This window comes from Rhizobium sp. L1K21 (assembly GCF_024055895.1).
Lineage (GTDB): Bacteria > Pseudomonadota > Alphaproteobacteria > Rhizobiales > Rhizobiaceae > Ensifer_A.
This window is the reverse complement of record NZ_JAMXLE010000001.1, coordinates 1314557-1545242: the sequence shown is the minus strand read 5'-3', so window position 1 is coordinate 1545242 and position 230686 is coordinate 1314557. Positions and strand designations below refer to the sequence as shown.

220 protein-coding genes, 7 tRNA genes and 1 pseudogene (2 of these 228 cut by a window edge) are annotated in these 230686 nt (G+C 56.5%); 103 read left to right on the top strand and 125 right to left on the bottom strand.

Annotation, left to right across the window (positions count from 1 at the left end):
* The 4 genes in view from NHF56_RS07390 to NHF56_RS07375 are tightly spaced (at most 31 nt apart) and all read right to left on the bottom strand, a layout consistent with a single transcriptional unit that may run on beyond the window.
* A protein-coding gene (locus tag NHF56_RS07390) for a BMP family ABC transporter substrate-binding protein (protein ID WP_252802975.1) crosses the window boundary here: on the bottom strand, positions 1-1077 show its 5' portion. The gene continues 9 nt to the left of window position 1, outside the view; only the first 1077 of its 1086 coding nucleotides appear in the window; its start codon is at positions 1075-1077; its stop codon lies beyond the left edge, outside the window.
* Positions 1078-1108: 31 nt separating this feature from the next.
* Entirely contained in the window at positions 1109-2020 is a 912-nt protein-coding gene (locus tag NHF56_RS07385; protein ID WP_252804900.1) for an ABC transporter permease, read from the bottom strand.
* A 9-nt stretch (positions 2021-2029) separates the two neighbouring features.
* Entirely contained in the window at positions 2030-3124 is a 1095-nt protein-coding gene (locus NHF56_RS07380; RefSeq protein WP_252802973.1) for an ABC transporter permease, read from the bottom strand.
* Complete coding sequence (locus NHF56_RS07375) at positions 3114-4679, bottom strand: ABC transporter ATP-binding protein (RefSeq protein ID WP_252802971.1); 1566 nt, start codon at positions 4677-4679, stop codon at positions 3114-3116. Before NHF56_RS07375 ends, NHF56_RS07380 begins: the two co-directional genes overlap by 11 nt.
* A gap of 171 nt (positions 4680-4850) precedes the next feature.
* Here NHF56_RS07375 and NHF56_RS07370 point away from each other — a divergent pair, with 171 nt between their 5' ends.
* Positions 4851-5330, top strand: coding sequence for a deaminase (locus NHF56_RS07370; RefSeq protein ID WP_252804898.1), 480 nt, complete (start codon positions 4851-4853; stop codon positions 5328-5330).
* Between the two features lie 30 nt (positions 5331-5360).
* Here the strand turns inward: NHF56_RS07370 and pcsA are convergent, their stop codons facing one another.
* On the bottom strand, positions 5361-6092 hold the full coding sequence (gene pcsA / locus NHF56_RS07365) for a phosphatidylcholine synthase (protein WP_252802969.1): 732 nt from the start codon (positions 6090-6092) through the stop codon (positions 5361-5363).
* A 164-nt stretch (positions 6093-6256) separates the two neighbouring features.
* On the opposite strand from pcsA, the gene NHF56_RS07360 reads away from it, so the two are divergent.
* A complete protein-coding gene (locus NHF56_RS07360; RefSeq protein ID WP_252802967.1) occupies positions 6257-7456 on the top strand; it encodes a UbiH/UbiF family hydroxylase in 1200 nt (399 codons plus the stop codon).
* Here the strand turns inward: NHF56_RS07360 and NHF56_RS07355 are convergent.
* The 8 genes from NHF56_RS07355 to NHF56_RS07320 all read right to left on the bottom strand — a co-directional run bounded on the left by NHF56_RS07355 (position 7424) and on the right by NHF56_RS07320 (position 14578).
* Positions 7424-8386 carry an AEC family transporter gene (locus NHF56_RS07355; RefSeq protein WP_252802965.1) on the bottom strand — a complete coding sequence of 321 codons (963 nt, stop codon included), beginning with the start codon at positions 8384-8386 and terminating at the stop codon, positions 7424-7426. The genes NHF56_RS07360 and NHF56_RS07355 overlap by 33 nt on opposite strands.
* Before the next feature lie 48 nt (positions 8387-8434).
* Complete coding sequence (locus NHF56_RS07350; protein ID WP_252802963.1) at positions 8435-9184, bottom strand: cytochrome c biogenesis CcdA family protein; 750 nt, start codon at positions 9182-9184, stop codon at positions 8435-8437.
* A 118-nt stretch (positions 9185-9302) separates the two neighbouring features.
* A tRNA-Lys gene (locus NHF56_RS07345) sits at positions 9303-9378 on the bottom strand.
* A gap of 127 nt (positions 9379-9505) precedes the next feature.
* Positions 9506-10831, bottom strand: a complete 1326-nt coding sequence (locus NHF56_RS07340) for a branched-chain amino acid ABC transporter permease (protein WP_252802961.1) — start codon at positions 10829-10831, stop codon at positions 9506-9508.
* On the bottom strand, positions 10828-11841 hold the full coding sequence (locus NHF56_RS07335; RefSeq protein ID WP_252802959.1) for a branched-chain amino acid ABC transporter permease: 1014 nt from the start codon (positions 11839-11841) through the stop codon (positions 10828-10830). Before NHF56_RS07335 ends, NHF56_RS07340 begins: the two co-directional genes overlap by 4 nt.
* A gap of 2 nt (positions 11842-11843) precedes the next feature.
* Positions 11844-12548: an ABC transporter ATP-binding protein gene (locus NHF56_RS07330; RefSeq protein ID WP_252802957.1), complete on the bottom strand. Its 705-nt coding sequence runs from the start codon at positions 12546-12548 to the stop codon at positions 11844-11846.
* The gene (locus NHF56_RS07325) at positions 12545-13327 is read right to left on the bottom strand and encodes an ABC transporter ATP-binding protein (RefSeq protein ID WP_252802955.1); all 783 of its coding nucleotides are present in this window, start codon (positions 13325-13327) and stop codon (positions 12545-12547) included. Before NHF56_RS07325 ends, NHF56_RS07330 begins: the two co-directional genes overlap by 4 nt.
* Before the next feature lie 69 nt (positions 13328-13396).
* Positions 13397-14578: an ABC transporter substrate-binding protein gene (locus NHF56_RS07320; RefSeq protein ID WP_252802953.1), complete on the bottom strand. Its 1182-nt coding sequence runs from the start codon at positions 14576-14578 to the stop codon at positions 13397-13399.
* Positions 14579-15004: 426 nt separating this feature from the next.
* Between NHF56_RS07320 and NHF56_RS07315 the strand changes: the two genes are divergently transcribed.
* From NHF56_RS07315 to dprA, 3 genes are all read left to right on the top strand, one after another.
* Positions 15005-15517 (top strand): acyloxyacyl hydrolase, encoded by a 513-nt coding sequence (locus tag NHF56_RS07315; protein WP_252802951.1) that lies wholly within the window; start codon positions 15005-15007, stop codon positions 15515-15517.
* A gap of 88 nt (positions 15518-15605) precedes the next feature.
* Complete coding sequence (plsY, locus tag NHF56_RS07310; RefSeq protein ID WP_252802949.1) at positions 15606-16199, top strand: glycerol-3-phosphate 1-O-acyltransferase PlsY; 594 nt, start codon at positions 15606-15608, stop codon at positions 16197-16199.
* Positions 16199-17347, top strand: a complete 1149-nt coding sequence (gene dprA / locus NHF56_RS07305) for a DNA-processing protein DprA (protein WP_252802947.1) — start codon at positions 16199-16201, stop codon at positions 17345-17347. The genes plsY and dprA overlap by 1 nt, the downstream gene beginning before the upstream one ends.
* Here the strand turns inward: dprA and NHF56_RS07300 are convergent.
* Entirely contained in the window at positions 17303-17536 is a 234-nt protein-coding gene (locus NHF56_RS07300; RefSeq protein ID WP_252802945.1) for a hypothetical protein, read from the bottom strand. The two genes, dprA and NHF56_RS07300, sit on opposite strands and share 45 nt — an antisense overlap.
* Positions 17537-17798: 262 nt before the next feature.
* On the opposite strand from NHF56_RS07300, the pseudogene topA reads away from it, so the two are divergent.
* From topA to rpmG, 6 genes and pseudogenes are all read left to right on the top strand, one after another.
* Positions 17799-20378 (top strand): annotated as a pseudogene (topA, locus tag NHF56_RS07295) (type I DNA topoisomerase); the annotation flags it as partial.
* Between the two features lie 5 nt (positions 20379-20383).
* On the top strand, positions 20384-22717 hold the full coding sequence (gene rnr, locus NHF56_RS07290) for a ribonuclease R (protein ID WP_373456261.1): 2334 nt from the start codon (positions 20384-20386) through the stop codon (positions 22715-22717).
* Positions 22718-22725: 8 nt separating this feature from the next.
* The gene (locus NHF56_RS07285; protein WP_252802941.1) at positions 22726-23163 is read left to right on the top strand and encodes a DUF983 domain-containing protein; all 438 of its coding nucleotides are present in this window, start codon (positions 22726-22728) and stop codon (positions 23161-23163) included.
* Entirely contained in the window at positions 23163-23882 is a 720-nt protein-coding gene (locus NHF56_RS07280; RefSeq protein WP_252804896.1) for an NUDIX hydrolase, read from the top strand. The genes NHF56_RS07285 and NHF56_RS07280 overlap by 1 nt, the downstream gene beginning before the upstream one ends.
* Before the next feature lie 9 nt (positions 23883-23891).
* Positions 23892-25076 carry an MFS transporter gene (locus tag NHF56_RS07275; RefSeq protein ID WP_252802939.1) on the top strand — a complete coding sequence of 395 codons (1185 nt, stop codon included), beginning with the start codon at positions 23892-23894 and terminating at the stop codon, positions 25074-25076.
* 93 nt (positions 25077-25169) lie between these two features.
* A complete protein-coding gene (rpmG, locus tag NHF56_RS07270) occupies positions 25170-25337 on the top strand; it encodes a 50S ribosomal protein L33 (RefSeq protein WP_252802937.1) in 168 nt (55 codons plus the stop codon).
* Positions 25338-26003: 666 nt separating this feature from the next.
* On the opposite strand, the gene NHF56_RS07265 is transcribed toward rpmG, so the two are convergent.
* The gene (locus NHF56_RS07265; protein WP_252802936.1) at positions 26004-27371 is read right to left on the bottom strand and encodes a PleD family two-component system response regulator; all 1368 of its coding nucleotides are present in this window, start codon (positions 27369-27371) and stop codon (positions 26004-26006) included.
* A 14-nt stretch (positions 27372-27385) separates the two neighbouring features.
* A complete protein-coding gene (locus NHF56_RS07260; protein WP_252802934.1) occupies positions 27386-27757 on the bottom strand; it encodes a response regulator in 372 nt (123 codons plus the stop codon).
* Positions 27758-27908: 151 nt separating this feature from the next.
* On the opposite strand from NHF56_RS07260, the gene NHF56_RS07255 reads away from it, so the two are divergent.
* From NHF56_RS07255 to NHF56_RS07240, 4 genes are all read left to right on the top strand, one after another.
* Positions 27909-28196: a DUF3572 domain-containing protein gene (locus NHF56_RS07255; protein ID WP_256995382.1), complete on the top strand. Its 288-nt coding sequence runs from the start codon at positions 27909-27911 to the stop codon at positions 28194-28196.
* The gene (locus NHF56_RS07250; RefSeq protein ID WP_252802932.1) at positions 28193-28867 is read left to right on the top strand and encodes a hypothetical protein; all 675 of its coding nucleotides are present in this window, start codon (positions 28193-28195) and stop codon (positions 28865-28867) included. The genes NHF56_RS07255 and NHF56_RS07250 overlap by 4 nt, the downstream gene beginning before the upstream one ends.
* A gap of 121 nt (positions 28868-28988) precedes the next feature.
* Complete coding sequence (locus tag NHF56_RS07245) at positions 28989-30281, top strand: DNA polymerase IV (protein ID WP_252802930.1); 1293 nt, start codon at positions 28989-28991, stop codon at positions 30279-30281.
* Positions 30282-30359: 78 nt separating this feature from the next.
* Positions 30360-31592, top strand: coding sequence for a L,D-transpeptidase family protein (locus NHF56_RS07240; protein WP_252802928.1), 1233 nt, complete (start codon positions 30360-30362; stop codon positions 31590-31592).
* Positions 31593-31624: 32 nt separating this feature from the next.
* Here NHF56_RS07240 and dnaE read toward each other — a convergent pair whose 3' ends face one another.
* The 4 genes from dnaE to NHF56_RS07220 all read right to left on the bottom strand — a co-directional run bounded on the left by dnaE (position 31625) and on the right by NHF56_RS07220 (position 40719).
* Positions 31625-35104 (bottom strand): DNA polymerase III subunit alpha, encoded by a 3480-nt coding sequence (dnaE, locus tag NHF56_RS07235; RefSeq protein ID WP_373456260.1) that lies wholly within the window; start codon positions 35102-35104, stop codon positions 31625-31627.
* Between the two features lie 439 nt (positions 35105-35543).
* Complete coding sequence (locus NHF56_RS07230) at positions 35544-38594, bottom strand: efflux RND transporter permease subunit (protein WP_252802924.1); 3051 nt, start codon at positions 38592-38594, stop codon at positions 35544-35546.
* Positions 38591-39682: an efflux RND transporter periplasmic adaptor subunit gene (locus NHF56_RS07225; RefSeq protein ID WP_252802922.1), complete on the bottom strand. Its 1092-nt coding sequence runs from the start codon at positions 39680-39682 to the stop codon at positions 38591-38593. The genes NHF56_RS07230 and NHF56_RS07225 overlap by 4 nt, the downstream gene beginning before the upstream one ends.
* On the bottom strand, positions 39679-40719 hold the full coding sequence (locus NHF56_RS07220) for an efflux RND transporter periplasmic adaptor subunit (protein ID WP_252802920.1): 1041 nt from the start codon (positions 40717-40719) through the stop codon (positions 39679-39681). The genes NHF56_RS07225 and NHF56_RS07220 overlap by 4 nt, the downstream gene beginning before the upstream one ends.
* A gap of 219 nt (positions 40720-40938) precedes the next feature.
* On the opposite strand from NHF56_RS07220, the gene NHF56_RS07215 reads away from it, so the two are divergent.
* Positions 40939-41571, top strand: a complete 633-nt coding sequence (locus NHF56_RS07215) for a TetR/AcrR family transcriptional regulator (RefSeq protein WP_252802918.1) — start codon at positions 40939-40941, stop codon at positions 41569-41571.
* 84 nt (positions 41572-41655) lie between these two features.
* Here NHF56_RS07215 and NHF56_RS07210 read toward each other — a convergent pair whose 3' ends face one another.
* The 5 genes from NHF56_RS07210 to NHF56_RS07190 all read right to left on the bottom strand — a co-directional run bounded on the left by NHF56_RS07210 (position 41656) and on the right by NHF56_RS07190 (position 46084).
* Positions 41656-42186, bottom strand: a complete 531-nt coding sequence (locus tag NHF56_RS07210) for a DUF1254 domain-containing protein (protein ID WP_252802916.1) — start codon at positions 42184-42186, stop codon at positions 41656-41658.
* The gene (locus NHF56_RS07205; RefSeq protein ID WP_252802914.1) at positions 42186-42803 is read right to left on the bottom strand and encodes a DUF1214 domain-containing protein; all 618 of its coding nucleotides are present in this window, start codon (positions 42801-42803) and stop codon (positions 42186-42188) included. The genes NHF56_RS07210 and NHF56_RS07205 overlap by 1 nt, the downstream gene beginning before the upstream one ends.
* A gap of 64 nt (positions 42804-42867) precedes the next feature.
* Positions 42868-43716 (bottom strand): SDR family oxidoreductase, encoded by an 849-nt coding sequence (locus NHF56_RS07200; protein WP_252802913.1) that lies wholly within the window; start codon positions 43714-43716, stop codon positions 42868-42870.
* Complete coding sequence (locus tag NHF56_RS07195; protein WP_252802911.1) at positions 43713-44591, bottom strand: alpha/beta fold hydrolase; 879 nt, start codon at positions 44589-44591, stop codon at positions 43713-43715. The genes NHF56_RS07200 and NHF56_RS07195 overlap by 4 nt, the downstream gene beginning before the upstream one ends.
* The gene (locus NHF56_RS07190) at positions 44588-46084 is read right to left on the bottom strand and encodes an NAD(P)/FAD-dependent oxidoreductase (protein WP_252802909.1); all 1497 of its coding nucleotides are present in this window, start codon (positions 46082-46084) and stop codon (positions 44588-44590) included. Before NHF56_RS07190 ends, NHF56_RS07195 begins: the two co-directional genes overlap by 4 nt.
* A 100-nt stretch (positions 46085-46184) precedes the next feature.
* Between NHF56_RS07190 and NHF56_RS07185 the strand changes: the two genes are divergently transcribed.
* Positions 46185-47384: a CdaR family transcriptional regulator gene (locus NHF56_RS07185; RefSeq protein ID WP_252802907.1), complete on the top strand. Its 1200-nt coding sequence runs from the start codon at positions 46185-46187 to the stop codon at positions 47382-47384.
* A gap of 98 nt (positions 47385-47482) precedes the next feature.
* Entirely contained in the window at positions 47483-48190 is a 708-nt protein-coding gene (gene lexA, locus NHF56_RS07180; protein ID WP_252802905.1) for a transcriptional repressor LexA, read from the top strand.
* Here the strand turns inward: lexA and NHF56_RS07175 are convergent.
* Positions 48171-50618, bottom strand: coding sequence for a ComEC/Rec2 family competence protein (locus NHF56_RS07175; RefSeq protein ID WP_252802903.1), 2448 nt, complete (start codon positions 50616-50618; stop codon positions 48171-48173). The two genes, lexA and NHF56_RS07175, sit on opposite strands and share 20 nt — an antisense overlap.
* A 303-nt stretch (positions 50619-50921) precedes the next feature.
* Between NHF56_RS07175 and gltA the strand changes: the two genes are divergently transcribed.
* Positions 50922-52211 carry a citrate synthase gene (gene gltA / locus NHF56_RS07170; protein WP_252802901.1) on the top strand — a complete coding sequence of 430 codons (1290 nt, stop codon included), beginning with the start codon at positions 50922-50924 and terminating at the stop codon, positions 52209-52211.
* Between the two features lie 33 nt (positions 52212-52244).
* Here gltA and lpxB read toward each other — a convergent pair whose 3' ends face one another.
* The 15 genes from lpxB to NHF56_RS07095 all read right to left on the bottom strand — a co-directional run bounded on the left by lpxB (position 52245) and on the right by NHF56_RS07095 (position 67601).
* Positions 52245-53456, bottom strand: a complete 1212-nt coding sequence (gene lpxB / locus NHF56_RS07165) for a lipid-A-disaccharide synthase (protein WP_373456259.1) — start codon at positions 53454-53456, stop codon at positions 52245-52247.
* A 12-nt stretch (positions 53457-53468) separates the two neighbouring features.
* Positions 53469-54284 (bottom strand): acyl-ACP--UDP-N-acetylglucosamine O-acyltransferase, encoded by an 816-nt coding sequence (lpxA, locus tag NHF56_RS07160; RefSeq protein ID WP_252802896.1) that lies wholly within the window; start codon positions 54282-54284, stop codon positions 53469-53471.
* Positions 54284-54748, bottom strand: a complete 465-nt coding sequence (gene fabZ, locus NHF56_RS07155; RefSeq protein WP_252802895.1) for a 3-hydroxyacyl-ACP dehydratase FabZ — start codon at positions 54746-54748, stop codon at positions 54284-54286. The genes lpxA and fabZ overlap by 1 nt, the downstream gene beginning before the upstream one ends.
* A complete protein-coding gene (gene lpxD / locus NHF56_RS07150) occupies positions 54745-55800 on the bottom strand; it encodes a UDP-3-O-(3-hydroxymyristoyl)glucosamine N-acyltransferase (RefSeq protein WP_252802893.1) in 1056 nt (351 codons plus the stop codon). The genes fabZ and lpxD overlap by 4 nt, the downstream gene beginning before the upstream one ends.
* A gap of 47 nt (positions 55801-55847) precedes the next feature.
* Entirely contained in the window at positions 55848-58169 is a 2322-nt protein-coding gene (gene bamA, locus NHF56_RS07145) for an outer membrane protein assembly factor BamA (protein ID WP_252804890.1), read from the bottom strand.
* Between the two features lie 193 nt (positions 58170-58362).
* Positions 58363-59496 carry an RIP metalloprotease RseP gene (gene rseP, locus NHF56_RS07140; protein ID WP_252802890.1) on the bottom strand — a complete coding sequence of 378 codons (1134 nt, stop codon included), beginning with the start codon at positions 59494-59496 and terminating at the stop codon, positions 58363-58365.
* Positions 59497-59526: 30 nt separating this feature from the next.
* Complete coding sequence (locus NHF56_RS07135; protein WP_252802889.1) at positions 59527-60363, bottom strand: phosphatidate cytidylyltransferase; 837 nt, start codon at positions 60361-60363, stop codon at positions 59527-59529.
* Complete coding sequence (locus NHF56_RS07130) at positions 60360-61124, bottom strand: isoprenyl transferase (RefSeq protein WP_256995381.1); 765 nt, start codon at positions 61122-61124, stop codon at positions 60360-60362. The genes NHF56_RS07135 and NHF56_RS07130 overlap by 4 nt, the downstream gene beginning before the upstream one ends.
* A gap of 19 nt (positions 61125-61143) precedes the next feature.
* The gene (gene frr / locus NHF56_RS07125; RefSeq protein ID WP_252802887.1) at positions 61144-61704 is read right to left on the bottom strand and encodes a ribosome recycling factor; all 561 of its coding nucleotides are present in this window, start codon (positions 61702-61704) and stop codon (positions 61144-61146) included.
* A gap of 162 nt (positions 61705-61866) precedes the next feature.
* On the bottom strand, positions 61867-62589 hold the full coding sequence (pyrH, locus tag NHF56_RS07120) for a UMP kinase (RefSeq protein WP_252802885.1): 723 nt from the start codon (positions 62587-62589) through the stop codon (positions 61867-61869).
* Between the two features lie 138 nt (positions 62590-62727).
* Positions 62728-63651: a translation elongation factor Ts gene (gene tsf, locus NHF56_RS07115; protein ID WP_252802883.1), complete on the bottom strand. Its 924-nt coding sequence runs from the start codon at positions 63649-63651 to the stop codon at positions 62728-62730.
* 186 nt (positions 63652-63837) lie between these two features.
* On the bottom strand, positions 63838-64614 hold the full coding sequence (gene rpsB / locus NHF56_RS07110; RefSeq protein WP_252802881.1) for a 30S ribosomal protein S2: 777 nt from the start codon (positions 64612-64614) through the stop codon (positions 63838-63840).
* Between the two features lie 161 nt (positions 64615-64775).
* Positions 64776-65264, bottom strand: coding sequence for a winged helix-turn-helix transcriptional regulator (locus NHF56_RS07105; RefSeq protein ID WP_252802878.1), 489 nt, complete (start codon positions 65262-65264; stop codon positions 64776-64778).
* Between the two features lie 9 nt (positions 65265-65273).
* Positions 65274-66605 carry an SCP2 sterol-binding domain-containing protein gene (locus NHF56_RS07100; RefSeq protein WP_252802876.1) on the bottom strand — a complete coding sequence of 444 codons (1332 nt, stop codon included), beginning with the start codon at positions 66603-66605 and terminating at the stop codon, positions 65274-65276.
* Between the two features lie 165 nt (positions 66606-66770).
* Complete coding sequence (locus NHF56_RS07095; RefSeq protein ID WP_252802874.1) at positions 66771-67601, bottom strand: cell envelope integrity EipB family protein; 831 nt, start codon at positions 67599-67601, stop codon at positions 66771-66773.
* A gap of 114 nt (positions 67602-67715) precedes the next feature.
* On the opposite strand from NHF56_RS07095, the gene NHF56_RS07090 reads away from it, so the two are divergent.
* Genes NHF56_RS07090 through NHF56_RS07075 form a run of 4 tightly spaced genes read left to right on the top strand, consistent with a single transcriptional unit; the run spans position 67716 to position 70563 of the window.
* Positions 67716-68183: a RidA family protein gene (locus tag NHF56_RS07090; protein WP_252802872.1), complete on the top strand. Its 468-nt coding sequence runs from the start codon at positions 67716-67718 to the stop codon at positions 68181-68183.
* A complete protein-coding gene (locus tag NHF56_RS07085; RefSeq protein ID WP_252802870.1) occupies positions 68184-68912 on the top strand; it encodes a glycerophosphodiester phosphodiesterase in 729 nt (242 codons plus the stop codon).
* Positions 68909-70084, top strand: a complete 1176-nt coding sequence (locus NHF56_RS07080; RefSeq protein WP_252802868.1) for a GNAT family N-acetyltransferase — start codon at positions 68909-68911, stop codon at positions 70082-70084. The genes NHF56_RS07085 and NHF56_RS07080 overlap by 4 nt, the downstream gene beginning before the upstream one ends.
* Before the next feature lie 56 nt (positions 70085-70140).
* Positions 70141-70563 carry an HIT family protein gene (locus NHF56_RS07075; RefSeq protein ID WP_252802866.1) on the top strand — a complete coding sequence of 141 codons (423 nt, stop codon included), beginning with the start codon at positions 70141-70143 and terminating at the stop codon, positions 70561-70563.
* A gap of 7 nt (positions 70564-70570) precedes the next feature.
* Here the strand turns inward: NHF56_RS07075 and NHF56_RS07070 are convergent, their stop codons facing one another.
* From NHF56_RS07070 to cysE, 7 genes are all read right to left on the bottom strand, one after another.
* On the bottom strand, positions 70571-70909 hold the full coding sequence (locus NHF56_RS07070) for an AzlD domain-containing protein (protein ID WP_373456258.1): 339 nt from the start codon (positions 70907-70909) through the stop codon (positions 70571-70573).
* Positions 70902-71588, bottom strand: coding sequence for an AzlC family ABC transporter permease (locus tag NHF56_RS07065; protein ID WP_252802864.1), 687 nt, complete (start codon positions 71586-71588; stop codon positions 70902-70904). The genes NHF56_RS07070 and NHF56_RS07065 overlap by 8 nt, the downstream gene beginning before the upstream one ends.
* A 60-nt stretch (positions 71589-71648) precedes the next feature.
* Entirely contained in the window at positions 71649-74093 is a 2445-nt protein-coding gene (gene clpA / locus NHF56_RS07060; protein ID WP_252802862.1) for an ATP-dependent Clp protease ATP-binding subunit ClpA, read from the bottom strand.
* Positions 74094-74102: 9 nt separating this feature from the next.
* Positions 74103-74456: an ATP-dependent Clp protease adapter ClpS gene (clpS, locus tag NHF56_RS07055; protein ID WP_373456289.1), complete on the bottom strand. Its 354-nt coding sequence runs from the start codon at positions 74454-74456 to the stop codon at positions 74103-74105.
* A gap of 280 nt (positions 74457-74736) precedes the next feature.
* Complete coding sequence (locus tag NHF56_RS07050) at positions 74737-75084, bottom strand: phasin family protein (RefSeq protein WP_252802860.1); 348 nt, start codon at positions 75082-75084, stop codon at positions 74737-74739.
* 186 nt (positions 75085-75270) lie between these two features.
* Positions 75271-75474, bottom strand: coding sequence for a DUF3126 family protein (locus NHF56_RS07045; protein WP_252802858.1), 204 nt, complete (start codon positions 75472-75474; stop codon positions 75271-75273).
* A 109-nt stretch (positions 75475-75583) separates the two neighbouring features.
* Positions 75584-76405 (bottom strand): serine O-acetyltransferase, encoded by an 822-nt coding sequence (gene cysE / locus NHF56_RS07040; protein WP_252802856.1) that lies wholly within the window; start codon positions 76403-76405, stop codon positions 75584-75586.
* Positions 76406-76480: 75 nt separating this feature from the next.
* On the opposite strand from cysE, the gene NHF56_RS07035 reads away from it, so the two are divergent.
* Positions 76481-77281: an enoyl-CoA hydratase-related protein gene (locus NHF56_RS07035; protein WP_252802854.1), complete on the top strand. Its 801-nt coding sequence runs from the start codon at positions 76481-76483 to the stop codon at positions 77279-77281.
* Here NHF56_RS07035 and NHF56_RS07030 read toward each other — a convergent pair.
* Positions 77268-78053, bottom strand: coding sequence for an alpha/beta fold hydrolase (locus tag NHF56_RS07030; protein ID WP_252802853.1), 786 nt, complete (start codon positions 78051-78053; stop codon positions 77268-77270). The genes NHF56_RS07035 and NHF56_RS07030 overlap by 14 nt on opposite strands.
* A 230-nt stretch (positions 78054-78283) precedes the next feature.
* Here NHF56_RS07030 and NHF56_RS07025 point away from each other — a divergent pair, with 230 nt between their 5' ends.
* The 7 genes from NHF56_RS07025 to NHF56_RS06995 all read left to right on the top strand — a co-directional run bounded on the left by NHF56_RS07025 (position 78284) and on the right by NHF56_RS06995 (position 83393).
* Positions 78284-78655 (top strand): helix-turn-helix domain-containing protein, encoded by a 372-nt coding sequence (locus NHF56_RS07025; protein ID WP_252802851.1) that lies wholly within the window; start codon positions 78284-78286, stop codon positions 78653-78655.
* Between the two features lie 102 nt (positions 78656-78757).
* A complete protein-coding gene (locus NHF56_RS07020) occupies positions 78758-79885 on the top strand; it encodes an S-(hydroxymethyl)glutathione dehydrogenase/class III alcohol dehydrogenase (RefSeq protein ID WP_252802849.1) in 1128 nt (375 codons plus the stop codon).
* Positions 79886-80027: 142 nt separating this feature from the next.
* Complete coding sequence (locus tag NHF56_RS07015; protein WP_252802846.1) at positions 80028-80486, top strand: GNAT family N-acetyltransferase; 459 nt, start codon at positions 80028-80030, stop codon at positions 80484-80486.
* A gap of 5 nt (positions 80487-80491) precedes the next feature.
* Positions 80492-80962, top strand: a complete 471-nt coding sequence (locus NHF56_RS07010) for a YaiI/YqxD family protein (protein WP_252802844.1) — start codon at positions 80492-80494, stop codon at positions 80960-80962.
* Between the two features lie 19 nt (positions 80963-80981).
* Entirely contained in the window at positions 80982-81815 is an 834-nt protein-coding gene (fghA, locus tag NHF56_RS07005; RefSeq protein ID WP_252802841.1) for an S-formylglutathione hydrolase, read from the top strand.
* Between the two features lie 127 nt (positions 81816-81942).
* Positions 81943-82188: a zinc-finger domain-containing protein gene (locus tag NHF56_RS07000; protein ID WP_252802839.1), complete on the top strand. Its 246-nt coding sequence runs from the start codon at positions 81943-81945 to the stop codon at positions 82186-82188.
* A gap of 38 nt (positions 82189-82226) precedes the next feature.
* Entirely contained in the window at positions 82227-83393 is a 1167-nt protein-coding gene (locus NHF56_RS06995; protein ID WP_252802837.1) for an FAD-dependent monooxygenase, read from the top strand.
* 2 nt (positions 83394-83395) lie between these two features.
* On the opposite strand, the gene NHF56_RS06990 is transcribed toward NHF56_RS06995, so the two are convergent.
* The gene (locus tag NHF56_RS06990; protein WP_252802835.1) at positions 83396-84592 is read right to left on the bottom strand and encodes a cystathionine beta-lyase; all 1197 of its coding nucleotides are present in this window, start codon (positions 84590-84592) and stop codon (positions 83396-83398) included.
* Between the two features lie 359 nt (positions 84593-84951).
* Between NHF56_RS06990 and NHF56_RS06985 the strand changes: the two genes are divergently transcribed.
* The 4 genes from NHF56_RS06985 to NHF56_RS06970 all read left to right on the top strand — a co-directional run bounded on the left by NHF56_RS06985 (position 84952) and on the right by NHF56_RS06970 (position 89243).
* On the top strand, positions 84952-85977 hold the full coding sequence (locus NHF56_RS06985; protein WP_252802833.1) for an amino acid ABC transporter substrate-binding protein: 1026 nt from the start codon (positions 84952-84954) through the stop codon (positions 85975-85977).
* A 115-nt stretch (positions 85978-86092) separates the two neighbouring features.
* On the top strand, positions 86093-87289 hold the full coding sequence (locus tag NHF56_RS06980) for an amino acid ABC transporter permease (protein ID WP_252802831.1): 1197 nt from the start codon (positions 86093-86095) through the stop codon (positions 87287-87289).
* Between the two features lie 2 nt (positions 87290-87291).
* Positions 87292-88446, top strand: coding sequence for an amino acid ABC transporter permease (locus NHF56_RS06975; protein ID WP_373456257.1), 1155 nt, complete (start codon positions 87292-87294; stop codon positions 88444-88446).
* A gap of 23 nt (positions 88447-88469) precedes the next feature.
* Positions 88470-89243, top strand: coding sequence for an amino acid ABC transporter ATP-binding protein (locus tag NHF56_RS06970; RefSeq protein WP_252802829.1), 774 nt, complete (start codon positions 88470-88472; stop codon positions 89241-89243).
* A 243-nt stretch (positions 89244-89486) separates the two neighbouring features.
* On the opposite strand, the gene NHF56_RS06965 is transcribed toward NHF56_RS06970, so the two are convergent.
* From NHF56_RS06965 to NHF56_RS06945, 5 genes are all read right to left on the bottom strand, one after another.
* Positions 89487-89563, bottom strand: a tRNA-Arg gene (locus NHF56_RS06965).
* A 49-nt stretch (positions 89564-89612) separates the two neighbouring features.
* A complete protein-coding gene (locus NHF56_RS06960; RefSeq protein WP_252802827.1) occupies positions 89613-89918 on the bottom strand; it encodes an ETC complex I subunit in 306 nt (101 codons plus the stop codon).
* 96 nt (positions 89919-90014) lie between these two features.
* A tRNA-Pro gene (locus NHF56_RS06955) sits at positions 90015-90091 on the bottom strand.
* A gap of 68 nt (positions 90092-90159) precedes the next feature.
* Positions 90160-90648 carry a DUF192 domain-containing protein gene (locus NHF56_RS06950; protein ID WP_252802825.1) on the bottom strand — a complete coding sequence of 163 codons (489 nt, stop codon included), beginning with the start codon at positions 90646-90648 and terminating at the stop codon, positions 90160-90162.
* Positions 90648-91226, bottom strand: a complete 579-nt coding sequence (locus NHF56_RS06945) for a cold-shock protein (RefSeq protein ID WP_252802823.1) — start codon at positions 91224-91226, stop codon at positions 90648-90650. Before NHF56_RS06945 ends, NHF56_RS06950 begins: the two co-directional genes overlap by 1 nt.
* Positions 91227-91430: 204 nt before the next feature.
* Between NHF56_RS06945 and NHF56_RS06940 the strand changes: the two genes are divergently transcribed.
* From NHF56_RS06940 to NHF56_RS06925, 4 genes are all read left to right on the top strand, one after another.
* A complete protein-coding gene (locus NHF56_RS06940) occupies positions 91431-91871 on the top strand; it encodes a VOC family protein (protein WP_252802821.1) in 441 nt (146 codons plus the stop codon).
* Between the two features lie 133 nt (positions 91872-92004).
* Entirely contained in the window at positions 92005-92982 is a 978-nt protein-coding gene (locus tag NHF56_RS06935) for a D-Ala-D-Ala carboxypeptidase family metallohydrolase (protein ID WP_252802819.1), read from the top strand.
* Positions 92983-93107: 125 nt separating this feature from the next.
* Positions 93108-93182: transfer RNA gene (locus tag NHF56_RS06930), tRNA-Glu, on the top strand.
* Positions 93183-93360: 178 nt separating this feature from the next.
* A tRNA-Glu gene (locus NHF56_RS06925) sits at positions 93361-93435 on the top strand.
* Between the two features lie 35 nt (positions 93436-93470).
* Here the strand turns inward: NHF56_RS06925 and NHF56_RS06920 are convergent.
* The 6 genes from NHF56_RS06920 to NHF56_RS06895 form a co-directional block, all read right to left on the bottom strand.
* Complete coding sequence (locus tag NHF56_RS06920) at positions 93471-94931, bottom strand: caspase family protein (RefSeq protein WP_252802817.1); 1461 nt, start codon at positions 94929-94931, stop codon at positions 93471-93473.
* Positions 94932-95057: 126 nt separating this feature from the next.
* Complete coding sequence (locus NHF56_RS06915; RefSeq protein ID WP_252802815.1) at positions 95058-95828, bottom strand: hypothetical protein; 771 nt, start codon at positions 95826-95828, stop codon at positions 95058-95060.
* 156 nt (positions 95829-95984) lie between these two features.
* Entirely contained in the window at positions 95985-97790 is a 1806-nt protein-coding gene (recJ, locus tag NHF56_RS06910) for a single-stranded-DNA-specific exonuclease RecJ (protein ID WP_252802813.1), read from the bottom strand.
* Between the two features lie 37 nt (positions 97791-97827).
* Positions 97828-99141: a homoserine dehydrogenase gene (locus NHF56_RS06905; protein WP_252802811.1), complete on the bottom strand. Its 1314-nt coding sequence runs from the start codon at positions 99139-99141 to the stop codon at positions 97828-97830.
* 284 nt (positions 99142-99425) lie between these two features.
* Positions 99426-100649: an LL-diaminopimelate aminotransferase gene (locus tag NHF56_RS06900; RefSeq protein ID WP_252802810.1), complete on the bottom strand. Its 1224-nt coding sequence runs from the start codon at positions 100647-100649 to the stop codon at positions 99426-99428.
* A 178-nt stretch (positions 100650-100827) separates the two neighbouring features.
* The gene (locus tag NHF56_RS06895; protein ID WP_252802808.1) at positions 100828-101172 is read right to left on the bottom strand and encodes an SHOCT domain-containing protein; all 345 of its coding nucleotides are present in this window, start codon (positions 101170-101172) and stop codon (positions 100828-100830) included.
* A 222-nt stretch (positions 101173-101394) separates the two neighbouring features.
* On the opposite strand from NHF56_RS06895, the gene NHF56_RS06890 reads away from it, so the two are divergent.
* Genes NHF56_RS06890 through radC form a run of 4 tightly spaced genes read left to right on the top strand, consistent with a single transcriptional unit; the run spans position 101395 to position 105575 of the window.
* On the top strand, positions 101395-103173 hold the full coding sequence (locus NHF56_RS06890; protein ID WP_252804880.1) for an alpha/beta hydrolase: 1779 nt from the start codon (positions 101395-101397) through the stop codon (positions 103171-103173).
* Positions 103174-103182: 9 nt separating this feature from the next.
* Positions 103183-103896 (top strand): DNA/RNA nuclease SfsA, encoded by a 714-nt coding sequence (gene sfsA, locus NHF56_RS06885; protein WP_252802806.1) that lies wholly within the window; start codon positions 103183-103185, stop codon positions 103894-103896.
* A 36-nt stretch (positions 103897-103932) separates the two neighbouring features.
* Positions 103933-104757 carry a type I methionyl aminopeptidase gene (gene map / locus NHF56_RS06880; protein WP_252802804.1) on the top strand — a complete coding sequence of 275 codons (825 nt, stop codon included), beginning with the start codon at positions 103933-103935 and terminating at the stop codon, positions 104755-104757.
* 14 nt (positions 104758-104771) lie between these two features.
* Complete coding sequence (gene radC, locus NHF56_RS06875; protein WP_252802802.1) at positions 104772-105575, top strand: DNA repair protein RadC; 804 nt, start codon at positions 104772-104774, stop codon at positions 105573-105575.
* Here the strand turns inward: radC and hflX are convergent.
* From hflX to dusB, 8 genes are all read right to left on the bottom strand, one after another.
* Positions 105568-106899, bottom strand: coding sequence for a GTPase HflX (gene hflX / locus NHF56_RS06870; protein ID WP_252802800.1), 1332 nt, complete (start codon positions 106897-106899; stop codon positions 105568-105570). The genes radC and hflX overlap by 8 nt on opposite strands.
* 38 nt (positions 106900-106937) lie before the next feature.
* Entirely contained in the window at positions 106938-107177 is a 240-nt protein-coding gene (hfq, locus tag NHF56_RS06865; protein ID WP_252802798.1) for an RNA chaperone Hfq, read from the bottom strand.
* Between the two features lie 196 nt (positions 107178-107373).
* Complete coding sequence (gene trkA, locus NHF56_RS06860) at positions 107374-108750, bottom strand: Trk system potassium transporter TrkA (RefSeq protein WP_252802797.1); 1377 nt, start codon at positions 108748-108750, stop codon at positions 107374-107376.
* Between the two features lie 101 nt (positions 108751-108851).
* Positions 108852-110216 (bottom strand): sigma-54 dependent transcriptional regulator, encoded by a 1365-nt coding sequence (locus NHF56_RS06855; protein ID WP_252802796.1) that lies wholly within the window; start codon positions 110214-110216, stop codon positions 108852-108854.
* Positions 110206-112470 carry a PAS domain-containing sensor histidine kinase gene (locus tag NHF56_RS06850; protein WP_252802795.1) on the bottom strand — a complete coding sequence of 755 codons (2265 nt, stop codon included), beginning with the start codon at positions 112468-112470 and terminating at the stop codon, positions 110206-110208. The genes NHF56_RS06855 and NHF56_RS06850 overlap by 11 nt, the downstream gene beginning before the upstream one ends.
* A gap of 158 nt (positions 112471-112628) precedes the next feature.
* Complete coding sequence (gene ntrC, locus NHF56_RS06845) at positions 112629-114083, bottom strand: nitrogen regulation protein NR(I) (RefSeq protein ID WP_252802794.1); 1455 nt, start codon at positions 114081-114083, stop codon at positions 112629-112631.
* Positions 114080-115234, bottom strand: coding sequence for a nitrogen regulation protein NR(II) (locus tag NHF56_RS06840; protein ID WP_252802793.1), 1155 nt, complete (start codon positions 115232-115234; stop codon positions 114080-114082). The genes ntrC and NHF56_RS06840 overlap by 4 nt, the downstream gene beginning before the upstream one ends.
* The gene (gene dusB / locus NHF56_RS06835; RefSeq protein ID WP_252802792.1) at positions 115231-116220 is read right to left on the bottom strand and encodes a tRNA dihydrouridine synthase DusB; all 990 of its coding nucleotides are present in this window, start codon (positions 116218-116220) and stop codon (positions 115231-115233) included. Before dusB ends, NHF56_RS06840 begins: the two co-directional genes overlap by 4 nt.
* A 218-nt stretch (positions 116221-116438) precedes the next feature.
* Between dusB and NHF56_RS06830 the strand changes: the two genes are divergently transcribed.
* Positions 116439-117647, top strand: coding sequence for a bifunctional 2-C-methyl-D-erythritol 4-phosphate cytidylyltransferase/2-C-methyl-D-erythritol 2,4-cyclodiphosphate synthase (locus NHF56_RS06830; protein WP_252802791.1), 1209 nt, complete (start codon positions 116439-116441; stop codon positions 117645-117647).
* On the top strand, positions 117640-118149 hold the full coding sequence (locus NHF56_RS06825) for a CinA family protein (protein WP_252802790.1): 510 nt from the start codon (positions 117640-117642) through the stop codon (positions 118147-118149). The genes NHF56_RS06830 and NHF56_RS06825 overlap by 8 nt, the downstream gene beginning before the upstream one ends.
* 32 nt (positions 118150-118181) lie before the next feature.
* Here the strand turns inward: NHF56_RS06825 and NHF56_RS06820 are convergent, their stop codons facing one another.
* From NHF56_RS06820 to NHF56_RS06755, 14 genes are all read right to left on the bottom strand, one after another.
* A complete protein-coding gene (locus NHF56_RS06820; protein ID WP_252802788.1) occupies positions 118182-118628 on the bottom strand; it encodes a type II toxin-antitoxin system RatA family toxin in 447 nt (148 codons plus the stop codon).
* 9 nt (positions 118629-118637) lie between these two features.
* Positions 118638-119201: an AAA family ATPase gene (locus tag NHF56_RS06815; RefSeq protein ID WP_252802786.1), complete on the bottom strand. Its 564-nt coding sequence runs from the start codon at positions 119199-119201 to the stop codon at positions 118638-118640.
* Between the two features lie 56 nt (positions 119202-119257).
* Entirely contained in the window at positions 119258-120226 is a 969-nt protein-coding gene (lipA, locus tag NHF56_RS06810; protein WP_252802784.1) for a lipoyl synthase, read from the bottom strand.
* A gap of 10 nt (positions 120227-120236) precedes the next feature.
* Positions 120237-120491 (bottom strand): GlsB/YeaQ/YmgE family stress response membrane protein, encoded by a 255-nt coding sequence (locus NHF56_RS06805; protein ID WP_252802782.1) that lies wholly within the window; start codon positions 120489-120491, stop codon positions 120237-120239.
* 53 nt (positions 120492-120544) lie between these two features.
* Complete coding sequence (lpdA, locus tag NHF56_RS06800) at positions 120545-121990, bottom strand: dihydrolipoyl dehydrogenase (protein ID WP_252802780.1); 1446 nt, start codon at positions 121988-121990, stop codon at positions 120545-120547.
* 61 nt (positions 121991-122051) lie between these two features.
* Entirely contained in the window at positions 122052-122312 is a 261-nt protein-coding gene (locus tag NHF56_RS06795; protein WP_252802778.1) for a YdcH family protein, read from the bottom strand.
* Positions 122313-122394: 82 nt separating this feature from the next.
* Positions 122395-123033, bottom strand: coding sequence for an SGNH/GDSL hydrolase family protein (locus tag NHF56_RS06790; RefSeq protein WP_252802776.1), 639 nt, complete (start codon positions 123031-123033; stop codon positions 122395-122397).
* 17 nt (positions 123034-123050) lie between these two features.
* Positions 123051-124427, bottom strand: coding sequence for a pyruvate dehydrogenase complex dihydrolipoamide acetyltransferase (locus NHF56_RS06785; protein ID WP_252802774.1), 1377 nt, complete (start codon positions 124425-124427; stop codon positions 123051-123053).
* A gap of 13 nt (positions 124428-124440) precedes the next feature.
* Positions 124441-125838 (bottom strand): pyruvate dehydrogenase complex E1 component subunit beta, encoded by a 1398-nt coding sequence (locus NHF56_RS06780; protein ID WP_252802772.1) that lies wholly within the window; start codon positions 125836-125838, stop codon positions 124441-124443.
* 18 nt (positions 125839-125856) lie between these two features.
* On the bottom strand, positions 125857-126903 hold the full coding sequence (pdhA, locus tag NHF56_RS06775; RefSeq protein WP_252802770.1) for a pyruvate dehydrogenase (acetyl-transferring) E1 component subunit alpha: 1047 nt from the start codon (positions 126901-126903) through the stop codon (positions 125857-125859).
* 151 nt (positions 126904-127054) lie between these two features.
* On the bottom strand, positions 127055-127363 hold the full coding sequence (locus NHF56_RS06770; protein ID WP_252802768.1) for a septum formation initiator family protein: 309 nt from the start codon (positions 127361-127363) through the stop codon (positions 127055-127057).
* Between the two features lie 140 nt (positions 127364-127503).
* Positions 127504-128778, bottom strand: a complete 1275-nt coding sequence (eno, locus tag NHF56_RS06765) for a phosphopyruvate hydratase (RefSeq protein ID WP_252802766.1) — start codon at positions 128776-128778, stop codon at positions 127504-127506.
* A gap of 137 nt (positions 128779-128915) precedes the next feature.
* Positions 128916-129764: a 3-deoxy-8-phosphooctulonate synthase gene (kdsA, locus tag NHF56_RS06760; RefSeq protein ID WP_252802764.1), complete on the bottom strand. Its 849-nt coding sequence runs from the start codon at positions 129762-129764 to the stop codon at positions 128916-128918.
* Entirely contained in the window at positions 129761-130639 is an 879-nt protein-coding gene (locus NHF56_RS06755) for a VOC family protein (protein WP_252802762.1), read from the bottom strand. The genes kdsA and NHF56_RS06755 overlap by 4 nt, the downstream gene beginning before the upstream one ends.
* 152 nt (positions 130640-130791) lie before the next feature.
* Between NHF56_RS06755 and NHF56_RS06750 the strand changes: the two genes are divergently transcribed.
* On the top strand, positions 130792-131250 hold the full coding sequence (locus NHF56_RS06750) for a hypothetical protein (protein ID WP_252802760.1): 459 nt from the start codon (positions 130792-130794) through the stop codon (positions 131248-131250).
* Positions 131251-131258: 8 nt separating this feature from the next.
* On the opposite strand, the gene NHF56_RS06745 is transcribed toward NHF56_RS06750, so the two are convergent.
* From NHF56_RS06745 to NHF56_RS06705, 9 genes are all read right to left on the bottom strand, one after another.
* Positions 131259-131672: a response regulator gene (locus tag NHF56_RS06745; protein ID WP_252802759.1), complete on the bottom strand. Its 414-nt coding sequence runs from the start codon at positions 131670-131672 to the stop codon at positions 131259-131261.
* A gap of 12 nt (positions 131673-131684) precedes the next feature.
* Complete coding sequence (locus NHF56_RS06740) at positions 131685-133490, bottom strand: ATP-binding protein (protein WP_252802757.1); 1806 nt, start codon at positions 133488-133490, stop codon at positions 131685-131687.
* A 118-nt stretch (positions 133491-133608) separates the two neighbouring features.
* Positions 133609-133992: a Fe-S cluster assembly scaffold SufA gene (gene sufA, locus NHF56_RS06735; RefSeq protein WP_252802755.1), complete on the bottom strand. Its 384-nt coding sequence runs from the start codon at positions 133990-133992 to the stop codon at positions 133609-133611.
* A 77-nt stretch (positions 133993-134069) separates the two neighbouring features.
* Positions 134070-134447: an SUF system Fe-S cluster assembly protein gene (locus NHF56_RS06730; RefSeq protein WP_254007593.1), complete on the bottom strand. Its 378-nt coding sequence runs from the start codon at positions 134445-134447 to the stop codon at positions 134070-134072.
* Positions 134448-134459: 12 nt separating this feature from the next.
* Positions 134460-135695, bottom strand: a complete 1236-nt coding sequence (locus tag NHF56_RS06725; protein ID WP_252804878.1) for a cysteine desulfurase — start codon at positions 135693-135695, stop codon at positions 134460-134462.
* 5 nt (positions 135696-135700) lie between these two features.
* Complete coding sequence (sufD, locus tag NHF56_RS06720) at positions 135701-136975, bottom strand: Fe-S cluster assembly protein SufD (RefSeq protein ID WP_252802752.1); 1275 nt, start codon at positions 136973-136975, stop codon at positions 135701-135703.
* 10 nt (positions 136976-136985) lie between these two features.
* Entirely contained in the window at positions 136986-137741 is a 756-nt protein-coding gene (gene sufC, locus NHF56_RS06715) for a Fe-S cluster assembly ATPase SufC (protein ID WP_252802750.1), read from the bottom strand.
* 107 nt (positions 137742-137848) lie between these two features.
* On the bottom strand, positions 137849-139318 hold the full coding sequence (gene sufB / locus NHF56_RS06710) for a Fe-S cluster assembly protein SufB (protein WP_252802748.1): 1470 nt from the start codon (positions 139316-139318) through the stop codon (positions 137849-137851).
* A gap of 125 nt (positions 139319-139443) precedes the next feature.
* Positions 139444-140616 carry a cysteine desulfurase family protein gene (locus NHF56_RS06705; protein ID WP_252802746.1) on the bottom strand — a complete coding sequence of 391 codons (1173 nt, stop codon included), beginning with the start codon at positions 140614-140616 and terminating at the stop codon, positions 139444-139446.
* Between the two features lie 194 nt (positions 140617-140810).
* Here NHF56_RS06705 and NHF56_RS06700 point away from each other — a divergent pair, with 194 nt between their 5' ends.
* The gene (locus NHF56_RS06700) at positions 140811-141488 is read left to right on the top strand and encodes an alpha/beta hydrolase (protein ID WP_252802744.1); all 678 of its coding nucleotides are present in this window, start codon (positions 140811-140813) and stop codon (positions 141486-141488) included.
* 91 nt (positions 141489-141579) lie between these two features.
* Here the strand turns inward: NHF56_RS06700 and NHF56_RS06695 are convergent, their stop codons facing one another.
* Positions 141580-143445 carry a caspase family protein gene (locus NHF56_RS06695; RefSeq protein ID WP_252802742.1) on the bottom strand — a complete coding sequence of 622 codons (1866 nt, stop codon included), beginning with the start codon at positions 143443-143445 and terminating at the stop codon, positions 141580-141582.
* A 384-nt stretch (positions 143446-143829) separates the two neighbouring features.
* Here NHF56_RS06695 and NHF56_RS06690 point away from each other — a divergent pair, with 384 nt between their 5' ends.
* Together NHF56_RS06690 and NHF56_RS06685 are read left to right on the top strand one after the other, a co-directional pair.
* Positions 143830-144681: a patatin-like phospholipase family protein gene (locus NHF56_RS06690; protein ID WP_252802740.1), complete on the top strand. Its 852-nt coding sequence runs from the start codon at positions 143830-143832 to the stop codon at positions 144679-144681.
* A complete protein-coding gene (locus tag NHF56_RS06685; RefSeq protein WP_252802738.1) occupies positions 144682-144996 on the top strand; it encodes a MazG nucleotide pyrophosphohydrolase domain-containing protein in 315 nt (104 codons plus the stop codon).
* On the opposite strand, the gene NHF56_RS06680 is transcribed toward NHF56_RS06685, so the two are convergent.
* Positions 144997-146124, bottom strand: a complete 1128-nt coding sequence (locus NHF56_RS06680) for an anhydro-N-acetylmuramic acid kinase (protein ID WP_252802736.1) — start codon at positions 146122-146124, stop codon at positions 144997-144999. It lies immediately after the preceding gene.
* Between the two features lie 135 nt (positions 146125-146259).
* On the opposite strand from NHF56_RS06680, the gene tyrS reads away from it, so the two are divergent.
* A complete protein-coding gene (tyrS, locus tag NHF56_RS06675) occupies positions 146260-147513 on the top strand; it encodes a tyrosine--tRNA ligase (protein WP_252802734.1) in 1254 nt (417 codons plus the stop codon).
* Positions 147514-147540: 27 nt separating this feature from the next.
* Here the strand turns inward: tyrS and NHF56_RS06670 are convergent, their stop codons facing one another.
* Complete coding sequence (locus NHF56_RS06670) at positions 147541-150948, bottom strand: DUF3971 domain-containing protein (protein WP_252802733.1); 3408 nt, start codon at positions 150946-150948, stop codon at positions 147541-147543.
* Positions 150949-151022: 74 nt separating this feature from the next.
* Between NHF56_RS06670 and bcp the strand changes: the two genes are divergently transcribed.
* From bcp to NHF56_RS06645, 5 genes are all read left to right on the top strand, one after another.
* Positions 151023-151526, top strand: a complete 504-nt coding sequence (bcp, locus tag NHF56_RS06665) for a thioredoxin-dependent thiol peroxidase (protein ID WP_254007591.1) — start codon at positions 151023-151025, stop codon at positions 151524-151526.
* A 12-nt stretch (positions 151527-151538) separates the two neighbouring features.
* Positions 151539-152354, top strand: coding sequence for a ferritin-like domain-containing protein (locus NHF56_RS06660; protein ID WP_252802729.1), 816 nt, complete (start codon positions 151539-151541; stop codon positions 152352-152354).
* Positions 152355-152449: 95 nt separating this feature from the next.
* The gene (locus NHF56_RS06655; RefSeq protein WP_252802728.1) at positions 152450-153754 is read left to right on the top strand and encodes a peptidoglycan DD-metalloendopeptidase family protein; all 1305 of its coding nucleotides are present in this window, start codon (positions 152450-152452) and stop codon (positions 153752-153754) included.
* Positions 153755-153983: 229 nt separating this feature from the next.
* Complete coding sequence (locus NHF56_RS06650) at positions 153984-155447, top strand: DEAD/DEAH box helicase (protein WP_252802727.1); 1464 nt, start codon at positions 153984-153986, stop codon at positions 155445-155447.
* A 9-nt stretch (positions 155448-155456) separates the two neighbouring features.
* Complete coding sequence (locus NHF56_RS06645) at positions 155457-155873, top strand: NUDIX domain-containing protein (protein ID WP_252802725.1); 417 nt, start codon at positions 155457-155459, stop codon at positions 155871-155873.
* Here NHF56_RS06645 and NHF56_RS06640 read toward each other — a convergent pair.
* The 6 genes from NHF56_RS06640 to cysG form a co-directional block, all read right to left on the bottom strand.
* Positions 155870-156112, bottom strand: coding sequence for a hypothetical protein (locus NHF56_RS06640; RefSeq protein ID WP_252802723.1), 243 nt, complete (start codon positions 156110-156112; stop codon positions 155870-155872). The two genes, NHF56_RS06645 and NHF56_RS06640, sit on opposite strands and share 4 nt — an antisense overlap.
* Positions 156113-156178: 66 nt before the next feature.
* A complete protein-coding gene (locus NHF56_RS06635; RefSeq protein ID WP_252802721.1) occupies positions 156179-156991 on the bottom strand; it encodes a ferredoxin--NADP reductase in 813 nt (270 codons plus the stop codon).
* Between the two features lie 231 nt (positions 156992-157222).
* A complete protein-coding gene (locus NHF56_RS06630) occupies positions 157223-157735 on the bottom strand; it encodes a DUF934 domain-containing protein (protein WP_252802718.1) in 513 nt (170 codons plus the stop codon).
* Between the two features lie 9 nt (positions 157736-157744).
* Positions 157745-159409, bottom strand: a complete 1665-nt coding sequence (locus tag NHF56_RS06625; protein ID WP_252802716.1) for a nitrite/sulfite reductase — start codon at positions 159407-159409, stop codon at positions 157745-157747.
* Positions 159410-159421: 12 nt separating this feature from the next.
* The gene (locus tag NHF56_RS06620; RefSeq protein ID WP_252802714.1) at positions 159422-159727 is read right to left on the bottom strand and encodes a DUF2849 domain-containing protein; all 306 of its coding nucleotides are present in this window, start codon (positions 159725-159727) and stop codon (positions 159422-159424) included.
* On the bottom strand, positions 159727-161166 hold the full coding sequence (gene cysG / locus NHF56_RS06615) for a siroheme synthase CysG (protein WP_252802710.1): 1440 nt from the start codon (positions 161164-161166) through the stop codon (positions 159727-159729). The genes NHF56_RS06620 and cysG overlap by 1 nt, the downstream gene beginning before the upstream one ends.
* Before the next feature lie 267 nt (positions 161167-161433).
* Here cysG and NHF56_RS06610 point away from each other — a divergent pair, with 267 nt between their 5' ends.
* The 11 genes from NHF56_RS06610 to NHF56_RS06560 all read left to right on the top strand — a co-directional run bounded on the left by NHF56_RS06610 (position 161434) and on the right by NHF56_RS06560 (position 171034).
* Positions 161434-162201 carry a hypothetical protein gene (locus NHF56_RS06610; protein WP_252802707.1) on the top strand — a complete coding sequence of 256 codons (768 nt, stop codon included), beginning with the start codon at positions 161434-161436 and terminating at the stop codon, positions 162199-162201.
* Positions 162202-162295: 94 nt separating this feature from the next.
* Positions 162296-162883: a deaminase gene (locus NHF56_RS06605; RefSeq protein WP_252802705.1), complete on the top strand. Its 588-nt coding sequence runs from the start codon at positions 162296-162298 to the stop codon at positions 162881-162883.
* A 6-nt stretch (positions 162884-162889) separates the two neighbouring features.
* Positions 162890-163717, top strand: coding sequence for a nucleoside triphosphate pyrophosphohydrolase (mazG, locus tag NHF56_RS06600; RefSeq protein WP_252802703.1), 828 nt, complete (start codon positions 162890-162892; stop codon positions 163715-163717).
* A 43-nt stretch (positions 163718-163760) separates the two neighbouring features.
* Positions 163761-164519, top strand: a complete 759-nt coding sequence (locus NHF56_RS06595; protein ID WP_252802701.1) for a Stf0 family sulfotransferase — start codon at positions 163761-163763, stop codon at positions 164517-164519.
* 105 nt (positions 164520-164624) lie between these two features.
* On the top strand, positions 164625-165299 hold the full coding sequence (gene rpe, locus NHF56_RS06590) for a ribulose-phosphate 3-epimerase (RefSeq protein ID WP_252802699.1): 675 nt from the start codon (positions 164625-164627) through the stop codon (positions 165297-165299).
* Positions 165296-166042, top strand: a complete 747-nt coding sequence (locus NHF56_RS06585; protein WP_252802697.1) for a DUF2259 domain-containing protein — start codon at positions 165296-165298, stop codon at positions 166040-166042. The genes rpe and NHF56_RS06585 overlap by 4 nt, the downstream gene beginning before the upstream one ends.
* Complete coding sequence (locus tag NHF56_RS06580; protein ID WP_252802695.1) at positions 166039-166569, top strand: hypothetical protein; 531 nt, start codon at positions 166039-166041, stop codon at positions 166567-166569. The genes NHF56_RS06585 and NHF56_RS06580 overlap by 4 nt, the downstream gene beginning before the upstream one ends.
* A 62-nt stretch (positions 166570-166631) precedes the next feature.
* Positions 166632-167939 carry an adenylosuccinate lyase gene (gene purB / locus NHF56_RS06575; protein WP_252802693.1) on the top strand — a complete coding sequence of 436 codons (1308 nt, stop codon included), beginning with the start codon at positions 166632-166634 and terminating at the stop codon, positions 167937-167939.
* A 93-nt stretch (positions 167940-168032) separates the two neighbouring features.
* Complete coding sequence (gene grxD, locus NHF56_RS06570; protein WP_252802691.1) at positions 168033-168368, top strand: Grx4 family monothiol glutaredoxin; 336 nt, start codon at positions 168033-168035, stop codon at positions 168366-168368.
* A gap of 207 nt (positions 168369-168575) precedes the next feature.
* Positions 168576-169808, top strand: coding sequence for a multidrug effflux MFS transporter (locus tag NHF56_RS06565; protein ID WP_252802689.1), 1233 nt, complete (start codon positions 168576-168578; stop codon positions 169806-169808).
* Positions 169805-171034: a multidrug effflux MFS transporter gene (locus NHF56_RS06560; protein ID WP_252802687.1), complete on the top strand. Its 1230-nt coding sequence runs from the start codon at positions 169805-169807 to the stop codon at positions 171032-171034. Before NHF56_RS06565 ends, NHF56_RS06560 begins: the two co-directional genes overlap by 4 nt.
* Before the next feature lie 33 nt (positions 171035-171067).
* On the opposite strand, the gene NHF56_RS06555 is transcribed toward NHF56_RS06560, so the two are convergent.
* The gene (locus tag NHF56_RS06555) at positions 171068-171391 is read right to left on the bottom strand and encodes an HlyU family transcriptional regulator (RefSeq protein ID WP_252802685.1); all 324 of its coding nucleotides are present in this window, start codon (positions 171389-171391) and stop codon (positions 171068-171070) included.
* Positions 171392-171559: 168 nt separating this feature from the next.
* On the opposite strand from NHF56_RS06555, the gene NHF56_RS06550 reads away from it, so the two are divergent.
* A complete protein-coding gene (locus tag NHF56_RS06550) occupies positions 171560-172537 on the top strand; it encodes a carboxylesterase (protein WP_252802683.1) in 978 nt (325 codons plus the stop codon).
* Here NHF56_RS06550 and ilvA read toward each other — a convergent pair.
* Positions 172530-173744, bottom strand: a complete 1215-nt coding sequence (gene ilvA / locus NHF56_RS06545) for a threonine ammonia-lyase (protein ID WP_252804876.1) — start codon at positions 173742-173744, stop codon at positions 172530-172532. The two genes, NHF56_RS06550 and ilvA, sit on opposite strands and share 8 nt — an antisense overlap.
* Before the next feature lie 164 nt (positions 173745-173908).
* Between ilvA and NHF56_RS06540 the strand changes: the two genes are divergently transcribed.
* From NHF56_RS06540 to NHF56_RS06505, 8 genes are all read left to right on the top strand, one after another.
* Positions 173909-175363, top strand: a complete 1455-nt coding sequence (locus NHF56_RS06540) for a TrkH family potassium uptake protein (RefSeq protein WP_252802681.1) — start codon at positions 173909-173911, stop codon at positions 175361-175363.
* A 75-nt stretch (positions 175364-175438) separates the two neighbouring features.
* A tRNA-Leu gene (locus tag NHF56_RS06535) sits at positions 175439-175523 on the top strand.
* 148 nt (positions 175524-175671) lie between these two features.
* Entirely contained in the window at positions 175672-176712 is a 1041-nt protein-coding gene (locus NHF56_RS06530) for a cysteine synthase A (RefSeq protein ID WP_252802679.1), read from the top strand.
* Between the two features lie 65 nt (positions 176713-176777).
* Positions 176778-177512 carry an alanyl-tRNA editing protein gene (locus NHF56_RS06525; protein WP_252802678.1) on the top strand — a complete coding sequence of 245 codons (735 nt, stop codon included), beginning with the start codon at positions 176778-176780 and terminating at the stop codon, positions 177510-177512.
* A gap of 27 nt (positions 177513-177539) precedes the next feature.
* Positions 177540-178022, top strand: coding sequence for a GFA family protein (locus NHF56_RS06520; protein WP_252802676.1), 483 nt, complete (start codon positions 177540-177542; stop codon positions 178020-178022).
* 14 nt (positions 178023-178036) lie between these two features.
* Positions 178037-178888: a 3-mercaptopyruvate sulfurtransferase gene (gene sseA, locus NHF56_RS06515; protein WP_252802674.1), complete on the top strand. Its 852-nt coding sequence runs from the start codon at positions 178037-178039 to the stop codon at positions 178886-178888.
* A gap of 4 nt (positions 178889-178892) precedes the next feature.
* Positions 178893-179483, top strand: coding sequence for a GNAT family N-acetyltransferase (locus NHF56_RS06510; RefSeq protein WP_252802672.1), 591 nt, complete (start codon positions 178893-178895; stop codon positions 179481-179483).
* Positions 179484-179576: 93 nt separating this feature from the next.
* Positions 179577-180050: a DUF1203 domain-containing protein gene (locus NHF56_RS06505; RefSeq protein ID WP_252802670.1), complete on the top strand. Its 474-nt coding sequence runs from the start codon at positions 179577-179579 to the stop codon at positions 180048-180050.
* On the opposite strand, the gene NHF56_RS06500 is transcribed toward NHF56_RS06505, so the two are convergent.
* On the bottom strand, positions 180047-180442 hold the full coding sequence (locus NHF56_RS06500) for a VOC family protein (RefSeq protein WP_252802668.1): 396 nt from the start codon (positions 180440-180442) through the stop codon (positions 180047-180049). The two genes, NHF56_RS06505 and NHF56_RS06500, sit on opposite strands and share 4 nt — an antisense overlap.
* A gap of 204 nt (positions 180443-180646) precedes the next feature.
* Positions 180647-181765, bottom strand: a complete 1119-nt coding sequence (gene ald, locus NHF56_RS06495; protein WP_252802666.1) for an alanine dehydrogenase — start codon at positions 181763-181765, stop codon at positions 180647-180649.
* A gap of 164 nt (positions 181766-181929) precedes the next feature.
* Here ald and NHF56_RS06490 point away from each other — a divergent pair, with 164 nt between their 5' ends.
* Positions 181930-182391 carry an Lrp/AsnC family transcriptional regulator gene (locus NHF56_RS06490; protein ID WP_252802663.1) on the top strand — a complete coding sequence of 154 codons (462 nt, stop codon included), beginning with the start codon at positions 181930-181932 and terminating at the stop codon, positions 182389-182391.
* Positions 182392-182403: 12 nt separating this feature from the next.
* On the opposite strand, the gene NHF56_RS06485 is transcribed toward NHF56_RS06490, so the two are convergent.
* Positions 182404-183636 carry a diguanylate cyclase gene (locus tag NHF56_RS06485; RefSeq protein ID WP_252802661.1) on the bottom strand — a complete coding sequence of 411 codons (1233 nt, stop codon included), beginning with the start codon at positions 183634-183636 and terminating at the stop codon, positions 182404-182406.
* A 227-nt stretch (positions 183637-183863) separates the two neighbouring features.
* Here NHF56_RS06485 and NHF56_RS06480 point away from each other — a divergent pair, with 227 nt between their 5' ends.
* Together NHF56_RS06480 and NHF56_RS06475 are read left to right on the top strand one after the other, a co-directional pair.
* Positions 183864-185849, top strand: a complete 1986-nt coding sequence (locus NHF56_RS06480; protein ID WP_252802659.1) for a bifunctional 2',3'-cyclic-nucleotide 2'-phosphodiesterase/3'-nucleotidase — start codon at positions 183864-183866, stop codon at positions 185847-185849.
* A gap of 81 nt (positions 185850-185930) precedes the next feature.
* Positions 185931-186239, top strand: a complete 309-nt coding sequence (locus tag NHF56_RS06475; RefSeq protein ID WP_252802656.1) for a DUF2834 domain-containing protein — start codon at positions 185931-185933, stop codon at positions 186237-186239.
* A 61-nt stretch (positions 186240-186300) separates the two neighbouring features.
* On the opposite strand, the gene NHF56_RS06470 is transcribed toward NHF56_RS06475, so the two are convergent.
* The 3 genes from NHF56_RS06470 to NHF56_RS06460 form a co-directional block, all read right to left on the bottom strand.
* Positions 186301-187413 carry an endonuclease/exonuclease/phosphatase family protein gene (locus tag NHF56_RS06470; RefSeq protein ID WP_252802654.1) on the bottom strand — a complete coding sequence of 371 codons (1113 nt, stop codon included), beginning with the start codon at positions 187411-187413 and terminating at the stop codon, positions 186301-186303.
* A 151-nt stretch (positions 187414-187564) separates the two neighbouring features.
* Entirely contained in the window at positions 187565-188767 is a 1203-nt protein-coding gene (locus tag NHF56_RS06465) for a DUF1501 domain-containing protein (protein ID WP_252802652.1), read from the bottom strand.
* A gap of 5 nt (positions 188768-188772) precedes the next feature.
* Positions 188773-190110: a DUF1800 family protein gene (locus tag NHF56_RS06460; RefSeq protein ID WP_252802651.1), complete on the bottom strand. Its 1338-nt coding sequence runs from the start codon at positions 190108-190110 to the stop codon at positions 188773-188775.
* A 250-nt stretch (positions 190111-190360) separates the two neighbouring features.
* Between NHF56_RS06460 and uvrB the strand changes: the two genes are divergently transcribed.
* Positions 190361-193291 (top strand): excinuclease ABC subunit UvrB, encoded by a 2931-nt coding sequence (uvrB, locus tag NHF56_RS06455; RefSeq protein ID WP_252802650.1) that lies wholly within the window; start codon positions 190361-190363, stop codon positions 193289-193291.
* A 49-nt stretch (positions 193292-193340) separates the two neighbouring features.
* On the opposite strand, the gene NHF56_RS06450 is transcribed toward uvrB, so the two are convergent.
* Positions 193341-195002, bottom strand: coding sequence for a hypothetical protein (locus NHF56_RS06450; RefSeq protein ID WP_252802649.1), 1662 nt, complete (start codon positions 195000-195002; stop codon positions 193341-193343).
* Between the two features lie 1898 nt (positions 195003-196900).
* Between NHF56_RS06450 and NHF56_RS06445 the strand changes: the two genes are divergently transcribed.
* Positions 196901-197230, top strand: a complete 330-nt coding sequence (locus NHF56_RS06445; protein ID WP_252802648.1) for a flagellar basal body rod protein FlgC — start codon at positions 196901-196903, stop codon at positions 197228-197230.
* A gap of 235 nt (positions 197231-197465) precedes the next feature.
* Positions 197466-198425 carry a PRC-barrel domain-containing protein gene (locus NHF56_RS06440; protein WP_252802647.1) on the top strand — a complete coding sequence of 320 codons (960 nt, stop codon included), beginning with the start codon at positions 197466-197468 and terminating at the stop codon, positions 198423-198425.
* 133 nt (positions 198426-198558) lie between these two features.
* Here NHF56_RS06440 and NHF56_RS06435 read toward each other — a convergent pair whose 3' ends face one another.
* Positions 198559-199380 carry an enoyl-CoA hydratase gene (locus NHF56_RS06435; protein WP_252802646.1) on the bottom strand — a complete coding sequence of 274 codons (822 nt, stop codon included), beginning with the start codon at positions 199378-199380 and terminating at the stop codon, positions 198559-198561.
* Between the two features lie 81 nt (positions 199381-199461).
* Between NHF56_RS06435 and NHF56_RS06430 the strand changes: the two genes are divergently transcribed.
* The 6 genes from NHF56_RS06430 to NHF56_RS06405 all read left to right on the top strand — a co-directional run bounded on the left by NHF56_RS06430 (position 199462) and on the right by NHF56_RS06405 (position 203035).
* On the top strand, positions 199462-199926 hold the full coding sequence (locus tag NHF56_RS06430) for a PaaI family thioesterase (RefSeq protein ID WP_252802645.1): 465 nt from the start codon (positions 199462-199464) through the stop codon (positions 199924-199926).
* Between the two features lie 344 nt (positions 199927-200270).
* The gene (rplM, locus tag NHF56_RS06425) at positions 200271-200735 is read left to right on the top strand and encodes a 50S ribosomal protein L13 (RefSeq protein WP_252802643.1); all 465 of its coding nucleotides are present in this window, start codon (positions 200271-200273) and stop codon (positions 200733-200735) included.
* Positions 200736-200737: 2 nt separating this feature from the next.
* A complete protein-coding gene (gene rpsI / locus NHF56_RS06420) occupies positions 200738-201205 on the top strand; it encodes a 30S ribosomal protein S9 (protein WP_252802641.1) in 468 nt (155 codons plus the stop codon).
* A 97-nt stretch (positions 201206-201302) separates the two neighbouring features.
* Positions 201303-201923 (top strand): FMN-binding negative transcriptional regulator, encoded by a 621-nt coding sequence (locus tag NHF56_RS06415; RefSeq protein WP_252802639.1) that lies wholly within the window; start codon positions 201303-201305, stop codon positions 201921-201923.
* A gap of 66 nt (positions 201924-201989) precedes the next feature.
* Complete coding sequence (locus tag NHF56_RS06410) at positions 201990-202613, top strand: hypothetical protein (RefSeq protein ID WP_252802637.1); 624 nt, start codon at positions 201990-201992, stop codon at positions 202611-202613.
* A 92-nt stretch (positions 202614-202705) separates the two neighbouring features.
* Positions 202706-203035 carry an antibiotic biosynthesis monooxygenase gene (locus NHF56_RS06405; protein WP_252802635.1) on the top strand — a complete coding sequence of 110 codons (330 nt, stop codon included), beginning with the start codon at positions 202706-202708 and terminating at the stop codon, positions 203033-203035.
* A gap of 9 nt (positions 203036-203044) precedes the next feature.
* Here NHF56_RS06405 and NHF56_RS06400 read toward each other — a convergent pair whose 3' ends face one another.
* Positions 203045-203518: an Lrp/AsnC family transcriptional regulator gene (locus tag NHF56_RS06400; protein WP_252802633.1), complete on the bottom strand. Its 474-nt coding sequence runs from the start codon at positions 203516-203518 to the stop codon at positions 203045-203047.
* Positions 203519-203645: 127 nt separating this feature from the next.
* Between NHF56_RS06400 and NHF56_RS06395 the strand changes: the two genes are divergently transcribed.
* Together NHF56_RS06395 and argC are read left to right on the top strand one after the other, a co-directional pair.
* The gene (locus tag NHF56_RS06395) at positions 203646-204437 is read left to right on the top strand and encodes a phenylalanine 4-monooxygenase (protein WP_252802632.1); all 792 of its coding nucleotides are present in this window, start codon (positions 203646-203648) and stop codon (positions 204435-204437) included.
* Between the two features lie 168 nt (positions 204438-204605).
* On the top strand, positions 204606-205538 hold the full coding sequence (gene argC / locus NHF56_RS06390) for an N-acetyl-gamma-glutamyl-phosphate reductase (RefSeq protein ID WP_252802630.1): 933 nt from the start codon (positions 204606-204608) through the stop codon (positions 205536-205538).
* Positions 205539-205612: 74 nt separating this feature from the next.
* On the opposite strand, the gene NHF56_RS06385 is transcribed toward argC, so the two are convergent.
* Positions 205613-205888: a YrhK family protein gene (locus NHF56_RS06385; protein WP_252802628.1), complete on the bottom strand. Its 276-nt coding sequence runs from the start codon at positions 205886-205888 to the stop codon at positions 205613-205615.
* A gap of 143 nt (positions 205889-206031) precedes the next feature.
* Between NHF56_RS06385 and NHF56_RS06380 the strand changes: the two genes are divergently transcribed.
* Complete coding sequence (locus tag NHF56_RS06380) at positions 206032-206844, top strand: class III extradiol ring-cleavage dioxygenase (protein WP_252802626.1); 813 nt, start codon at positions 206032-206034, stop codon at positions 206842-206844.
* Here NHF56_RS06380 and NHF56_RS06375 read toward each other — a convergent pair.
* Positions 206841-207551 (bottom strand): ceramidase domain-containing protein, encoded by a 711-nt coding sequence (locus tag NHF56_RS06375; protein ID WP_252802624.1) that lies wholly within the window; start codon positions 207549-207551, stop codon positions 206841-206843. The two genes, NHF56_RS06380 and NHF56_RS06375, sit on opposite strands and share 4 nt — an antisense overlap.
* A 39-nt stretch (positions 207552-207590) precedes the next feature.
* Positions 207591-208661, bottom strand: coding sequence for a COX15/CtaA family protein (locus NHF56_RS06370; RefSeq protein ID WP_252802622.1), 1071 nt, complete (start codon positions 208659-208661; stop codon positions 207591-207593).
* 107 nt (positions 208662-208768) lie between these two features.
* On the opposite strand from NHF56_RS06370, the gene NHF56_RS06365 reads away from it, so the two are divergent.
* Positions 208769-208978, top strand: coding sequence for a DUF2842 domain-containing protein (locus NHF56_RS06365; RefSeq protein WP_252802620.1), 210 nt, complete (start codon positions 208769-208771; stop codon positions 208976-208978).
* Between the two features lie 125 nt (positions 208979-209103).
* Positions 209104-210336: a GNAT family N-acetyltransferase gene (locus NHF56_RS20925; RefSeq protein WP_252802618.1), complete on the top strand. Its 1233-nt coding sequence runs from the start codon at positions 209104-209106 to the stop codon at positions 210334-210336.
* Positions 210337-210442: 106 nt separating this feature from the next.
* Here NHF56_RS20925 and NHF56_RS06355 read toward each other — a convergent pair whose 3' ends face one another.
* On the bottom strand, positions 210443-212725 hold the full coding sequence (locus NHF56_RS06355) for a GumC family protein (RefSeq protein ID WP_252802616.1): 2283 nt from the start codon (positions 212723-212725) through the stop codon (positions 210443-210445).
* Between the two features lie 206 nt (positions 212726-212931).
* Between NHF56_RS06355 and NHF56_RS06350 the strand changes: the two genes are divergently transcribed.
* The 6 genes from NHF56_RS06350 to NHF56_RS06325 all read left to right on the top strand — a co-directional run bounded on the left by NHF56_RS06350 (position 212932) and on the right by NHF56_RS06325 (position 218285).
* Positions 212932-213507, top strand: a complete 576-nt coding sequence (locus NHF56_RS06350) for a polysaccharide biosynthesis/export family protein (RefSeq protein WP_252802614.1) — start codon at positions 212932-212934, stop codon at positions 213505-213507.
* A gap of 3 nt (positions 213508-213510) precedes the next feature.
* Positions 213511-214653, top strand: coding sequence for a glycosyltransferase (locus NHF56_RS06345; protein WP_252802612.1), 1143 nt, complete (start codon positions 213511-213513; stop codon positions 214651-214653).
* A gap of 126 nt (positions 214654-214779) precedes the next feature.
* Positions 214780-216333, top strand: a complete 1554-nt coding sequence (locus tag NHF56_RS06340; RefSeq protein ID WP_252802610.1) for an undecaprenyl-phosphate glucose phosphotransferase — start codon at positions 214780-214782, stop codon at positions 216331-216333.
* Complete coding sequence (locus NHF56_RS06335) at positions 216330-217577, top strand: O-antigen ligase (RefSeq protein WP_252802608.1); 1248 nt, start codon at positions 216330-216332, stop codon at positions 217575-217577. The genes NHF56_RS06340 and NHF56_RS06335 overlap by 4 nt, the downstream gene beginning before the upstream one ends.
* Positions 217578-217707: 130 nt before the next feature.
* Positions 217708-217784: transfer RNA gene (locus tag NHF56_RS06330), tRNA-Pro, on the top strand.
* Between the two features lie 90 nt (positions 217785-217874).
* Positions 217875-218285, top strand: coding sequence for a GFA family protein (locus NHF56_RS06325; protein WP_252802606.1), 411 nt, complete (start codon positions 217875-217877; stop codon positions 218283-218285).
* Positions 218286-218466: 181 nt separating this feature from the next.
* Here the strand turns inward: NHF56_RS06325 and NHF56_RS06320 are convergent, their stop codons facing one another.
* The 6 genes from NHF56_RS06320 to NHF56_RS06295 all read right to left on the bottom strand — a co-directional run bounded on the left by NHF56_RS06320 (position 218467) and on the right by NHF56_RS06295 (position 222953).
* On the bottom strand, positions 218467-218994 hold the full coding sequence (locus tag NHF56_RS06320; protein WP_252802604.1) for a MerR family transcriptional regulator: 528 nt from the start codon (positions 218992-218994) through the stop codon (positions 218467-218469).
* A 198-nt stretch (positions 218995-219192) separates the two neighbouring features.
* Positions 219193-219522: an integration host factor subunit alpha gene (locus NHF56_RS06315; RefSeq protein ID WP_252802602.1), complete on the bottom strand. Its 330-nt coding sequence runs from the start codon at positions 219520-219522 to the stop codon at positions 219193-219195.
* A gap of 129 nt (positions 219523-219651) precedes the next feature.
* The gene (locus NHF56_RS06310; protein ID WP_252802600.1) at positions 219652-220623 is read right to left on the bottom strand and encodes a beta-ketoacyl-ACP synthase III; all 972 of its coding nucleotides are present in this window, start codon (positions 220621-220623) and stop codon (positions 219652-219654) included.
* A gap of 2 nt (positions 220624-220625) precedes the next feature.
* Entirely contained in the window at positions 220626-221687 is a 1062-nt protein-coding gene (plsX, locus tag NHF56_RS06305) for a phosphate acyltransferase PlsX (RefSeq protein WP_252802598.1), read from the bottom strand.
* Positions 221688-221850: 163 nt separating this feature from the next.
* On the bottom strand, positions 221851-222402 hold the full coding sequence (locus tag NHF56_RS06300; RefSeq protein ID WP_252802596.1) for a DUF177 domain-containing protein: 552 nt from the start codon (positions 222400-222402) through the stop codon (positions 221851-221853).
* Positions 222403-222419: 17 nt separating this feature from the next.
* Positions 222420-222953 (bottom strand): ubiquinol-cytochrome C chaperone family protein, encoded by a 534-nt coding sequence (locus NHF56_RS06295; protein WP_252802594.1) that lies wholly within the window; start codon positions 222951-222953, stop codon positions 222420-222422.
* A gap of 211 nt (positions 222954-223164) precedes the next feature.
* Between NHF56_RS06295 and NHF56_RS06290 the strand changes: the two genes are divergently transcribed.
* Positions 223165-223662, top strand: coding sequence for an outer membrane protein assembly factor BamE (locus NHF56_RS06290; protein WP_373456255.1), 498 nt, complete (start codon positions 223165-223167; stop codon positions 223660-223662).
* 65 nt (positions 223663-223727) lie between these two features.
* On the opposite strand, the gene NHF56_RS06285 is transcribed toward NHF56_RS06290, so the two are convergent.
* Positions 223728-224126, bottom strand: a complete 399-nt coding sequence (locus tag NHF56_RS06285) for a hypothetical protein (protein ID WP_252802589.1) — start codon at positions 224124-224126, stop codon at positions 223728-223730.
* 420 nt (positions 224127-224546) lie between these two features.
* Here NHF56_RS06285 and ribH point away from each other — a divergent pair, with 420 nt between their 5' ends.
* From ribH to NHF56_RS06265, 4 genes are all read left to right on the top strand, one after another.
* Positions 224547-225005: a 6,7-dimethyl-8-ribityllumazine synthase gene (gene ribH, locus NHF56_RS06280; protein WP_252802587.1), complete on the top strand. Its 459-nt coding sequence runs from the start codon at positions 224547-224549 to the stop codon at positions 225003-225005.
* A gap of 5 nt (positions 225006-225010) precedes the next feature.
* Positions 225011-225496, top strand: coding sequence for a transcription antitermination factor NusB (gene nusB, locus NHF56_RS06275; protein ID WP_252802585.1), 486 nt, complete (start codon positions 225011-225013; stop codon positions 225494-225496).
* A gap of 22 nt (positions 225497-225518) precedes the next feature.
* Positions 225519-226748 carry an MFS transporter gene (locus NHF56_RS06270; RefSeq protein WP_252802583.1) on the top strand — a complete coding sequence of 410 codons (1230 nt, stop codon included), beginning with the start codon at positions 225519-225521 and terminating at the stop codon, positions 226746-226748.
* Positions 226749-226964: 216 nt separating this feature from the next.
* Complete coding sequence (locus tag NHF56_RS06265) at positions 226965-229109, top strand: sodium-translocating pyrophosphatase (protein WP_252802581.1); 2145 nt, start codon at positions 226965-226967, stop codon at positions 229107-229109.
* Between the two features lie 82 nt (positions 229110-229191).
* Here the strand turns inward: NHF56_RS06265 and NHF56_RS06260 are convergent, their stop codons facing one another.
* A complete protein-coding gene (locus tag NHF56_RS06260; protein WP_252802579.1) occupies positions 229192-229797 on the bottom strand; it encodes a riboflavin synthase in 606 nt (201 codons plus the stop codon).
* Between the two features lie 6 nt (positions 229798-229803).
* On the bottom strand, positions 229804-230686 hold the 3' portion of the coding sequence (gene ribD, locus NHF56_RS06255; protein WP_252802577.1) for a bifunctional diaminohydroxyphosphoribosylaminopyrimidine deaminase/5-amino-6-(5-phosphoribosylamino)uracil reductase RibD. It continues 191 nt past the right edge of the window; 883 of the gene's 1074 nt are visible here — the last part of the coding sequence; its start codon lies off the right edge, out of view; the stop codon is at positions 229804-229806.

Sequence of the window (230686 nt, the reverse complement as noted above, 5' to 3'; positions counted from 1 at the left end):
GCTTTCAACGCCCTTCACGAACCAGTCGATCGTGGCCAGTTGCTCCAGCGTCATGACCTCGCCATCCTTGACCTTGAGCGTGCCGTCTTGATCGTAGATCGGGCCCGTGAAAATGTCGTAAGTGCCGTCCTTGTATCCGGCCTGAATTTCGTCCGCCATTTTCTGGACGTCTTCAGGAACAACAGGGTTGTAAGGCGAGATGACGACGGTGCCTTCTTTCATGCCGTCCCAAGTATCAGCCGACTTCCATGTACCGTCAACGATGGCTTGCGCACGTTCGATGTAATAAGGACCCCAGATATCTTCGATGGCAGTCAGATGCGCATTCGGCGCAAAGGCGGACATATCCGCACCCTGGCCGAAGCCATAGAGGCCCCTCTGTTCCAGAATCTGCAGAGGACCGGGGCTGTCTGTGTGAGTGGTGACGACATCACAGCCAAGGTTGACCAGCGTTTCCGTGGCCGCAGCTTCCTTCGGCGGATCGAACCAGCTGTCGATCATCACCAGCTTCACCTTGGCGTCCGGGTTCTGCTTCTGAGCAGCGAGAGCGAACGAGTTCACACCCAGAACAACTTCCGGTACCTTGAATGAGCCAAGATAACCGAGCGTTCCGGTCTTGCTCATCTTGCCGGCGATGGTGCCGAGTACGGCGCGGCCCTCATGGAATTTCGAGTTGTATGTCGCAACGTTGTCGGCGCGCTTGAAGCCCGTGCAATGTTCGAACATGACGTCAGGGAATTCCTTGGCCACTTCGATCGTCTGATCCATGTAACCGTATGAAGTCGTGAAGATCAGCTTGCAGCCCTGGTTCGCGAGATCGCGGATGATCGGCGTTGCGGACGCATCTTCCGGCACGTTTTCAACATAAACCGTTTCCACCTTATCGCCGAGAGCCGACTCCAGCGCCAGACGGCCCTTGTTATGCGCCCAGGTCCAGCCGTAGTCACCAATCGGGCCCAGGAAGATAAAGCCGACCTTGACCTTGTCTTCAGCAAAGGCAGTGCGACCGAGCAGCGGAAGCGCAGCAGCCGCTACGCCGGCTGTCTGCATCAGTTTACGACGGGTAATCTTTGTCATTTCCAGGTTCTCCTAGCTTGAGATTCGAATGTTAGGCAGTAAACGGCTTTCCAAGGCAGGCTGGCGCATTCGTCGCCGCTCCCTTGCGTGCCGAAATCAAGGCAAGAACGATCACGGTCATCAGATAAGGCATTGCCGCCCAGAACTGAGATGGCATGAACGAGAAGCCGGCAGCCTTGGCGTAGAGCTCCAGCGCCATCAGTATGCCGAAGAAATAGGCGCCAACGAGAAGCCGACCGGTTCGCCAGCTTGCGAACACGACGAGCGCCAGCGCAATCCAGCCGCGTCCGGCGGTCATGCGTTCCGCCCACATAGGCGTGATCACCATTGAAAAATAAGCCCCGCCGATCCCGGCCATCGCGCCGCCAAAAGCAATGGCCGCATAGCGCACGCCGATGACCGAATAACCGAGAGAGTGGGCAGAATGATCGTTTTCGCCCACCGCACGCAAGATCAACCCGCCGCGCGTTGACTTCAGGAACCACGCCACCAAAGGCACCATGATCAAGGCGAAATAGACAAGCGGCGAATAACCGAAGAACACTTTCAGGATCGGGTCGCGTGCCAAGGAGGCCGGAAAAAAGGTGTTGAACGGTGCCACAATGCGCCCGACGAACGACAGACCAATGAGGGAGGAAAGACCAGTCCCGAAAATGGTCAACGCCAACCCGGTCGCCACCTGGTTTGAATTCAGTTGCAGCACCAGAAATGCAAAGATCATCGACGAGGCCGACCCCCCGACAGCAGCGCCCAGAACGCCAAGCCAGGGATTGAAAGTCATCACTGTAACGCCAAAACCGCTGATGGCGCCCATCAACATCATGCCTTCCACACCGAGGTTCAAAACGCCCGCCTTTTCGACGACAAGTTCTCCGAGGCCTGCAAGCAGGATGGGCGTGGTCAGACCGACGACGGTAATGATTGCGGCAATGATAAAGTCGATCGACATGAACTATTCTCCCGCCACCGGTGCCGCGGACGGTTTCGCACTGCTGACGAAACGCACGCGATAACGAACAAAAATATCACTTGCGAGGATGAAGAAGAGCATCATCGCCTGGAAAATACCCGCCGTCGAATTGGGGATGTGAACCGTTGTCTGAGCCACCTGCCCGCCAACATAGGTTACGGCAAGCACAATCCCCGCAATCAGGCATCCAATCGGATGCAGCCGCCCGAGAAACGCAACGATGATAGCCGTAAAGCCATAACCGGACGGGAAACCAAGATTGATCGTCTTCAGCGCGCCGGCGAATTCCAGCGCACCGGCAAGCCCAGCCATGCCGCCGCTGATCAGAAGCGAGAGCCAAATCGTCTGCTTGGCGTCAAATCCCCCGTGGCGCGCGGCATTTGGCGCGCTGCCGACCACCCGGATCTGATAGCCGAACACCGAACGCGCCATGATCAGCCAGAAGACGAATGGCAGGATGAGCGCGATCAGAACGCCGAGATGAACCGTCGTCCCCGGAAACAGAATGGGCAAGGCCTGATCGGGCTGCAGCGGCGCTGTGGCCGGAAAATTGCGCCCATTGGGGTCTTTCCATGGACCACCGACCAGATAACCGAGCACCTGCAGCGCGACATATGTGAGCATCAGGCTGGAGAGGATTTCGTTAACGTTGAAACGTGTTTTCAAAAGCGCTGGCGCAGACGCCCATGCGGTGCCACCAGCAATACCAGCCAGGATCATGGCCACAATCACCAGGATACCTCCGCTTGTTCCCGCAGCAATACCAACGCCTGCGGCACAAAGCGCGCCGATAATATATTGCCCTTCAGCACCGATGTTCCAGACTTCGGCACGATTGCCGATGGAAAGGCCAAGCGCAATGATGATCAGCGGGGCAGCCTTCACGGCGACATCCTGCCACTTGTAGCTTTGCAGGAGCGGTGTGAGGAAAATATCGACCACGGCCTTGAAGCCGGAGATCCCCATCGCATCGAATACGATGATACCGATGATCATGGTCAGGAGCACGGATAGCAAAGGCGTGACAAAAATCATGAGCCGGCTTGGCTCGGGCCGCTTTTCGAGCTTAATGCGCATGCGCAGCCTCCTGCACGACGGCCTCGGGACGGGTCGTTGTTTCACCATGAATGCCGCCCATCAGAAGTCCGATCTTTTCGATATCGGCGTCTGCAACCTTCATCGGTGCCGATAGCCGGCCTTCATTGATCACCGCGAGCGTGTCGCAGAGCGCCAGCAGCTCATCAAGATCCTGACTGATAACGACGATGGCCGAGCCGGAGGCTGCGAGATCAACCAGAGCCTGATGAATGGCCGCAGCCGCACCCGCATCCACGCCCCAGGTAGGCTGGCTGACAACGAGAACGGTCGGCTTTTGAAGAATTTCCCGACCCATGATGTATTTCTGGAGATTGCCGCCCGACAGCGACCCTGCGGTCGAGCCCGGACCGAGGGCCTTCACGGCAAAGGCGGAAATAACCTCCCCGGCATAGGTCTTCGCCGCGCCGCTGTTGATCATCCCCAAATTCACCATGCCCATGCGGTCCCGGGCGGTCAGCACCGTATTGTCCGAAAGGGTGAATTCCGGGACAGCCGCATGCCCGTTGCGCTCTTCCGGCACGCTTGCCATACCGGTCAGGCGGCGCTGCTTGGCCTTCATCCGTCCGACATTGTTCCCGTCAATGGTGATGGCTTCCGAATGCTCAGACAACTGTTCGCCTGAGAGTGCCAGCAGCAGTTCATTCTGCCCATTGCCGGCAACACCGGCGATCCCGAAAATCTCACCGGCCTTGACGGTAAAGGTGATGTCGCTCAGCGAGGTTCCAAAAGCTTCGGTCGAAGCCATATTCAATTTGTTGACGATCATCATATCCTTGCCGAATGCGCGCCCGTCGGTCTTCTGAATATCCTTCAGATTGCCGCCAATCATCTTCTCGGCCATGGACCGGGAGGTCTCTTCCCTTGGGTTGCAGGTGTCGACCAGCTTGCCTCCACGCAGGATTGTGGCGGTATCGCAGAGAACCTTGATCTCATGCAGCTTATGCGAAATGTAGAGGATCGAGCGTCCTTCGGAAGCCAACTGCCGCAGCACCACGAAGAGCTGTTCGACTTCCTGAGGCGTCAAAACCGACGTCGGTTCGTCCATGATCAAAAGGTCTGGATCAAGCAGCAAAGCTCGCACGATTTCGATACGCTGGCGTTCGCCCACCGAGAGTGTCGAAACCGTGCGATGAGGCTCCAGCTTGAGACCGTATTGCTTCATGACATCGAGAATACGCGCCTCGAGTTCGCGCGCAGCTACGCTCGTGTCCATGCCAAGAGCAATGTTTTCCAAGACGGTCATCGCCTCGAACAGCGAAAAATGCTGGAATACCATGCCGACGCCAAGTTTGCGTGCCGCCTTGGGACTGGCAACAGTGACGACATTGCCGTTCCAGAGGATCTCCCCCTCGTCCGGCTGTTGAATGCCGTAGATCATCTTGACCAGCGTGGATTTGCCAGCGCCATTTTCGCCCAGCAATGCATGTATCTCGCCCGGCATGACGGAAAATCCGACATGATCGTTGGCCAACACACCCGGAAACCGCTTGGTAATTCCCCTCAACTCCAAGCGCGGTACTTGACTTGACGTCATTATGCCCCTCTGAATTTTTCTAGACCGTATGATAAAAATTCTAGGACAGGAAGAGGGAATTTTCATAATCCTGCACAAAAAGGCATCACGCCTAAATGCGTTGCATTAAGGACGCGTGCATGACTAAGATATGATCAACAGCATCTCATCGAGAAGAGGAATAAAAGTGTGATTTGTGAAGACCTGGACCATGAAGCGCTGATGCGCCGCGCAATTGCTGAATCCCAAAATGCGCGTGATGCAGGAAATCACCCCTTCGCGTCGATCCTTGTCGGGCCGGACGGTGAAGTGCTGATGGTTCAGCATAACGCCTACATGCCGGACCATGACATGACGGGCCATGCGGAACGCGTGTTGATGACGCGGGCTTCAACCACCTATCCACATGATTTTCTGAAGGAATGCACGATCTACACCTCGGCAGAACCATGTGCCATGTGCGCAGGTGCAATCTATTGGACCGGTCTCAAACGCTGCGTTTACGGCATGAGCGAAAAGCAGTTGAAAGAGATCACCGGCAATCACCCGGAAAATCCAACACTGGACCTGCCCTGCGAAGTCGTCTTCGAGGCAGGGCAGCGCAAGGTGGAGGTCATCGGGCCGACCCTGGTGGAAGAAGCGGCCAAAGTGCATGAAGGCTTCTGGAAATAGGAGAATAGCCTTTCGCTGCTCCACCACGCTTTAGGATTTTTCGCGCCCGAGATTGGGAAACATCTGCAAAATTGCGCCGATGACAAAAAGGTAAAGCCCCGTGATCGAAACGCCCCAGACGATCCATGCCGGCGATTGGAAGTGCTGCAGCAACGAAATCACGCTGAAAACCGACCAGACCGCAAAGACGGAAAGATTCAAGGTGCGAAGGCGCTTCACTCTGACCGGATGAACAAAATCGATCGGCAGGAAGGTCAGGATGACGGCGAGAACGATAAAGCCAAACGCCACCATCTCCGGCGGTTTGACGACAAAAAACGTAAAGACCACCATATTCCACGCAATGGGGAAGCCGGAGAAGAAATTTTCCGCTGTTTTGGTGCCTTTGTCTGCATAGTAGATAGCACTGGAAACGACGATCAGGCCGGCTGCGACGAAAGATAATGGTTGGCCGATAAAATGCGCCTGATAAAGCGCGAATGCTGGCAGGAGCACATACGTGACATAGTCGATTACGTTGTCCAGCATGTCACCCGACCAGTTGGGTAAGACCTCTTTCACACGCACCTTGCGGGCAATGGGACCATCAATGCCGTCAACGGCAAGCGCAAGGCCGAGCCACCAGAACATATCGACAAACCGCAATTCAGCCGCGGCAACCACGCCGAGGAATGCCAGAAAAGAACCAGACGCTGTGAGAATGTGAACTGCGAATGCCCGTATTTCGGCATAGGGAACGCGCCGATATTTGAAAATTGCCATATGCCAATTTGCCTTCGCTGCTGGCGTCTAACATGCTCCGTGAGAGCGCTTGTAGCCGAGAAATGTTTCGCCCACCAGAAATACGTTTCACTGCGCCATTTCAACTCATGGATTCGCTTAAACTTAGCGTATAAAGTGAGCAAGACCAAAGAATGGAATTGAGAATGTCACATTACGAGATCGCGGTGGTGGGCGGCGGATTGGCAGGCAGAATTGCAGCCTTGGCCCTCTCGAAACAGGGATATGAAATTGCGCTCGTCGCGCCGGAAAACGAGCGTCAGGATGGCAGAACGACGGCCCTGATGGAACGCTCGATCGACTTTCTGCAAGATATCGGCCTCTGGCAGAACACGCTAAAGCATGCCGCCGCCCTTTCGACCATGCAGATTGTCGACGGCACTGACCGCCTGTTTCGTGCGCCCACCGTACCCTTCCGTGCGTCGGATATCGGCCTTGAGGCTTTCGGGTACAATTTTCCCAATGCCCCTGTTTTGGAGATACTGCAACAGGCAATCGATGCTGAAGAAAAGATCATCCAGTTAAAAAGCAAGGTTGTTTCAGCCACGGTACAAGAGGCCCCAGCCACGCTGACGCTGGAGAGCGGTGATGTGATTTCCGCTGATTTCGTGGTCGGTGCAGACGGACGCGAATCGCCTCTGCGCAAGGCAGCCGGCATCGATGTGAAACGCTGGGCCTACCCGCAAACCGCAATCGTCCTCAATTTCAGCCATGAATTGAACCACGCAAACACATCTACGGAGTTTCACACGCCGTCCGGACCGTTCACACAGGTTCCGCTACCAGGCAAGTTGTCGAGCCTCGTCTGGGTACAGAACCCGCAGGATGCGGTCATCTTTCTGCAACTTGATCCCAGAGCGGCAGCCCGCCGGATTGAAGAGCGTATGCAATCAATGCTCGGCAAGGTCACGATCGAAGGGAAGATCCAGGGATGGCCGCTTTCGGGCTTGACCGCAAAGCGGTTTGGCAAAGGGCCACTGGCACTGATCGGCGAGGCATCGCATGTCTTCCCGCCGATTGGCGCCCAAGGCCTTAACCTCAGCCTGCGCGATATTATTGCGATTCGTGATCTATTGGGTGCCAAGCGCGAGGGCGTTGCGCCACAGCCGATTGGCGACGCATTCGACCGCCGCCGCCGCGCTGATATCATGAGCCGCACGGCAAGCGTTGATCTCTTGAACCGTTCGTTGCTGTCTGGATTCCTGCCGGTTCAGTTTTTGCGCGCAGCAGGGCTTCATATACTCGGCACCCTCTCTCCACTCCGCAATATGGTGATGCGTGAAGGTGTGGCTCCGGGCGAAGCCTTCCGCGCGTTACGGGAACAGGTCGGGCGCAAGCGCGCCTGATTTCATCAGGTAGAGCAGCACCGAAACACTTCCAACCGAAATGATGGTTGTGATGAGGATCGTCGCCGACGCCCTCTCCTGCCAGACGTTGTACTGCTGGCCGATGACAAAGACATTCGTCGCCGTCGGCAAGGCCGCCATCAAGACAGCGGTCTGAACCCAGATCGGATCAAAGTTGCCGGCAAGGCTGAGATACAAGTACATGATGATGGGCAGCAGGATGAGCTTGGCAGGGACGATGTAGCCGATTTCCACCGGCACCCGTTTCAAGGGTCGCAAGGCCAATGTCACGCCCATGGCGAACAAGGCGCAAGGCGCTGCGGCTTGCGCCAGATAATCGATCAGACGCTGGACCGGAACCGGCGGATCAACGTGAAAGGCTGCACCGACAAAACCGGCCGCCGTTGCCAGAATGAACGGATGCAGAACGATCTTCAAAAGGACATCGCGCATCAGAATCAAAGGCGATCGCTTTTCGTCCCCACCAAAGGCCATGAGCGCCGGCGCGGTTATGAAATGCAGCATGTTTTCAAAGCAGAACACCAGCGCAACCGGCACTGCAGCCTTCTCGCCGAATGCCAGGAGCGCCAGACCAGGCCCCATATAACCGATGTTGCCATAGGCCGCGCCAAGGCCTTGCACCGTGGATTCAGCAATTGTTGCGCGTCTGAGAAAAAGGCCTGCAGCAAAGATGAGCGCGAAAACCGTGTAGGTCGCCGCAAGATCGGTCACAATGAAGTCAAAGCGGGTGAGCTGCTCGACCGGCGTCTTGGCAATCAGTTTGAAGAAGAGCGCGGGCAGCGAGATATAGATGATGAAGATGTTAAGCCAACCAAGCGCCTCAGCTGGCTCCTTCTTTATCTTCGCCGTGATATACCCGAGCAGGATCAACCCGAAGAACGGCAAGACCAACCCAGCAATATCCGACATTGTTTTCTCCCCAAGCATCGCCGCAATCGCGCGCAGCGTCAGTTTGGCTTAACCGATTTGGGAGAGAAAAGGAAAGGTCTCCTGGAACCAGAAAGAGACGTCTGCAACGAATCCGGTGATAAAAGCGAGACCTGTCAGCACCAAAAGACCGCCAATCAGCTTCTCAACGGTACCGAGATGGCGTCGGAAACGGGAGAGAAATCTCATGAAAGAGCCGGAAAACAGAGCGGCAATCCAGAAGGGGATGGCAAGGCCAAGCGAATAAACGGACAGAAGAATGGCGCCCTCGCCTGCTGTTCCGCTGCTGGCGGCAAGGCCAAGAATAGCGCCCAGAACCGGGCCTATGCAGGGCGTCCAGCCAAACGCAAAGGCAAGTCCCATGACATAAGCACCCGAAATTGTCGCAGGTTTTGCATTCGATTGCAGACGTGCCTCGCGCGCCAGAAACCCGATCCGGAAAAGCCCCAGAAAGTTGAGCCCCATGATGATGATGATGACGCCGCCGATCTTCGCAAGAACGTCAATGTATTGACGCAAAAACAAGCCGATAGCAGAGGCGCCGACACCAAGCGCGATGAAAACCGTTGCAAACCCAAGCGTGAAGAAAAACGATGACAGAATGACCGCATTGGTGGAGGCACTCGGACGTGCAACCACGCCCCCATTCCGAAAATCATCCACCGACACGCCCGCCATATAACAAAGGTAAGGCGGTACGAGCGGCAGCACGCAGGGCGATAGAAACGACAACGCCCCCGCAATCAAAGCGCTCAGGATGGATATGTCAGCAATGCTCAAGCCGAAAGTCTCCCTTTCAATTCCGATGCTCTAACGTGCATACCGGTTACACGCCAATCACCTTTTTGCGAACGCAACAAAAGGCCGCAGTAGGCAGAACAGTCAATTTCCGGAAAGGTGGTGAGCGCGCAGGGGTTCGAACCCTGGACCTACTGATTAAAAGTCAGTTGCTCTACCAGCTGAGCTACGCGCTCCCTTTGGGGTTGAAAAGCCTTGTGGCCGCCCCTTTGAAAGTGGGCGGAACATAGGCAGGCAAGGTCTTCCGGTCAAGCCGGAAAAATAAAAAAATGCCTGCCCGATTTTCGTTGCCGGCAAAGGTTCTTAGCGACGCTCTGCCCCCTTCTCCGGTATGAGCCCGGAAGGCCGGAAACGCATGACAATCAAGAGCAGAAGCCCCATCATAACAAGGCGCATCTGCTGAGCATTATCCGTCAGGTGCTGACGAATGGGGCTGTCATCGCTTAATCCGGAGGTGAGCTGATCAAGCAGTGCGACGCCGATCGGTTCCGCTTCCATCCAGAAGAAGAGAATCAGGAAGCCACCGAGAACAGCCCCCCAATTGTTGCCGGAGCCGCCGGCAATGACCATAACCCAGATCAGGAAGGTGAAACGCAACGGCTGATATGCACCAGGCGTGAACTGACCGTCCATGGTCGTCAGCATCGCACCGGCAAGGCCGATCACCGCCGACCCCAGGATAAAGACCTTTAAGTGAATGCGCTTGACATCTTTGCCCATGGCTTCCGCGGCCGTTTCATTGTCGCGCACCGCCCGCATGGTTCGTCCCCAGGGCGACTTGAGCGCCAGTTCCGCCAGCAACAGCACGAGAAGCAAGACGACCACGAATAGGCCGCTATAGCAGAGCTTCACGAAAATGGAGGCAAAGTCGCTCGGCGAGACTGAAAAACGCTCTGACAGATTGATGAACCAGGCCGCGTCACGCAGATCGACTTCATAGGGAACCGGGCGCGGAAGGCCAACGACGTTTTTCACGCCGCGGGTCAGCCAGTCCTCGTTTCGCATGATGGTGACCAGGATCTCGGAGATTCCAAGGGTTGCGATCGCCAGATAGTCTTCACGCAGACCAAGCGCCACCTTGCCGATCAACCATGCGGCCCCGGCGGCAAAAAGTGCCCCCCCAATCCAGGAAAACAGGATCGGCAAGCCAAGCCCACCCAAAAAGCCGGTTGCGGACGAATCGACGGCCTCAATCGCCAAAACCGCTGGATCGTAAAAATAGCGGGTGACAAAATAGCCGACCACAACCACCGCTGCCGTTGCAAAAATCCTGAGACCCTTGTTCTCCTTGTCAACCAGCTTGCGGACATAGACGGCCGCCACAATTGTCGCGACCAGAAACACGCCTGAAACCAGAATGCCCGCACCACCAGCAGCCCAGGCAGCGTAAACGGGATCGGAGGAAATGAAGACAGCCGCAGTTCCCCCAAGCGCGATGAAACCCATCACGCCGAAGTTGATCAGGCCCGCATAGCCCCACTGAATGTTCACGCCAAGCGCCATGATTGCCGAAATCAGGCAGAGGTTCAGAATGTAAAGGGCGGAATTCCAGCTGTGGAAATAGGCATCAGCCAGCAGCAATAACCCCATGACGAGGAAAAGCAGGGTGTTGCGCAATGTAGAACTCATGACGACCTCCCGCCAAAGATACCGGTCGGTTTGATCAGCAGCACCAGCACGAGAATGATGAACGAGACAGCGAACTTGTATTCGGTGGCAAGCAGTTGCAGCAGGCCATCGGGCGCAAGTTGTTCCGGCAGAATATAAGTAAAGAACTTCTTGTAGGCGTAGGTCACGATCACCTCGGAAAAGGCGATAATGAAGCCGCCTGCAACAGCACCGATCGGGCTGCCAAATCCGCCGACGATGGCCGAGGCGAATATGGGCAGCAGAAGCTGCTGGAAGACAAACGGCTTGTAGCTCTTGTCCATGCCGTAGAGCGTGCCTGCAATCGTGGCCAGTGCTGCCGCAATAATCCAGGCGATCGCCACGACACGCTCCGGATTGATGCCCGACAGCAAAGCAAGATCTTCATTGTCAGCGAAAGCGCGCATCGATTTACCCGTACGCGTCCGTTCCAGGAACCAGAACAGCGCCGCAACACAGATGATGGTAATGACCAATGTGATGGCCTGCGAAGAGCGGATTGCCAGCCCCTCTTCCAGCCCGGTCCACTGCCGGAATTCGCGCGCATTGATCAGGAAGCGAACACCGTCGTCAAAGTTCTGGTCGTCCGGCCCGATGATGAAACGGATCAGACCGGCCATGAAGAACATGACGCCAATGGACACGATCATGAAAATGACGTTGTGCGACCGTTGTCTGCGATAATAACGATAAACCCAGCGATCCGTGAGGAGCGTCATTGCAACAGCACCGATAATCCCGACCGGCAAGGCCAGCAAAGCCGTGGAGAGCGGTGCAATGCTGATACCGGCAGATTGCAGAGCCCACGTGGCCAAAACGGTGATCATCGCGCCGAACGACATGAGTTCGCCATGGGCAAAATTCGAAAAGCGCAGAACCGCAAAAATCAGCGTCGCACCAAGGGCACCAATGGCCAGCTGGCAGCCATAGGCGGTTGCCGGAATGACGATATAGTTGACCAGAAGGATGAAGGCATTGAGGAGATTTTCCATGATCAGCCCCCCAGAAATGTCTTGCGGACTTCGTCATCCGCAATCAGCGCGGGACCGGTGTCCGTGAAGCGGTTTTCGCCCTGCACCAGAACATAGCCTTTGTCGGCGATTTCGAGTGCCTGCTTGGCATTCTGTTCCACCATCAGGATGGAAATGCCTGTCCGGGCAATTTCAATGATGCGATCAAAAAGTTCGTCCATCACGATGGGTGAGACACCAGCGGTCGGCTCATCCAGCATCAAAACCTTGGGATTGGTCATGAGGGCACGTCCAACGGCCACTTGTTGGCGCTGTCCGCCCGAGAGTTCACCGGCCGGCTGACGGCGTTTTTCCTTCAGCACAGGGAACAGGTCGTAAATCTGTTCAATCGTTCCGGACAGTTCATCCTCACGGATAAAACCACCCATCTCGAGGTTTTCCTGAACAGTCATGGACGTAAAGATGTTGCGCACCTGCGGCACAAAGCTCATGCCTTTTGCCACGCGCGCCTGCGGTGCAAGCGCTGTCACATCTTCACCATCCAGAAGAACCCTGCCCTTGCGCAGGTTCAGCATACCGAAGACCGCCTTCATGGCTGTCGACTTTCCGGCCCCGTTCGGACCGACGATAACGGCGATTTCGCCTTTTTCCACGCCGATGGTACAGTCATGCAGAATATCAGCATTCCCATATCCGCCGGTCATGTTTTCCCCGACCAAAAAACTCATGCGTTCTCTTTTTTCTTGTTCTTAAGGCCAGTCCCCAGATAGGCCTCGATCACGTCATTATTAGATTTGATTTCCTCAGGCGTACCGCTGGCAAGCACCGCGCCTTCGGCCATCACAATCACCGGATTGCACAGCCTGGAGATGAACTCCATGTCATGCTCAATCATGCAGAACGTGTAGCCGCGCTCCTTGTTGAGGCGCAAAATGGCATCACCGATTTCATAAAGAAGCGTGCGGTTCACCCCTGCTCCGACTTCATCCAGAAACACGATCTTGGGATCGACCATCATGGTGCGGCCAAGTTCGAGAAGCTTCTTTTGACCGCCCGAAAGGTTGCCGGCCAGCTCGTCAGCCACATGTGTCAGCTTCAGAAATTCCAAGACCTCGTCGGCCTTGTCGCGAAGCTTTGCATCCGCCTGTTTAACAGCGCCTGGCCGAAACCAGACATTCATCAGCTTCTCGCCGGGTCGATCAGGCGGCACAACCATCAGGTTTTCCCGCACCGTCAGCGTCGAAAACTCATGCGCCACCTGAAAGGTTCTGAGAAGACCCTTGGCAAAGAGTTCGTGCGGCTCCAGCCCCGTGATATCGACGCCATCCAGATAGACCTTGCCGCTTGTCGGCTTGTGAAGCCCGGCAATCACATTGAAAAGGGTGGATTTTCCGGCGCCATTCGGACCGATCAGCCCGGTGATGGAACCGGCTTCGATAGAAATAGACACATTGTTGACGGCTCGGAGGCCGCCAAAGTGCTTTTCGATATTCTCAACGACGATCATATGTGTGACGTCCTATAACGAAACCGCCCGGATGCTCTCCGGGCGGTTTCCAACCCAAAACGCGCGTGATCAGCGGTATCCGACCGTAACGATCTTGCCGCCTTCGATCTTGATTTCACGGAACTTGCCAGCACTTTCGCCGGGGCCGATCATTTCAACATCGGAAGCGCCGACATAATCGATGTCTTTGCCTTCTGCAATGAGCTTCAGACCCTTGGCCAATTCGCCCGGCAGGATTTTCTCACCCGGTGCATTTGCTACATCGGTCACCTTTTCCTTCAGCTTGGCGCTTTCGGAAGAGCCGGCCGCCTGCATGGCAAGCATGATCAAGGCAGCAGCATCGTATGCTTCTGCGCCGTAAGGACCGACCTTGCCGCCGGCTGCCTCGATTTCCTTGGCAAAGAGGTCCGCACCATTGCTGTCAGTACCCGGACGTTCGCCGTAGGAGCCGTCGAGGTCGGGGCCGATGGCCTCAGCAAGGCTGTCGCCGATCATGCCGTCAGGCAGGACGAAAGTATCGAATGCACCGGCGTCAAGTGCGCCCTGAATGATGCCCTTGCCGCCCTGGTCGAGGTAGCCAACAACGATAAGCACTTCACCACCGGCGGAAGCAAGCGAGGCTACTTCTGCACCGTAGTCACCTTTACCATCTTCGTGCGCAGCAGAGATCGTAATCTTGCCGCCCTTGGCTTCAAATGCAGACTTGATCGAATCTGCAAGGCCCTTGCCGTAATCGTTGTTCGTATAGGTCAGAGCAGCTTCCTTGACGCCCTTGTCCGACAGTATGTCGGCCAGAACTTCACCCTGACGTGCGTCAGACGGGGCCGTGCGGAAGAACAGGCCGTTATCTTCGATCGTGGACAGCGCCGGCGACGTTGCAGAAGGCGAAATCATCACTACGCCATTGGCCAAAGCCACGTTTTGCAGAACAGCAGTCGTTGCACCAGAGCACATCGCGCCAACAATGGCATTGACCTTGTCTGAAGACACAAGGCGCTCGGCGCTGGCAGTTGCTGCACCTGCGTCAACGCATGTGGAATCGCCACGCACAGCTGTCACGGTAGAACCGTCAAGAAGCGCTCCGCTGTCAGAAACTTCCTTGATGGCAAGTTCGGCGCCGGCTGCAATATCGGGAGCCAGCGATTCAAGCGGACCGGTAAAGCCCAGCAAAACGCCCAGCTTGATGTCTTCGGCCTTGGCCGGCATAGCAAGCATTGTCGTTGCCGCAAGGACTGTAAGCATCCGTTTCATAAGTTCACCCTTAGTTTGATCTAGATTGTTGTTGTAAGTGCGGGCCTTCGGTTCAGAAAGCCCAACTCCCTATGCACTTCAGGCAATGTTCGCTACCTAAGTATCCCCTCTGCCTCTCATTCCGTCGTTCCTCCCGAACACACGGTTGCATGGGCGGAGAATGCACTGGCGCTTAGTGGGAATCAAGAGCCCTGTTGCTCAAACCGTTTCAAATTCAATACTATTCAGTCGCTTAGTCCGCAGCATACTGCATGATGTGTTGCCATTTTGCCGCCGTATTTCACAAATCGGCATTTCCGAAAATTCTGGCTGGCAACACTGTTGTAATTACCCTATTCAATTGTCGATGTTATTGGAGTCGGATAGGCTTCTGGATTGCGACATAACGGTCGTAGGGTGGACAATACAGAAATCTGGGATAGTTGCATGCTTTCAAAGAAACTTCTCGCCGCGCTTTTGATCACTGCAATGCCCAGCCTTGCCGCTGCGCAGGATTATCAGCCGAAAAGCCCGTTTTCAGGCTGGACAGTGTTTTCCGCAGGCGTTCTGTTGCACGCCGACAAGGTTCTCGGCAGCGAAGCTCGCATCACCCACTATTTCGACGCCGAATACTTTCATTTCCACCCGCTGGTGGATTTTTCGGTGACAGATCAGGGCGGCGTTTGGTTCGGCGCTGGTGTGTATATTGAAGGCGAAATGCCCGTGAACACTGGAAACCTTTTCGTCGGTGCCTCATTTGCGCCAGGCGTTTACATCAGGAACAATGAATTCGACCTGGGCTATCCTCTGGAATTCCGCTCCGGCATCGAAGTGGGTTACAAAACCGAAAGCGGCTACCGCTTCTCCATTTCCTATGATCACCGTTCAAATGCGCGGATCAGAAAGATCAACCCTGGTATGGAAACCATTCAGTTCCGCATTGGTAAGCACTTCAACTGAGAGAATGGCACAGTCATTTCCTGCTGACCACTGAGCATTTTTGAAGTAAAGCACTCCGGTAAGCAGAACATGCTCGCCGGAGTTTTTTATGATTGCATATCTTCCCTTCCTCTGGGCCGCCCTTGGTGGCTATCTGCTGGGCTCCATTCCTTTCGGTCTGCTGCTGACGAAGTTTGCCGGCCTGGGCGACGTTCGCAAGATCGGCTCGGGAAACATCGGCGCGACGAATGTCCTGCGCACCGGCAACAAGAAGCTCGCTGCCGCAACCTTGCTTCTTGACGCCTTCAAAGGCACGGCTGCAGCGCTCATTGCCGGTCAGCTTGGCCTGGAGCTCGGTGTGATCGCCGGTTTTGCAGCCTTCCTCGGTCACCTGTTTCCCGTTTGGATCGGTTTCAAGGGCGGCAAGGGTGTAGCAACCTATATCGGCGTATTGCTGGGAATGGCACCGTGGGTTGCGCTGGCCTTCGCACTGGCATGGCTCGCCACCGCCTTTATCAGCCGCTACTCCTCCCTATCCGCGCTGGTTGCAACATTGATTGCCCCGGTTGTAGAATTGTTCATTGGCAATCAGTTCACCGCGGCTGCACTGGCGTTGATGACAATCATCACCTGGTGGAAGCACCGACCCAACATCAAGAAGCTCCTGGCAGGAACAGAGAGCAAAATCGGGGACAAGGGATAATGAACGAGGGCGGCGCGAAGCCAAAGGGGATCCATCTCTCCGAAAGGCAAAGGATTGCCTGGCTTCGCCTCATTCGCTCCGACAATGTTGGGCCCGTTACCTTCAAGGACCTCGTCAACAGTTTTGGTTCTGCGGAGAATGCGCTGGGAATGCTTCCCGAGCTTTCGCAGCGCGGCGGTTCAACACGATCGATTCGGGTAACCACTGAAGCAGAGGCGATCGCAGAGATGGAGCGCGCGCACCGTTTTGGCGCGCGCTTTGTCGGCATTGGTGAGCCTGAATATCCCTGGGCTCTGCGACAAATCGACGGGGCACCACCGCTTCTGGCTGTCAAAGGTGAGACGAATGTGACCGTACGACCTGCACTCGGTATCGTCGGTTCGCGAAACGCCTCCATCTCCGGTGCAAAATTTGCCAGCCTCATTGCAGCTGAGTGTGGCAGGGCCGGTTACGCGATCGTATCGGGGCTGGCGCGCGGCATCGATACGGCAGCGCACCGCGCCAGTCTCTCAACCGGTACGATCGCATGCTTTGCGGGCGGGCTGGACATGCCCTACCCGCCGGAAAACCTCCGCCTCTACGAAGACATCTGTGCCAATGGAGGCCTCGCCGTCAGCGAAATGCCATTCGGGTGGGAGCCGCGCGCTCGCGACTTTCCGCGTCGAAATCGCCTCATCGCCGGCGTTGCACTGGGTGTTGCAGTGGTTGAGGCCGCCGTGCGTTCAGGATCGCTGATCACCGCACGCCGTGCGGCGGATTTTGGCCGAATCGTCTTCGCCGTGCCGGGTTCGCCGCTTGATCCACGCAGCAAAGGCACGAATGAACTGATCCGCAATGGTGCCACTTTAATCGCTGAACCGTCACACGTGCTTGAAGCGCTGGCGCCGATCAGCCAGATCGATTTGTTTTCCCAACCGAAAGTCACCGAACCGGAATGGGAAAAGGAAAGCAGCCAAATCGTGCCTCCCGGGGAAAGCGAAAGAGAACGCATCGTTAGCGCCCTGGGGCCTACGCCGGTGGAGATCGATGATATTATTCGCCACACGGAGCTTTCTGCAGCATCGGTCTATATGGTGTTGCTGGAACTCGATCTTGCCGGTCGCCTAAGCAGACACCCCGGCGGCCTTGTCTCCCTTGACATTGGCTGATCCAAGCGGCCGGCGGCCATTTTGAATGTCACCAGCTTCCACGTAGGCCATCTCGATGAAGTAACAAAGAACGTCCGCACCTTCGCCCTTTGCAACCATCCGCAGCTCCCCCAGCATCTGTCTGATATAGGCAATGTTGTCCTGATCCGGTTTGCGAGGCTTTTCAGTCCGTTCCATATTCAAAGTCATCGCAAATTCCTTGCACAAAATGTTTAAAAGCAGGCACTTTTACCTGCAATTCTAATTTGGATCGACAATACTATATTTATCTTTAATTGCAACACAATCGGAATCCCCCATAGGTTGTATTGCTGCGGCATTTTCCGAAAAATCGGCAAATCCACTTGACCGAAACGCATTCACTGTCCATTTCGTGGGACAAGATAAGGCAGAAAATCGAATGAGCGTTGTGTTGCCAGTGCAGTCGGCGGACCTCATTCAGGAAGACAAAATGAATAATGTCGTAGTGGTAGAGTCGCCTGCAAAGGCAAAAACCATCAATAAATATCTTGGACCAGGCTATAAGGTCCTGGCGTCTTTCGGGCACGTCCGTGACTTGCCGGCAAAAGACGGCTCAGTGCTGCCGGATGACGATTTTGAAATGTCCTGGGCTGTCGATGCCGCCTCTGCAAAACGGGTGAAAGATATTGCCGATGCGGTTAAATCCGCTGACGGTCTGTTCCTCGCAACGGACCCTGATCGCGAAGGTGAAGCGATTTCGTGGCACGTGCTTGACCTGCTTCAGAAGCGCCGCGCGCTGGGAAAGAAGCCGGTCAAACGTGTTGTCTTTAATGCGATCACCAAAAAGGCCGTGCTTGATGCCATGGCCAACCCGCGAGACATTGATACTCCGCTGGTCAACGCCTATCTCGCCCGTCGCGCGCTGGATTATCTCGTCGGCTTCAATCTATCGCCGGTCCTGTGGCGCAAACTGCCTGGCGCACGATCGGCTGGTCGCGTGCAATCCGTTGCCCTGCGGCTTGTCTGCGACCGCGAAAACGAGATCGAACGTTTCGTATCGGAAGAGTATTGGCAGATTTCTGCCATCTTGCAGACACCGCGCAACGACAGTTTCGAAGCACGCCTCGTATCCGTCGACGGAAAAAGGCTCCAAAAAAATTCGATTGGCAATGGCGACACAGCCGGCGACCTGAAAGCCTTGCTGGAAGGCGCTTCCTATGTTGCGGAATCGGTTGAAGCAAAGCCGGTTAAGCGCAATCCAGCTCCCCCCTTCACAACGTCAACATTGCAGCAGGCAGCGTCCTCAAAGCTCGGCTACTCGGCCTCGCGCACGATGCAGGTTGCCCAGCGGCTCTATGAGGGTATCGATATCGGTGGCGAGACAGTCGGTCTCATCACCTATATGCGTACCGACGGCGTGCAGATGGCACCTGAGGCAATCGAAGCCGCAAGAGCGGCCATCGTTGACCAGTTCGGAAGTCGCTACTGCCCGGAAAAGCCGAGATTTTATTCGACCAAGGCGAAAAATGCGCAGGAAGCGCACGAGGCCATCAGGCCGACAGATTTCGCACGTTCCCCCGACAAGGTCCGCAAGTACCTCGACGCCGATCAGCTCAAACTCTACGACCTGATCTGGAAGCGCGGCATTGCCAGCCAGATGGCCGCAGCCGAAATTGAGCGGACAACTGTGGAAATCCTCGCCGATGGAAACGGCCGCAAGGCGGGACTGCGCGCGACCGGTTCTGTTGTCCGCTTCGATGGTTTCATTGCCGCTTACACCGATCAGAGGGAAGACGACGATCCGGTCAGCGATGATGACGGCGACGACAAGCGCCTGCCGGAGGTCAACGCACGCGAAAAGCTGGCACGCGAAAAGATCAATGCGACACAGCATTTCACCGAACCGCCACCGCGCTACAGTGAAGCATCGCTGATCAAGAAGATGGAAGAGCTCGGGATCGGTCGACCTTCAACCTATGCTGCGACGCTCGCGACGCTGCGCGACCGCGAGTATGTCACGATCGACAAGCGCAAACTCTTCCCGCAACCCAAGGGCCGGCTGGTGACAGCGTTCCTGGAAAGCTTCTTCGCCCGCTATGTGGAGTATGATTTCACGGCCGCGCTGGAAGAAAAGCTCGACAGGATTTCTGCCGGCGAATTGGACTGGAAAGACGTTCTGCGCGAATTCTGGACCGAGTTCGTCGCCAAGATCGACGAAACCAAGGAACTGCGCGTCACCAATGTGCTGGATGCGCTGAACGAGGAACTGGCACCGCTGGTCTTTCCCAAGCGCGAAGACGGATCTGATCCACGCATCTGCCAGGTTTGTGGCACCGGTCAGCTTTCGCTCAAACTTGGCAAATACGGCGCATTCGTCGGCTGCTCCAATTATCCGGATTGCAATTTCACGCGCCAGTTGACCTCAGACGGGAACGGGGCTGATGCTGCGGCCTCGAATGAGCCATCGCAGCTTGGAACAGACCCGCTGACGGGCGATGAGATCACGCTGCGCTCTGGCCGGTTTGGTCCCTATGTCCAGGCAGGCGACGGCAAGGAAGCCAAGCGCGCCAGCCTGCCCAAGGGCTGGACACCGGATAGCATCGACCTGGAAAAAGCGCTTTCTCTTCTGTCGCTTCCTCGTGATGTGGGCCAGCATCCGGAGTCCGGCAAGATGATTTCCGCCGGCATCGGACGTTACGGGCCATTCGTTCTGCACGATGGCACCTATGCAAACCTCGAATCGGTTGAGGATGTCTTTTCCATTGGTCTCAACCGCGCCGTCACCGTGCTGGCTGAAAAGCAGTCGAAAGGTGGGGGTCGTGGACGCACGGCGACCACAGCGCTCAAGGAGCTTGGAGACCATCCCGATGGCGGCGCCATCACCGTGCGTGATGGCCGCTACGGACCCTACGTCAATTGGGGTAAGGTGAACGCCACGCTGCCGAAAGGCAAAGATCCTCAATCGGTGACACAGGAAGAAGCGTTGCAGCTCATTTCCGAGAAGGCAGGCAAGGGCAAACCGAAAAAAGCTGCGCCCAAAAAAGCTGCCAAGAAGAAAACCAAGAAAGAGTGACCGTGAGCAAAAAGCCGCGAAACAGGATTGAAGGCTCAGGACCAAAGCGCGGCTCCGAGGATGCTTCTGTTGGTCGGGAGCCAGAATTCCGCCACGGTGAAGTGCCGCCCCGTGAGGTCATCTTGCGGTTCATCGCCGAGCATCCCGAAAAGGCTTCCAAACGTGAACTCTACAAGGCTTTCGGCCTGAAAGGTGGAGCACGTATTGAACTGAAGGATTTGCTAAGGGACTTGGAAGACGATGGCCTGGTGGAGAAGCGCCGAAAAACGCTCGTCAGACCTGGCGCACTTCCCCCCGTGACCGTTCTCGACATTACCACCAGAGACAGCGATGGCGGTCTGCTCGCTCGGCCCGCAGAATGGCTGGAAGACGGTGTGGCCCCGGCCGTCACCGTCCGTCAGTCCCCTTCCAACGGACGGAAGAAAACGCCGGCTGCCGGCATTGGCGACAGAGTTTTGGCCCGCATCTTTCCCAGCAAGGACAAAGACGGGCCGGCCTATAGCGCGCGCATCATCAAGGTCATCGACAAGCGGAAAAACGCAACGATGGGTGTCTTTCGGGATATGCCGGGCGGTGCGGGGCGTATTGTACCCATTGAGCGGCGCGGCGACGAACTGACGGTCGATCCGGAATTCATCGGAGACGCAAAAGACGGCGATCTCGTCGAGATCGAGACAACACGCATCGGGCGTTATGGCCTGCCGCGCGCCAAGGTCCTCTCGGTCATCGGATCGGTCGCATCGGAAAAGGCAATCTCGATGATTGCCATTCATGCACACGGAATTCCCCATATATTCCCGGACAGCGTGATCCGGGAAGCGGAAGAGGCCAAGCCTGCCGATTTCGTCAAACGTGAAGACTGGCGTTCCGTTCCGCTGATCACCATCGACCCAGCGGATGCCAAGGATCACGACGACGCCGTATTCGCCGAGGAGGATACCTCTCCGGACAATCCGGGCGGCGTCATTGTCACCGTGGCAATTGCCGATGTGTCCTGGTATGTCCGTCCGAATTCAGCTCTGGATCGCGAAGCGTTAAAACGCGGCAACTCGGTCTATTTCCCTGATCGCGTCGTGCCCATGTTGCCCGAGCGTATCTCCAACAACCTTTGCTCATTGCGCGAGGGCGAAGACCGCCCTGCCCTTGCCGTGCGCATGGTTTTCTCTCATGAAGGGCGCAAGGCAAGCCACACCTTCCATCGGGTGATGATGAAAAGCCTGGCCAAGCTTTCCTACCAGCAGGCCCAAGCCGCATTCGATGGAGAGCCGGACGATAAAACGGCGCCGATTCTCCAGAGTGTCCTAAAACCCCTGTGGCATGCCTACAAGATCATGGCCAAGGGCAGAGACCGCCGTCAGCCGCTCGATCTGGACCTTCCCGAGCGCAAGCTGCTTTTGAAGGAAGACGGCACCGTTGACCGAGTGTTCGTGCCGCCACGGCTTGAAGCCCACCGTCTGATTGAAGAGATGATGATCCAGGCCAATGTCTGCGCGGCCGAAACACTGGAGAAAAAGCGCCAACCGCTGATCTATCGCGTGCACGATGTTCCCTCCCTTGCCAAGCAGGAAGTGCTGCGCGAGTTTCTCGGCACGCTCAACATGAACCTCGCCAAGGGCGGAAATCTGCGCGCCAACCATTTCAACGGGATTCTTGCGCAAGCGCATGGCACACCGCATGAAACCATGGTGTCGGAAATGGTGTTGCGCTCGCAGAGCCAGGCGATCTACAGTCCGGAGAATATCGGTCACTTCGGCCTCAATCTGATGAAATACGCCCATTTCACCTCGCCGATCCGTCGATATGCGGACCTGATTGTGCATCGGGCGCTCGTTGGCGCGCTCGGGCTTGGTGAAGGTGCCATCACGCCAAAGGAAGAAGAGGCGCTGGACGATATTGCCGCGGAAATCTCCACCTTCGAGCGCCGCGCCATGGCTGCCGAACGCGACACCGTCGATCGTCTCGTTGCACACTATCTCGCCGGTCGGGTGGGGGAAGAATTTGACGGGCAGGTATCCGGTGTCACCAGGGCGGGACTTTTTATCGCATTGCCGCAATATGGCGCCGATGGTTTTGTACCGATCTCGACACTGGGGAGTGACTACTTCATATATGATGAAGCGCACCAGGCCTTGACTGGCGAAAAGACAGGTCTCGGATACCGGCTGGGGGATAGTGTGAGTGTTCGGCTCGCAGAAGCTGCCCCGCTTGCGGGTGCATTGAGGTTTGAAATGCTGAGTGAAGGCCGCAAAATGCCGACCGCCATACGATCCTTCCACAAATCCGGGAGGCGACCGAACAAGAAGCCGGGAACGCGTCCCAAACGCGGCCGCAGATAGGTAGAGATATGGAACGCCATGACTTCGTTGAAAACGTCGCCGCCAAGGAACCGCGGCCGCTGGGGCGCTCGATCAAGCGCGGCATTCTCAATACCTGCCCCGCTTGCGGCAGTGCGCGCCTCTTTCGCGCCTTTCTGAAGCCGGTCGACATCTGCCCTGCATGCGGCGAAGAGCTTTTCCATGAACGCTCCGATGACCTCCCGCCCTACCTCGTGATTGTTGTTGTCGGACACGTTCTCATGACGGCCTATATGTTGACGGACGCGATGATGCCGGATGCACTTTGGGTGCATCTCGTTGTGTGGGTGTCCTTGGCGATCCTCACTTCGCTTTTGACGATCCAGCCCATAAAAGGCGGCGTTATCGGCCTGCAATGGGCGCTTCGCATGCACGGCTTCGGCGACACGCCCGATCCGATCGAAGAAAACCGGAAACCGGGCAAGTGATGGACGTCGGGGTAAAGTCACGCCTGCCGGAGGCCGATCACCTGGCAAAATCCGGCGAGCACCCGAATATTGCACCCAAAGATGCGTCGACACTGATTATTCTGGACCGGTCTGGAGGCGGGATTCGCTTTCTCGCCGGGCGGCGAAGTGACAAACATGTGTTCATGCCGGGATTTTATGTCTTTCCCGGCGGAAGGCTAGATCGATCGGACCACTCGAGCCCAAGGGCAGACAGCCTTCATCCGGCTGTGGCGGAAAAATTGCTCCAGTTTTCCGGCAGGCGTATGAATCCACGCCGCGCCGAGGCTTTGGGTGTCGCGGCGATACGCGAAACCTTCGAAGAGACGGGACTTGTGATTGGTAAGCCCCAGCCTGCACAGCCAGGCAGGCTCGGTTTCCTGCCCTCCATCGCCCACTTGCGCTTTGTCGCCAGAGCCATCACGCCACCGGGGCGGATAAAGCGCTTTGACACACGCTTCTTTGCAGTCTTTGCCGATGAAGTTGATCTTGATCCGGCATCAGCCAAATCTAGCCACGAGCTGGAAAATCTGGAGTGGGTGCCATTGGCGGATTACAGCACAATAAAGGTACCGTCCATTACGCGCACCGTATTGGGTGATCTGGCCGAAACGCTTGACATTGCTCCAGCTTTACCTTTTGGAAGACCTGTGCCTTTCTACCATGTGCGACATCGGAGATTCTTCCGGGAAGAGCTTTGAGGACCGGGGATGGAAATATCAAATGCGCGGGAAAAGGCGCCAACGGAGAACATCCGTTGGAGATCGTTTATTGCAGCCTCGACCTCAGCCACAGCGGTCGGCCTTGCTATCGGCCTGGGATTGCCACTTCTCAGCATTATCCTTGAAAAAAGAGGAATCCCCTCAAGTCTGATAGGGCTCAACACGGCGATTGCGGGATTGGCCTCAATGGCCGCTGCACCATTGACGTCAAAGCTCGCACACCGTTTCAGTGTGCCTGCAGTGATGCTCTGGTCCGTGCTGATTGCGGCAATCAGCGCAGTCGGCTTCTACTACGCCAAGAGTTTCTGGGCCTGGTTTCCGCTACGTTTCACGTTCCACGGTTCGATTACCGCGCTGTTCATTCTGTCCGAATTCTGGATCAACGCATCCTCGCCACCGCACAAGAGAGGTTTTGCACTCGGGGTTTATGCAACCCTCCTTGCTATCGGCTTTGCGCTGGGACCGCTTCTCTTCTCGATCCTGGGCAGCGACGGCCTTCTGCCTTTTGCTGTCGGCAGCGTCATTATTTTGACCGCGGCGATTCCCGTCTTCGTCGCGCGGCGCGAATGTCCGGTCCTCGACGAGAAGCCCGGAAGCCATTTTATGCGCTACATCTTCCTGGTGCCAACGGCCACAGCTGCCGTCTTCATCTTCGGTGCGGTTGAGGCAGGCGGCCTGTCCCTCTTTCCCATCTATGCGACACGCGCGGGCTTTTCTGAATCCCAGGCTGCGCTCTTGTTGACGATGATGGGGGTCGGGAGCATGGTCTTCCAGATCCCCATCGGCGTGCTTTCAGACAAGATGCGGGACCGTCGCAGTCTTCTGTCCTTGATCGCTGTCGTTGGTCTGGCAGGATCGCTCACCCTGCCTATGCTCATAGAAAACTGGATCGTGACAGCTGTCGTGTTGCTCTTCTTCGGCGGATCGGTTGCCGGCCTATATACCGTCGGCCTCAGTCACTTGGGGGCGCGACTCACTGGTTCCGACCTTGCAGCAGCCAATGCGGCTTTCATTTTCTGCTATGCAATGGGAACGGTTGTGGGGCCGCAGGCCATCGGCAGTGCCATGGATGCCTTCGGGAAAGACGGATTTGCATGGTCAATTGCCGTGTTCTTTGGCATTTATGTGCTTCTATCGGGACTTCGTCTGATTTTCCGGCCGAAACGCTCTTGACTTTTCGAGCGCGATTTGTAGTTTCGCGCCAGAATTCGCCGTGGACCACAATCGGTTTGCCACGGCTTCATTTTTATTAGAGGCAAGACCACCATGGCGAAAGCAACAACGATCAAGATCAAGCTGCTGTCTACGGCCGACACCGGCTTCTTCTACGTTACGAAGAAGAACAGCCGCACCATGACCGAAAAGATGACAAAGACCAAGTACGATCCGGTCGCGAAGAAGCATGTCGAATTCAAGGAAGCGAAGATCAAGTAACAACTTGATTATTTCTGATCGACTATGGGGGGCGCGCAAGCGCCCTTTTTTGTTGCCCATGCTTGATTGAAATAAAAAAGACCGCCTGTCGATAAAACAGGCGGTCTTGATAAGGGGCCGGCTGGCAGTGGTCACGGCACGAGGAAACCGGATTCCATTACCAACCGACCGACCCCACGACCCAGGAGATGCGGCGGACCTGAGCATCATGGGGTAAAGCTGAACGCTTGAGCGTCCCGTCTTGAGCCAAACATTCGCGCAAAACAGAAAAAAGATCAACGTTTTCTTAACTCTTCCAAGAAACATATGCGCAACACGGTTAATTTCACGAATTAAATCTTCCGACCAACGCATCGAGAGACAGTAAGTGTCTCTCTTTGACTTTGCCTTGGTCTCGACACAGCAACAGGTGTGCCGCCTCAAAACGAATGCGTCGATTTGTCCAGCCATGATACTGAAATGATTATAATAATCGTTTCCAAAAAAGCATCTGAAGGACTGAGACCAGCGGTGAAGGACATGGCAATTCGCCAACGGATAGAGTTCCAGTCCGTTCAGCGAGGCTGTTCTAGAGCCCGCCGCTGAAACTGAGGCACCAATCACAATTCGTTTGTGGATAAAGCTGCATTTATTCAGCAATTACAACGACTGACAGCCCCGCCGAGGTCACGCGGCTGCAGAAACGACCCTGTTGCGTCCGGCATTCTTGGCATCGTAAAGTGCCTTGTCGGCATTGCGGAGCATACCCTCCGGGCCTGCAACTGCACCGGCATTGGAGGCAATACCCAGAGATGCCGTCACCTTTAATGACAGGCCGATGCTCTTTACTTCAAAGGGCTGTGTTTCGATAGCCTCACGCAAGCGCTCCGCAATGGCAGCCGCCGCTTCCGAAGACGTATCGGGCATAACGACGACGAACTCTTCGCCACCGTAACGACAGGCCAGATCGGCGCCACGCACCGCAGCACGAATACGGTTCGCAAATTCGCGCAAGACCTCATCCCCGACATCGTGTCCATATGTGTCGTTGATCGTCTTGAACCGGTCGATATCGGTCATGCAGACCGAAAGCGCCCTTCCCCGTGCCGCCGCACGATCAAACAAGAGCTGGAAATGATTTTCCAGATAGCGGCGATTATTCAGCCCGGTGAGCGGGTCCGTCACCGCCAATTCAATCGTCTGGGCGACATCAGAACGCAGCTTTTCATTATAGCGCTTGCGCCTGATTTGCGTCAGGCTGCGGGCGATCAGTTCATTGGGATCGACCGGGCGCATAATATAATCGTTCACACCCAGGTCCAACGCTCGAACCACAAGATGTTCAGCGCCCTCGTCCGTCATCAGCAGCACGGGAATAAAGCGTGTGCGCTCCAGCGAGCGCAACTGCGAACACAACCTCAAGGGATCGTAGTCGTCAAAATTCGTATTGACGATAATGAGATCGAAGCTGCTGTCTGCCGCCTCGAAAAGCGCGGCCTGCGGATCAGACATGGTCGTCACATCTGCAATGGGGCGCAGGATCTTCAACACGCGCTCCTGGGAGCTGGCACGACCATCAACAAGCAGAATGCGGCCCGGTTCGTCATTGACCTTGTTATTGAGTGCGGACATTGCACCAAAGGAATGCGCCGTTTCCGCACGTATGCGCAGTTCGTCGCTCAAGGCCTTGAGCCTCAACAGGCTCTTCACCCGTGACATCAGTTGCAGGTCGTTGACCGGCTTGGTCAGAAAATCGTCCGCGCCCGCCTTGAGCCCACGCACACGGTCGGCTGGCTGGTCAAGCGCTGTGACCATCACCACGGGAATATGGGCCGTGCGCGGATTGGCCTTCAACCGCTCGCAAACTTCAAACCCATCGATACCCGGCATCATAATATCCAGAAGCACGAGATCGACCTGCGTCCTAGAGCAGAGATCCAGCGCATCAAGACCATTATCCGCCGTCAGAACGTCGAAATATTCTGCAATGAGCCTCGCTTCAAGAAGCTTCACATTGGCTGGAATATCGTCAACGACTAAAATGCGCGCTGTCATATTTTATCTCTCGCTCAGGCGTCGCCGAGGTAAGTTTTGATTGTTTCCAGGAACTTTGGCACGGAAATTGGTTTCGAAACGTAAGCTTCGCAGCCTCCCTGCCGAATGCGCTCCTCATCGCCTTTCATGGCAAAGGCGGTGACAGCAATCACCGGTATCGTATGAAGGTCGTCATCTTCCTTGAGCCATTTTGTGACTTCAAGGCCGGAAACTTCCGGAAGCTGAATATCCATCAAAATGAGGTCTGGCCTGTGCTCACGCGCAAGGTCCAGCGCCTCCATGCCATTGCGGGTCTGAACTGTGGAATAACCGGACGCCTCGATCAGGTCTCTGAAGAGCTTCATATTGAGCTCGTTATCTTCGACGATCATCACTTTTTTCGTCATGCGACCGGCAACCTCCTGGTTCATTTATCCGAAATGCAAGGTAACCTAAGGACAAATACCGATGCGATTCCGACTTATTTCTTGTGAGATTAGACTCACTTAGTTGAATAAAAGGTAACTCGCGGAAACAAAAAATAGGAAGGATTGGCTTTTGGGTGAAGAAAAGCTGAGCGCGGAGGAAATAGCAATTGCCATTCTTGGGTGGTTAAGCACAGAATCAGACATGATGGGACGGTTTTTAAGTCTCAGCGGTCTGGAGGCGGAGGACATGCGCGCACTTGTATCGGACAGGGGGTTTCAGGCCGGCCTGCTGGATTTCGTGATGGCGCATGAACCCAGCCTCCTAGCCTTTTGCAGCGCCTACGGTCTGTTGCCCGAAGAAGTGAACGCCGCCTGGCAGAAGCTTTCAGGCCCAGTCTATGGAGGAACCGGAGCATGAAAACGGTCGGTCTCGAAAGCGTAACATTGTCAGGACGACCGGTTATCATCAGCGATGTCGACGATGTCGTTCTGTCCTTCATCGATCCCTTCCAGCGATTTTTGGAGGCAAATGCACTCCGTTTTCTCCCCCGTTCATTTCGCTTGACCGGAAACATCGTGCGCGCATCGAATGAAGAAGCGATCGACGAATTGGCTGTGCGCAAAATGCTGCACGACTTTTTTGAAGCGCAGGCTGATTGGCAACTGCCGTTCGATGACGCGCCAGCCACGCTCGAGCTCCTGGCGAAGGACGCGGACGTCATATTCCTGACGGCAATGCCACCCGGTTTTCTCAATCAGCGAAGAGCGCTGCTCGACACGCTTGGATTTCATTATCCGCTTGTGGCCACGCTCGAACCAAAGGGACTGGTCGCGGCACGAATCATGGGTGCCTCACCTTCAAAGTCGGTGTTCATTGACGACATGGCCCACAATGTGATCTCCGTGGGTGACCACCTGCCGGACTGTCTGTTAATCCATATGCCGCCGGATAGCCCTGTCCACGCAATGGCACCCAAGGCAGACAACGGTGCCGTAATCGCCCGCAGTTGGACCGAGGCAAAAACACACATCATCGGCCATTTCGGCATTACTGAAACACCACCAATCCAGGCCATCACAAACGCGTAGCCGCCGAGCGCATGCTGTCTATTTGTGGCCTCCTCGGATCCCGCAGCTTCACAAAAAGCTGGATCATGATACAGTCCACTGTGTGCATGTTCACTTTTAGTTCTATTAAATCCGGGCTGCCATGACGGACGCAAGGTTCCTATGCAGAGACTGTCTCGAATACCAGCCAGCGACAACCAAGCGTTGCCGGTATTGCGGAAGCCCGCGTCTCCTGAACCATCCCGAGCAGAACGACCTGACGCTCGCCCATATTGATTGCGACGCTTTTTACGCCTCGGTCGAGAAACGGGATAATCCCGAACTCGCCGACAAGCCGGTCATCATTGGTGGCGGCAAACGCGGTGTGGTTTCCACGGCCTGTTATGTGGCCCGCATAAATGGCGTTCGTTCCGCCATGCCGATGTTTAAAGCGCTGGAGCTTTGCCCAGACGCCGTCGTCATAAAACCGAATATGGAAAAATATGCAAAGGTGGGGCGCGAAGTTCGCCAACTCATGCAGGAACTGACCCCGCTGGTCGAACCGATTTCAATCGACGAAGCCTTTCTGGAACTCAAAGGCACGGAGCGTTTGCACCGGGACCCTCCGGTGCGCGTATTGGCCAGACTTGCCAATCGCGTAACAAACGAACTGGGCATCACCATTTCCGTCGGCCTTTCCTACTGCAAATTCCTGGCCAAGGTTGCATCGGACCTCGAGAAGCCGCGCGGATTTTCCGTCATCGGCAGAGCGGAAGCGCCAACATTTCTTGCCGATAAGCCGGTCAAACTGATCTGGGGTGTCGGTCGCGCCTTTGAGCAGACGTTGGCGCGCGATGGCATCACAAAAATCGGCCAGCTTCAGACCATGGAAGAAACCGATCTCATGCGCCGCTACGGCGTCATGGGCAAGAGGCTCTACCACCTCTCACGCGGGCAGGACAGCCGCGACGTTCACCCATCCTCCGGCGCAAAAAGCGTTTCGGCCGAAACAACCTTTTTTGACGACATAGACGACAAGAAAGAACTGACAGGACACCTGCGAACGCTGAGCGAAAAAGTCTCTCGCCGGCTGAAAAAATCCGGTTATGCCGGACTGACTGTCACGTTGAAGCTGAAAACAAAGGACTTCAAATCCCGCACCCGCAATTTGACGTTGGAAAGCCCGACCCAATTGGCGGATAGAATATTCCGCGCTGGTGAACTTATGCTCGCCAAGGAGCTGGACGGCACAAAATTCCGCCTGATCGGGATTGGCGTGTCGACACTGAGCTCTCCGCAATTGGCCGATCCCCATGATTTGGTCGATCTTGACGCCGGCAGACGGGCTGCTGCGGAGGCAGCCATGGATTCGCTTCGTGACAAGTTCGGCTTGAAAAGCATTGAAACCGGTTACACTTTCCGCGCGCCGCCCACGAAGCCCGCTCAAAAAAGTTGAACCCTTGGGAAATTCAGGCAAATATTCTTTAATCTATCCCCGTTATTGTCTCAAAATAACGAGTATTAAAGGTGTCCCATGCGTATTCTGCCAGTATTTGCGGCTTCCCTCCTTTGCTTTACGGCACTGAGCGGTCACGCCGAGGCCGGAACAGGTCAGGCCCTTCAGATCATTGTATCGAAAGACTTGCAACGGGTAACAGTCTACGATGGACTGGACGTGGTTGCGCAGTCGAAAGTCTCCACGGGAAAACCAGGCCACACGACCCCATCCGGCATCTTCTCCATCCTGGAGAAACGCAAGTTTCACCGCTCGAATATTTATAGCAACGCGCCGATGCCCTGGATGCAACGCATCACATGGTCCGGTGTTGCGCTTCACGAATCCAATAGCGTACCCGATTATCCCGCATCCCATGGCTGCGTACGGTTGCCTGCCGCATTTGCCAAAAGCCTCTTTGAGATGACGGAACGCGGCGCACACGTGATCATTTCTGATGCTGAGGTGACGCCGCAGCTGTTAAGCGGAAGCGCATTGCCGAAGCCGCAGATTGAAGAAGCCGTTCCCATGGTCAGCGACGCTCCATTGCGAGCCTCGATCGGTTCGTCAAGCAACGAAACCGTCGAAGTGGCCATGAATGATCCGAATCCGGAATTGGGCGTCAAGCAGGAAGCGCAGCGCGATCCGATTTACATCCTGATCACCCGCACAAGCGAGCGCGATCGCGTCGCTGAAATTCAGGAGCGCCTGAATGCGATCGGTTACGATGCCGGGACAGTAGACGGTATCCTTGGCCGCCTTACTCTTCGGGCCATCAACGATTTTCGCACCGTTTATCAGTTGACCCCGGGTAAGGGTCTTGACGACGATTTCGTCGCGGCTCTCGCAGCTCGCGACTTGAAGGGACCGATCGCAAACGGGCGGGTGATGATCCGCGAGAACTTCAAGGAAATCTATTCAGCCGGCGTTACGATCGACGAGCCCCAGAAAGCGCTCGGTACACATTTCATGGAGGCCCGCGACGTTTCACCGACAGACGGGACAGTCAATTGGTACGGCGTTTCGCTGGCTAACCATCTGAGCACCCGCGAACAGGCGCGCATGGGCATCATAGAGCAGGCCGACGATCCTGCCTTCAACAGCGCAACGAATGCGCTAGCGCGCATACATATGCCTGAAGAGGCCCGCAAAAAGATCGCAACTCTGATGGGTGAAGGCTCGGCCCTCACGATCACCGACACCGGCCATCAGCCTGAGACCGGACTGGGAACAAATTTCATCACGCTCACCCGGAAAGCTCCGCAAAGCTGACCTGGATCGCGCCGCAAGAGATTGATTGCGGCTCAAACCAGCTCGACGTCGAGAACACCATTCGTTGCTTTCATGGCCGCCGCGATTTCTGGTGAAATCCTGTAGCGGCCGGGCAACTCCACCTCGATTTCGCGCTGTCCTTCCTCCTTGATCACAATGAAAGACACAGTGCCGTCGCCCTTGGCATTCAGATGGTTTGCAAGCGAGCGTAAGGGGCCGGAGTCACGAACATAGACGCGCAAAGCCTTCTGCATTTCAACTGATTTCGCTTCCAGCGACTGCAGTGTTTGGATACGCAGGCCTATCCCTTCCGGCCTCTCGTCTGCGGTCACTGTCAAAACCAGCGATTTGCCCGGCTCCAGAAGATCACGGTATTGGTTGAGCATTTCCGAAAACAGAACGGCCTCAAACTGGCCGGAGGAATCCGAGAAGGTCACGATACCCATCTTGTTGCCGGTTTTCGTTTTCCGTTCCTGTTTGGAAACCACCGTTCCGGCCAAACGCCCCGCCCCGGCCCCTTGACGAACCGCCTGCGAAAACTCGCCAAAGGTTTGAACGCGCAACTTCGCGAGCAGCTCCCTGTAGGAATCCAGCGGATGCGCCGACAGATAAAACCCGAGCACCTGAAATTCCCGGAGAAGCTCTTCTGACGGCAAAAGCGGTGTATAGTCGGGAAGGCTGATCTTTTCCGGCCCCGTCGCTGCACCGCCGAACATGTTGAACTGCCCGCTGGAGCGTTCTTCACTGGCGCTTTGCGCATAGCCCAAGATGCGCTCGATGCCGCCCAGCAAGGCCGCCCGGTTTATTCCGAAACAATCAAGCGCACCGGCGCAGATCAGGCTTTCGAGAACGCGCCGGTTGATCATCTTCGGATCGATACGCAGGCAGAAATCCTCAAGCGAGGCAAACGGTTTATCACCACGCACAGCAACGATATGTTCCACGGCGGCGTCACCAACACCCTTCAGTGCGGCCAGCGAGTAATAAATCCGGTTCTCGCCCGTCTCGAAATGACGGAACGATGTCTGCACGGACGGGGGAATGACCTCAATGCCCAGCCGGTTCGCATCCTGGCGGAAATCGTTCACTTTCTCGGTGTTGGCCATATCAAGCGTCATCGACGCTGCGAGAAACTCGACCGGGTAGTGCGCCTTCATGTAGGCGGTCTGGTAGGATACGATCGCATAAGCCGCGGCGTGCGACTTGTTGAAGCCGTAATTTGCAAATTTTGCCAACAGGTCGAAAATCATATCCGCCTGTGGCTTGGAAACGCCGTTGGCGACTGCACCGTCCACGAAGCGCGCCCGCTGCTTGTCCATTTCCTCCTTGATCTTCTTGCCCATCGCGCGGCGCAACAGATCGGCCTCGCCGAGCGAATAACCGGAAAGCACCTGCGCAATCTGCATCACCTGTTCCTGATAGACGATCACGCCTTGTGTCTCAGCCAGCAGGTAATCGATCTTGGGATGAATGGAGGCGATTTCCTCTTCGCCGTGCTTGCGCGCATTATAGACTGGGATGTTTTCCATCGGCCCCGGACGGTAAAGCGCCACCAGTGCAATAATATCCTCGATGCGGTCAGGCCGCATGCCTATGAGGGCCTTGCGCATGCCCGCACTTTCCACCTGGAACACGCCCACAGTCTCGCCTCTGGAGAGCATTTTGTAGGTCAGTTCATCATCCAGTGGAAGACCGGCAAGATCGATCTTGATGCCTCTCTTGGCCACGAAATCAACGGCTGTCTTGAGCACGGTCAGCGTTTTCAGACCGAGAAAGTCGAATTTCACCAGCCCCGCCTGCTCAACCCACTTCATGTTGAACTGGGTTACCGGCATGTCCGAGCGCGGATCGCGATACATTGGCACAAGCTGCCAGAGCGGGCGGTCGCCGATCACGATGCCGGCTGCGTGCGTGGACGCGTGTCGATAAAGGCCTTCAAGCTTCTGGGCTATGTCCAGAAGACGGCCCACGACCGGCTCTTTTTCGGCCTCTTCAGCAAAGCGCGGTTCTTCTTCGATCGCCTTGTAGAGCGGCGTCGGGTTGGCGGGATTGTTCGGCACCAGCTTGCAGATCTTGTCGACCTGGCCGTAAGGCATCTCCAACACGCGACCAACGTCACGCAGGGCCGCACGCGCCTGCAACGACCCGAAGGTGATGATCTGCGCCACCTGTTCACGTCCGTACTTCTTCTGGACATAACGGATGACCTCGTCACGCCGGTCCTGGCAGAAGTCGATATCGAAGTCAGGCATCGATACACGTTCCGGATTGAGGAAACGTTCGAACAGCAGCGAAAAGCGCAACGGATCGACGTCCGTTACAGTCAACGCATAGGCAACCAGCGAGCCGGCACCCGAACCACGGCCCGGCCCCACCGGAATACCATGCTCCTTGGCCCATTTGATGAAGTCCGAGACGATCAGGAAGTAGCCCGGAAAACGCATGCGCTCGATAATCCCGAGCTCAAATTCCAGCCGCTCCTGATAATCTTGCTCGGTAAAGCCTTCAGCAAGACCGAGATGCGATATTCGCGCCCTCAGACCGTCGACTGCCTGCCGGCGCAGTTCCGCAGTTTCGGCCCGTTCCGCCTCCTCCGGATCATCAGATGCACCCGTGAAGCGCGGCAGGATCGGCTTTCTGGTCTTGAGCAGGAACGAACAGCGTTTGGCAATCTCGACCGTGTTCGCCGTGGCCTCCGGTAAATCTTCGAAAAGCGCCATCATGTCTTTCCGGCTCTTGAGATAATGATCGGGCGTCAAGCGGAAGCGGCGATCATCGGAAACAATGGCATTATGAGCGACAGCCATCAAAGCATCATGTGCATCAAAGTCGTCGGGCTTCGGAAAGAACGCCTCGTTCGTGGCAACGAGCGGCAAATCGGCATCATAGGCGAGTGAAATAAGCGCTGCCTCGTGGCGCCGGTCATAACCCGCCTGCCTTTGCAGTTCGACATAAAGCCGGCCCGGAAAAACAGACGCAAGCGATTGCAAGGCCTCACGCGCAAGCTCGGAATTGCCGGCGCGCAAAAATCTGTCCACTGGCCCGGAGGACGCCCCCGTCAGGCAAATAATACCATCGGTCCCCTCTTGAAGAGCGGCGAGCGAAACACAGGGTTCTTCATTGGCCTCACCCTGCAGATAGGCCCGGCTGACGAATTCGACCAGACGCGCATATCCGCCTTCATCCTCGGCGAGCAGAACCAGAGACGGCTTCTTCTCGAGCGTGGAACTGCCTCGTCGATCCCCCTCCTTTGCATATCCCATATCAACCGAGAGCTGACATCCGATAATCGGCTGCACGCCATCGCCAACAGCCTTTTGCGCAAATTCAAGAGCAACAAAGAGATTGTTTGTGTCGGTAATCGCAATCGCCGGCTGGTCATCGGCGACCGCAGCCGCCAGGATCTTCTTCAGAGGCAGCGCACCCTCCAGAAGCGAATAGGCGGAGTGAACCCGAAGGTGAACGAAGCCCGGACCTTTTTCGCCCGAACCGTCTGCCTGAGTATCTGTCACAATTTCCGCCATCTATACGCCCTCGCCTAACACATGCGAGTCGCCATTGTCCGCGTGATTGCAGCCAAGTCCAGACGGAACCCGGAACAAACCGAATTCCGGTTGTCCAGTTCACAAAATTAGAGCGCCAGAACGATAACCGAAAGCGAGGCGATGAACAAAGTTACAGAGGCAAAAGCTGCTGCGTCGCGCAAAACTTCAAGCATTTCTATCTCCTTTTCCTATATTGATCCCTTTTTGTTCTATTTTTGTTTTCCTGTCAACGAAAAAATCCCCGCCACCTGTGATGTCCAGTTTCACAAGGAAGCTGACGTCTTCGGTCTGAGGCTATAACGCTTTTCAGGAGAACGGATTTCCGAAAACCGAAAGCCCAACGCCAAGCAGCGCGGCGTCGGGGTCTCAACGGGATGATCGTGTTGCAGACACGCCACCGCCTGTCTCAGGCTTCCGGGCGGATGCGGTAAACACCAACATAAAGAGCAGGCAGGAATAGCAGCGTGATCAGCGTTCCAATAATGATGCCTCCCATCATGGCGTAGGCCATCGGTCCCCAGAACACTTCGCGCGCAATGGGTATCAACCCGAGGCTTGCGGCAAGCGCAGTCAGCATGATTGGCCGCAATCTGTGCAGTGTGGCGTTCACGACAGCATCCCAGGGCGCCTCACCGGCTTTGCGCAGATCCTCAATCTGAACAATGAGGATGACCGAGTTGCGGATGAGGATGCCAATGAGTGCAAGGACCCCCAGGATCGCCACGAAGCCGAGCGGTGCGCCGCTTGGCAGCAGAGCTGCGACAACACCGATCAGTCCAAGCGGGGCAACCGCCGTCACCAGGAAAAGGCGTCCGAAACTCTGCAGTTGGATCATCAGCACCGTTGCCATGATAAACAGCATGACGGGTACAACGGCGATAATGGGAGCCTGGGATTCCTCACTGTTTTCCACGACACCGCCCGTGTCAACATGATAACCAGCTGGCAGCGAAGCCGCAAAGGCGTTCACCGTGGGTGCCAGATCTTGAACCACATTCACGGGCTGGCGGTCACTCTCCACTGACGCGGCCACGTTGATCGTCGGCAGGCGATTGCGCCGCCAGATCACAGGCAGTTCGTCCGTGTATTCAAATCTGGCGATGGACGACAATGGAATGGACACACCGCTCGCATTCGGCAATTGCAGGTTTTCCAGAGTGTCGATCGACATGCGCTCTGCCTGCTGCGCCCGCACCTCGACATTGATCAGATAGGTGGCATCGCGCAATTGCGTGACCGTCATCCCTCCGACGACACCATTGAGAGCCGTGGCAATGTCTTTGGAGCTGACACCGAGCTGATGAGCACGATCCTGCAGAACATCGACCTTGACGACACGGCTGGTGCTGCCCCAATCATAGACAATCTTACCGAGATTGGGATTGGCCTGAAGCTTGGTTTTCAGCTCCATCGCATACTGTCTGACCTTCTCCTCATCCCTGCCGCTGACACGATATTGAACGGGCCGCCCCACCGGAGGACCAAGCTCCAGCAATTTGACCAGCGCATCCGTGTTCGGAAACCGGGTATCCAGATAGTCCTGAAACACCCTCTTCAGCCTGTCGCGCACCTCGATATTCTTTGTGATAACCACGACTTCGCCGCGAAACGGCGCCGCTGGAGGAACATCGACGGTCAACACAAAACGCGGCGCTCCACTCCCGACATAGGTCGACCAATGTTCCACACCCTCATTGCCCTGGAGCATTTCCTTTTCGAACTCTGCGATCTGGGCATTGGTTTCATTGATCGAAGCATTTTGCGGCAATGTGAAATCGATCAACAACTCAGTGCGTTCTGAGGAGGGAAAGAACTGCTGCTGAACGAACGTCATCCCATAAAGTGATACCGCAAAGACCGCGACCGTGACGGCCACCGTCAACCAGCGGAACTGCATGCAAATGATCAGGACACTTTTGAAACCGCGCATCAAGAAGGATTGGTGACCCTCCTCATGATGTTTCTTCCATTTTTCGGGCAGAATGGTCACGCCGATCAACGGCGTGAAAAGAACGGCGACAATCCACGAAATCAGCAGCGAGACCGATATGACAACAAACATTGTGAATGTGTATTCGCCGGCAGCGCTACTGTTGAGCCCGATCGGAATGAATCCGGCTGCCGTTACAAGCGTGCCTGTCAACATGGGAAACGCAGTTGAAGTGTAAACAGCGGTGGCAGCTTTCCTGAGAGGATCACCGGCCTCAAGACGAGCGACCATCATTTCAACGGCAATCATCGCATCATCGACCAGAAGTCCGAGCGAGATAATCAACGCACCCAGCGAAATACGCTGAAGAGTAATACCGGTATATTCCATCACCATGAAGGTCAGCGCGAGAACGAGCGGAATGGCGATCGCCACCACCACGCCAGCACGCATGCCAAGGCTGACGAAGCTGACGATCAAAACGATCACCACCGCCTCGAAAAGCGCTCTGGTGAACCCCGAAACCGCATCTTCGACCACCGCCGGCTGGTCCGCGACGAGGTGGATATTCACGCCCACCGGCAAGGTTTGTTCGAACGCCTTCAGCCGCTCGTCCAGCGCCTTGCCGAAGTCGAGCAAATTGGCCCCGGGCTTCATGCCCACCGCCAGCGCAATTGCACGCTGACCATTGAACCGGAAAAGGCTTGTGGGCGGATCCTCATACCCGCGGGTCACCGTTGCAACGTCACTCAACCGGAAGAACTGATCGTTGATATGAAAATTGATATTTCTCAAACTGTCTTCAGATGAAAACTGTCCCGTGACGCGAACGGCAATCCGCTCGGGGCCGGAATCCAGCACACCCGATGGCGTAATCGCGTTTTGCTCTTGCAGCGCTGTCAGCATCGCCTGTTGATCGAGACCAAAAGCGGCCAGCCGGCGGGGCGAGAACTCGAGATAGACCACCTCATCCTGTGCGCCCAGAATATCAACCTTGCCGCTATTGGGCAGAGAAAGAACCTCCGAGCGGGCATCTTCCACGTAATCCAGCAATTGCCGATAGCTCAACCCGTCACTTGTGAAAGCGTAAATATTTCCGAAGACGTCACCAAACGTATCCTGATAGAACGGCCCGATGACACCTTGCGGAAATGTCGCGGTAATGTCGTTGATCATGTTGCGGGCACGAAACCATACATCCTGAACGTTGCTCGACTTCGTGTCCGCCAACAGATTGACCATGATGGTCGATTTGCCGGCCATCGACATGGATTTGGTATAATCCAGTTCGGGCAGTTCCTGCAGCTTCTTCTCGATCCGGTCGGTCACCTGATCGGTAATTTCCTGTGCCGTGGCGCCCGGCCACTGCACCTGGATCACCATGGTCTTGATGGTGAATGACGGGTCTTCTTCCCGTCCGAGATTGACAAAGGAGAATGCGCCCGCAAGAACGGCCACCAGCATGAAATACCAGACGAGCGAGCGGTGATCGAGCGCCCAGTCGGAAAGATTGAATGACTTTCTCATTGATCTAAGCTTTCTAACCGCGAGACCTTCTGCCCGTCAGTCAATGAATGAATTCCTGCAATGGCAACGGCATCGCCGGCATGCACGCCGTTGAATATCTGGTAATAGCCCTTACCCCTATCCTCGCCGTCCACTGGGACTTTCGAAACCGTGCCGGTCTCTTCATCCAGTTTCCACACGAAAGCCTTGGCGTTTTCGAGAAGAATCGCATTGGAGGGGACAATCATGGAAGGTTCTGACAGTGTTTCAGTCGCTGACACTGTCACTGTGGTTCCTATGCGAAAATTTTCGGGCGGGTCGCCCAGCGATATTTTGACCCTCACCGTATGTGTGAGCTTATCTGCGTCGGGGGCAATTTCCCGCACTGTGCCAGTGACGGCTTTATCAGGCTGCAGGACAGTCGCGACGGAAAATGTATCGCCCGGCTTTATCAGCGCCTGCACATCCTCGGGCACATCAACGACAGCATCGCGCAAATCCAGCCGCGCAATGGTGATCGCTGGCGCGCCGGCATTTGCAGTTTCTCCGATTTCGATATTCACTGCAGTCACGATGCCATCATAGTCGGCCACCAGCGTGGCATAGCCCATTTGCTCACGCGCCTTTTCCAGCTGCGCGTTGGCACTTTCCAGTTGGGCATTGGCCGCTTTCAGATTTTCGGTCGCCGTATCGAGTTGTGCGGGGCTTGCAAATCCTTCTTCAGAAAGAAGTCTGGCCCGCTCTGCAACCGCTTCAGCATTCGTAACCTGTGATTTGGCGCTGGCGACAGCCGCTTCAGCCGAGCGGACGCCCAGTTCAAGCTGTTTGGTATCGAGCACCGCCAGAATGTCACCCTTGCGCACAATATCGCCCGTGTTCACATTCCTGGCCAACACCTGACCAGGAACCCGGAAGGCCTTCTGGGTGGAAATCTGTGCCTCGACTGTGCCAGGAAAAGCAATGGGGAGCGGAGTAAATGCCTTCACTGTCGCCGTCAGCACAGGACGTGCCTTGGCCTCTTGGAGAACATCGCCCTGCTCTTCGCAGCTTGAAAGGCTGATGAACGCAACCAGCCCTGCCAGACATCCGGCTACTTTGTAAGCTTTCATGGCTGTTCCTTTGAAACGGTCACTTCAAGACCGGGGCTCAAAAACGGCGTCCCACCACTCACAACAAGGTCGCCGGTCTCCAGTTGCCCGGTCACCACCGCCTGATCGTGGCTGTAAAAGAGCGCTTCAACTGGTTTCGGCGAAACTGTATGTGTCGACGCATCGAAAACCCAAACTGCGGCCTTTCCGGCATAATTCGACAGCGCCGAAGGCGGCAGCACAAAGCCGTGTATCGGTTTGCTTTCAACCTCGCCGGTCACCGGTGCGCCGAGATTCATACTCTCTGGAGGATCAATCAGATCGACCTTCAGCCGCACTGTGCCCGTGTTGCGGTTCACCGTGGGGGAAATCTCCGCAATCTTGGCCTTGGCGACAACGGACGGATCGGATGCCAGAAAAACCTTGGCGTTGTCTGCATTTGCCGCAGTCAGCACCGCCTCGGAGACATCGAACACTGCTTGACGCCGATCGTTTGACGCAATTGTCATAACAGGCTGGCCGGCCTGCACGACCTGACCGACCTCGGCATTGGTGCCAACGACCACGCCGTCTGCCCCCGCTTTCAAGTCGGCATAGGATCGATTTTCCCTGGCAATTTCCAGCTGGCTTTCGGCAATCGAAAGAGACGCCTTTGCCTGGTCTACGGCCTTTCCGGCATTGTCCAGTCCCGAGCGGGTCGTGAAACCCTTTTCAAAGAGAGATTGCAAACGATCAAGGTCCGATTGCGCGAGGCTGAGACCGGCGGCGGCTGACGCAACATCAGCCTCAGCTGCCGTAACGTTGGCATCCAGTTCACTTGTCCCAATCGTCGCTAGCAAATCGCCGGCCTTCACCCGATCGCCCGTCTGCACATGGCGTGCCGTGATTGTACCACCCACGCGAAAGGATATGTCGCGAGACATCGCGGCTTCGACTGTGCCAGTGACGCGCAAGGGTCGAACGGCATTGCCTTCTTCGACTCTGGTCGCAATCACGTTCAGCGTGTACTTGTCAGGGTTGGCGTCCTGATTGCTGTCGTCACCGCAGGATGAGACCAACAACGCCACCAACGGTAACGCGCCCAACGTCCAAAGCCGGCCTTTTTTTGGAAAAAAGGCTTTTGCCATTCTATTTACCCCGCGAATTCTGAACAATTGAAAGGAGCATAATACGAAAACACGACACTTGTTACCTGCCATATAAATTTGACTGACGCGTTAGTCAATGTTTTAGTGCGCCCAACTCTCCATCGAACACTTACGGCATGAGACTGACCAATGAAAGAAACAGGCAAACGCAGCGCACAGCGCACGCATCGCAGACGGGAAATTCTCAATCTTGCCTTCGACGAGTTTGTCGCCCGTGGCTACGCGGGCGCACAGCTGGAAAGCGTTGCGGCGAAAGCCGGCATCACCAGAGGAACCATCTACTTTCATTTCAAGTCCAAGGAAAATCTGTTCGAGGAAGTCATTCGCCACGTCGTACCGCCGGATATCGAATCGCAAGCCGATAGAATCACAAGATCGAGTGCCAGCGCCATTGAAAAAATCCGCACCCTGATGCGTTTTGTTTATGAAACGCTGGTAGAGGACCCGCGCCACCGCGACATTGCAAAGCTGATTGCAGCAGAAGGCGACGCATTTCCCGAACTGCTGTCACAATATGAAACCGCTTATCTCACCCCGATTATTGAAAGTCTGCAAAACGTGCTTGATTCCGGCATGGCAGCGGGCGAATTCGCGCCCGCCAAGGCCCGGTATCTTGCTGAAATCATAGCAGCCCCGGCTTTGACGCTGGCCCTTCACTACGGACTTCTCGGTAAACTCGGCCCACCCATCGACGCCAAGATCTTTCTGGACGAGCACCTGAACCTCATTTTGCCCGGCTTGATCAGCGGAATGCATGTCTGACTGTCCAAGCTCATCCATTTCCCGTGATATTGAGAGAACATGGGCTGGGTGTTGCACCAGCCCCGTTATGTTTTGCGCCATGATCTACTGTTTCAAGGGCGCGCACACGCTTTGCGAGACAAGACTTGCGCTTTCCTCGAAGAGCGGCGCTGTCGGCGCAAGGCGTCGAACAAGTGCCACGACTTGATTGGAATGCACCTGCACCGGTTCACCAGCCTCGATGGTGGGCATATCCCCCTTGTAGACCGTTATCGACAGTGTGCCAGATCCCATCAAAGACCCAACATAAGCATTGTCCGTGTTGCCATCAAAAACGGAAAGCGAGCCGTAGTTGTCAGCTTTGGGTGCCGATATCTGCATCGGTCCGTCGGATAGGTCGATCAGGCACAGCGCATAAGATAGATCCGGTGAGGCGCGCACCACCGGCTGAACCTCCGGTTCAACACGTGGCGCAGCATACCAGGTATTGAACTTGACCCCTTTTGACTCCAGCAACGAAATTGCCTTGTCCTCGATAATATAGGGCAATGCAAAGAGGACGAGAAAATGGGTTGCCGCAAAGGCTGCCACAAAAATAACGAACCCAACGAGTTTCTTGCGAGCAAAGATATTCATCACTCCGCCTCCCCCTGACATGAAAGCTTGCTGATCTTTGGCCCAATGAGATGCTGCTCGGGCTCGGCGAGAAATTGCGGATCGGGTTGATAGATGCGCATGGTCACGTCAAAGCTCCCCGCATTGCGTGTCGATATCCAGCTTTCTCCGTCCTTCTCCGGCTGACGAGATGAAAGTATGGTAGACCAAGGCCCCTCCGAACCACCAGACGCAGCAGCATTAGTCGCATCAAATGTCAAATGCCCGTCATCGTTCTTTGGCAGGTAACCGGTTCTGTCATAGACGGTAAAAGACCACCATTTTCCTGGCAAAGGCCCGGTCTCGAGCCTGTAGTCGCACTTCTCGGTCAGCCTCTCGCCTTTCTCATCCTTTGCCTTGATGAAATAGACTGCTTCCGTGCGGCGAAGCGCAAAGAGGCCGTAGAGCGCCACCCAGGCGCGGGTGTATGGGTCGGCCGCCTCGGTCCCAATCAGCCAATCGCTTCGCCAACCATTGACATTGACCTGGTGACCCCACCCTGACACGCCGGTTTGCAGTGTCAGATAAAACACCGCAGCCACGCCGCCACCCAAAGCGCCGACAATGGCACAGGCAGCCCAAATGAATGCATATCTCATAACGCCCCTCTCCCTATTTTCTCTAGTCTGTCCGGCTTAGGCTCGTTCCGGCCAGAAATGATATTCATTTGCCGAGAGCCCGCCGCATCGCTGCGACCACGAGCCTCGGATAGGCTTGCGGCAAAGCTCGAACCAGCCAGTCAAGAACAACTGCCTCGCGCGTGATGACAATGCGCGAGCGGCCACGCTCCACCCCGTTCAAGATGATGGACGCAGCCTTCTCCGGCGACATTTTCAGGAGTTTCTCGTTGTAAAGTCGAAGCCGCTCTTCTGCTCGAATTCGCTCATCATCATCAAGAACTTCATCCTTCGGCTGCGCAGAATTGGCGATGTTGGTTTTCACCCCGCCCGGATGCACGACAACGACATGCACGTTGTGATCGGCCATCATCATTTCTGCTCGCAACGTCTCGGTGAATCCCCGAACCGCAAATTTGGAGCCGCAATAGGCTGAAAGCTCAGGCTGCGCCATCAATCCGTTGAGGCTTGATATATTGACAAGCGCACCCTCTCCACTTTCGATCAGAAGTGGGAGGAAAACACGTGTGCCATTGACGACACCCCAGAAATTGACATTCATTACCTTTTCAAAATGCTCAGGCCGCATCTCCAGAAAAGGCCGTGAACCAAGCGTGGTGCCGGCATTGTTATAAAGGTGGTGAACAACGCCATAATGCCACTTCACCGCTTCGGCGTATTCGGCAAAGGCCGATGCATCACCAACATCAAACGTACTGGCAAAAGACTCCGCACCGATCGTGCGCAGCATACGGTCGGTTTCGTCAAGACCAACAGGATCAATATCCGAAATGGCAACTCTGGCACCGCGTTCGGCAAGCCCCAGCGCCAAGGCCCGCCCGATCCCGGATCCGGCACCGGTCACGACCGCGACCTTTTCTCGAAAGACACTCAAGACGCGCGCTCCGTATTCTCCAGGATCAGTCCTGCCAGACGATCGGCGAAACGGTCGGCAATGTCATGCCCGGCACCCTGCAATATAACCATCCGCGCACCTTTGATGGCTGCGGCCGTTGCACGTCCTCCGCTTGGGTGAACCATCAAATCGCGATCACCGTGCACCACAAGCGTGGGCGCCTTGATCCGGGCAAGCGCTTCGGTCCGGTCGCCGGATTTGATAATGGCACCGATCTGTCGGGCAACACCCGCCTCAATATCGCCAACTGAACGATCCCAGGCCTTAGAGGCATAATCGGTGAGACGGCTCCTGCTTGACGGATATTTGCGCCCGCCAATGAGGCTCATCATATCCGCGAAAGCGCGGGCCGAAGCCTCACGAGAGGAAGAACGCCCCTTCATCAACTGCAGCATGGTGCGCATTGACGGCTGCCCAACGCGCCGCGCGCCCGTAGTGGAGAAGATCGAGGTTAAACTCAGCACCTTGTCGCCATGATGGCTCGCCAGGGCTTGTGCAATCATGCCACCCATTGACATGCCAACGATGTGAGCTGCTTGAATATGAAGGCTATCGAGCAGCAGCATGACATCGTCCGCCATGTCCTCAATGCGATAGCATCCATCCGGTGCCCGCCTGAGCATAATATCGAGCTTGCCAGGAACCGGCGTGTCCATGAAAGAGGATTTTCCGACATCGCGATTATCAAAAACAATGACCCTGAAGCCCCGTTTGGTCAAAGCATCCAGAAAGGACTGAGGCCAATAGGTCATATGCAGAGCCAAACCTGCAATCAGCACAAGAGGTTGGCCTTCACCAAACACGGAATAGCAGAGCCTCCTCCCGTCCGGCAGCGTACAGAATTCCTCCTTCATGCTGCCGCCTCTCGTTTGGAATTCGACGGCGGCGGAGAAAAATGCATATCCGCATCATCAATTCGACCCCGCTTGAAAAGCGCCGCGTCGCTAAAGTAGCTAAACGACATCACCCAGGGGTAGCCCTCGCCCTGTCGGGGCAGTCCGTCGACGGCGCGCTGAATATATCCTGCCCCGAAATCGAGCAATGGGCGCGTCTTCAATTGTCCGTCCGGTCGCTTCGCAACAGCCGACGCATATCCATTCTCACCCATATATTTCAGGAGCCGGCAGAGATAGGTCGTCAATAACCCGATCTTCAACGTCCATGATGAGTTCGTGTAGCCGATCGCAAAACTGAAATTGGGTACCCCATCAAGCATCATACCCTTGTAGACAAGCCGCTCCGACGCTTGCACCGGCTGACCATCCACCGTCAGCGAATATTTTCCGAACACCTGCACCTTCAAGCCGGTTGCCGTGATGATGATATCGGCAGCCACCGCTTCGCCCGACGTCATCCGGATACCGGTTCTGGTGAAACGGTCGATTTGCCCGGTCACAATGGAGGCTTTGCCTCCGCTTAAGGCCTTAAAAAGGTCGCCGTCGGGCACCGCGCAAAGCCGCTGATCCCAAGGGTCATAGGGCGGGTTAAAATGCACATCGATCGGATAATCGGCAGGCAGGTTGCGGCGAACCATGCCGCGGATCAGACGCCGCGCAGCATTGGGGAAGCGCTGGCAGAAGACGAAAAACCAGCGTTGTCGCAAAATCTGCCGCCGTCGTGAAATTGCATAAACCCATCTATTGGGCAAAAATCGCTGCAAGATCGTGGCCAAAGGGTCACGCGCTGGAACGGAAACCACATAAGTCGGCGTGCGTTGGACCTGGGTTACATGCGCGGCTTTTGCAGCAAGTGCCGGCAACAAAGTCACAGCCGTCGCGCCGCTGCCAATCACCGCGATGCGTTTACCGGCATAATCGAGGTCTTCCGGCCAAAATTGCGGATGGATGATTTTGCCTGCAAATTCGTCCTCACCGGGAAATTCCGGCCTGTATCCCTCAGCATAGTCATAATAACCGGCGGCTGAAAAAAGCCATCTGGCATAAATGACTGATCTGACACCGGTAACACTGTGCTCCACAGTCACCCGCCAGCAGGCCTCCTCGCTTTCCCAATCAGCCGCGATGACTGCATGGTTGTAGCGAATCTTCTGCTCCACGCCGTAACGCTGCGCAGTGTCGCGCAGATAAGCCAGGATTGCCCCTCCATCGGCGATCGCCGTGTCACTTTTCCAGGGCTCGAAATCGTAACCGAAGGTGAACAGATCAGAATCGGAGCGAATGCCAGGATAACGAAACAAATCCCACGTGCCCCCGGATACATCGCGGGCTTCCAAAATGAGGAGGCTCTTGTCCGGGAGATCAAGCGTGAGTCGACACGCGCAACCAATCCCCGAAAGCCCCGCGCCTATAATGAGAACGTCCAGCGGCGTCTCGCTCGTTCCATTCATATATCTCGTTCTCCTCACTCCGATCACGATCCAGATTGACATTCCGCAATCTCTTAAAGAAGATGCATATTGCACCATTCATTGACATTGGTTGGACAAAATGCACCAGACAACGCCCGATATACTGGAAATATTGCGGTCAGGTGCGGGGCGTTGCCTGGAAGCGCCGGAAGACTGGGTGGCGGACATCGACGCCGCTACAATCGGCGCTCTCGGCACAGATGATCCAGTGACCATCGCTTTGGTTTGTCAGGCGAACCGCAACAACATCGCCCATTGGGCAATGGCGACATACAACGCGCCCGGACAGCCCGTGCCGCCCAATCTGGGGCCGGAAATGTTGCGCGTGGCGCGTGAACAAGCGCGGCTCGGCGTGGATGATCTCGCCCTCAACGCCTATCGTGCCGGGCAGAACGCCGCCTGGTTGCGCTGGATGGATCTGGTCTTTGAACTGACAACGGATGCACAACAGCTGCGCGCGGTCCTCGATATCTCTGCGCGATCGATCAGTGCGTTCCTTGATGCCACTATTGCCGGACTGACCGAGCGCATTGAGCGCGAAAAAGTTGAGCTTTCGCAAGGATCTGCGGCTGAAAAGCAGGCAATGGTTGACACCATCTTAAAGCGTCGCCCAGTCGATCCGCGCCAAGCATCGCGCGTTCTCGGCTATCGGCTGGAGACACGCCATTCTGCAGCAATTCTGTTTGGTCCACCCGAGACCAGCGACACCGCTGCACTCAATCAGGCCGCAGTACGATTTGCACAGGAATGCGGCGGCGCATATCTGTTGATTGCCGCCGACCACGCCACATGCTGGCTGTGGCTGACCCGTCAACCGACACTGCAGATGGCCGAGGCAAACTGCCCGCCAGGTCTGCGCCTTGCGATCGGACCTGCAAGTTCTGGAATTGAGGGCTTTCGCGAAAGTCACGAGACCGCACGGCTTGTTCAAAGCTTTCTGGCATCAGCACCCGCTGCAAGGCGCGTCGCCGACTACGAGACCGTGCGTCTGATTTCGGTCATCACCCCGGACAGGCGCCTTCTGAAACGCTTCATCAACGACACACTCGGCGATCTCGCCAAAGCAAACCCGTCTACCAGGTCAGCCCTTCTCGCCTACTTGAAAGAGGGCTCCAATATTGCCGCCACAGCGGAAAGATTAGGCGTACACCGGAACACGCTGATGCGGCGAATCGGTCGTGCCGAAGATTTGCTTCCTGGACCACTCGATGAAAAACGTTTTGAAGTGGCCATAGCTCTTGAGGCGATGGACTGGCAGGGCAACGTCGCAATCCCTTAGAGCTCGGGGCAATATCGAACCCATTTCGCACACTTGCAGAACGTAAAAAGAACATATAAAGTCCGTTCTGGATTTGTTTCCCGATTCTGAGGTGATATATGTTGACGCGCAAACAGCAGGAGCTGCTGCTATTTATCCACGAGCGGATGAAGGAGACAGGGATTCCGCCTTCTTTTGACGAGATGAAGGAGGCGCTGGATCTTGCGTCGAAGTCCGGTATCCACCGGCTCATCACTGCGCTTGAGGAACGCGGCTTCATTCGCCGGCTGCCCAATCGCGCCAGGGCGCTTGAAGTCATCAAGCTTCCCGAAGCCTATTCCTCGAGCCTTCAGCCGCGGCGCGGGTTTGCACCAAGCGTCATTGAAGGCAGCCTCGGCAAGGCACCGCCCCCGCCTGTGGTGAATACGCCAAACGAAGACACATCCGTTGCCGTACCCGTTATGGGGCGCATTGCTGCCGGTGTCCCGATTTCTGCAATCCAGAACAATACGCATGATATTTCTGTGCCCGCTGAAATGCTGGGCAACGGCGAACATTACGCTCTGGAAGTGCGTGGCGATTCCATGATCGAAGCCGGCATTCTGGACGGCGATACGGTCATTATTCGCAACACTAACAATGCAAATCCGGGCGAGATCATCGTTGCCTTGGTCGATGATGAGGAGGCAACGTTGAAACGCTTCCGCCGCAAGGGCGCCTCCATCGCTCTGGAACCAGCAAACCCCGCCTATGAAACCCGCATATTCGGGCCTGATCGGGTGAAAATACAGGGCAAACTCGTCGGCCTCATTCGCCGTTATCACTGAGAACATACTTGGCTGGCGGATCGAACCGTCCGCTTCGCCAGTCGTAGAGCCGGTGGCTGTTCCATTCCCTGGCTTGTTGTCCAAGTGCGGTCTCAAAGAGAATTTTGGCTCTTTGAGGGCCGTCAGCATGATTTTGTTCGCGATTGTCGATGCGAATTGCGATCGAGCCGTTCCGTCGCAAGACATTTCGGTCCAGCAGATATGCACCTGAACGGCACTGTCGAAAGCTGTGTCGCCAGGGCGATATCACAAGATCAGCATGGTCACAGGCAAATCCAACCTGTTTGATATCTTCAATTTGGATCACCGTGATGCCCCCCGAAAGCCGCACCACGCACCATTTTTCTGCAAGACAATGGAAGCTGCCGTTTGGAAGGTCTTCCGGCAAACTGTCAGTATGCGTGCTCCAGCCCGCAAGCTCCGCGATATCGCTTGGCTTTTCCAATGTTTCCAACCCCAGGGCCCGCGACCACTGGTCGGTGACAAAACCGGATGCCTTTGTATTGCTGAGAGCCAGTGAGCTGTCGCCGACAACGGCGGCGAGCGTTCCATCCTCGTAGACAATCAGGTCCGGCGCGCCCGACCCTCCGATGCCGAATATGCCGAGTGCCGCCGCGCCAAGATAGACTGCCAGGCAAGAAATCGCAGCAGCCCTGCTTCTGAAGAGGCAAGCTGAAAAAAGTGCCGCGCAGCCGAGAACAAGAAGCCATTTCGAAACATACCCGATCGTCAGACCGCCTCCCAGCTCGGAAACCCAATTTGCGATCGTCAAGGTGAGTTCCAGTCCGAAACCAAGAGCGTGCAAAAACGGCCACTCAAGACCGAAGGGCGCTGCAGCAAGGCTGAGGAGTGCTGCAGGCATGGCGACAAAGGAAAATACCGGCATAGCAAGGACATTGGCCAAGACCCCGTAAGCGGGCAGCGTGTTGAAGGTCGACGCCGCCACCAAAGCTGTTGCCCCTCCACCTATGACGGAGGTCAGCGCCAATCCTCCAAACAGCTTCAGCCCGCCGGATGCAAAACCGCTAAGCGCTCCCCTACCCGCTGAGATTTCCTTGGGCTCTTCCTTGCGGCGCCAGGCACCGTAGCCGGCAATTAACGCAGCCGTCGCCGCAAAAGACATCTGAAAACCGGGCGTCATCACCGACGATGGCGTCACAACGATGATGAACAACGCCGCGATCGCCAGATTTCGCAGGTTAAGCGCCTGCCGCCCAGCGACCACTGCCAACAGCATCACGGTCAACATGATATAGGCCCTGACTGCGGAGATTGGCGCCCCCGAAATGAACAGATAGATCGAAGCCGCTACAATCGCCGCAGCAGCGGCAATCTTCTTGACCGGAAAGCGTTGTGAAAAACCTGGGAACAGGGCAAGCCCCGAACGCAAAAGCCAGAAGAACATGCCCGCAGCCAGCGCCATATGGAGCCCGGAAATCGCAATGATATGCGCCAATCCACTCAGCCGCAGCGCATCCAAGGCACTGTCGCTCATGGCGCGCCGGTCATTGACGATGATTGCTGTCGCGAAGGCAAGCACATCGCCTGAAAGAACAGAACGCAGTCTCTCGGTAATTGCCAGGCTGAGTTTGGCCTGGGCTTGAAGAATGCTCGCACCCAAGCGGGCTTCAGATGACTGTTCCGCATCTTTCAGCCCAACGGGATAACCGTAAAAGAAGCCAACGGCACCAATGCCTTCAAAATACGGGCCGAAAGCAAAATTGTAACCGCCAGGCAGAACCGGGCCAGAGGGTGGAGAAAGGCGCGCCGGGCCGGAAATGATGTCACCCGGTAGAACCTTTTCTTTCGGCGACAACCCGGTCAACCGAACCTGCCTGGGAGGTCGTCGCAACACTGGGTCGCGAATGGACAGGATTTCCAGCGTATAGCGTAAACGCCCGCCTCGCGCTGGTTCAAGGTCGATAATCCGTCCCGTCACCTGCGCAGTGACCGGACTGTCGAGCATGATCGTATCTTTTCGCGCAGTCTCCATATCGGCCAATACTGCACCCAGAGAGAAAGCCGCGGCAAGCGTTGCCAAGACATGCAGCAGACGGCGCTCACAAAGTGCAAAGGCCGCCAGCGAAAACACAAGAGCTGTCGAGAACGTCAGATAGCGGGAAGGAGGATAGTCCCTTGCAAACCAGAACGCAGCCCCGAATGCCAGAAACAAGGGAAAGAAGAGGAAGAGCCGCCCAAACGCTTGCTCCTCCACCAAGATGCTTTCGAGATTCCTTAGCTTTGGCAGAGATACGTAAAGGCCCAACCTGATCGCCGGTTTTTTCTCCAGCGGCACGGCAGTTCTGTCGATCTCTTCGACCGGATTTAGAAATGCCTGCGCTTCACGAACAGCGAGAGTGCCTTCAGGGCGTTCTTGCACATACGCTTGCATGTCGTCAGACTGCGTTTGCCCTGCCTTGAACGCCACTCCGGTTCCCCAACCTGAAAACCCGCCATTCATCTAAGCATGGTTCTTTAATCCAGGGTTGTAAAGACACATATAGGCGTCCAAGCCTCGACACGTTGGCACCTAAGCCGCTATAGACAAACGGATGCGACTGGTGAGAAAAACAACCGCACTTGAAACGAAAATGCGCCGCCAAATTGACGCAATGCACAATTCACCGTTTGGAGAACTTGGCAGCGCGGTATAAATAATATAGCAAAATGAGCATCATCTATGCGGTTCGCCGTCAAAGGCGGACATTTCAGCAAATTGCCGGAGGACACGATGACCGACCAGAAAGCGGCTCTAAATATCGATGGAAAAGACCTTGAACTGGACGTACGCGAAGGGACGATAGGACCGAGCGTGATCGATATTGGTGCGCTGTATAAGAACACCGATATGTTCACCTACGATCCGGGTTTCACCTCAACGGCATCCTGTGAATCGAAGATCACCTATATCGACGGCGACCAGGGCGTCTTGCTTCATCGGGGCTACCCGATTGACCAACTGGCCGAGCATGGCGACTTCCTCGAAGTCTGCTATCTCCTGCTTTACGGCGAGCTGCCGACCAAGGCGCAGAAGGAAGATTTCGACTACCGCGTCAGCCATCATACAATGGTGCATGAGCAGATGAACCGGTTCTTTACCGGCTACCGCCGTGACGCGCACCCGATGGCAGTGATGGTCGGCACGGTTGGCGCGCTCTCGGCGTTTTACCACGACTCAACCGACATCACCGACCCGCATCAGCGGATGGTTGCCAGCCTGCGCATGATTGCCAAAATGCCGACGATTGCGGCGATGGCTTATAAATATCATATCGGCCAGCCTTTCGTTTATCCGAAGAACGATCTGGATTATGCGTCCAACTTCCTGCGCATGTGCTTTGCTGTGCCGTGCGAGGAGTATGTGGTCAATCCGGTTCTTGCCCGCGCCATGGACAGGATTTTTATCCTCCATGCCGATCACGAGCAGAACGCTTCGACCTCTACTGTCCGTCTTGCAGGGTCGTCCGGCGCAAACCCATTCGCCTGCATTGCTGCCGGCATTGCATGCCTCTGGGGTCCTGCCCATGGCGGTGCAAACGAAGCGGCACTCAACATGCTTTCCGAAATCGGCTCTGTTGACCGCATTCCGGAATTCATTGATCGTGCAAAGGACAAGAACGATCCATTCCGACTGATGGGCTTTGGCCACCGCGTTTACAAGAGCTACGATCCGCGCGCCAAGATCATGCAGAAGACCTGCCACGAAGTTCTCAACGAACTGGGTGTCAAGGACGACCCGCTTCTGGAAGTGGCGATGGAACTGGAGCGCATTGCTCTGACCGATCCCTATTTCATTGAAAAGAAGCTCTACCCGAATATCGATTTCTATTCCGGTATCACGCTGAAGGCGATGGGCTTCCCCACCACCATGTTCACCGTGTTGTTCGCACTTGCACGCACCGTCGGCTGGATTGCACAGTGGAATGAAATGATCGAAGATCCGCATCAGCGTATCGGTCGTCCGCGTCAGCTCTACACCGGGTATGACGCACGGGATTATCAGCCGATTTCCAAGCGCTGAGATCAGTCCCAAAGTCACAATAAAGGCCGGTATCTAGCCGGCCTTTTTCTTCTCAAGAAGCTTGTGCACCGCCTTTGCTGCGGCAAGCCCCGAAGGCTCGTCCAGCCACATCTTTTCCCAGATGTTGCGATAACCTTCCATCATCGCATCACGATGCAGTGATCGTGAATCGGAAAGCCTGATGGCCCAGCGCGCCAGACGGTCAGCACGCAGTGTCAGGTCAACATATTCGGGAACAACGGGAAAATCAGCAACGAGGTTGGGTATCGCCGCCGACCAGATCTTGATGCGGTGAGCCAGAAGCGGCGTCAAGAAATCGGTCTTGTAGATTGAGACTGCTGGAACGCCTGCCATCGCCAGTTCAAAGATCACTGTTCCAGATGTCGCAATTGCCGCGTCAGCCTCCGCAAATGCATCATATTTGAAGGTTTCGTCCGTACTCCATTCCGGCTTGACCGGCCAGTCTGCAACGGTCGCCTCAATCAAGCTTGCTCTTGCCGGAACGGTCGGCATCACAAAACGTGCGTCTGGATAACGTCGCGCAACCTCCATAGTGAGAGCCGCAAAATAGGGTGCCGTTCGCTTTATCTCCGAAGAGCGAGAACCGGGCAGCAACAAAATCGTGCGTTTGCCACCATAAACCTTTGACTTTCGCCTCTCCCGCACCTCGGCCAGCGCCGGATCGCAAGCCAGTCGATGCCCTACATAAACCGTTTCGGGACCGCCAAGACGCTTCATGGCTTCGGTTTCAAATGGCAGCAATGCCAGCACCAGATCCACATAGGCTTTCATCTTCGGCGCGCGATACTCCTTCCAGGCCCAGACACTAGGACAGACATACTGGACAACAGGAAGATCAGGCAGGGAATCGCGGACAATTTTCGCAACGCGATGTGTAAAGACCGGGCTGTCGACAATCAAAAGAAGATCGGGTTTTTCGCGAATGATGTTCTGCGCCGTCTGCCGCACACGCCCCAGAAGCTTCGGCAAACGGGCAAGAATTTCCACATAGCCCATGATTGAAAGTTCGGAAAAATCAAAGAGCGAGCGAAGCCCCTGCTCTTCAAGCTTTGGACCGCCGACGCCAATAAGTTCAATATTGCCGACGAGCGAGCGCAGCGACGCAATCAACTCAGCCCCAAGCAGGTCACCAGAGACTTCACCTGCGATCACCGCCACTTTGAGTGGCTTATTCACGTTTTCCTCCCCAGTCACGTCAAAGTATCCTTCAGTAGGCACCGCCATCAATGGCCGCTGTTATCCTTTGGAACGGCGTTTGGGAGAAGAAAGAGAACGCTCGGCATCCGCCGCAATAAAATCGAGAATATGCATTGCCTCGGGGCAATCGAGATAGTCGCCGCGTATGGCAGCCGCATTCTCGCGGATAGACCCATCGCCCTCGAAAATCGACTTGTAGGCGCGTCGAACGCGGTGGATCACCGGCTTTTCCACACCTGCTCGAGACATGCCCACCACATTGAGCCCGCCAAGGATGCCTGGATTGCCGTTCAGCATACCATAGGGGATGACGTCATAGGCAACGGCCGACAAGCCACCGATAAAGGCATGCCGCCCGATGCGGGTAAACTGGTGAACAGCCGCGCCTCCTCCCAGAATCGCGCGGTCTTCAACAGTGACGTGGCCAGCAAGCATAACGTTGTTGGAGAGGATGATGTGATTACCCAGGATGCAATCATGCGCCACATGCGAGTAAGCGAGAAACGTGTTGCCGTTGCCGACGACCGTTTTGCCGCCATATTCCTTGGTGCCGGCATTCATGGTCACGCCTTCACGGATGGTGCAATTTTCGCCCACCTCAAGCGTGGTTCCCTCAATACTGTGGTGAATGCTCTGTGACTGCCCGCCGATCACGGCGGATGGAAAAATTCGTGTCCCGGCACCGATGGTTGTCCGCCCGATCACCACGACGTGGCTCATGAGGTGAACATTCTCACCCAGAACCACATCCGGCCCGACATGGCAGAAGGGACCAACCGTGCAACCGGCACCAACCACGGCACCGTCTTCCACGCATGCAAGCGGATGAATTGTCGCCTTAGCCCCAGCTGACATTACGCATCCCTGCCGCGCATCATCGCGCCAATGTCACCTTCGGCAACCAACTGCCCATCCACCTTGGCGTCACAATGAAATTTCCAGATATTGCCCCGCTGTCTTTGCTTGGTCACATGATATTCCAGACGGTCGCCCGGGACCACCGGCTTGCGGAAGCGCACGTTATCCACAGTCATGAAATAAACGAGATTCGTTTCCCCGCCGCGGACGCGCGCGCATATGGCACCGGCTGTTTGCGCCATGCCTTCAATGATCAACACACCCGGCATGATCGGCTGCTCGGGAAAGTGGCCTGTGAAATGCGGCTCGTTCACCGTGACGTTCTTGATACCGACTGCGGAATTGTCCCCATCAATATCGACAATCTTGTCAACAAGCAGAAACGGATAGCGGTGCGGCAAGAGTTTCAAAATCTCCATGATATCGACCGCGTCGAGAGCCGTTTTTTCAGCTTCACTCATTTGTTATCCCCGCTCTTCTTTCGACCATTTGCTCTTGCCAATATCTCAGCCGTTTCCCGAAGGAAATCCTTGATTGGCCGCGCTGGCAAGCCCCCATACACTTCGCCCGCAGGAATATCTGCAGCCACACCGCTCAAACCTGCAATCTGTACGCCATCACCGATCCGGATGTGACCGTTCAAACCGGCTGCACCACCAATTTGGACACCATTGCCAATAACCGTGCTGCCGGCAATCCCGACCTTGGCGGCAAATGCACAATGCATGCCGACCTTCACATTATGGCCAATCTGAACCAGATTATCGATCTTGGTGCCGGCACCAATTACGGTGTCATCCATGGCGCCGCGGTCGATCGTTGTATTGGCACCGATTTCCACATTATCCTGGATGATCACACGCCCAATCTGCGGCAGCTTGAGCATACCAGCGGAACCCGGCGCGTAACCGAAACCATCCAGCCCGATGCGCGCTCCATCGTGAATAATGACATTGTCACCGAGGATGCAGCAACGAATGCTTGCGCCTGAAGCAATAGTGCAATTCCGGCCGATTGAAACGCTCTGCCCGATCGTTGCTCCGACACCGATATGACTGCCCGCACCGATCGATACATCTGCACCGATCACCGCAAACGGCTCGACAACAATGTTATTCTCAAGTTTGGCGCTCGGATGTATCGAAGCCTTATCGGAAATAGCGGTCTGGCCGCTCACGACTTCCGGCTTCATGGCCTGCGGATGCAAAGCCGCTCCGGCGCGTGCAAAAGCAGCTTCAGCATTGGACGAAACCAGCGTGGGTATCCCCTCGGGTACAAGAGATACGAGGGCCGGCGCACAAATCACCGCCGAAGCGTGGCAGGTTTCCAAATCGCCCTTGTTCCGCCGAGAGCGCAGAAAACATATCTGGCCTTCCACGGCACGCCCAACCGGCGCAATGGAATGGACAGTGGCATTGGCCGCCTCGGCGCTGGAAAGTTCAGCCCCAATCTCAACGGCTAAATCCCCAAGCCTTATGCCGGCGTGAGGTGGAAAAAAGTTTTTGCTATCCATGGTGTGAAATGGCCTGAGTCCCACCAGGAACTCAGGCCGATCCTTAATCAGAAATTCGTCTGAATGCCGAATTTGAAGCGCTGGATCTGGTCATGCGGCTGCTTCATAACCGGGAATGCATAGTCGAAGCGCAACGGACCGAAAGGTGAAGCCCAGATCAAGCTGGCACCGACAGAGGCACGAAGCGAGGACGAGATGCCGTTTGCCGTTGCGCCGCTCAGGTTCACATCATTGCCAAACAAGGTACCTGCATCAGCAAAGACGCCACCACGCAAACCGATTTCAGGTGAAATACCCGGCAGCGGGAACGTTGCTTCAGCCGACACTGTGAAGTAGGTCGTGCCGCCCAGCGTATCGCCGTTCGAAAGACGCGGACCAACACCATAGGTGTCAAAGCCGCGAATTTCATTCGAACCCATGCGGAACTGGTCATAAACATTGACCGAGTTTTTCAGCGATACAAGATGACCGGCGCTACCAGCCAATGAAGCAACAATATCAGCCTCATCGGACAGCGTATAGAAATAGCGGGCGCGACCATAGATCTTGTAATAGTGGGAATCGCCGCCCAGACCGGCAATTTCCTGGGTCAGGCTGGCCACCAGGCCTTCATGCGGATTGACCTGATCGTCAAGCGAATTATAGGAAATCGTGTTCGAAATCGCCGAACGCATCCAGGGGCTGCCATTGACAACATTCTGGTAAGGCGCAGAAAGCGCTGTCAGATTGCTGCTGGTATATTTCAGCTTGTCATAGGTATATTTGAACGTCGTGGAAAGGTCTTCCGTAATCGGCGCGGTCACACGCAGCGCAAAGCCCTGATTTTCATATGTGTAGTTCGGCTGCGTCGAGTCACGGTTGAGGTAGATGTCGAAGCCTGCCGCCAGACGATAACCGAGGAAATAAGGTTCCGTGAAGGAGACATTATAGGTTCTCGTCAAACGACCGCCACCGGCCGAAACACGAATGAACTGCCCGCGACCGAGGAAGTTTTTCTCTTCGATCGAAGCTTCAAGAATAATGCCTTCGCCACCGGTCGCATAACCACCGCCAATACCGAAGTTACCCGTGGACTGGTCTTCAACATCAACAATCACGACAACGCGATCGGGCTCGGACCCCGGTGCCGTCGAAATATTGACGGATGAGAAGAAGCCCAGGCGCTCCAGGCGGCGCTTGGCCGACGCGATCATTTCCTGGTTGAAGGCATCACCTTCCGCAAAGTCGAATTCGCGACGGATCACATAGTCACGCGTACGCGTGTTGCCACGGATTTCAATGCGCTCCACATAGGCGCGCTCGCCCTGGTCAACGAGGTATTCAACGCCAATCGTGTTATTTGCAAAGTCACGGTCACCGCGCGGCGTTACGCGAACAAAGGGATAACCCGCAGCTGCAACCTTTTTCGAAATAGCCGACATGGACTTTTCGACGTCTTCGGCGCTGTAGCGGTCGCCCGAACGCGTATCGACAAGCTTCTGCAGCTCTTCTGAGCTGACACCATCCACTGTCGAGACCACGTCAACATTGCCAAACTGGTAACGCTCACCCTCATCAACCGTAATGTTGATCGTATATTCGTTGGTCGCCTCATCCAGAACGGCGTCGGCAGAAACAATACGGAAGTCGGCATAACCGCGGTTGTAATAGAACCGGCGCAGCAGCTCTTCATCGGCGTTGAGCTTGGCTTCGCTGTAAACGTCGCGGCGTGTCAGGAACGAGAGGAAGTTCGATTCCTTCGTCTGGATCACCGACTGCAGACGCGAGTCGCTATAAGCATTATTGCCAATGAAATTGATGTGCGTGATCTTGGTACGGCCACCTTCGTTAATCACGAAAGCCAGGTTCGTACGTCCCTCACCGACCGCATAGGTCTGGGTCGTCACCGTCACGTCGGAACGACCGATCGCAGCATAAGCTTCCTTGATCGACTGAATATCGGACTCAATCAGGCTCTGGCTGTAAGGACCGAGTGCACGTGTGCGCACGATTGCGGCCAGCTTATCGTCCTTGATCTTGCGGTTGCCGTTGAAAACGACCTGGTTGACCAGCTTGTTTTCAGAAACATTGACCACCAGCGTGCTGCCCGAAACATTGATTCGGACATCTGAAAAGAACCCGGTCGAGTAGAGGCGGCGCACCGATTCGTCGATATCGGCATTGCTGAAACTCTTGCCGGGCGCAATTGTCAGGTTATCCCTGACGGCATCTGCACCGACACGGTTTGCGCCGCGAACGCTGATACTGCGAATGACGGCGGCCTCTGCAACAGTTGCCGAAGCAAGCAGCACGCCCGTACCCGAGGCTACAACTCCCGCGGACAAGGCCACTGCCGACACCGCACTCAGGAACTTAGAACCAGCCTTCATATTCATTCTTACCTTTTAATTCATTTCCCCGAGCCCAAGGGACCCGACTCTGGTCTGTTGGACTTTTTACCCGCTTTTCCTATACAAGCAAGGCAGTTCGTTAAATTCTGTTTACTTCGTTTCAAACAGTGGCTCAATCGCCACTATCGAATTGAGTTATAGTAAATAAATAGCTGATACAGCCGTTTGACGATCAACTCAACAGACGCGCTATATCGTTCCAGGTTGCAAACACCATAAGCGACAGCACCATTGCAAGCCCTATTTTGAACGCAACCTCCTGCGTTGTCTCCCCAACCGGTTTTCCCCGGATTGCCTCCACAGCGTAAAACACCAGATGGCCGCCATCCAGAACCGGAACGGGCATAAGATTCAACAGCCCAACAGACACCGATAGCACTGCGGCAAGTTGAAGCAAGGCAACAAAGCCGAGGCTCGCCATCTCGCCTGACGCCTGGGCCACACGCACAGGCCCGCCGAGCTGATCGGCTTTCATCCTGCCGGTCACCAGGTTGGCCAGGTAGTCAAAGGTCCCGGTCACGATATGCCAGCACTGAACAACACCCTCTTTCAGCGCTGCGGCCGGACCCAATGTCACGATGCGTGAATTTCCGCTTTCCTGATCGGTCATGATGCCGAAGACGCCAATTTCCATCTTGTTGCCAAAACGATCTTCGACTTCGGTTGCCCGCGGCGTCACCGGAATTACCAGCGTTTCCGCATCGCGCTTCAGGCCAACGGCAATTTCAATACCGGGACGCACAGCCACATAGCGCTGAATGTCAGCAAAGGTCGCCACCGGCTCCCCGTCAAGCGAGACAATCGTGTCGCCAGGGCGTATATCGGCAGATTGCGCCGCACTGCCAGCCTTCACATCCGCCACTACGGGATCTGTCACCGGTTTTCCGAAGATGAAGAACATGGTCGCAAAAATACAGATCGCCAGCACGAAATTGGCAAATGGTCCTGCAGCCACGGCCACCGCACGTTTCCAAAGCTTTGCACCATGAAAACTCTGCCCGCGCTCCCGCTCGCTCATCTGCTCCATAGCTGTCATATCAGGCTTGCTGGAAGCATCTTCGTCACCGAAAAACTTCACATAGCCGCCAAGCGGAATGGCGGATATCTTCCATCGCGTGCCATGTCGGTCATTAAATCCGATCAGTTCCGGGCCAAAACCGAGTGAAAAGGTCAATATCCTGATGCCGCACCAGCGGCCCGCGAGATAGTGACCCATCTCGTGAACGAACACGATCAGCGACAGCACGATGATGAACGGCAGGATATAGCCGCCCAGAAAGCCCCAAATGGCTGCTAAACTTTCCATTGTCTCTCCTTGAGCTGCCACTGCATTCGCTCAACCCATGTCCAGAAAGAGCCCACCCAGGGACGTAATATCGCCCTGCCCGACGAGTAGCTGCACGATCGCAAATAAAAATGCCCCGAAGCTTGCAAAAACGAGACCGTCAACCCTGTCCATAACGCCCCCGTGGCCAGGAATCAACTTGCTGGAATCTTTGACGCCGAAACGGCGTTTGATATGGCTCTCGAATAAATCGCCGATCTGCGAGAATACCGATAGAAAAAAACTGACAACAAGCAGCGCCAGACTTGGCTGACGAAAGAAAACCATAACCACCAGGGCCGACAGAAAAACACCTGCGATGGTGCCGCCAACGGCACCCGACCAGGTCTTGCCAGGTGAAATTCTCGGTGCAAGCTTCGGACCGCCGATTGCACGACCGACAAAGTAAGCCGCGATATCGGTCCCCCAGACCACTGCAAAGAGAAAGATGATGGCAACAAGCCCGGCCAAATCGCTCCCCCGGATATAGGCAAGGCTAAGCCCGCTCAAGCCCGCATAAGCGATACCAGCTGGCCACCAGAACGACGCCTTCTGAAAGACTGCAATGATTGCCGAAAGCAAAACTGCGGCGAACAGAAACGCCAGACTATAGGAGACATCCTGCGTCAGGCACGATAGCGCCAGCACGGCCATGAGGACCCACCCGAGCGCGTAACCGCGCAAGTTGGAACTGACAACGCAGGTAATCGTACACCATTCGTAATAAACGAGCAGCGCGATCACTTGCGCCAAAAGGGCGAAGTAAAACCCGCCCATCCAGGCTCCGGCAAGAACAACAATCGCCAGAAATACCGCAGAGATGATCCGAAGGCGCAGTTCCTCGCTCATGAGTTTGAGCCTACGGCAATATCGACCGATTCGACACCACCAAATCGCCGTTCTCTACGGCTGTATTCTTCAAGCGCAGCCTGAAAAAGGTTGCGATCGAAATCCGGCCACAGGTCGTCAATGAAGACAAACTCCGAATAAGCCGCCTGCCAGAGCAGGAAATTGGACAGCCGCGATTCGCCGCTTGTCCTGATAATCAACTCGGGATCTGGAATATCGCAGGTGTCTATGTTTTCGCTCAAAATTGCTTCGGTAATTGCCTCAGGCGCAATTTCTCCCTTGGCCACGCGACGAGCGATCTTTTGCATTCCCCGCACGATCTCGTCGCGCGCGCCGTAGTTGAATGCAATCACCAGAACGAGTCCGCCATTATTGCGGGTGGTTTCCTCAGCCTCTTCCAGAAGACCAAGAATATCATTCTTGAGCCCCTCACGCGCACCGATGATGCGAATGCGCACATCCGCCGAATGCAACTCGGCAAGATCCTTGCGGATAAAGAGCTTCAAAAGCCCCATCAGATCGCTGACCTCTTCCTGCGGGCGGCGCCAGTTCTCGGAAGAAAAGGCGTACAAGGTCAGATATTCGACACCGAAAGCGCGAGCACTCTTGACCGCGTCGCGAACGGCTTCCACGCCCTTGCGATGCCCAAAGCCACGCGGCATGCCGCGCGCGGCAGCCCATCTCCCGTTGCCATCCATAATGATTGCAACGTGACGCGGTGTCTTGATTGGCGCGTCTTCGCCCATAATCGGTCCTGACATGTTTGAGGCTTCACAAAGCTCAAACCTGCATGATTTCTTTCTCTTTGTCAGCCAGCAGCTTGTCGATTTCTACAATCATCTCGTCGGTCAGCTTCTGAATCTTGTCGGACAGAGCGCGGCTTTCATCCTGGCTGATGTCGCCATCCTTCTCGGCCTTTTTCAACCCATCCATGCCATCGCGACGAACGTGACGAACGGCAACCTTGCCCTTTTCGGCATAATCATGCGCCACCTTCACAAGCGAACGGCGACGCTCTTCATTGAGTTCCGGAAGCGGAATACGAAGCGTCTGGCCATCAACGATCGGATTGAGGCCAAGATTGGATTCGCGAATGCCGCGCTCCACCGCGCCAACCATCGATTTGTCCCAGACCGAGACGGACAGCATGCGCGGTTCCGGCACAGTAATGTTGCCCACCTGGTTCAAAGGCACCTTGGAGCCATAGGCATCCACCATGACGGGATCGAGAATATTGGCCGAGGCACGACCCGTGCGCAAAGAGGCAATATCATTTTTAAACGCGTTGATCGCGCCATCCATACGGCGTTTCAGATCGTTCAGATCCTTAGGATCGCTCATGTAAAAACTCCCATCGTCATTCTCATGCCCGGTCTCAATGCAAAAAAACCGGGCGGTAGCAACTTTTGAAGTCGTTGACCAACCCAAAAGCCCCTTCATTCATTGTTTCTCAGTGCCGCTCTGCCGTTGCTTTATACGTTTGACGGCACCAATTTGGCAAATTCAATCGTCTTTCACGATCGTCTTGAACCCGCCACCGGTCATGATCGCGCCAAAACCACCCTTTTCATGGATGGAAAACACGATAATCGGGATGTGATTTTCGCGAGCAAGAGCAACAGCGGCCACGTCCATGACCGCAAGTCCTTTTTCAAGAACCTCGCTATGCGTCAGCTCTTCGAACCGTGTTGCATCTGGAACCTTCTTCGGGTCGGCTGAATAGATGCCATCGACCTGTGTACCCTTGAAAATTGCCTCGGCCCCCATTTCGGCCGCGCGCAAGGCAGCAGCAGAATCGGTTGTGAAGAACGGATTGCCGGTGCCGCCGGCAAAAATCACAACGCGTCCAAGCGACAGATGGTAAAGTGTGGCACGCTGCGAAAAGCTCTCGCACAATTCAGGCATGGCAATGGCCGAGAGCACCACAGTCTCGATGTTGAGCTTGCGCAGTGAGGTCGCCAGCGCCAGTGCATTGATCACAGTGGCGAGCATGCCCATATGGTCGCCGGTCACCCGGTCGCCACCCTTTGAGGCAACGGCCACCCCGCGGAAGATGTTGCCGCCGCCGACGACGACGCCGACTTCCACGCCCATCGCATGCACTTCAGCAATATCGGAGGCGATCCTGTCGGCCACATTCACATCGATGCCGAACCCCTGCTCTCCCATGAGCGCTTCGCCAGAGGCCTTGAGAAGAACGCGTTTATAGACAGGTTGAGGTGCCATGGTTTCTCCAGAAGACGTATGAGATTGCGTTTCAATGCGCAGATGACGGGAACAATCGTTCAGGTAAAGCCCCGATACACGAAGGGCGCCGCGTTGTCACCCGGCGCCCTCCAAATTTCCTCAATGAAAAGTAAGCGATTAGCCCTTTGCGGCAGCAGCCACTTCAGCTGCGAAATCGCTCTCTTCCTTCTCAACGCCTTCACCAACCAGAAGACGGGCAAAGCCAACGATCTCCACTGGAGCGCCAACGTCCTTTTCTGCTTCCTTGGCAGCAGCAGCAACGGTCAGGTCAGGGTTGATGACAAAAGCCTGCGAGAGAAGTGCAACTTCTTCGAAGAACTTGCGCATGCGGCCTTCAACCATCTTTTCGATAATGTTGTCAGGCTTGCCAGACTCACGAGCCTGTTCGATGAAGATTGAACGTTCACGCTCTGCAGCAACCTGATCGACATCTTCCGGCTTGACAGCCAGCGGGCTCGTCGCCGCCACATGCATGGCAACCTGACGACCGAATGCATTGAGCGCGTCCTTGTTACCGGAAGACTTCAGCGCAACGAGAACACCAAGCTTGCCGAGGCCATCTGCAACGCCATTGTGGATATAGGAAGCCACAACGCCTTCATCGACCGACAGGCCTGCAGAGCGACGCAGGGTCAGGTTTTCACCGATCGTACCGATTGCATCCTTGATCGTATCAGCGACCGACTTGCCGGTTGCCGGGTAGTTGGCAGCAGCAACGGCATCAACGGAGCCGTCCGTGCCAAGAGCGACAGAGGCAATACCGCTGACGAGTTTCTGAAACTCATCATTACGGGCAACGAAGTCGGTTTCGGAGTTGATCTCGACAACAACAGCCTTGTTGCCGTCGGCAGCAACACCAACGAGACCTTCAGCAGCCGTACGGCCAGCCTTCTTGTCAGCCTTGGAAATGCCCTTGGCGCGCAGCCAGTCAACAGCAGCTTCCATGTTGCCGTCGGTTTCGGCAAGCGCCTTTTTGCAGTCCATCATGCCTGCGCCGGACAGTTCGCGCAGTTCCTTCACCATTGCAGCAGTAATGCTCATAATCGCCTCTTTTAGTCAGAGCGGCGTCTGAGGGATTTCCTCGCGCCATTTCAATAATTGCCGGTATTGCCGGTTTGAACGACAGCTATGTGACAGTTCTTGCCGGGTCCCGGTCTAAAATCGAAGCCGCCTTGCGTTCCTCACGCCGGCGGCCCCAATTCATTCCTTCAAATGAAGGGCCTTTAATCAGGCTTCCGCGGCAGTTTCGCCTTCAGCCAGAGCCGGTTCGACCGGAGCTTCAGCCGAAGCACCAATGTCACGGCCAGCAGCGCCCTGCTGACGTGCAATGCCGTCAATGGCAGCACGCGCAATCAGGTCGCAATAAAGCGCAATCGCACGCGAGGCATCGTCATTGCCCGGGATCGGGTAATCGACAACGTCCGGGTCGCAATTGGAGTCAATCACGGCAACAACCGGAATGCCGAGACGCTTGGCTTCGTCGATGGCGATCTTTTCCTTGTTGGTGTCGATGATGAACATCAGGTCCGGTGTGCCGCCCATGTCGCGGATACCGCCAAGTGCGCGGTCAAGCTTTTCACGCTCGCGCTCAAGGTTCAGACGCTCTTTCTTGGTGAAGCCCTGGGCTTCGCCGGCCAGCAGCTCGTCGAGCTTGCGCAGACGCTGGATCGAGTTGGAGATCGTCTTCCAGTTGGTCATCATGCCGCCGAGCCAACGTGCGTTCACGTAGTACTGGGCAGAGCGCTTGGCAGCGTCAGCGATGATTTCAGAAGCCTGACGCTTCGTACCAACGAAGAGAACGCGACCGCCGTTAGCAACGGTGTCGGAGACAACCTTCAACGCCTGATCCAGAAGCGGAACAGTCTGGCCGAGGTCGATGATGTGAACGTTGTTACGGTCACCGAAAATGTACGGTTTCATTTTCGGGTTCCAGCGGTGAGTCTGGTGACCAAAGTGTACGCCTGCTTCAAGCAGCTGGCGCATGGAAAATTCTGGCAATGCCATGCTTTTAATCCTTTCCGGTTGAACCTCCGTGGGGGCATGAACGCTTGTCGCGCACCGGTGGAACAGTCGGATTTCTCCCCGAACAATCCCGAACCCTCACGTGTGGAATGGCGTCCGCATATACCGGGCATACGAAAATTGCAATAGCGATGCCCGCTTTTTCAGCGTCTGCCGCCCAATCTGAACTGCATGGCTGCGTCTGCTCCGGGGCCCGCCTTGGCCCTGACCGTATTTTCTCTGACGCGCTCGCCGGTTTGCGTGTCGACAAGTGCAAGCTTCACCGCGCGTTCCGTTTTCTCGTCAACCAGCAAAAGCGGCGTATCATCAGCGCCATGCGCATTCCATCGGTCACCCCATTCGCGAAGCGCTGTGACAACCATCCAGAAGTCGCGGCCCTTGGCCGTCAAGATGTACTCGTCCCGCGGCGGACGGCTCTGATACTGCCGTCGCTCTACCATTCCAGAGGCTTCAAGATCCTTGAGCCGTGTCGCCAGTGTTTGCGCCGGTATGCCCATGGAGGTCTGGAATTCATCGTAACGGGAAAGCCCGAGCATCATGTCACGCAGGATCAGAAAACCCCACCGGTCGCCCACTGCCTCAATGGCACCGGCCACAGAGCAATTCATACCCGCAAACGTCTTTGCTCTCACAATAAACTCCTAACCGGGGAAACAGCGCCCGAAAGCCCTGAACAGGGTCATGCTCCCCTTGACCCTGATCTTACGCAATACAATTGCGTTGATCATCTTATACTCGCGATTGACGATATCGAGCCAGGTCTTTGCATCCGCAAAAACCCGAACATCCGCCTCTCCCACGTGCCCCTGCGAAACCTGAAGCTTCTGGTCGGCAATTCTCACCGTAACCTCAATCGTTTCCTGCCCGTCAAAGGTCCAGTGGAAAACCGCATCGAGACCTTTGGAGCGGCCAGTCTGAAACGCAAGCGGCATCTGGGCAATAAACGCTTTTACCGAGCCAACGGCAACATGCCGACGAACCCTCTTGATCTCCTTGTGCGGAAAACGCTTGCGGGCAAATTCTTCCGCGTCCGATCCCGGGAGAACAAAAAGCGTCTCTTCCTTTTTCTGCAGCGGTTTGACCACCTTGTTCAAATATTCGGCCTTGTCTTCCAGATAGGGATTGATGACATCTTCACCAGCGGGACACACTGCAAGACAGTAGGCTGCCTTGTAGCCGGGCTTGAAGGAGAGAGACTGCCACATGGAAGCCGTTTCACCATCGGATATGCGCTTTCTGAAGCCTTTCATGTCTTTCGAAACGACCGCCGCCTCGACAAAATCATTGAAGTTGCCCAAAAACTCCCTGTAATTATGCGTAAAACAGCTCATGAAGTCGAAACTTCCATTCGGCTTCAATGCCCCTACGGGACAAGCAGCAACGCACAACTTGCATTCGAGACAGGGATTATAATCCACCGGCTGATCGTAACTGTCGGCTTCCACACCGATCAACACGGTGTCAAGCAGGATGAAACTGCCGAAAACCGGATGAATGACGCTTCGATGCAGCCCCATATGCCCGAGGCCGGCTTCCACGGCAATTGGCTTGTGGGCAACCGTCCAGGTCCTGCCCGGCAATTGTGCCTCCATCGGAAAAGCGGCAACGGCATTGCACGCGGGAATTCCCATATCGCTTAACTCACGCACAATAGCACGGGCAATATCGTTGATTTCATCGTAGACAGCGTGAAACTCCTGATTGGCGACCGAACGCACCACCGAGCGGACCGGCTCACGGTTCATGCGACCACAAATCGCCAACAGTGTTTTGGTTTCGGAGAAAACACTGCGAATGTGCCCAATTTCCGACTTCAGCGATGGTCGCCCGATATCCACCAATCCGGCATCGTCGGCTCCATGTTTGCGGGCAATCTCTTTCAGCATCTGCGCAGAAACCGGTGATTGCGGTTTGACCTCTCCTGGCGGCCTGGCCTTGAGCTTCTTCACAGTCGGATGTTCATCAAGCTGCATATGCGCCTCCATTAACTCTTGTTATTAGAGTTACCGGATTCAAACACCGAACACAACAAAAAACCAGCCTCGCTCATCAGAGCAAAGACTGGTTGAATTCTCAGAGGGCTCCTGACGCGTGCGCAGGACCGATCAACAGTGTATGATTTCTTCCAAATGCATGAACTACTTACACTTCGGCTGTTCGAGCATATCCAACTCAGCCAACTGACCCGTCAAAACAAAATCGCCGTAATCGAGTGTCAGATCGCGGCTAATACCGTTCTCGTACAGGTCGAATGACATGCGGTAGATCGGCAATTCGTCATCACCAGCGGGCTCATCACTGAAATACGCGATGCTGACCGGCCAGTAATTCTGCCCTTGAAGCGGCTTGGCGGCCTCTTCATCACCCACGTCCAGTTTGCGCGAGTTTTCCTTCCCGATGACAGCCGTTGCAAAGAGTGTCTTGTCGCCGCTCTCCGAACCGTCAAAAATCCGCGTCTGGAAAAAGCGGTCGCCACGTTTGGCATGCGCGACCACATCCAGCATGTGCTCGGTGGGAAAGCGGCTGCTGTCCAACTCCACTTCGCGCGGCTCATCGCCTTCCAGCGTCACATCAACGGCCCCGTTGTCGTGCTTGGCTTCACCGCTGACTGTCTGGTTCAGGCTCTCACCCGTATAAGACTGCGTGGCAAACTTGAACGTTCCCTTCTCCATGTCCTCAAACGTCTCTGTCCGCTGGTCGTTTATGCGCTGATCACCTTCCATGCTGACTGCGGTGACAAAACGAAATGTCGACTTGTACCCGGTGCAGGCGGAGCCGGAAAACTCATAGACCATGCGGCCATACATACCGTCGATGCCGGACCGTTCAGATGCCGATGCGAGTTCGAGATCGTAGACAGCCCGATGCGCGGCCAGCCCGGTGGCAGAAGCGGGCAAAGCGAGCGATGCCGCGCCGGAAAAAACGGACACGCCAATGAACAACAAACTTGCTTCGCGGGTGCGAAACATGCACTTCCTCCTGTTGCTGGCTGCAGCAATTTGTATCAAAGTCGGCGAAGCAATGCGCCGTATCGTCTCGTGCATGCCGCATTTTTGAATAAATTACAATAAACCGGAGTTCCAATGTCTGCCGAAATCGCTTCCAGGCTCGAAAAGCTTGGCATCACCCTGCCCGAAGCTGCAACACCTGCCGCCAACTACGTCTCCTTCAAGATATCCGGCAATGTGCTTCACATCTCCGGGCAGCTTCCGATGGAAAACGGTGCACTTGCAGCAACCGGCCTCGTCGGATCAGATGTCGATCTTGAGACGGCAAAGCGTGCTGCAGAACTTTGCGCGATCAACATCCTCTCCCAGGCCAAAGCCGCTCTTGACGGAGACCTCGGGCGCATCAAACAGGTCATCAAGATCAACGGCTTCGTCGCCACGGCACCCGGCTTCACCAGCCAGCATCTCGTCATCAACGGCGCATCCGACATGCTTGTGGCCATTCTGGGCGAAGCCGGCAAGCATGCCCGCGCTGCAGTCGGCATGGCCGCCCTTCCGCTCAATGCCGCCGTCGAAATCGATGCCATCATGGAAATTGCCTGAATGTCATCCTGCCCCTGGCTGACAGCCCAACCGATCGCCCATCGCGGCTACCATGATATGAACAGCAAGGTCTGGGAGAATACACTCTCGGCCTTTTCCCGCGCCATCGACGCCGGTTTCGCCATCGAATGTGATTTGCAATATGCCGCAGACGGTGTCCCCGTCGTCTTTCACGACGAAGACCTGCAGCGGCTATGCAATATCGCCGGCAGAACACGCGACAAGACCTCCGGCGAACTGGCCCTTCTATCCGTAGGCGGCACGAAAGACCGCGTCCCCACGCTCAAGCAGATGCTTCAGCTCGTCAATGGCCGCGTGCCCCTGGTCATCGAGCTCAAGGACGGCGGCGAGGATGACGAGGGTTTTGCAGCCAGCGTTCTCGACACGCTCGACGGCTATGAAGGCGACGTCGCCCTCATGAGCTTCAAGAGCGACTTCCTGCGGGAATTTCGCGAGCTCGGCTGCGAACGCCCCATTGGCCTCACTGCTGAAGGTGGGCGAGCGGAAACCTGGGAACCGCATTTCGCCACACTCGACATCGGTTTCGATTTCATTTCCTACCAGGCCATGCATCTGCCAAATCCATTCATCGATGAGGCGCGTAAAAGAGGCATAGCCGTCATCACCTGGACCGTGCGCGATGCACTCGCGCGGCAAAAAACGAAAGAATTTGCAGACCAGATGACCTTCGAAGGTTTTGACCCGAGAACTCTGGATAAGGAAGAATGACACAAGACGTCCGAATCAAGACGGTCTCATCCATCAGCGATATTCCCGTCGATGATTGGAACACGTTATCCGGTGCGAAAAAGGAGGGCGGCAGTAAGTATAATCCCTTTCTGTCACATGCCTTCCTCTCCGCGCTGGAAGATTCGCTTTCCGTCACGCCACGCGCTGGCTGGCAAAGTCACCACATGGCGATCGAAAGTGAATCAGGAAAGCTTCTAGCCGCCATGCCGCTTTACGCGAAGGGCCACAGCCAGGGCGAATATGTGTTCGATCACGCCTGGGCCGATGCATTTCAACGCGCCGGTGGCAACTATTACCCGAAGCTATTGAGCGCCATTCCTTTCACCCCAGCCACCGGCCAGAGGCTCCTCGTGGCGGAAGGTGAACAGGCCCTGCCGCTTAAATCCGCACTTGCAGCCGGGCTGAAGGAAGAAACCGAGCGGCTTGGCCTGTCCTCTGCCCATATCAATTTCCTTGTCGCAGATGACGTGCCGATCCTGGAGGAAGAAGGCTATCTCCATCGCATCGATCAGCAATTCCACTTCGTCAATGAAGGTTATGCCGACCACGAGGCCTTCCTCGAAACGCTGGCATCGCGCAAACGCAAGGCGCTGCGCAAGGAGCGTCGCGCAGCGCTCGAAAACGGCATCACAATCGATTGGCTCACCGGCAGCGACCTGACCGAAGACATCTGGGATCAGTTTTTCACCTTCTACATGGACACCGGCAGCCGCAAATGGGGCCGCCCCTATCTCACGCGCGCATTCTACTCGATGATCGGCGTGCGCATGGCCGACGACATTCTGCTGGTCATGGCCAGGCGCGATGGCCGCTATATCGCAGGTGCGATCAATTTCATCGGGTCCGACACCCTTTTCGGCCGCCATTGGGGCTGCATCGAAGATCACCCGTTTTTGCATTTTGAAGTGTGTTATCATCAGGCGATCGATTTCGCCCTCGCCCATAAACTCAAGACCGTCGAGGCCGGCGCACAGGGCGAACACAAGCTGGCGCGCGGTTATCTTCCCGTGACCACCCACTCAATGCATTATTTCACGCATCCCGGCCTGCACAATGCCGTTGCAGATTATCTTCAGCAGGAACGCGACGCCGTCTCCGCCGATGGTGAATATCTGCGCGAACACAGCCCTTTCAGGAAAATCGAGACTTGAACCAGGCGGTTAGAACCGCCAATTCAGAATACAACCGAAAATTCAGGGAGAACCCGATGACCGCCGCCTATGACGACAGCAATATTTTCGCAAAAATTCTCCGCGACGAAATCCCGTCCGTGCGCGTTTATGAAGATGAAAACTGCATCGCTTTCATGGATGTTATGCCGCAAACGGCCGGCCACACGCTCATCGTGCCCCGCGCGCCCTCGCGTAATCTCCTCGACGCCGATCCAAACGTGCTGTCAAAGGTAATCCCCGTCGTGCAGAAAATCGCACAGGCTGCAATGAAGGCCTTCAACGCTGACGGCATTCAGCTTCGTCAGTTCAATGAAGCCCCATCGGGGCAGACGGTCTATCATCTCCATTTCCATATCATCCCGGTTTACGCAGGCGTGGAATTCCAGATGCATGCCGCCAAGATGGAAGATATGGATATCCTCAAAGCCAATGCCGAAAAGCTGAAAGCAGCCCTTTGAGCCCCACTCAAAAGCCGCTGAAATAAAGCCCGGCTGACAAAACGGCAAGCGCAGCGAGAATGCCGAGGATCATGCGCTTGCCAGTGGCCAGGAAAACGGCAAAGCCGACACCGGCAGCCCCGACACGCAACACCACCGCAGACGCGGCCAGAACACCGCTTGGATAAATGATCTGTTTGGCGATGACGCCTGCAACCAGCGCTGTGGCGGTCGCCTTTACCCAGATGAAAAGCTCGGAATTTTCATCCAGCCTGCGTCCGGCTAGAACACCCATCCAACGCCACATGTCCGTGGCAAGAGCGCCTGCGACCAGAATAAAGACATACGGCCACAACCATTCACTCACCGGTCACCTCCCGCCGGCGCAGAACCAGATCGATCGCATAGGCCCCCGTGCCAGCAACAAGCCCGACCGCGAGAATATCGAAGTCCGGCAGCATCAAATGAAACACCGGCGTCAGCAATATCCCGCCTCCCAGAGCCAGATGAATGACACGGCTTGATGACGAGCCCCACAGGGATGTGAGGAAATAGATCGGCGTCAGAAAGTAAAGCGTTCCGGCAAGGATCGGCGGCAGAGTGGAAACGATGCCGTAAAGAAAAAACACGATCAGTGTATTGACCGACGTCAGCGTAAGCCCGAGCCCGGCAAAATAGGCCGTCCGGCATTCTCTGGGGATCGCCTTGATGCGCTGAAGCGTGAACACCCAGGCCGTGATGGCCACGAAATGGGAAAGAAAGAACAAAGTCACCGCGCGGGTGCGGCTCGTTTTGATTTCGGGAACCAGTGCCGCAACCATGGGCGCCAGACGCACAGACGCCAGGCAGACAATGATGAACGTCGTGAGCAACCCGGCACTTGACTGCATGGCACTCACAAGCACCATCTGGGACGGCAAGGCCCAGACGATGGCGGTCATAAACACCGCCTCTCCACGCTCCAGCCCACTCTCATGCGCCAATGCGGTAAACCCGACAAAGGCCATCATGAGAATGAAAGCTGGCAGCGAGAATAGGCCTCGCATTCCTTGAAAGAACCACGCGCGCTGACTTAACTGCGCCCCTTCCCCAAAGGCCATCTCGGCTTATGACTTTTTGGGGCCGGTCTTCGGCACAGAGCGCCGCTTCTTGGGTTCCGGCTTGCTCTCCGCATTCACTGTTTCCTCAGCCTTGTCGCTTTTCTTACGACGTGGCTTCGGCTCGGCTTCCACTTCAAGCTGTGGTGCAACGGGCGTTCCGTCCGGGAAATATTCCAGCAGCAACTCGTCTGCCGTATCGCTGGCGGAAACACGAACAACGCCGCCCTTACGAAGCTTGCCGAAGAGAATCTCGTCAGCGATCTTCTTCTTGATGTTTTCCTGAACGACACGTCCCAGCGGTCGTGCACCCATCTTTTCGTCGTAGCCTTTACGCGCCAGCCAATCGACAGCGTCGGGCTGCAGTTCGAACGTGACGTTACGCTCTGAAAGCTGCGCTTCCAGTTGCATGACGAACTTCTGGACCACCTGATGAATGACCTCCGGTGGCAGCGATGCAAACTTGATTGTTGCGTCCAGACGGTTGCGGAACTCCGGCGTGAAGAGACGGTTCAATGCCTCTTCGTCCTCACCAGTCCGCTTGGACGAGCCAAACCCGATGGCGGGCTTGGCCATATCGGCAGCACCTGCATTCGTCGTCATGATCAGGATGACATTGCGGAAGTCGATCTTCTTGCCGTTATGGTCGGTCAGCGAACCGTGGTCCATAACCTGCAGCAAAATGTTGTAGATATCCGGATGCGCTTTTTCGATTTCATCAAGCAGCAAGACGCAATGCGGATGCTGATCCACGCCATCGGTCAAGAGACCGCCCTGGTCGAAGCCCACATAGCCGGGAGGTGCACCAAGCAGACGCGAAACCGTATGGCGCTCCATATATTCCGACATGTCGAAACGAAGCAGTTCCACGCCCAATGACGACGCAAGCTGCTTGGCAACTTCTGTCTTGCCCACACCGGTGGGACCCGCGAACACGTAGCAGCCGATCGGCTTATTGGGTTCACGCAGACCAGCGCGCGCCAGCTTGATGGCTGACGAGAGCGCGTCGATCGCCTCGTTCTGACCGTAAACGACCGAACGCAGTTCCTTCTCGAGATTGGCCAGCACGGCCTCGTCGCTCTTGGAGACGGACTTCGGCGGAATACGCGCCATTGTGGCAATCGTCGCCTCGATCTCTTTCTCACCGATCGTCTTGCGCCGACGCGATGCAGGCACCAGCATTTGCGCAGCGCCCGCCTCGTCAATCACGTCGATCGCCTTATCGGGAAGCTTCCGGTCAGAAATATAGCGCGCGGACAACTCAACGGCCGCCTTGATCGCATCATTTGTATATTTCAGGTGGTGATAGTCCTCGAAGTAAGGCTTCAGCCCCTTCATGATCGCAATAGCATCGTCGATGCTTGGCTCATTGACATCAATCTTCTGGAAGCGACGCACCAGCGCGCGGTCCTTCTCGAAGAACTGGCGATATTCCTTGTAAGTCGTTGAACCAATGCAACGAATTGAACCGGAAGAAAGCGCGGGCTTGAGAAGGTTGGACGCATCCATCGCCCCGCCCGAGGTCGCACCGGCACCGATCACGGTGTGGATTTCATCGATGAAAAGCACAGCACCCGGAAACTCTTCGAGCTCCTTGACGACCTGCTTCAGCCGCTCCTCAAAGTCGCCGCGATAGCGCGTACCGGCCAGCAGCGTTCCCATGTCGAGCGAGAAGATCGTTGCGTCCTGAAGCGCTTCCGGCACCTTGCCTTCGACAATGCGCTTGGCAAGACCTTCGGCAATAGCCGTCTTGCCAACGCCTGGATCACCCACATAGAGCGGATTGTTCTTCGAGCGGCGGCAGAGAATCTGAATCGTGCGGTTCACCTCGCTGTGCCGGCCAATCAACGGGTCGATCTTGCCGGTCTTGGCCTTTTCGTTGAGGTTGACGCAATAAGCTTTCAGCGCTTCCTGCTTCTTCTTGGGCTCGGCTTCTTCGTGCTCGTTATTGGCGGAATCGGGCGCCTGCTCATTTTCTTCCGCACCACGCGGCGGGCGCATTTCATTGCTGCCCGGGCGCTTCCCGATGCCATGGGAGATATAGTTGACCGCGTCATAGCGCGTCATCTCCTGCTCCTGCAGGAAGAAAGCGGCATGGCTCTCACGTTCGGCAAAGATGGCAACAAGCACATTCGCACCCGTAACCTCTTCACGACCCGAAGACTGCACATGAATGACAGCGCGCTGGATAACACGCTGGAAACCCGCAGTCGGCTTTGAATCTTCGTCATATCCGGTGATCAGGCTGGCAAGTTCGGTATCGACATATTCAGTCACTGTCTTGCGCAACGTGTCCAGATCGACGCTGCACGCCCCCATCACCGCCGAGGCATCGACGTCATCAATCAGCGCCAGAAGCAGGTGCTCGAGCGTTGCATATTCGTGGTGGCGCTCATTGGCATATGTCAGTGCCTGATGAAGCGCTTTTTCCAGGCTCGGAGAAAATGTCGGCACGATGAAACCTCACTTCTTTTCCATAACGCATTGCAGGGGATGCTGATGCTGACGCGAAAATTCCATCACCTGTGAAACCTTCGTCTCGGCAACCTCATAGGTAAATACGCCGCATTCGCCCACACCGTGATTGTGGACGTGCAGCATGATGCGCGTTGCGGCCTCACGATCCTTCTGGAAAAAGCGTTCCAGGATATGGATAACAAACTCCATCGGCGTGTAATCGTCGTTCAACAGGAGTACACGGTAAAGGCTCGGACGCTTGGCTTTCGGCTTTGTCCGGGTAATGACCGACGTCCCGCGACCGGGCGTATTGCCCTCCGCGCCGTCGTCATCCTGCATCAGAAACGGCAGTGCCGTCATATTCTCATTCACTCCGTATCTCCGGATGGAACCGCATTTGCGCATTGTCATCCCTATTTAGGTATTCGAAGCAGTATTTTAAGCCCTTCATTCATGGCCGCAATGAGAAATCTTGTCTTCCAGCCTCTATTTTTTTGCAAAGGAACACCAAATTGCTGCGGACAATAGCATATCAGACAAGCTTAGAGCCGGGGCGAAATCAAGACCATCTCCACGCCGAAATAAAAAGAGCCGGCCCCCGAAGAGCCGGCTCCAAAATTTCAGCGGAAAGAAGTCGCGATCAGGCAGCTTCCTGCGCTGTTTCCTTCACCTGCGTGACGGCCGTCTCATAAGGCTTGTAGGCGTCCTTGGCGAGGTCGGTGTACATTTCGGTCATCTTGGTGGACTGGGCGACGAACTTTTCAAAAGCAGTTTTCACATAGGCGGACTGCAGTTCGAAAGCTTCCTCAATGCTCTTGGCACCGGCAAGCTTTTCAAAATGCGCGACGCCGTCTTCAAACGACTTTTTCGTGTAGTCGGTTGCTTCGGTGGCAATTTCCTGAAGCGATTTGGTCATGCCGGCATAGTTTTTCAGCGCAGCATCGATAGCTTCTTTACCCTTCAGATTCGCTTCTTCAAAATTGAACATGGCACTCATCCTGTGGTTGGTAACGTTGCCAACAGATTTATGTGCAATGCACAATAAAGTCAACCCCTTTGTGCATCGCAACCAACAGATCACAAGGAACTAAGACGCTGAAAATAGAAGCGAATTTTCAAATCGTAGCGAAGATTAACGAGTATTAATGTTGCTGCCAATTATGAGGTACGAACCTCAAAGGTCGATATCCAGAATGGCCATCGAGAAATTGTAGGAAACTTCGCCATCCTCATCATCGCGAAAGACAACGCCGAGAAATTCATCGTCCAGATAGACCTCAGCAGAGTCATCTTTACGCGGGCGCGCCTTGACGACGATCTGCGGATTGAAAGTGCGCTTCAAATAGGCTTCGAGCTTACGAACCTCTTCCGGTTTCACGGGCAAATCTCCATTCAAATCATTTGGAATGGCGCGCTTCTCGCACGGTCTGGAAGGACCTGTAAACCCCAAATGCCATCATTCACAGAAACCGCGGTGCGCCTGTTACTCATTCTTCGTTGAGGAGGTGGTTCATCGAACGTGACGGCTCCGCACAGCCGGCCGTGCCGACCACGCGCGCCGGCACACCGGCCACAGTGGAACTTTCAGGCACATCCTTCAAGACGACGGAGCCGGCTGCAATGCGTGAGCAACATCCGATCTTGATATTGCCGAGAACCTTGGCACCCGCGCCGATCAAAACCCCATCGCCGATCTTGGGATGACGGTCGCCCGATTCCTTGCCCGTACCACCGAGTGTAACCCCCTGCAGAATGGACACATTGTCACCGACCGTCGCCGTTGCACCGACAACCAGTCCGGTCGCATGATCAAGAAAGAAGCCGCGGCCGATCGGTGCAGCCGGTGCAATATCGGTCTGGAAGACGCTGGAGGAGCGGCTTTGCAGATAAAGCGCAAAATCTTTGCGGCCCTTCTTCCAGAGCCAGTGCGCCAACCGGTGTGTCTGGACGGCGTGGAAGCCCTTGAAATAGAGAACCGGCTCGATGTAGCGCGTCGCCGCCGGATCGCGATCGTAGACAGCCTGTATATCAACACGCAGGATCTCGGACCATTCAGGCCAGTCGGCGAGCATTTCGTTGAAGGTCTGGCGCAGCAGCACCGCCTGAATATCGGGGTGATCAAGCCGCTCACAGATACGATAGATCACGCAGTCCTCAAGCGAGGCGGTATTTAAAACCGTGGAATACATGAAAGCCGCCAGAACAGGATCGGCAGCAGCGGTTGCCGCAGCTTCCTGACGCAAATGATGCCATATGGGATCAACAGCCTCCAGGCGATTATCCGCGCGTTTATCGCTTGAGATAGACATGGCAGCTCCTTCTTGCTGTATCCGAGCGCGCAATATAAGGCATCAATCGGGAAACTTAAATGGGTGCAGATAACAATGTCGTCAACGCAAAGCTTCGCCGATGGTGCGATTGAAGCAGTCTACGACACTTTCGTCGGCAATGTGCTCTTAAACAGGCCTGAGCGTAAAAACGCCGTTAACGCGGCCATGTGGTCGGCACTACCGGATGTCCTAAACTGGCTTCTCGGCCAAAACGCGCGCGTCATCCTCCTCTCAGGAGCTGGCGGCAAAGACTTCAGCGCGGGCGCAGACATTGTCGAATTCGACACCCATCGCAAGGATGCAGAAACATCCGCCGCCTACGAAAAACTGAACAGCCGCGCCTTTGCCGCCATCCGCAACTGCCCCGTACCTGTCATCGCGGTCATTCGTGGCTTCTGCTTCGGCGGAGGCTTCGGGCTCGCAGCTGCAGCCGACATTCGCATTGCCGATACAAGCGCCCGTTTTGCCGTTCCTGCGGCGCGCCTTGGTCTGGCCTATCCTGTGGACGCCATGGGCGACATTGTTGCCGCGCTCGGGCCGCAGCTTGCCAAGGTCGCGCTTTTCACCACCAGAGAGTTCACTGCTGCAGAACTGGCAGATGCTGGCGCTCTGCTTCCGTTGGTCGAACCTCACGACCTCGACACGGAAGCAACCGCCCTCGCCCAGCGCATCGCCTACAATGCGCCATTGTCTGTCCGCGCATCGAAGACGGCCATCAACGCGGTCGTCGCCGATGATCCGGCCCTGATGAAACTGGCGCAAAGACAGGGCGACGAGACCTATTCAAGTCGCGACTATGCAGAAGGACGCGCAGCCTTCAAGGACCGTCGCAAACCCCATTTCACCGGCCAGTGACACTTTCCAGAAATTCCAGTGCGCCCTTCTTGAATACGCGGTCACCCACGGCAAGCATGTGATCGCGTCCGGGGATATCAAGCGCGATCGCGCGCGGCATCAACGCAGCCAACTCCTGGGCGGAACCCGCGATATCGTCCTCGGTCCCAACACCAATCAGGGTTGGAATATCGATCTTGGCGGCCTGTTCGGCGCTCACCAGGTCGCGCGATGTACGAATGCAAGCGGCGAGCGCTAGGCGGTCGCTTCTGGTCTTGTCTGCAAAGGCACGGAACATGCGGCCACGCTCGTGAACAACATCATCAAGCGAACCTGCGAGCAGAGCGTCTGCAATCGGATCCCAGTCGCCAACGCCGGTGATCATGCCAATACCGAGACCGCCCAGGATGAGTGATTGGATGCGATGCGGTTCTGCAATGGCTGCAAAGGTCGAAATCCGCGCCCCCATGGAATAGCCCATCAGATGCGCCGCGCCGATGCCCAGATGGTCCAGCAGCGCAATCGCATCCGCCGCCATCAAAGGGACGTGGTAAGCCTCTGGTTCATGCGGCTTGTCGCTCTGCCCATGCCCGCGATTGTCGATGGCAATCACCCGGTAGCCGGCATCACCCAGCGTTTTCAGCCAACCGGGTTGAACCCAGTTGACCAGAGCGCTCGATGCAAAACCGTGAACCAGCAAAATGGCCTCGCCCGACGGATCGCCCTCAGCGAAATAGGCGAGTTTCAATCCGTCGTGATGGAAGAATGAAAATTCCGGCTGACCTGCTGTCATGTTCTCGTCCCGTTTTTTTGTTCGACTTGCGTGCTGCAACTATAAAATTGTCAATTCGGAGTCTATGTCACGCCGAGAACTTTGCCATATCGCTGCCTTTTTTCGGCTTCGGGCTGGCCACATATGCAGCCGTTGCCTATATATCAGTCGTCGACGGTGGCTCAGACGGCTGCCGTTCCCCAATTGCCAACTGCATCCCAAAATGGCAGGTAACAAGAAAGGAATATGCGATGAACAGCACAAATGTGCTTCACCAGCAGAACTCTGACGGCGATACGATCGGCGGCAGAATATCCCGAGCCCGCGATGCAGCAGGTCTCACCATAACCGACATTTCAAATCAGGCAGGCGTGCGCAAGGAAACGGTAGCCCAGTGGGAACGTGACCGCTCCGAGCCGCGTGCCAACAAGCTTGTCATGCTTGCCGGCATCTTGGGCGTTTCACCCACCTGGCTGATGACCGGCCTTGGCGAGGGTCCGACAGAATACGCGCCTGATAGCAACGCCCGCGCTGCACTGCAAATCGCCGAGATCAAGCGCCTCCAGGGCGAGCTTTCAAACGCCATCGTCGCGCTCGAACGGCAGCTTGTAAAGGCTGAATAAAATCAGACATTTTCTGCCGGAAACGGCTTCGGCAGGCTTGAGCGCCGTGATGCTTCTATGCCAATCTCCCTGCAAAACAAATCGCAGGGAGTTTTTTTGATTATGGACGTTAAAGCAGCGGTCGCCGTTCAGGCTGGCAAACCCCTTGAAATCATGACGGTACAGCTTGAAGGACCGAAACAGGGTGAAGTCCTCATTGAGGTCAAAGCAACCGGCGTTTGCCACACAGACGAATTTACGCTGTCCGGTGCCGACCCGGAAGGTATCTTCCCCGCCATCCTGGGCCATGAGGGCGCTGGCATCGTCGTCGATGTGGGACCGGGCGTTACAACACTCAAAAAGGGCGATCACGTTATTCCGCTCTACACGCCTGAATGCCGCACCTGCCCCTCCTGTCTGTCGCGCAAGACCAACCTTTGCACGGCGATTCGTTCAACCCAGGGCCAGGGTCTCATGCCGGACGGCACATCACGCTTTTCCATCGGCAAGGACAAGATCTTCCACTATATGGGCTGCTCCACCTTCGCTCAGTTCACCGTGCTGCCCGAGATCGCGCTTGCCAAGGTCAATCCGGACGCTCCCTTTGACAAGATTTGCTATATCGGTTGCGGCGTCACCACCGGCATCGGCGCTGTCATCAACACGGCCAAGGTCGAAATCGGCGCAACAGCCGCCGTCTTCGGTCTCGGCGGCATCGGCCTCAACGTGATCCAGGGCCTTAAACTTGCAGGCGCAGACATGATCATCGGCGTCGATCTCAACAACGACAAGAAGGAATGGGGCGAACGCTTCGGCATGACCCATTTCGTCAACCCGAAGGAAATCGATGGCGATATCGTCTCCCATATCGTCAACATGACCAAACGCAACGGTGACATGATCGGTGGAGCCGACTACACGTTCGATTGCACCGGCAACACCAAGGTCATGCGTGACGCGCTTGAATGCGCGCATCGCGGCTGGGGCAAGTCGGTTGTCATCGGCGTTGCTGGCGCCGGTCAGGAAATCTCGACTCGCCCCTTCCAGCTGGTCACGGGCCGCACGTGGATGGGAACCGCCTTCGGTGGCGCGCGCGGACGCACCGATGTTCCGAAGATCGTAGACTGGTATATGGACGGCAAGATTGAGATCGATCCGATGATCACCCACACCATGCCGCTTGAGGAAATCAACACCGCCTTCGACCTGATGCATAAAGGCGAATCGATCCGCTCCGTCGTGGTCTATTGATATCAACGATGTTGAAGGGCGGGCTTCATGCTCGCCCTGAATTTTTAAAGCACGGCGAAAATGAGAGCTACAAAAAGTGGGGCGATGTGCGACCGATTCTGGTCGACACCATGCTGCCCGACCTCACGCCCAGGAAGACATCATGTCCGATACGGAGATCAAGACAGATTTAAAGGCGCTGACCGCGCTCACCCCGCTGGAGCTCCATGACCTTTTCAGGTTGCGCATTGATGTGTTCGTCGTCGAGCAGAAATGCCCTTACCCAGAAATTGATGGACAGGATATCAACGCGCTTCACCTGCGTCTGATGAAAGACAACGAGCTTATCGCCGCAACACGTATTCTTCCGCCCAAATCCCCCGGCAAGCCGGTAAAAATCGGCAGGGTCGTCGTCTCCCCCAACCATCGCGGCCAAAGGCTCGGCGAGAAAGTCATGCGTGAATCCATTGACGCATGCCATAGCAACTTCCCCGGAACGGATATTTTCATTTCCGCACAAAGCCACCTGAAATCTTTCTACAATTCGCTCGGGTTCCAGAAGACGTCGGACGAGTATGTGGAAGACGGCATTGCGCATATCGACATGGTTCTTGCAGGTTGATGCTCATGACTGCAAACATCGCACCCGTCATATACGTGGACGCAGACGCCTGCCCGGTGAAAGCTGAAATTTTGAAAGTTGCCGAACGCCACGGTCTGAAGACCATACTGGTTGCCAATTCCGGCCTTCGCCCCTCCCGCGACCCGATGATTGAAAACGTCATCGTCTCAGCAGGCTTCGATGCCGCTGACAATTGGATCGCCGAAAATGCAGGCGAAAACGATCTCGTGATTACGGCCGATGTACCGCTTGCCGTTCGCACTGTGGCAAACGGCTGTCTCGTCTGCGGGCCGACTGGCCGCGAATTCAACGAGAAAAACATCGGAATGGCATCGGCCATGCGCGACCTTGGCGCCCATTTGCGCGAAACCGGCGAAAGCAAGGGCTACAATGCCGCATTTTCGCAGAAAGACCGCTCTACCTTCCTACAGGTATTTGACCAGCTTTGCCGCAAGGCAATAAGAGCAAAACAATAGATTTTAAAAGGACAGAACCATGAACACCATCTCGACCGCTCTCGCGCATGGTGGCACCCAGGGTGTCTATGCACACACATCGAAGACCCTGAACTGCGATATGATTTTCGCCGTCTTCGTACCGCCGCAGGCCAGGGAAACGTCTTGCCCCGTTCTCTGGTACCTTTCCGGCCTCACCTGCACCCATGCCAATGTCATGGACAAGGGCGAGTATCGCCGCATGGCAGCCGAATTGGGACTGATTATCGTCTGCCCGGATACAAGCCCGCGTGGCGAACCTGTTGCCGATGAAACCGACAACTGGCAAATGGGAAAAGGTGCCGGTTTCTACCTCGACGCAACGCAAGAGCCTTGGTCGAAACATTTCCAGATGTACACCTATATTACCGAAGAGTTACCTGCCCTCATATCCGAAAATTTCAATGCAGACATCACGAGGCAAGGCATATTCGGCCATTCCATGGGCGGACACGGGGCATTGACCATTGCGCTCAAGAACCCGGAAAGCTTCAAAAGCTGTTCTGCCTTTGCACCCATCGTGAACCCGATGACATCAGACTGGTCAATTCCGGCGCTCGAAAAATATCTAGGTTCCGACCAAACCGCCTGGCGCCAGTATGACGCTTGCGCACTCGTGGAAGATGGCGCGCGTTTTCCCGAATTTCTCATCGACCAGGGAGCAGCCGACGGCTTTCTTGAAAACGGCCTGAAGCCTTGGCTCTTCGAAAAGGCGGTGGAAGGCACCGGCATCGATCTGCAGCTTAATATGCGCGATGGCTACGACCATTCCTACTTCTTCATTTCCACCTTCATGGACGATCATCTGCGCTGGCATGCTGAGCGGCTGAAGTGATCTTTCAAACGTCAAATACAGGTACAAAATTCCAGCGACTTTCCTGAATTAGCGCTTCTCGGCCCCTACCCTTCGCCGACGAAGCGTTATAAGGTCGCGCCAATTCAGAAGACTTTCGGAGGCAAAAATGGCCGGTCACACCATTCCACATTTTCAAAACGATGGCGGGCATCGCCTCATCGAGGTGGGCGTGAAAGAATTCATGTGCACGGGCGCATCGGCACCATTCGACCATCCGCACATCTTCATGGATCTTGGAGCGGAAAACGAAAAGGTCTGCCCCTACTGTTCCACGCTCTACCGTTTCAATCCGACGCTGAAGGACACGCAGACCAATCCGCCGGGCTGTGTCGTTCATTCTGTTGCGGCCTGATCGAAATCACCACCGCCAGGCGCGGAGCACGTTAAATCATGTCAGCGAAACGCGTTGCAATCGTCGGTGCCGGCGTCGCCGGGCTCGTGGCCGCACTTGCCTTTGCCCGACAAGGTGTCGCCAGCGACATTATCGAGCAGGCAGAACAACTGGATGAAGTCGGTGCCGGGCTCCAGCTGTCGCCCAACGCCACGCGGATACTGGATTATATCGGCGTGCTTGCCCGCATTGAAACAAACTGGAACGCGCCGATTTCCATTGACCTCGCCTCAGGTCGGTCTCTGCGCACTTTGACGCGTATCGAGGTCGGCACCAGGGCCCGTCAGAAATGGGGCGCTCCTTACGGCGTCTTGCACCGCGCGACCTTGCAGAAAAGGTTGTTGGAAGCCGTCAATGAGTCGCCACTTTGCCGGCTGCATTTGGGTCATCGCCTCTTGGAGGCGACTCCCGAAACAATTGCCAATATTGCGGGTGAACGGCCCGATCTCATCATCGGAGCCGATGGTGTCTGGTCGCGGACGCGTAACGCCCTGAAGGGTCACGGCAATCCGGTCTTCTCCGGCTTCGTCGCATGGCGTTTCGTGATACCCGAAAAGAATGTTCCGGCGTTTTTGTCACACAACCGGGTCGTGGGATTTCTGGGCCAGCATACGCATCTGGTTTCCTACCCTTTGCGCGACGCAGGCGGGCATAATCTGGTTGCCATCGCCAGGGGTGAAAATCCAGGTGAAGCCTGGGCAATCAAGACGGACAATGAAACCCAAAGCGCCTTTGCAAGACGAAATTTCGCCGGCTGGCACCCCGAACTCCAGAAGCTGGTGGCATCGGCAGATGACCCGACGTGGTGGCCGCTTTTTGGCGTTTCGGATGGCAGTTGGACGGACGGCAGGTCCCTCGCTCTCGTCGGTGATGCTGCCCACGCCATGCTGCCCTTCGCAGCTCAGGGTGCTGCCATGGCCATTGAAGACAGTTTCACGCTTGCCCGACTGGTCGATCGACTGCCCCTTGCCGAGGCACTCGCGCGTTACGCAGCAGACCGCAAGGCGCGCGTGGCCAAAGTGCGCGCGCGCGGCGATTTCAACCGCTTCGCCTACCATGCCTCCGGCCCAATTCGCCTTGCCCGCAATGCCGTCTTTGCCATGACGCCGGCAAACATGCTGTCCTCGGGCCTCGATTGGATCTACGGTTACGACGCCGGCCGCTGATCTCAACCGATCTCTGCAGCAGCCCGGAAACCCGCTTCCAGATCAGCCTGAATGTCTTTGACATCCTCAAGACCGATCTGAAGACGCACCAAGGCCCCATCGGTTGGACCTTTGCGGATGGTCCGGTCTGACAGGTTTACCCAAACAGCGAGACTTTCATAGCCGCCCCAGGAATAGCCGAGACCGAAAAGGCGAAGCGCATCCAGAAACGCCGAGACCTTGGCTTTCTGCTGACTGGCACCCTCAGCCTTCAAGACGAAGGAAAAGATGCCGCTGGCACCTTTGAAGTCGCGTTTCCAAAGCGCGTGACCGGGAAAACTTTCAAGCCCCGGATGAAGAACGGCAGCAACCTCCTCGCGTCCTTCTAACCACCGCGCAATACCAAGCGCACTCTCCTGGTGACGTTCCAACCGCAAGCCCATGGTGCGAAGCCCGCGCAGAATCTGATAGGAATCGTCGGGCGAGCCGCACATTCCCATCATCATATTGCCTTCGCTCAACTGTTCCCACGTCGCAGCATTTGCCGAAACCAGCCCCATCAGAACATCGGAATGGCCCGATGGATACTTCGTGGCGGCATTGATCGAGACATCGACGCCGAAGTCCAGCGGTTTGAAGAACAGCGGTGTCGCCCACGTATTGTCCATGGTCACGATGGCTCCGTGTCGGTGCGCAACATCTGCAATCGCCGGAATATCCTGCATCTCGAACGTGTTGGAACCTGGCGCTTCCGTGTGAACCAGCTTGGTATTCGCTTTCATCAGGCTTGCGATATCCGTGCCGAGCTCGGGATCGTAATAATCGACCTCAATTCCCAGCCCCTTCAGCATCTGATCGCAGAAGCGGCGTGTTGGCGAATAGACGGAATCGACGACCAGCGCGTGGTCCCCGGCCTTCAAAAACGATAGAAAAGGCACCGAGATCGCCGCCAGCCCTGACGGCAGAATGATGGTGCCGGCAGAACCTTCCAGCGCATTCACCGCATCGCATAACGCATCAGTGGTGGGCGTGCCATGCGTGCCATAAGTGTATTTTTGTCCGCGCGACAGCATGGTGTGCGTATCAGGAAACAGCACAGTGGAGGCGTGCACAACGGGTGGATTGACAAAACCGTGATAAGACCGCGGATCATATCCGCCATGGGCAAGCCGTGTATTCATGCCCAGACGAGCCTTGTTCTGTTCTTTGTCACCACTCATCAACCAACACCTCGATTTGTCATATGGCCCATCCATAATCCCGTGCATGCAGCCGCGTCAATGAAGGAGCAAGGCACGCGGCTATTTCTGAATAAAACGTTCCAAATCATCTATATATTGACTTTTTGTCCGGCATTGACTGCCCGTTTTCAGGCATTACTGCATGTATTTTCAGCAGAAAGCTTGGAACTTGCGATTTTTTGAAAAAAAACTTTCAGAAGTGGGTTGACCGTCAGGGGCAAACTGCCTGAGATAGCCGAAGTTCGCTCCGAGAGGGAGGCGAGCCCCGTCATGATACCCAGGCTGGGGAAGCCAGGGCTGGCGGAAAAACGAATAACAACAGAAAAAGGTTGTCTATCATGAGCAAAAAGCTTTTGTCTGCGGCACTGGGCGCAGCCATCCTTGGCGTAGGCGCACATGCTGCATCTGCTGCCACGTTGGATGATGTGAAGGCGAAGGGATTCGTTCAGTGCGGTGTGAGCCAGGGCATTCCCGGCTTCTCCAACCCTGACGATGCTGGTAACTGGTCCGGTCTGGACGTTGACTATTGCCGCGGTATCGCCGCAGCCATCTTCGGCGATGCAAACGCTGCCAAGTTCACACCACTGTCCTCCAAGGACCGCTTCCCGGCTCTCCAGTCCGGCGAAGTTGACGTTCTGACACGTAACACCACCTGGACCATCAGCCGCGACACCTCGCTCGGCTTCAACTTCCGCACCGTAAACTACTACGACGGTCAGGGCTTCATGGTGAAGAAGAGCCTCGGCGTAAAGTCCGCACTCGAGCTCTCCGGTGCTGCTGTCTGCGTACAGACCGGCACGACAACAGAGCTCAACGTTGCTGACTACTTCAAGGCAAACGGCATGGAATACAAGCCGGTTGTTTTCGAAAAGGAAGCGGACGCCACCGGCGCATATGATGCCGGCCGTTGCGACGTTTACACGACTGACCAGTCTGGCCTTTATGCCATTCGTCTGAACCTGAAGAACCCCGATGAAAACATGGTTCTCCCCGAAGTGATTTCCAAGGAGCCGCTCGGTCCGGCTGTTCGTCAGGGCGACGATCAGTGGTTCGACCTGGTTACCTGGGTTCACTATGCGATGGTCAACGCTGAAGAGCTGGGCATCACCTCTGAAAACGTTGATGATATGAAGGCCAATGGCGGACCGGAAATCAAGCGTATGCTCGGCGCTGAAGAAGGCTCCAAGATCGGTGCCGATCTCGGTGTTTCCGAAGACTGGGCTTATAACATCATCAAGCTGGTCGGCAACTACGGCGAAGTCTTTGCCCGCAACGTTGGCCCTGACACCCCGATCAAGATCGAGCGTGGCATCAACGCGCTTTGGACCAAGGGTGGCCTGCAGTACGGCCCGCCGATTCGCTAATCGCGATTGCTTGACGTCATAACTCTGGATGGAAGGCGGTGATCCGCCTTCCAACTCCCAACGACCCGAATGGGCGAATAAAAGCTCGAAAAGAGCCTTAATGGGGAAAAAATCGATGGCAGATCATGCGCTAGGCTCTGTCAAGCCGAGCTCAAGTGGCAAAGTGTCACTTATATACGACCCGAGAGCCCGTGGAATATTTTACCAGGTTCTCACCGTTTTCCTCGTGGCCCTGTTTGTTTTCATGGTCACGCAAAATACCATTCACAATCTTCAGAAGGCCAACATAGCCTCCGGCTTCGGGTTTCTGGAAGGCCGGGCCGGTTTTGACATCGGCCAGAGCCTCATCGAATATTCAAGTGACTCCACCTATGCCGACGCTCTGCTGGTCGGCCTTCTCAATACCGTGCAAGTTGCCATCGCGGGCGTCATAACAGCCTCCATTATCGGCTTCATTATCGGTTTGGGACGCCTTTCGCAAAACTGGCTGATTGCCAAGATTTGCCAGGTCTATGTGGAAATTTTCCGCAACATCCCGCCGCTGCTTGTCATTTTCTTCTGGTACAAGGGTGTTCTGTCCATCTTGCCAAACGCTAAGGACTCGCTGGAACTGCCCTTCGGAATGTATCTCAACAATCGCGGCTTTGCTTTTCCCAAGATCATACCGGAAAGCGGATTTGGAATCGCCGTTGCTGCATTCATCATCGGCATCGTCGCCTCGGTCATCGTCTCCCGTTGGGCGCGCCAGCGGCAGATGCAGACAGGTCAGCAATTTCCAATCGGCTGGACCCGTTTAGGCCTAATCCTTGGTCTGCCAATCCTGGTTTTCGTCGTACTCGGCGCGCCGGTCAGTTTTGAATATCCGGAACTCGGTCGCTTCAATCTGCGCGGCGGCTCCAATATCGGCCCCGAATTCATCTCGCTTTACCTGGCATTGTCCTTCTACACGGCATCGTTCATCGCTGAAATCGTCCGTGGCGGCATCAAGGCAGTGCCGAAAGGCCAGACCGAGGCTGCCAATGCGCTTGGCTTCCGCGCCGGTCTGACCAATCGCCTCGTGATCATCCCGCAGGCATTGCGTATCATCATTCCGCCGCTGACCAGCCAATATCTCAATCTGACCAAAAACTCCTCTCTCGCTGTCGCGGTTGGTTTTTCCGATGTGGTGGCTGTTGGTGGAACAATGCTCAACCAGACGGGCCAGGCCGTTGAAATCGTTGCCATCTGGCTGGTGATCTACCTCTCCATCTCTGTCAGCACCGCGCTGTTCATGAACTGGTTCAATGCCAAAATGGCGCTGGTTGAAAGGTAAGAATGATGGCTGTGATCAAACCCTACGTTCGCAGCGAAATGGCGCCCGCCATGCCTGCCCCTTCAACTGCCGTGGGCGTAGCCCACTGGGTTCGCCAGAATCTTCTGGCGACACCCAAAGACGTCATCATGACCATCGTCGCAATTGCGGCGCTGGCCTATGTGCTGCCCGGTCTCCTGGATTGGCTGCTCTTCAACGCCACGTGGACGGGCTCCGACCGCACGGCCTGCGCAACCGTCAGCGCCGGCGGCGTCGTTCCCGACGGCCAGGCCGGAGCGTGCTGGCCCTTCGTACAGGCGAAGTTCGAACAGTTCATCTTCGGTCGCTATCCGATTGAAGAGCGTTGGAGACCGATACTGGTCGGCCTTCTCTTTGTCGTGCTGTTGATCCCGATGCTCATTCCCAAGGCGCCCTATAAGGGTTGGAATGCACTGGCGCTGTTTATCGTACTGCCGTTAATCTCCTTCTTCCTGCTCACGGGTGGCTTTGGCCTTGAGCATGTGGAGACGCCCCTTTGGGGTGGCCTGATGGTGACCTTGATCCTGTCCTTCTTCGGGATCACCGTTTCACTGCCAATCGGCATTATTCTGGCGCTCGGACGTCGGTCAAACATGCCGGTCATCAAGATGCTTTGTGTGCTCTTCATTGAAGTCATTCGCGGCATTCCACTGATCACCGTGCTCTTCTTCGCCAGCGTCATGCTACCGCTCTTCCTGCCCGATGGCTGGACGTTCGACAAGCTGCTGCGTGCATTGATCGGCGTATCGCTCTTCTCGTCTGCCTATATGGCCGAAGTGATCCGCGGTGGCCTGCAGGCCATTCCGAAAGGCCAGTTCGAAGGCGCCGATTCCCTCGGTCTCAGCTATTGGCAGAAAATGCGCCTTATCATCCTGCCGCAGGCCATCAAATTGGTCATTCCGGGGATTGTGAACACCTTCATTGGCCTGTTCAAGGACACCTCGCTTGTTTCAATCATCGGCATGTTCGACCTTCTCGGCATCGTGACCCTGAACCTGTCGGACTCCAACTGGGCAACAGCGCAAACACCCATCACCGGCTTTTTCTTTGCCGGCCTCATTTTCTGGATCTTCTGCTTCGGCATGTCCCGGTACTCCCAGTTCATGGAGCGTCACCTGGACACCGGACACAGAAGCTGAAACAAAAATAAAGGGGAACTGAAATGGCAGAAGCCGCAACATCCCAGATGACGGTATCCGATACCGAAGTCGCCGTTGAAATCATCAACATGAACAAGTGGTACGGCGACTTTCACGTGCTGCGCGACATCAACCTGAAGGTTATGCGTGGCGAACGCATCGTGATTGCCGGCCCTTCCGGTTCGGGAAAATCCACGATGATCCGCTGCATCAACCGTCTGGAAGAGCATCAGAAGGGGCAGATCATCGTTGACGGGATTGAACTGACCAACGACCTGAAAAAGATCGACGAAATCCGCCGTGAAGTGGGCATGTGCTTCCAGCACTTCAACCTCTTCCCGCACCTCACCATTCTGGAGAACTGCACATTGGCGCCGATCTGGGTTCGCAAGATGCCCAAGAAGGAAGCAGAGGAAGTGGCGATGCACTATCTCGAGCGCGTCAAGATCCCGGAGCAGGCCGACAAATATCCCGGCCAGCTCTCCGGCGGCCAACAGCAGCGCGTGGCGATTGCTCGCTCGCTCTGCATGAAGCCGAAGATCATGCTCTTCGACGAACCGACATCCGCTCTCGACCCGGAAATGGTCAAGGAAGTGCTCGACACGATGGTAGGTCTTGCCGAAGAAGGCATGACCATGCTCTGCGTGACCCATGAAATGGGCTTTGCCCGCCAGGTCGCCAACCGCGTGATCTTCATGGACCAGGGCCAGATCGTCGAACAGAACTCCCCCAACGAGTTCTTCGACAACCCGCAGCATGAGCGCACCAAGCTCTTCCTCAGCCAGATCCTGCACTGAGCCTAAGGTAAGCATTGGCAAAACGAGACGAAGCAAGGCCCCCGTTCGGGGGCTTTGTTGTAAATGGAACGAGCAAATACAACACCTGCCAAAAACGTCTATCACCGCCACGCGAAGCTCAGCTCAATACTGATCGGATGCTGCGATTTGAGAGATTTTCAGGAAGCGTTCGGCTCGAGGTTGTCACCCATGTCTTAGGAACAATCTGTTACCTATGTCTGCGGTTTGGACACATTTGAAAGTTGGCGACCCCTGCAGGATTCGAACCTGCGACCATCGGCTTAGAAGGCCGGTGCTCTATCCAGCTGAGCTAAGGGGCCATCCTGTCGCGGAACGCTCTGTCCGCAAATTCAGCGCAATTGCGCCCGCTCAATGCGTCCAGGGCTGCGTGCGGGTATATTTGAAATTATCGGTGTAGGAAACCTGCTTGCGCGTCGCTTCCTTGGGTTCGATCACGCGGTAGGCGATGCCCTTGCGTTGCGCATAGCTTTCGGCTGCTTCGCGCGTCTCGAAGTTCAGCTTGACCTGTTGCTTCATGTCACCGGAGCCGGTGTAGCCCATCAGCGGATCGATCACGCGCGGCTGCTCCTGATCAAACTCAAGAACCCAACGGTGCGTCTTGGCTTTGCCGGATTGCATGGCAGTCTTGGCAGGGCGGTAGATTTTGGCCGACATGTTCAGTTCCGTGCTCCAGAAGTCTTGAGACCACAGCCCTGCGGCCCCAACCCGAAAATCCGCAAATGCAGAAGCTGGCAGTTCAGCTTCATCAAATGGTCGGAGTGGAGAGATTCGAACTCCCGACCCTCTGGTCCCAAACCAGATGCGCTACCAGGCTGCGCTACACTCCGTCACCATTTATGGTTCGGGAATACACATTTACCCTCCCCCCTGCAACATCAAAATCAAGCTTTTGCAGTCAATGTGAAGACTTTATTTGCAGCGCCTCTCCCTGCACTGTACTTCCCTCCGCAATACCCAAACGGGTCGCCAGACCTGCATTGATTTCAAGCACATGCGAAACATCACCGCCCGAATCGATGATCGACCGATCCATCGGTCGCGCATTGTGCTTTACCCGGATAACCCGGCCGCTCTCGTCAATGAAGAGCATATCAAGCCCAATCAGCGTATTCTCCATCCACATGGTCACGCGGCGCACTTTCGGAAACGCAAAAAGCATTCCCTGATCGTCTTCCATCGTCTCACGGTGCATCAGTCCCCGCTCACGTTCAGAAGGTGTCGAGGCAACCTCCACCGAAAACATGTGCACCTTTCCATCCGGCCCGGTCACCGAAAGCGGCAGAACCGGCATTTCACCAGCTGCGAAAAGGTACAGCGGAGCCAGAAACAACAAAAGCGCGACGAGCGCGCTTTTCGATAAATTTGCAAGGAAGCGTCTTGCCATCAGTGAGGACGCACCGGCGGCACGGCAACGTCCGGATAAATCTCCGCCGCCATCAACCCTTTTCCGCCTGTTCCGAAGCGGATAAGCACACTTTGCCCAGGCCGCAGTTCCGTCATGCCGAAGCGACGCAAGGTCTCCATGTGGATAAAAATGTCTTCAGTGCCTTCGCCTCTGGTCAGGAACCCGAAGCCCTTGGTGCGGTTGAACCATTTGACGATCACCCGCTCCAGCCCGCTCGATGGCGTCACCTGAACATGGGTCTTGACCGGCGGCAGTTGCGACGGGTGGACCGCGGTGGACTGATCCATGGCGACGATACGAAACGCTTGAAAACCGCGATCTCGTCTCTGTATCAGCGCCACGATTCGTGTGCCTTCCAGGATTGTCTGATATCCATCCCTGCGCAGGCAGGTGACATGCAGAAGCACGTCTTCCATGCCGTTATCCGGCACAATGAAGCCAAAACCCTTGGCCACATCAAACCACTTCACGACACCGGTTATCTCGATCAGATCGACCGGATCATTGGTGACATCATCAACTGCGGATATTTCTTTCGCTGATATTCTATCGGCCATCCTCAGTTCGCCCCTCGATTACACAAAACGCACACAACATTACGGTTAACTGATTCTTGTGGTAACAGATTAAGTCCGCCGAATCGGCCAAGCGCAAGTCCCAGATTTCCTTATACCCTATACAATTTTCTGGCATTCTAGGCTTGCCTGAGGCTTTTCAAACAGACAAAACGGCAAATACCTTTGAAATATTAGGGAGAATTCATGCGATATCTACACACAATGGTTCGGGTCAAAGATCTCGAGGAATCACTTCATTTTTACTGTGCCGTAATGGGAATGCAGGAAGTGCGCCGCATCGAAAACGAGGGTGGTCGCTTCACGCTTGTATTTCTTGCCGCCGCAGAAGACGTCGATGCGGCAAAGAACAGCAAAGCACCCTGCCTTGAGCTTACCTATAACTGGGACCCGGAAGAGTATACAGGCGGCCGCAATTTTGGTCATCTGGCCTATGAGGTCGACAACATCTACGACTATTGCCAGCACCTGATGGACAACGGCGTCACCATCAACCGCCCGCCGCGTGACGGTTATATGGCATTCATTCGCTCGCCTGACGGAATTTCCTTTGAAATCCTGCAAAAGGGCCAGGCACTTCCCTCAGCCGAACCCTGGGCGTCCATGTCCAATACCGGTTCCTGGTAAGCACTCCAGTTTCAGGCAAACTTTCCGGGCGATAGGACAAGCCGGGCGGTTCGAATCATCGGCGTAAAGCCGACATGATTTTGAACCGCCCGCGTGTCTGAAAACATGAAGTATGCGTGCCGGAGTGAAATTGTTGAAAGTAAAGAGGGGCCAGACTATTGGCCGCATGGGTGTCCTTCGCGGCGCGATTCTGTTTCTTCCCCTGACGGCGCTTGCCGGCTGCATGTCGGCCGCGATCAGCGATGTGTCCAGCACGTCGGACACATTCGAAATACAGCCATTGAGCGAAAGCGAGATAGCAAGCATCGCGACCACCCCGACCACCGCCGCCGCATCAAATAGGCAACCGGCTGCAAACGCGCAGGAGGCGGTTAACACGGAAGCGCAACTGAATGCATTCGCGCCACAAGAAACGACAGCCGCTGAAACTCTGGCAAATGCAGTCACCCAACCGACTGCCGTCAATGCCGGCAGTGAAAGCATATTTGCCAGCGCGCCTCCCTCTCCTGTCGCCAAGAGCCTGCCTGAAGATCAAAACAACAATGCGCGGCCATCCATGGCGAGCCTTTTTGCCGCCCCACCACCCGCAGCGTCGGCAACCCAGATGTCGCTCTTCAGCCAACCACCCACACCTGCCGCCGAGCTTCAGACGGAAGAGCCAAATGAGTCGGAAGAGACCCACGAAGCCGATGAAGATCGGCCCACCGGGCTCATGAAACTCATTTCTGCACCCGGCATGGCCCGCATCGCTGCAAATGGCCTTTGGGTTCAAAGCGACAAGGTTGATACGCACTGTTTCAAGCCCGACCTGATCAACATCATCCATCAGGTCGAAAAGCATTTTGGGTCGCCGGCCATCGTCACCTCGGGATTCCGCAGCATCAAACACAACAAGAAAGCCGGTGGCAGCAGCTTTTCCAGACACATGACCTGCGACGCAGCCGACATTCAGGTCAATGGCGTCAGCAAGTGGGACCTCGCAGAATATCTGCGCTCCATTCCCAATCGCGGCGGCGTGGGCACCTACTGCTACACAAAATCGGTCCATATCGACACGGGAAGCCAGCGCGACTGGAACTGGCGCTGCCTGCGCAAGAAGAAGAAATCCTGATTTGCCGGTGCCGTTTTCAGCGGTGACGAGAAGGCCGGCTATTTTGTGAAAGTTTTTTGAAAAAATACGCTTTTGCCGCTTGCGGTAAAATGCGCGCCTGACTATAAGACCGCCACAAACCGCACGCGCCCTTCGTCTATCGGTTAGGACGCCAGATTTTCATTCTGGAAAGAGGGGTTCGATTCCCCTAGGGCGTGCCACCCCCTTAATGTTAGAAATTAAATTCGCTCGGTTAAGCACTGAGAAGAAAAGTATTTTAGCCTTTTAAAGCAAGTGATTTGCACGCAGTCTCCACCATTTCAAAAAAATCACGCACAAGTGTGTTTTCCCTCTTGCAGCATTCGGGAAGCCTGCATATAAGACCGCCACAAAGCGCACGCGCCCTTCGTCTATCGGTTAGGACGCCAGATTTTCATTCTGGAAAGAGGGGTTCGATTCCCCTAGGGCGTGCCACACTTCCGCAAAATTGCTTATGCTCGAAAGAGCCATCAATTCAACTCGTAATGCGGTATGGCATCGATGAGGTTGAGTGCGTCGAGCGTTTCCAATGTGCCGCCATTGGCCGCCAATTGATGCGCATCCTGGAATGAACGCAACGCAGCCAGAGATTTAGGCCCGAAGTCGCCATCCACTGGGCCATCGTAATAGCCCTCTGTCTTTAGCGCCGCCTGGAGCCTCTTGAATTCATCCTTCCTGAAAAGAACGGTAAAGTCCTGGTTGCGGAGTGCCAATTTGGCCATCCGGTAGCCAAGGCCTGCGGCATGCTTGAGCAGCTTCACACCCTCATGGAAATTCTGCTCAGTCCCCTGTCCATTGATGTTCATCACCCCAAGCGTTGAAAACGCAGGAACATAGCCAAGATCTGCCGACTTCTTGTAATATTCAACAGCCTTGTCATATTGAGCCGCAGCGTCATAGGCCCGACCGAGATTGTGTAAGAAGCGCGGATGGTCCGGCTCTTCGGCAAGCGCATCCTGACACGACGGAATAGCCTTGGAGGGCTTTATCTTGTCGAATTCAACACCTGGAATGCCAACCTGATTGAAAGGGGCAATCGCGAAATAGTCGCAATCGGATGGCTGAGGCCGCGAAAGGAAAACCTCATCCGTGAGTCGCACCAGATATTCCGGTCTTTGTTCGCCCGCAGTCGCCTTCACGACGTTGGCAGCCGCTGATCTGAACATCTGACCCACCTCGACACCGGGCCGCACCATTTCGCGCGCCAGAGCCGCCGTATAGGGGCTGTTACCACCCTCGCCATCCGTTGCAGTCTTGCCTGGTGCGGCGGCAAAGGCAATCACGCTGCCATAGGTATTGAAGCCGCTGCTTTCAGGTTTTTCAAGGTTGGCTGTGCGATCAATGGCAGCAAGCCCTCTGCCGACCGAATGTCCCTGGCTATCCTCGGCAAATGCGGTCTCAAGTATCTCCTCAAATGGATTGTTCCGGCACGCATCCAAAACGATCAGCTTGGTCTTCGCCAACCTGTCCATTTCATCAATGATTTCCGTCACCGCCTGCAATTGGGTGAAAATCGTCGCGGGCTGATCAAAAAGTGCGTCGCGCGGCACAATATAGTTGATGTTGTCGATCTGCACGGCGTGTCCGGCATAGTAGAAGAATGCAATGTCGCTGCCCTCCAGTCGGTCGACAAATGTCCGCCTTGCTTCAGCGATATTGTCCAATGAGGGATCAATCACTTCGATAACATCGAATTTCAGCGTTCGCAGCGTCTTAGCAATCAGCCCGGCGTCGTTTGTCGGGTTCACCAGAGAGGGCGCATTCTCATATTGCGAGATGCCGATCACCAGCGCCACCCGCTTGCCGGCGTCCTGAAAGACGTTATCCTCGGCCCGCGCCATAGAGCCAAAAATAGACGTCAGAACGAATGCGAGTAAAAGCCACGGCAACCAGCCCGCTGCCGGCTTCTGAAGCCATGATGCAAGAAACAAGGCGTTCCTCCTCGATCTTCTATGAAATGTTCAGAGCAAGCTAAATCTTCTGAAACTACGCCCAGGCAGAAGACTGCCTGGGCCGATCTTCAAAGCGCCATAAAAAACGCTCCAAGAATGTCAGCCTTAACCACCGAACTTCTCGATTGGATCACAATAGGCGCCCTGAACTTTGGGCGCTTTTGGAGTCATCTTGGCTTCATCGGTGCGCTTGGCCTTGGCAAGATTGAACATTCCACCGACATTGCTGTCCGGGATCATCGGAATATCCCCCTTGGCGTAGGTCCAACAAAAGTCCACGGCATTCTTCTTCAGTCGGCAAGCTCTTTTCCAATCAGCCGTCATGCGGCAGGACCTGGGTGGCATCTGATAATCGCAGACCCTGTTACCGCCAGGATCGCGACCGCAACGCGTTGGCTTGGAAAAGTCGGTGGGATAGGTTTTATCGTCCCCGAACATCGGGTGATAAGTGGGGTTGCAATCACGCTCTGGGTTTCCGTTGCGATAGCAAGAAGGCATCGACTGCGCGACGGAAACAGGATTGGCATAGTCATAAAGTGCGCCAGTTTTGATATTGTAGGACGAGTCCCCTGCAATTCCATCACTGGGCTGGGGATATTTTTCGTTAAAATATTTGTACCAAGCTTGACTGTAGAAATCGCGTTTGCACCCAAGTTCACCCGCCGACTTTCCAACGATGCTTAAGATTTCGCCGGGTTTGAACCCTCTCGCCCCCAAAATGTCGATCGCCTTGATCAACTTAGCAGTATTTTCTGCAGAACAACGACCCTTGCCTGTGCCTGTGCTATTCCCCCCGCCTTCTGTCTGGCAGGACGCAAGCACGATTCCCATGGCAGCAAGCGCCACCACGGCAAAATAATTAATGTTAGTTTTCACCTAAACCCCCAACACAATTGAAACAAAACATGTGCTTGTCCGGCCAATTTGTCCCCGCCGGACAGGTTAAAGGTGCAAGACTGATCCTACCGAGTCAACCAACTGCAGGCTAAAAAATAGAAATAGGCTTTTATTTCAAAGTCTTAGAAAAGAAAATCACATCGCTTTGGCTGCATCCATGACGCGCAGCTGAATGCGCCTTGAGCCTTGCCAATGATCTGCACTGATTGAACCCGCCACATGCAGACGTTGGCCGCGCGCATTGAGCAGCAGATCGCCAAGCGGCGTCTCAATGGCGCGAAAGGCAATAACGTCGAGACGGCTGCGGCCATCTGGACTTTCAAGTGTCACCTTCACATGGTCTCTGCCCACCTGGCGCGCATCCCGCACTGTGTGCGAGGGCAGTGCGAAAATCGGCTGCGGATGGCCCGCCCCGTAGGGACCGGCCTGATCCAGCTGATCCACGAGCTGCAGGGTCGCGCCCGATGCGGAAAGCGCGCCATCGATCTTCAAAACCCGCGTTTCGATAAGACCAGCCACGGCCTTTTGCGAACGCTCTTCGAAAAAGGCGCGCAACTGTCCGAGCTTTGCTTTTTCGACCGTCAGACCTGCTGCCATCGCATGACCGCCACCCTTGACGAGAATCCCCTCATCCACAGCCGCGCGCACCATCTGGCCAATATCAAACCCCGCAATGGAGCGGCCTGAGCCGGCGCCCTTGCCCGAAGGGTCAAACGCGATGGCAAATGCAGGGCGATGAAACTTGTCCTTGAGCCGTGAAGCGAGAAGACCAACCACGCCGGGATGCCATGTCGAGCTAGCCGTCACCAGCACGGAAGCGCCGCTACCATCACCGTAGGCAGCCAGCACCTCGGCCTCCGCCTCGGCCAGCATCTCAACCTCCATGGCCTGGCGTTCGCGGTTCAATTGATCGAGCTGCTCAGCGATCGCATCCACATCCGCGCCCGCCTCCATCGTCAGGAGCCGGCTTCCGAGCCCGGCATCGCCAACGCGGCCACCGGCATTGATCCGCGGTCCAACCAGAAATCCGAAATGATAGGGTGTCACCGGCCCGCTCAGGCCCGCCACGCGAAAAAGCGCTGCAAGGCCCGCATTGTTCTGATGGCGCGCAGCAATCAGTCCCTTCACCACATAGGCGCGGTTGAGCCCTTTGAGCGGCACCACGTCGCACACCGTCGCCAGCGCGACCAGATCAAGCCAGGACAAGAGATCAAGCGTTTCCGCGCGCTTGTCTCCTGCCGCCCGCAGGATCCGCAAAGCGCCAACCAGAACCATAAAGACGACACCCGCGGCGCAAAGGTGACCAAGCCCGGAAAGATCGTCCTCGCGGTTGGGATTAACGATCGCCAGCGCGTGCGGCAGGCTATGGCCGACCTGATGGTGGTCCAACACCACGACATCAACACCACGCGCTTTGGCAGCATCCAGCGCCTCCAGGCTCGTAGTCCCGCAGTCCACGGTTACGATCAGTTGAGCGCCCTTCTCTATCAAGTGGCTGATCGCTGCCGGATTGGGGCCATAACCTTCGAATATCCGGTCGGGGATATAGATTTCTGCAGCAATGCCGAAATGATGGAGAAAACGCCACATGAGCGCCGATGACGACGCCCCGTCGACATCGTAGTCGCCGAAGATTGCTACACGTTCGCCGCGCGACACCGCATCGGCAATCCGCTGCGCGGCCAACTCACAATCCGTCATCGTAAAAGGATCAGGCATCAATTGCCGAATCGTGGGATCAAGGAACCGCTCAGCCTCATCGGCGTGAACGCCACGCCCGGCCAGCACGCGCGCCACGAGTTCGGGAATGCCGTGACGCTGCGACATCGCGAGCGCCTGGTTTTGCGCAGCACCATCCGCACGCGCCACCCATCGCTGACCCTTTGCGGAATTCTCCACATCCAGAAAGGCCCGGTTAACCGGATCGGCACTTACCGCCATGTCAGCCGGGCCTCCTGTCTAATGTTGCAGAATGCAATTATCCAATCGGTCTTTCGATGCGAATAACCTGCGGTTTGGACGCAAGATAGCCTTCTGCGCTGATGAGCGAAACCGCATTGCGAACGGATTCTTCCGTCGTCTCATGGGTGACCAGAATAATGGTCTGCGCACCGTTCTTGTCCGGCTTGCCACGCTGCATGATCGATTCCAGCGAGATTTCGTGTTCGGCCATTCGCGTTGCGATATTGGCAAACACCCCTGCCCGGTCTTCCACCGACAGGCGGATGAAATAGCCACCCTCATGCGCCCGCATCCGCGCGCGGCGATAAGGTTCGAGCACCTTGACAGGACGCCCCAGCGGCGGCGCGGTTTGCAAGCCGGGGCGGCTCTTGGCAATATCGGCAATGTCGCCGAGCACGGCAGAGGCCGTCGCCTTGCCGCCAGCCCCTGGGCCTGCCATCAACAGTTCACCCAGGATATCGGATTCGATTGCAACCGCATTGGTCACGCCTTCGACCTGCGCAATTTCGGAATCAAGCGGCACCAGTGTGGGGTGCACGCGCTGTTCAATGCCCCCCTCGGCACGCTGCGCCATCCCGAGAAGCTTGATTGCATAGCCAAGCTCTCGTGCCGCCTCGATATCCTCGATGGTGATATTGGTGATACCTTCCATATAGATATCGTCAGACGAAATCTCGCAACCGAAGGCAAGGCTGGTCAGGATCGCCAGCTTGTGTGCTGTGTCGTTTCCTTCAATATCGAAGGTCGGATCGGCTTCGGCGTAGCCGAGACGCTGGGCCTCGGCCAGGCATTCCTCAAAGCCAAGCCCCTCATCCTCCATCTTGGTGAGGATATAGTTGCAGGTTCCGTTCATAATCCCCTGCACCCGGTTGACGGTATTGCCGGTCAGCGACTCGCGCAGCACCTTGATCACCGGAATGCCGCCGGCAACGGCAGCTTCAAAATTGAGTATGACCGACTTCTCTTCTGCCTGTGCAGCAAGCGCAATGCCGTGCTTGGCCAGAAGCGCCTTGTTGGCTGTCACCACATGGAGACCGCGCGACAGCGCTTTGACGACGGACGCGTGAGCAGCACCACCCTCACCGCCGATCAATTCCACAAACACATCAATATCTGCGCTTTCAGCCATGGAAACCGGGTCGTCGAACCACTCAAAAGTGGAAATATCGATCCCACGGTCACGCGTCCGGTCGCGCGCGCTCACCGCCACGACCTGAATCGGCCGGCCGCACGAGACAGTCAGCAGGTTTTCACGTTCCTTGATCACTCTGACAAGCGAGGCACCCACAGTGCCCAAGCCCGCAATGCCAATCTTCAGGGCATCAGCCATTGTTCATTCCTGTTTGTTCGACAGACGCAGATCGGTTACCCGTGCATCATAAGACACCCGAATGGTCAACCGCCGCAGCCGGAACCATCGGGAAAGTGAGCGTCTTGTATTGGAGGAAGCATGCGCTTTGCAAGTCTGCTTGAGGGTCCTCTGCGGGCGTAGCGGCATTAATTTGCAAATTCGCTGTAAGCGTCACACCTGGAACCGAATGTCTGCCAGCAAAAGAAGTCTTGAAGAAAGAGAGAAGCCCCCGTCTGCAGGGCGGGAGCTCCAGGAAACATCAATCAGCGGCGCGCGTCGAGCGAAACCACGTTGTGCAGCGTTTCGTCCGCCGTTCCCAGGAAACGCTTGATATTGCGCGCAGCCTGACGAATGCGATGCTCATTTTCCACAAGGGCGATACGCACGAAGCCATCGCCATGCTCGCCAAATCCGATACCCGGTGCAACCGCCACATCGGCCTTTTCGATCAGGAGCTTTGAAAACTCCAGGCTGCCAAGATGCTTGAATTTCTCCGGAATGGGCGCCCAGGCGAACATGGAGGCTGCCGGCGGCGGCACATCCCAGCCGGCGCGGCCAAAGCTGTCCACCAGAACATCCCGCCGACGCTTGTAGGTCTGACGCACTTCGTCAATGTGCTTGTCGATGTCCGGATCGTTCAGGGCCGCCGTTGCCGCCACCTGCACCGGCGTGAAAGCACCATAATCAAGATAGGATTTGACACGGGTCAGCGCCGAAATCAGCCGCTCATTGCCGACCGCAAATCCCATACGCCAGCCCGCCATCGAAAATGTCTTCGACATGGATGTGAATTCCACAGCGATATCCATCGCGCCCGGCACCTGCAGGATAGACGGGGTAGGCTTTCCGTCGAAGTAGATTTCCGAATAGGCCAAGTCAGAGAGCACGAAAACATCGTGCTTCTTCGCAAAGGCCACAACCTCCTTGTAGAATTCGAGTTCCACCACGGTTGCCGTCGGATTGGACGGATAGCAGATCACCATGGCGATGGGTTTCGGGATCGAATGAATGATCGCCCGCTCCAGGGCCCGGAAGAATTCGTCATCCGGCTCAACGGGAATATAGCGGATCGCACCGCCGACCATGAGAAAGCCGAAAGCGTGGATCGGATAGGAAGGATTGGGGCAGAGCACCACATCGCCCGGCGCGGTGATGGCCTGGGCCATATTAGCAAAGCCTTCCTTCGAGCCAAGGGTCGCCACCACCTGTGTGTCAGGGTTCAGCTTCACACCGAAACGGCGCTCATAATAATTTGCCTGCGCGCGTCGCAGCCCTGGAATTCCCTTGGACGCAGAATAACCATGCGTATCGGGCCGCTGAACTGTCTCGATCAGCTTATCGACGATAAACTGGTTGGTTGGCAGATCGGGATTGCCCATGCCGAGGTCGACGATGTCGGCACCCGCCGCTCGCGCGCTCGCCTTCAAACGGTTCACCTGTTCGAAAACGTATGGCGGCAAACGCCGGACCTTGTGAAATTCTTCCATCTATCTCTAACCTCTTGAGCCGCTCCGCTTTGGAACGTCCAGATCACCAGGACTTGAAGGTAAGGAAAACGGTCGTGAGCAAGCCCCTGACCCAACCCCTCAGCCGCGCATTTGCAAGGCTTTCGGGTCCGCCTCCCTAAGGGCACGCTTAATCTGCAATTTCGGCGAAAATCAAGCGCTAATTCTCAATATCGTTTGCCGCCGCAGCGCCATGCTCCTGGCCAAGTTTTTTCAGTGCCGCAGCACGCTTTTGATAGTCGGCGTTAGACGTTGTTAGCCCCTGTCTGGCCGAGGCAAGCGCTTCCAGTTTTCCGCCCAAAGCCGCCGCCTCTTCATCGCTCAACTGGGCATTGGCCGCCTCGAGCGGGTCACCGAGACTTGGATAGGTCCCCGTCATTCTCACCGTATTGCCGTCAACACCCGTTGTGGCGGTCCCCAGGACATCTTCGGTACTCGTACAGCCGGCCAGCAACCCCAATGTCAGCGCCAACGACGACATGACGCACGACAATCTTCCAAACAATGACGTATCTCCTGCATAACCGGTTTCCCGAGACTGCTTTTGCTGTATTGTAAACGCACCACGGAGTTTAACCAGTCGCACAAATCTCTGTGGAAGTTGTAGCCTTTTTTCGGCACAATGTAAAAACGACATAAAAAGAATGTTCTGGGAGGAACGAACGTGAGCGGTGAGAAGAACGAGACGGGTGGAACAAACCCCTTCAAGTCCTTCGACGCCAAGGCCATGGAGGCCTTCACGCTCAAGGATCCCGAAGCCATGGCGCTCAATCTGGCACGCGCCGCCGAAAATCTTGGCAAGGCAGCGTCCGCATGGCTGGAACCGCGTGAAAAGGGCGAAAAAGCCGACCTTGTTGCCGAACCGCTGGCTGATATGGTCAAGACCTTCTCCAAGGTCGCCGAATATTGGCTCGCAGACCCCCGGCGCACACTGGAAGCCCAAACCTATCTCTTTGCCAGTTTTTTCCAGCTTTGGACAAAAAACCTGCAGAGGTTTTCCGACACAAACCAAGCGGAAAAGCCGTCAGCCAAACCTGACAAGAACTTTCCCGATGAAGATTGGGACCGGGTTCCGTTTTTCGAGTTTCTCAAACAGGCCTATCTCATCACAACGGCCTGGGCAGCAAAGCTGGTTGCCGACACTGAAGGATTGGACGAGCACACCAAACACAAGGCCGAATTTTATGTAAGGCAGATCTCGGCTGCCCTGTCGCCGGCCAATTTTGCAGTCACCAACCCGACCGTCTATCGCGAGGCGATGGCATCGAACGGCGAAAACTTCGTTCGCGGCATGAAAATGCTGGCTGAAGACATTGTTTCCGGCAAGGGCGACCTTCGCTTGCGCCAGGTTGATTCGAGCAAATTTGCCATCGGGGAAAATATTGCCGTCACACCGGGCAAGGTCATCGCCGAAAACGATGTATGCCAGATCATTCAATACGAACCAGCCACCGAAGAGGTTCTCAAGCGCCCGCTTCTCATCTGCCCGCCCTGGATCAATAAATTCTACATTCTCGATCTCAACGAGAAGAAGTCCTACATCAAGTGGTGTGTGGAACAGGGCCACACTGTCTTCGTGATTTCCTGGGTCAACCCGGATGAACGGCATCGCAAGAAGGATTGGGAATCCTACGCCCGTGAAGGCATCGGCTTTGCGCTCGATACGATTGAAAAGGCAACGGGCGAAAAAAAGGTCAATGCCATCGGCTACTGCGTGGGTGGAACATTGCTTGCCGCCACACTCGCGCTCCATGCCGCCGAGGGTGATAAGCGCATCCGCACCGCAACCTTCTTTGCCACACAGGTCGACTTCACCTATGCAGGCGACCTGAAGGTTTTTGCCGATGAGGACACGATTGAAGCCGTGGAAACATCGATGAAAACCCACGGCTATCTCGACGGGTCGCAGATGGCGATGGCGTTCAACATGCTGCGCGCTTCTGATCTCATCTGGCCCTATTTCGTCAACAATTACCTGCGCGGACAAGACCCGAGCGCCTTTGACCTGCTCCACTGGAACTCCGATGCGACCCGCATGGCCGAGGCCAATCACTCGTTCTATCTGCGCAATTGCTATCTCGAAAACAATCTGGCGCGCGGCAAGATGGTTTTGGCTGGGAAAAAGCTCAATCTGTCCGACGTGACCATCCCCATTTACAATCTCGCTACCCGCGAAGATCACATTGCCCCGCCGAAATCGGTCTTCTATGGCAGCAGTTTTTTTGGCGGTGACGTCGATTACGTGCTTACCGGCTCGGGCCATATAGCCGGCGTCGTCAATCCACCCGCAGGGGGCAAATACCAGTTTTGGACCAACGGTAAACCGGTCGGTGAATATGAAGACTGGCTCGAACATGCGCAGGAAACGCCGGGCTCGTGGTGGCCGCATTGGCATGCCTGGATTGAATCAAAACATGACAAGCGCGTTCCCGCCCGCGCGCCCGGTGGCGAGCATATCAATCCCATTGAAGAGGCACCCGGCTCTTACGTACGTGTCCGGGTTTGAAGCAACAACTTGAATTTCGTTCCACCGCTCGTCAGCGGGCAACTCATTGCCCGATACAAACGCTTCCTCTTTGACGCCATATTGCATGACGGCAGAGAGATCACCGGCTCCTGCCCCAATACCGGCTCCATGGCCGGCCTGACCGCCCCCGGCAGTCGCATCTGGATGTCGGTTCATTCCACCGAAAAGCGCAAATATGCCCATGCATGGCAAATGATTGAGGCCGACGGAACAATCGTCGGTATCAACGCTTCATTCGCCAACAAGATCGCCGAAGAAGCATGGCAATCGGGCAGACTGTCCTTTCTGAGCGGCTACACGACGATTGAGCGCGAGCGAAAATATGGCCGCAATTCCCGCATCGACTTCCTCTTCAGCGCAGATGGACTGCCGCCCGCCTATGTTGAAGTCAAGAATGTCCACTTCATGCGCGAACCGGGCCTGGCCGAATTTCCAGACACCAAAACCATACGTGGCGCCAAACACCTCGAAGAACTGGGAGACATGGCCGAAGCCGGTGCCCGCGCCATCATGCTCTATGTCGTTCAACGCGGCGACTGCGACCGCGTGAAACTGTGCCGCGACCTCGATCCAAACTACTGCGCGGCCTTCGACCGGGCGATTTCACGCGGTGTGGAGGCCTATGCCATCAATTGTCGGCTGACGCCCGAGGAAATAACGGCTGACCGCTTGATCCCCGTTGACGAACCCGGCATAGATTAAAAAGAATAGATTCAAGCCGCACGGCAAAGGCAATTCATGGTCAATTACGTCGAAGCAGCCACAGCTCCTTTGAAAAACACCGGTGCAATCCGCATTTATGGGCCCGAAGCATTCGACGGCATGCGCAAGGCCTGCCAGCTCACCGCACGTTGTCTTGATGCACTGGTTCCCATAATAGAGCCCGGCGTAACAACCGAAGCCATCGACAACTTTGTCTTCGAATTCGGCATGGATCACGGCGCGCTTCCCGCAACGCTCAATTATCGCGGTTATACCAAGTCATCCTGCACCTCGATCAATCACGTCGTCTGCCACGGCATCCCGAATGACAAACCGCTGAAGGACGGCGATATCGTCAATGTCGATGTTACCTTCATTCTGGACGGCTGGCATGGCGATTCCAGCCGCATGTACCCGGTCGGCAATGTCAAACGGGCAGGCATCCGCCTGATGGAAGTCACGCACGAATGTTTGATGAGGGGGATCGAAGTGGTTAAGCCGGGAGTGCGCACCGGCGCAATCGGCGAAGCAATCCAGACCTATGCAGAAGCACAACGCTGCTCCGTCGTCCGCGATTTCTGCGGCCATGGTGTCGGCGCGCTCTTCCACGACGCCCCCAACATTCTGCACTATGGCCGCGCTTCGGATGGTCCCGAAATTCGCGAAGGCATGATCTTCACCATTGAGCCGATGATCAATCTGGGCCGCCCTCATGTCAAGGTTCTCTCCGACGGCTGGACAGCCGTCACGCGCGACCGCTCGCTCACAGCCCAATATGAGCACACCGTTGGCGTGACGGCCGATGGCTGCGAGATTTTCACCCTGTCGCCTGCCGGGCTTGATCGCCCCGGCCTCGATTGATCCGGGAAGCCGTTATGACAAACGACGGCAAGAAAGAACCCGCGGACGAAGAAGACGGCTTCGTCGAAGACGAACGCGGTTTCTTTGCCGAACAACGCCCCAAATCTGCCGGTCTCGCAAAGGCCCCACTGGCTTCGAAGTCACCGGAAATGCACTATCATGGCCACCGTGACAGATTGCGCCAGCGCTTCCGCGAAAATGGCGACACCGCACTTGCCGATTACGAAATTCTCGAACTCCTGCTGTTTCGTTTAATTCCTCGCAGAGACACCAAGCCGATTGCCAAAGCACTTCTTGATCGTTTTGGCACGCTGGGTGGCGTATTTGGCGCAGACCTCAAACTGCTGCAGGAAGTCAAAGGTATTGGTGAAACGGTCGCAGTCGATCTCAAACTGATGTCGGCGCTGGCGCACCGCATGCTAAAGAGCGAGATCAAGGGCAAGAAGGTTCTTTCCTCATGGTCGTCCGTCATAGACTATTGCCATGCTGCCATGGCTTACGAAACCCGCGAGCAATTCCGCATTCTCTTTCTCGACAAGCGCAATGCCCTGATCGCCGACGAGGTGCAGCAGCGCGGAACCATCGACCACACGCCGGTCTACCCGCGCGAAGTGGTCAAACGCGCGCTCGAACTTTCAGCAACGGCGATTATCCTGGTTCACAACCACCCGTCCGGCGACCCGACGCCGTCGCGCGCCGATATCGACATGACAAAAATGATCGTAGACACGGCAAAACCGCTCGGTGTTACCGTCCACGACCACATCATCATCGGCAAGGAAGGTCACGCGAGCCTCAAAGGCCTGCGGCTCATCTAGAATAAAGCCGCCGCTCCAGCTCGCCCGATTCGGCGGCAGCAATGCGGATATCAAGGCTCACCGAGCCGTCTTCCAGATCTTCGCGCCCATCGACAATGGCATGCTCGTAAAGCCATGGCAAAAGCGACATGCGTTCGGGCGAAACAACGACAGTCGTCTCTGTCAGAACACCCGAGATCCGCTCACCGATTTCGTTCAGCAGGCCGTCCACGCCTTCGCCTGTGATAGCCGAAATCGCAACAATGTCAGGTGCGGTTGCAGCTTTTTCCGAAAGCGCCTCGCGCGCGGCAGCATCCAGCCGGTCGATCTTGTTCCAGACTTCCAGAATGCGCGACTGCGCCTCTGCACCCTCAATGCCCAGATCACCGAGAATACGCATGACATCACCGGCCTGCGCAGCCGCATCCGGGTCCGACATGTCACGGACATGCAAGATAAGGTCTGCCTCCAGCACCTCTTCCAGCGTCGCACGGAACGCCGCCACCAGATGGGTCGGCAGGTCGGAAATGAAACCCACAGTGTCGGAAAGAATAATCATCCGCCCCTGTGGCAGTTTCAACCGCCGCAGCGTCGGGTCAAGCGTCGCAAACAGCATGTCCTCGGCCAGCACGCCGGAACCGGTGATGCGGTTGAACAGCGTCGATTTGCCCGCATTCGTATAACCAACCAGTGCCACGATGGGATGAGGCACCTTCTTGCGCTTTGCCCGGTGCAATGTGCGGGTGCGGCGAACCTGTTCCAGTTCGCGCTCCAGCTTCACGATCTTGTCCTGCAGGATACGACGGTCGGCCTCGATCTGCGTTTCGCCCGGACCACCCATGAAGCCCGCACCGCCGCGCTGACGCTCAAGGTGCGTCCAGCTTCGAACCAGCCGGCCCTTCTGATAGTTGAGATGGGCAAGATCGACCTGCAGCCGGCCTTCCTTGGTCGATGCACGCCGACCGAATATCTCAAGGATAAGCCCTGTGCGGTCAATCACCTTGGCTTTCCACTCGCGCTCCAGATTGCGCTGCTGGACCGGTGTCAGTGGATGATCCACGATCACCAGCCCCGCGTCATGCTCATCCAGCAATGCACGGATTTCGTCAACTTTGCCTTGTCCGAGAAGCGTGGCCGGACGTGGCTGGGAAACGGTTGCAATCAGGGATGCGGAAATATCAAGATCAATGGCCCGCGCCAGGCCGCAAGCCTCTTCGAGCTTGGCCTCGGGCGTGCGCCCTGTCGCTGTATTGTCGCGGCTGTTGCTCTTTAGAAGCGGAACGACCACCACAGCGCGGTCGTCATAGCGGTGCGGTCCTTCGCCATCCCCAAACGAGCCGCCCACATTGATGTCATCTTCAGGAATAGGAATGGACCTCTAAGTCAGGATGCGTCGTCGGTTTCGAAAAGCTGAACCGGCTGCCCAGGCATGATCGTCGAAATCGCATGCTTGTAAACCAGCTGCGAATGCCCGTCGCGGCGCAACAAGACGCAGAAATTATCGAACGATGTCACGACACCGGTCAGTTTCACACCATTGATCAGAAAAATTGTCAGGGAAATCTTCTGTTTGCGAACTGTATTAAGAAACAAATCCTGCAAATTCTGAGAACGTTCCGCCATTGCGCCGCTTCTTTCTTATTTGCCGGCTTTTTTTTGCCGGGACTTCGTCATACGCTTCCAGGGCAACCCTCTCATTTGTGCCCCAAGCAATAGACGTATCAAATAGAAATCCATTCCGCAACGCCGAAACATCGCCTTCTATGTAAACGGCGCGAGGAATGCTGCGGTAAAGTCCCCTCGAGAGGAGCTGGAAAAGTCAGAAATACTGTATCGATACGCGGAACAGCTGTTCGACGTGGCGCACAGCAGATGCAGCGGCGAAAAGAACCACCCGGTCCTTCGCCTTGATGATCGAGTTGCCATCCGGCTTGATCACCTGTTTATCGCGATAGATGGCGCCAATGCGCACACCGACCGGTAGATCAAGCTCCCGCAGCGGCTTGCCAACCAGCAGTGAGGTGTCAAGCGCCTCACCCTCGACCATTTCGGCCGCCCCCTTCTGCACCGAATAGACCGACCGGATACGCCCTTTGCGCACATGCTGCAAAACGCGCGATATTGTCACCGCCCGGGGATTAACATGGGCATCGATCCCCATCACCTTGGTGAACTCGTAATAAGTCGGGTTGTTGATCAAGGCCATATTCGAACCGCAGCCGAGGTTCTTGGCCATGGCAGCACCGAGAATATTCGTCTGATCATTGTTCGTCAGGGAAATCATCAGGTCGGCGTTTTCTATATCGGCCTGGTTCAGGATACCGTGGTCGAGCGCCGAACCGTTCAGGACGATCGTGCTGCCCAACAGATCGGATATCCGTGTCGCCCGGTCACGATCAGCCTCAATGATCTTGACCTTAGTCTTCACCGCACTGTTTTCGATCGCGTTTGCAACGTAATAGCCGATATTGCCACCGCCGGCGATGACGATCCGGTGGGCCTCGCGCTCCTCATGCCCAAACAGACCAAGCGTGCGGCGGATGTGTTCCTTGCCGCAGACGACATAGGCAATGTCGCCCACCTCAAGCTGGTCGCCCGATTGGCTGATATGGAGACGTCCGTTCCGGTAAATGCCCGTCACCGTTGCTTGCAGGTCGGGAAACAACTGGCTCAACTGTCTGAGCGGTGTTGCAATCACCGGGCAGTCTTCCATGCATTCGATGGCCAGCATGGCCACCGCACCATCGGCAAAACGCACGATGTCGTTGGCACCTGGAAACGATATCCGCTGCAGCACGGTTCTGCCGACTTCGACTTCCGGCGAAATGGTCACATCAATCGGAATGTGGTCGCGCGAAAACAGGTCCGAATAATGCGGCTGCAGGTAACTCTGCGAGCGAATACGCGCAATCTTTGTGGGAACGTTGAAAAGCGAATGCGCGACCTGGCACGCCACCATGTTGATTTCGTCGTAAAGTGTCACGGCGATAATCATTTCCGCATCGTCGGCGCCTGCCTTGCTCAGAACATCGGGATGCGCGCCGTGGCCAACATAGCCGCGCACGTCCAGCGTCTGCGTAATCGCCGATATCAGGGAAGCCGATGTGTCGATCACCGAAACATCATTGCCTTCCATGGAGAGAACTTCGGCAATGCCGTATCCGACCTGACCGGCGCCGCAAATAATAACCTTCATGCCACCACTCTCGTTCTGGAACAGGCAAACACGTGCAAAAGCTCTCTCACAGGCGGCCACCCACCGTCAACGGAGATTCGCCTTCGCCCGACAGGCCGTGCTTATACACCGAGCGATTTCAATTTGCGATGCAGTGCTGAACGTTCCATGCCGACGAATTCGGCCGTGCGCGAAATATTGCCGCCAAAACGATTGATCTGGGCGACCAGATAGTCGCGTTCAAAACGTTCCCGCGCCTCCCGCAACGGCAGCGACATGATCAGATGATCCGCCTGAGCCGCCACTTTCGGCATGCAATCCACAACATCCGGCGGAAGTCGGTCAGCGGTCACATCGGTGATGTTCTCTTCCGGTTTGTTCAGAATAATCAGCCGTTCAATCACATTGCGAAGTTGCCGCAAATTTCCCGGCCAGTCATGGGCTTGCAGCACCGCCAGCGCATCGTCAGTCACGCGAAGCGGCTTAACCCCAGCCTGCTCACTCAGCTGGCGCATGAATGTATCGACCAGAAAGGCAATGTCTTCACGCCGCTCGGCCAGCGAAGGCACGCGGATCGGCACGACGGCCAGGCGGTGAAACAGGTCTTCGCGGAAAGCTCCGTCATTCACCCGCGCTTCCAGATCAAGTGCGGTGGAAGATACAATTCGCACGTCCACCTTCACGCGTTTGGAACCACCGACCCGCTCGAACTGCTGGTCCACCAGCACCCGCAGGATCTTGTTTTGTGTTTCCCGCGGCATTTCGCCGATTTCGTCGAGATAGAGCGTTCCGCCATGCGCCTCCTCCAGCGCCCCGGTCTTGCGCGGCTGGCCCGGCATGCCCTCGGTGCCGAAGAGCGCAATTTCCATGCGATCGGGGGTAATCGTCGCCGCGTTCAACGCGACAAAGGGTCCGTTGGCCCGCTGCGACTTGAGATGAATGAGGCGCGCCACCTGCTCCTTGCCAGCCCCCGAAGGTCCGGTAATCATGATCCGGCTATTCGTCGGCGCAACCTTTTCAATCGTCTGGCGCAATTGCGAAACAGCCACCGAAGTCCCGATCAGATCATTGGTCTCACCGGAGCGCTTCTTCAATTCGCTGACCTCTTTCCTGAGCTGCGAATTCTCCAGCGCTCTTTCAGCGATCAGAATCAGCCTGTCGGCCTTGAACGGCTTTTCGATGAAATCATATGCACCCCGGCGGATTGCCGACACCGCAGTTTCGATATTGCCGTGTCCGGAAATCATCACCACCGGCAGCTCGGGATGCCTGCTCTTGATTTCGTCCAGCAGCGCCAGACCGTCGAGTTTACTGCCCTGCATCCAGATATCGAGGAAGACCAGCCGCGGCACGCGGTCGCTGATTGCCGCCAGCGCACTGTCGGAATCGTATGCGACACGGGTCTCGTGACCTTCGTCGGATAGAATACCCGAGACCGCCTCGCGGATATCTTCTTCGTCATCAACAACCAAAATATCAGACGCCATTTATTGCTTCCCTTTTTTCCGATTGTTGAGCGGCGGCACTATCCCGCCGCGGCAGGTGAACGCGGATCATCGCGCCGCGACCGTGATCAAATTCCGGTGGCGCGTCGTGCAGCTCAAGGCTGCCGCCGTGTTCTTCAACAATCTTTTTAACAATAGCGAGACCCAGACCAGTCCCCTTTTCGCGCATGGTCATGTAGGGCTCGAGGATCATGTGTCGGTTTTCAACCGGCAGCCCCTTGCCATTGTCGATCACATCGACAGTCAGGCGTCCATGCGCGGTATCTTCGTAGGCCCGCACGAGCACGCGCGGTGTTTCAGGCGCGTCTTCGCTTGGTACAGCCTCAATGGCTTCCACCGCATTCTTCACCAGATTGCTGAAAGCCTGACCCAGCATGCGGGCATCGAAATAGCCCTCCAGCGGCACGTCGCCGAGGTCCTTTTCAAAACTGACATGCGATGTTCCCATTTCCCGCAGGAAAACGGCATCTTTCAAGACGCCACGCAAGTCACACATGCCCATCGCGGGCTTGGGCATTCGCGCAAAGGATGAAAACTCATCGACCATGCGCCCAATATCGCCCACCTGTCGAATGATGGTGTCGGTACACTGGTCGAAGACATCGCGGTCACTCTCATCGATTTGCCGTCCATAGCGCCGCTTGATGCGTTCGGCAGACAATTGGATGGGGGTCAGCGGGTTCTTGATCTCATGCGCAATACGCCGCGCCACATCCGCCCAGGCTGTGGACCGCTGCGCGATCACGAGGTCGGTAATGTCGTCGATCGTGATCACCCACGAACTCTTGTCTTCACGCGATTCTTCGCGCGTCACCTGCACGTTCAAAGAGCGTTCGCGACCGCCAATCATCAGGTTGATCTGCTGACGATAAGCCTTGCGCCCGCGGCGCACGGCTTCATTGAAGACCTCAGCGACTGCTGGTGCCATATCATCCAGCGCGCCGCCGACAACCGCGCCCTTGCCGCTGCGCAGATAAATGTAAGCGCCGGAATTGACGACATTCACCTTGCCGTTTTCGTCAACCCCAATCACCGCCGGCGTCACACCTGAAAGCACGGCCTCAATGAAGCGGCGGCGGTCGTCCACCTCGTCCTTTGCTTCCAGTATTTCGTCACGCTGCGTGCGGATTTCCGAAATCATCTTGTTGAAGGTGCGCGAAAGGTTGCCGACGTCACCGTCCGCAGCCCGCACCGGCACCATCACATTCATATTGCCGCCGGCAACACTGTCTGCGGCGGCAATCAAAAGCCGGATTGGCCGCACGATACGGTCGGCAATCGCAATGGCAGCCCAGATGGCAGCCAGCAGCGCAATCAGCGCAAAGCCAAGATAAAGAATGGCAAAGGCAATCTGCAGCGTTGTGCGCCCCGCCTCCATGGCCTTGTATTCGGCGGTGTTGTCTTCCATCAGATGCAGCGCATCCATCACTTTGGGATCAACCGCGCGGATCGTGTAAAGGTGGGCACCATTGAGCTGCTCCAGCTTCATCACGGCACCGACAAGGTTGGTCACGCCCGGCGGGATGAGCGTCGGCTTGCCGGCAATCGAGCTTTCAAGAGCATCTTTCGGAATGGCCGGCAGACGACGGTCGGATTCCGTGGCAGCCTCCACGATCACAGAGCCGTCATTGCGCACCAGAAATGCGCCGAGCATGCCACGCCCCTGCGCTTCGCGCGTCAACAATTGCGTGAAGCCGCCGCGGTCCAGCACATAAAGTGAGCGCGCACGCTCCAGATCCGCCGCCATCGACGCGGTCTGCCCCTGCAGATAGCTGGCGTTCTCAAGCACATAGGCCTGCGCGACGTTGATCGACGAGGAAACGATGGATTGCGTGCGCAGCGAGAACCAGCGATCAAGCCCGGCATCCAACGTAATGGCTGCAAAGATGGCAACCAGCAAAGCCGGTGTCAGCGCCACAATGGAAAAGAGCGAAACGATGCGCACATGAAGCCGAGCTGCCGCGCGACCGCGCTTTCGCGCCTTCAAGAGCCGAACAACCTCCCGGCCGATCAGATAGACAAGGCCGACAACAAAGAGACCGTTGATGACCGCAGACGCGATCACCACATTCGTTTGCGGCTCAATAGGCGTAAAGCCCAGAAGGACGAAGAGCGTGACGATGGCACTCGTCAATGCCCCGCCAGCGAGCACCAGACCGGACAATGCGAAAATGGCCCTGCGGTCCTTCGGTCCGCCGAGTTCATCCTCGTCCTGCGTCGTCATCTGCCCCAGCATGCGCAACCCGCTCCACCAACAAACGAATAAACGCTTGCCGCAGCAGGTTTATTCCGCTTTCCGCCTCAAAAGCTCATGGGGCAAGGATTCGCTCCCGCCGCCACAGTTGCTTTCAAGCAACGTATTGTGGCGAAATTGCAACGCGACATCATCGCAAGTCAAGTGTTTCGCGCACTGCGGTAAACGGTTACGCCCAGTTCACGGATTTTCTTGCGTAGCGTGTTGCGGTTCAGACCAAGAATTTCGGCTGCCTTGATCTGGCTGCCTCTGGTGGCAGTCAGCACGGCCAGTATCAATGGATACTCCATCTCGTGCAACACGCGATCGTAGAGCCCGGGCGGTGGCAGGTCGTCGCCGAAACCGGAAAAATAAGTGCGCATATTCTCTTCGACCGCCTGACCGATCGTCACCGAACCGCTGCGCCCGATACCCTGCTCAAGCGGGCTGTCCGGAACATCGTTTCGCAATTCCGCTTCAATAATCTCGCGGGTAATCACATCCTGCGGATAAAGTGCCGTCAGGCGGCGGATGAGGTTTTCCAGTTCGCGCACGTTTCCGGGCCAGGGATATTGCTTCATCATCTCAAGCGCGTCGCCGTCGAAACGCTTGGTATCGAGCCCCTCCTTTTCCGATTGCTGCACGAAATGCCGCACCAAGTCAGGAATGTCTTCGGCACGGTCTCTGAGCGGCGGCAGGCGCAGAGGAACGACATTCAGCCGATAATAAAGATCTTCGCGGAAAAGACCCTGATTGATCAATTGCTTCAGGTCCTTGTTGGTCGCAGCCACAATGCGCACATCCGTGCGGATCGGCGTGCGCCCCCCAACAGTGGTATATTCGCCCTGCTGCAACACGCGCAGGAGCCGGGTCTGGGCATCCATCGGCATATCGCCGATTTCGTCGAGAAACAGCGTTCCCCCCTCGGCCTGCTCGAAACGCCCCTTGGAACGGTTCTGCGCACCGGTGAAAGCACCCTTCTCATGACCGAAAAGCTCCGACTCGATCAGATCGCGCGGAATAGCCGCCATATTGATCGCTACGAAGGGACCATTGCGGCGTTTGCCGTAATCATGCAGCGCGCGTGCCACCAGCTCCTTGCCGGTTCCCGATTCGCCGGTGATCATCAGAGTCAGGTCGGTCTGCATCAGACGGGCCAGAACCCGATAGATTTCCTGCATGGCCACTGAACGGCCCACCAGCGGCATGCCGTCCTGCTGGTCGTCTTCCAGACTCTCGGCCCGCTTCTTGGGCTCGGCAAGCGCGCGCCCGATAATCGCGATCATCTCGGTCAGGTCGAACGGTTTCGGCAAATAATCGTATGCCCCTTTTTCAGAGGCCTTGATTGCCGTCATGAACGTATTTTGTGCGCTCATCACCAGCACCGGGAGTTCCGGTCGCGCCTTTTTGATCCGCGGCAGCAGATCGAAAGCGTTTTCGTCCGGCATTACCACATCGGTGATCACAATATCGCCTTCGCCGGCTGAAACCCAGCGCCAGAGCGTGGCTGCATTGGACGTGATGCGCACATCATATCCAGCGCGGCTCAAAGCCTGGTTCAACACCGTTCGAATGGCAGCATCGTCGTCAGCGACAAGAACTGTTGCGCCCGTCATTGCGTATTCCCTGAAGTCGTGAAATCTGAATCATCCGCTGAAGCGGCGGTCGAAACCGGCATCAGCACGCGGAAAGTCGTTCGGTTTGCCTGGCTGTCGCACTCCACGATGCCGCCATGCGCCCCGATAATCTTGGCCACCAGCGCCAACCCGAGGCCGGAACCGTTGGTCTTCGTTGTGATAAACGGATCGAAGAGATGCGGCAGAAGGTCCTGCGGCACACCAGGCCCATTGTCATGCACACAAAATTCGAGCGGCAAGGACACCTTTTCCCGCGAGCCGGCGACAGAAAGCCGGATGCCTGGACGATAGGCCGTTGAAAGGATGATCTCACCGTCCGGCCGGTTGCCGACTGCTTCTGCAGCATTCTTCACAAGGTTGAGAAACACCTGCACAAGCTGGTCACGATTGGCATAGACGGGAGGCAGCGAGGGGTCGTAATTCTCGACGATCTTGATATTGCGGGCAAAGCCGGCGGCAGCAATCGCTTTGACCCGGTCAAACACCGTGTGAATATTGATCGGCACGCGGTCCACCGGGCGCTCATCGGAAAACACTTCCATGCGATCAACCAGAGACACGATGCGATCTGTCTCGTCGCAGATCAGCCGGGTCAGAGCACGATCATCCTCTTCCACCGAGCTTTCCAGAAGCTGCGCGGCACCACGAATACCCGAAAGCGGGTTCTTGATTTCATGCGCCAGCATCGCCGCCAGACCGCTGACCGAGCGGGCCGCCGCCCGGTGCGTCAGCTGCCGGTCGATCTTGTCGGCCATTGAGCGTTCCTGGAAAACAACCACCACCGAACCCGGTTCCTGGCTGACTGGCGCAACATAAATGTCCACCAGCTTTTCGGCACCCAGACGCGGCGAACTCAAATCCACCCGATATTCGTTGACCGGCGCGCGGCGTTCCCGCACCTGGTCAATCAGGGCAAGCAACGGACTGCCAAAGGGAATGACGGCCTCCACGACGAACCGCGACAGATGCGCGGAACTCGCCCCAAAGAAGTTCTCCGCCTCCCAATTCGCAAAGGTAATATAGCCATCGCCATCGACCATGATGACCGGGTTCTGGATGGCGTTGAGAACCGAAAGCGCCAGCGCTTCCAGCCTGTCATCGCCGCTTCTGCTTCTGGACTCGAAACTCATGCCGCTTCATATTCCCTTATGCCGGCTAAATCGTCTGCCGGACCACTGCTCAAAATCGCCGCGCGCACCAACCGGATAACCGTCTCGGCGTCCCGACTTGTCATGATCGCCTGCCGGTCCTCTTTAGGTAAGGCAACGGCGTGACGGTCCAGGTACCAACCGACATGTTTACGCGCATGCCGCACGGCCATCTCCGCCCCGTAAAGTGTAAGCATGCCGCGATACTGATGCTCGAAAATGTCAGCAATTTCCGAATGCTTGGGACGTTTGCACATGCCCGCGACGAGACCCGGCAACCAGGGCTGCCCCTGGGCTGCCCGCCCGATCATCACGGCATCAGCACCGGAGCGGCGCATGATTTCATGAGCATCGCCGGTACTTGCTACATCACCATTGGCCACCAGCGGAACTTTGATGACATCACGCACCGCAGCGATCGCGTCCCAATCGGCCTGTCCCTCGTAAAACTGCATACGTGTGCGCCCATGCACCGTAATCATCTGAGCCCCGGCCAGTTCCGCGCCATGAGCAATTTCAGGCGCGTTCAAACTATACTCGTCCCAGCCAAGACGCATCTTCACCGTTACCGGCACCTTTACGGCGGCAACAACGGCTTCCACAAGCGACAACGCAAGCGCGCTGTCGCGCATCAATGCAGAGCCGCAATAGCCGCCCGTGACCTTTTTGGCCGGGCAGCCCATATTGATATCGATAATGTCAGCGCCCTCGCCTTCGGCAACTCTGGCGGCTTCCGCCAGCCAATGCGCATCGCGCCCGGCAAGCTGCACAACATGCGGCGAGGTTGAGCTGCGGCGCATACGGATGCGCGATTCCCGCATATCGTTGACCAGTTCGCGACTTGCGATCATCTCGGTCACGGTAACGCCCGCACCATATTGCCAGGCGATCTCCCGAAACGGCAAATCGCTCACACCGGAAAGCGGTGCCAGAAGAACCCGGTTGCGAATCCGGACATTTCCGACCATTAAAGGGGCCGACAACGCTACCTGCGCCAAATGACTAACTTTCGATCAGCTTCTGAACTTGCCCCTTTTTTAGACATTACCGTGGTCTTTGCCAAGTGTTTTATCAATGGCTTGGCAAATATTCGGCATGTGCTGGAAAAGTCACCAGAAACTGTTTAGAGCGCAATCAGTAGGATCATTTTCCACCTTTTCACACGTGTGACCTGAAATGGAAATACATGGCTGATCATCAGAGCAAATTTGCCTTTGTCGTCGTCGCAGCCGGTCGCGGAGAGCGCATGGGAGCGAGCCAAGAAGGCCCCAAGCAATATCGAAAGATTGCCGGCAAACCAGTCATCCGCCTCAGCCTGGAGCAAATTCTCACATGGCCGCATTGCGCCCCTGTCGTTGTCGTTATCCATCCCGATGATACCGAACTTTGCGACAAGGCCCTCGCCGGCCTGAACGCCGACCCGCGCTTCAAGACGGTCTTTGGCGGCAAGACCCGCCAGGAATCAGTGCTCAAGGGGCTGAAGGCGCTTGAAACAAGTGGGATCGACAATGTCATGATCCACGACGCCGTGCGCCCCTTCATCGACCATGCATTGCTCGACCGCGTTGCCCAGCCCATTGTGGAGGGTAGCCCAGGTGCTATTCCCGCCATCGCCGTTGCCGACACGCTCAAACGGGCAGATGCCTCTATCATCACCGAAACCATCGATCGCCAGGCACTGTTTGCGGCTCAGACCCCTCAGGCGTTTCATTTCGCTACCATCCTCAATGCCCATGAACAGGCGTCAAAGGCCGCGGATACCGGCTTCACGGACGATGCATCCATCCTCGAATGGGCCGGCATTCCGGTAAGGCTCGCGGAAGGTACGGCGGATAATATCAAGATCACACTCAGGCGTGACCTGGAAATTGCCAACGAAAGGATGTCGAAGCGAATGGTTCCCGATGTACGCTGCGGCAATGGCTATGATGTTCATCAGCTGGTCGATGGTGATGGCGTCACGCTGTGCGGTGTCTTCATCGAACACGAAAAGCGTCTTTCGGGCCATTCCGACGCTGACGTTGCCCTGCACGCTTTGACGGACGCGCTTCTCGCCACCTGCGGGGCGGGCGATATCGGCGACCATTTCCCGCCCTCCGATCCGCAATGGAAAGGTTGTGCCTCGCACGTTTTCCTGCGCCACGCGGCCAATATCGTGCGCGAACGCGGAGGCCGCATCACCAATGCCGACATTTCCATTATCGCCGAGCGGCCCAAAATTGGTCCGCGGCGCGATGAAATGCGCAAAAACCTAGCGGAAATGCTGGAAATCGATCTCGAAAGATGTTCGGTTAAGGCGACGACAAACGAAAAAATCGGCTTTGCCGGTCGCGAGGAAGGCATAGCCGCCATCGCAACGGCAACCGTCATTTATGGAGCCCATGGCCATGAGTAACAGTGGCGAAGTCATGGAACTGGCGAGACAACTTCTCGACATCTGCCGCAAGCGCAACATCATGATTGCGACCGCGGAATCATGCACCGGTGGCCTGCTGGCTGCTGCACTCACGGAATTGCCCGGCTCATCGGACGTCTTCGAACGCGGTTTCGTGACCTATTCCAACGACGCCAAGATCGAACTCCTGGGTATTTTTCCCATTACATTGAAACAACATGGCGCAGTCTCGGAAGAAACAGCGATGGAAATGGCCCATTGTGCGCTGGTTCGCTCAGAAGCCGGTCTCGCTGTCGGCATCACCGGCATAGCAGGCCCCGGCGGAGGCACAGCCGACAAACCCGTCGGCCTCGTCCACATTGTGGCCAAGCGTTATGATGGACACACCCTGCACCGCGAACTTCAGCTCGGCGACATTGGACGGTCAGCCGTGCGCATGGAATCAGTCAAGAACGCACTCGAAATGCTTCTGAAGCTCGCGACAGCGCCAGCAGAACACTGACCGTGGCGCGAACAGCGGCCTAATCGAGGCTGTCAGCCGTAGACTTTTTCAGCGCGTCTCTCGAATGCTTCGGTGAACATCCTGAACGCGCGCTCGAACATCGCGCCCATTAGCGCCCCGAGCACACGGCTCTTGAATTCGTAATCGATAAAGAAATCGACGTCGCAACCGTTTTCACCCGACGGAAGAAAGCGCCAGCGGTTTTCGAGATATCGGAACGGGCCATCAATATATTGAACATCGATCGCAAGCTCTTCGCGCTTGAGCAAAACCTGCGTTGAAAATGTCTCGCGGATGGCCTTGTAGCCGACCGTCATATCCGCCACGAGCAATTCCTTTCCATCCCGCTCCTTACGGCTCTTGACCGTCAGGGCATCGCAAAGCGGCAGGAATTCGGGATATTTCTCAACGTCAGCCACGAGCGCAAACATCTGCTCGGGCGTGAAGGAAACTGTTTTGCGGGTCTGAAACTGAGGCATAACTGAGACTTATGTAGCCTTGTGCAGAAGCGCAAGGAGTGCAGCCGTTTCCTGATGCGATTTCAACATCAAAACGGGCACATCCTGCCCGTTGAGTGCAAACTGTTCCTCGATACTAGGCGCATGATCGCGCTCGAAATTCCATATATAGGCCAGAAATTCCAGGTCCATCTTCTCCGGACATCCCGGTGCCATGGCCGGGCGCACACGGCCCATATATCGCAGCCAACGAAGCAAGACGCCCTTGATTGAAGAAAGCCTCGGCGGTCGCATCCAGATCGCAAACTCGGCGCGCGCCAGCCTGATCTCCATGCTCCGCGGACCCGAACCATCGAACACCCAGCGTTCGCCTGCCACTGCCTTGACCATCAGGTCCAACTGTTCGGCCCGATCACGCAACTGCCAGCCCGGAAGCCAGAGAATATCCCTGTCCATAGAAATGTAATGCAGGTCGAGACGTTGCGCCAGTTCCAGAGAAAGCGTGCTCTTGCCGCTCCCCGAGCAGCCCATAACCATGACACGTTTCGCAGACTGCAGAATCTCCGCTGCCTCAGAAATAGAAACAAGGTTCATTGCCGCCTCGCCAAAACGCGGGCAACTTAGACATGGAAAACCCGTTCCGCAACAGCCTATTCGGCAGCCTGCAGCTTCTTTTCGCGCGCAGCCTTCATCCGGGCGAAATCGTCTCCGGCATGGTGTGACGAACGCGTCAGCGGCGAGGATGACACCATCAGGAAGCCCTTTGAATAGGCCGTCTGTTCATATGACTTGAACTCTTCAGGTGTAACGAACTTCTCCACCTTGTGGTGCTTGCGTGTCGGCTGCAGATATTGGCCGATGGTGATGAAGTCCACATCCGCCGTGCGCAAGTCATCCATCAGCTGCAGCACTTCGTTGCGCTCCTCGCCGAGCCCAACCATGATGCCGGACTTGGTGAACATTGTCGGGTCCAGCTCTTTCACGCGTTGCAGAAGGCGGATCGAGTGGAAGTAACGCGCACCCGGACGCACGGTGAGATAGTTCGACGGCACAGTTTCCAGATTGTGGTTGAAAACGTCCGGCTTGGCAGCCACGACGCGCTCCAGTGCACCCGGCTTACGCAGGAAATCAGGTGTCAGGATTTCAATCGTGGTGTCCGGCGACGCTTCGCGAATGGCCCAGATCACTTTTTCGAAATGCTCTGCCCCGCCATCCTCGAGGTCATCGCGGTCCACGGAGGTGATCACCACATGGTTCAGCCCCATCTTGGCGACAGCCTTGGCGACGTTGGCAGGCTCGTCCAGATCAAGCGCATGCGGCCGTCCGGTGGCGACGTTGCAGAAGGCGCAGGCCCGCGTGCAAATCTCGCCCATGATCATGAAGGTTGCATGCTTCTTGTCCCAGCACTCGCCGATATTGGGGCAGCCCGCCTCCTCGCAAACGGTCACCAGATTGTGGCTTTTCACGATATCGCGCGTTTCGTGATAGCCCTTGGTCACCGGTGCTTTCACGCGGATCCAGTCAGGCTTCTTCGCCACTTCCGTATCCGGCCGGTGTGCCTTCTCAGGATGGCGAACACGCTTTACCGGTTCTTTCACGTTGTCGAGGATTGTGACCATTACGACTGCTCTACTTTTTCACCAGCTTCACGACGAACAGCAGGATCACCGCGCCGATAAAACCGTTCAGGAGATAACCAACAATACCGCCCCCGATAAAAAGGCCGAAACGCGGAAGAATAGCCCCCGCAATCGCTGCACCCACGATACCGATGATGATATTCAAGATGATGCCGTAGCTCATGTTCATGAGCTTGCCCGCAAGCCACCCGGCAACGCCGCCGATGATAATGGTCATCAGCCAGCCAATTCCTGCACCACTCATGTCAATCCTCCGTTAAACGACAATAACTTCATCTAAGCCCATTGGCGCGAAGATCAAGCGTTCAGCACTTTCCCATAGGCATCGAGAACGCTTTCCTTCATCATTTCAGAAAGCGTCGGATGCGGGAAGATCGTGTGCATCAGCTCTTCTTCCGTCGTCTCCAGGTTCATGGCAACCACAAAGCCCTGAATGAGTTCGGTCACTTCCGCGCCCACCATATGTGCGCCTAAAAGCTCGCCGGTTTTCTTGTCGAAAATGGTCTTCACCAGACCATTGTCTTCACCAAGCGCAATCGCCTTGCCGTTTGCATTGAACTGGAAGCGGCCGACCCGAATGTCGCGGCCCTGCTCCTTCGCCTTGGCTTCCGTCAAGCCGACCGATGCCACCTGCGGGTGACAATAGGTGCAGCCTGGAACCTTGCCCTTGTCCGTCGCATGAACGCCCGGAACGCCGGCAATTTTCTCGACGCAGACAACACCTTCATGCTCTGCCTTGTGCGCCAGCATCGGCGGTCCGGCAACGTCGCCAATCGCATATAGGCCCGGCACATTGGTTTTGCCATAACCATCAACCACGATGCAGCCGCGATCAGTCTTCACGCCCAGCGCTTCAAGGCCGAGATTTTCAATATTGCCCTGAACGCCGACAGCGGAAATCAACCGATCAGCGGTGATCTGCTGAACTTTGCCGTCCTTGGTTTCCACATGCGCGGTGATCGAGTTCGAGCCCTTCTCCACCTTGGCAACCTTGGCCTCGGTGAGGATCTTCATGCCGCGCTTTTCCAGCGCCTTGCGGGCAATGGCAGAAATTTCCGCATCTTCGACGGGCATGACCTGGCTCATGACTTCCACGACAGTCACATCCACACCCATGGAACGGTAGAAGGATGCAAATTCGATCCCGATGGCACCAGAGCCCATCACGACAATAGACTTCGGCATGAAGTCCGGCTTCATCGCTTCAAAATAGGTCCAGATCAGCTTGCCGTCCGGCTCAATGCCCGGAAGCGCGCGCGGACGCGCACCTGTGGCAACAATGATGTGCTTGGCGGTATAGGTCCCCTCGCCCTTCACGCCTTTCGGAACCGGGTTTTGCGGTTCCACGACAGGCTTGGAGGATTTACCAACGACAATCTCATTGGCCTTGGTGAGCTTGGCCTCGCCCCAGATTACATCGATCTTGTTCTTTTTCATGAGGAAGCCGACACCGCCGTTGAGACGGGCCGAAACGCCACGTGAGCGGGCCACAACAGCCTTCACATCCGCCGTCATCTTGCCGTCCAGCGTCAGGCCGTAATCCTTGGCGTGGCTTGCATAATCCATCATTTCGGCAGAACGCAGCAGCGCCTTTGTCGGGATGCAGCCCCAGTTGAGGCAGATACCGCCCAGATGCTCGCGCTCGACAATCGCCGTCTTCATGCCAAGCTGCGCCGACCGGATCGCGGCAACATAACCGCCGGGACCCGAACCAATGATAATGACGTCGTAAGCATTCGACATGGGCGTCTCCACTCCTCAATTCTTGGTTTCGAGGCAGTGGAGCTTCGCCGCCCTGCCACGCTTATGGGATCGGATCAACCATTTCGTGGTTCACCAGCATCCCGTAGATTTCATCCTTGAGCAGCATCCGCTTCTTGCGCATATCTTCGACATGAAAATCGTCTGCTGGCTCTATGTCGGTTTCGGCGCGATGAATGGCCCGGTTGATCTCGTGATATTCGTTCGAGATGCGATAGAAATGCCCGTCAACTTCGCGCATATGGCGCAGCTTGTTGACGAATTCGGGAAATTCTTCTGCCAACTCATGCGGGGTATTCGCCATTGTCCCATCTCCTTTGGTGAATTGAGATGCTTCAAGGCTAAAACCTTCCGCTCATACCTCCTTGATCCTGATCAAAAAGAAATCACATTCCCAGCATCATGCGAACGACAGGCTCAAGCCCGCGCCCGATGGCACTTGTATTCTCTGCATCCAGATGGATCCCGTCGTTGGGCGAGGTCTTCGCCACAGACCCGGCATCAAAAAAACCGCATCCCAGTTCATCGGCCAGATCGCGATAGAGGCTGCCCAACATCGCCGATTCATCCATCGCACCCTGAAAAAGAGCTGCGAAAAAGCTATTGGCCGTTTCGCAAATACGCGGTGGTGCAACAATCAACACATCCGGCACGTCGAAGTCGAAGCCCCATTCATGATTGCGAATGAGCCCGACCAACCGTTTGACGCCAGCAACCGCATTGACCGCACGACCGGCCACAACCGGCTTCATGTCATTGGTGCCAAGCATGATGATCACCAGGTCAAGCGGCTTGTGCGTTTCCAGAATGCTTGGCAAAAGCCGCGCGCCGTTACGGTCACAATCCGCCAGATGATCGTCATAGGCTGTGGTGCGCCCGTTCAAGCCCTCAGGGATCACCCTTGCGCCATGCCCGAGACCCTTTTGCAGAACCGAAGTCCAGCGATCGGCATATTCATGCCGACCGAGACTGATCGGATCATAACCCCAAGTCAGACTGTCGCCAAAGGCAAGAACGGTTTTCATCGCACCGCGTCCCGCGCTTATACCAGCATGCCCATCGGGTTCTGGATATGGCCCTGGAACGAAGCCGCCAGTTCAGCACCCAGCGCACCGTCGATCACGCGGTGGTCGAAGGCAAAGGTCGCCGTCATCACGGTTGCGACCTTGACTTCGCCATTCTTGACCACGGCCTTTTCAACACCGGCACCAATCGAAACAATCGATGCATGCGGCGGGTTGATGATCGAGGTAAAGTTCGAAACACCAAACATGCCGAGGTTCGAAACAGCCGTTGTACCGCCCTGATATTCGGCAGGCTTCAGCTTCTTGTCGCGTGCACGGCGTGCCAGATCCTTCATCTCGTTGGAGATGACGGACAGCGTCTTCTGTTCAGCCTTGCGGATGATTGGTGTGATCAGACCGTCGGGAATGGCAACAGCAACACCGACATCGGAATGCTTGTGCTTCACGCGCGCAGACGAGGTCCACGATGCGTTTGCCATCGGCACATCACGCAGTGCAAGCGCCATCGCCTTGATGATGAAATCATTGACCGAGAGTTTGTAGGCCGGAACCTCGCCCTTCTCCGTCTTGATCATCGGCGACGCCTTGTTGATGTCCGCACGAAGCGCCAGCAGTGCATCAAGCTCGCAATCCATCGACACGAAATAGGACGGCACCGTCTGGTGGGACTCCGTCAAACGCGCCGCAATCGTCTTGCGCATACCGTCATGCGGCAGAAGTTCGTATGAGCCTTCTTCAAAGAGCTTGAGAACGGCATCGTCGGACGGACCTGTTGCAGCAGCCTTCGGTGCTTCAGCCGCAGCAGGCGCAGCAGAGGGAGCAGCAGACTTGCCGGTGCCTTCAGACTTCGCCTTCTCAATATCGGCCTTTACGACGCGGCCATGCGGACCGGAACCGGAAATTGCGGAGATGTCGAGACCAGCTTCCTTTGCCAGACGACGCGCCAGCGGAGAAGAGAACACCCGCTCGCCAGCGGCCGTGGGCGCAGGTCCCGCAGCCGGTGTCGGCGCAGGCTTGTCGGCCACAGGTGCCGAAGCAGCCTTTTCCGGCTCAGCCTTCGCTTCGGAGGCCGCAGCCTCCTCTTTCTTTGCAGGCGCTTTTTCAGCAGAGCCGCCTTCGCCGCCAGACTTGGCAGCTTCGGCAACATCCTCGCCTTCACCGGCAAGGATCGCGATCAGCGAATTCACCTTCACGCCTTCTGTACCAGCGGGTACGACGATCTTGGCAACAGTGCCTTCGTCGACTGCTTCCACTTCCATCGTCGCCTTGTCGGTTTCGATTTCCGCAATCACGTCACCGGGTGCAATTGTATCGCCTTCCTTCACCAGCCACTTGGCCAGGTTGCCCTCTTCCATCGTCGGTGAGAGCGCAGGCATGGTAATTTGAATGGGCATGTCCTCGCCTCCCTTATTTGTAGCAGACGGCTTTCACCGCATCGACGACTTCACCGACATTCGGCAGAGCCAGTTTTTCTAGGTTGGCCGCGTAAGGCATCGGAACATCCTTGCCCGCAATCGTCAGGATCGGCGCATCAAGATAGTCGAACGCCTGCTGCATCACGCGGGTGGCAATTTCCGTACCAACGGAAGACTGCGGGAACCCCTCTTCCACGGTCACCAGACGACCCGTCTTCTTCACGGATTCGATCACAGTCGGAATATCCATCGGGCGAATTGTGCGCAGGTCGATCAGCTCGACATCAATACCCTGGCTTGCCAGTTCCTCAACGGCCTTCACCGCGTAGGTCATGCCAATACCGAAGGACACAACCGTTGCATCCTTGCCCGTCTTGTGAACACGCGCCTTGCCGATTGGTAGAACGAAATCATCCAGCTTCGGCACATCAAAGGTCTGGCCGTAAAGAATTTCGTTTTCCAGGAAGATCACCGGGTTCGGATCGCGGATCGCCGCTTTCAAAAGCCCCTTCGCGTCTGCCGCCGTATAAGGCATCACAACCTTGAGACCCGGAATATGGCTGTACCAGGCGGCATAACACTGCGAGTGCTGCGCCGCCACACGTGCTGCCGCACCGTTCGGTCCGCGGAACACCATCGGCGCGCCCATCTGGCCGCCGGACATGTAAAGCGTCTTGGCAGCGGAATTGATGATCTGGTCGATCGCCTGCATGGCGAAGTTGAAGGTCATGAATTCAACAATCGGCTTCAGCCCGGCCATGGCCGCACCAACGCCGACACCGGCAAAACCATGTTCGGTGATCGGCGTATCAACCACGCGCTTATCGCCGAATTCCTGAAGCAGGCCCTGGGTAATCTTGTAGGCACCCTGATATTCAGCAACCTCTTCACCCATCACAAAGACATCGCCGTCCCGGCGCATTTCTTCGGCCATCGCATCGCGCAGCGCTTCGCGCACCGTCGTCGGCACCATTTCCGTGCCTTCCGGAATATCCGGATCGGATGCAACCTCGGTCTGCATCGGCGCTGCGGGAACCTTCTGCGGCGGGGCTTCTTCCGAAGCTTCACGGGCCTTGCCGCCAGCGGCGTCAGACGGTTCGCTCTTCGGCGCCGGCGAACTTGCCTTGCCGATATCATCAGCGCTTTCGCCTTCGCTGAGAAGCACGGCAATCGGCGTATTCACCTTCACGTTTTCGGTGCCGGCCTCAACCAGCAATTTGCCGATCACGCCTTCGTCAACGGCTTCCACTTCCATGGTTGCCTTGTCGGTTTCGATTTCAGCAATCACGTCACCCGAGGTCACGCTGTCGCCTTCCTTTTTCAGCCACTTGGAAAGCGTACCTTCTTCCATGGTCGGAGAAAGGGCGGGCATAAGAATTTCTACTGGCATGGATGTCCTCCCTTTCGCTTACAGCAAGATGTCCGTGTAGAGCTCGGATGCATCCGGCTCCGGATCGTTTTGTGCAAATTCGGCACTGTCGGCCACCACGTCGCGTACATCTTTGTCGATGGCTTTCAGTTCGTCTTCCGAAGCCCAACCCTGTTCGATCAGGCGCGCTTTCACCTGTTCGATCGGGTCGTGTTCAGAGCGCATCTTCTGCACTTCATCCTTGGAGCGATATTTCGCCGGGTCGGACATGGAGTGGCCGCGATAACGATAGGTCATCATTTCAAGAATAAAGGGACCCTTGCCACTGCGGGCATGTTCCAGCGCCTCTTCGGCTGCAGCCTTGACCGCACGCACATCCATGCCGTCCACCTGGACGCCGGGAATGGAGAAAGACGCCCCGCGCTTGGAATAGTCATGCTGCGCTGTCGAGCGCGCATTCGAGGTACCCATGGCGTAGCGGTTGTTTTCCACGACATAAACAACCGGCAGTTTCCAGAGTGCCGCCATATTGAAGCTTTCGTAGACCTGCCCCTGGTTGGCTGCGCCATCACCAAAATAGGCAACCGAAACATTCTTGTTGTCGCGGTAGCGGTTGGCAAACGCCAGGCCAGTGCCGAGGGAAACCTGCGCACCAACGATACCATGTCCGCCATAGAAATTCTTTTCCTTGGAGAACATGTGCATGGAGCCGCCCTTGCCGTGGGAGTAGCCGCCCTTGCGCCCGGTCAGCTCGGCCATCACGCCGCGCGCTTCCATGCCGGTTGCCAGCATATGGCCGTGATCGCGATAGCCGGTAATCACCTGATCGCCGTCCTTCAGCGCCATCTGCATGCCCACCACGACAGCTTCCTGCCCGATATAGAGGTGACAGAAACCGCCGATAAAGCCCATACCGTAAAGCTGCCCCGCCTTTTCTTCAAAGCGGCGGATCAGCAGCATTTCGCGATAGGCGGAAAGCTCTTCTTCCTTGGAAAATTCAGCGACCTTGGCAGATGTATCTCTTTTAGACGACCTGGCAGGTGATTTACGAGCAGCGCTCGCCGCGGCGGATTTACGCGGAGCCATACAGTCCCTCCCTGTTTAGACTTCATTGATGAAAACAATAGGCCAGTTTCGGAGAATGAGCAATGCCCTGAGCGCATAGCTTCCATTCCAACTATCCAATTGAAATATTTGAGGAAAATAGAATTAACTTGATTTCGGTTAAATCGTGAAATCAGTTAAAAATGACGACCTCATTCGGCTTGGAAACGTTGAGCGAATAACGCGCACGTTCGTCAAGCATATCCCTGTCCATGGACCCATCGCTCAGCAGCCGAACCTGCCTTTCCAGCTGCTTGCGCTTGGTTTGCAGCGTGGTCAAGGTCTCCTGCCGCTCCAGTCTCTGACGGTCGAATTCCTCCATCGCACGCAGACCGTAGTCGCCATGCAGCGAATGATAACCGAAATATCCGAGAAATGCAGCAGTGATGGCCGGAAGAATGAAACGGCCGAGTTTTTTCTTCTTATGATGCCTCGTCCACATGGAGATGCCCTGTTACGCAATACTGATCTCGCAGATTAGACGAGAGTTCTTAACCGAGCGTTGACTCTGTTTCGCAGGCGCAAAAAAAGCGCGGTAAATTTCACCGCGCTTTGCATTTTTCTAAAACTGCGATTGGCCGCTTAGCCGCGCAGGATCGAACGTCCTGCGTAGACGGCCTGCGCGCCCAGGCCTTCTTCGATGCGGATGAGCTGGTTGTATTTTGCAAGCCGGTCGGAGCGGGCAAGCGAACCAGTCTTGATCTGACCGCAATTGGTGGCAACCGCCAGATCGGCAATGGTGGAATCTTCCGTCTCGCCCGAGCGGTGCGACATCACTGCCGTATAGGCAGCCTTGTGCGCGGTCTCCACAGCGTCCAGCGTTTCCGACAGCGAGCCGATCTGGTTGACCTTCACCAGAATGGAGTTTGCCACGCCCATCTTGATGCCGTCGCGCAGGCGCGCGGAATTCGTCACAAAAAGATCGTCGCCCACCAGCTGGCACTTCGAACCGACGAGATCGGTCAAGGCCTTCCAGCCGTCCCAGTCATCTTCTGCCATACCGTCTTCGATGGAGATGATCGGATACTTGGAAACCAGCTCGCCGAGATATTCAGCCATGGCGCCCGCTTCCAGCGTGCGGCCTTCGCCTTCCAGAACGTACTTGCCGTCCTTGTAGAACTCGGTCGAGGCGCAATCGAGCGCCACATACATGTCCTCGCCCGGACGGTATCCGGCCTTCTCAATCGACTTCATGATGAAGTCGAGTGCGGCAGGTGCGCTTTCCAGACCCGGCGCGAAACCGCCTTCATCGCCCACATTGGTGTTGTGGCCTTGCGCGCTCAATTCCTTCTTCAGCGTATGGAACACTTCAGAGCCCATGCGCACGGCGTCGCGCAGCGTTTCCGCGCCCACCGGCATGACCATGAATTCCTGGAAATCGATTGGGTTGTCGGCATGCGCACCGCCATTGATGATGTTCATCATCGGAACCGGCAGAATGCGCGCGTTCGGACCGCCAACATAACGGTAAAGCGGCAAGCCGGACGCTTCCGCGGCAGCCTTGGCAACCGCCAGAGAAACGCCGAGGATCGCATTGGCACCCAGACGGCTCTTGTTTGCCGTGCCATCCATGGTGATCATGGCTTCATCGATTTCGAGCTGGTTTTCAGCTTCAAAACCGGCAATCGCTTCGTAGATTTCCCCATTGACCGCGGCAACGGCCTTTTCAACACCCTTGCCGAGATAGCGCGATCCGCCGTCACGCAATTCCACGGCTTCATGCGCACCGGTCGAAGCACCGGATGGCACAGCCGCCCGGCCAAAGCTGCCATCTTCCAGAAGAACATCGACTTCGACGGTGGGATTGCCACGGCTGTCGAGAATTTCGCGGCCAACGATATCTACAATTGCGGTCATTTCTTTACCTGTTGGTGGGAGTTTCGTTCGTTGTTTTCTTAGAGCGTTTCATTTCCAAATGGAACCGTCCCACTCCGTGAACTTTATACTGCCTGAAACCGGCACTCAACGCGCCGAATTCCATAGCGTTCAGGATGTCACCCCTTGGCGACAGCATCGAATGCCAGAAGCTTGTCCAGCAATCGCGCCATATCCTTCAACGGCACCATATTGGGTCCGTCAGACGGCGCATTGTCTGGATCTTCATGCGTCTCGATGAAGACGCCAGCCACGCCAACGGCAACAGCTGCACGTGAAAGCGTCTCCACGAATTCCCGCTGCCCGCCGGTGGAGCCACCCTGCCCGCCCGGCTGCTGCACGGAATGCGTCGCGTCGAATATCACCGGCGCACCCATCGCCGCCATGATCGGCAGCGAACGCATGTCGGAAACAAGCGTGTTATAGCCGAAGGACGCACCACGCTCGCAAAGCAGAACATTCGGGTTGCCGCTCTCGTTCAGCTTGGCCAGCACATTCTTCATGTCCCAGGGGGCAAGAAACTGTCCCTTTTTCACGTTGATGACCCGCCCCGTTTTGGCTGCGGCCACCAGCAGGTCCGTCTGACGGCTGAGGAACGCAGGGATCTGCAGAATATCGACAACGTCGGCAACCTGCGCGCACTGCTCTTCGGTATGAATATCGGTCAGCACCGGAAAGCCGAATTCGCGCTTCAGATCGGCAAAAACCTCCAGCGCTTTTTCAAGTCCGATGCCGCGTTTGCCTGAAAGCGACGTACGGTTGGCCTTGTCGAAGGACGACTTGTAAACGAGCCCGATCCCGGCCTTGTCGCAAATCTCCACCAGCGCGCCAGCCATTTCAAAAGCATGGTCGCGGCTTTCCATCTGGCAGGGTCCGGCAATCAGCGACAGCTTTGCACTGTTGGAAAAGGTAACGGCCTTGGCACCCTCACCAACAACCACGCGTCCATTCGTCTTCGCATCACTCATGCGGCTTCTTCCTCAAACACAAATATGGCACCCTGCCCAGCTTCGGCAGCGACCACAAGGCGGTCTGCACGCTTCTCGTATGCGATACCGCGGGCTTCGAACAGTTCCGCTGTCTTTCTAACGTCACGCACGCCAAACACAACCGCAATTCCAGTCAGACCTTCTGCCTTTGTTGCGCAGGCCGCGCCAACATAGTCACGAAGCCCTTCTTCTTCCATCACATGCAATTTTGAACCATTCATGACAAAAGCGAGGCCATATTCATCTTCAACCGCAGCCCCGAAGATCGCGCCAAGATAATTGCGATCCGAAGCCTCTTTGCTCAAGAGGATAATGCCCTTTGTGCCGACGACCCCGTTTTCGTGTGCCAGCAACGCTTCATCGGCAAGTGCGGAAACATTGATCCGCTGGCAGGTAAAAACATAAAAGCGCTCTTCGGCGGGTTTTGCGGAAAAGGCGAGTTTGAAACTGGCCACGGTTTCCGTCCCATCCGGGCGCTTCAATGGACGCGAAAATGCCAGCATACCGCCCGCAGAAATGCCCGTTTCCTGAAAATACCCATGATCGCCATCGGCATCGCTGCTCTTGAGCGCGATTGCCGCAAAGCCCTCCGTCTCCGTCGAGTGCCGGTACTGGCCGAAAAGGCGCGTGAAGTTGTTCCCCTCTGTAACCGAGTGTTGCATCGCCATGTCATCTGCAACAGCCAGCGGCTCAAGATAGGTCTGGTCTGCGAAATAAACGCAGGCATTCTCCGTACCGAAAGGGTGACGTGCATCATTGGCCACCCGAAACCCGAGCGCTTCCAGTCGGGCGCGCGCAACGGTGAGCGTTTCAACGGAAAGAACGGCATGATCAAGCCGGCGAAGATTGTCCATTCATCACCTTTTTCAAAGGAAGTACAAACTGAAAATACCCTCGGTACAAGAAGGTAAATATTGAATAAAAACAGCTCCTTTTTCTTCAAGTACGGGCAACCTGTCGGGTGTATGATGGATAGTCTACGAATGTTTTAATCGGGTGCCCACCCATGACGCAGGTCATTACAGTATCGCCCATGACGGCCGCCTACGCCAGCGAAGCGTACAAGCCGCGCGATAGCCGCAATTCGCCCCTGGAAAAGGCGATCTCGGATTGGCATGCGCGTGCGGTCGAAAGCGCCGACGCATATGACCGCGGTCTGTTGAACGTTGTGCGCCCGCCATCGCTGCAATTGGCGTTTCTTACTGCCGCCCACCACAGCTACCGCCACGTATCCCTCGATCAGGCAATTGCCGAATACGCCTATCTTGAAGGTCCCAAGCAGCCCGACGAGGAGGAACTTCAGGCAGTAACTGACGAAGCTGAGCGGGAAAACACTTCAGCCGAGCACGACCTGCCGGGCATGTCGTCACCTCCGCCTGCTGCACCCCTCGAAGCTGCAAGCAGCTCTTCACCCATGCCGGAAACGCAGACCGCATCGCCTGCCAGCATCGACAGCACCGAATAGGCGCTTATTTAATCGGGCAAGACCGCCGATTCGAGCCAGAACGTCCCGAACGCTTTTGCGAACATCCGGTATTTCTCCATCGAAAGCGGCTTTTCCACATAGGCGTTTACACCAGCCTCGTAGCATTCGGACACATCGATATCCGACACCGATGATGACAAGGCCACCAGCGGCATTTTACCCAACCGCGGATGCGCGCGTATTTCGCGAATAACATCGATCCCGGAGCCGTCGCGCAGATTGATATCCACGACTGCGATTTCGCACGCCGTCTGCAGGATTTCCTCCACGGCGCCTTCCACGGTTGGCCAATTGAAGAGTTCGGTTTGGGCTGGTATTTCCTTGAAAGCGGTCGTGAAAAACCCGAAATCCAGCGGATCATCCTCAACAACCATGATCCTGTAAACGCCTTTATCTGACAAACGCTGCCTTTCTCAACTCTTCAGCGGCAGTTCGATAACAAACCGCGCTCCACCCTTGTAACTCGTATCCAAACGAATTGATCCGAGATGGCTGTCGACGATCTGCTTGCACAGCGCCAGGCCGATCCCGAATCCGTCATAGACAGTCTCATCCTTATGCAGCCGTCGGAATGCGGTAAAGATGCTGTCGGCATATCTGGGATCAATTCCAATCCCGTTGTCTTCGACAAAAATCTGCAGATTTCCGCTCTCGCGTGCACAATAAATCCGCACCCGCGGCCTCTGGCCGGGACGACAATATTTCACCGCATTGCCTATCAAGTTCTGAAAAAGCTGGCGCAAGAGATCCGGGTCGCCAAAATAATAGGGAAGGTCCGACGCCAGGATTTCCGCACGTGCATTTTCAACCTGGCTCTCCAGGTTCTGAACAGCCTGAACCACGATATCGGACAAAGGCACGTGATGGCGCGACACCGTTTTATAGGCAACCTTCGAATATTCCAGAAGACGCTTGATCACGCCGTCCATGCGCACGGCCGAGTTCTGGATATGTTTGGCAAATTGCGGAAGCTGTTCGTAATGTTCCTTTCCGACTTCCTCGACCACCATATCCGCAAAGATCGCGATATGCCGTAACGGAGCCTTCAGGTCGTGTGAAACCACAGCGGCAAACCGCTCAAGAGATTCATTTTTCTTGGCAAGCTCCGAACTCTGCTGGCGCAGGTGCTGTTCCTGCTCGTACTCGACAGTGATGTCGCGACCGATCTTGATCATCCCTGAGCGCTCACCGCCATCAAAAAGCACCCTGCAACGCCACCTGATCCAGCGCCGCCCCCCATCTTCGACACGCATCCATTCATCAAAGCTTATGGACGGACTGTCAGGCGTGGCGCTGATGAACATCTCTTCGAGATCATTTCCATCATCGCCGTCCTCGTCGGGCAGGCATCTTTCGCCTATCCAGCTGTCCCGCGTCCGGCTGGTCGCCTCTTCATAGGAGGCGTTGACATAGTTCACACGAAAATCCGCATCCGCGACGACAACGAAATCGGGAACATTTTGCAGAATCAGCTCAAATTCGCGGGTGCGCGTGGAAAGTTCACTCTGGGCCCGTCTGAGCTCGGAAATATCTTCATAAAACGAGGCCCCCCACCCGTCGGGCGAAAAATAGGCCGTCACACGGTGCCATGTCCCATCCGGCGCTTGCAGCTCGTTGATCAGCGGCCCCCTTTCTTTGTCCGTCACATATTGTAACTGCAGCACCTGATCGAAAGAATGCTCTTTATTATTCGTACCGAAGACGCCACGATCGCGCGCTGCAGTCAAAAGAACCTGTCGGTCCTGACCGAGATGAAAGAGATCGCTGATGGCAACAAAACGCTGTTTGGCGGCGTCGTTGTACTTCAGCAGCTCCGCGGACTTCCCCCATATCAGAATCGGATGCGGAAAATTCTCCACTATGTAGGAAAGCGCAGTCAGGATTTCCTCAGCCTCAAATGCGGTGCCTGAATCAATGAAGATGAAAAAGCCGCTATTGCCACTGCTCTCATAGCGGTTGATCTGCAGGCGGCCAGATGGAGCCAGAGAGCTGGCACCGCTATGACGATATGTCATGGAGAGCCCGTTGACGCCGGCTGCTTTCCAATTGCCCAGAGGCTCCAGAAAATCCGTCAGATGCTGGCCTATAGCCTTCGCGCTATCAAGTTCGAACGTGGAAAGAAATGCTGGATTGGCTTCCAGGATCACACCCCGGTCGTCCGTCACCAGCGTCGGCCGCCGCATCGCCTTAAACAGCTGAACTGAAACGCTTTCTTCCATGGATCGCCGACTCGAGTGTTTTCATGCAAATCCACAGTATGCGGACAAAACCAACACGCCAAGTCCTAACCCTGACCAAGGGCCACCTTGCAAAAAGCCTATCCTTGCGGCGGGAAACTCACGAAATACGACGTTCCACCCCGGCCAACTGCGCCAGATCCGCAGCCTGCAGCTCAACGGATTCGCCACATCCGCAGGCAGACGTCTGGTTCGGGTTGTTGAACACAAAACCGGAACGAAGTTTGGTCACTTCGAAATCCATCTGCGTACCGAGAAGATAAAGCACGGCTGCCGGATCGACCCAGACGCTGGCGCCATCGCGTTCCACGAAGTCGTCGCCCTTCACAGGCTCAGTCACGAGGTCGACAGCGTATTCCATCCCGGCGCAACCGCCCTTTTTGATGGAGACACGTATGCCCTTTGCGTCGCCGCCTGCATTCTCGACAATTGCCTTGATGCGGGCTGCCGCAGCGTCCGTCAGTGTGATGACTTCAAATGCCATTTTTGCTCCTTCCCACCTGGGTTAAAGGCCCAGGGGTTGTTCACGCGCTCTGAGTCTAGTGGCTTTCTCTTAAGGCTTCAATACCAGCCGATCGCCACCTGCGCCTCTTCCGACATGCGGTCCGGCGTCCACGGCGGATCGAAAACCATCGCAACCTCAACGCCCGAAACGCCCTCGACCGTGCTGACGGCGTTTTCCACCCAGCCGGGCATTTCGCCTGCAACCGGGCATCCCGGTGCCGTCAGGGTCATATCGATTTTCACCATCCGGTCGTCTTCGATATCGATCTTGTAGATCAGACCCAACTCGAAAATATCGGCCGGAATTTCCGGATCATAGACTGTCTTCAAGGCCGAAATAATGTCGTCCGAAAGGCGCGCCAGCTCATCAGCCGGAATGGCGGAATTTACAACATTTTCGCGAACATCCGTCGCTGCCTGAGTCTCTTCGCTCATCACTGGCCTCTGTTATCCGAAAAATTGACGTGCATATTCAAGCGCTTCAACGAGTTTATCAACTTCAGCGCGGGTATTGTACATACCAAATGATGCCCTGCATGTGGAGGTCACGCCGAAGCGTTTCAAGAGCGGCTGCGCACAATGGGTTCCAGCACGCACGGCAACCCCCTGCCTGTCGATCACCATGGAAACGTCATGCGCGTGAATGCCTTCAAGCTCGAAGGAAAAGATCCCACCCTTGCCAGGCGCTTCGCCAAGGATCCGCAGAGAATTGACCGAACGCAGCCGTTCGGCTGCATAAGCCGCCAATCCGGCTTCATGCTCGGCAATCGCCGCGCGCCCCACGCCTTCCATATATTTCAATGCAGCACCAAGCCCGATCGCCTGCACGATCGGCGGCGTTCCGGCTTCAAAACGGTGCGGCGGGTCGTTGTAGGTCACACTGTCTTCGGTCACATCGAAGATCATCTCACCGCCGCCCTCGAAAGGCCGCATGGACTTCAAACGATCCATCTTGCCATAAAGGACACCGATGCCGGAAGGACCGTAAAGCTTGTGCCCGGTCATCACATACCAGTCGCAATCGATATCACGCACATCGACCGGCATGTGCACGGCACCCTGACTGCCATCGACGAGAACCGGAATGCCCCGTTCGCGGGCAATACGGCAGATTTCCTTGACAGGAACCACGGTACCGAGCGCGTTCGACATTTGCGTGATGGCAATCAGCTTGGTTTTTTCCGTCAGGCATTTCTCGAAATCTTCGAGATGAAATGCGCCTTGTTCATCGACCGGTGCCCAAACGAGCTTGGCCCCCTTGCGTTCCCGGATAAAATGCCAAGGAACGATATTGGAATGGTGCTCCATGATCGACAGAACGATTTCGTCGCCTTCGCCGATATTGTCCATGCCCCAACCATAAGCCACCGTATTGATGCCTTCGGTCGAACCCTTGGTGAAGACGATCTCCTCCACCGAACCGGCATTCAGGAAAGCGCGAACCGTCTCGCGTGCCGCCTCATAGGCATCGGTCGCCGCATTGGACAGAAAATGAAGACCGCGGTGAACATTGGCATACTCATTCTCATAAGCATGGCTGATCGCGTCAATCACCACCTGCGGCTTCTGCGCAGATGCGCCATTGTCGAGATAGACGAGCGGTTTGCCATAAACCTCCCGCGAAAGGATGGGAAAATCCTTGCGGATTGCCTCGACGTCATATGTCACCGCTGCGGCCTCCATATCGTTCACGCGTCCCGCGCTTCCAGCCAATCGGCAATCACGTTTTCCAAGGCCTCAATCAGGTCCTGGCCTTCCATTTCTTCCACAAGCTCGGCCACGAAGGCCTGCACCAGCAGACCACGCGCCTTGCTCTCGGGAATGCCACGGCTCATGAGATAGTAAAGCTGCTTCCTGTCGATGTCCGCTACGGTCGCACCATGGGCGCATTGCACATCGTCTGCAAAAATTTCCAGCTCCGGCTTGGCCGAAAAATCAGCCGCGTCGGAAAGCAGAAGCGAATTGCAGGCCATGCGCGCATCGGTCTTCTGCGCATCCGGCGCAACCCGGATTTGCCCCTGGAACACACCCTTGGCCTTGTCAAACACGATGTTGCGGATGACCTCGGTCGAGGTTGTCTCAGGCACATCATGCCCCAGCACCATCGTCACGTCCGTGTGACTGTCACCGCCGAGCAGGTTGATCACCCGCATCTGGAAATCCGCACCCGGCGCTTTCGTAACGCCATGGATTTCCTCTCGAACGAGCTTGCCGCCCGCATTCAGAATGAAAAGGCTGAATTTCGCGTTTTCACCAAGGGCAAATTTCAACTGGCCGAGATAAGAGGAAATGTCCTCTTCCTGCTGCAGGATGATCCACTCGACCTCTGCACCGTCACCAAGCTTGATGTCACTGACCAGAGACGACAGCGCAGCAGAGCCCTTGGTCCCAATGTGCCGCTCGACGATCCGCACCTTTGAATCACGGCCAAAGTTGACGTTCAGCCGACTATGCAGCTGGCCGCCAACGGCAAACATCTGAATCTCGATTGCGTTTGCCGGCGCAACACCGTCTTCGAACGAGATCTCAAAGCCTGAATTCACCAGACCGCCATTGATCCGGCCGATGGCATCATCATCCCCCAATGGAGACAAATCAGCCGCCGCCGAACCATCCAGCAGTGCAGCGTCATAGGCGCGAACTGTCGCCCCTTCGACGCGGCCTTCAACGCTTCCATCACGCGAAATGGTAAAAACGCTCGAACCGTCAAGCAGCGGCGCGACCTTTTCGGCAGCAGCTGAAAGATCATCGGCGGGAACCTCACGCAGCAAGGCGCGCAAGTCCGTATAGTGCCATGCCTCTATGCGGCGCGAGGGCAGCCCATGCGTCTTCAACGCGTAGATCGCATTATCACGCGCCAAAAGCACGTTCTCATCACCAGGCAGGCTGCCGACATGATTGTTATAGGTATCAATCAGCGCGCTTTCTGCCTGCGTCAGCGCTATTACATTCTGAGCAGTCATATCGTTGTCCTCAAGCAGCGCTCTTGATCACATCTTCATAGCCGTTGGCTTCGAGTTCCTTGGCAAGCTCCGCATCACCCGACTTGATCACCTGGCCCTTGTAGAGCACGTGAACACTATCCGGCTGAATGTGGTCGAGCAGGCGCTGATAGTGCGTGATCACAATCATCGCACGATCAGGCGAGCGCAGCGCATTCACGCCATCGGAAACAACGCGCAGAGCATCGATGTCGAGACCGGAATCCGTTTCATCCAATACGCAAAGCTTCGGCTCCAGAAGCGCCATCTGCAGGATCTCCACACGCTTCTTCTCACCGCCGGAAAAACCGACATTGAGCGGACGGCGAAGCATTTCAGGCTCCACCTTCAAGGCGGACGCCGCTTCCTTCACCTTGCGCATGAAGTCAGGCGTTGAAAGTTCGGCTTCACCGCGTGCCTTGCGCTGCTCGTTCATGGCAACCTTGAGGAACTGCATGGTGGCAACGCCTGGAATTTCGACCGGATACTGGAACGCCAGAAACAACCCCTTGGCAGCACGTTCTGCCGGATCAAGCTCCAGAATGCTCTCGCCATTGTAGAGAATGTCGCCTTCGGTCACTTCATAGTCTTCACGACCGGAAAGGACGTACGACAGCGTCGACTTGCCGGAGCCGTTCGGCCCCATGATCGCAGCCACTTCACCAGCCTTCACAGTCAGGTTCAAACCACGGATAATTTCAGTACCGTCTTCGGCAATCCGTGCATGGAGGTTTCTAATCTCAAGCATTTTGCTCACTTCCAATATTGAGTAACGGCAAACCTTGTTCGGTCGCCAATTTAATCATCGACAGCCGCAGCTGGAAACGCCAGCGGCATGCCATGCCGCTGCGTCCATCAACCCACGCTTCCCTCAAGCGAAATCCCGATCAGCTTCTGCGCTTCCACCGCAAACTCCATCGGCAATTCCTGGATCACGTCTTTCACGAAGCCGTTGACGATGAGGGCAATCGCTGCCTCTTCCGGCACGCCGCGCTGCATGCAGTAAAACAGCTGATCTTCGGAAATCTTCGACGTCGTGGCTTCATGCTCCAGCTGGGCGGATGCATTCTTGGCTTCAATGTAAGGCACGGTATGCGCCCCGCACTTGTCACCGATCAGCAGCGAGTCGCACTGGGTAAAGTTGCGCGCATTATCAGCCTTGCGATGCACGGAAACCTGCCCGCGATAGGTGTTCTGCGAGAAGCCTGCGGAAATGCCCTTCGAGATGATGCGGCTCGAGGTGTTCTTGCCCAGATGCAGCATCTTGGTGCCCGAATCCACCTGCTGGTGACCATTGGACACCGCAATCGAATAGAATTCGCCGCGTGAGCCGTCGCCACGCAGAATGCAGGACGGATATTTCCAGGTGATCGCGGAGCCGGTCTCAACCTGCGTCCAGGAAATCTTGGAATTCTTGCCGCGGCAATCGCCCCGCTTGGTCACGAAGTTGTAGATACCGCCCTTGCCTTCCTTATCGCCCGGATACCAGTTCTGAACGGTGGAATACTTGATCTCGGCATCGTCCAGCGCCACCAGTTCCACGACAGCAGCATGCAGCTGGTTTTCATCGCGCTGCGGTGCCGTGCAGCCTTCCAAATAGGACACATAAGCGCCGTCTTCGGCAATGATCAGCGTGCGCTCGAACTGGCCGGTATTCTTCTCGTTGATGCGGAAATAGGTCGACAATTCCATCGGGCAACGAACACCCTTCGGCACAAACACGAACGAACCGTCGGTAAACACCGCGCTGTTCAGCGTCGCATAATAATTGTCCGAGGTCGGAACCACCGAGCCCAGATATTTCTGCACCAGCTCAGGATGTTCACGGATCGCTTCAGAAATCGACATGAAGATCACGCCAGCCTTCTTCAGCTCTTCCTTGAAGGTCGTGACGACGGAAACGGAATCGAACACCGCATCCACGGCGATCTTCGATTTCTGCACACCGGCCAGAAGTTCCTGCTCCCGCAGCGGAATGCCCAGCTTCTCATAGGTCGCAAGAAGCTCCGGATCGACTTCATCCAGCGATTTCGGACCAGAGGTCGATTTCGGCGCGGCATAATAATAGATGTCGTTGAAATCGATCTTCGGATAGTTCACCCGCGCCCAGGTGGGCTCTTCCAGGGTCAGCCAGCGCTGATAAGCCTCCAGACGCCATTCCAGCATCCATTCAGGCTCCTGCTTCTTGGCAGAAATGAACCGGATAATATCTTCCGAAAGGCCCTTGGGTGCCTTGTCGGTTTCGATCATCGTCTCGAAACCGTATTTGTACTGATCCACATCGATCTGGCGTACCTGATCGATGGTCTCCTGGACCGCAACCATGTCGTTCTCCAATCTTGCCGGATCAAGGGCCGGCAGCTTGTTCACGTTTCTTATTTAGGTTGGCCTTAGCCGATTGCACGGATAAGAGCCATGGAAAATCACTTTTCCTCAGTTTTTCCCAATTTTCACGCCGCCGCCCCCGCATTTGCGGCAGCCAGACGGCGCACATTGATCTTTTCAAAAGCAGCCATCGCCGCTTCAATTTCTTCATCCGTCGTTGAAACGCCAATGGAAATGCGCAGCGCGCCAAGGCTCGCATCTTTGCCCATCGCCTTCAACACGTGGCTTTCACCCACCTTGCCCGAAGAGCATGCCGAACCGGAGGAAAGCGCAATCCCTTCGAGATCGAAAGCAATCTGCCCTGTCTCGGATTTGAAACCCGGCAGCGAGAAAAAGCTCGTATTGCAGAGCCGGTCAACCGCTTCACCGTGGATCAGAATATCGGCAGCAGCAGCCTTGAAAGCGCCTTCCAGAAGATCGCGCTTAGCCTTTATCTCCGCCACACGCGCCTCAAGGCCGGCGGCATGGAATGCCGCAGCCGCACCAAAGCCGGCAATCGCCGCAATATTCTCTGTCCCCGCCCGGTGACCCTTTTCCTGCCCGCCGCCACGCACCAGCGGTTCCGGCATCATCACCTCACCGCGCGACACCAGCGCGCCAACACCCTTCGGCCCGCCAATCTTGTGAGCAGACAGGATCATGAAATCGATGTCGAGCGCTTCGATATCAAGCGGCATGCGACCCGCAGCCTGCACCGCGTCGCAAACGAAAATGCCGCCATGATCATGTGTCAGCCTGGCAATCGCGTTGATGGGCTGCACCACGCCACTTTCGCTATTGGCCGCCTGCACAGCCACCATCGGCAGCCCGCCTGAGCGGTCATGCGCCGAAAGCGCTTCAGCCAGAGCCGTCAGTTCAACAACGCCATTGCCGTCAACCGGAATGCGCACCACATCGTCACGCTCGAAGCGCCCGCCTTCCAGAATGGCCGGATGCTCCGTTTCGCTCACATAGAGCTTGGAGAGTTTCAAAGGCGCCCTGCCCATCTTGAAGCGCGGGCTCAAAACCGCATTCGCTGCCTCGGTCGCACCCGAAAAGAAGATCACATTGGAAGCACTTGCACCCGCAAGCTTTGCCACCTGGTCCCGCGCCTTGTCGATCACCGCGCGCGCGGAACGGCCGGCCCTGTGCACCGACGATGCATTGCCCGGCATATCGAGAGCCGCAATCACCGCCTCACGCGCTTCAGGCAGAAGCGGTGCTGTCGCATTCCAGTCGAGATAGGCGGTGTTTCTCATCAGTGCCGGTATCTAAACGTCCCGACCATCCGGCCAGGGCGTATTTTTCTTGAAATTTCAGGCGCGATTGCCGTAAGAGACTAGCCCAAAAGGCACACGGTCAAACCGAAAGCCTCTTTCGAATAGTTCTAAACTGTTTCTAGAAAAGATGACTCCTTTCGTCAAGACTAGAAGCGGCCAATGACGGAGTAAATATGCCCGAAGTGATTTTCAACGGCCCGGCCGGTAGACTGGAAGGCCGTTACCAGCCCTCCAAGGAAAAAAACGCGCCGATTGCCATCATCCTGCACCCGCATCCCCAGTTCGGCGGCACGATGAACAATCAGATTGTCTACCAGCTCTTCTACATGTTCCAGAAGCGCGGTTTTACGACACTGCGTTTCAATTTCCGCGGCATCGGCCGCAGCCAGGGTGAATTCGACCATGGTGCGGGCGAACTCTCCGACGCAGCCTCTGCCCTTGATTGGGTGCAGTCCATGCACCCCGATTCGAAAAACTGCTGGGTTGCGGGCTATTCCTTTGGTGCCTGGATCGGCATGCAGCTTCTCATGCGCCGTCCGGAAATTGAAGGCTTCATGTCGATTTCGCCGCAGCCGAATATCTACGACTTCTCCTTCCTCGCGCCCTGCCCGTCCTCTGGTCTTATCATCAGCGGCGATAGTGACCGTGTGGCACCGGAAAAGGATGTTCAGGGACTGGTGGAAAAGCTCAAAGCCCAAAAAGGCATTCTCATCACCCACAAGACGGTCCCGGGTGCCAACCATTTCTACCAGGGCCAGGTTGAAACCCTGCTCGGCGAATGCGAAGACTATCTCGACCGCCGTCTCAACGGCGAACTCGTGCCGGAACCCGCTGCCAAGCGCATTCGATAGACAATGAAAGACGCGGTCGCTGAAGGTTTCGATCACCCGGCGACCGCACCAACCTTAGGGACAGGCCGACAGGCCGCAGAGCTTCAACAGCCTAATCGTCCCCGGCTCCATAAACAGCATTGATGGCCGCAAGCGTCCCGCTGCCAAAGCTCCCATCAATCGCGCCTTGATAGTATCCGCGCTCTCTTAGACGCACTTGCAGAGCCCTGCGGAATTCCAGGCTCCAGCTCTGCGCATCCGTATCCATCTGTTTCTTGGCAAAGTCATCACCACTCAGCAGAGCTTTTAGCATGAAGTCTGCTGCCTCTTCACGGTCGGCAGGCAGTCCATCACCCATCTCATAAAGCCTCGCGACACTGTAAAGCGCACCTATATGGCCCCCATCGACCGCCTTACGAAACCACCACATAGCCTCAACATTGTCTTTCTTCACGCCCTCACCGTTTTGATAGGCTATCCCAATGGAATTCATGGCAAGCGCCATTCCCTGACCTGCCGCCTCGCGCCACCAGCGCAACGCCTCCTTGTCGTCCTTCTGGACGCCGCGGCCTTCGCCATAACAGACGCCGACATTGTATTGAGCCGTGGCATATCCTTGATCCGCGGCCATCCGATACCAGCGGTAGGATTCATCGTAATCCTTCGGAACCGCCAGCCCATTCTCATAGTAAAAACCGATGTCACTCTGTGCGACGGCATACCCCTGATCGGCAGCCTTCCGATAATGAACCAAGGCCTCATCATCCCGGCCGACTTTGCTGAGTGCCCGCCCCAACTGCGCCTCAAACCGTATCTCACCGGGATATTGCGCAACGGCACTCTCACAAGCCTCCACCGCCTCTGGTCTGATCTTGCTGAAATCCACACCCTTGACGCCTGCAACTTTTTTCAAGTCAAAAGGATGCGCCGCCAGCCGGTCGCATTCTGTTTCCGGTGCCACTGAGCGCACTGGCGGGACCACAGGATTGGAGAGTTTCAAAAGTGCGATCTGCTGATCGGCGAGCGTTTCATAGATCGGATCGCCTGCGTATTTTTTCTTGAAGGCTTCGAAAACCTCGGGCTGTTTCAGCTCCTTGATCAACTGCCAGTCGCTGGATGCTGAACTGGCGCCGGCTGCCGGCGAAGGAGCACTTTTCGGCGTCCCGCTTTGCCCGGAAACATCTTCAGCAACTTTGGCAGGCGGCGCAGGCTCAGGCTGCGACACAGGCTTCGGGTTCAAAACGTAATAGCCTTCGATCTGGTCATAATAGGCCGGGTTCTGATTGTGCTGCACGGTGGCCGCAAGCGTTCGCACCGACGTCTGCAACTGCTTGGCAATATCCAGTTGCGAAAGACCGGGCTTCTTGATCAGCGGCAGCAGGTTGCGCGTGAAAACCGAATTGGGATCGGCATCCTTGCCATCCTCCTCGTAGAGCCGGTCGAGCGCCTGCTGACCGAACCCCGCCGAATAGAGCATGAACACGCCAGCAACCGCCTTTTCGCTCACCAGACCGCCACCGCTGCGACCGATGCTGCGCCCGGCAACCTTCGGGAACGGATTGTTGCGGCAGGCATCCAGGATCATGAAAACGCGACCGGCCCCTCTGGCTTGCACGTCCTCCAGAATGGAGGCCACCGAGCGGCTCTCATCGGCAACCAGCCTGTCGTCATCGCCGTCCTTGATTTCGGGAAAATCGACCGGCAGCAGGTAATTATTGCCGCCGACAGCCACACCATGACCCGAAAAATAGAAGAAGGCCGTGTCGCCCTCCTGCAATTCGTTCGAAAAGTCGCGCACCGCACGATTGAACGCGGATCGCGTCAGGTTCTGCATCGAGATCACCTTGTCGAAACCGATCTCCTGCAAGGCTTCGGCAACAGAGGTTGAATCGTTGACGGCCCGCTTCAGCGCAGGCACCGAACTGTAGCTGTCATTGCCGACAACGAGCGCCACGCGCCGTTCGGCGAAGGCATCCACGCTTCCGAAAAGAAAAACGCCGCCCAGCAGAGCAGCGGCGAACCAACGTCCCGTTTGAAATACCTTGAATAAGCAATAAAGGAAATGCATTTGCCCCACCCCCGCGCAGCAATTTGGCGCAGATTACAATTTGCCCCTTCCAGGCGTCAAGCGGTTGAACATGCTGCATCAACCCGCACCCCGCTTGGCAGCACCGGTCATAAGCCATAGCAATGACGTTCGACCCCGCCTCCTTATTCTGCGGCGATTTCATCGCTTCAACAATTGACAAGCGGCGATACGGTTGTTCAAAGCGGCGATTTCATCGCTTCAACAATTGACAAGCGGCGATACGGTTGTTCAAAAGTGAACATTCAAACCCCAGTTCATTCAGCGATTTTGACAATGACCGATCCCCTTTGCTTCGACGCCATCGGTTTTGCAGGTGGCGGAAACCGCTGTTACTGGCAGTCCGGCTTCTGGGAGGCCTTCAATGGCCTCCACCCGCAAAAGCCCGCCTATTACGTCACCGTCTCCGCAGGCGCTTACCATGCGGCGATGAACCTTGCCGGAATCGGCCATCAGGTGCGCAGCGCCGCCTTCGAATTCGCCGCCCGCAACCTGCCCGACAGCGACTGGTCGCGGGTTTGGAAAGGCAAATCCCCCTTTGTCGTCGGCGAACTCTTTCGCACCTTCCTGACAGACCATTTCAACCAGTCCGCCCTCGATGCATTGAAAGCCCAATCGCCGATCCTCATGCAGGCCGCCGACCTGCCAGCCTGGATGCCGCCGTCCATCGGCTCACTCGGTTCCATCGGCGCTTATCAGATCGAGAAACTGCTGACCGGCGGTGCCCATTCCAAGGCGGGACGCTATCTCGGCCTCAAACCCCGCTGGCTCTCCACCCACGATATGCAAAGCCCTGCCGAACTCGTGGAAGCCATTTTATCGACCTCAGCCGTACCCCCCTTCATGGCGGTTGGGCATGCAGGCGGTCGCGCCTGCCTCGACGGCGGCCTGGTCGACAATCCACCCACGCTCCGGCTCACGGAAACCGAAAAGAACGGCGGCAAGACCCTGCTGATCTTCACCCGCTTTCGGCGCACGCCACCGCTGGCGCCCAATCGCACCATTGTCGGCCCCTCCGAAGACATCACCGTCAACAAGTTCACCATAGGCGATGCCAACGGCCTGAGGGCAGCATATGAGCTCGGCCTCAAGGATGGCGAGAAATTCGCCAGAAACGGGGTCATTTAGATGGCGATGACAATCGAGGAACTGACTGAAAAAGTCGCGCAGGTTTCGGACATCTATGCGAAAAACTGTGGAATTGAGCGTGACGACGACTGGTACATCCTGAAACTGCAGGAAGAACTGGGCGAGTTGGTCGCAGAGTATTTGCGGCTTTCGGCACGCGGACGCTCCAAGGATCTCAACCAAAGCGAAATCCGCAACCGCCTGGAAGCTGAAGCCGGTGATTTGCTCGCGCATCTGCTCATTTTCGCGCGTCAAAACGACATCGATCTTGAGGCTGCGCTTATCAACAAATGGTTCAAATATCTGGAAGAATAGTCAAGGCCTGACAATCACACCACCGCTCACCGGCGCTTTCACGCCTGTCGTCCCCGGAAAGGTCAGCGGCAGTCCCTTCATGGCCCGCACCGCGAGATAAGCCCAGGCTTCCGCTTCCATCGAAGAGCCATTGAGCCCCGCATCATCGGCATTGATAACGGTTGCACCACCTTCACCGGCAAGCTGTCTCAAGTCCTCCATGATCACCCGGTTCAACCGCCCGCCGCCGCAGATGACATATTGTTTCGGCGTCTGCGGCAGATGCCGTGCCGACTTCAGGATCGCTGCTGCCGTCACATAAGCGAGCGTGCGCGCACCGTCATGCAATCCGGCTTCGCCCGGTTCAGGCGGGCGAAAATCGTTACGATCCAGCGATTGCCGCTTTTCGGCGGTAAAAAACGGCTGATCGAGATAACGATCCGCCAGCGTATTGATCACCGTGCCTTCCGAGGCAATCGCGCCGCCCTGATCGAAGGGAATACCGGCATTTCCCTCCACCCATTGATCGATCAACGTGTTGCCCGGCCCGCTATCGAACGCGATGATTTCGCCGTCCGGACCGATATAGGTCAGGTTCGAAATCCCCCCGATATTGACGAAGACGACCGGCAGCGCCTTGTCCGGCAGGTTTTTCGAAAGCGCTGCATGGTAGACCGGCACCAAAGGCGCGCCTTCGCCCCCATGCACCATATCGTTCGCCCGCATGTCATAGACCACCGCAATGCCGCTTTCACGCGCCAGCAGCGCCCCATCCCCAATCTGAACTGTGAGCGCCTGCAGCGGCCGGTGCAACACCGTCTGCCCATGAAAACCGACAATATCGATGTCGGATGGCCCAAGGCTATTCTCCTTAAGAAAAACACCTAACGCCGCGGCATGCCGTAGCGTCAGTTCGCGCTCCAGCGACGCCAGACTACCCGGCCTTTCCCGTCGTTGTGTGATAACCTTGGCATCTTCAAGCCCCTGCGCCAAAAGCCTGCGAAACCCCGCGTCATAGGCCACTTCCATGGCAGGCCCGCGTTCAACAATATGTTCCCCATCGGTTTTCAAAAGCGCGATATCAATCCCGTCCATCGACGTGCCGCTCATCAGGCCGATTGCTGTTTGCGTAACACGTGCCGAAGCCATTCGCCAAAACCCTGATATTTGCGCCCAAAACGGGTGCACATTTGCCAAAACAATGCTAAAGCGCCGCCCGAAACACTATCATCCATATACCCGGATCTGCTTCCGGGAAATATCAAGGCCAGAAAGAAAAGACCCATGTCCGGTTTCAAATCCGACTTCCTCCATGTCATGCACGAACGCGGCTTTGTTCATCAGATTTCCGATGTCGAAGGCCTGGATGATCTGTTGTCGAAGGAAAGCGTGACGGCCTATATCGGCTATGACCCGACAGCCTCTTCGCTCCATGTTGGGCACCTCATGCAAATCATGATGCTGCATTGGTTCCAGGAAACCGGTCACCGCCCGATTTCCCTGATGGGCGGCGGCACCGGCATGGTGGGTGACCCGTCTTTCAAGGAGGAAGCGCGACAGTTAATGACGTTGGAGACGATTGAGTCGAACATTGCCTCAATCAAGACGGCGTTCGCAAAATATCTGAACTACGATTCTGGAAGCAACCAGGCTCTCATGATCAATAACGCCGAATGGCTGCGCAAACTGAACTACCTTGAGTTCCTTCGCGATGTTGGTCGCTATTTTTCGGTCAACCGCATGCTCTCCTTCGACAGCGTGAAGACTCGTTTGGACCGTGAACAGTCGCTGTCCTTCCTGGAGTTCAACTATATGATCCTTCAGGCCTACGATTTCGTGGAGTTGAACCAGCGTCACGGCTGCCGCCTCCAGATGGGCGGTTCCGACCAGTGGGGCAATATTGTCAATGGCATCGACCTTGGTCATCGCATGGGTACGCCTCAGCTTTACGCCTTGACTGCGCCGCTCCTGACCACGGCTTCAGGTGCCAAGATGGGCAAGTCTGCCTCGGGCGCTGTCTGGCTGAATGCAGACCTCCTGCCGGTCTATGACTTCTGGCAATACTGGCGAAACACGGAAGACGCCGATGTACCGCGCTTCCTGAAGCTGTTTACAAAGCTTCCGATGGATGAGATCGCACGTCTGTCGGCCCTTGCGGGCTCCGAGATCAACGAGGTGAAAAAGATCCTCGCCACGGAAGTCACCGCCATGCTCCATGGCCGGGCCGCCGCCGAAGAAGCAGCAGAAACGGCCCGCAAGACATTCGAAGAAGGCGCGCTGTCCGAAAACCTGCCCACGGTCGAGGTCCCAAAGGCCGAGATTGAAGCCGGTATGGGCCTCCTCACCCTGTTGGTCACTGCAGGCTTTGCATCGTCCAATGGCGAAGCCCGTCGCCATATCAAGGGCGGTGCGGTGCGCATCAACGACCAGCAGGCTGCAGACGAAAAAGCTGTTGTCGGCAGCGGTGAAGTGTCCAGCGAAGGTCTCATCAAGCTTTCCATGGGCAAGAAAAAACACGTGCTGATCCGCCCGGTCTGATCCGGGCGGCAGCCGCCTTTTCTCCCGCTACTGGAACTCGAAGATATTCCGGAAAACGCCGGGCGCGATAATCGACAGCGGGTTGATCTGCAGTTTCGGCTTCTGAATGGGGCCGGAAAGTTTGAACGTGATCCCGATCAACCCCTTGTCGCGGCCGTTCCCCAGCAGAATGCCGATAATCGGCAGTTCGGCAAACAGCCGGTTCAATCCGTACGCCGGCATGAACGTCCCAGTCAGGTTCATATTGCCGTCATTGTCACGAACCACGCCCTGAATGGTCGCCCCCACCTGCTCTCCGCGCAAGATCCCGCGGCTGACACTCACCACCCCATCCTTGATGGACAGCAGCGCATTGGCGCGTGAAAAATGCTGCGCATTCAAGTCGATATTCTTGCGCACCGCCTCGTTGAGGCTCTTGCCGTTTTCACCGGATTTGGTCGTCACCAGCTCTTCAAAGCGTTTTTCGTTGATCAGATCGAAGCGCCGGACATCCACCGAGCCAACCCATTCGCCCTTCTGCACATAGCGAAGCTTCTGGTTCAACAGTCCGCCATACATATAGGTATAAAGCCCTGTGAAGCGCGCAAAAGCGCCCGCATCCGTAGCGCTGATTTCAATTGTCGGTGTACCACCGGCCGCATCCACGGTGGAAATCACCACCGCCTGTTCACCACCCGTAACCGCATTCAGGCTGATGTCAGGTGCCTTGCCGGCCACGGACGAATACGCAAGGTCGACATTTTTCAAGACCTCGTTATTGAACCCGATGGCTGTGCCGAGCTTTGCACTGATTTTGATGTCCGACAGACCATCGTCCTTGCCGCCGCTGCCGTTCTTGATCTTCGCGAGAACGCCGCGAAGGTCCGCTGATTTGCCGCTCAAATTCAGGCTATACCCGCGCCCTGTCCGCCGCACGGACAAGGCCAGCGAATCCTCCGGTGCCAATTGCACATGGGTAAAATCAGCCGACACCAGCCCCTTTGGTCCACTCACCAGAGCGCCGGTCGCACCAAAGCCGCTACCGGTGAACTTGAGATCCGAGATGAGGTAGTCATCTCCTTTTTTGCTGGTCTGGAAGGAAATTGCGGCAGGCACGCCAACACCCTTGGTCCATCCGGCCCAGGGAACGGAGACTTCCGCATTTTTCAGGTCTGCATTCACCACCTGCCGGTCGTCATCCTTCAGCTCGACATCCACCTTCACCTGACCGCCAAACAGGCTGTCGAGACCCGGCACCAGCTTGGCCAGCTCTGCCTGATCAAGCGTCCCGGAAAGCGTGCGACTGCGTTTGATCCCGGAATTCTCCACCAAAGGTTCCACCATGGACATCTGCAGTGGAACCCCGCCGACAGAAAGGTCGGCATCCAGTGCGGCCGATCGCGGATTAACGCTGAGTTGCCCGCTGATATGCGAAACCTGTCTGCCGTCAATCGGCTTGGAAATGGCGACGTTATCAAGCGCCAGCTGGGCCGTCCAATCGCTCTTTTCCTCGCCCTGCGTCTGCACCTTGAGTGGGAAATGGGCCGAAATCGCCGCATTCACATAGCCGGAGAAATCGCCGGGCTCGAACCCCACCCGCTGCATCACCTGCATGGGGCGGTAGGTTGCCAGTTCTGCAGCAGCATCCGCCGGACCTGCAATGCGCATATCGACATCGGTCATCAACTGCGGATCGGCAACGCTGTCGATCTTGATGCTGCCACCCTTGAGGTCAACCACTCGACCGGACGGGAAATAGGCGCTGCCGCTATCAATCTCGACATCCAGTTTCTCACCGGCATAATGGAGTTTGCCAACCGTGTCGCGCATCGGCGGAATGTCGCCGGCAATATTGATACGCCCACGCTCCATGGCAAAATCGATCTTCAGCTCATTTTCCATGAAATGGACAGGATCGTCATAGACCGGCAGCCGCCCCGCCGGCAGGAAAAGCAGAATCGAAAAATCGCTGATGGCGCCACCGAAGAGATTCTGGCCGGCCCATTCTCGCACCGCCTGCCCCATCCAGAAAGGCCATAGCTGCTTGGCAGCCGACGTACTGATGCTTTTCGAATAGACCGACAGACTGATCTCGGGCGAATCCCCGTCATAAAGCGGATCGTTCGGCTTGCCGAAATCCACCGCCAGCGAACCGCCCAGTACGCCGGCAGACGTATTGATCACGATATTGTCGCTGGTAAGCTTCTTTGTTGCAGGATCGAAATCGCCCAAAAACTTGCCGGAAAAGCTGATCGGCGCCTCCTGCATGCTGCGTGTGCGCGATATCGCCTGATCGATCACCAGTTCGACAGCGATATTCTTGATGCCCTCCTGATGAAGCCGGTCGCCATCAATCAGCCCGCCTGAAAAAGGCAATAGCGCGCCTGGAAATTCCAGAATCGACTTCTCGATTTCAACCTTTTCGGCGGCAAAGTCGTAATGTCCGCGCAGGAGACCGCGCCTCACATTTGCCGGAGCGCCCTCGCCGTAAAAGGCGGCTTCAGGCAACGACACGGAAAAGCTCATTTTCGGCAGCGGATCGCGCGCCGTGGGACGCTCCATGCGCACCACGAGATCGGCAAGACCATAAAGGCCGAGATGCGGATCGCCCTCGCGTGTCCATTTGCTCAGGAACGGGCTGACATTGAAGCCGGCAACCGAGAAATCAATGGCTTCAACACCGCCTTCGCCTGCATTGGCATTGCCGCTAATGTCTGCCACCCGACCGTCGACGCTCACCTGGCCGCTAAGCGCAAGAGAGCCGTCCTCTGTCTGCTCAAAAACAATCGCCTGAACGAGCACATCGGCTGTCCGTCCCTGCATGGCCGGCAAGGTCATCTGCAGCCCCGAAAGGGTAAAGCGCTTTGCATTCGCCGATTTGGCCGCCTTGCTGAATTCACCAACCTTGGTGAAGACCTGCTCAAACAGCGCCGGGAAGGCATCGATCCTCGCCGGCAATGCGCCGCCCACTGCGCCCAAGCGGGAATAGTCAATGGAAACACCGGAAAGCGTAATATCATCGACCGACGGCGAGCCGCCGAAGACCGAGGCCATGTTGAACTCGATCCGCGCTTTTTGCGCGCCCAACACCGCCGTTTCTTCATCTTTGGGTATCAGCCCGACGCCTTGCGCCTCGACCACGAGATGACCCCTGGGGCTGAAACGCAGCACGGTGCGATTGAGGCTGACTTTGTAGTTCTCGCCGGCTGCATCATCCAGAGCGCGAAGGGCCGCCGTCCGCAAAGGCTTGTCGAGATAGCCGGCCTCGATTGCAAAATAGCCGCCAGCCGCCACAAGCGCGATCAAAAGAAGCGGCCAGAACATCACCCACAGCAGGCGTTGCCCTGTGCTTCGCCGCCGCTTTCGCCTTGGGGATTTTTCAGGGCGCAGCATATCGTCCGTGCGGTCGCTCTCGCCCGCATCGCCGGATTCCTGCTGATCCTGCAAGCCTTCCATTTCGGAAGCGCCTCCCTAAAAACCCTGGCTCTTGCGCTGATTCACGATATGAATATAACCGCGCACATACCGCCATGAAATGCAACCTGAAACGATGGAGACAGCCCGTGAGCGAACTAAATCCCGGTGACAAGGCCCCAGACTTCACACTTCCACGCGATGGCGGGGGGACGGTCTCGCTGAGCGATTTCTCTGGCAAAAATGTGGTGCTCTATTTCTATCCGAAGGATAACACGACCGGCTGCACCATCGAAGCTGTGGATTTTTCCGGCCTCGCCGATGCGTTTGCCAAACTTGATACCGTCGTCATCGGCATGTCGCCGGATACCGTCAAGAGCCACGACAACTTCGTCAAGAAACAGAATCTCTCCGTCATCCTTGCCTCCGATACGGAAAAGTCCGTTCTCGAAGCCTATGGCGTCTGGCAGGAGAAAAGCATGTATGGCCGCCAGTATATGGGTGTCGCAAGAACCACCTATCTGATCGGCAAGGACGGCGTCATCCGCCACACCTGGACCAATGTAAAGGCAAAGGGGCACGCCGAGGCGGTCCTGGAAGAAGTCAAGAACCAGGGCTGAGGAACAGCACATATGGCAGAAGCAACCTTGCGGGCGCGCACCATTGCTGCGCTCTCAAACCCGGACCTTGATCAGAAGACAGCGCTGGCCCGTGAAACGGCCACACTCTGGTTCAACCGCAAGATTGCCCTGCGCTCGCCAGCCGATCCTAAAATACCGGATCGTCCCGGTCGTCCCGCAAAGCCGGCGCTTGTTCCCCCCACACAGGTCAAGAACCGCGGCGTAGGTTCGCTCCGCTCGCGCATCGCGCTCCTTCATGCGCTTGCCCATATCGAACTGAACGCCGTCGATCTCGCCCTGGATATCGTTGCCCGCTTCACCACGCAGAATGTCCCGCGCTCCTTTTTCGACGGCTGGATGCAGGTCGCAGACGAAGAATCCAAGCACTTCCTTATGGTGCGCAATCGCCTGCGTGAACTCGGCGGCGATTACGGCGATCTGGACGCCCACGACGGTCTCTGGCAGGCAGCCCACAGCACCCGTGACAGCCTGACAGCGCGGCTTGCGGTCGTACCCCTGATCCTTGAGGCCCGCGGCCTCGATGTTACACCCTCGCTCCAGGAAAAACTGAAGGAGGCAGGCGACCACGAGAGTGCCGCAGTTCTTTCCGTCATCTACGAAGACGAAAAAGGCCATGTTGCCATCGGTGCCAAATGGTTCCGCTTTCTGTGTGCCCGCGAAAAGCTCAATCCCGCAACAACCTTTCAGGAACTGGTGCGCTCTCACTTCCGCGGCCCTCTGAAACCACCTTTCAATGACCTCGCCCGCGCCGCTGCCGGTCTCACGCCCTCTTTCTACAGAGCGCTGGTTTCCACCAGTTCCGCCTAACGAACGAAACCGAATTCAAGGCTTTGTTAACCTTAACAGTGTGTAATCGCCACGACTCGAAAAGAGAGATCCGCTAGGAAAAGCAGGAGCGATCAGTGGCAAGACAAGCTGGCAAAGGCGTATTCGGTAAACCGGCCAAACAGCACGTTCTCATCCTGGCAAGCGGTGACAAGGTTCGCCACATGACGGTCAAGCCGTGGATGGCAGCCATTGCCTTCTGCTTTGCCGGCGTTTTCACCATTGGTTATCTTTCCGCAACCTCCTATCTCGTCGTGCGCGACGGGCTCATCGGCGCGTCGTTGACCCGCCAGGCTCGCATGCAGCGCGAATATGAAGACCGCATTGCCGCACTGCGCGCTCAGGTCGACAAGATCACCTCGCGCCAGTTGCTTGACCAGCAGGTGGTCGAACAGAAGGTCGAAAAGCTTCTGGAACGTCAAAACGCATTGTCCGACCGCCACGGTCGCATCGATTCGCTCATTGAGCGCGCCGGTCTCGTCGACAGCGACGTTCCGATCCCGGAAGATAATCCGCGCCGTGTGTCCGAACTGGACGACAAGGCGTCGGCCGGCGACGCCATCGACACGCTTCTCGGCAAGAAACGCGAGCGCATCGAAGCCCCCGTCTCGGCTTATACCTCGCCGCTCGGCTATGCACCCTTGCGCGAAACCAATGCCGACAAGGCCGAACAGGTCTTTTCGCGCGTAACGCGTTCCCTGAAAAGCATCGAGCGCGACCAGCTCTATCGCATCCAGTCGCTCACCGTGGGCGCTACACAGACGGCAAGCGCCATCCAGGACATCCTCTCCGAAACCGGCTTTAGCAACATTGCCGATGTTGAAGACAAATCATCTGCCATCGGCGGCCCTTACCTCGCGCCTGAACCGCTGGATGCACCCGACGAGATCGACCCTTTCAACCAGCAGCTCGACGCACTCGACAGCGCCCTTGAGCGCCTTGAGAAAGTCAAGACCCAGGCGCGCCATCTGCCCTTTGCCAATCCGGCACCCGGCGCACAGATCACCAGCCGCTTTGGCAACCGCGTCGATCCCTTTTTCCACAAGCTTGCCATGCATGCAGGCATCGACTTCCGTGAGCGTGTCGGCGCACCGGTGCGCTCAACGGGCGCTGGAACCGTCATCACCGCAGGCCGCGCCGGCGGTTATGGCATCATGGTCGAGATCCGTCACAAGAACGGCGTAACCACCCGTTACGGCCATCTCTCGCAGACCCTTGTCAAGGTTGGGCAACAGGTTGACGCTGGCGACATTATCGCAAAGTCCGGCAATACCGGTCGCTCCACCGGTCCGCACCTGCATTATGAAGTTCGCCTGAACGGCAAGGCTGTGAATCCCATCAAGTTCCTCAACGCGGGCCTGAAGCTGGACACCTATCTCTGAGTGGATACGTGGCCTGAGTCACTTCAATATGGATATATCGCATGCGATATAGGCCGCCACGGGCAAAATTTCGCGTCAATTGCTCGTAATTCTTAACCTTTACCGTTCCAAAGCCCCCCGTTTTGTTGACTTTACCGGGGTTTAGGACTATTTCGCACCGCACATGAGAATGAAATCAAAGTCGTGATTCATCATCGTTCGAAAGAACAGGAACGGAAAAAGTCTTCCATTGACCATATTCGCTGATCTGGGCCTAAGCCCGAAAGTACTCTCTGCTGTCGAAGACGCTGGCTATTCAACCCCAACTCCGATTCAGGCTGGTGCTATCCCACCCGCTTTGGAACGCAAGGATATTCTGGGCATCGCGCAGACGGGGACTGGCAAGACAGCGGGTTTTGTGCTGCCGATGTTGACGCTCCTGGAAAACGGTCGCGCCCGTGCCCGCATGCCGCGCACGCTCATCCTCGAACCGACCCGAGAACTGGCGGCACAGGTTGCGGAAAACTTCGACAAATACGGCAAGAATCACAAGCTCAACGTCGCTCTGCTGATCGGCGGTGTGTCCTTTGAGGACCAGAATCGAAAGCTGGAGCGTGGCGCTGACGTGCTCATTGCAACACCCGGCCGCCTGCTCGATCACTTCGAGCGTGGCAAGCTTTTGATGTCTGCCGTCGAAATCTTCGTCATCGACGAAGCCGACCGCATGCTCGACATGGGTTTCATTCCCGATATCGAACGCATCGCCAAGCTCATTCCGTTTACCCGTCAGACGCTGTTTTTCTCCGCCACCATGCCGAAGGAAATTCAGGGATTGGCAGACCAGTTTCTGCAAAACCCTGTCCGCGTTGAGGTCGCTCCGCCCTCCTCCACGGCAAAGACGGTGACACAGCGCCTCGTCGCGTCCCATGCCAAGGACTACGAGAAGCGCGCCAAACTGCGTGAAATCATCGAATCGCAGACCAATATTCAAAACGCCATCATCTTCTGCAACCGCAAGAAGGATGTGGCCACGCTTTTCCGCTCGCTCGACCGCCACGGTTTTTCAGCGGGCGCTCTGCATGGCGATATGGATCAGCGTTCGCGCATGACCATGCTGCACAATTTCAAGGAAAACAATATCAAGTTCCTGGTTGCGTCGGATGTGGCAGCGCGCGGCCTTGATATTCCCGCCGTCAGCCATGTGTTCAACTACGACATCCCGATCCATGCGGAAGACTATGTCCACCGCATCGGTCGCACCGGTCGTGCCGGTCGCGAAGGTGCTGCCTTCACGCTGGTCTGCAAGAGCGACCGCAAATATCTCGATGCCATCGAGAAGCTGATCGACCAGCCGATTGAATGGCTTGATGGCGATCTGAACGCATTGCCAGCAGCCGCAGATAGCAACGAACGCGAAGACAATCGCCGTGGCTCGAAGAACAAATCGCGCAACCGCAAGAGCGGTTCATCCGACGTTCACAATGAAACTGTAGAAAAAGCAAACGAGTCCTCTGACGAAAAGGCTGAAGTCATGAACGCTGCGAAGAAAGAAGACCGTCGGGAAAACCGCAACAAGCGCGGCAACAACCGTCAGCCGGCCAATGATGACAATCGTTCGCGCCGCAACCGCCGCGAAGACCGCGACGACGGCCCGACGCCCGTTGGTTTCGGCGACGATATCCCGGCCTTCATGCTGATCGCCGCCAAGGCGTAATTGCGCCCCATGGGCCAACCCGGCATCGATTTCCCAGGCTTTGGAACCGGCCTCGCAATTATGCGTGGCCGGAGCGTGCTCTTGTATAAACGCATCAAGGCACCGGAACCCGGCCATTGGAACATCGTCGGCGGCAAGGTCGATCACATGGAGCGTTCAAGCCTCGCTGCCAAACGCGAAGCCGAGGAAGAGACAGGCCTGAAAATCGGCGATATCCGCTTTCTCTGCCTGTCCGAACAAATCATACCCGAAGACGGCCACCACTGGATTTCCACCATTTACACGACCGACGACTTCACCGGCGAGCCGCGTGTGATTGAGCCTGAAAAGCTGCCCGAATTCGGTTGGTTTGATCTCGATGATCTCCCCACGCCGCTGTCGCGTTTTGCCGCCGATGCCGTCAAAGCACTGCAGGCAACTGCTTAAACGACGTCTCCACAAAGGTTCAAAGCGTATCGCAGACCCATGGCTGCAATCTGTATGGCTTCCTTGCGCGCCTCTTCGCTGCGCCCGGTATCGGCGCGCACATGTTCGCGCAGCTCTTCCAGTTCTTCAAAGATAATGGACCAGCCTTCGTGTGGACTGTGCATCGGCGCATGCAGGCTTTCAGCCCGCCGAACCTCGGCTGCAATCTCAGCCGCCAGTGCATCTATCGCATCGCTCATGGTTTCTCCCAATAAAAAAGGGGCCACAATCGGGCCCCTTCGAAGATAACTGATTCCATCAAAGGATCAGCCGACAAACGCACGCTCGATCACGAATTCCGCCGGCTTGTTGTTGGCACCTTCCGTCAGCCCTGCCTTTTCCAGCAGTTCCTTGGTGTCCTTCAGCATCGCAGCCGAGCCGCAGATCATGCCGCGGTCGATTTCCGGGTTGATCGGCGGCACGCCAAGATCGGTATAGAGCTTTCCGCTTTCCATCAGGTCGGTAATGCGCCCCTTGAACGGATAATCTTCACGCGTCACCGTCGCATAATGCTTCAGCTTGTCGCCAACGAGTTCGGCAAGGAATTCGTGGTTCTTGATTTCCTCGACCAGATCGAAGCCATATTTCAGTTCGGCCACTTCGCGGCAGGTATGGCACAGAATGACTTCTTCGAACTTCTCATACGTTTCCGGATCGCGGATCAGCGAGGCAAAAGGCGCAATGCCTGTGCCGGTGGAGAACATGTAAAGCCGCTTGCCCGGCACCAGCGCGTCCAGCACCAGCGTGCCTGTCGGCTTCTTGCGCATCAGCACGGTGTCGCCCACCTTGATATCGCACAGATGCGAGGTCAGCGGTCCGTCCGGCACCTTGATGGAGAAAAATTCAAGCTCTTCATCCCAGGCGGGGCTGGCGATGGAATAGGCGCGGAACAACGGCTTGCCTTCGACCATCAGCCCGATCATGACAAACTCGCCCGAACGGAAGCGGAAGCTTTCCGGACGCGTCATGCGGAAACGGAAAAGCCGATCCGTATAATGCTGAACATCGGTTACGGTCTCTGCAAAAACGCCAGCGGGAAGTGCCGCCACGTCCTCTTGTTTCACTGCAACTGCATCCATCAGATTCTCGATCCTTATGTCTTCTCAAAAATCGTTCGCACACGAACAATAATATATTTCGGGCGAAAAAGGAATACCCCTATTTGTTTATCGGCCCGCCAAAATCGCCCGACGACCTTCGCCCACATGTAATTCTCGCCGCGTATGAGCCAAGCAAAAATGCCATCATTGCACTGCAATCTTCATTGACTTCTGTCAAACGGCAACACAATACATCGTGTTTTATGAATATTACGCCACACTGCGCGCCTTGCGCCGCCAGCTATAACCGCCTTCGGCAGTCTCACGACCGGCGGCTGGCTGGTAGTGCCGCGAAATACCGGGAAGTCGCCCTTCTTCGAGGCGCTTCAGAGCTGTCTCGTTCTTCACAGCAAAACTGTCAATCCCGCAACGCAACATCAGCGGAATCTGGTCGATCAGCACATCGCCGATCGCCCGGATTTCACCCTTGTACTGCAACCGCTCGCGCAACAGTGATGCATGCCCGAAAGCGCGGCCGTCATTGAACGCCGGAAAATCGACAGCGACCAGCGCGATGCGGTCGATAAAGGGCATCAACTCACGCACATCGTCAGCCGGGCGGATCAGCACACCAAGCCCGACATCGTTGCTGTTTTCCGCCTTTTCGATGAACTGCGGCAACCCAAGCAAGGCACGCTCGCCCTCAGACGCACTGACCTCATCGGTTTCGACAACCCAGTTGTCGCCCTCCACAAAGCCGCTCTCTTTCCAGATTTTCGTCATGGTCACACCTCAGGCGGCTTTGGCAGGATAAAGCGCGTCCTTGAACGGCTGCGCGCCAACCCGGCGATAGGTTTCGATAAAGATCTCCGACGGATCCTTGCGGATCGCCAGATAGGTATCGACAATCGTTTCGATCGCATCCGTTACCTTTTCCGGCTCGAAGCCACGGCCGAGGATTTCACCGATGGACGTATTCTCATCCGCCGAACCACCAAGCGTGATCTGGTAGAGCTCTTCACCCTTCTTTTCCACGCCCAGCAGACCGATATGGCCCACATGGTGGTGTCCGCAGGCATTGATGCAGCCGGAGATCTTGATTTTCAGCTCACCGATCTCCGCCTGACGCTCCGGCGAACCGAAACGCTCGGAAATCGCCTGGGCAACCGGAATGGAGCGCGCATTGGCAAGCGCGCAATAGTCGAGCCCCGGACAGGCGATCATGTCGGTGATAAAGCCGATATTGCCCGTTGCCAGCCCACCTGATTTCAGCGCCCGGTAAACGGCTTCCAGGTCGGCCATCGCCACGTGCGGCAGAATGATATTCTGCTCATGGCTGATGCGCAGCTCATCGAAGCCGTATTCTTCGGCAAGATCAGCCACCAGCTCCATCTGCTCATCCGTGGCGTCACCCGGAATGCCGCCAATCGGCTTCAGCGAAATGGTCACCGATGCATAATCCGGGTTCTTGTGCGGGCGCACGTTCTGGGTCAGCCAGCGCGCAAATTCCGCATCGGCCTTCTTCCAGGCAGCCAGCTGCGCCCAGCCTTCCGGACGCTCAGGCAGATCGGGCATCGCAAAATAGCGGGTAATCGCGTCCACATCGGCTTCCGGCAGCTTCAGCTCGCTATCCTTCAGATGCGCGAATTCAGCCTCGATCTGCGCCTTCAGTTCTTCAATGCCGGTTTCGTGCACGAGGATCTTGATGCGCGCCTTGTACTTGTTATCGCGACGGCCATGCAGGTTGTAAACGCGCACAATAGCGGTCGTATAGGAAAGCAGGTCCTCTTCCGGCAGGAAGTCACGCACCTTCTTGGCAACAAGCGGCGTACGCCCCTGCCCGCCGCCGATATAGACGGCAAAACCGATTTCGCCCTTGTCGTTCGTCACCAGCTGCAGACCAATATCATGCACCTGAATGGCCGCACGGTCATTCGGCGCGCCGGTAATGGCAATCTTGAACTTGCGCGGCAGGAAGGAAAATTCCGGGTGGACGGAAGACCACTGGCGCAGAATTTCCGCATAAGGCCGCGGATCGGCAATTTCATCCGCCGCTGCACCGGCAAACTGATCCGAGGTCACGTTGCGAATGCAGTTGCCCGATGTCTGGATCGCGTGCATTTCAACGGAGGCCAGGTCTTCCAGGATCGCCGGAATGTCGGAGAGCTTCGGCCAGTTATACTGGATGTTCTGCCGCGTGGTGAAATGGCCGTAACCGCGGTCATACTTGCGCGCGATATGGCCAAGCATGCGCATCTGCTTTGAATTCAGCGTGCCATATGGAATGGCCACGCGCAGCATATAGGCATGCAGCTGCAGATAAACGCCGTTCATCAGGCGCAGCGGCTTGAACGCATCCTCGCTGATCTCACCCGCCAGCCGGCGCGCCACCTGGTCACTAAACTGCGCCACGCGCTCGCGCACAAATTCATGGTCAAATTCATCGTAACGATACATCTGTAAAAATCCTCAGGCCGCTTCTTCTTTGGCGCGGCAGGTCGGCGCATATTCAATGGTCGGGCCGTCCGCACGAATGCGCTCGCGAAGGCGCAAAGGCTTCAAAACGCCATCAACCACATTCACGTCAATCAGGGCCACATCGACAACCAGGTTGGCCGCAAGGTCGCGCTTGCCGATCGCCTCCAGGGCAGCCGCAGCCTCATCATCGTTGGCCACAAGTGCGCCCTGCAACACCGTTTGCCATTCACCCTTGGCGCTCCACCACACGGCTATGCCATCGGTCAGGCGGTTGGCGGTCAAAACCTTGGCCGTCATCAATTAACTCCCTCAAATACGTGTTTGCCGACGCCCTGCGCCAGCGGTGTCGATCTGGCGAAATTGGCACCCGCGACCGCCTCGCCAATGATCACCATCACCGGTCCGGTCAGTTCATCGCGGTGCTCAAGCGCCGGAAGGTCTTTCAGCGTGCCATGCAAAAGGCGTTGTCCGTCGCGGCTGGCGTTTTCCACCACGGCCACGGTTGTTTCACTGGGCATACCGCCCTCCATCAGCCGTTCGGCGACAGAGGCAGCAACCGTGCGTCCCATATAGACGGCAATCGTCGCGCCGGAAACCGCAAGACGCGCCCAATCCGGCAAAATATCGCCCTTCATATCGTGGCCTGTCGTAAAGACGAGCGACGAAGCCACACCACGCAGCGTCAGCGGAAGCTCGAAATCGGCCGCAGCCGCAAAGGCCGAGGTGATGCCTGGAACAATTTCGTAAGCTATCCCGGCTTCGCGCAGTGCCGCCATTTCTTCAGCCGCCCGGCCATAAACCAAGGGATCGCCCGACTTCAGCCGCACAACGCGCTTTCCATCCTGCGCCAGTTCCACCAGCAGGTCATTGATCTCGTCCTGCGATTTCGAATGGCATCCCTTGCGCTTGCCGACCGAAATGCGGATCGCATCGCGGCGGCCCATATTCACAATCGATTCGGGAACCAGCGCATCGAAAACCAGCACATCGGCTTCCATCATTACGCGCTGCGCCCTCAAGGTCAGCAGGTCTTCCGCGCCAGGTCCGGCACCCACCAGCCAAACATAGCCAGCGGACGCCTTATCCTTCTTCAGAAGAAGCTGCGTTGCCTCGCGGCGCGCTTCCACGATGTCGTTATTGGCAACGGCACGCGCAATCGGGCCGGAAAAGAAGGTCCGCCAGAAGCTGCGGCGCGGCGCGCCCTTTTCGCGCATCCGCTCAACGGCTGACCGATAGTCGATCGCCAGCCGGGCCAGCCGTCCCATGGAAGGAGAAAGCAGCTGATCGATCTGCGCACGGATCATCTGCGCCAGAACAGGCCCCGCGCCTTCAGTGCCGATCGCGACGGCCACCGGCGCACGGTTCACCAGAGCCGGCGTGTAAAAGTCGCAATAGTCCGGCTGGTCAACCGCATTGGCCGGTATCTTCAATTCCCGCGCACGATCAACAATCGCCCGGTCACGCGCCGCATCACCCGTTGCCGCAAAAACCATTACGGCACCATCAAGCGCTGCCTCGACATCGCTTTCGGCAAAAACGGCTATATTTTCGCGTCCGATCAGTTTCGAGAACGACAGTTCCGGCGCATCGGCGACAACGCGAATGCCCGCTTTCGTGTTCAGCAACAGCCGCACCTTGGCAAAGGCTTCCTCACCATCGCCGAATACCGTCACATGCCGCTCCGCCACGCGGAAAAAGGCCGGGAAAGTATTCAGCAATTCGCTTTTCTCAGACATTGATTCAGCTTTCGTCATCATGCCCGCAGTATCGCCTCCGGCATGGCCAAAACAAAGAAACAAAAATGCGCGATGAGGTCCGACAAGGACAATTCTTTGCTCAAATAACAGCGGATGCGAGCAAATGGGCGTTGGGCGCAAACCACGGGTCATCATCCCGCCGAGAGGGTCTTTTTTGCTTGCCGCGCAACCCCGCCACGGCTATCGTTGCACCGATACTGAGAACCTGTTTTTACATGATCAAACTATTAATTTCGAGGCCTTGCCATGCGCCACATGTTCATTGTCTGCATCATGACTTTTCTTGCGCTTGCACAGCAGCATCCGACGGCAATTGCGGCGGAAAAATACGATCCCAACATCGTGTATTATGAGCCCACTCAACAACCCGTTTCAGAATGCGGCTTTTCCTTCGGTGCTGACAAAACATGGATCACCGAGAGTACATCGAAATCGATGACGGGCGGCGTCATGAAATACACATATACCTTCGCCTCCGACCCCAAGGTAGTCCGGCGTCCCTTCGATGCCGTCACCTTTCAGCCGGCGGTCCATGTTCTCGTCGATTGCCGACATTCCGTCCGCAAGGATGGAACCAATCGAACCGGCGAGGACCTTGACAAGATCGTCAAGCGAACCGCTGAGATTTACCGTGAGGGTACGGTCGCCAAGGGCGAATATGCGAATGTCTCACAGGTCCAATCCGCTTCCGTGCCGGGCTTCGACACAACCTATCTGATCGAAGCCGAAATACCACCGAAAGCCGGAACACCATTCAAGACCAGAGGATTGTTCTACAGTTTCTTTGCCCGCCATGACGACCTGTTGGTCACTGGAAGCCTCCAGATCATTGACCCAACCGGCGGAGAGCCTGTGTCCAGGAAAGGCACCACCGTCCAAGGCATGGTGGACGGCGAAGTCATAGAAGCGGTCCTGGAAAATGACGTCACGCTCTACAATAAGGTCTATTATGGCAGCCGGTCGCTCAGTGAGGACAAGGCCTTGCTGATGAGCCTTCTCAAGTCCTTCCGTTGATACGGTTTGCCGTGCACAAAGCGTCTTCTGACTTGATTTCATCGCAGGTCAGGCGTCTCTTGTGTTCAAATCAAATCAGCCACGGGAGCTCAAATTGTCCGAAACCGCCTCACCGGCACGTCTGCTTGACGTCATAGAGAAAGACATTCTCCCGCTCACCAAAGGCGGCGTCTCCGGCGGCGCGAAAGTGTTCGGTGCCGCATTGCTGCGCAAATCCGATCTCTCACTCGTCATTGCCGGCACCAACAACGAGACGGAAAACCCGCTCTGGCATGGCGAGGTGCATACGCTGAAACAGTTCTACGAAATGCCGGAGCGCCCCGAAACAAAGGACCTGATCTTTCTGTCCACCCACGAACCCTGCACCATGTGCATGTCGGCCATCACCTGGGCGGGTTTCGACAACTATTATTATTTCTACAGCCACGAGGACAGCCGCGATGCTTTCGCCATTCCCCATGATCTGAAGATCATGAAGGAACTTTATGGACTGGAGCCCGGCGGATACCGGCGCCAGAATGCCTTCTGGAAAAGCTTCTATATCGGCGATCTGGTCGCAGCCACGCCGGATGCAGACCGCGCATCACTCGAGGAACAGACTGCCCGCATCAAGCGCGAGTATGACCGTCTCTCCGGCATCTACCAGGATTCAAAATCCGGCAATTCCATTCCGCTGAACTGAAGAAACATGCAAGCCTCCAAAGACATTTCCCGCCTCATCGACATCATGGCCGCGCTGCGCGATCCTGAAACCGGCTGCCCTTGGGATATCAAGCAGGATTTTGCTTCGATCAAACCCTATACGCTTGAGGAAGCCTATGAAGTTGCGGACGCCATTGAGCGCGCCGATATGGTTGATCTCTGCGAGGAACTGGGAGACCTCCTTCTGCAGGTCGTCTTTCACGCCCGCATGGCCGAGGAAGCCGGCGATTTTGCCTTTGGCGATGTCGTTGAGACCATCACTAAGAAGATGATCCGCCGCCATCCGCATGTTTTTGCCGTCTCCGATGCAAAAGACGAAAGTGCAGTGAAAATCCAGTGGGATGAAATCAAGGCGGAGGAAAAGCGCGAACGCGCCGAACGCCGCAGGGCCGCAGGTTATGTCGAAGAGGAAACCGGCCTCCTCGCCTCTGTCCAGCGTTCCTTCCCGGCGCTGACGGAGGCCATCAAAATCCAGGAAAAGGCCGCCAAGGTGGGCTTTGACTGGTCCGAGCCAGAACCGATCCTCGACAAGATCGAAGAGGAAATCGGCGAATTGCGCGCAGCCCTTGCAAGCGGCAACAGGTCAGCCGTTCAGGACGAACTCGGCGACCTGCTCTTCGCCGTCGTCAATATCGGCCGCCACGTGAAAGCCGATCCGGAAATGGCGCTACGAGGCACCAACGAAAAATTCCGCCGCCGCTTTTCCCATATTGAAAAGACACTTGATGCCAACGGCGAAGATATCGACACGGCAACGCTGGAGCGGATGGAAGAGCTTTGGGTCGCGGCCAAGCAGATCGAACGTCAGCTATAATGCTCGGCGTTTGATGCTGACCACGGATTGAGGAAAACACCACATGGCGGACTTCGATTCCTACGTCATCTGCACCTCGCCTCGCAGCGGCAGCACCCTTCTGTGCAAGCTTCTCGCCGCCACCGGCATTTGCGGCAATCCCAAATCCTACTTTTACGATCTCTCCGTCGCCGAATGGCTGGATGAACTGGAACTTGAGGATCAAGGCGGCAGTGAACGCGAAACGCTGGAATATATTTTCCGCACCGTGATTGCCAAAGGCACCCTCGACACCGGCATTTTCGGTTTGCGTCAGCAGAGACGCAGTTTTGATTTCTTCCTCGAAAAGTCCGCCATTCTTTATCCCGACGCCAAGAGCGACCGTGAGATCTTCGAAATGGCCTTTGGCAGAACGCGCTTCATCTATCTCACTCGTCTCGACAAGGTCGAGCAGGCTGTCTCCATCACCATCGCTGAAAAAACAGGCTTGTGGCACAAGGCACCTGACGGCACGGAGATCGAACGTGAGGAACCCACGGACAAACCTGGCTATGACGGAGAAACCATCCGCCGCCATTACGAAACCTTCCTCGATTACGACCGGAAATGGAAAAATTGGTTCCAGGCCGAGAAGATCGAACCCATCAGCCTGACCTATGAGGCACTTTCTGCAGACCCCATCGCAACGCTTCGTCACGTCCTGAAACAGCTTGGCCTCGATCCAGACGCAGCCGATAGCGTGACCCCCGGCGTCGCCAAACTCGCCGACGAGACCAACCGCCAATGGGCCGCGCGTTTTCGTCAACAATACAATATCAGCTGATCAAACACTTCGTAACCTTGTGGGCTAACTTCACCAAACCTTTGCCTTTGCTGCATTGCATGCTAGAGCGCGCCACAGCAAAGCGCATCTTTTGAGGAAACACCCATGGCCCGCCCCATTCGTATCGCTCCATCCATACTGGCCTCTGATTTTTCCAAGCTTGGGCAGGAAGTCCGCGATGTGGTTGAAGCCGGCGCCGACTGGATTCACCTCGATGTCATGGACGGTCATTTCGTGCCGAATATTTCCTACGGCCCCGACGTCATCAAGGCGCTGCGCCCGCACACAGATGCGACCTTCGACTGTCACCTCATGATCTCGCCCGCTGACCCATACCTGGAAGCCTTTGCAAAAGCCGGTTGCGACATCATCACCGTTCACGCCGAAGCCGGTCCACACCTGCACCGCTCGCTGCAGGCCATTCGCGCGCTTGGCAAAAAGGCGGGTGTTTCCATCAATCCCGGCACGCCGGAATCGGTTATCGAATATGTCATGGATGAACTGGACCTCGTGCTGGTCATGAGCGTGAACCCCGGCTTCGGCGGCCAGAAATTCATTCCCGCTGTTGTCGAAAAGGCCCGTCGTATCAACCAGATGATCGGCGATCGCCCGATTGATCTCGAAATCGACGGCGGCATTACGCCGGAAACCGCACCGGCTGCCGCAGCCGCCGGTGTCAATGCCTTCGTCGCCGGTTCCGCCGTTTACAAGGGCGGCAGCGTTGACGCTTACCGTCAAAACATTCAATCTATCCGCAAAGCCGCTGAGGACGCCCGTTGAAACCTGCTGCCGCCTGCCTTGCCGCCGCAATCAGCCTGACTGTCACGTCGGGCGCGGCGTACTGCGCAGATGTGTCGCGCATCGACATTCTCGGCTTTTCGCCTGATGCCAAGGTCTTTGCCTTCGAAGAATACGGCGTTCAGGACGGCTCGGGCTTTCCCTATTCCACCATCTTTGTCATCGACACCGTAAAGGATGCCTACCTGCCCGGCACCCCCTATCGCGTGATCCTCAACGACGATGAAGCCGATGGCGCGCTTCCCCCCGTCTCCGAAGCCCGCGCGCGTTCCGCAAAGGCGGCACAGGCGCTTCTCGAGACATACCAGATTGCGGAAAATCCCGGTTTCCTCGCAGCTTTCAATCCGGTCAGCGAGATCGGCCCGCCGGACGATGAAATCAGCTATTACACGATACAGTTGGACCGCCCGATCACCGGCGCCTATACGCTCAAGCTGGATCAGGTCGCCTTTTCCACGCCCGAACGCTGCCAGGGTCTGAGCGATCAATTTGGCGGTTTCAAGCTGCGTTTCACCCAGCAGGATGGCAAACCCACCGACGCCACCGTCTATGCCGATACGCGCGTTCCCGAAAGCCGCGGCTGCGTCGGCGGTTATCGCCTTGGCGGTGTAGCGCTGAGCGATACCGACACCAGCCTCCACATGGCGCTCGTGCAGGTGCGCAGCTTTGGTTTCGAGGGTTACGATTTGCGCTGGATCGCGGTTCCCGTAAGGACGCTGCATTGAAATCCGATACCACCGAAACACCCGAAGCCGGTTCCGGCTTCTTTCACCGCTTCCGGCGCGCATTGCCGTCATGGGCCGATGTCTGGCGCGGCGGAATCGTCTGGGCAATTGCCATGTTCGCCGCCGCGATGGCCGGTCTCTGGTTTTATTTTCGCGGCATTTCCGGCAAGGAATATGAGCTCGCCACGATCTACCTGCTTGGCGGCCTGTTTGCCTGGCCTTTCGCCCTCTATGTCACGCGCTTCATGGCGCTTGGTTGTTCACCGCCGGTCCGCTTCGTTCTTGCGCTTGTCATTATTGCCGGTTGCACGCTCGCCATGACCGCCTTTGTCTTCTCCCAGCAGTTCCGGCTGATTTTCGCCGACACGCATATGCCGATCACCACCCGAATCGGCCTTTACCAGTTTGCCGAAACCTCTGCGTCGGGCGTTTTCCAGTTCCTGGTGGCCGGCGTGCGGCTCTATTTTCCCGTCGGAATTCTGGCGCTTGTGATCGCCAGCCTGTGGCTTGCCCGTCGCATGCGTTGAGATTGGTGAAAAGGTCTGCTATTGCGCGGTCAACCTTCCCGTGACAGCCGAAAGCGAGCCCCATGATCCCCCGTTATTCCCGCCCCGAAATGGTCGATATCTGGTCTCAGGCCACCAAGTTCCGCATCTGGTTCGAGATCGAGGCGCATGCCTGCAACGCGCTGGCGGAACTCGGCGTCATCCCCACAGAATCGGCCAAAAACATCTGGGAAAAAGGCTCTGCCGCGGAATTCGACGTCGACAAGATCGACGCAATCGAAGCCGTCACCAAGCACGACGTCATCGCCTTCCTCACCCACCTTGCCGAATTCATCGGTCCTGACAGCCGCTTCGTCCATCAGGGCATGACCTCATCAGACGTTCTCGACACCTGTTTCAATGTCCAGCTCACCCGCGCAGCCGACATCCTGCTTGCCGACATGGACAAGCTTCTGGCTGCCCTGAAGAAGCGCGCTTTCGAACACAAGGACACGATCCGCATCGGCCGCAGCCATGGCATCCATGCCGAGCCCACCACCATGGGCATCACATTCGCGCGTTTCTATGCCGAGATGGAGCGCAACAGGAAGCGTCTGGAAGCCGCGCGCGAAGAAATCGCCACAGGCGCAATCTCCGGCGCTGTCGGCACCTTCGCCAATATCGACCCGCGTGTTGAAGAACACGTCTGCGAAGCCCTTGGCCTCAAGCCCGAGCCGGTGTCCACGCAGGTCATCCCGCGTGATCGTCACGCCATGTTCTTCGCCACCCTCGGCGTCATTGCCTCCTCCATCGAAAACGTCGCCATCGAAATCCGCCACATGCAGCGCACCGAAGTTCTAGAAGCCGAAGAGTTCTTCTCTCCGGGCCAGAAAGGCTCGTCTGCCATGCCGCACAAGCGCAATCCGGTGCTGACGGAAAACCTCACCGGCCTTGCCCGGCTGGTTCGCATGTCGGTCATCCCGGCGCTCGAAAACGTGGCGCTGTGGCATGAGCGCGATATCTCGCATTCCTCCGTCGAGCGCGGCATCGGCCCGGACACCACTATCACGCTTGATTTCGCGCTCAATCGTCTCGCCGGCGTGATTGAAAAGCTCGTCGTCTACCCCGACAACATGATGGCCAACCTCAACAAGTTCAAAGGTCTGGTCCATTCGCAGCGCGTACTGCTGGCCCTCACCCAGGCCGGTGTTTCGCGCGAGGATGCCTACCGTCTGGTCCAGCGCAACGCCATGAAAGTGTGGGAACAGGGCAAGGACTTCCTGGAAGAACTGCTCGCCGATGAAGAAGTCCGCGCCGCACTCTCCGAGGAAACCATCCGCGAGAAATTCGATCTCGGCTATCATACAAAGCATGTTGACACGATTTTCAATCGGGTCTTCGGTGAAAGCTGAGGCATCGACTCTGGAATTATTCCAAAGCCGTGCTATCTATAGACAACAGTCATCAAACCACCGGGCACTTGAACCCGCGAAAGGATTGAAAAAATGAGCGCAGTCAACGAATTCATCGACAACGAAGTCAAGTCCAACGACGTCGTGCTTTTCATGAAGGGCACCCCGCAGTTTCCGCAATGTGGTTTCTCCGGCCAGGTTGCCCAGATCCTGGACTATGTCGGCGTCGACTACAAAGGTATCAATGTTCTGGCCGATGACGACATCCGCCAGGGCATCAAGGAATATTCCAACTGGCCGACCATCCCGCAGCTCTACATCAAGGGCGAATTTGTCGGCGGCTGCGACATTATCCGTGAAATGTTCCAGGCAGGCGAACTTCAGGAACACCTGAAGTCGGCGGGCATTGAAGTCCGCGGGGCGGCCTGAGGCACCGGCAACAAGGGGCTTTAAGGCCCCTTGTTTCCTCCCGCTACACCTGTGGCACGCAGATTGATCAAAACTTTGCGCTTTGCCATAAATGTTATTTAGAATAACAATCAGAAATATGTATTAAGTGTCTATGACAGGTGTGAGTCGAGGAAGTTTTTTTCTTTTGCCTCGCCACGCCAAATCAAAAAACCCATGCCGAAAGTATTGAAGCAAGCACCTCGCGACGGCTTCGTCGATCGCGCCAATCTCACCGTCGCGGAATTTATCGCGCTGGCAGCTTTGCTGACATCCATGGGTGCCATGTCCATCGATATCATGCTGCCGCTGCTGCCGGAAATCGGCAAGAGCTTTGCAATCGAGGACCCCAATGATCGTCAGTTTGTGGTTCTGGCCTTCTCGCTTGCCTTCGCGGGCGGGCAGCTTATTTTTGCGCCGCTTTCTGATCGCTTCGGTCGCAAGGCACTGCTTTTGACCGGACTTGCCTTTCACATCGCCGGCTCTGCGGGCTCGGCGCTGGCCGGCTCTTTCGAACAGCTGCTCCTCTGGCGCTTTATCCAGGGTTTGGGCGGCGCTGCCTTGCGTTCGGTTGTTTCAGCCATGGTGCGTGATTGTTTTGCCGGCGACGCCATGGGCCGGATCATGACCTTTGTCATGACGCTTTTCATGCTTGTGCCCATGGCAGCCCCCTTTGTCGGTCAGACAATCGGCGGTCTCTGGGGCTGGCATGCTATTTTCTGGTTCCTCGCCTCCATCGCCTCCCTCGCTGCATTGTGGACCGTATTCAGATTGCGCGAAACCATCGATCCGGATGATAGGAGAACCCTGGCGTTGAAAGACATGGCCCAGAGTTTCAGAACCGTCATCAGCACGCGCCTCACCATCGGCTACACGGTTGCCGCAACCCTGTCCTTTTCCGGTCTTTTTGCTTTCATCCTGTCGGTTCAGCAAATCTTTGGCGAGCTATACGCGCTGGGCGAACTTTTTCCCGTCGCCTTTGCAGGAACGGCCATGGTGTCGGCCATCATTTCGCTTTCCTCCGCCCGCTTCATTCGCATCTTTGGCGCCCGCATGGTTGTTCACACTTCCATCGCCATCAATGCCATTCTCGGTTTCGTCCTTCTGCTTGCAAGCCTTCAGTCGGCGCCCAGCTTCTCCCTGCTTTTCCCCGTACTCTCGCTTTCCCTCGGCTCGGTCAGCATCATGCAGGGCAACGCCATAGCCATTTCACTCGAACCACTTGGCAAAATGGCAGGCATGGGTGCGGCCATTGTCGGCGCTTCGTCCACCATGTTGGCGGCTCTCATTGGTGGCTTCGTCGGCCAATCCTATAACGGCACAATCCAGCCTTTGGCTTTGTCCATTTTCCTCGGCAGCACGGGCGCGCTTTTAGTCGTCGCCTGGGCAGAACGCGGCAAGGTATTTCCGGTAAGATCATGATAGTAGCAAACCCGGGCAAAGCCCTGATCCCCAAGCGGGAATTCATCATTCTGTGCGCTTCGTTGTTCTCGATCAATTCGATGGCCATCGACATCATGTTGCCGGCCTTGCCGGACATGGCGGCTGAGCTTGGCGTGGCGAGCGAAAACGAGCGTCAGTTCGTCATATCTTTCTACCTGATCGGCTTCGGCATCGCGCAACTCATCCTCGGGCCCCTTGCCGACCGTTTCGGGCGCAAGCCGCCGCTCGTTGCGGGTCTGCTGCTCTACCTGGTCACCTGCGTCGCCTGTGTTTTCGCACCCGATTTCATCACCCTTGTCGCCCTGCGGTTCCTGCAGGGCCTCGGTGCCGCCTCCACGCGTATTTCCGTTCAGGCCTCCATCCGCGACCGCTACCACTCCCGTGAAATGGCAGAGGTCATGTCGCTCATTTTCATGGTGTTCATGGCCATTCCGGTCATTGCGCCGGGGCTTGGCCAACTCATTCTGCTTGTCGCCAGCTGGCATATGATTTTCATCGCCATGGGCATCGGCACGCTCATCGTCTTCGTCTGGACGCTGCTTCGCTTTGACGAAACCCTGACCCCCGAAAACAGACGCCCTCTCACCGCATCCGCCATTGGTGAAGGCTTCATCATCGTCCTGTCCAGCCGCTCGGCCTTCTTCTACAATCTGGCTGCTACCTTCGTGATGTCCTGCCTTTTCGGCTTCATCAACAGCGCCCAGCAGATCTATGTCGATATTTATGGTCTCGGCGATATCTTTCCGCTGGCCTTTGGGGCGGTGGCCATCCTCATGGCCGTCTCATCCTTCCTCAATGCCCGCTTCGTGCGCCGCTTCGGTCAGCGACGGCTATCGCAGGGCGCCCTTATTGCCTTCACGTCCTTCAGCGGCATCTGGCTTTTGGTCGCGCTGCAGGGCACGCCACCCTTTGCTGTCTTCCTCGGCCTGTTTGCAGCCATCATGTTCTGCTTCGGCTGGTGTTCCTCCAACATGAACTCACTGGCTCTGGAACCACTGGGCCGCGTTGCCGGCACCGCATCCTCCGCCTTCGGCTTCATGCAAACGGTGACAGGCGCCATTATCGGCCTCATTGTCGGCCAGATGTTCGACAATACACAGATCCCGCTGGCCGCGAGCTTCACCCTGCTCGGCACACTCGCCTTCATCTCAGTCCTGATTGCGGAAAAGGGCCGCCTTTTTACAGCCCCGGGCGAGACCGCCTGAGCGGTCTCAGAGCTTTGTGCAAACGCGCAACCTTCAAACGTTGCGCGCTTCTGCGCCGTCCTGGAAAAGCGTCGACCCGTTCTGTTGTATAATCTGCTCTGCCTTGCGGAAGGTGAACTCAACGGCCTCATCGGGACTGTTGAAGACATCCGCACGGATAAAGCTGCGCACCATAACCTTGCCTTCGGCCTCTTTTTCGATGCGGCCGGCAATACGGTAGGTTCCACCCTCCTTGATCGGCGCGGCCACAACCGTCAATCCGTTGATCTCGCGCACCGCCTCTTTTCCTGAAGACCCACCATCGTCAGTGGAACGACCGGTAAAAAGAGAACCCAAGCGGGAAAAGAACGACGCCATCATACACTCCAATTCCAGAAACCTTGCACAACATTAGCGACAATGCGGCACAACCGAAACCCCAATCGTCCTTCACCTCACTGACATCATCCCTTGCCTATATCAAGCATCAGGCGCAATCTCATGCGCCTGGAGGAGACGATGAATGTTCTGCGCTGGATCAGACGAATGAGCTTGGCACTTTGCGGTCTGATTGTGATTCTGCTCGTTGCCTATTACCTCGGCCCGCGCGAGCCGATTGACCTGTCGCTCGACTTCAGCGCGAACAGGCTCGACAATGACCTCGACACATACCTCTCAAAGACAGAATCGGCATGGTCGGACATCGCTTCGGGCGCACAAAAGCAGATCGTCTGGGCCAACCCGGCTGAGAAGACCATGACGCCCTATTCCATCATCTACATTCACGGATTTTCCGCCACAGCCGCCGAAGTCCGCCCCCTGCCCGATCTGATTGCAAAAAACCTCGGTGCCAATCTCTATTTCACGCGACTGCGCGGTCATGGGCGCGAAGACCCCGATGCCATGGAAGAAGCAAACCTTAACGGCTGGATCAACGACTACGCCGAAGCAATCGCCATCGGCAACCGGATCGGTGAAAGGGTGATCGTCATGGCGACCTCCACAGGCGGCTCCATCGCCACATGGGCGCTTTCCCAGCCCGACCTCAGCAAAAATGTGGCCGCGGCGATATTTCTCTCGCCCAATTACGGCATTCAAGCGCAGGGAAGTTTCCTGCTCACCGGCCCATGGGCGCGACGCTTGGCTCATGTTTTGCTCGGCCCCCGGCGCGGTTTTGAACCTGTCAATGAGGCTCAAGCAAGACACTGGACCTACGACTATCCCACCGCTGCCATTCTGCCCATGGCGCAATCGGTCAAACTGGCTCTGAGAACGCCGGTCGAAAAAATCGCTACGCCGGCCTTCTTCATCATCTCGTCAAATGACGATGTTGTGCGCCCGGATCGTACCCGCCAGATCGCCGCGCGCTGGGGTGGCCCGCACCAGCTTCATGATGTCGGCGATCCCAAAGGCGCAAGCACGCATGTCCTGGCTGGCGATATCCTCAATCCACAGATGACCGCGCCCATCGCCGACAAAATCACCGATTGGCTGCAGCAAACGCTCAAACCGCAGGTCAGATAATCAGACTTGAGAGAATTTCATTGTCGGTAATATCTTCATAGCCGAGACCGCCCGCATCAAACCGGGCTTTCAAACCATCGAAATTTTCCCGATGCAGCGTCTCGATACCAATCAGGATCGAACCGAAATTGCGCGCCGATTTCTTCAGATATTCAAACCGCGCAATATCGTCTTCCGGCCCCAGCAGGTTCAGGAAGTCTTTCAACGCACCCGGTCTCTGCGGCAGCCGCAGAATGAAATATTTCTTCAGCCCGGAAAAGCGCATCGCCCTTTCCTTCACATCCGGCAACCGCTCGAAGTCGAAATTACCGCCCGAAACGATGGCAACGACCGTCTTGCCCTTCAACCGGTCAGTCCCGAGCTTTTCCAGAGCAGCCAGTGAAAGTCCGCCGGCAGGCTCCAGCACGATTCCCTCGACATTCAACATGTCGATCATCGAAACGCAGATCGCATTCTCCTCGATCAGCATCACCTGGTCCGCCGAAAACCGAGAAAGCGCCTGGAAATTCAGCGACCCAATCCGAGCAACCGCCGCCCCGTCGACAAAATTATCCACCTTCGGCAGCGTCACAGGCTCGCCGGCTTCGAGAGCCCGCTTCAGACTGGGTGCACCCGCCGGTTCGCAAAAGAGGAAATTCTCCGCAAGCAGGTCCTCGCTCAGATAGCCCGTCAGCCCGGAGGAAAGACCGCCGCCACCCACCGGCATGATCACCAGGTCCGGCAAGCCTTTCCCCGGCAACTGGGCCATGATCTCCGAGGCAATCGTCGCCTGGCCCTCGATAATATCGGCATGGTCGAAAGGCGGCACCATGCAGGCACCTTTTTCGGCGGCAAAATCCTGGGCAGCCTTGTAGCATTGATCGAAAAAATCGCCGATCAGCTTGATGGTAATGAATTCGCCGCCAAACATCCGTGTTTTGGCGATCTTCTGCTGCGGCGTGGTCACCGGCATGAAGACCACGCCCGGCACGCCGAAATGCTTGCACACGAAGGCAAATCCCTGCGCATGGTTTCCGGCTGACGCGCACACGAACATTTCCGCAGGCGTCTCCACAGCAAGTGCCTTGCGGAAGAAATTGAATGCGCCGCGAATCTTGTAGGAGCGAACCGGCGATAAGTCCTCACGCTTCAGCCAGATATCGGCCCCATAAAGCGCGCTCAAATGTTCGTTGCGCTGCAGCGGCGTTTCTGGAAAGAGACCACGCATGGCAGCTGCGGCCTGATCTACGGCTTGCCTGTTCACAAAAACCACTCTTCGATTGTCTTTGTCGTCATAGACCGCTATTGCATAGGCAAGGCTGGCAGGCCACAAGTTTTTGGCAAATTCTGCGACGCGAGGCGTAGGCGGAAAAACCGGACAGAGACAATCAGGTGAATTCCAGCTTCATCAGACCCGTGGTTTACATTGCCTCGCTATGCGGCCTCTACATGGCCACGGCGATGTTCATTCCGGCCATTACAGACCTTTATTACGGCAACCGCGATTGGCAGAATTTCGCGCTTTCCGCCTTTATCGTCGGTGGCATCTCGCTGTCTGCGGGACTTGCCACCCGCGGCCGCCCGCCGGCCTTCAACAAGCGCATGGGCTTTCTTCTCGTCAATGTGCTCTGGCTCACCTTCTCCGTGGCCGGTGCCGTGCCGTTGGTCATCGCCGCCAAGATGCCGTTTGCAAAAGCTTTTTTTGAATCGGTTTCCGCCGTCACCACCACCGGCTCCACCGTCATGGTCGGGCTCGACAATATGCCCAGAGGCATTTTGATGTGGCGTTCGCTGCTTCAATGGCTCGGCGGTATCGGCATCGTGGCTTTGGGCCTCTTCGTTTTGCCCTTCCTGCGTGTCGGCGGCATTGCCTTCTTCAAGATGGAATCCTCCGACACCAACGACAAACCCTTTGCCCGCCTTGCAAGCTTCACAAGCGCCTTTGTGGCCATCTATGTCGCCCTTACGGTTCTGTGCATCATCACCTACGACCTGCTCGGCATGTCACATTTCGACGCCATCAATCATGCGCTGACAACGCTGCCGACCGGCGGCTTTTCCACCCACGATTCGTCTTTCGGCTTTTTCGGCAACAATGTGCCCCTGCTCTGGGCTGCGACCATTTTCATGACGGTGGCCAGCCTGCCCTTTTCGATCCTCATCCTGTTCGTCGTCCGGCGCAGGCTTGATGCATTGCGCGACCCGCAGATCGTTTTGTTCCTCGGCTATATGGCTGCCTTCGTCGTGGCCACCGCCGTTTATGCCCGCATCGCCAACGGCACCGATTTCTTCTACGCACTGACACACTCGGCCTTCAACTTTTCCTCGCTTCTGTCGACAACAGGTTACGCAAGCCTCGACTACACGCTTTGGGGACCGTTCATGGTCACGCTGGTTTTCGCCGCAACCTTCGTCGGCGGCTGCTCAGGCTCCACCGCAGGCGGCATCAAAGCCTATCGTTTCGTGGTGATCTTCAACACGATCCGCGCCGGCTTCAAGATGCTGATCTACCCGAACGCCATCTACCGCGTCCGCTATGGTCACATCGCCATCGATGAAGAAGTCCAGCGCTCGGTCTTCCTCTTCCTGAGCAGCTATCTCTTCCTCTGGCTTCTGGGGGCCGCTGTCATCTCCGCCTTCGGCTTCGACCTCACGACCGCACTGACAGCCTCCATTACCGCACTCTCAAACGTCGGCCCCGGTCTTGGCGAAATCGTCGGCCCCGCCGGCAACTTCTCCACCATGCCCGACACGGTCCTCTACGTGCTCTCGCTCCTCATGCTGCTCGGCCGCCTCGAAGTCCTCACCGTCATCGTCATCTTCACCCCCCTCTTCTGGCGCGATTGATAACCAATAAATCGGCCACCACACCGCATAATCAATTGCCGTCACAGAATTGATTTGTTAGTCAAACCGATGACTGCGGGCGTGGTGGAATCGGTAGACACAAGGGACTTAAAATCCCTCGGCCAAGGCTGTACGGGTTCGAGTCCCGTCGCCCGCACCAAGACCCCACAACAAATATAAAAACCACCATATGTCGCGATAATTTGCCCTCTTTGCGCGCAAATGCGAAACACTATTGCTTGCCTCTGGCAGCACGAAGTCGCAAAACTGCGCGCAGAATTTTGATTTGAGAATAAAGGCGAGAAAGAATGGCTGTTTTTCCAAGCGTCATAGAAGCAATCGGCAACACGCCGCTCATCAAGCTGAAATCCGCGTCCGAGGCCACCGGCTGCACCATTCTCGGCAAGGCTGAGTTCTTGAATCCCGGCCAATCGGTCAAGGATCGCGCCGCCCTCTTCATCATCCGCGATGCGGAGGAAAAGGGGCTATTGAAACCCGGTGGCGTCATTGTCGAAGGCACGGCCGGCAACACCGGCATCGGGCTTACCATGGTCGCCAAGGCGCTGGGTTACCGCACCGTGATCGTCATTCCCGAAACACAGAGCCAGGAAAAGAAGGACGCCTTGCGCCTTCTGGGCGCTGAACTCGTCGAAGTGCCCGCCGTTCCCTACAAGAACCCCAACAACTATGTGAAGGTTTCCGGGCGTTTGGCCGAGGAACTCGCCAAGACCGAGCCGAACGGCGCCATCTGGGCCAACCAGTTCGACAATGTCGCCAACCGCGACGCCCATATCGCCACCACCGCGCCTGAAATCTGGAACGATACCGATGGCAAGGTCGATGGTTTCATCTGCGCCGTCGGTTCAGGCGGCACGCTGGCCGGCGTTGCTGCGGGCCTTCGCCGCTTCAACAGCAAGATCAAGATTGGCCTTGCCGATCCCGAGGGTGCAGCCCTTTTTGAATATTACACCCATGGCGAATTCAAATCCCCGGGCTCCTCCATCACCGAAGGCATCGGCCAGGGCCGTATCACGGCAAACCTGAAGGATTTCTCACCCGATTTCGCATACCGTATCCCGGATGCAGAAGCCCTGCCGGTCATCTTTGATCTCGTCCAGAAGGAAGGCCTCTGCCTTGGCGGCTCGTCCGGCATCAACATTGCCGGTGCCATCCGCATGGCAAAGGACATGGGTCCCGGCCACACCATCGTGACGATCCTTTGCGACTATGGCAACCGCTATCAGTCGAAACTTTTCAATCCGGCTTTCCTTGAAGAAAAGGGCCTGCCTGTGCCACAGTGGATGACAACGAATCCGCAAATCGCGGTTCCGTTCGAACCGGTGGATTAAGCGGCATCAGCCTGCGCGAAAACCGGACATCGTCCGGTTTCCGCCTCATCAGGCTGAGTTTAGCAATGCCCACCAAACTTTTGTTTCGAGACGATTTTTATCTTTCAACCTGCGAAGCAAACGTTACGGCAGTTCATGATAACGGTGCAATCGAGCTGGACCAGACCTGCTTTTATGCGACCTCCGGCGGCCAGCCCGGCGATAACGGCTTTCTTGAGCGCGAGGACGGCAGCCGCATAAATCTCGACGTCACTGTCACCGGCGCCGACAAATCCGTCATTCTCCACATGCCCTTTGAAGGCGAGCCCCGCCCCGAAATCGGCGAAAAACTCGTCTGTCATGTCAATTGGCCGCGCCGCTACAAGCTCATGCGCATGCACACGGCCTGCCACCTTCTTTCCGTGGTCTGCCCTTACCCCATCACCGGCGCATCTGTGAGCGAAGATGATTCCCGCGTCGATTTCGACATGAGCGAAACCATCGACAAGGCCGATATCACAGCTAAACTCATGGCGCTGGTGAACGAAAACCACCCGATTTACGTCCAGTGGATCACCGATGAGGAACTGGCTGCCAATCCCGGCATCGTGAAGTCGAAAAACGTCCGCCCACCGACGGGTATGGGGCGCATCAGCCTCGTTTGCATTGGCGAAAATGCCAGCATCGACAGCCAGCCCTGTGGCGGCACCCATGTGTCCGAAACCCAGGAGGTCGGTGCCATCCATATCGGCAAGATCGAAAAGAAGGGCAAGGAAAACCGCCGCTTCCGTATCCGCTTCGTCGAAGCGCCGGCCAATTGAACCCGCTGCGCATAGGGAGACAATATCATGCATCTTGAAGGATCATGCCATTGCGGAGCCGTCCGATTTTCCTGTGACAGCCCCCACCCCGTCCCCTATCAGCGCTGCTACTGTTCGATCTGCCGCAAGACAGCCGGCAGCGGTGGCTATGCCATCAATATCATGGGGCGCGCCGAAACGCTGGAAATCGAAGGCGCGGAAAACCTCTCGACCTATCAGGCAAAGATGGAAGATGGCGTATCGCAGGCCGAACGCCGCTTCTGCCGCCTGTGCGGATCGCATCTCTGGCTCTTTGACAGCCGCTGGCCTGAACTGATCCACCCGCAAGCCTCCGCCATTGACACCGAGCTGCCAAAGCCACCACAAAAAACCCATATCATGTTAGGGTCCAAACCCGGCTGGATCGTTCCAGACATCGGCCCCAATGACAAAACCTTCGATGGCTATCCCGACGAGTCGATTGCCGACTGGCATCACCGCACCGGCACAGCCGAAGAATCGGAAAATTGAGAGGATAGCCACCCATGAGCGAACGAAGCCCCTTCATAGTCTCGCCCGATTGGGTTGAGCAGCGCCTTGGCAGCCCCGGCGTGAAAATCGTTGATGCGTCCTGGTATCTCCCCGCCCAAAAGCGCGATGGCAAGCAGGAATATGCTCAGGCGCACGTGCCGGGTGCCGTGTTCTTCGATCAGGATCGGATCGCCGATCACTCCACCGGCCTGCCCCACTCGATCCCCAGGCCGGAATTCTTCAAGTCGGAGGTCGAGGCTCTCGGTATCAGCGACAAGGACACGATCGTCGTCTACGATGGTCCCGGCATTTTCACCGCACCTCGGGTTTGGTGGCTCTTTCATCTCTTCGGCGCCCGCGAGGTCTATGTCATGGATGGCGGTATGGACGGCTGGAAACGCGATGGCAGACCATTGGAAAATGAAACGCCCTCACCCTTGCCAGCAAGTTTCGAACTGCACTTTTCGCCCGAACGCATCACCCCTTTCGAGGCCATGCAGGATATCGTCCTGACCCGCAGCGCGCAGATCGCCGATGCCCGTGGGCCGGGTCGCTTCAGCGGCGAAGAGCCCGAACCGCGCGCGGGTATGCGCTCAGGCCATATGCCAGGTGCAAAAAATCTTCCCTCAGGCGTCTTTTCTGTCGATGGCAGGTTTAAGTCCTTGTCGGAACTGAAAGAAACCATCGAGACGGCCGGCATTGACCTGAATAAGCCGGTCGTCACCACCTGCGGGTCCGGCGTCACCGCAGCCATCATCTCGCTCGCACTCACAAGCCTCGGACATGAGAATCACACGCTTTATGACGGCTCGTGGTCCGAGTGGGGCGGCCGCGACGATACACCAGTGGCAACGGGCAAGGAATAAACGCATGAAATCTGCCAAGCCGAAGGCTCTCAAGGCCCATATCACGCATCTGGAAATGACGGCCCGGCCCAAGACAAGCCTGCCCTTCCCGGCCAATATCCAGACCGCTGTCATGCGCGTGAAGGCGATCCCGCTCGCCTATTATCGTTTTCTTTATCGACAGGTTGGGGCGCGTTGGCATTGGGTCGATCGGTTGCGAATGACGGATGAGGAACTTTCCGCACGCCTGCATGCGCCGGAGGCTCACATTCATGTTCTTTACATCGACGGCGCACCTGCCGGCTTCTTCGAGTTTCACGAACAGGCTGATGGTATGATCGAACTGACCCATTTCGGCCTCATGGAACATGCGCTTGGCCTTGGTGTTGGCAAGTGGTTCATGCAGCAGGCGGTTTATGCGATCTGGGATTTCAGCCCGCAAAAGGTCACCGTCACCACCAACAACCTCGATCATCCCCGCGCATTGCAGCTTTATCAGATGTTCGGCTTTTCGCCCGTTGAAACGAGCGATGCAATCGTGCGCCCCTTGAGCGATGAGGAAATCCTGGACATCGCCAAGCGCGACAACGGAATGGCGCAACCCGGCGAAGGCTGAAACGTTCAAAGTGACCGGGGAACATCAAAGGCAGGAAACGGGTGGCTGAGCGATCGGTTCTGGACAAATGATGCATCCTGAAAGGAGCACACAATGTCCAAAATCCGATACGAGGCCATGTCCTCGGAAGACGCCAGCCGTTACAGATCAGGTGGAAACGACGCCTATGGCATGAAACCGGAAAGGCGCATTTCAGACGGTACCGGCCTGCCCTGTCGCCACTGCCTCGATTTCATTGCCGAAGGCGAACCCTATCTCATCCTGGCGCATCGCCCCTTTCCAGCCCCGCAGCCCTATGCGGAAACCGGACCGATTTTCATTCATGCGGAAGAATGCCCGCGTTACGCAAAAAAGTACGAACAGCCGCCGGTGCTGAAATCGAACCCTGATTACATTCTCCGCGGCTACGGTCTGGATGATCGCATCGTTTACGGCACCGGTGCCGTCACACCTGTTGAAAAGATGGAAGCCCGCGCCGAAGAGCTTCTTGCCCGCAGCGACATCGCCTATGTCCATGTCCGCTCCGCGCGCAACAACTGCTTTCAGGCCCGCATTGATCGCGGCTAATCACCGGCATGCACAAAGCACAGCTTGTTGCCTTCGGGATCGCGGCAATAAGCTGCGAAAAAATCCTCGTTATATTGAGGGCGAAGACCGGGTTCGCCTTCATCCGTGCCGCCATTGTTGATCGCGGTACGCCAAGCTGTCCGAACATCTTGCCGCGTGGCCGCTGCGAAGCTGATTTGCACGCCGTTTCCCGCCGTCGCCGCTCTGCCATCGAATGGCCGCCTGAGTGCAAATTGCGGCCATCGTTCTCCACCGCGCTGCCAGATATGGCCGGCGGGACTATTGGCCGGTTCGTGCGGGTCGCGAACCAGGCCCAGTGTGCTCAGAACGACGTCATAGAACGCCACCATGATCGAAACATCATTGGCACCGATCATGATATGGCTGAACATCGTAAACCTCGCTTATTGTGTTAGGGCAGCACCCGTTGCGAGCATTTCACGCAATCCACGCCTTGTCGAATTTTGCCCTTGCCCGTAATCGCACGCAGGTCACAAGCGGTGCATATGAAAGGCAGACGAAAAACAAAAACGGCCCGGGGGATGGGATATCCCGGGCCGTTCAGTGGAAGACGCTTTACAGGTTCTTCCAATTCCTCAGGCAGCTTTCAGCGCTGCGTCTGCAGCCAGGAGGTCGTAGCCGAGGGCTTCAGCAACGGCCTTGTTGGTGATCCGGCCCTTGTGAACGTTGAGGCCATTGCGCAAGTGCACGTCTTCGGCAATCGCCGACAAGCCACGGTCAGCCAGCGCCAGACCATGAACCAGCGTTGCATTGTTCAGCGCATGCGCAGACGTCACCGGCACGGCGCCCGGCATATTGGCCACGCAATAATGCACCACGTCATTGACCACAAAAGTCGGGTCCGAATGCGTCGTCGCATGCGAAGTCTCGAAGCATCCGCCCTGGTCGATGGCCACATCCACGATGACCGAGCCCTTCTTCATGCCCGTCAGCATGTCGCGGGTCACCAGCTTCGGCGCAGCCGCACCGGGGATCAGAACAGCACCGACCACCATGTCAGCGGAGAAGACTTCCGATTCCAACGCTTCGATGGAGGAGTAACGAGTGTGAACGCGGCCGGCAAAAATATCGTCCAGCTGACGCAGACGCGGCAGCGAGCGATCAAGAATGGTGACGTCTGCACCAAGCCCAACAGCCATCTTGGCTGCATGGAGGCCCACAACACCGCCGCCGATGACAACGACCTTGCCCGGCCCAACGCCCGGCACACCGCCCAGTAGCTTGCCAAGGCCGCCATTGGCCTTCTGCAGCGCCGTCGCGCCAGCCTGGATGGACAGACGTCCGGCCACTTCCGACATGGGTGCCAGAAGTGGCAACCCGCCGCGCTCGTCCGTCACCGTTTCATAGGCCACCGCCGTCACGCCGGATTCAACAAGACCCTTGGTCTGCTCGGCATCGGGTGCCAGATGAAGATAGGTATAAAGGATCTGGCCTTCCTTGAGCTGCACCCATTCGGACGGCTGCGGCTCCTTCACCTTCACCACCATGTCGGCCTTGGCAAAAACATCCGCCGCGCTCGCAACGATCTTGGCACCTGCAGACATATAGGCCGCGTCATCCGCGCCAATGCCGAGACCAGCGCCGGTCTCGATGATCACCGTATGCCCGTGGGCAACATATTCGCGCACCGAACCGGGGGTCAGGCCAACGCGATATTCATGGTTCTTGATTTCCTTGGGACAGCCGACGATCATTTATGAGGTTCCTCTCCTTTATTGCCGCTTCTTCAGCGGACAGCGTCTTCAGATGCGCGGATTAGACCGAAAAGCGCGCGAAATGTCCTTGCAAAGGCCCCTTCCAACCATCACGCTTTTCGAATAATCTTGCGTAGATGAGTGTATTTTTCGAAGGAACTGCGATGAACGATCTCGACCGCATCGATATGTTGATGCTCAAGACGCTGCAGGACAATGGGCGCATCTCCAATGCCGATCTTGCCGAGAAGGTCGGTCTGTCGCCATCGGCCTGCTCCCGCCGCCTCGATATCCTCGAAAAATCCGGCATCATTTCAGGCTATCACGCCCGCCTTTCCAACAAGGCCATCGGCTACAAGATGATGGTCATCGTGCACATTTCGCTGTCCGGCCAGTTCGCCAAAACGCTGTCCGAGTTTGAAGCGGCCGTCAAACGCTGCCCCAATATCGTCGTCTGTTATCTCATGTCGGGCGAATATGATTACATCCTGCGCGTCGCAGCCAAGGACCTCGAGGACTATGAGCGCATTCACCGCGACTGGCTTTCCGCCCTTCCCCATGTGGTGAAGATCAACTCGTCCTTCTCGCTGCGTGAAATCATCGACAGGCCGAATATCGCACTCTGAAAAGCACCGCCCTCAGCACACCCGGTTGCGCCCGGTCGACTTGGCCGTGTAAAGCCGCATATCGGCCACTTTCAGAAGCGAGACGGCGTCATGCCCATCGACGCCATATTCGGCGACGCCGGCGCTGAAGGTCACGGGCTTGCCATCGGGTGCGCGCACGGCTTCGGCAAGTTCCAATCGCAGCGCATCCAGCCTGTTATGGGCCGTACCGCGCCGGTAGCCGCGCGTCACAAGCACAAACTCCTCGCCGCCATAACGGTAAAACCGCAAATTGTCGTTCCGCTCACGGTCGACGAAAAACGCCGCGAACGTCTTCAAAACCTCATCCCCGGCCAGATGGCCGTGCCGGTCGTTGACCTGTTTGAAATAATCGATATCGATAATCGCCACGCAGGCACTCTCACCGCTTTTCTCCACGGCATCGAAGAACCTGGGCAGGTCCGTGTCCAGCCTGTCGCGGTTGAGCGCCCCCGTCAGACCATCAAGGCCGGAATGTTCCAGCAGGCTCTCATAGCGTTCGCGGAAGGTCAGGTCCTGAAACACGTCACCCACGCCCTGCGGCGGTTTCTTCAACCGGAAACGAACCTTGCTGTGGAAAAAGACGCCGAGCATCAAGGCATAAATTCCGGCGCAGAAAATCTTGGCCACCAATCCGCCCCAGAAAACCTCAGGACCGACATCGTAAAGCCATTTCAACAGCGCAAAGAACCCGAGCTGGTCAAAGGCCAGCATCACACTGCCCGCAATGAAAATCCGCAGCATGCGCACGCCAATGCCCATCGCCCGCAGCTTTTCGTAGAGAAGAATGATACCAAGCGCATCGATGTAGAGAAGCAGCGTTCCCCACACCATCAAGGCACCCATCTGGTCGAGGAACGAAAAATCCACCTGCGATTCGCCGACCACCAGATGAAGGCGCAACAGCGCCGCAACACCCACCACCAGGAAGTTTCCGATCAGCAAGCCGTAGATCGGCTGGCGGACAACAGAAGCATCCTCTTCCAGATAAAGCGCCAGCAACATCATCAGCTTGCCGGCAAAAAACGGCACGGAGCCGACCGCGGCCAGACCGAAAAGAAGCTCTAGTTCAAGATTTGCAGCGAGGTAAGTCTCCAGAAAGTGAAAGACCCCGAGCACGCAGATGAAAACGCCCAAACCGAGCTTGCGGCGAAAGTGCAAAAGCGCTGCCATCGCAGCAAAATAGACGATACACTCGAAAATAATCAGTAATGCATTCTGATACATAGGAAACCCGTTGGGCAAAGAATCTGACGCAAAACCTGGAGAAGTATAGACACAAATCGCAATTCAGGGTCACTTGCAAGCCATCGGAAGTAAAAAACAGCGGGTAAATTTTCCATCTGGTAAAAATACGTTCTGACTGACATCATCCTGTCGTGAAGCAGTCATAACAAGCTGAAATGGCGGCATTGCAGACCGTTCATTGGCCATAAACAGAGTGGAAAAAGACGATGAAGACCCAGAACTCCAAGTTTCAGATCACCCGCAGGACGCTGCTTGGCGGTGCGGCCTCCGGCGCAGCACTCATTTTGCTCCACCCGTTCGCGGCCAATGCCTCGGCCAATCAGGCCCATTTACGCATCATGGAAACCACCGATATCCATGTGAACATCATGCCCTACGACTACTACGCGGATACCCCGAGCGACACGCTGGGCCTGGCCCGCACCGCCACCATCATCGACAGCATCCGCGCCGAAGCCGGCAATTCCATGCTCATCGACAATGGCGACCTTCTGCAGGGCAATCCGATGGGCGACTACATGGCCTATGAAAAAGGCATGAAAGCCGGCGACATGCACCCGATCATGAAAGCCATGAACGTGCTGAACTATGATTGCGGCACGCTCGGCAACCACGAGTTCAACTACGGCCTCGACTTCATGTTCAACACCATGAACGGTGCCAATTACCCGGTCGTCTGCGCCAACCTCACCAAGGGTGAGCTCGCCTCCGATCCCAAATCCGACGACCTCTTTTTCAAGCCCTATGCGATCATCGAAAAGATGGTGAAGGATGGCGCTGGCAATGAGAGCCCGGTCAAGGTCGGCTTCATCGGTTTCGTGCCGCCGCAGATCATGGTCTGGGACGCCAAGAACCTGGAAGGCAAGGCCCAGACCCGCGATATCGTCGAAGCGGCAAAAGCCTGGGTACCGGCCATGAAGGAGGCAGGTGCCGACATCGTCATCGCCCTTTCCCACTCCGGCATTGACGCATCCGGCGAAAGCGAGCGCATGGAAAATGCCTCTCTCTATCTGGCCGGCGTGGAGGGCATCGATGCCGTCTTCACCGGTCACCAGCACCTCGTCTTCCCCGGCCCCAAGAGCTGGGACGGCATGGCTGGCGTCGATCCGGTCAAGGGCACGCTGCAGGGCAAACCCGCCGTCATGGGCGGTTTCTGGGGCTCGCATATGGGCCTCATCGACCTGCTTCTGGAAAAAGACGGCAACGCCTGGAAGATCGTTGACTTCACCACCGAAGCGCGACCGATCTATCACCGCACCGAAGACCGCAAGGTCATCGCCGATGTCGCCTCCAAACCCGAGATCGAGGCCTCCGTCAAAGATGAGCATGAGGCAACGCTTGCCTATGTCCGCACCCCGGTTGGAAAGACCTCCGCACCGCTCTATTCCTATTTCGCGCTCGTTGCCGATGATCCCTCGGTCCAGATCGTGTCGAATGCACAGACCTGGTATGTGAAGGACATGCTGAAGGAAACCGAATACAAGGATTATCCGATCCTGTCGGCAGCCGCGCCCTTCAAGGCCGGCGGACGCGGCGGTCCGGATTATTACACCGACGTCGCAGCCGGTGCCGTCGCCATCAAGAACGTCGCCGACCTTTACCTTTATCCGAACACGGTCCGCGCCGTTTTGATCAACGGTGCGCAGGTGAAGAACTGGCTGGAAATGTCGGCCGGCATGTTCCTGCAGGTCGAGCCGGGCGCGAAAGATGCGCCCCTCCTCAACCCCGATTTCCCGTCCTACAACTTTGACGTCATCGACGGCGTGACCTACGAGATCGATCTCTCCAAGCCCGCCATGTTTAATAAGGACGGCGAAAAGGTCTCCGACGAAGGCCGCATCGTCAATCTTCAGTTCGACGGCAAGCCGATCGACCCGGAGCAGAAATTCGTGGTTGCCACCAACAATTACCGCGCTGGCGGCGGCGGCAACTTCCCCGAAATCGGCGAAGACAAGATCATTCTCACCGCGCCGGACACGAACCGCGACGTGATCGTCCGCTATATCATCGACAAGGGCACGATCGATCCGAAGGCAGACGGCAACTGGACCTTCAAGCCGATGGAAGGCACCACCGCCGTCTTCGAAACCGGCCCGAAGGGCAAGCAATACGCCGCCGACGTCACCAGCGTTAAGATCGAAGATGCTGGCGAAGGCGCAGAAGGCTTCGCAAAATACCGCATCACGCTCTGATAAAGCAAAAAGCTTTGAAATTGAGCTCCGTTCGTATCGTGCGGAGCTCGTTTTTCTCACAGATACCAGCAGAGCAGAAGCATGCGCGTCTTCTATCTCACCATGGCCATCATCGGCACGGTCATCCCCTGGATATTCTTCGGGTCCTATATTGCAGCCAACGGCGTAAACATCATCGGCTTTGTCCGTGACCTGTTCGACAACGACGCATCAAGCGGCAGCACTGCCGATGTCCTGATAGCGACCGTGGTTTTCTGGGTATGGTCATTTTTCGACGCGCGGCAAACCAATGTCACCAAATGGTGGTTTGTCCTGCCGACAGGGATTTGCGTTGGCCTGTCACTGGCCTTGCCCCTCTATCTCTATCTCCGTGAAAGCGCGCGCGCCTGAAGGAATTGAAAAAACCTTTCGCTCGCCTCTCCTTTGAGGCCGAAAGCGCCAGCCAGCCTTGTCAGGCTTCAGGCGCAATTTCCTCCGGCATCGGGTTCCAGTCGAAATAGGCCCGCACCAGTCCGTGGTCCGAAGCCCCGATCTTTTCGAAGGACTCGCGGTTCAGGTGGTCGTTGAAGACCTCCAACTCGCGGAACGACCACAGCCGCTTGCGGGAATGATCGTAGAATTCCTCCGACACCAGAATATGGTCGAGGCTTTCCCGCTTGTCCTTGTAGATATGCGTGTAATAGACATGGCGGGCGGAGCGATATTGCTGCAGCCGTTCACCGGTATAAAGCCCCTTGTCCGATTGCTCGCCTGCCCGGCTTTTCTGGATCACCCGATAGGTCGGCTGATCCGCCAGCAGTTCCGTCGAAACCGAAAGCGTGTCATCATTGAGATCGCCGAGAACCACGACCGGCGAGATCTTCACCTCATCGGTGGATTTCATCACCGCATCCAGCATCGCCCGCATCGCGCCAGCTTCCATGATCCGGCGAATATGCGCCACAGCGGATTGCGTGATCTTGGCATGGTGTTGCAGCACCACTGGCTTTGGATCGGCAAAACTCAGCCGCGCCGGGCCTTTCGATTTCAGATGTGCCACATAGATTTTCACCGGGGGCGGTGTTGGAGACTTGCCCTGCGGCTGGATCGTCGCCGCCAGCACCGGACGCGAAAACTTGGTGATCGTGATATTGATCTCTTCGCTTGCCCCATCCGTCTCATGCAGATTGTCGAAACGGAAATCATCGGGAAAATTTTCGATCCAGCCAGCGCCGTCAAGAAGCTGGGATTGGCCGTTCGAGCCCTTCTTCACCGCCAATGCCACTTGCGGCCTGCCCCGTCCCGGCGCATCCCGGGCCACAATGTCATAGTCGTCCTGCAGACCGGCCCGGTCGAAAGCATCCACCAGCGCCTGACGCGACCACAATTCCTGAAACCCGATCACCTCGGCATCAAGCAAACGAATTTGTGCGCCAATCCAGGCCACTTTCATCTCATAAGCGGCGCGGCCTTCCGCATCATCGGGAAAAGGCGGTTTGTTCGAATAGGTCAGGCCACCGGGAACCTGCAAGTTCAAAAGGTTGAACGTCGCAAAGCTCAGATCACGCATATTGCTCTTGGCCACAGGTTCCCCTCCCACGGATAAATATCACTCAAGATAGCAATTCACTGATGACGCAACCTACCGCAAAAGCAGGCTCAAGTAACGTGATATTCTCGTGACACAGGAGTCGTGGCGGGCGCACACTGTATCAATGCAAAAATTCTTCTGCGCATCAGACCAGCAGCGAGCTGAACGGCTTAACCGTTTGACTGTCAGGAAAGACAACATCGCTCAAAACGCCCTCTGCGATCCCCAGGTGATCGCTGAGCACGCCCTTGAGGATCGAACGTATGTCCATCGTCGGCATGAGGTCGCGGCTTTCAAACAAGTTGTTGTCCTGCAAGCCCGGCCAATCAGCGATCACGCGCCCGCCTTGAACCGCACCGCCGACCAAGAAGGCAACAGTCGCCGTACCGTGGTCTGTACCCTCGGTCCCGTTGATGCGCACCGTTCTGCCAAACTCGGTCGCCACGGCAACCACGGTGTCCTTCCAGTGCGCCCCAAGCGCGTCCTTCAGGGCAGCAAGGCCTGCATCAAGCTCGGCCAGCGCCTTGCCCAGGTTATTGCCTTCTGGGGCTTCTTCAGCATGCGTATCCCAGCCATCCAAATCGATCATGCCGATGCGCGGGCCTTCTGGCTTACTGAAAAATTGTCCAGCCATACGCATGCCGTTAACAAAGGGTGACCCCTCGCCGCTCGGCGGTTCATCGGCCAGTTTGGTCAGCGTCAAGCCGCTCTCAAACGCGCTTTTGAGGCCCGGTGCGTCCGCACTGTAGAGTTCCATTAGCCGGCTAAATGATTCCGGTCGCAATGCTCGCAAACCACCGCCGCGCCAAGTGATCACCGGCGCTTTCCCGCGCATGATCAGCGGTGCAGTCAGGGAAACAGCCAGACCATCTCGTGCCGGACCGTTCTTCTGCGGCAAGACTGAGAGGGCTCGATTCAGCCATCCGGTCTCCAGCGCCTTGCCGCCCGCCGCGCCGCTTTCAAGAAAGTCCTGCCCATCGAAATGCGAGCGCCCTCTATAGGGGCTGGCGACGGCATGGAAAATGCTCGCTTCACCACGCAAATACATCTCATGCAGGTTCTTCAGCTTCGGATTGAGCACAAATCCGCCCTGCAGCGGCAGCGCCGCTTCGCCTAGATTGCCCAGCAGAATACCTTGCCTCAGCTGTTCCAGCCGCGGCTCGAATGTTGGTTCGGCAACGGCCAAACCGTCCATGCCGCCGCGCAAGATCACCTGCAGAAAGCGCGGGTCACGAGAACCCGACAGACTGGAATGCGCAGGTGTGTGCGTCCAGCCCGCAAAGGCACCGGCACTGGCCATACCAGCACCGATCAGCAGACCACGCCGTGTTGGATGCAAAAACGTCATGTCAATCACCTCAATTGAATTTGCGGCGATAAAAGCAGCATTGCCGTCGCTTCGGGCCGGGTCGCCGCCCGGCTGATGGCATCTTCCAACGGCTGCGTCACGTTTCGTCCGAGGGCTGCGTTGGCCAGGCCCATCGGATCGTCTTGCAAGTCGCTTTGCCGCGCCATATTCATGGCCAGCTTCAGCCGACCCACCATAGCGCCCGAGGTCGCCCAATCGTCGTCACCTTTGGGAAATCCCGCCGGAGATCGCGGCTCCCACAAAGGCTGACCGAGAGAACGGCTCATGGCTATAACCTCTTCGTTCTTGAGCTTGACGCCAATCAGCCTGCTGAAGGCCACCAGCATATCGAAAGGCGGCAAAACCTTCGCCGCCGGAGCATCCCAGCTTTCCGCTCGCTGCAGCAGGGCAATCATTGTCTCTTTCAAGTCACCGTCTGTTTCGCTGAAGCGTTGAGCCACAGCATCCGTCAGCGCCGGAGCCGCATTGTCCCCAACGAAATAGTGCACCAGCTTTCCAGCAATATGGCGTGCGGTCGATGGATGCGCAGCAAGCATGTCCAGCAGAGCATCGCCTTGCGCCTCGCCATTCTGATCGAAAACAACGCCCATCACAGTAAACTGTCCCGGTTGATGGCTACGCGCATCGAAGAGAAAATGACCGGTTTCGTCTCCTGGCGAGGAATTATACGTCCAGCCGGTGATAATGCGCGCCGCTTCCGTCACGTCCGTCTGACTATAGCCGGCATCCACCCCCACCGTGTGCAGTTCCAGAAGTTCGCGACCGAGATTTTCGTTCAGTCCTTGGTTGAACTTGCGCCCCTTCGGCGAATCCGGACCTACGGAGGATGTATTGTCCAGGTAGATCAACATGGCCGGATGATGCATCACCGCGCCCAGCATATCCCGAAACCGCCCGGTGACATGTGGACGGATCGCTTCCCTCTCATAGGCACCGGCAATCAGCCGCACCTGCGGCCCCTTCACGCAGGAAACGCAAAAATGGTCCGACCAGAAGGAAACCAGTCGCTCCACAAGCGGCTTGCCGCTTTGGACCGCGGTCTTGAAACGATAACCCGTCTCCTGCTGCATCTGCCCTTTGACCAGCGCCCCGGCCGCTTTGAATGCATCGGCAGAGTCCGACTCACGGCGGCTCCTTTGCATCACTTTAAAGCGCGTCAGAAGCGCGCTTGAGGATTCGAGCCCCGACCGGTCCTTGTATTCATAGTCGTTCAATTGCCCGATGGCATAGCCAAGCGGATCACGCACGACGCGCGCAGGCGCATCGGGCACGACACCATATCCAAAGCGCCGCTGCGCGGTAATCGCACGTTCGCTCGTCACTGACGGAACCTCGCTGAAAGAAAAGAAGACCAAACCCGCAAATCGCCTGTTGCCGCTGTCGATTCGCGCGTCAATTCCGCTTCGATAGATAAACTGTCTGTCTGTAATGTGGCTTGCGCGCGGCATTTTCAGGACGATGCGGCAAAACGGCCGAAACACTGTCAGTTTCTGTCAGCAGCGCGCGTTTCGTTTCCGCTTTGTACCTGTCACCCCCTTCCAATTTCCCCTGACTCGCCCCATATTCCCGCCCATGGCCAGATCCCCCAAAAAATCCCCCGGTTTCGACGAATCCCCCCAAGCCGATTTCGAAGGTGCGCCGCTCGAAGGCTCCGTCTCCGACTGGGTCAAACAGCTTGAGCGCGAAGCCGAAGCCGAGACCATCGAAACCCGCCATGACGTCGCCTCCAAAGCAGGCAAGCACCGCAAGAAGGTGGAAAACGCTGCGCGCAAACACGCTGAAGAGGTTGCTGCAGAAAGAGCGCAGCGCAGCGGACAATCGTCCGCCGCCGGTCGTCCGGCGCGTCCCGCGCAGGCCAGCCCGAAGGGCGGTGCGGCCGCGAGCGGAGAAAAACGCACCTCCCGCGGCACATCCATCGGCGCATCCAACGACCCCAAAGAGCGCGCCGCTGCAGGCCTTAATCCCGTAGCAGGCGTCGATATCTCTCTCGAAGACGCATCGAAGCTCTCCAACTCCGGGGTAACGGCCACCGTCGACGCCCTCTCCAAGCTCATCGAGTCCGGCAACCCGCTGCACAAGAACGGCCAGATCTGGACGCCGCACCGGCCCGAGCGCCCGCAGAAATCCGAGGGCGGAATCCGTCTGGTGATGGAAACCGAATACAAGCCGTCGGGCGACCAGCCCACCGCCATCAAGGACCTCGTCGAAGGCCTCAACACCGGCGAGCGCTCGCAGGTCCTTCTCGGCGTCACCGGCTCGGGCAAGACCTTCACCATGGCCAAGGTGATCGAGGAAACCCAGCGCCCCGCGCTCATCCTCGCGCCCAACAAGACGCTGGCCGCCCAGCTCTATTCCGAGTTCAAGAATTTCTTCCCCAACAATGCGGTGGAATATTTCGTTTCCTACTACGATTACTACCAGCCCGAAGCCTATGTGCCGCGCTCGGATACCTATATCGAGAAGGAAAGCTCCATCAACGAGCAGATCGACCGCATGCGCCATGCCGCCACGCGCGCGATCCTGGAGCGGGACGATTGCATCATCGTTGCCTCGGTCTCCTGCATTTACGGTATCGGCTCGGTCGAAACCTACACCGCCATGACCTTCCAGATGAAGGTCGGCGACCGGCTTGACCAGCGCCAGTTGCTCGCCGATCTCGTCGCCCAGCAATACAAGCGCCGCGACATGGATTTCCAGCGCGGCTCCTTCCGCGTGCGCGGTGATACGATCGAAATCTTCCCCGCCCACCTGGAAGATGCCGCCTGGCGCATTTCCATGTTCGGCGACGAGATCGATTCCATCACCGAGTTCGACCCGCTGACGGGCCACAAGACTGGCGATCTCGAACAGGTCAAGATCTACGCCAATTCGCACTATGTCACCCCGCGCCCCACGCTCAACCAGGCGATCAAATCCATCAAGGAAGAGCTGAAGCATCGCCTCGCCGAGCTGGAAGCCGCCGGTCGTCTGCTGGAAGCCCAGCGCCTGGAACAGCGCACGCGCTACGATATCGAAATGCTGGAAGCCACCGGCTCCTGCGCCGGCATTGAAAACTATTCGCGCTATCTCACCGGGCGCAATCCCGGCGAGCCGCCGCCCACCATGTTTGAATATATCCCCGACAATGCGCTCGTTTTCATCGATGAGAGCCACGTCACCATCCCGCAGATCGGCGGCATGTATCGCGGCGACTTCCGCCGCAAGGCGACGCTCGCCGAATACGGCTTCCGCCTGCCCTCCTGCATGGACAACCGCCCGCTGCGGTTTGAGGAATGGGACGCCATGCGCCCCGACACCATTGCCGTGTCTGCCACGCCCGGCGGCTGGGAGATGGAAGCCGCCGGCGGCGTGTTTGCCGAACAGGTCATCCGCCCCACCGGCCTCATCGATCCCCCCGTCGAGGTGCGCCCGGCCAAGAGCCAGGTCGACGATGTGCTCGGCGAAATCCGCGAAACGGCGGCTGCCGGCTACCGCACCCTGGTCACCGTGCTCACCAAGCGCATGGCCGAGGATCTCACCGAATATCTGCACGAACAGGGCATCCGCGTGCGCTACATGCATTCCGACATCGACACGCTGGAGCGCATCGAGATCATCCGCGATCTGCGCCTGGGCGCGTTTGACGTGCTGGTCGGCATCAACCTGCTGCGCGAGGGTCTGGATATCCCCGAATGCGGCTTCGTTGCCATTCTGGATGCCGACAAGGAGGGCTTCCTGCGCTCCGAAACCTCGCTCATCCAGACCATTGGCCGCGCCGCGCGTAATGTCGACGGCAAGGTCATCCTCTATGCCGACAACATCACCGGCTCCATGAGCCGCGCCATGGAGGAAACCACCCGCCGCCGCGAAAAGCAGCTCGCCTACAATGCCGAACACGGCATCACGCCGGAATCGGTGAAAGCCCGCATTTCCGACATTCTGGACTCGGTCTACGAGAAGGACCACGTCCGCGCCGATATCGGCGTCAAGGGCGCCAAAAACAGCCCCAAGGACCTCGTCGGCAACAATCTCAAGACCCATCTCGAAGCGCTCGAAAAACAAATGCGCGACGCCGCCGCCGACCTCGACTTCGAAACCGCCGCGAGACTCCGCGACGAAATCAAACGCCTCAAGGCCGCCGAACTGGCGGTTATGGACGACCCGATGGCGCGGCAGGAGTCAAAGGCCATGGAGGGCAAAGGCCGCCCTAACCCTTCGAGGCAGGCTCCGCCTGCACCTCAGGATGAGGCCGGAGCGAACATCCGCGCAACTGGTAGCCCTCATCCTGAGGAGCCGCAAAGCGGCGTCTCGAAGGACGAGGGCGGGAGTTTGTTCCGCAAAAACACCCTCGACGAAATGACCGTAGGCCGCACCGAGAAGCCGGTGCGCGGCGCGGTCCCGAGCAAGCCGGAAGACGTCAAGCCGCTTGTGCGCGGCAAGATCGGCGCGGGCAGTTATGAGGATGAAGGTGACGCCAAGCGCGCCGGGCGCATGAAGGGTAAGACGGGGAAGCCTGGGCATTGACGATGCGCACGAATGAATACTGTGTATTCAAAGACATCAAAGCGCCAGATCAGTAAGCTATCTTTTGAGAGAATACGAGCTTAATAAGTTTTTCTTTAGCATCTTTTTCCCCAATTTTTCTATCTTGGGAAATTTCCTCAATCGAAGCTTTATATTCAAAATAAAGTGACTTCAAAAGGTCCAAACCTTGATCAGGATGATAAACTCCATACTCTCTATTAATGGCTTCCAGTGCAAGAATTACACTTCGATAGTAGGTGTAGGAATTCTCAACGAGTTTGTCTAAGAAGCTGCTCTTACTAGCTTTGTGAACTATTCCGTTTCTTTCTCGATAGATTCTATGTATCTGCCATTCTACCCGCTTCTCATGATCAACGAGATAATTAAAGCAATCTTTAGGGCTATTAATCAACTTCTCGAGCCTGAAGAAACGCATAAGCATTACGGGACTTGCCGAAACTACATTACACAAAGCTGCCTTACCGGCCTGCTCACCAATGAATATGCTAACGAATTTTTCTATTTCACTATCGCCTATGCCATATATTTCAAGACAATCTGTAAAAGCGTTACCAAATTGACTGACACAATTTCTGTAGCATTCAACAAATGTGTTTTGTAGATAATTAAACACAATGGCTGGCAATATGCAGGAGCTATAATGTGTAATTCTAACCCCACCCTCACCATCCTTAGAGGGCTCAGGCAGAAGCGCTTCAAAAGCAGCCCAAATAGACAACAATCGAGACTCTGGATCAGCAGTCTTTGAAGCAAGAGTGGCGGAATTTAAGGAACTGATCAGGCGTTGAATTACTGTACCTTCCCCAAATTTTTCGGCAAACATAGAGAACACAAACCTCGCCAAATCCTGCGCAGGCTGCCGTCCACCAGACACCCTTCTTGGCTTAAAATCAGCCCCCGAACGAACTCTCATTATCTGCTTAGCCTTCTTATCGACAACATAAGCATACTTTTCTAAGCGAGGCTCTACGCTTTCTGTGTGGATAAAAAGGAATGAACGTGAAAGAGAAAGAATAAGTTCTACAGAATCCATAGCCGAAAATGGGTCCCTAGCACCTATATTTGAAAAGCGTATCACTCGTTTACGAGCGCCAGCACCATAACTTCCGGGAATTCCCAACCTAACAGCATTTGGAATTTGAGCAGCATCGTCAAACACTTCGAGTCCCAGCGCACCCAAAAAGCTTAGAAACTTTTTGTCAGCAGCAATAACGACTTCAAAGCCCTGTTTTTTCACTCCAAAATTCTTGAAAAAACGATCAAGTAATCCAATTGTGCACCGCCCGATATTGGAGTTATAAAAAACTCCTGTGACACAGTGATAAATATACTCGTCACTAAAACCGACGTTTAACAAGTGGCTGATGTAAAGCTTCGTGATCTTTATAAGTCTTTCCTTGGAGCCTTGATCAGAACAAATGCGCTTAATTTCACCCTCACAGAAACTCTGATAACTTCCCTCGAAGAGATCAATGAAAAGACTGACCACACTTAAAAGACGTTCTGTGGAATCGGCCTTACGAATCTCGAAAGTTCCAGCGGGGATAGACTTCTGAGTTAGAATTTCAACTATGACTGGGTCGCGCTTAGTAGCATACAAAAACTCTTCAATTATAGGTTCTAGAGTAGGCTTGGGCACTTCCCTACGACGAACTTTAGCTATTGCGACCCTAAGTTCTTTCGCCTTCATCAATGTCGACAACGCGTGACATTTATAACTTTCCCACGATGATCGGTGCACCAACTCGAGCGCAAGCTCTGAGAATAGTTTGTAGCGTGTAGCGTTCTCAGTATTGGGCCAGCTGTTCTTATGAAGGTGCAAATCATGCTCCATGCAACCATGAATCGGTACACTACTATACTATATGGCTATCCAATTCTGCACAGACATAAAATCATCAGAAGTAATAGGAATATTCAAATGTATGCAAAAAGTGGCCTCCGGCCTTCGCGAGATAGCACGTGGCCATCTTGAGCACTCAATTCGCCTCCGTCATCCCCGACTTGATCTAGAATCCAGCCACCGCGCGTCGGCGCGGTGAATGCCTCCACCCACAAGTAAGTCTCCCACGCCCAAGGACTTGGGCGCACTGGATGCCGGATCAAGTCCGGCATGACGGGTGGAGAGATTGTGCCCCCACGTCATCCTCGGCCTTGAGCCGAGGATCCAAACATAAGCGCGCGGATGGATGGTCGGGTCAAGCCCGACCATGACGGAGAATCCGGTGGCCCAATCCCCTCATCAGTGTTTTCTAACACTTAGCCTGCGGCTAAAATGTTGAAATCACGTCCTCTCCCGCAAGGGGGAGAGGTAGAGGCGCCGCGCTTGCCGATGCCAAACCGTTCCACTTATGCGATATGAGACATCCGGCATGAGCGCGCGGCGCGCCCCCACCTCGCCCCTTGTGGGAGAGGATAGTAAGTCCGCGTGAAGCGGCAGCTGAACGCTGGACGCACTTGGTGAGGGGTAGAGCGGAGCATCGAAGGATTACCCCTCACCAAGCGCGCCGGCCAATCGCTGCGCTCTTGGGGCTTGCTATCCTCTCCCACAGGGGGAGAGGTCAGGGCGGCACCACGCTCTCGTCCGTCACCCCAGACTTGATCTAGGATCCAGCAGCGCGAAGTCCTTCGCGCGAGAGACTCTTTCTTCCATATCGGAAAAGAAGGTCCTTTCACCGCGCAAACGCGCGGTGGCTGGATGCCAGTATCCAAGTCTGGCATGACGGATGCAGGCGCAACGGCCCCCTCCGGCCTCATCCTGAGGTGGGAGCGCAGCGACCCTCGAAGGATCAGGCTGGCCACATACCGCGCCACAACCCGCCCTCGCCCTTCGAGACGCCGCCAAGGCGGCTCCTCAGGATGAGGGCTGATCATTGCGCGCGCACCCAAAAACGGGGATAAAAAACCCACCGTCAGGTTGGCTTTGAGCCGACCATCCACACACAAGCCTTTGATTGCGCTTCACTCCTCGGCTCAAGGCCGAGGATGACGGAGGAAAATTTTGCGCCCTTTCATCCCCGCCCTCTCCGCGCATGCTCATAATACCTCCATCCCGCACGGATACACCACAGGGCGCTGTGGCGAGCGGGGTCGGTTCCGGGTTCGGGGGCAGACGCAGGCCTCGGATATGGGCTCTTGCCGAAGAGACCATTGGACATTCAAACGGGAATGTTCGCACCGGGGTTTTGCAAGAAGCGGTGACCCGGCGGAGATCAGGGTAAGGCGGCCCCCTCCGACGTGCAGGCCTGGCCTGCATAAGCTAAGACACGGTTTGTGCCCCTCTTTTTAAAAAAGGAGGCCTCGCGAATGGGAGAACCGGGCGTTGATCACCAAGTTTGCAATTCAAAAACAACTGAAGGCGGGGCGCTTTGTGCGCATCATAAACTAACAACAATGTGGCGCACAAAACGCCCCATCCGATCCTGAACGGGGTCGAAACGAGAGAATGCCAATAACCTGGAAGCGATGTGCTTGCCGGGGTTGAGGTGCAGGAAAGAGCCACCGCCATTTCCCTAAAATGCAATCTATCCGCTTCACGCCGCGCTAACGCGCAACCGCTATGCTGCCGGACGAACCGAGGAAAAAACCATGTCTCTTTCCGCAGTGATGAGCACCGCCATGTCCGGCATGCTGGCGCAGGAGCGCCGGGCAACCGCCAGCGCCAACAACATCGCCAATGCGCAGACGCCGAATTACGACCGGCTGGAAACCACGCTCAATGCCACCGGCGGCGGGGCGGGCGTGGAAGCGCGCGTTGCCCCCTCCGGCAATCCGGACCCGAACGGCGGCTCCAATGTCAATATGACGGACGAGATGCTGAACGTCATGGAAGCCGAACTGTCCTACAAGGCCAATGCCGCCGTCTTCGAAACCGGCGCCGACATGTGGGACCTGCTCGCCACCATCCAGCGCGACTGAGCCCACCACCTTTTCCGCATCCTCTATGCACGCCTGATGACATGCACCGGCGCGCGCAGCGCCTGCCCCCTCCTGCCCGATTGTTGAGAAAATTGATCCGCCTGCGGAACATTTCGCCGCGCGAGCGATTTAGCCACCAGACGCAGAAATGCTCTGACGGCCACACGGAAAACGTCTGTTTTCAGTCGGTTTTCGTGCGGAAAAAACAAACGGAATCAACATGGAGGTAACGATCATGAAGAAATTTCTGACCACTACGGCACTCGGTGTCGTCCTCGTCGCATCCAGCGCCAGCGCCGCAATGCTGAGCGCCGATACGACCTATCAGACCCAGCCCGGCGATATCAACGCCTCGCAGTTCATCGGCTCGCGCATCTATGCAACCGAGAACGAAGTTTCCACCGACACCGCCATGAACGCTGGCGACGAAAAGAACTGGGACGATGTCGGCGAAGTCAATGATGTGATCATGAACAAGGACGGCGAAGTGGAAGCTGTTGTGATCGGCGTTGGCGGCTTTATCGGCATCGGCGAAAAGGACGTGGCCGTTTCCATGAAGGACCTCAACTTCGTCAGCGATGGTGAAGATGCCGACGACTATTTCCTCGTCATCAATGCCAACAAGCAGGTTCTGACCGACGCTCCGGAATACAAGGCCCCGGAAAACCGTCAGGCCATGAACGACACGGGCATGACCAACGAAACGGCTGATGCAAACGGCACGGCAACGGATACGACCGAAATGGCCGCCACCGACCGCATGACGGACCGGATGGACAAGGACGGCAAGGTCGCTCAGGAAACCACCGCACAGGACACGTCTGACAACATGGCGGCCAATGACACGCAGGTTGCTGAAAACGACATGATGCTGAAGCGCCCTGACGTAACTGTTGAAGGCTATGGCGACACCATGCCGGAAGACCTCACCGCCGAAGCCCTGCAGGGTGCAACCGTTTACGGTTCCGGCGATGAAGACGTCGGCGACGTGGCCGAACTCATTCTTGGCTCCGACGGCAAGACCGTTGAAAAGCTCGTGATCGATGTCGGCGGCTTCCTCGGTATCGGCGAACACCGCATCGCCGTTGGTGTCGACCAGGTCAACATTCAGAAGAATGCTGACGGCTCGGAATTCCGCGTCTACATCGACAACAACCAGGAAGCGCTTGAAGCGATGCCTGAATATGAAGGCTGATTGATCGGAGGGTGATGGCAGCTGCCCCCGGCTGTCCATCCCCGAAGATCAGCACGGAAGGCCCGTCGGTTTAAGGACCGGCGGGTTTTCCTATGCCTGTCTGGAGGTGCTGGACATCATCGCAGCCGACGGCTCAGTCGTCCTTCCATTCCGGCATTCGTTTGTTCAGGAAAGCCCCCACCCCCTCTTCGGCATGCCGTTCCAGCATATTCTCCGTCATCACCTGCGCGGTATAGGCATAGGCCTCTTCAAGCGGCATCTCCACCTGCCGGTAGAACGCCTCCTTGCCGATCTTCAGGATCACCGGCGATTTCGACATCAGCGTCGCCGTATATTTGTCGACCACCTGCTGCAGATACTGTTTCGGCACGATCCGGTTGACGAGCCCAAACTCCTTGGCCGTCCCCGCATCGATCGTCTCGCCCGTCAGCAGCATTTCCATCGCCTGTTTGCGGTTGGCAGCCCGCGACACCGCCACCATCGGCGTCGAGCAGAACAGCCCGATATTCACGCCGGGCGTGCAGAATGTCGCCGTATCGGTACAGATGGCGAGATCGCAGGTCGCCACCAACTGGCAACCCGCCGCCGTCGCCAGCCCGTCAACAACCGCCATCACCGGCTTGGGACAATGGGTAATCGCCAGCATCAGCTCCGCGCAAAGCCCGAATGTCTTCTGAAAAAACGCCGTCCCTTTATCCGCATCCGCCCGGTGCGCCGTCATTTCCTTCAGGTCGTGGCCCGCCGAAAAAACTTTGCCCAGCGCCGAAATGGTCACCACACGAATAGACTTCTCCGCGCCCGCCCGTCTGAGCTCGGCAAGCAGCGCCTCCATCATCGCAATGGAAAGCGCATTGGCCGGCGGGCTGTTCAAGGTCAGCTTCAAGACGCCACCGTCCTCTTCCACGATCAACGGCGTGGCCAGATCGTCGCCTTTTAGAGACACCACCTCAGCCATGTTTTCCTCCCGCATCTTTTGTTTAAGGTTGAACAAACTTCATGTGAACTGTAATTCATATTTAAACGGGAGGAATAAAGAATGAAACCGATACTAACGGCGGAAATGATCAATTCATTTCTGAGCCGCGAATTTCCGCAAATCCGGACCGACGAGATTCCGACCTTCGAAGTTATGAATGTCAGCCCCGGCACAACAACGGTCCGCTTTATGCCGGACAAATCGCACCTGCGCCCCGGCGGCACGATCAACGGCCCCGCCGTCTTCGCCGTTGCCGATGTCACGGCCTATGTCACGCTGCTTGCCCATATCGGCCCGGTGGTGGGTGCCGTCACCGCCAATCTCAACATCAATTTCCTGCACCGCCCCGAGCCCGTGCCGATTGAGGGGATCGGCAAGATCCTGAAGATCGGCAAACAGCTCTCTGTCATCGACGTCCTCATCGAGCGCACCGACACGCGCCAGATCATCGCCTCGGCCACGGCCACCTTCTCCGCGCCGCTGGAGACAAATGAAAAGGCCGGCAACACGGCACCGGCCTTGTAGGCGCGAGTGTGAAGGAAGCTTCAGTTTTTCTTCAACTGGAGCTTCATGTCGCATTCCACGATCTTCTGTCCTGCGTGCTGTTCCGTTGCTGTTCGGAGTTTAACACGATTAGACCAGCGGATTTATTTGCGGTATCATATTACCGTTTATGTAAGCATTTGATTTCACTACTAAATAAATAAAAAACGCCCAAAACATGCGCTTGACGAAAGCAAGCGCGGCCTCTATAAGCACGCCCAGAAGCGCGGTTCCGGCCAACGGAGCCGCGTTCCTGTTATCGGAAACGGTAACGCAAGCAACAAGAAACGCCCCTCTTCGGGGTCTAAGTCAAGAGAGTGAAACCAATGGCTACCTTCTCGCAGAAGCCTGCCGAGGTGGAAAAGAAGTGGATCGTGATCGATGCTGAAGGCATCGTTGTCGGCCGCCTCGCCACCATCGTTGCGAACCGCCTGCGCGGCAAGCACAAGGCAACCTATACCCCTCACGTCGATGATGGCGACAACGTCATCGTGATCAACGCTGAAAAATGCGTTCTCACCGGCAAGAAGTATTCCGACAAGAAATATTACTGGCACACCGGCTACCCCGGCGGCATCAAGGAGCGCACTGCGCGCCAGATCATCGAAGGCCGTTTCCCGGAACGCGTCATCGAGAAGGCCGTTGAGCGCATGGTTCCGCGTGGCCCGCTTGGCCGCCGCCAGATGAAGAACCTGCGTGTATACGCCGGCGCTGAGCATCCGCATGAAGCGCAGGCTCCGACCGTCCTCGACGTCGCCGCGCTGAACAGCAAGAACAAAAGGAGCGCCTGATCATGGCTGATCTCTCCGATCTGAAAGAAATCGCAGGCGAGACCGAAGCATCGGCTCCGGTTCACGTGCGCAAGGTTGACGCTCAGGGCCGCGCTTATGCGACCGGCAAGCGTAAGGACGCAGTTGCCCGCGTATGGGTCAAGGCCGGCTCCGGCAAGATCGTCATCAACGGCAAGGAATTCAATTCCTATTTCGCACGTCCGGTTCTGCAGATGGTTCTGCAGCAGCCGATCGTTGCCGCTGCCCGTCAAGGCCAGTTCGACATCGTCGCGACCGTCACCGGTGGTGGTCTCTCCGGCCAGGCCGGTGCCGTTCGTCACGGTATCTCCCGCGCACTGACCTATTTCGAGCCGGAGCTTCGCTCTGTCCTCAAGAAGGGTGGCTTCCTGACCCGCGACAGCCGTACGGTTGAGCGTAAGAAATACGGTAAGGCCAAGGCCCGCCGTTCGTTCCAGTTCTCCAAGCGTTAATCGCTGGACGAAATTTCGGAATTTGGAAGGGCTCGCATTTGCGGGCCCTTTTCTTTTGCGGCAATATGCCAGCAAAAAACCGATCCGCGAGAGCCTGATGTACAAACCCGACTTTTTCAACGAAACCGATCAGGACGAGATAAACAGGCTGATCGACAGCCACCCTCTGGCTGCACTTGTCGCCCACACGCCAACCGGCCTCGTTGCCAGCCACCTGCCGCTCATCAAGCAAGGCGACACCCATATCATCGGCCATATCGCCTTGAAAAATACAATGCATCAGGATGTTCCCGATGGTTCCGAGGTCATGGCGATATTCAGCGGCGAAAGCAGCTATATCTCGCCCAACTGGTACCCAAGCAAACCGGAACACCACCGCTTTGTTCCGACCTGGAATTATCAGGCAGTGCATGTCTATGGTGCCATCCGGTTCGATCACTCGGAGAAGTTCAAGCGCATGGCGGTCGGCAGGCTCACCACCCGCTTCGAGCGCGAAACCAATGGCGATGAAGCGTGGAGAATGGCCGATGCACCCGCCGACTACATGGCCATGATGCTGGAAAACATCGTTGCATTCGAAATTGCCATCACCCGTGTCGAAGCCACATCGAAACTGAGCCAGAACCGTGCGCCCATTGATCGTGAAAATGTGCGCAATGTGATGGAGACCAGCGGCAAGGCGGAACTTGCCCTGCGGATGACAAAGACGCAGAAATGACCAGCAGGTTCGGGCTCGCGAAAGCTTCAATTGCGATCGTTCTGCAATGAACCGGAGAAGCTTGAATTGCAGCGCGCGAACGACATTCCTGTGGTCCTGATCTTATCGTCCTGGGGGTCCGGCTCCAGCGCCGTTGCCGGTTATCTGGACAAATGCGGCGGCTACACCTGCCCGCCACATCTGCGCACAGTCGATGAGAAGACACCCAATGCCTTTGAACCGGAGGAACTGCGCGATGCACTGGTTGCCTGTATCGACGAATATAGCTTGCAGGCCAAGGGAAGCGCGGAAAATTTTGTGCGCTTTTTTGCTCCGTGGATCACCGAGCAGCAACGCCTGGCGACCGAAGCCGGCTGCAAGGTGGTGGTGCTGAAACACGCCCTGCTCGTTTTTGTTCTGCCCGCTATCCTGAGAATGGCCAATTGCAGGGTGATTGTCTCCACCCGCGCGCTTGAATCGATCGAGAATACCCGTAAACGCCGCAACTGGCACCCGACGCTGGGTCGAAGCGGTGCTCAAGTTATCTATACTACAGCATCTGAATATCTGCGGGAAAATGGTGTTTCCCATCTCACGGTGGCATTCGAGGAATTCCGCACCGATCCGCGCATTCGCGAAATGACGACGGCCTTTTGCGGCTTGTCCCCATCGCCCGAACAATTGCGCGACGCGGACGACTGGCTGAGATAGCATCGATCTCAATTTGTTGGAGCCGGATCAATAGAATTGAGCAAATCGGCCGCCCGCATCTGTTATGGTTGGTCAAAACAGGAGCATCAGAAATGTCCTCGCCAGCCAAACTGCCACCGCCGCCCTATTATGTGGTGATATTCTCTACGCTACGTACCGATGTTGATGACGGATATGCGGGAATGGCCGAAAAGATGGAAATGCTCGCCGAACAGCAACCCGGCTATCTCGGCATCGAAAGCGCTCGCGAACCGGGTGGCCTGGGCATCACCAACTCCTACTGGAAGGACGAGGCATCGATCATTGCCTGGAAGAAGAATGCCGAGCACACGCTCGCCCGGGAAATGGGCCGCGAGAGGTGGTACAAATGTTATGAGCTGCGCGTGGCAAAGGTGGAACGCGCCTACGCCTTTGAAAAATAGGCGCTGCGCTCAGATCGGGAGCTCCGTCGTTGACTTCAATTCCCGCAGCACAAAGCTCGAGACAACATTCCGGATGTGCGGATTGCGCAGAAGATAGCGCGTCATGAAATTGTCGTAGCTTTCCACGTCCCGCGCCCGGATTTTCAGCATATAATCGAATGTGCCGGAAAGCGCGAAACACTCCATGATCTCGGGCCGATCACGCACGAGCGCTGAAAAGGATGCAATGGCCTCATCGTGGTGATCTTCCAGCGTGACCTGGGCCATCACGCACAGCCGCAAATCCAGAAGGGCCGGATCGAGAATGGCCACGCGCTTGCGGATCACCCCATCCGCCTCAAGCTCCTGAATTTTGCGCCAGGCGGAACTTTGCGACATGCCCGCTTTTTCCGCCAACGCCCCGACCGGCAGGCTGCAATCCCTCTGTACAAGGTTCAAGAGATGCAAATGCTGCTGACTGATATCCTTCAAGACTTGGCCCATTTCTGAAATTTCCTCCCATCGAGAAGCCTCAAGCTGGCAACTCCGGAACAAAATATCACCCAAACAGGGATAGAATGGCAAATGGAGATTTTGCCGGTGGAGGACTGGCACAAGTGGAGAGAGAAAAATGGCGAAGGAAAGCACCTACACAGCCAAACTGCCGCAACCCGACGGCACTTATCCCTATACGCAGGAAGAGGACGCCATCTGGGGCGAACTCTATCAGCGGCAAATGACGCTGCTGCAGGGTAAAGCCTGCCAGGAATATCTCGATGGTGTTGAAGCGCTCGGCCTCACATCCGACCGGGTGCCGCAACTGAAAGACGTCAATCGGCGCTTGCACGAAACAACCGGGTTCGGTGTGGAAGGCGTGCCGGCGCTGATACCGCCATCACGTTTCTACGACCTCCTGTCGCAGGGCAAGTTTCCGCTTGCCACCTTCATCCGACGCCGCGAGCATATCGACTATATCGAAGAGCCCGATATCTTCCACGAAGTCTTTGGCCACTGCCCGCTCCTGACCAACCAGAGCTATGCCAATTTCGTGCGCAGGTTCGGCGAAACGGCAGTGAAACTGGGGAAAGGCTATTCCTGGCACCTTTTCCGCATCTTCTGGTTTACGGTGGAATTCGGCCTCATCAACACACCACAAGGACGGCGCTGTTTTGGTGCAGGCATCGTCTCATCGCCCAGCGAAACCCGCACCGCTATGGAACCTTCGGAAAGCGAATTCCGGCCCTTCAATCTGATGGACGTGCTCAGAACACCCTACCGCATCGATATCGTGCAGCCGATCTACTACGTGATCGACAGCTTCGCCCAGCTTGAAGCCATTATTGAGGAGGACATCGGCGCGCGGATCGACGAGGCCAAGACGCTGGGCGATTATCCGCCGGCTTTCGAACGGAAAGCCTCGTAAACGAAGCAAGCCGGCCTGGAAACAAACACGCGGCACTGGCGGGTTGTCATCGTGACATAACCGCCATTGCAGCTGCGCGCCTTGCCATGTATAAGTCAAGCCTTCGCGCCGGGCGGCTTGCCACCCGCGCTTTGAATTTCCATGACAAACTTCAACAGGATGAGGACAATGGCTCCGAAGATTTTCATCGATGGCGAACACGGCACGACAGGCTTGCAGATCAGGCAGCGTCTGGCCGAGCGCCGCGATCTGGAGCTTTTGTCCATTCCCGAAGCTGAGCGCCGTAACGCCGCCATGCGGGAAGACCTGTTGAATTCGGCTGACATTGCCATTCTCTGCCTGCCGGACGATGCATCGAAGGAAGCCGCGCAGATGACGGCTGCCAACAACAATGTGCGTCTCTTGGATGCGTCTACCGCTTTCCGCGTTCATCCCGATTGGGCTTATGGCTTTGCAGAGATGGACAAGGAACAGGCCGACAAGATCCGCTCTGCCCGGCATGTCTCCAATCCAGGTTGTTACCCCACCGGCGCCGTCGGCCTGATCCGCCCGCTGCGCGCGGCTGGCATTCTGCCCGAAGCCTACCCGGTATCGGTCAACGCCGTCTCCGGCTATACCGGCGGCGGCAAGGGCCTGATTGCGCAAATGGAAGACGAGACGCGTGAGGATCACATCACCGCGCCGAACTTCCTCTATGGTCTTTCGCTGTCGCACAAACACGTGCCGGAAATGAAAATTCATGGGCTTCTGGCGCGCGCACCGCTCTTCTCGCCCTCCGTCGGTCGTTTCCCTCAGGGTATGATCGTTCAGGTTCCGCTCTTTGTTGAAGACCTGGAAGGCAGCCAGACGAAGGAAAGCATTCACGCCGCACTCGTCGAACATTATGCCGGACAGGATATCGTCGAGGTCGTTCCGCTGGAACAATCGGCAAGCCTTGCGCGCATTGATGCCGTCGAACTCGTCGGCAAGGATACGATGAAGCTCTTTGTTTTCGGCTCTGCGGACGGAAAACACGTCAATCTCGTCGCCCTCCTCGACAATCTCGGCAAGGGTGCTTCAGGTGCTGCGGTTCAAAACATGGATCTGATGCTCTCCGCCTGAAGCGGCAGATGAAAAACATTCAAGAGCGCGGCGTGGACATGCCCCTGCCGCGCTTTTTTCATGACATGCAAAATTCAGAAGCGTTCCGCCAGATCGTCAAAATCGCCGAGGCGCATGAGATGGATTTCGCGCACAATGCGCAATGTGGGCTTGCACGCGAAGAAGACCGAGCCGACCAGAAAGCACCATGTTCCCGCAAACTGCCAATCGGAAAAGAAGAACATGATGGAACCGATGATAAAAAGCACGGCGGCCAGCACGTCGATCAGGGTATAGAGCAACTCATAATAGGCGTAGATTCTCTTGTGCCGTTTGCTTCGGGTTGCGATATTGGCGTCGGTAAACAGCATCGATAACTCCTTCATGCGTCCGCTCACTGTCTGCATGAACGCCCTGACGTTCACAAATAGAGAACGGTTATTCCAAATAAGAATGATAGAATTTGACGTCAACTGGCCTATATTTTGGTGACAAGCAACAAAGGTTCAGCACGATGGCAAAACAACCGGCCTATTTTATTCCGCATGGCGGCGGCCCATGGCATGTGATGGATGACACGCGCTTTGGCGGCGCATGGAAAGATCTGGAACACTTCCTGAAAGGGCTTCAGGGTGAACTGCCGGAAAAACCGAAGGCTATTCTGGCGATCACTGCCCATTGGGACGACCCCTCGATCTTGACCATTTCGTCGGCTGAAAAGCCTGGAATGTATTACGACTATTACGGCTTTCCGCCCCACACCTACGAGATCAAATACCCCGCCCCTGGTGCCCCGGACGTGGCTGCGCGTGTCAAAGCCGTCCTGGAAGCAGCGGGCATTCCGGCAACCACCGACAGTGAACGCGGCTTTGACCACGGCACTTTTGTGCCTTTGATGGTCGCCTTTCCCGAAGCTGAAATTCCGGTCGTGCAGATGTCCATCCGCAACGACCTCGATCCGGCATTCCACATCGCCTTTGGCCGTGCGCTGGCACCTCTGCGTGACGAGGGAATCCTGGTCCTCGGCAGCGGCCTGACCTATCACAACATGCGCCGCTTCGCCGATGGCAGCGCAGATCATGTCGCGCAGGCCGAACGTTTCGACGACTGGCTGAAGCAAACACTGGAAAGCAGCGACATGAAAGAACGCGACACCCGGCTGGAACACTGGTTGGACAATCCCGATGCGCAGGCATGCCACTATCCGACGCCGGAACATTTTCTGCCCATCATGGTGGCAGCTGGTGCCGGTGGCGACACAGCGGGAAAACGCATCTTCAAGGGCACCGTCATGGACAAGCCCTACTCCGCCTTCCGCTGGGACTAAGCAGTCCTCGCCCGCTTGGCCGATACGTGCCGGATGATCGCCTGCAGCAGCAGGCCGATCATCAGGCCGTTGAGCGTATGCCAAATGAAATGCGTGCCAATCGGCAGAACCGGGCAAACGGCCTGATCAATTGTACGGGCCACCAGCGAGAAAAAGAACGTGACCCCGGCGGCTCCAATCCAGTGGCGCACATCAACCTTGCGCACATAGGACAGAATGCCGATCACGATGAAGGCAATAACAGCAGGCGCATATTGTCCTGAACCGTTGAGCGGATCAGGCTTGGCCACCGCGACGGGGGCTGCCGTGTCGGAGGTGACACCACCCCCCATGATCCAATAGGCGATAAAGCCAAGTGCAATCAGTATGGCTAGCCCAAGGCCGATCCTGCCGAAATTGACATTGCCGAAATAGTGAATGGAAATCAGGATATAGACGGCGACAAAGGTCCAGATGGGGATCACGTCTGCCTGTTCCGACCAGCCGTTGGCGAAGGTGTGAAACAGGAAAGACCCGATACCGATCAGGAAGGCGAGCACGGTGACGAGAACCAGCGGCGGCGCCCAGATGTTGCGCTTGTAAAGCGCATAAAATCCCCACAGCGCGGCGAGAATGAAGGCCAGATTGCTGATCGCATTCAGCGGCTCATTCCAGAACCCGACGGCTGTTCGTTCACAATAAATATCAATCGGCGCAAACCAGTCCATCCCCGTCCTCCTCTGGTACGAAGATGTCTTAGCACAGCATCATGACACTTGTGAACGTGGATATGCACCGATGAAACCGCGCCAATGGGCAATGGCAAAACCGAGCACGACCAGCGCCCCGCCCTGATGCGTCAGCGCCGTGTGCAGATCAACATGGGTGAGCAGTGTTGCAACGCCAAGCCCCGCCTGAATGAACACCAGCACAAAGAAAACGACGCCCCGGCGGCAATGGGTTGAGCCGCGCGAAACCTTGAAAAGCCAGATCATCTGCGCCAGCGCCACGGCAAACAGAAGATAGGCGCCACAACGGTGCACGAACTGAACGGTCTTGGGGTTTTCGAAAAGATTGATCCAGGCCGGATTTTGGACAAACAGACCGCCGGGAATGATCGACCCGTCCATCAAGGGCCAGGTGTTGTAGGTGAGACCCGCATCAAGACCGGCGACCAGTGCGCCAAGGTAAATCTGGAACAGCGCCAGAAAGGCGACAATCGCGGCAAACCTTGCCCCGCCCTTCGGTGGCACATCGGGCGAATGCGGCGTGAGCCCGCGCATGATCCAGATACAGGCTGAAAAGATCAGACAGGCAATGACCAGATGCGTGGCAAGTCGGTACTGGCTGACATCCGTGCGGTCGACCAGACCGGACGAGACCATCCACCAGCCGACAAATCCCTGAAAACCGCCGAGCGCGAAGATGCCGAGCAACGGAAGACGCAAACGCTTTTCAACGCGGCCCGTCACCCAGAAATAGAAAAGCGGCACGGCGAAGATCACCCCGATGGACCGGGCCAGAAGCCGATGCGCCCATTCCCACCAAAAAATGCCCTTGAATTCGTCCAGCGTCATGCCGGCATTGATCTGCTGATATTCCGGTATCTGCTGATAAAGCTTGAATTCCTCCTGCCACTCTTCAACCGACAGAGGCGGAATGACACCGTGAATGGGCTTCCACTGGGTGATCGACAAGCCGGATTCCGTCAACCGGGTTGCTCCGCCCACAAGCACGAGACAGAAAAGCGCAAAGACGACAAACCCCAGCCAGATGCGGATAGCACGCCGGTTCTTGTCGATGGTTTCCTCGTTGCGGTCAGCTGCGGAACTTGCCATTTGTCATGCCTTTCAAATTGCCGCAGTTGATTTGCCTGCAAAGCCGGTGCTAATCAAGCGCCAAAGCGCCGCACCGCACGGTTTTGGTTGCGGACTGGAGTTTGACCATGCCTCTGCGCCTTCGAAAACTGATCGGCACCGTCGCACTCATTGTGCTCGTGCTCGTCTACGCACTTGTTGCCGTCACCATCGCAGCGATAAAACTGGCCGAAGCGCCCTGGTGGGGCCATCTGGCCTATTTCTGCTTCTCAGGCATTTTATGGATCCTGCCCGCCATGGCCATCATCAAATGGATGGAAAAACCGGCCAAGAATTGAGCGGTCTTGTATTTTCAAGCTTCTTTCTTGAAGAAGAGACCGCACACTAACGATTTATCCAGCATTTTGCACGATTATGCCGCAATCGCCCCATAGGCAGCACCAGACTTGCGGGAACGAATAGCGTGCAGACAGTGATTGCAGATTTCCAGATCATGCCGGCAGAGAGAAGCTTCTCGGAGCATCTCGACCGCTTTTTGTCGAGCGGACAATCGACGTCGGCCCAAAGTGCATCTGCATCCATTCACGTTGGCGTCTATACCGATATTGATGCAATCCGCGATGTCTGGAAACAACTGGAAGCCTACGATAGCAATTCGCTGCATCATTGCTTCGATTGGTGCCGTGCATGGCTGAAAGCCCATGGAACGACACCGCTGGTGGTCGTTGTGTCGCTCGCGGGAAAGCCGGTGATCCTGCTGCCGCTTGAAAAGCGCAAGACCACATTGGGCGCTGTAGCCGAGTTCATTGGCGCAAACCATGCCAATATCAACACCGGCCTCATTGATCCGGAATTTGCAAAGAGCGCTTCCTTCGAGTTGAAGACGCAAATCGTGAATGCCATCAAGCGCGCCTTGAAAGCCCACGTGTGCCTGATTTCGCTGACCAACATGCCGGATCACTGGCAAGGTGTGCCCAACCCTTTTTCCGGCTCTTATAAGGTCGAAAATCAAAATCACGCTTTTCAACTGCCGATTCGCAAGACCTTCGAAGAGACGCTGGCCCAGATCAACGCCAAACGCAGGCGCAAGAAATTCCGCAAATCCACGCGACTGATGGACGACATGGGCGGCTTTGAACATATCATCGCCACGACGCCAGAAGAAAAGGCAGAACTCCTGAAAACGTTCTTTGCGCAGAAGCGTGTGCGCTTCGAAGACGCGGGCATTCCCGATGCCTTTGCGGAACCGGAAATCAAATTCTTTTTCAAAAACCTGGCCGATCTGCCCCAAGAAGATAACAACTACCTCCTGAAGCTGCATGCGATTCGGTTGAAAAAGGATGGCCATATTGCATCCGTCGCCAGCCTCTCGCGCAAAGGCAACCACATCATCTGCCAGTTCTCCTCCATCGACGAGACATTCACCGCAGAGGCAAGCCCCGGAGAATTGCTCTTTCATTTCATGATCGAAGACGCGCATGACACGGGTGTGGAAATTTTCGATTTTGGCCTTGGCTATATGCGCTACAAATCAAGCTGGTGTCCGGTCGAGACCGTGCAGTACGACGTTCTGATCCCCACAGCTTTGCGCGGCATGCCGGCTGCGGCGTTTGCCGCAGCTTCAACGCGCGCCAAAGCCTGGATAAAACAGAATGACCGCCTCTATCGTTTTCTTCAGAGCAGACGCGCCGCCTGAACGCGCTCCCCTTTGATCGACACAATCTCGATAGCTGAAACCCAAATCAAAACGGGGAGCGCGTTTCCGCCCTCCCCGCAGCAATGCTTTTCGTTTGGCTGGAGCATCAGGCAACCTTCCAGCGGCGACCGCGGCCCTTGGGAGACGCGCTCTCGGGTGCGCCAGCAACGAGAATGACCTCGTTGTAGCCCGCAGCAGAAAAGCCGCTCATGATGGTCGCAATTTCAGCCTCGCTCTCATCAGGCGCTGTCAGAATAAGCTCGGTTTGCGGATGGCGGCTCAAGCGATCAATGCCGCGCGCCTCGGCCGGTCCGCATTCAATGATGACACAGTCATAAGCCTCGCTCAGCGCATCCACAATCATCGGCAAGCGGTCGGCCGCGCGCATAGCCTGCTCCATATCGGCGTAACCACGCGGAATAATGTGCGCCGCAGAATACATATCCGGGTGAATGCTGGCGGCAATTTGCGCTGTGCCCGCCAGAATATTGCTGATCCCGGCCAGCTTCGCAGACGGCGTCATCAGCTTGGAAGGATAACCCGTGCCGGTCATATCGACCAGCAGGGTGTGAAGCCCCTTGTCTGCAATGCGCCGCGCCAGCTCCACGGTCAGGGCCGAGCCTTTGTCACCGGAAGGCGACACGCAGATCGCAACCGGCACCAAGGCTTCTGCCATGTGGCGCGCCACGGCTGCGGCGGAAAAAGCACGGTCCTCTTCAGGATCGGCAATAAGCGCCGGGCGGGAAACGGTCTCATTGTCCGCGCTGCCCTTGTCCTCTGTAGTCGGCGTACGCGAAACAAGTCGTTCCGCAGCGCTGCGGACAGCGCTCGACAGTCTGGCGGGTGCAGAGGCAGACTCTGATGCCGATACTGTATGGACAGGTTCCATATCCCCCTCGTCATCGCCCATAGCCTCGGCGCTTGCCGCTGCAGGCCGCCGCACAGGTCGGGGAGCGGACATTGCGTCGTTCGCGTGAGCGACTTCGCCCTCGGTCTTCCAGGCGCGACCGCTGAACAACTCACCCAGCATGATGATCACACTATAGATCAGGAAGGTCGCAAGGGCTGCGATGATCGTGATCGGTATCTTCTTGGGGAAGTTCACATTCTGAGGCTCGACTGCGCGCGATACGAGACGTGCGTCAGCCGGCGTGGCATCGCTGCCCACACGCGAGGCCGCCTCGCGGTAACGCGACAGATAGGTCTCCAGAAGCTGGCGGTGGGCTGCCGCTTCGCGTTCCAACGCATTCAGGCCCACCTCTTCTTCGTCCGCTCGCGCCGAATCTGCTTTCAACGTGTTGAGCTGCTGTAACAATTGCTGTTCCCGAAGGCCGGCAACCTTGGCGTCGTTTTCGAGACTGAGAAGTATCTTTTTCGTCTCACTTTGCAGCTGCGCCTGCACGCTGGAAAGCTGCCCACGCAGACCTTTCAGCCGCGGATGTCCTTCGAGAAGCGAGGTCGACAGGTCGGAAATCTGGGCCTGAATGTTGGATTCCTGCTCCTTCAGACGCTGGATCATCGGCGAGGCCACAACATCGGCGATCGTATCCACATTGCCGCCGGATGCGAGCGCGCTGCGAACGCTCTGCGCCTTGGCCTCGGCGTCGGCCTTTTCGCCGCGCAGACGGGTGATTTCGCCGGAAATATCATTGAGCTGCTGGCCGGCAAACGTCTGGTCCGTGCCGGTGCGCAACAAGTCGGACGATGCACGATAAGCGGCCACTTTTGCTTCCGCCTCACGCACCTTTTCGCGCAGATTGGCAATTTCAGGCTCCAACCAGCGCGCCGCTTCAGTGTTGGTATCGAGTTTTGCGCCGCTTTGCAGCGAGAAATAGACTTCCGCAATCTTGTTCGGGATGGCTGCTGCCAGTTTGGGGTCTTCGGAGGTAAACTGAACACCGATCACGCGCGAATTGCTGATCTGGTAGACTTGCAGCTTCTCGCGGAATTCGTTGAGAACGCGTTCTTCAGGGGCGACATCCAGAGGATTTTTGACGAGACCCGCGCTGATGGCCAGGGTCTTTAGAAGTGAGGGATGCGCATCGGGATCGAATTCCTCGAGCTCGTAAAGCTTCATCTCGCGGGCAACCTGTTTGATCAGATCAACCGACTGGAGCAGCTGCACCTGCGAGGATATCCCCAGTTCATCAAGGACAGGATCAGAGCCACCACCCTGCACCTGCCCACCGGCCGAATATTCCGGCTGGCGAAGCTCGATCAAGATCTGTGCTTCGCTTTTATACTCTGGCGACATCAGCCCGGTGGCCAGAAAGGCGAGACCGGCAACACCTGCCGTGACAATGCCGATTCGCAGCCGCTTTTCCCATAATGCGCCAAACAAACGACCGAGATCGATATCGACATCCTGGGATGAATTTACGCCGGACATGAAACGCTCCAAACTCAAATACTGTGAAGCGAAACTTTAATCGTTCATGGTAACTCAAGGGTTAATTGACGCTGGAAACATGCAAAGCCCGGCAATGACCACCTGGCCACACGATTTTATGGGCGAGCCTTTATAAGCTTTACCGCATGTTAACCCTAACGGATCGATAACGGTTGAACAATTCATGATGTAAGAACGAGATAGCAATGGCCTTCTCCCCGACCCGTCGACAGATCCTTGGTGGCATCGCAGTTCTGGCGCTTCCGCTCAGCTCCTGCGCATCCTATCAGCCGCCGTCGCGCGCCATGAGCGAAGCAACGATTGGCCCTTACCGGCTGGGCTCCGGCGACCAGTTGCGCATTACCGTCTTTGAGCAGCCAAGCCTGACGAATACATACAGTGTGGACCAGGCTGGCTACATTGCCTTTCCGCTCATCGGTGCCGTGCCCGCGCGCGGTCGCACCCTGCAGGAACTGGAAGGCGTTATCGCCGCCAAGCTCAAACAGGGTTACCTGCGCGATCCGGACGTGACGATCGAGGTCGCGCGATACCGTTCGATCTTCGTGATGGGTGAAGTGGGTCAGCCAGGACAATATTCCTATGTTCCCGGCATGACGATCCAAAATGCCATTGCCGTCGCAGGTGGCTTCAGCAGCCGCGCCAACCAATCGAGCGCCGACGTGACGCGCCAGATCAACGGTGAGGTCATTTCCGGTCGCGTGCCGATTTCCGATCCCGTTCTCGCCGGTGATACGATCTATGTTCGCGAGCGGATTTTCTAATTCATGGATGGTGAAAGTCTCCGCATAATCCACTGCTTCAGGTCGCCTGTTGGTGGAATATTCCGCCACGTGCGCGATCTCGTTTATGAGCATTCGCGCGCAGGTCATCAGGTTGGAATTCTGTGTGACAGCACCACGGGCGGCAGCTTCGAAGACAAGCTTTTCGAGGAGATCCAGGGCGATCTTGCACTCGGCGTCACACGTCTTCCCATCGGCAGGTCCGTTGGCCCTTCCGACCTCGCGGCCCTGTGGAGCGCGTATAAACAAATCAAGAGCTTGCAGCCGGATGTACTGCACGGCCACGGCGCCAAGGGCGGCGCTCTGGCCCGCGTCATCGGCTCAGCCTTGCGGGCAAACAAGTATCGCGTAGCCCGCCTCTATTCCCCCCATGGCGGCAGCATGCATTTTGTCGGCAAGGGCATCAAAGGCGCCGTTGTCTTCACGTTGGAACGGCTCTTGAAGCGTTTTGGCGATGCGATGGTCTTCGTCTGCGCCTATGAGCGCGACGTCTTCATCCGCCAGATCGGCAAACCGGCCCGCATGCGCGTCGTCTATAACGGCCTCAAGCCTGAAGAGTTCGAGCCGGTGACGCCCGCTTCAGACCGCCGCGACTTTCTCTTCATCGGCATGCTGCGCGATCTGAAGGGACCAGATCTCTTCATCAACGCCTTCGCCGAGGCCGAACGCAAGGCCGGTCGCCCGCTCTCGGCACTGATGATCGGCGACGGACCGGATGAGGCCAAATACCGGGACTTTGCGGTCAATCAGGGTTATGGCCGCCGTATTCCCATTTTCCCTTCGCAGCGCCAGCGCGATGCCTTTGAAAAGGTTCGCACAGTCGTTCTCTCCTCGCGCGGCGATACCCTGCCCTATATCGTGCTTGAAGCCATTGCAGCCGGTCTACCTGTCATTGCTTTCGGCGTCGGCGGCGTACCTGAAATTCTGGGCCGCGGAAATCCCGGTCTTGTGCCGCCGGGCGATGTGGACCGACTTGCCGAGGTAATGGCCGAGTCAGTTCACAACCATGACGACTGGGCAAAGCGCATGATGCCGGACCCCGAATTCTTCCGGCAAAAATTCTCGCGCGAACATATGGCCTCCGATATCATGGCGATCTATCGCGAAATCCTCGCCGATCAGGCCTGATCCGGCGCTGTTAACGCTCTGAAAACCATAGTTTCAGGATTGCCGAACTTAGTCTCCTTTTTAATCAAAATATTCAATCTCTGAGCCCATCATGGCTGCAAAGCCGTGAAAAAGGGCACCAGGGACATGAACCAGCTAGGGCAACAGGAACAATTCGACATCGAAAAACTGCGCAACAAGGTCTCGCAGTTGCAGAGCGCAGCGCCCGGCGTCGGCGACAAGCACGCTGAGCTGAGCCCGCTGGCGCGCCAGATCGCTGAACAGTTCGCCGAGGAGAGTTTTTCCCCATCGATGATCGCCGGTACTGTGAGGCTGATCGATATCGCCAGCTTCGCACTGATCGGCCACGTCATCGTGCGCCTTTACCTGGTTCCCGAATGGAGCCAGTTCATACCCTACACTGCGCTCATCCTCGCCGCAGCGCTGATCAACACGCTGATGATGCAATTCGCCGATTGCTATCAGATGCCCATTCTGCGTTCGGTATCGCGCGGGCTTCGCCGTGCAATCCTCACCTGGGCGCTCACCTTCATCGGCATTGCCGGCGCTATCCTTGCCCTCAACCAGAATGCAGAATTTCACCCCGTCGTCCTGGCCAGCTGGTTTGCAGGCGTTCTGGGTTATCTGTTGATCTCCCGCACTGTTCTTGCTTTTTCCCTGCGCAAATGGGGACGCAACGGCATCATGGAACGGCGCGCGGTCATTGTTGGCGGTGGCGAACCGGCCAAGGCGCTCATCCGTTCTCTCGAAGCACAGCCTGACAATGACATTCGCATCTGCGGCATCTTCGACGATCGCAATTCAAAGCGCTCACCGGACCTCATTGCCGGATATCTGAAACTCGGCACCTTTGATGAACTGATCGAGTTTGCCCGCCTCGCACGGATTGACATGATGATCATCTCGCTGCCGCTGACGGCAGAAAACCGTATCATGGACCTGATGAAGCGGCTCTGGGTTCTCCCCGTCGACGTTCGTATTGCAGCCCATGCCAACAAGCTTCGTTTCCGCCCGCGCGCCTATTCCCATGTCGGCAAGGTTCCGATGCTGGATATCTTCGACAAACCGATTGCCGACTGGGATTCGGTTGCCAAGCGCGCATTCGACATCTTCTTTGCTTCCCTTGCCATTTTCCTGCTCTGGCCCGTCATGCTGGTCTGCGCAATTGCTGTGAAGGCGACATCGAAGGGCCCGGCACTTTTTGTCCAGAAGCGCCATGGCTTCAACAACGAGGAAATCAACGTCTACAAGTTCCGCTCCATGTATACCGACATGAGCGACCCGTCTGCCAAGCAGGCCGTGACCAAAAACGACCCGCGGGTGACGCGCGTCGGTCGTTTCCTGCGCAAATCTTCGCTCGATGAGCTGCCGCAGTTCTTCAACGTTCTCAAGGGCGACCTGTCGCTTGTGGGTCCGCGCCCGCACGCTGTTGCCGCACAGACCGCCGACCTTAAATACGTGAATGTCGTGGAAAGCTACTTTGCCCGTCACAAGGTCAAACCCGGTGTCACCGGCTGGGCGCAGATCAACGGCTGGCGCGGCGAGATCGACAGTGACGAGAAGATCAAATTCCGCACCGCCTACGACCTCTATTATATCGAGAACTGGTCCTTGTGGCTTGATCTGAAAATCCTGTTCCTCACGCCCATCCGGCTGTTGAACTCGGAGAACGCATATTGAGCACGCTTGAAACCGGGACAGGTCAACCCTTCCGGCCACAAGCGGCGACACTGAGCCTCTTGGGGTCGGCCGCCGTGGCCACAGGTATATTCCTGTCCGGTTTCGTCATTTCCGAGCCCGCACCTTATGAACTGTTCATGGCCGGCCTTGTCGGCCTCTGGTTTCTGCTCGGGCTGAAAATTTCGCGCAGCACCAGTTATCTTCTGACCATGCTCATCGTGCTGGAAATCGGCTGCATGCTGTCGTTGACACAGATGCGCGAACTCTCCGACGGGCCGATGTACCTGGCGGTCAACATCTTCCTGGCGCTGACCGCGGTCTTCTACGCCGCAATCATCGAGGAACGTCACAGCCGTCTCACGCTGATCTTCAACTTCTGGACGCTCGCGGCCCTCATCACCGGCACTCTGGGCATTCTGGGTTACTTCCACGCCTTTCCCGGCGCGGAAGTCTTCACCCTTTATGATCGCGCCAAGGGCGCGTTTCAGGACCCCAACGTTTTCGGTCCCTTTCTGGTGGCACCATCGCTTTATCTGCTCTACGGCATTTTGAAAGACAAACTGGGGCTGATGACCTTCGTCCGGGGCACTGCCCTGATGATCCTCGCCATGGCCGTGCTTCTGTCGTTCTCCCGTGCGGCCTGGGGTCTCTATGCTTTTGCCAATGTCATGCTGGTGATGGTCATGCTGCTGAAAGAGCGCACCTCGGCCTTCCGGCTGAAGGTGCTGGTGCTTGCCATGCTGGGCTTTGTGCTGCTGGTGACGGCGTTTGCCATCGCCATACAGTTCAGTCAGGTCTCAGACATGCTGGCCGACCGCTCGCAGCTCGTTAAACCATATGACGCCGGTCATCTTGGGCGCTTCGACCGTCACCGCATCGGCTTTCTGTTGTCCATGGAACACCCGCTCGGAATCGGTCCCCTGCTCTTCGGCAAGATTTACGGGGAAGATGAGCACAATACCTGGCTGAAAATGCTGACGACCTACGGCTGGCTCGGCTTCGTGACCTATATCACCATGCTGTTCTGGACGCTTTCCATCGGCTTCAAATACATGCTGCGCAACCGACCATGGCAGCCATTTCTGATGATTGCCTGGATCACGCTGCTCGGCCATGCGCTGATCGGCAATGTGATCGACACCGACCATTGGCGGCACTTTTACCTTCTCTACGGAATCATCTGGGGCTGCAGGGCGCTGGAACATAATTTCCAGCGCGCATTACGACGCTCGGCGGCGGTCTGACAAAATGAGAAAATAGCTGTCTGCGCCAAAACACGTCTGCGCTTGAATACACCCAAAATTCTTGCATCCTGCCCCTTGCGCATGGAACATCTCCCGGCTATGGAGTGCGTGCCTTGGCAACGAGGCAGGTCGGAGCGTAGCGCAGCCCGGTAGCGCACTTGACTGGGGGTCAAGGGGTCGTGGGTTCGAATCCCGCCGCTCCGACCATTTATCCCCTCTTCCATAGATAAAAGACATTTACGTACCACCGCCATTGCGCGACGATCGGTGACGATTCTATCTTGGCGGGATGCAAAATTGGCGGCGAAATATTCAGGCTCGTGTCTCTGTGGTCACGTAAAATTTGAGATTGAGGGAGAGTTTGAACATTTCTTTCTCTGCCATTGCAGCTATTGCCAGAAGGACACAGGATCGGCACATGCGGCCAATCTGTTTTCTACCAAGGCCAAGCTGACGTGGATTTCCGGAGAGGGCAGCGTCTCGACATTCAAACTTCCCTCCACACGACATCACAAGAGCTTCTGCTCCAGATGCGGTTCGGCTTTGCCCAATTTGCAAATGAATGGGGCGCTGGTGGTGGTGCCGGCCGGAAGCCTCGATACCAAAGTCGCGATAGCCCCCGATGCTCATATTTTCTGTCACAGCAGGGCCGACTGGGACGTCGATCTGGAACAGCGTCCGCAACTGCCAGGATCGCCAACAGGATGAAGCCGCTCACCCGGACGATGTTCTAGAGCATCGTCCGGGTGAGCGGTTCAGCTTTTAATTGAAGCGCGCCAGGCCACAAGCGTCGCCCGGCGCTAATACGCCGCCCCAGTGGAGCATTGCGCAAAGCGCAATTGGCGTGAGCGAAAAAATCTAGACTGTTTCAGTCAAAAACTGAAACAGTCTAGCGAACCTGATCGAGAAGCCGCTTGCACTCCAGAAGATCGTAAAGCGCCTCCTGCAAAAGCGTCTTGTCTTCATCACCAATCGGCGGCTTTACACCAGACTGGGCCTCGGCGGACGATCCGCCAAAGCCGAAAAAGCGGCGCGAGGTCGGCGCTTTAGCCTGACCGACAAGATGGTCTTCCTCGATCTTTTCCGGTGCCTTCGTGGTTTCCTGCGCTGCATTGGACGCTGCCAATGCTTCTGCGGCCTCAAGGTCCCCGCTGCCAACGGCAATCACGAAGCGAACGCCGTTGGCCTTCAACATCTTCTGAACACCCTTGATGGTGTAGCCGTGGTCGTAGAGCAGATGCCGAATGCCCTTGAGTAGATCGACATCGTCGGGACGGTAATAGCGGCGACCGCCGCCGCGCTTCATCGGTTTTATCTGCGGAAACCGTGTTTCCCAGAAGCGAAGAACGTGCTGCGGCAGATCGAGATCGTCTGCAACCTCGCTAATGGTGCGAAAAGCATCGGGGCTCTTTTCCAACGCATCCTCCAGGATATGGCCAGCACATCCAACATTTATCGAATCATGGGCTAATTCAAATCATTGTAGAGAAAACTTGATGCAAAAATCCACATCCGGCCCGTGCAATGAACCGAGGCTGTGGAAATCTCACAAATTGACAAAGAAAGACGCCCGTTCCAGAGACTGGGCGAAGAGAAGAGCGAAAAGACGCTTCCTTTAAGACGCTGCAGCCTTTTTCTTGCTGCGGTTCTGGTGCGCTTTCAAAATACGCTGCTTGAGAACATTGGACGCCTTGAACGTCATGACACGGCGTGGCGAGATCGGCACTTCTTCGCCGGTCTTGGGGTTTCGCCCCACGCGCTCATTTTTTTCCCGAACCTGAAATGTTGCGAAAGACGAAAGCTTGACCGTCTCTCCCCTGACGATCGCCTTGCAGATTTCTTCCAGAATGGTTTCGACCATCTCCGCGGACTCGCCGCGAGAAAGGCCAACCTTGCGAAAGACCGCCTCAGCCAGATCGGCGCGCGTAATAGTTTTGCCGCTCATTTAGAAAACTCTTATTTTTAATGCTCCCACAAAGGCGAAGACTATTGGGCTTGTCAACGCTGGTCAAGGAGTGTGTACAAATTCATTCCAAAAACGCAAAGCATGCTGTCATTTCCGGTTGAACGGCCCTTACCAGCGTAGCAGGACAGAACCCCAGGTAAACCCGCCGCCCATCGCTTCGAGCAGCACCAGATCGCCTTTCTTGATGCGCCCGTCCGCCGCCGCTTCGTTGAGCGCCAGAGGAATGGACGCAGCCGAGGTGTTGCCGTGTTTGTCGACCGTGACAACCACCTTTTCCATCGGAATGCCGAGCTTCTTGGCCGAACCTTCGATGATGCGGATATTGGCCTGATGCGGCACGAGCCAATCCAGTTTTTCGATCGGCAGGTCTACCGCCTCGAATGCATCGGTGATGACGTCCGTAATCATGCCAACGGCATATTTGAAAACTTCGCGCCCCTGCATGCGCAAGTGACCGACTGTACCCGTGGTTGAGGGACCACCATCAACATAAAGCTTCTCGCGGTGAGCACCATCCGAGCGCAGATGCGCAGTCAACACGCCACGATCCTCCACCGTTCCTTCGCTTTCGACGGCTTCAAGAACGATTGCACCCGCACCATCCCCAAAGAGGACACAGGTGGTGCGATCTTCCCAATCCAGAATGCGCGAAAATGTTTCCGACCCGATCACCAAGGCGCGCTTGGCCTGGCCGCCCCTGAGGTAGAGGTCTGCCGTGGTGACGGCGTAGACGAAACCCGAACAGACCGCCTGCAAATCGAACGCTGCCCCATGGCGGATACCAAGCCGGTCCTGAATGTTGACGGCGGTTGCCGGAAAGGTGTTGTCCGGCGTCGATGTCGCCAGAATGATCAGATCGATATCGTCAGGCACAAGGCCGGCATTTTCAAGCGCCGCACGCGCCGCGGCCTCGCCTAGCGACGCCGTGGTTTCCCCCTCGCCTGCAATGTAACGCTGGCGGATGCCGGTACGCTGAACAATCCACTCGTCAGAGGTTGCAACCTTGTCTTCCATGTCGCGGTTGGCGACAGCGCGCTTGGGCAAAGCGGCACCAAAGCCGCGCACTACAGAACGGATCATGCTCATTCAACTCCGGATTCATGCTGAACGTTTGCCGGCGGCGGAACACGTTTGGCATGATATTTTTTCAGATCGTCTTCGATCTTCTGATTCAGTTTGTTGCGCGCCATGTCATAGGCAACGGCAATCGCAGCCGCGATGCCTTCCGCATCCGTACCGCCGTGACTTTTAATCACAATACCGTTCAGACCGAGGAAGACAGCACCATTGACCTTTCGCGGATCGGTCTTTTCGCGAAGCCTGTTGAATGCACTCTTTGCGAAGAGATAGCCGATCTTGGCAAACAGCGAGCGCGACATGGCCGAACGCAGCAGTTCGGCAAACTGGCGCGCCGTACCTTCGGCCGTTTTCAGCGCGATATTGCCGGTAAACCCTTCGGTCACGACCACATCGACCGTCCCTTTGCCGATATCATCGCCTTCCACGAAGCCGGTATAATCCAGCGTGTCAACATTGGCCTCGCGCAGGAGACGACCGGCCTCTCTGATTTCATCGAGGCCCTTGACCTCTTCGACGCCAACATTGAGAAGCCCAACGCTTGGCCGCTTCAATTCAAACAGCGAACGCGACATGGCCGCACCCATGATCGAAAAATCAACGAGTTGCTGGGCATCGGCACCAATCGTCGCACCCACGTCAAGCACGATGCTTTCGCCCTTCAACGTGGGCCAAACACCGGCCAGTGCCGGCCGCTCGATATTGGCAAGCGTGCGCAGGCAAAACAGGGCCATCGCCATCAGGGCACCCGTATTGCCGGCAGAGACCGCAGCGTCCGCATGCCCGGCTTTGACCGCATCGATCGCCTGCCACATGGAGGATTTATAGCGCCCGCGACGCAGCGCCTGGCTCGGCTTTTCGTCCATGCCGATGGCAATCTCGCAAGCAACGAATTCGCAACTGGCTTCCAACTTGGGAAACTCATTCAGAGCCGAAAGACACTCTGTTTCATCGCCATAAATGACAAACTTGATATCGGGATAGCGCTCCAGAGCCTTTGCGGCCCCCGGAATGACAACGCGCGGACCGAAGTCGCCACCCATGGCGTCAAGAGATATTGTTACCACTCTTCTCTTTTCCTTTAGTCTCCGACCCCGGATTGCGGGCCAAAATAACGCTTTTCAGAGAAGCTACAACTGAATTCTGTCAGTTTCTCCGGGATTTACCCATTCCAGATCAAAATATGCAAATCCCACAAAGCAATGCTGTACGAAACGAAAGCCTGACAGATCAGTCCTTCTTCCACTCTTTTAACACTGCAAATGGCGACGGTTTTTTGTCAGTCGCATCATCGCTTTCAATGTGCGACTCAAATTCTGCACCCGGCGCCCGCGGATAGGGATCGATGGCAAGCGCCACGAATTCACTGACCGCGACACCGGCGTCGATCGCATCCCCGCTAAATGTCTCGGGAATATCGTCACCCTCCGGGTCCAGCACCATTTCGCCGCTTTCGTTGAAAACATGACGGGCAAGCCGTGAGCCTTCCGGCACATAGACCTGATCCACCGTTTCGCGGATTTCCGATTCGACCGGCGCCAGCGTGACAACGCATTTCTGCACAATTGTCGCGGCGACCTCACCCTTCAGGCGCACACCGTCCTTCTTCCAGCGCGCGATGTGAAGCTCGGCCTCCAGTTCCTTGACCGCTTCAACGTCCCAGATCAAGGCGAGACCTGCCCGCTCCGCCTCATTGGCCTTCAAGGTCACGGTGACCGGATTGGCCGAAACGTGGCCGACTTTCACCTTATAGGAAAACGGTGCGATTTCTTTGTTTGCCATGGCTCAAAGCCTTTCTTCTACTGCGCTTCAGGCAGAAGCGCCTCGCCGGTGGCGATCACATCCTCGCTGAGCGTCTTTAAATGTGTCTCCGCATGGATGGCATAGGCCGCGAGCTTGTCCATTGCCGGTGCAGCATCGTTTTGCGGATGAAAATTGCGCTTCAATGCTGCTGCTAGCAGTTCGCCGTCCTGCGCATCAAGTGCTTTCGAATAAGCTTCCAGCCGACCATAAAACATGGAGGCAAGCTTTTTCATCCGTTTGGGAACGCTGAGATCGCCCACGCCCAGCTCGCGAATCGAATGGTCGAGATCCTCAAAGAAGGCATCGACGATTTCCTGAGCGATCTCATGACCGCTCCGCGATCCTTCTGCGGTGCGCCGAAAATAAAGGATCAATGCAAGCGAAAGCATCTCGAAACGCCCCATGACCGTGTCGGGCACGTCCATGCTGGCATAAAATGCCGGCTGGCGCGCCCCCGCCGTCAAATTCGCATATTGCCGCTCAACGATAACGCGGTTGCTGTTTTTTTTGCCGAAGAGTCCGAAAAACATGAAAAAGCCCGAGTTCGATCTAATGAAAAGCAGCAAACGGCGGTTTCGCCTTGTTGCATGAAGGCTGAAGCTGGTTTACCGAGAACGTTGTGAATTGCAATGGCAAAGCATGCGCAATACCCCTGATTTAACCTTGTTGATCTTTTCAGCAGGCCTGAAATCAGACAAAAAAGCATGCCAACCATTGCCTAGATATTGAGGGAGGCACCCGTTGAATCAACGGATCGCTGCAAACCGGTCGAAATTTCTGCGCATCGCTGCACTGGGTGTGAGTCTGACGATGACGTCGCTTGCCATGACGTCCTGCCAGACCAGCGATGTTATCTATAACGGCTTCGTCGCCGACGACGAAACCCTGGCGCTCGCCCCGGTCGGTTCGAGCAAGGAGCAGGTGCTGTTGTCGCTGGGCACACCATCCGCCACAGCGACGTTCGACAACGAAGTTCTCTATTACGTTTCACAAAAGCGCACCCGCCCGGTCGCTTTCATGAAGCCGAAGCTGGTGGAGCAGACAGTGCTTGCCTATTACATCGGAAACGATGGAAACGTTGAGCGCATCGGCCACTATACGCTCCAGGACGGCAAGGTTTTCGACATGATTTCGAGAACCACGCCGACGGCGGGCAAGGATATGACCTTCCTCCAGCAGATTCTCTCCGGTGGACCGAGCAATGCCTCGATTGCCAACGCGCTGAGCGGCGGAACCTAGAGCCAGCCAAATCAGACGCGCAAATGGTTTGAGAAGGCCCGGCTTGTCGCCGGGCCTTCTGCCCTTCATGACTGGTAGATGATGAGGCCACCGTCTGCAGCGGCCTGAACGTCAACAACCGAGCTGAGTTCGACATTCTGTTTGGCGAGCGATTCCGCCAAGGCGTGGTTGGCACCGATCGCGGAGTGAATGGCTGCCACATGCTGCGTATCCGTCTTCAAATCAGACAGGTTTGCCCGCTCCTGATCAGTCAGATCGAAATCGCGCCGGATCTCGAAATTGCGGCCGTTGGAGCTCTCAATAGCGTTTTTGACGTCTGGCTGCAGCGCCTGATGTTGAGTTGCCATCGTTTGGGACATATCGGCAGACGCCGCATTGGCCTGAGCCGCAACGCCCATGACGCCGCCTGATGCGAGAAGTGTTGCAAGAGATGCTGCAAGAATACCATTAATCTTGTTGTTCATCGGATATCTCCATTATCTGAGGACCACGGGCCTGACACCCGGTCCATTGGAAAATTCCGCGCTACATCTCACCATGAGATGCAAGGAAGACGTGGAACCTGCAAAGGCGCTGAAGCCAGCACGACTGGAAGCGTCTTGCATGGATTGATGTAGGTGGGCGAAACACAAATTCAAACGGGATAAGCTATTTATTTCATTAAATAACTTTCACTTTTTATGCCATCATTCCACCAAGATTGCGGTAAATTTCGACAGCATTTCCAAAATCCAGTCAGCCCGTTTTGAACATCGTGAGCCCACAAAGCCGGAGGTTTAAGCATCGAGGTCACGCACGCGCGTTGGCGAAAATGCTTGCCAAGGCAGGCGGAGCGTGATTTTACCAGCGCACACGCCCACCTTCAGAACTTGACCGAGGATTCCATGGCCGCTCAGGACGCAAAACCGCACCTTCTCATCATCGAGGCCCGCTTCTATGATGACCTGTCGGATGCCCTGCTGGACGGTGCAACATCCGCCTTGGACGAAGCAGGCGCAACATACGAGATCGTGACCGTTCCCGGCGCGCTGGAAATCCCCGGCACCATCGCCATGGCCATGGATGGCGCAGATGCCGGCGGCACATTTTATGACGGCTATGTCGCGCTCGGCATGGTCATCCGCGGCGAAACCTATCACTTCGATATCGTTTCCAACGAATCGTCGCGCGCCCTGATGGACCTGACTGTCTCGGAATCCATTGCCATCGGCAACGGCATCATGACGGTAGAAAATGAGGCGCAGGCCTGGGCACGCGCCAGAAAAGACGAAAAGGACAAGGGCGGTTTTGCTGCACGCGCGGCATTGACCATGATCGCCTTGAAAAAGAAATTCGGCAGTTAACAACAATGACAAAAGACAAAAACGAATCGCCGGTGAAAACCGCCAACCAGCGCGGCGCAGCAAGGCTCGCAGCCGTGCAGGCGCTCTACCAGATGGATATTGCGGGTTCCGGCGTGCTCGACGTCGTCGCAGAATATGAAAACCACCGGCTCGGCCAGGAACTGGACGGCGAACAGTATTTGAAGGCGGACGCCTCCTGGTTCCGTTCCATCGTCTCGGGCGTGGTACGTGATCAGGTCAAACTTGACCCGGTTATTCGCGCAGCACTGCAGGACGACTGGCCGCTTTCGCGTCTTGACAGCACCGTGCGCGCCATTTTGCGCTCCGGCACATTCGAATTGATCGAGCGCAAGGACGTTCCCGTCGCCGTGATCGTCAATGAATATGTCGAGATCGCCCAGGCGTTTTTCGAAGATGAAGAGCCCAAGCTCGTGAATGCAGTTCTTGACCGCATCGCCAAGCAGGTTCGTGCAGACAAACACAAGAGATAAGTTCCTATAGATGGAGTGACGCATGGTCGCCGCACAACCCGATGCCATGGCAACGGCGCTATCGACTGCAAAACGCGATGTCAGGCTACTTGCGACAGCACAGGCATTTCTCGGCTCCATCGCACCCATTGCGATTTCGACAGGCGGTCTGGCAGGCTATCAGCTTCTAGCCGCCGACAAGTCGCTGGCAACCGCTCCGGTGACCGGTTTCAATATCGGGACTGCGCTTGGCGCGGTTCTGATCGCCCTGATCTCCTCTTATCTTGGGCTCCGCGGTCGTTTCATCTTCGGCACGGTTCTGTCCATGGCCGGCGGGGTGCTGGCGGCCATTGCGCTGTTGCGCGCCGACTTCTGGCTCTTTGCGCTCGGCCTTCTGTTTCTCGGCCTGTCAGCCGGTTTCGTGCAGAAGATCCGCTTTGCAGCCGCCGACCTTTCGCCATCCTTTTACAAGCCCAAGGCCATTTCATGGATATTGGGCGGCGGTATCGTTTCGGCCGTCGTTGGCCCGCAGGTCGTCATTCTGGCAAAAGACCTGTTGGAACCCGTAACCTTTGCAGGTTCGTTTCTGGCGATTATCCCTATTGCGCTCATTGGTGCAATCATCATGACGCTTGTCCACTTCAAGCCTCATGTTGATCATGCCGATGGCCAGGTGATCGCCCCTGCCCGTCCGCTGAGCGAAATCGTCGCCAACCAGCGTTTCATCACCGGCATGATTTGCGGCATCTCATCTTATGCGCTCATGTCCTTCCTGATGACAGGCGCGCCGCTCGCCATGGTGGTCGGCTGCGGCTATTCCTCGGACATCGCAACGCTGGGCATTCAATGGCACGTAATGGCGATGTTTGCGCCGAGCTTCGTAACGGGCCAGTTGATATCGCGCTTCGGCGTTGAAAAAATCGTTGCCGCCGGCATCGTGATTCTCATGGGCTGTGCCGCCATGGCCGCGGCCGGCATCGCGGTCTGGAACTTCTGGGGTGCGCTGGTTCTGCTTGGCGTCGGCTGGAACTTCGGTTTTATCGGCTCCACTGCCATTGTCAGCGCCAGCTACAAGCCCAATGAAGCCGACAAGGTGCAGGGATTCCACGATATCATCCTGTTCACCATCGTGGCCCTTTCCTCATTCGGGGCCGGCAAGATGTTCAACGCTTACGGCTGGTTTGCGATGAATCTCGTTGTCTGGCCGGTGGCCATCGTCTGCCTGATCCTTCTGTTCGCGCTGATGCGAAAGAATCCGGTAAAAGTTGGCTAACACCTTCGGCCGGTTGATCCAAAGCAACCCAATAACGGCCTGAGCCTCCTAAATTCCCGGTTATGCGGCTTTGGAAGGGCTTGACGATGTCGGTTCCTCCAAGCACTCTCACCGCGACGTCATGGGACGGCATGCCAATTCTGGCGTGCGTCTCAGGGTTCTCAATCGGGGACCGTGCGGTTGGGAGGCTGCACGGCTTAAGGAGGAAAGATACACATGACAATTCTATTTGGTGTTGTTTTATGCGGTCTGCTCTCGGTGGTTTACGCCATCTGGGCAACCCGGTCGGTGCTGGCTGCCGACCAGGGGACGGCGCGTATGCAGGAAATTGCAGGTTATATTCGTGAAGGCGCGCAGGCGTATCTCACCCGTCAGTACAGAACCATCGCCATCGTTGGCGTCATCGTTTTCATCGCAGCCTGGCTGCTGCTGTCCGTCGCAGCTGCAATCGGCTTCTTGATCGGCGCTGTTCTTTCGGGTGCCGCAGGCTTCATCGGCATGCATGTTTCCGTGCGCGCCAATGTGCGCACGGCGCAGGCGTCGTCGAAAAGCCTTGCAGGCGGTCTCGATATCGCGTTCAAATCCGGTGCGATCACCGGCATGCTGGTGGCAGGCCTCGCCCTTCTAGGTGTGGCCGTCTATTACTGGGTACTGACCGGCGGCATGGGCTATGAGAACGGATCACGCGAAGTGATCGACGCGCTTGTCGCACTCGGCTTCGGCGCATCGCTCATTTCCATTTTCGCGCGTCTCGGCGGCGGCATCTTCACCAAGGGCGCAGACGTGGGCGGCGATCTCGTCGGCAAGGTGGAAGCTGGTATCCCGGAAGACGATCCGCGCAATCCGGCCACCATTGCCGACAACGTGGGCGACAATGTCGGCGACTGCGCAGGCATGGCAGCTGACCTTTTCGAAACCTATGCGGTCTCGGTTGTGGCGACCATGGTTCTTGCCGCCATCTTCTTTGCCGGGGCAGACATTCTCGAAAGCGCCATGATCTATCCGCTCGCCATTTGCGCGGGCTCCATCATTACCTCGATCATCGGTACCTTCTTCGTCAAGCTCGGCCCCAGCGAAAACATCATGGGCGCGCTTTACAAAGGTCTTATCGTGACCGGTGTGCTTTCAATCCTGACATTGGGGGCGGCAACTTCTCTGACCATCGGCTGGGGACCGGTTGGCACCGTCAACGGCATGGAAGTCACCGGAACAAACCTGTTCATTTCCGGTATTGTCGGCCTCATCGTGACGGCACTGATCGTGGTGATCACTGAATATTACACCGGCACCGACAAACGTCCGGTGAACTCGATCAGCCAGGCTTCGGTGACCGGCCACGGCACCAACGTGATCCAGGGGCTTGCCGTTTCACTGGAATCGACCGCCCTGCCGGCAATCGTCATCGTTGGCGGTATCATTGCCACCTACCAGCTGGGCGGCCTGTTCGGCACCGGTATCGCGGTCACCGCCATGCTCGGTATCGCCGGCATGATCGTCGCACTTGATGCCTTCGGCCCGGTGACAGACAATGCCGGCGGCATTGCTGAAATGTCGGAACTTCCCGGTGACGTCCGCAAGGTAACAGACGCGCTCGATGCTGTCGGCAACACGACAAAGGCCGTCACAAAGGGCTACGCTATTGGCTCTGCCGGTCTCGGTGCATTGGTGCTCTTTGCGGCCTATTCCAACGACCTGCAGTATTTTGCCGCCAATGGCGACAAATATCCCTACTTTGCCAATATGGGTGACATCTCCTTCTCGCTCTCCAATCCTTACGTGGTTGCAGGCTTGATCTTCGGCGGTCTCATTCCCTACCTCTTTGGCGGTATTGCCATGACGGCTGTGGGACGTGCTGGCGGTGCAGTCGTTGAGGAAGTACGGCGTCAGTTCCGTGAAAAGCCCGGCATCATGCAGGGGACGGAAAAGCCCGATTATGGCCGTGCGGTGGACATGCTGACCAAGGCTGCCATCCGTGAGATGATCATCCCCTCGCTTCTACCGGTTCTGGCCCCCATCGTGGTCTATTTCGGTGTGCTGCTGATTTCCGGCGACAAGGCTTCGGCTTTCGCCGCACTCGGCGCTTCGCTTCTGGGTGTGATCGTGAACGGCCTCTTCGTCGCCATCTCGATGACGTCTGGCGGCGGTGCGTGGGACAACGCCAAGAAGTCCTTTGAAGACGGCTTCACCGACAAGGACGGCGTCAAACACCTGAAGGGCTCGGAAGCGCACAAGGCCTCCGTGACCGGCGATACCGTTGGCGACCCCTATAAGGATACGGCGGGCCCTGCTGTGAACCCGGCGATCAAGATCACCAACATCGTTGCACTTCTCCTGCTGGCCGTTCTTGCCGGCGTGGCCTGATCAGCTGGAAGCGAAAACACAAAAGCCCCCGGGAACTGTCGTTTCCGGGGGGCATTTCAATGACCAATTATCATTTATTGGATCAGGAAAATTCGGCCAGCCGCGCGGCATAGCGCGCCATTGTATCGACCTCGAAATTGACCCTGTCACCTGCCTTGCGATCGCCCCAGGTGGTCACTTCCAATGTATGGCGGATCAAGAGCACATCGAAATCGGCACCATTGACGGAGTTGACCGTCAGCGACGTTCCATCCAGAGCAACGGAGCCCTTTGGCGCAACGAACTTTTCAAAACCACTCGGCGCGCGCAGGCGGAAACGCACGGCATCGCCCTCCGGCTCGATGCTGAGTATCTCAGCGGTGCCGTCGACATGGCCGGACACCATGTGACCGCCAAGCTCGTCGCCGATTTTCAAGGACCGCTCCAGATTGACGCGACGCCCGGCTTGCCAGCTGCCGATGGTGGTGAGCCGCAGCGCCTCTTCCCAGGCTTCGACCTCAAACCAGCGCTCGTTCGAGCCCGGCTCAGGCAATGTCACCACCGTGAGGCATGTGCCGGAATGGGCGATGGAAGCGCCCATATCAATGGTTGCCGGATCATAATCGGTCGCAACACGCAAACGAATGCCCTGATCGAGCGGCGCGACGGACTGCACGGTTCCCACATCAGTGATTATGCCTGTAAACATGGAGCCTCAGTCCTCTCTTTCAAACTCTCTCAAGTGATCGACACCGATATCGCCTTCGCGCACCAGCCGAAAACCGGCGGGCATATGCTCCGGCGTGAGCGGCGCGGCAATGCCACCTTCGCCGACCACCTTCGAGCCCGTGAGCAGATATATGCGGTCGACAAGCTGATCTTCAAGGAGCGCGGTCGCAACGCGTGCGCCACCCTCCACAAGGACGGAATAAATGCCGCGTGTGGCAAGCGCCAGAAGCAGCTCTTCATTGTTTTTGGCATAGAGAACCTCTGCACCGGCATCCTGCAGAGCAAACGCCCGATCCTCATCCGCATCGGAATGCGCAACAACCAGCAGCGGCACGTCGTGTGCACTTTTTACCAGTTTGCTATCGAGCGAAATATCAAGCGCACGATCAAGAACGATGCGTATAGGCGAGCGGTGAAAGAGACCCGGAAGGCGGCAGGTCAATTCGGGATCATCAGCACGCACCGTGCCAAGACCAACGAGGATCGCATGGCTCTCGGCGCGCAACTGATGCACGAAGTCGCGGCTTTCCGGTCCAGTAATAAACACCTGCCCCTCACCGGGAAGACCAATCATCCCATCCTGCGACACGGCCATTTTCAGGGTAACATGCGCACGATCCTTGCGCTTGGCAGTCAGGTAAGCCGCCAATTCACGCTCTGCCTTATCAGCCAGGACGCCAGTATCAACAGCAATGCCCGCCTGCTTGAGGCGCTGAAGTCCCTGACCACTGACGCGCTTGTCCGGGTCTTCGATCGCTGCGACAACGCGCGCAATACCGGCTTCGATCAGCGCATCCGCACACGGTGGCGTCTTGCCGTGGTGCGAGCAGGGTTCGAGCGTAATATAGGCCGTTGCCCCGTGGGCCGCC

Bases quoted from the DNA above. Each gene is read 5' to 3' on its own strand.
- rpmG (WP_252802937.1), top strand. From the start codon at position 25,170: ATGGCGAAAGCAACAACGATCAAGATCAAGCTGCTGTCTACGGCCGAC.
- NHF56_RS07280 (WP_252804896.1), top strand. From the start codon at position 23,163: ATGGACGTCGGGGTAAAGTCACGCCTGCCGGAGGCCGATCACCTGGCA.
- NHF56_RS07190 (WP_252802909.1), bottom strand. From the start codon at position 46,084: ATGAATGGAACGAGCGAGACGCCGCTGGACGTTCTCATTATAGGCGCG.
- NHF56_RS06975 (WP_373456257.1), top strand. From the start codon at position 87,292: ATGATGGCTGTGATCAAACCCTACGTTCGCAGCGAAATGGCGCCCGCC.
- NHF56_RS06850 (WP_252802795.1), bottom strand. From the start codon at position 112,470: ATGCTGGGGCAGATGACGACGCAGGACGAGGATGAACTCGGCGGACCG.
- NHF56_RS06500 (WP_252802668.1), bottom strand. From the start codon at position 180,442: ATGTTCAGCCATATCATGATCGGTGCCAATGATGTTTCGATCATGGTG.
- NHF56_RS07035 (WP_252802854.1), top strand. From the start codon at position 76,481: ATGTCGTCAACGCAAAGCTTCGCCGATGGTGCGATTGAAGCAGTCTAC.
- NHF56_RS06620 (WP_252802714.1), bottom strand. From the start codon at position 159,727: ATGACGGCCAAGGTTTTGACCGCCAACCGCCTGACCGATGGCATAGCC.
- NHF56_RS07195 (WP_252802911.1), bottom strand. From the start codon at position 44,591: ATGAAGGAGGAATTCTGTACGCTGCCGGACGGGAGGAGGCTCTGCTAT.
- NHF56_RS06890 (WP_252804880.1), top strand. From the start codon at position 101,395: ATGGAGGCCTTCACGCTCAAGGATCCCGAAGCCATGGCGCTCAATCTG.
- NHF56_RS06485 (WP_252802661.1), bottom strand. From the start codon at position 183,636: ATGTATCAGAATGCATTACTGATTATTTTCGAGTGTATCGTCTATTTT.
- NHF56_RS06940 (WP_252802821.1), top strand. From the start codon at position 91,431: ATGCGATATCTACACACAATGGTTCGGGTCAAAGATCTCGAGGAATCA.
- NHF56_RS07100 (WP_252802876.1), bottom strand. From the start codon at position 66,605: ATGCAGCTTGATGAACATCCGACTGTGAAGAAGCTCAAGGCCAGGCCG.
- gltA (WP_252802901.1), top strand. From the start codon at position 50,922: ATGACCGACCAGAAAGCGGCTCTAAATATCGATGGAAAAGACCTTGAA.
- dusB (WP_252802792.1), bottom strand. From the start codon at position 116,220: ATGGTCGGAAATGTCCGGATTCGCAACCGGGTTCTTCTGGCACCGCTT.
- NHF56_RS06465 (WP_252802652.1), bottom strand. From the start codon at position 188,767: ATGACGTTTTTGCATCCAACACGGCGTGGTCTGCTGATCGGTGCTGGT.
- NHF56_RS07260 (WP_252802934.1), bottom strand. From the start codon at position 27,757: ATGACGAAAAAAGTGATGATCGTCGAAGATAACGAGCTCAATATGAAG.
- NHF56_RS06770 (WP_252802768.1), bottom strand. From the start codon at position 127,363: ATGTGGACGAGGCATCATAAGAAGAAAAAACTCGGCCGTTTCATTCTT.
- lpxD (WP_252802893.1), bottom strand. From the start codon at position 55,800: ATGGATAGCAAAAACTTTTTTCCACCTCACGCCGGCATAAGGCTTGGG.
- NHF56_RS07315 (WP_252802951.1), top strand. From the start codon at position 15,005: ATGCTTTCAAAGAAACTTCTCGCCGCGCTTTTGATCACTGCAATGCCC.
- NHF56_RS06785 (WP_252802774.1), bottom strand. From the start codon at position 124,427: ATGCCCATTCAAATTACCATGCCTGCGCTCTCACCGACGATGGAAGAG.
- NHF56_RS07355 (WP_252802965.1), bottom strand. From the start codon at position 8,386: ATGTCGGATATTGCTGGGTTGGTCTTGCCGTTCTTCGGGTTGATCCTG.
- NHF56_RS06400 (WP_252802633.1), bottom strand. From the start codon at position 203,518: ATGGGCCAAGTCTTGAAGGATATCAGTCAGCAGCATTTGCATCTCTTG.
- NHF56_RS06670 (WP_252802733.1), bottom strand. From the start codon at position 150,948: ATGGAAGGCTTGCAGGATCAGCAGGAATCCGGCGATGCGGGCGAGAGC.
- NHF56_RS07030 (WP_252802853.1), bottom strand. From the start codon at position 78,053: ATGACAGCAGGTCAGCCGGAATTTTCATTCTTCCATCACGACGGATTG.
- NHF56_RS06440 (WP_252802647.1), top strand. From the start codon at position 197,466: ATGAAGAAATTTCTGACCACTACGGCACTCGGTGTCGTCCTCGTCGCA.
- NHF56_RS06555 (WP_252802685.1), bottom strand. From the start codon at position 171,391: ATGGCGTCGTTCTTTTCCCGCTTGGGTTCTCTTTTTACCGGTCGTTCC.
- NHF56_RS07360 (WP_252802967.1), top strand. From the start codon at position 6,257: ATGTCACATTACGAGATCGCGGTGGTGGGCGGCGGATTGGCAGGCAGA.
- rpe (WP_252802699.1), top strand. From the start codon at position 164,625: ATGGCCCGCCCCATTCGTATCGCTCCATCCATACTGGCCTCTGATTTT.
- NHF56_RS07015 (WP_252802846.1), top strand. From the start codon at position 80,028: ATGTCCGATACGGAGATCAAGACAGATTTAAAGGCGCTGACCGCGCTC.
- grxD (WP_252802691.1), top strand. From the start codon at position 168,033: ATGAGCGCAGTCAACGAATTCATCGACAACGAAGTCAAGTCCAACGAC.
- NHF56_RS07135 (WP_252802889.1), bottom strand. From the start codon at position 60,363: ATGAGCGAGGAACTGCGCCTTCGGATCATCTCTGCGGTATTTCTGGCG.
- NHF56_RS06680 (WP_252802736.1), bottom strand. From the start codon at position 146,124: ATGGCTTCGGCACGTGTTACGCAAACAGCAATCGGCCTGATGAGCGGC.
- rpsB (WP_252802881.1), bottom strand. From the start codon at position 64,614: ATGGCATTGCCAGAATTTTCCATGCGCCAGCTGCTTGAAGCAGGCGTA.
- NHF56_RS06315 (WP_252802602.1), bottom strand. From the start codon at position 219,522: ATGAGCGGCAAAACTATTACGCGCGCCGATCTGGCTGAGGCGGTCTTT.
- mazG (WP_252802703.1), top strand. From the start codon at position 162,890: ATGCAAGCCTCCAAAGACATTTCCCGCCTCATCGACATCATGGCCGCG.
- NHF56_RS06370 (WP_252802622.1), bottom strand. From the start codon at position 208,661: ATGGCAAGTTCCGCAGCTGACCGCAACGAGGAAACCATCGACAAGAAC.
- NHF56_RS06405 (WP_252802635.1), top strand. From the start codon at position 202,706: ATGTCCTCGCCAGCCAAACTGCCACCGCCGCCCTATTATGTGGTGATA.
- fghA (WP_252802841.1), top strand. From the start codon at position 80,982: ATGAACACCATCTCGACCGCTCTCGCGCATGGTGGCACCCAGGGTGTC.
- NHF56_RS06355 (WP_252802616.1), bottom strand. From the start codon at position 212,725: ATGTCCGGCGTAAATTCATCCCAGGATGTCGATATCGATCTCGGTCGT.
- NHF56_RS06625 (WP_252802716.1), bottom strand. From the start codon at position 159,409: ATGTATCGTTACGATGAATTTGACCATGAATTTGTGCGCGAGCGCGTG.
- NHF56_RS06450 (WP_252802649.1), bottom strand. From the start codon at position 195,002: ATGAAGGCGAAAGAACTTAGGGTCGCAATAGCTAAAGTTCGTCGTAGG.
- trkA (WP_252802797.1), bottom strand. From the start codon at position 108,750: ATGAAGGTTATTATTTGCGGCGCCGGTCAGGTCGGATACGGCATTGCC.
- NHF56_RS06950 (WP_252802825.1), bottom strand. From the start codon at position 90,648: ATGGCAAGACGCTTCCTTGCAAATTTATCGAAAAGCGCGCTCGTCGCG.
- sufD (WP_252802752.1), bottom strand. From the start codon at position 136,975: ATGACTGCTCAGAATGTAATAGCGCTGACGCAGGCAGAAAGCGCGCTG.
- NHF56_RS06970 (WP_252802829.1), top strand. From the start codon at position 88,470: ATGGCAGAAGCCGCAACATCCCAGATGACGGTATCCGATACCGAAGTC.
- NHF56_RS07245 (WP_252802930.1), top strand. From the start codon at position 28,989: ATGACGGACGCAAGGTTCCTATGCAGAGACTGTCTCGAATACCAGCCA.
- NHF56_RS07010 (WP_252802844.1), top strand. From the start codon at position 80,492: ATGACTGCAAACATCGCACCCGTCATATACGTGGACGCAGACGCCTGC.
- rseP (WP_252802890.1), bottom strand. From the start codon at position 59,496: ATGGAAAGTTTAGCAGCCATTTGGGGCTTTCTGGGCGGCTATATCCTG.
- NHF56_RS06310 (WP_252802600.1), bottom strand. From the start codon at position 220,623: ATGATCCGTTCTGTAGTGCGCGGCTTTGGTGCCGCTTTGCCCAAGCGC.
- NHF56_RS06385 (WP_252802628.1), bottom strand. From the start codon at position 205,888: ATGCTGTTTACCGACGCCAATATCGCAACCCGAAGCAAACGGCACAAG.
- NHF56_RS06560 (WP_252802687.1), top strand. From the start codon at position 169,805: ATGATAGTAGCAAACCCGGGCAAAGCCCTGATCCCCAAGCGGGAATTC.
- NHF56_RS06285 (WP_252802589.1), bottom strand. From the start codon at position 224,126: ATGAACAACAAGATTAATGGTATTCTTGCAGCATCTCTTGCAACACTT.
- recJ (WP_252802813.1), bottom strand. From the start codon at position 97,790: ATGGCGGTAAGTGCCGATCCGGTTAACCGGGCCTTTCTGGATGTGGAG.
- NHF56_RS06510 (WP_252802672.1), top strand. From the start codon at position 178,893: ATGAAATCTGCCAAGCCGAAGGCTCTCAAGGCCCATATCACGCATCTG.
- bamA (WP_252804890.1), bottom strand. From the start codon at position 58,169: ATGAAGGCTGGTTCTAAGTTCCTGAGTGCGGTGTCGGCAGTGGCCTTG.
- NHF56_RS06530 (WP_252802679.1), top strand. From the start codon at position 175,672: ATGGCTGTTTTTCCAAGCGTCATAGAAGCAATCGGCAACACGCCGCTC.
- sufB (WP_252802748.1), bottom strand. From the start codon at position 139,318: ATGGTTGCGGTCCAGGAGACCATCGATCAGGTACGCCAGATCGATGTG.
- NHF56_RS06995 (WP_252802837.1), top strand. From the start codon at position 82,227: ATGTCAGCGAAACGCGTTGCAATCGTCGGTGCCGGCGTCGCCGGGCTC.
- NHF56_RS06350 (WP_252802614.1), top strand. From the start codon at position 212,932: ATGGCCTTCTCCCCGACCCGTCGACAGATCCTTGGTGGCATCGCAGTT.
- NHF56_RS07020 (WP_252802849.1), top strand. From the start codon at position 78,758: ATGGACGTTAAAGCAGCGGTCGCCGTTCAGGCTGGCAAACCCCTTGAA.
- NHF56_RS06520 (WP_252802676.1), top strand. From the start codon at position 177,540: ATGCATCTTGAAGGATCATGCCATTGCGGAGCCGTCCGATTTTCCTGT.
- bcp (WP_254007591.1), top strand. From the start codon at position 151,023: ATGAAATGCAACCTGAAACGATGGAGACAGCCCGTGAGCGAACTAAAT.
- map (WP_252802804.1), top strand. From the start codon at position 103,933: ATGGTCAATTACGTCGAAGCAGCCACAGCTCCTTTGAAAAACACCGGT.
- NHF56_RS06725 (WP_252804878.1), bottom strand. From the start codon at position 135,695: ATGGAGGCCGCAGCGGTGACATATGACGTCGAGGCAATCCGCAAGGAT.
- NHF56_RS06395 (WP_252802632.1), top strand. From the start codon at position 203,646: ATGGCGAAGGAAAGCACCTACACAGCCAAACTGCCGCAACCCGACGGC.
- ilvA (WP_252804876.1), bottom strand. From the start codon at position 173,744: ATGCGTGGTCTCTTTCCAGAAACGCCGCTGCAGCGCAACGAACATTTG.
- NHF56_RS06660 (WP_252802729.1), top strand. From the start codon at position 151,539: ATGGCAGAAGCAACCTTGCGGGCGCGCACCATTGCTGCGCTCTCAAAC.
- NHF56_RS06430 (WP_252802645.1), top strand. From the start codon at position 199,462: ATGAAACCGATACTAACGGCGGAAATGATCAATTCATTTCTGAGCCGC.
- NHF56_RS06645 (WP_252802725.1), top strand. From the start codon at position 155,457: ATGGGCCAACCCGGCATCGATTTCCCAGGCTTTGGAACCGGCCTCGCA.
- NHF56_RS07265 (WP_252802936.1), bottom strand. From the start codon at position 27,371: ATGACAGCGCGCATTTTAGTCGTTGACGATATTCCAGCCAATGTGAAG.
- NHF56_RS06990 (WP_252802835.1), bottom strand. From the start codon at position 84,592: ATGAGTGGTGACAAAGAACAGAACAAGGCTCGTCTGGGCATGAATACA.
- argC (WP_252802630.1), top strand. From the start codon at position 204,606: ATGGCTCCGAAGATTTTCATCGATGGCGAACACGGCACGACAGGCTTG.
- ribH (WP_252802587.1), top strand. From the start codon at position 224,547: ATGGCCGCTCAGGACGCAAAACCGCACCTTCTCATCATCGAGGCCCGC.
- NHF56_RS07335 (WP_252802959.1), bottom strand. From the start codon at position 11,841: ATGGAAAATCTCCTCAATGCCTTCATCCTTCTGGTCAACTATATCGTC.
- NHF56_RS06365 (WP_252802620.1), top strand. From the start codon at position 208,769: ATGCCTCTGCGCCTTCGAAAACTGATCGGCACCGTCGCACTCATTGTG.
- NHF56_RS06730 (WP_254007593.1), bottom strand. From the start codon at position 134,447: ATGAGCGAAGAGACTCAGGCAGCGACGGATGTTCGCGAAAATGTTGTA.
- NHF56_RS06635 (WP_252802721.1), bottom strand. From the start codon at position 156,991: ATGGATGCAGTTGCAGTGAAACAAGAGGACGTGGCGGCACTTCCCGCT.
- NHF56_RS06375 (WP_252802624.1), bottom strand. From the start codon at position 207,551: ATGGACTGGTTTGCGCCGATTGATATTTATTGTGAACGAACAGCCGTC.
- NHF56_RS06755 (WP_252802762.1), bottom strand. From the start codon at position 130,639: ATGGACAATCTTCGCCGGCTTGATCATGCCGTTCTTTCCGTTGAAACG.
- NHF56_RS07205 (WP_252802914.1), bottom strand. From the start codon at position 42,803: ATGAGATATGCATTCATTTGGGCTGCCTGTGCCATTGTCGGCGCTTTG.
- NHF56_RS07050 (WP_252802860.1), bottom strand. From the start codon at position 75,084: ATGTTCAATTTTGAAGAAGCGAATCTGAAGGGTAAAGAAGCTATCGAT.
- pcsA (WP_252802969.1), bottom strand. From the start codon at position 6,092: ATGGCAATTTTCAAATATCGGCGCGTTCCCTATGCCGAAATACGGGCA.
- NHF56_RS06705 (WP_252802746.1), bottom strand. From the start codon at position 140,616: ATGAGAAACACCGCCTATCTCGACTGGAATGCGACAGCACCGCTTCTG.
- NHF56_RS07340 (WP_252802961.1), bottom strand. From the start codon at position 10,831: ATGAGTTCTACATTGCGCAACACCCTGCTTTTCCTCGTCATGGGGTTA.
- NHF56_RS07130 (WP_256995381.1), bottom strand. From the start codon at position 61,124: ATGTCAGGACCGATTATGGGCGAAGACGCGCCAATCAAGACACCGCGT.
- NHF56_RS06475 (WP_252802656.1), top strand. From the start codon at position 185,931: ATGCGCGTCTTCTATCTCACCATGGCCATCATCGGCACGGTCATCCCC.
- NHF56_RS07225 (WP_252802922.1), bottom strand. From the start codon at position 39,682: ATGAAAGCTTACAAAGTAGCCGGATGTCTGGCAGGGCTGGTTGCGTTC.
- NHF56_RS06960 (WP_252802827.1), bottom strand. From the start codon at position 89,918: ATGTCGGCCAAAATCTACCGCCCTGCCAAGACTGCCATGCAATCCGGC.
- NHF56_RS06505 (WP_252802670.1), top strand. From the start codon at position 179,577: ATGTCCAAAATCCGATACGAGGCCATGTCCTCGGAAGACGCCAGCCGT.
- NHF56_RS06815 (WP_252802786.1), bottom strand. From the start codon at position 119,201: ATGAACCTTGTTTCTATTTCTGAGGCAGCGGAGATTCTGCAGTCTGCG.
- NHF56_RS06550 (WP_252802683.1), top strand. From the start codon at position 171,560: ATGAGCTTGGCACTTTGCGGTCTGATTGTGATTCTGCTCGTTGCCTAT.
- NHF56_RS07000 (WP_252802839.1), top strand. From the start codon at position 81,943: ATGGCCGGTCACACCATTCCACATTTTCAAAACGATGGCGGGCATCGC.
- NHF56_RS06805 (WP_252802782.1), bottom strand. From the start codon at position 120,491: ATGAGTGGTGCAGGAATTGGCTGGCTGATGACCATTATCATCGGCGGC.
- ntrC (WP_252802794.1), bottom strand. From the start codon at position 114,083: ATGACGGGCGCAACAGTTCTTGTCGCTGACGACGATGCTGCCATTCGA.
- NHF56_RS06630 (WP_252802718.1), bottom strand. From the start codon at position 157,735: ATGACGAAAATCTGGAAAGAGAGCGGCTTTGTGGAGGGCGACAACTGG.
- NHF56_RS06340 (WP_252802610.1), top strand. From the start codon at position 214,780: ATGAACCAGCTAGGGCAACAGGAACAATTCGACATCGAAAAACTGCGC.
- NHF56_RS07320 (WP_252802953.1), bottom strand. From the start codon at position 14,578: ATGAAACGGATGCTTACAGTCCTTGCGGCAACGACAATGCTTGCTATG.
- NHF56_RS06525 (WP_252802678.1), top strand. From the start codon at position 176,778: ATGCCCACCAAACTTTTGTTTCGAGACGATTTTTATCTTTCAACCTGC.
- NHF56_RS07240 (WP_252802928.1), top strand. From the start codon at position 30,360: ATGCGTATTCTGCCAGTATTTGCGGCTTCCCTCCTTTGCTTTACGGCA.
- NHF56_RS07085 (WP_252802870.1), top strand. From the start codon at position 68,184: ATGTCATCCTGCCCCTGGCTGACAGCCCAACCGATCGCCCATCGCGGC.
- uvrB (WP_252802650.1), top strand. From the start codon at position 190,361: ATGGCCAGATCCCCCAAAAAATCCCCCGGTTTCGACGAATCCCCCCAA.
- tyrS (WP_252802734.1), top strand. From the start codon at position 146,260: ATGTCCGGTTTCAAATCCGACTTCCTCCATGTCATGCACGAACGCGGC.
- plsY (WP_252802949.1), top strand. From the start codon at position 15,606: ATGATTGCATATCTTCCCTTCCTCTGGGCCGCCCTTGGTGGCTATCTG.
- NHF56_RS06855 (WP_252802796.1), bottom strand. From the start codon at position 110,216: ATGGCGTCTGATATTTTGGTTGTTGATGACGAAGAAGATATCCGCGAG.
- ald (WP_252802666.1), bottom strand. From the start codon at position 181,765: ATGATCGTCGGCTGTCCCAAGGAAATCAAGAACCATGAATATCGCGTT.
- radC (WP_252802802.1), top strand. From the start codon at position 104,772: ATGACAAACGACGGCAAGAAAGAACCCGCGGACGAAGAAGACGGCTTC.
- NHF56_RS07285 (WP_252802941.1), top strand. From the start codon at position 22,726: ATGGAACGCCATGACTTCGTTGAAAACGTCGCCGCCAAGGAACCGCGG.
- NHF56_RS07090 (WP_252802872.1), top strand. From the start codon at position 67,716: ATGTCTGCCGAAATCGCTTCCAGGCTCGAAAAGCTTGGCATCACCCTG.
- NHF56_RS06825 (WP_252802790.1), top strand. From the start codon at position 117,640: ATGAGTAACAGTGGCGAAGTCATGGAACTGGCGAGACAACTTCTCGAC.
- NHF56_RS07065 (WP_252802864.1), bottom strand. From the start codon at position 71,588: ATGCGAGGCCTATTCTCGCTGCCAGCTTTCATTCTCATGATGGCCTTT.
- lpxA (WP_252802896.1), bottom strand. From the start codon at position 54,284: ATGTCAGCTGGGGCTAAGGCGACAATTCATCCGCTTGCATGCGTGGAA.
- cysG (WP_252802710.1), bottom strand. From the start codon at position 161,166: ATGTCTGAGAAAAGCGAATTGCTGAATACTTTCCCGGCCTTTTTCCGC.
- lpdA (WP_252802780.1), bottom strand. From the start codon at position 121,990: ATGTCGAATGCTTACGACGTCATTATCATTGGTTCGGGTCCCGGCGGT.
- lipA (WP_252802784.1), bottom strand. From the start codon at position 120,226: ATGGTCACAATCCTCGACAACGTGAAAGAACCGGTAAAGCGTGTTCGC.
- sufC (WP_252802750.1), bottom strand. From the start codon at position 137,741: ATGCTTGAGATTAGAAACCTCCATGCACGGATTGCCGAAGACGGTACT.
- sufA (WP_252802755.1), bottom strand. From the start codon at position 133,992: ATGGCATTTGAAGTCATCACACTGACGGACGCTGCGGCAGCCCGCATC.
- NHF56_RS07210 (WP_252802916.1), bottom strand. From the start codon at position 42,186: ATGAATATCTTTGCTCGCAAGAAACTCGTTGGGTTCGTTATTTTTGTG.
- NHF56_RS06260 (WP_252802579.1), bottom strand. From the start codon at position 229,797: ATGTTTACAGGCATAATCACTGATGTGGGAACCGTGCAGTCCGTCGCG.
- NHF56_RS06345 (WP_252802612.1), top strand. From the start codon at position 213,511: ATGGATGGTGAAAGTCTCCGCATAATCCACTGCTTCAGGTCGCCTGTT.
- NHF56_RS07025 (WP_252802851.1), top strand. From the start codon at position 78,284: ATGAACAGCACAAATGTGCTTCACCAGCAGAACTCTGACGGCGATACG.
- NHF56_RS07275 (WP_252802939.1), top strand. From the start codon at position 23,892: ATGGAAATATCAAATGCGCGGGAAAAGGCGCCAACGGAGAACATCCGT.
- NHF56_RS07375 (WP_252802971.1), bottom strand. From the start codon at position 4,679: ATGACGTCAAGTCAAGTACCGCGCTTGGAGTTGAGGGGAATTACCAAG.
- NHF56_RS07380 (WP_252802973.1), bottom strand. From the start codon at position 3,124: ATGCGCATTAAGCTCGAAAAGCGGCCCGAGCCAAGCCGGCTCATGATT.
- sseA (WP_252802674.1), top strand. From the start codon at position 178,037: ATGAGCGAACGAAGCCCCTTCATAGTCTCGCCCGATTGGGTTGAGCAG.
- rplM (WP_252802643.1), top strand. From the start codon at position 200,271: ATGGCTACCTTCTCGCAGAAGCCTGCCGAGGTGGAAAAGAAGTGGATC.
- NHF56_RS06690 (WP_252802740.1), top strand. From the start codon at position 143,830: ATGACCGATCCCCTTTGCTTCGACGCCATCGGTTTTGCAGGTGGCGGA.
- lpxB (WP_373456259.1), bottom strand. From the start codon at position 53,456: ATGGCGGTGCCTACTGAAGGATACTTTGACGTGACTGGGGAGGAAAAC.
- frr (WP_252802887.1), bottom strand. From the start codon at position 61,704: ATGAGCGATCCTAAGGATCTGAACGATCTGAAACGCCGTATGGATGGC.
- NHF56_RS07080 (WP_252802868.1), top strand. From the start codon at position 68,909: ATGACACAAGACGTCCGAATCAAGACGGTCTCATCCATCAGCGATATT.
- pyrH (WP_252802885.1), bottom strand. From the start codon at position 62,589: ATGGCACCTCAACCTGTCTATAAACGCGTTCTTCTCAAGGCCTCTGGC.
- NHF56_RS06985 (WP_252802833.1), top strand. From the start codon at position 84,952: ATGAGCAAAAAGCTTTTGTCTGCGGCACTGGGCGCAGCCATCCTTGGC.
- eno (WP_252802766.1), bottom strand. From the start codon at position 128,778: ATGACCGCAATTGTAGATATCGTTGGCCGCGAAATTCTCGACAGCCGT.
- NHF56_RS06795 (WP_252802778.1), bottom strand. From the start codon at position 122,312: ATGGCGAATACCCCGCATGAGTTGGCAGAAGAATTTCCCGAATTCGTC.
- rpsI (WP_252802641.1), top strand. From the start codon at position 200,738: ATGGCTGATCTCTCCGATCTGAAAGAAATCGCAGGCGAGACCGAAGCA.
- NHF56_RS06490 (WP_252802663.1), top strand. From the start codon at position 181,930: ATGAACGATCTCGACCGCATCGATATGTTGATGCTCAAGACGCTGCAG.
- NHF56_RS06595 (WP_252802701.1), top strand. From the start codon at position 163,761: ATGGCGGACTTCGATTCCTACGTCATCTGCACCTCGCCTCGCAGCGGC.
- purB (WP_252802693.1), top strand. From the start codon at position 166,632: ATGATCCCCCGTTATTCCCGCCCCGAAATGGTCGATATCTGGTCTCAG.
- NHF56_RS06740 (WP_252802757.1), bottom strand. From the start codon at position 133,490: ATGGAAGAAAGCGTTTCAGTTCAGCTGTTTAAGGCGATGCGGCGGCCG.
- NHF56_RS06820 (WP_252802788.1), bottom strand. From the start codon at position 118,628: ATGCCTCAGTTTCAGACCCGCAAAACAGTTTCCTTCACGCCCGAGCAG.
- NHF56_RS06905 (WP_252802811.1), bottom strand. From the start codon at position 99,141: ATGGCTGATGCCCTGAAGATTGGCATTGCGGGCTTGGGCACTGTGGGT.
- fabZ (WP_252802895.1), bottom strand. From the start codon at position 54,748: ATGAGTGAAGCTGAAAAAACGGCTCTCGACGCGGTCGATATCATGGAG.
- pdhA (WP_252802770.1), bottom strand. From the start codon at position 126,903: ATGGCTCCGCGTAAATCCGCCGCGGCGAGCGCTGCTCGTAAATCACCT.
- NHF56_RS06700 (WP_252802744.1), top strand. From the start codon at position 140,811: ATGCCCGAAGTGATTTTCAACGGCCCGGCCGGTAGACTGGAAGGCCGT.
- dprA (WP_252802947.1), top strand. From the start codon at position 16,199: ATGAACGAGGGCGGCGCGAAGCCAAAGGGGATCCATCTCTCCGAAAGG.
- nusB (WP_252802585.1), top strand. From the start codon at position 225,011: ATGACAAAAGACAAAAACGAATCGCCGGTGAAAACCGCCAACCAGCGC.
- NHF56_RS06480 (WP_252802659.1), top strand. From the start codon at position 183,864: ATGAAGACCCAGAACTCCAAGTTTCAGATCACCCGCAGGACGCTGCTT.
- NHF56_RS06780 (WP_252802772.1), bottom strand. From the start codon at position 125,838: ATGCCAGTAGAAATTCTTATGCCCGCCCTTTCTCCGACCATGGAAGAA.
- lexA (WP_252802905.1), top strand. From the start codon at position 47,483: ATGTTGACGCGCAAACAGCAGGAGCTGCTGCTATTTATCCACGAGCGG.
- NHF56_RS06295 (WP_252802594.1), bottom strand. From the start codon at position 222,953: ATGTTTTTCGGACTCTTCGGCAAAAAAAACAGCAACCGCGTTATCGTT.
- NHF56_RS06415 (WP_252802639.1), top strand. From the start codon at position 201,303: ATGTACAAACCCGACTTTTTCAACGAAACCGATCAGGACGAGATAAAC.
- NHF56_RS07330 (WP_252802957.1), bottom strand. From the start codon at position 12,548: ATGAGTTTTTTGGTCGGGGAAAACATGACCGGCGGATATGGGAATGCT.
- NHF56_RS07230 (WP_252802924.1), bottom strand. From the start codon at position 38,594: ATGAGAAAGTCATTCAATCTTTCCGACTGGGCGCTCGATCACCGCTCG.
- NHF56_RS06750 (WP_252802760.1), top strand. From the start codon at position 130,792: ATGACGCAGGTCATTACAGTATCGCCCATGACGGCCGCCTACGCCAGC.
- clpS (WP_373456289.1), bottom strand. From the start codon at position 74,456: ATGACGGCACTGCCGTTTCTGATGCAGGATGACGACGGCGCGGAGGGC.
- NHF56_RS06380 (WP_252802626.1), top strand. From the start codon at position 206,032: ATGGCAAAACAACCGGCCTATTTTATTCCGCATGGCGGCGGCCCATGG.
- NHF56_RS06270 (WP_252802583.1), top strand. From the start codon at position 225,519: ATGGTCGCCGCACAACCCGATGCCATGGCAACGGCGCTATCGACTGCA.
- NHF56_RS06980 (WP_252802831.1), top strand. From the start codon at position 86,093: ATGGCAGATCATGCGCTAGGCTCTGTCAAGCCGAGCTCAAGTGGCAAA.
- NHF56_RS07075 (WP_252802866.1), top strand. From the start codon at position 70,141: ATGACCGCCGCCTATGACGACAGCAATATTTTCGCAAAAATTCTCCGC.
- tsf (WP_252802883.1), bottom strand. From the start codon at position 63,651: ATGAGCATTACTGCTGCAATGGTGAAGGAACTGCGCGAACTGTCCGGC.
- NHF56_RS06790 (WP_252802776.1), bottom strand. From the start codon at position 123,033: ATGAAAACCGTTCTTGCCTTTGGCGACAGTCTGACTTGGGGTTATGAT.
- NHF56_RS06445 (WP_252802648.1), top strand. From the start codon at position 196,901: ATGTCTCTTTCCGCAGTGATGAGCACCGCCATGTCCGGCATGCTGGCG.
- NHF56_RS06840 (WP_252802793.1), bottom strand. From the start codon at position 115,234: ATGAGTTTCGAGTCCAGAAGCAGAAGCGGCGATGACAGGCTGGAAGCG.
- cysE (WP_252802856.1), bottom strand. From the start codon at position 76,405: ATGTCTATCTCAAGCGATAAACGCGCGGATAATCGCCTGGAGGCTGTT.
- NHF56_RS06830 (WP_252802791.1), top strand. From the start codon at position 116,439: ATGGCTGATCATCAGAGCAAATTTGCCTTTGTCGTCGTCGCAGCCGGT.
- NHF56_RS06300 (WP_252802596.1), bottom strand. From the start codon at position 222,402: ATGGCAAACAAAGAAATCGCACCGTTTTCCTATAAGGTGAAAGTCGGC.
- hfq (WP_252802798.1), bottom strand. From the start codon at position 107,177: ATGGCGGAACGTTCTCAGAATTTGCAGGATTTGTTTCTTAATACAGTT.
- NHF56_RS06610 (WP_252802707.1), top strand. From the start codon at position 161,434: ATGCGCCACATGTTCATTGTCTGCATCATGACTTTTCTTGCGCTTGCA.
- NHF56_RS07185 (WP_252802907.1), top strand. From the start codon at position 46,185: ATGCACCAGACAACGCCCGATATACTGGAAATATTGCGGTCAGGTGCG.
- NHF56_RS07250 (WP_252802932.1), top strand. From the start codon at position 28,193: ATGAAAACGGTCGGTCTCGAAAGCGTAACATTGTCAGGACGACCGGTT.
- NHF56_RS07215 (WP_252802918.1), top strand. From the start codon at position 40,939: ATGAAAGAAACAGGCAAACGCAGCGCACAGCGCACGCATCGCAGACGG.
- NHF56_RS07325 (WP_252802955.1), bottom strand. From the start codon at position 13,327: ATGATCGTCGTTGAGAATATCGAAAAGCACTTTGGCGGCCTCCGAGCC.
- NHF56_RS06900 (WP_252802810.1), bottom strand. From the start codon at position 100,649: ATGGAAGAATTTCACAAGGTCCGGCGTTTGCCGCCATACGTTTTCGAA.
- NHF56_RS06640 (WP_252802723.1), bottom strand. From the start codon at position 156,112: ATGAGCGATGCGATAGATGCACTGGCGGCTGAGATTGCAGCCGAGGTT.
- NHF56_RS06435 (WP_252802646.1), bottom strand. From the start codon at position 199,380: ATGGCTGAGGTGGTGTCTCTAAAAGGCGACGATCTGGCCACGCCGTTG.
- NHF56_RS06265 (WP_252802581.1), top strand. From the start codon at position 226,965: ATGACAATTCTATTTGGTGTTGTTTTATGCGGTCTGCTCTCGGTGGTT.
- NHF56_RS06945 (WP_252802823.1), bottom strand. From the start codon at position 91,226: ATGGCCGATAGAATATCAGCGAAAGAAATATCCGCAGTTGATGATGTC.
- NHF56_RS06685 (WP_252802738.1), top strand. From the start codon at position 144,682: ATGGCGATGACAATCGAGGAACTGACTGAAAAAGTCGCGCAGGTTTCG.
- NHF56_RS07095 (WP_252802874.1), bottom strand. From the start codon at position 67,601: ATGTTTCGCACCCGCGAAGCAAGTTTGTTGTTCATTGGCGTGTCCGTT.
- kdsA (WP_252802764.1), bottom strand. From the start codon at position 129,764: ATGAGTGATGCGAAGACGAATGGACGCGTGGTTGTTGGTGAGGGTGCC.
- NHF56_RS07300 (WP_252802945.1), bottom strand. From the start codon at position 17,536: ATGACTTTGAATATGGAACGGACTGAAAAGCCTCGCAAACCGGATCAG.